Genomic DNA, 229,130 nt, shown 5'->3' with positions numbered 1-229,130 from the left:
TAGCATTCCTGGATAACTTTTACAGAACTTAATTAGCTCTAATGATTCCTCCTTAGTGGATTTGTTCTGTTGGTTGGAGAACACTACCATGAATTCAATTACTTCGTCCCATCTAAAGGCCGTGTGCTGGTTTACTCCGTAGATTCCTTTTGAGTAACAATGCTTTTCAAAACATTTTTGCGCTGCTTTTTGCATCTCTTCCATATAGTTGGTGTTCAGTTAATTAACTTTTCTGAAAATCCAGTGATATATTTCTTTTCCCATAAAACACCATTCTCTTCACAGGGAGAATGTAGATGAATTAAAGTATCGTGATAATCATATCTTCCTTTCATATTTATCCAAATCGCACATTCTATCCCGTTTCCTCCTTTTACTTGTTCGACCATATCTTCATAGTGGTCATTAAATAGCTTCTTTGCCTCTTTGAGTGTTAATTCAGTTTCATCCGCAATAACCTCTCTTCCATTGTAATATTGAAAAGCACAATCTTTTTTTATTTTACCCATCATTTTTTATGGTTTATATTGTTCTTTGTTATTTGGGTTGGTCAATCAATTCCTATGAACATTGCTGCCATTTCTCCTGATGAGATTTCGTTATCATCTTGCTCAGAAACTTCTTCTTTTGGCATGTTCTGGATTGACTCAACTAATTTTTTCATTTCACCCAAGCACATGGAAAACCCCTTTTTGTAATACCTGAAAGCCCTACTCATGGTACTGGCCGGATAGGTTATCTTGTTTATCATCAACTGTCGTTTGGCTATATCTATGAAGGTGGTCTCCCCGTGATAGACTTTTTCATTGTCAACTGCTATCATACTTGCAGTAAAATCAAACTCATTTATGGTTGCCGATGGGGTCTCAAAGAATTTCTTGACCAAATCAAAAGTTCTTCCTGAGTAGTTTACTTTCATACCATTTTCAGACTCCCATTTGATTTCAGCTTCTTTTGCCTTGAAATAAGTTGATGCCTTTTCATACTCTTTTTCGCTGGGAAAGAATATATCGTAATCCGTTTTCACGGGTTTGCCCATGAAGTAATCCCTTAAAGCTCCTCCGGCCAGCCAGCACACAATACCAACCTCCTTCAATTCATCAAGAATGATTTCGTTATACCTTTTTACTGCGTTTTCAAACTGTATCATGTGATCAATCGTTTTACTTGTTTAAGTTTTTAGGTGTTTTCTTATTTAAGATCATTTGCCTCATCCCACTGTTGCTCTAGTTTTCTGGGTCGTCAATCTTATTATCTCAAACCTTCCGTCCTCTGAGGCATTATAGGCCTCTTCCCATGTTGCATATACCGGAACAAATCCCCTAGCGCCCTCTACGAGTACCCTCTCCTTCGTTCCATATGGACTTTCGCGGATCAGATGGGTCAGAAGTTTCAATACCATGTATACTTCTTCTTTCATCAGCGGTCAGATGTTGTTAGAAATCAACTTTCTTTATTGGTACAATACCATTCTCCATTACATCATCATCAGAGACATATGGAAGCCACTCATCATCAATCCGGATTGTAAATGGTTTAAATTTTTTACCCCTTCCTCTTTGACATGTAACCATTGAATATTCCCCCATATCCTTGATTATTACCACAGTTTCGCATTTTTGCTGCAGTATTGTGCCTAAATGCCCCCTCGCCTTATCACTGTTTGGGTTAAGATGAAGAACCCCTGTAATGTGCGATTTGGTCAATGAGCTGTATCTCATAAGCCTTTTTGTAAACTCAATACTTTCACTAAGGGAATTAAAATCCTTCATACAGTCTACAAAGCCATCAATTGAGACAATCCCTAGATTACTTCTATATTCACTTTCCATGAACAGCCACTCCAGGTATCCTGAAACTTCTTCAGAGTTATATTCCCGAAGTTTTATCGAAATGTAGTTCTCAGGGATGGCACCTACCATTTTAGGTATTCTGGAAGCGTTCAGCCACGCATCATATTCGTCCTGTTCGGTATCAATGTCAATGATATATTTATCCCTTAATCCATGCCCTATTATATCATCTGAATAGTTATTGGCATTTCCCCCAATTGCACACGCAAGCAGCAATGACTTCAGGAACGATTTTCTGGCCTTTTCCTCTCCTTTAATCATACTGATGTTTCCAAAGGTCCCAAACCTCAAGGGATAATGATACCCGTTGTAGCTCCTTTCGTCCCTACCAATTGACAATGCCAATGGGGGTCTTGGGGGAACAACATCGAGGTCAATGGAGGATTTTGTATGCATCTCCGAATAATCGGAACTACTTTTTTGCTCCTTGGAACCAAAGTCCAATTTCTCAAACACATCGCTCATTATGCCGGTACTTTTGATATCAAATAATCGTTTATACTTCCATTGATCATCGTCTCAACACTATCAGCAACCTTTTGGTGGTTCCACACCTCAGTATTTGTCAACAATAAATTCCTAAGTTCTTCATGCTCCTCCAAAAGCTGGGCTAAGTCTTTGTTGGATTTTTTTCTATCATCAACAATTTTCTTTACCTTGATGTCAATATCCTCATCCGAATAACCCAGCCTGTTATAGGCTGCCTTGATATGTGCAATATGGATATGGTCAAGCGGTCCCTTGCCTGAGAGCTCTATGGGAAGGTATTTTTCCGAAAGGTTCAATTGCTCCTTAAGCTCTTCTATCAACAGGAAAAGAGGTTTGCTCAGGATTCCGTCAATATGTTTTTTTGGCATTGAATCAAAAACGGTGCAATCATAAAATTTGAGAAGATTTGAGTAGTAGGCTATGTACAGTTTTGCGAACAACTCTTGTTCTTGATAGTTTTTTTTCTGGATAGAGGCGCAGAAATCTATTATCGTGTTCAATGCTTCAAAATCGTTCTCATTGGCCGCGAAGGGTTTTTTCTCGGAAAACCTCCATTTCAGTCTTTGTATGGATTGCTTTAGTGTCATCATTTTTTATTGAAATATTTTTCCATGTTGTCCTGTCTACTAATGTATTCCAGCGTCAGTACATGCGGATTTTTCTTATGCCAGGCATCATTAAAACAATGGTTTATAGCGTTCCAAAAATCATCCTTACTGTATCCCGTTTTCAGCAAGACGTTGATGTTGTTTTTTGCCTCTATGGATATCGACGGTACTTTTTTTCCAGTCAATTCATTGAAAGCATCTAACAAAACGTCCCAGTTTACGGCACCAAAATCAATCTCATCCTCCCAATTCTTTCCGTTTAGATAGGTAAGTGGGTTTTTTCTGTACTTTCTGTTTGGGTTTTGTTTTACGTAATGTTCAACCGAGTCCAATATTCTTTTGATTTCATCCACAGTTAGTTTGCCCCACTGCTTGAGGCATTTTTTCTTATCAACTTTTTTATCGTAAGTGTCCCAAAAAAAATCAAACTGTTCATTTGCGTTTATACTATTAATAGAAGATGAAGATGAAGATGAAAGGCTTTTGTTTGGGTTTCGTTTGGGTTTTTCCGATGTGCTATTTTTTAACGGTCTACCACCTTTTTTTCCATTTTCGCGTTGTTTGTTCAAAAACTTTTCCTTTTTATCCCTTTCTCTTTCAAGCCTATTGTTTACAAGGTATTCCCCTTTATCTTCAAATTTATTTTTTAGCTCTTCTGATAGCTCATCCCAATCACAACCCACTAAAAACCCAAGCCTTTTTTTGGGTATTTTACCGTCAGACCATTGTTTCGCTAACATTGTGATGTAAATTCCACGCTCTTCATTAGTTAAATACATGACCCCCGTCAAAAAATCTTGAGCATAAAATTGAAATGATGGTGGTTTGTTCATGTTAATATTTTATGTTTAATAGCCTTTTAATGATTGATTAAATATTTCACCAAAATCTCTTCTCCAAGTTTGAGTGCCAGTGAATCTTATCAGGCGGTATCCTTCCTTAATCAAGAATTCAGTTTTATCCCTGTCCTTTTCTTCAGAATGATAGTCTTTACCATCTACCTCTATCGCTAGTCTTAGTTTTGGGTTTGCAAAATCAATAAAATATTTACCACAGGGTACTTGGGGATATAGGTTTAAATTGTTTGCCCTAATGTGTACCCAAACGTAGTACTCAATTGGGGTAAGAACCCAAGGATAGAAATAAGGTGAGATACCTCCATAGACTTTTATATGAGGCAATACCTCTTTATAAACTTCCCTTATTTCTTGGTAATATTTGAAACCAGGAAGATTCTCTATGTTAAATTCAACAGTCATACATCTTCCTCATTTGCCCACTCCCCACAGAGCCTAATGGTTTTGTAGAAGGGGTTCAGGTACAGGAAATTCTTGTTTTCGTTGTCATAGTACACCTGGACAGGTTTGGTGAGCTTGATCTTGGTTGTTTTGTGCTCACCGGTTTCTTTGTCCACGTACTTTGATACAGGTCTTATCTGGCCGGTATTGACCAGTTCCTTGTATTGTCTGAACTGGACCGGCTCGAATGTCTTGAGCTTGTCCAATGTCTCTTGACTTATTTTGTGTGGCGAAGGCGCCAGTACTCTTTTTTTGCTCATAATTATAAAAGACAAACCCCTCTAAAATTCCGTAGCAGCCTCACTTGCTTTTGGAGATTCTAGAGGGGTTATATGTTTAATTTTTTTCATGTGAGACTTTAGTGTTACACCAAATGTAACAATTAATTATACTATATTGTACTTAATATAATATTTTTAACAAAAAATTTTTCCTTTTTAATGTTTTTACTGTTTATATCTAGGTGTCCGGCCCTTAATTTTTCATAGAAATTAATCTCGGACCGAAGTCTCAGTATTTCTCGGGACAGCTTTGCAATTTGTAGCACGGAAAGCCTTTCCCCGCTTCCCAGGTAATCTGTCAACAATTTTTCTTGAAGCCTTAACTCGGCAATGTAGATCTGTGACGCCATCCATGTCTGTTATTGTATTAAAGTTATACTATCATTGATTTTTTACCATTTTCCATCCCTGAAGCTCCACATAATGTTTCCCGTTGTACTCATTTCCACGGATATTAATGCTTGCCGTTACCTTGTCGTCCAAAGAGAAACCATCAAGGACATCAACCTTGTCCTGGACAAAATCAACCGGTATCTCTTGGGGGTATTGATCATCGGTCCTTAACACGCACCTTCTCTTCCTGAACCCGTTCTGTCCGTATTCCTTGGTTTCTTGTATTTCAATTAAGTTTCCTGAAATTTCCATACTTAAAGTTTTGATCTGTCCTTTAAATGTTCGATGGTCTGTTGGTGGGTGTTGGCCACTATCCTGATGTGCGGTTCAAAATTCTGGTTGTCGCAGTACCAAAAGTTTTTGTTTTGTGCATCAATGATTATCTTGTCCTCGGCCATTTCACCTTCTGGACAGACATCCGGGAGCTGTGAATACCCCTTTTCCAATAACTCTCGGGAAAGGTTTCCCAAATCCTTCATCGAGAAATAAAATTGTTGTTTCATATTCCTTTGTTTTAATTTTATGGTAGTTTAATTTTCAAATACTCTTCTACATCCTTTTTCTTGGCGTACCAGAGCTTACCGTTTCTCTCTTTTTCAGCTTTGAGCTGGCTTCCATCATAATTGTTCAACCAATTGTTGATATGCTTTCTAACGGTCTGTGGTTTCCTCTTACCAAGCTTGGCTATTTCCTTAATGGTATATTTTCTTTCGCCTTCTTTGGTCTCGGGTTGAAGCACCTTTTGTACCTTTTTGGCCACCTCGGAAATAAAGGCATCATCTGCCTGGATGATATCACTTGCCAATAATTTGTTTCCTTCTCCCATAGGTTTTGATTAAAATGGATTGATACTTATATCTAATACGAGTCCTGGCGATGCCACATGGACCATCTTGCCGGTTGATCGTTGGATAATTTTTATAAATTCCTTTTCATTGGAATTTGTGTCTGATAGATGTGTGAGCACAATATTTTTGGTCTTTGACATATCATTGGCCCTGAACAATTTAACAAGGTTCTCAATCGACATATGACTTTCCAGAACACGGTTGCGGACCAGTGAATTTGTGGTGCCGTAACCTTCCGAGTCTATTATCCCCTCGCTGTAGTTCGCTTCTACCAACCAATGGGTGATATTTGAAAACTTGAAAGGACTGTAATAAGAGTCGGTTATAAATACCAGGTTTCCCATCTCCTCATGCTTTATGACAAAACCAAAACAGGGCGTGTCATGGACCATGTTCACTGGAATTACCGTAAACTCATTTAACATAGAGGTGTACTTTCTATTGGCTTCAATAATCTTCACCCGATGATGGTTTTCGATGCCAAGGCCTGTTGCTGTTTCAATACCCATGGCCACATGAATTCCAGAGTCCAAATACTGTTTATGATACTTGGAATGATCCCCGTGCAAATGTGAAAGTAAACACCCCTGTATTCCCTCAAGATTGAAATCAAGGAACTTTTTTATCTCAACCACAGGCACGCCACACTCAAGAAGTAAACTATTACCTTTACTATCAATGAGTGCGTATGCGTTGCCTTTAGAGGAACTGGAAAATACCTTTAGTCTCATTTCTTGCGCTTTTGCATTTCATTGAACATGAAGCTTTTGACCTCGCTGAGACATTTAAAATCCCATATTGTGGATTCATTTGGCATAAAGACATATTTTCTCCATGGGGAGTACCAACCAATTCTACCAAGAATAATATTTGATGTATTATTGACCTCCCAGACCTTAGTCTTTCCAGTGTCCTTTATTTCAACAAATTGTAAAAACGACTTTGCCATATTTATAAAAATTCAAGTTTGAGTTGAACCGGTTTGGGTCTTTCAATCATCCATCCATGCTTTCTACAGATGGTCCAACCGGTACCCAGTTTTTTTACTTTTTTACATTTACATATGTCAGGGTAGTAGTGCACTAAAACAATGGCTTTTGTTTGCCAGGTTCAGGGCTATCATCTTTCACTTCACCAGTTTCCTTATCTACCACTTCCTCGACTTTTTTCTGTGGTTGGGGTTCAGTCAATTTAGGTTGGTCCGTAATCTCTTCAGAGTCAATATCAATGACTGTTGCATTGGCATTGTTGTCAATCTCATTTTGGACTTCACCTGCAACCCTATCCATATCATTTTGGGCCATTCTATGGTAGTTGTCATCGATTTTCTCACTGTCAATTACCACATCGTTCCAAGCAGCTCTCTTTATGGTTTTATAGGCCATTTCATTATACCACCCATCAACTTTTTCGGTTTCAGAGGTTTTTTTGTTGTTCTTATAAACTGGCTTTTCACCCCCCCAGAATTCAGTGCTTGCGTATTTTGGCTTGCGTTTTTCGATGTCTTTCTTACTTAACATGACCAATTTGTTCTTGGTTTGGTCATCATTAAAGACTTGATAGTAGAAACCTCCCTTCAATTCACCTCTATCAAACTCATCTGTAATCTCAAATGTGTACTTTTCAATAGGGTTATTAGCATCTTTTTTAATTGCTTTGAATACATCGGTTTCGTAGACAAGTTCAATGACTATGTTATCTGGTACATCAAGTCCATATTTTCTAGCCTTCAGTTCAATTCCGTTGTAACCAATTATAAAACCGACATCAAATTTGTTGGTACGGGAATTTTTGTAGCAAATAAGATTTATGTGGTTGGGCTGTAATGGATCTAATCCAATACTTGAGAAAGCAACAACATCGATTGCGAGCTTTTGCATGTTTACATTTTCCCATTTGAACTCAAGAGCATCCCTATATTGTTCTGACTTACTGAGTCTTTTTGTTTCAGCATCTTTTAATACAGAGTCCATCTTTATGAAATAGTTCTGTATTAACTTTTTTTGGAAATCGGAAACTTTGATTTCCCCGGGTGCCGATGCTCCAAATTGCTTGATTACCGTATTGGTAAATCTTTCCGCTGGGTTTGTCTTGGCAATAGCATTACCCTCTTTCTTGGCCACTTTGGTAGTGGTCTTACTCTCTGTGCTCATAGTTTTTATTTAAAATCGTTATCGTTATAACCTGTATCTTGGTAATTCCATTCGTCTTGATAGGTCTCGTCCATTATCTAAGCTCTTTTGAGAACCTTCCTAAACGAAGGCAATATTTCCTTTCTATGTTTGTCATTTCGTAGTATTCCTGTAACCATATCAATGCTCTAGAACCACATGGCCTCCATGTATGCACCACAATTGGTAACCATGCATATTTTTTAAGAATCGGCATCAATCAAACCATTTATCATCGTCCTTGTTCCTGCCTCTCCAGACAAGCCACATAAGAACAGCTACTATAAATGCAGAAACCCCTATCAGCCAAATCGCCACTATCAAAAAATCTTTCATCATACTACTGTTAAGGTTTTGTGTTCTTCGCTGACCACAAGATTGATTACCTGTGATTCAGTTTCCTGAAGGTTCGTGACCGATTCCCTTCCATCGACCCAAATAGGGAAATTGATACCATAGTGCGCGCTCAATACATTGATCACCTCTATCCCAGTGTTTATCTGTGATGCTGTATTCAAATCAGGCCAAGGAACACCGTTATACGTCAATTGACATGTGGGAACCTCGGCCCCATTTATTTGTTTGGTAAACAACTTCCATTTTATTCCATCGCCAAAAAGTTTATTTACCCTACTCTCAAGTGCAGATACCTTGGCAACCGTAAACTCTTGTGCAACAAACTCCTCTTTCTCAACATCTGCAATCTGCTGTGCATAGGAGCTTTCACTTTCAGAAAGCTCTTTTATGCGCTTATCCGCATCGATTATCGATTGCTCTTCACGCAATTGTGTTTTCAGACCGTCAATTTTCTCGGAAAGTTCATTTTTCTTTTTGATCAACTCTTGGTTGTCCGGGGCCTTGAAATTTTCAAGCTTAACTTCGAGTTCTTTGATTTCCTTTAAACAGGCCTGATAATCCTTATTAAAATCAAGTTTGTCCTGAAGCTGGGACTCAATGGATTGCTGGTCTGCCTTTGGTTTGGATTTTTCCTCCTCCAGAAGGACTTTAAGTGACTTTATCTCTTTATCACAATCTTTAAGATTCAAAACCTTTTCATTGATTTTGTCTTGAAGATTTTTGGAAATTTCCTTTTCATCTTCCAACCTTTCCTTTAATTGGAGCCCTTTTTTGTTCAGTATCTCGAGACTCTTGGCCTTGTCCTCGTTGAAATCGGACTGCATATCCTTTTTTTGCTTTTCCACATCTTCTTCTTCCAAAGGCCTATGGCATGTAGGGCACTTGAAATCATCGCCGAATACAAGTTTCTTTTTTGATTCAGCATTGAATTCCTCCCTTAGCTTCACTAGTTCTGCATCCAACTCCCTTATTTTGGACTCAGACCTATCCAGACTATATGACAGATCGTTCTTTTGGGTCAATAGATTGGTATGCTCCGATTCTTTGATGGAAAGATCTGATTGTATCTCTTTTTCCCTTTTATAGGGGTCCAATTGGTTTTGCTCGAGCAACTGCTTTAGTTCCAGTTTGGTTCTCCCGGTTGAAGTAGTCAGCTCAAATATTTTGTCCCTTATCTTTTTCTTTTCGGTCTCTACCGATTCTGCAGCTTTGTTCAGGTCATCTATCTGGGATTGGACCATATTCAATGAAACCTCCTGTTTCCCTAATTCCTGTTTTAATGAGTCAAAGTCCCTTTGCTCCGGCTTACCTTGGCCCACTTCATCAATTCGAGCTGGAATATCGGCAATGGCATCCTTCAATTTCTTTCTCTTGGCGGCAAGTTCCTTTTTATATTCCCCTAATGACTTATCGGACAATTTGGACAGTAACTTGGTGAAGGAATCATTTCCAGTGGCCAGTTCAGAATCACTTACCTCACCGGCGATGGTGATAAGGATGTTCCTTTGCTTTTCCCAATGGAGTTGGTTGAACCCAAGTGGGTTTGAGAGCAATTTGAATATAGACTCGTCGATTATACCATTTACCTTATCTTGGAACTCTCTGCTGGTCTTTGGAACATCGTTCCAAAAGAATTCGCTTTTATTGCCCTGAAAGGTCGGCTCGAGCGATCCGCGAACCTTTACCCATTTTTCCTTTAAGATTCTCTTGATGACAACCTCTTTTCCATCCACTCCAAGGGTTAGCTCCACTGAATGGTCAACGCGCGGGATCACATTGTTGTCCTTGTCAAGTGTCTTGATGTTGAACTTTGAATCTGAATTGCCTTGGGAGTCTGAACCAAACAATGACCAGGTAAAAGCGTCGAACAATGTTGTTTTTCCGGAACCGTTGCAGCCCCTTATGGTAGCGTCTTGATCGATGAAATCAACTTTCACATCTTTTAATCCCTTGAAAAATCTTACATGAATTGTACTTATTGTTATTGATGCCTTACTCATTTCACAATTCTTTATTAATGTTTCTATATTTATTGATACTTTTATAGCTGTTTGCGATATATTGCGGACAAAAAACATAGCAATATTGATGTAAAGATAGCATTATTGCTTTTAAATACAAGAAAAACTATTATTAATGATAGATTTTTTTTCTCGACTTGATTACTTTTTCAAATCTCATGGCCTGAAAGATGGCACTGTTGAAAGGGAGTGTGGTATTGGAAACGGCCTTATTGGTAAGGCAAGAAAAAGGGGTTCTCTTTCTCAGGAAAATATTACCAAGATATTAATGTGTGAAAAAGAGCCCTATAATAAATTGAATGGTGCTTGGTTGATGACAGGTCGTGGTGAAATGGAGTGCACACTTAACATTGATCCAAACAGTCTTAGCGATGAAGAAGTTCTTCAGATTATAAACATAGTTGATTTGAACATTGAGCGGTTTGGACAGCACAAATTGTTCAAGAGAATTGTCAGTGAAATAAAATCAAGGGATTTTGAGGTGAAGGTACAAAAGCAGATTGAAGAGCTTCGGAAACAATTAGAATTAATCGGAAAGAAGTCCTGATAAATGGATTTTTAATATTTCTCGTTCAAGTAAAAGTCCTGCCAGTCTATCCTCATTAACCTTTTCCCTTTCCACTTGACGTTCTTCTATTACCTCTTCCAATCTTTTTTCGTAGACCTTCAATGATTTTGGAGAAACAAGCCCAGATTTTTTGGCGCGACTTAATCTTCTTTGCTTTTCACTCATTGCCCACCGCTTTGTCTACTAGTTCAACAGTTCTTTTATTGTATTCCTTTTTCTTTTCTTTTTTGATATAATCCTTCTGTTCTGTCTCTTCCATCACAAATGAAACAAAGCTTCTGATGGTTTTTATATAAAAACTCTTGCTTTTTCTGGAAGTAGCCCATTTTATCAATAAAATAAGAAGAAGGAAGCCTATCATAAATGCAATAGTGTGGTGCCAGAAATAGTCCCTTTGAATCCATTTTTCATCTCTCCAGATGTACATCATTTGAACTGAATATGCCGCAAGAGGGCTGGCCAATGCCCATGATTTTGGTCTGAACCAATATCCTGCTATTAAAAGCAATGGGCTCACAGTTGCACTGCAAACCCATATAAAAACTTCTGCATTGTTGTAATATTGAAACTCGTAAGTGATGGGAATGTTCCAATAATCTACGATTTTATCCGCATATAGAACAATCCCAGAAAACAGCACCAAAAAAGTTCCAAAAGGGGATTTAATCGTCTCCCCCTCCCCCTGGTCTTTGATGCTCGTCCGGATCCGGTGAATGAAGTTCTGCTTGCTCATCTACTGATTCTGTTTCACATGAAGCAGCTAGACTCAATATTCCAACTGCTACAAAAATTCCATAAACTAACTTTCTCATTGTAATATAATTTAAAGATTAATACTATCCTTAAATTACACTACGGCGCTATAGCACAACGATTTAGGCGGGGGGATTTATCAAAAAGTTATTAAACGGGCAATTACATTTGGGGCGTACAATTTATATTAAAAAATTTAATCTTCATTGTAGAAAAACCTCAAAAAAACTGGGGTTTTTCCGCAACCGCTTTCTTTTTGTACAAGTATTTCGCTTCAAATATATGATATAATGTTATACCTGGTATAAACCGGGGGATTTTTAAGAAAACATTATGTTTGGTGCATATGAAGAACCGTTTTTGGAAAAGGACATTGATCGTCGTGCAGATATCGTGCAGCAAGGGGGTATAAAATAGCAAAAGCCACTGTAAATCAGTGGCTTTGAATCTATTTGTCGTGACCGCGGGAGGATTCGAACCCCCAACCCTCAGAGCCGAAATCTGATATTCTATCCAGTTGAACTACGCGGCCTTATTTAAATATTTATGAGCTTAATTTTGCTTTAACAATGGATGATATCGTTTTACCATCTGCTTGCCCTGCCAATTCTTTGGTTACCATACCCATTACTCTACCCATTTCTTGCATACCAGTAGCCCCAATTTCTTCAATGGTAAGTACCACTACTTTTTCAATTTCCTCTTCGGTAAGCTGTTCTGGCAGAAACTTTTCAATTACGGCAACCTGGGCCAATTCAGGCTCAGCCAAATCTTCCCTGCCCTGTTCTTGAAAAATGGCCGCGCTATCTTTGCGTTGCTTCACCAATTTCTGAACAAGCTTCACTTCATCCTCTTCAGAAAGCTCTCCACCTGCTCCTTTATCTGTCTTTGCCAACAAAATTGCCGACTTTATGGCTCTCAATGATTCCAAGGCAACAGAATCCTTGGCCTTCATTGCCGCTTTCATCTCGGTCATCACCTTTTCTTGTAGACTCATTTACTCCATATTTAGGGCTGCGAAGATAAAAAATAAACCCGAAAGTCTCTTAACTTTCGGGCTTGAAGCTTCCCATTAAAAAATGGAATACAATCTAAACACTACTAATCAACATTATCATGTAAAAAGGAATTGTTGGAGCGCAGTTGAAGGTCATCATTACTATCCTCACTCAAGGTGGTCCTAGATACCTTTTGCTCCTTGGGAACATCGTCCAAGTCAACTCCTTGCCTTTTATAGGCTGGTTGTTTTTCTATTTCATCTATGCTGTTCCTGTTGTTCTGGAACTTATAGTTGAAATTCTTAAGTTTTTTTCTACGCTCGTCCGCGCGATCCTTCAAAAGGTCATTGATTGAGCTATTGAACGGATCCTTGTTGGGTGCGTTTTCACCTCCTGTGGATGCTTCTGGCTTTAATGTCTTTTTCTCAAATACCAGTTCATCTTCCACCAATTTTGGCTCATGGGTCTCCGCAACAGATTTAGCTCCCGTTAATTTGGTTTCAAGCTCCATGTACTCTTCCAAATTATATCGGGTTTCACCTTCATTCTTATATTCCAGCACAGGTTTGACCTCCACATATTCCTTAACATCTATATCCCTGACCTCGTCATCAAGATTAAAGGTAATGGTATGCTCTTTTTCCTCTTCTTCCTCAACTTGATTAAGGGGCATGTCAAAACTCAATGTGAATTGATCCTCTTTTGCTTTTGGAGATACCACTTCGGGGTCAACCACCTCTATATCGTTCAAAATGCTCTTGGCTTCTATTATGATGAAATCATTTTCAACATTTTCGGGAACTACTTCTTCATAGAATACATTAAAATTCCTGATGTAGCTCGTTGTTGGAATCAAATCCAGGTCATTTTGAGGAGCTTCTTCAACCTCTTCATCCATTTCCAATGTGTGCTTAACTATTGGAGGTTCTGATGGTACAGGTTTGCTTTCAATTTTTACGTCTTGTACAGAAGTTGCTTCAGGTGTCAATTCTTGTTCTGCCGTCTGCTCATCTTCCAGTGTATAAAATACCTTCTTACTCTCTGTATTTACGATATGATCCTGTTGGTCTACATTGAACCCAGTTGCAATAACGGTTACGGCTATTGCATCACCCAAATTATCATCTTCACCAACCCCCATGATAATATTGGCTCCGTGACCTGCTTCAATTTGGATATAATCATTGATTTCCCCTATCTCATCAATGGTAATCTCCTGCGAACCGGAAACAATGAGCAACAACACATTCTTTGCTCCATTTATCTTATTGTCGTTCAACAACGGTGAATCCAAGGCTTTCATAATTGCCTCACCCGCTCTGGCAGATCCAGAAGCTGTGGCCGAGCCCATGATTGCAGTTCCACTGTTTGAAAGTACTGTCTTAGCATCCCTAAGGTCAATATTCTGTGTATAATGGTGCGTTATTACCTCAGCAATACCCCTAGCTGCTGTGGCCAAGACCTCATCTGCCTTTGAGAAACCTGCCTTAAACCCGAGATTTCCGTAGACCTCGCGGAGTTTGTTATTATTGATTACTATGAGTGAGTCTACGTTGGAACGCAGCTTCTCTATACCTGCCTGGGCCTGCTTGTTTCGCATGGCCCCTTCAAACTGAAACGGGATGGTAACAATCCCTACGGTAAGAACATCCATTTCTTTGGCCAACTTGGCTATGACCGGAGCGGCTCCGGTTCCAGTTCCGCCCCCCATACCGGCGGTAATGAAAGCCATTTTGGTTGTGTGTTCCAACATGGACTTGATTTCTTCCATGCTCTCCAATGCAGCCTGTTCGCCAACGTCTGGATTGGCTCCAGCGCCCAATCCCTCTGTAAGGGATACCCCCAACTGAATCTTATTGGGTACAGGACTATTTTGCAAAGCCTGGGCATCTGTATTGCAGATTACAAAATCTACACCATTGATACCGGCCTGGAACATGTGGTTGATAGCATTGCTGCCACCACCACCTACGCCGATCACTTTTATTACGTTGCTCTTGTTCTTGGGGAGATCAAAAGCGATGTTATCAAATTCTGTGTTCTTACTCATGACAGTTGTGTTTCGTTTAATGGGGTTATATTATTCAGCGTTGTCCAAAAAGTCCTTCAACTTTTCGGACCATTTGTCAAAAATGGATTTTCGTTCTTTATTGGAGATTGTAGTTGACCCTGCCATCTGCTCTTGTCCCACCAACACATTTTCGTCTTCGTGTACAACCTCTTCCTCTATAATCAAGTTTCTCTTTTTGGATTCCACGGCATTCATCAATAGCCCCACTGCAGTGGCATACAAAGGACTTGCAACTTCCTCATCCGAGTCTCCGGCCAAATGTTCATTGGGATATCCTATTCTGGTGTCCATACCGGTAATGTATTCTACCAGTTGTTTCAAGTGTTTCAATTGGCTTCCGCCTCCTGTGAGCACTATTCCCGCAATCAATTTTTTCTTTTGATCTTCATGCCCATAATTTTTGATTTCAACATAGACCTGCTCCACGATTTCAACAACTCTTGCGTGGATAATTTTTGAAAGGTTTTTTAGCGTGATTTCCTTGGGCTCTCTTCCACGTAATCCGGGAATGGAAACAATTTCGTTGTCCTTGTTCTCACCTGGCCATGCCGAACCAAATTTTATTTTTAATAACTCAGCCTGCTTTTCTATAATGGAACATCCTTCTTTGATATCTTCTGTAATGACATTGCCGCCAAAAGGTATTACCGAAGTATGGCGAATAATGCCGTCCTTGAATATGGCCAAATCCGTGGTTCCACCACCTATGTCGATAAGGGCGACACCTGCCTCTTTTTCTTCCTGACTCAAAACGGCTTCTGCGGAAGCTAAAGGCTCAAGAGTGATGTTTCCTAGATCCAATCCTGCGCTTTTGATGCATCTGCCAATATTCTTGATGGATGACACTTGCCCTACCACAACATGAAAATTGGCCTCTAAACGACCACCGTACATTCCTTTGGGTTCTTTGATCTCTGATTGACCATCTACTTTGTACTCCTGCGGCAATACATGAATAATTTCTTCTCCGGGAAGCATGACCAGCTTATAAACCTGGTTGCAAAGCTTATCCAGGTCGTCTTCGTCTATAACCTCTTCCGAGTTTGGCCTGGTAATGTAGTCACTGTGTTGAAGACTTCTGATGTGCTGTCCGGCAATACCCACAACCACGGAACCAATTTTTAAGCCAGAATTGACCTCCGCCTGTTCCACTGCCTGTTGAATGGAGGAAATGGTTTGTGTAATATTGTTGACTACTCCTCGGTGCACACCAAGGCTCTTGGACTTTCCTGTTCCAAGGATCTCAATTTTTCCATATTCGTTTTCCCTACCAATGATTGCTACGATCTTGGTGGTTCCTATATCCAATCCAACTGAATAATTACCTTGTTCCATACTTTATATTTTGGTGCAAACCACTTGATTGTTGAATTCTAAACTCACTATTGCATAATCTTCCAAAGAATTGTCCTTGGCAGCTTTGGCATAAAACGCCATAAAGTTTTTAAACTTCGCGTTCAGGTTATCAATCCCTCCCAAATTCACCACAAAGTTTTCCATTCGAAACCTAAGCTGGTATTTTCCTTCCTCTTCAATGTGTATACCAATGACATTTTTCCTAAGGAAATCATCTTCATTGATATAATCCAGAATAACATAGGCATCCTCAAGGGTCTTGCCCGTTATTTCTCCAGTTATTATGGGGACTCTTGCAGAATGATGTCTGGACAAAGGCATGCGCTGTCCTGTATCATCCAAATAAAATTTAGAGACTCCCTCAACTCTTCCAATGGGTTTACGCTGAACAATCTTAGAGATAAGTTCCCCGTTTACAGTAAAATAGACCTGGGCATTTTTTACCATTTCGTTGGATAGAATAACCTCCTCTATGGTATTCAAAACTAACTGTTCTTTGGGCCTATTTTTTACGGTGCCGTAATTTTGTATTAACAATTTATTAACTGCATCTTCTGTTAAATACAAGTTGTTGTCTCCCAAAAATTTAACCGTAATATCACCTATTTCCCTGTTCTTGCTCCGATGGTCCGCAAAACCATAGAGGCCCACTACTGAAATAGACAAAAGAGCCAGTTTTATATAGTTCCAATTAACTTGCATAGGCCAATTCTTTTTTGATTTTTGGCACTTCCAATCCAATATCTCCTGCGCCCATGGTGACCAAAACTCCTGTTTTACAATTTTTTATTTCTTCAATAAGATTTGATTTTGAAATCAACTTCTTTTTTGGGTTTTCAATTTTATCCAATAACCAGGCAGATGTAACCCCCTCTATGGGCTCCTCCCTTGCCGGATAGATCTCCAACAACAGAACCACATCAAATTGAGACAAGCTAGCTGCAAAATCGTCTACAAAATCTTTGGTCCTTGAAAACAAGTGTGGTTGAAAAACCGCTGTTATTTTTTCATTGGGATGCATCTCCTTGATTGCCTGGTAAACGGCATTTATCTCGGTTGGATGATGGGCATAATCATCCACAAACACAAAGTCCCTTTCTTTAATTTGGTAGGAGAACCTGCGCTGCACCCCTTTAAAAGTCTCCAAAGCCTTGGCCAAGCGGTGTGGTGGGGAGCCTGTTTGCACCGCCATGGCAAAAGCAGCTAATCCATTGAGCAAATTGTGTCTTCCAGGTTTGTTGAAACGAATATGTCTCAATACCTCCGAAGGTGTGACCAGGTCAAATATGTAGGTTCCTTGTTCAATTTCTATATTTTCTATCCGATAATCCGAGCCATCCTCAATGCCAAAAGTTATTCCTTCCACCGGGAGATCTTTCTTCACAAAAAGTTTTCCCCCGGATTTGATTTTTCCAGTGAAGTCGTGGAAAGATTGTTGCAACTCTTCATTGGTCCCATATATATCGAGATGATCCGCATCCATAGAGGTGATGCAGGCAACATTTGGCGAAAGCTGTAAAAACGAGCGATCAAATTCATCAGCTTCCACTACCGAATATTTGGTTCCTTCCAGCACAAAATTGCTGTTGAAATCCTCCGATACCCCACCTAAAAATGCAGTGAATGGCACTTCACTTTCTTTGAGCAAGTGGGCCAGAATACAGGATGTAGTGGTTTTTCCGTGGGTTCCAGCAACCGCAAAACAAAAAGTATCCCGGGTTATGATTCCCAATACTTCCGATCGTTTTTTGACCGGGAAATTGTTATCCTGATAATATTTTAATTCAGAATGAGTGGATGGTACTGCCGGGGTGTAGACAACCAAGGTTCCTTGTTGGGTAAAAACCTTGGGAATTCTGTCCACAGCATCTTCAAAATGCACCGGAATGCCTTTTTCGATGAGTTCATTAGTAATTGGGGAAGGAGTTCGATCATACCCAGCAACCTCTTTGCCGATATATTTAAAATATCGGGCCAAAGCAGACATACCAATTCCACCTATACCAATAAAATAGACGTTATGGATGTCCTTTAGATTCATTTCAATAATTTTTCAATTTCATCAACGATATGTTCCGTAGCCTTTGGCATGGCCAACTTCTTAATATTCTCGCTCAGTTCATTTTGAATCTTGGAAGATTCCATCAATTTGGAAAAACTAGCTTCGAATTCTTGATCTAGCTCGTTTTCCTTCAACATTAGAGCCGCATTCTTTGATACCAATGCCTGTGCGTTCTGAGTCTGATGATCTTCTGCAACATTGGGTGAAGGAATAAAAATCACTGGTTTCCCCACTAGGCAGAGCTCCGATACCGATCCTGCCCCAGCCCTTGAAATAATTACATCCGAAGCGATATAGGCCAAGTCCATTCTATTCACAAAGGCGAGCACTTTTACCGTATCTGAATTGTATTTTTTATAATCTTCATAATAGAGCTTGCCACATTGCCACAATACTTGCAATCCCATGTTCTGGAAAAATTCCAGTTCCTTCTCGATCAATTGGTTGATTCGTCTGGCACCTAGACTTCCGCCCAAAATCAGCACGGTCTGTTTGCCTTTGTCCAATCCAAAAAAATCAAGCGCTTCGGCTTTATCGGATTTCAGGTCAACCAAATCCATCCGAACAGGATTGCCCGTCTTTACAATCTTTTCCTTAGGAAAAAATCGCTCCATGGCATCATAGGCCACACATATCTTCTTGGCCTTCCCTGCCAATAGCTTGTTGGTAATCCCTGCAAAAGAGTTCTGTTCTTGCAGCACGCAGGGAATCCCAGCTCCAGCTGCCATCCTTAAAAGTGGACCGCTGGCAAAGCCTCCCGTTCCGATGGCAACATCAGGTTTAAATTGCTTCACTATTTTGCGTGCTCCTAACAAACTACTGATCAGTTTTAATGGAAACATGAGATTTTTCAATGTCAGTTTCCTTTGTATTCCACTTATCCACAAGCCTTTTATCTTATATCCAGCCTGTGGCACTTTTTCCATTTCCATTTTATCCTTGGCTCCAACAAACAGAAACTCGGCATCTGGGTGCCTCTTTTTCAACTCATTGGCTATTGCAATAGCCGGATAAATATGTCCTCCTGTACCTCCCCCTGAAAGTATAAACCTATATCTGTCCACTTAATACTTCTAAAGGGTTGGTTTCATCTATTTCGTAGGATTCCTCCTCTAAATTTTCTTTTTTGTTGCTGGCGCTCAGAACAATTCCGATTGCCATACAGGTCATCCAAATGGATGTTCCTCCCATACTGATCAAAGGCAACGGCTGACCGGTTACCGGAAACAATTGCACCACTACCGCCATGTTGATGAATGCCTGAAAAACGATGGGCAATCCAACTCCTATGACCAAAAGCTTTGAAAAAACGGTTTTTGCAGAGTTTGCCACCACCACTATCCTAAACAACAGCAATAGATAGAAGAACAACAGCGCTCCACCTCCCAACAGTCCATATTCTTCAATGATAATAGCAAATATGAAATCTGAGGTACTCTGGGAAAGCATGTTCTTGATTACACTTTTTCCGGCACCCTTACCTACTATTCCTCCTTCAGCAATTGCGATTTTGGCCAAGGTCAACTGATGTAAATCATCCTTTTCGGCCTTTTCGGGACTCCAAAAGGTTTCAATCCTTGATTTCCATGTACCTGCACGTTGGGGCAATACTTCCGGTGCTTTAAAAAGCACAAACAGGAACATACTTGCCAATATTGCTCCGGTTGCCACCATGGCAAACAAATACTTCAGTGGATATCCTCCTAAAAAACAAAGCACCAATACCAAAAAGCAAATGATGGCAGCAGTGGAAAAGTTTTCAGGCAAAATCAAGAGCACCACCAAAGCGGTCGGTAACCACAATGGCAAAATGCTTTCTTTAAAAGTTATCTTGATGTCCTTTATTTTAGTCAAATACCTCGCAATCCATATCATCAACACTACTGAAGCGAGAGTAGAGGTTTGAAAATTGACCCCCACAAAAGGAATCTTGATCCACCTATTGGCAGTTACGCCTCCAATTTCGGTCTCCACGGTTAGTGTATAGGCCAAAAGAATGAGAACAATGGGCATGGCAATAATGGAAAGTCCCTTGAAATAATGTGTAGGTATCCTGTGTACAGCGTAGATTATTCCAAACCCAAGAAAAAGAAGCACTGCATGTTTGATCAGGTGCCCAATTGTGGTACCATCGTCATTTACATATACCAAATTGGTACTTGCACTGTATACTGGCAAAAATGAGAAAAGGGCCAATAGGGCAACCACGCCCCAAATAGCCTTGTCTCCTTTCAAATTTTTAAATACTGCCAGCATGCTGCCTATAATTTTTTAATAGCCTCTTTAAATTGATTTCCCCTATCCTCATAATTTTCAAAAAGATCAAAACTGGCACATGCAGGTGAGAGCAGGACAGAATCTCCTCTTTCTGATATTTTATAAGCCACTTTAATGGCTTCATCCATGGAATAGGTCTCCACCATAAGGTCAATCACATTACCAAAAGCCTCCTTTAACTTGTAATTATCCATTCCTAAGCAGATGATAGCCTTCACCTTTTCCCTTACCAAGGGCATCAACTCTGAATAATCATTGCCTTTATCTACTCCTCCGGCTATCCAAACAATTGGCCTTTTTATTCCTTCAAGCGCATAAAATGTTGCATTTACATTGGTGGCTTTAGAATCGTTGATGTATTCCACATGGTTGATCTTCAGAACTTTTTCCAATCTGTGGGGCACCCCTTGGAATGTCTGGATACTCTTGCGTATGGTTTCCTTTCTTACATTCACCAACAATGCCGCCAAACCGGCTGCCATGGTATTCTTTACATTGTGCTGACCTTCTAGTGTCAAAATATCAGTGCTCATTTCCAAGGTTTTATGTTCTACTTTTAGTTTAATTGTTCCATTTTCCAACCAAGCTCCTTGTTCCTGTTTCTCCTTTAAGGAGAAAGGGAGTAATTTGGATTGAACTGGGTGTTTTTTTAGCCATTCTCGAATCACTTCGTCATCTACGTCATAAATCAAGTAGTCACTTTCATCCTGATTCATGGCTATGCGAAACTTTGAAGCGATATAATTTTCAAACTTGTAATTATATCGGTCCAAATGATCGGGGGTAATGTTTGTTATAACGGCCACTTTTGGCTTGAATTCCGTTATACCATCCAATTGAAAACTGCTGATTTCCAATACATATTCATCATAATCGTTTTCAGCAACCATTTTGGCATAGCTATCACCAATGTTCCCGGCCATGCCTACATGTAATCCCCCATCTTTTAAAAGATGATAGGTCAACATGGTGGTAGTGGTCTTTCCGTTGCTTCCCGTAATTCCAACAATGGTGGCATTGGTATATTTGGAAGCAAATTCAATCTCAGAAATTACCGAAATTCCCTTGCTGACCAGTTGCTGTACCAAAGGAACCTTGTCCGGAATTCCAGGGCTTTTCATGACTACATTGGCATTCAAAATTTTGGCTTCGGTATGCTTCCCCGACTCCCATTCAATCTCAAAATGTTCAAGAACTTTTTTGTATTCTTCTTTTATTTCTCCTTTGTCCGAGACAAAGACTTCAAATCCTTTTTGTTTTCCCAAAATGGCAGTACCCACGCCACTTTCTCCCCCTCCAAGTACCACCAATCGGTCCATCTATCGAATTTTTAGGGTGACAATACTGATGATTGCCAGTAAAATTCCAATAATCCAGAACCGGGTAACTATTTTACTCTCGTGATAGAGTTTCTTTTGGTAATGATGGTGTAAAGGCGCCATCAAGAACAATCTCCTTCCTTCTCCATACTTCTTTTTAGTACGTTTGAAATAGCTCACCTGCAACATGACCGAAAGGGTTTCGGCAAAGAAGATTCCGCATAGGATCGGAATCAACAATTCTTTACGAACAATAATGGCAATTACCGCTATAACCCCGCCAATGGTCAAACTTCCCGTATCTCCCATAAATACTTGAGCAGGGTAGGCATTGTACCAAAGAAATCCGACCAAAGCACCTACAAAAGCGGCTATAAAAACCACCAACTCCCCCACTCTGGGCAGATAAAAAATGTCCAGATAATCGGAAAACTCAATATTCCCCGAAACCCAGGCAAAAATTCCCAGCGTTAGTACGATGATTGCGGAAGAACCCGCGGCCAGGCCATCTATACCATCGGTAAGGTTGGCACCGTTGGACACCGCTGTAATGATAAAAATCACAACAGGAATAAAAATTAACCATGCATAGTCGGTCATTCCTTCACCAGCCCAAGAAATCCAATCGGCATAATCAAGCTCATTATCCTTCATGAAGGGCACATTGGTTTTCACCGCCTTCATTTCCTGGCCAAAAACTTCTACCACCTGAAAATCCTCAGTAATCCGAGTGGTATCTTTTTCTTTTATCGTTACTTCTGGATGAAAATAGAGGACAACTCCCACTATCAATCCCAAGACCACCTGGCCCATGACCTTGAACCTTCCCTTTAGTCCTTTTTTATCTTTTTTAAAGATTTTGATGTAGTCATCCACAAACCCAATTATTCCCATCCAAATAGTGGTAATGATCAGGAGTACTACATAAATATTTTTGATATCGGCGAACAGTATCACAGGTAACAAAGTGGACATAATAATGATCAATCCACCCATAGTTGGCGTCCCTGCCTTCTGTTGTTGCCCTTCCAAGCCTAGGTCTCGGATACTTTCTCCAATCTGTTTTTTCTGAAGGAAAAGTATAATCCGCTTACCATAGACCATGGCTATCAAAAGGGATAGCAACACGGACATAGCTGCACGGAATGTAAGGAACTGAAATAATCCCGCTCCAGGCAGTTGGTATTGTTTTTCTAAATATTCAAACAAGTAATACAACATAGTTTAACCTATTTGTTTAAGCTCGCCAATGCTTCTTTAACTTCTTTAAAATCATCAAAGTCAACACGCTTACCATTGGTTTCCTGATAAGTTTCATGGCCTTTTCCCGCCACAAGAATGATATCATTTGCCAAGGCCAGTTTACAAGCGGTCTTGATAGCTTGTTTTCTATTTTCTATAGAAAGTACTTTTCTAACATTTTGAGGTTCTACACCAGCTTCCATCTCCTCAATAATTGTTGTAGGGGACTCTGTTCTTGGGTTATCTGATGTAAAGATGGCCTGATTGCTCATCTCTGAAGCGATATGACCCATAACCGGACGCTTAGACTTGTCACGATCACCACCACACCCCACTACGGTGATGACGTTTTCATTTCCAGTCCTCAATGCATTGATGGTAATCAATACATTTTTTAGCGCATCCGGTGTATGGGCATAATCAACAATAGCTGTAATCTTCTCTTTCGAAATAAAATATTGAAATCTTCCATCAACGGTTTCCAACTCACTGATCAACCTGAGAATCTCCATTTTTTCCAATCCCAGAATATCCGCGGTGGCATAAATCGCCAGTATATTGTAGGCATTGAAGTCTCCGATAAGCTTGGACCATAGTTCATTGTCCTCCACTTTCAACAACTGTCCGTTAAATTGTTTCTCCAAAATCTGGGCCCTAAAATCTGCATATGATTTTAGTGCGTAGCTGTATTTTTTAGCCTTGGTATTCTGAAGCATGACCTTACCATTCTTATCATCTATGTTCACCAAGGCGAAAGCGGATTTAGGAAGGTCATCAAAAAGTTTCTTTTTGGTATCCCGATATTCTGCAAAGGTTTTATGGTAGTCCAAATGATCATGGGACAAATTGGTAAAGATGGCTCCAGCAAATTGCAACCCCTCTGATCTCTTTTGATGGATTCCGTGCGAGCTCACCTCCATAAAACAGAATTCTACCCCATTGGAGTTCATATTGGCCAAGTGCTGATTGATGGTCAATACATCCGGAGTTGTATGTGTTGCCTTGTATTCCTTTTCATCTACCAATACCTTAATCGTGGACAACAGCCCCACTTTGTACCCTGCATTTTTAAACAGCTGATAAAGCAATGTGGTGACTGTGGTCTTACCATTTGTTCCTGTGACCCCAATAAGTTTGAGGTTTTTCGAAGGGTTGTCGAAAAAATTGGCGGCTATAATGGCCAACGCCGTGTTACTGTCAGATACTCTTAGATAAGTGACCCCATTAACCAATAATTCTGGAAATTCCTCGCAGACCACTGCTTTTGCACCAGCATCCACAGCTTTTTGAATGTATTGATGGCCATCGGTAATAGTTCCCCGTACGGCCACAAAAACATCGTCCATTTCCACTTTTCTGGAATCAAAATGGATTTGGTTGACCATAATATTGGTGTCTCCGCTCACTGCAGATAGTCCAACCCCGAATAATATGTCTTTCAACAACTTCATGAAAGTTCCAGCACTATTTTCTTTACTTGTTTTATATCGGTTCCTTGTTCAATGGACTGATTCTTCACTTTTCCATTGCCTCGCACTTCCACCGTTATCCCCAAATTTTCCAACAACGAAACGGCATCCATTCCGCTCATTCCCTTTAGATTGGGTATTGTATTGTACTTCTTCTGGGCATGTGCGTAGTACTTTTCATAGTTTTCGAGCAGTGGCGTATCATCAAAACCCTTTTCTTCTACTTCATCCACCAAAGGTGAAATGGCATGAATTTTTTGCGCCATGGATTTAAATACCGGTCCTGACACATCGGCTCCATAATACCCTACACTTTTATCTGGCTCATGGATAATTACAATACAGGAATATTTGGGGTTGTCAGCTGGAAAGTATCCTGCAAAAGAAGAAATGTATGCCAGCTTGTCTGGGTCTTTGGCAACATAGTTTTTCTGACAGGTCCCTGTTTTACCGGCCATGGAAAAGTTTTCGGAATACATGGCATGACCTGTTCCATAATCCTTTTCCACCACATCCTTCATCAATTGTTGTACTTTCTTGACCGTTTCACCGGAGCATATGGAAGGGTTTACCACTTCTTTGTCAAACTTGGTAATTATCTTGCTTCCTTCCCTAACTTCTTTTATCAACCTTGGCTTAACAAATTCTCCATCGTTGGCTATGGCATTGTAGAAAGCCAGTGTCTGCATTGGCGTCATGGAAACTTCATATCCATGAGACATCCACCCAAGTGAAATTCCTGACCAACCTTTATCCCCTGGATACCTGATTACTGGTTTTCCCTCACCAATAATGGGGAGGTCTAATTTTTTATGGAGACCCATGTTCATTAATCGATTCACGTACTTTTCCGGATTCTCCTTATAGTTTTCATGAATGATTTTGGCAAAGGCCGTATTTGATGACACTGCGAAGGCTTCGGATACCGAGACCTTTCCATAACCACCCCATTTGGAATCTTTGACCACTCTATCATAAATTCGGTACCTTCCTTTTTCTGTATCAATCACCGAGCTGGTATCGATGACTTTATCTTCCAAAGCGGCAACCAAGGACATCAACTTAAAAGTTGAACCCGGTTCGTGGGATTCCCCTACCGCATAGTTGAGTTTTTCATAGTATTTTCCTTCGGATGTCCTACCCAAATTGGAAATGGCCTTAATCTCTCCGGTTTTGGTTTCCATCACCACAACGCATCCATGATCGGCCTTATACTTCTCCAGTTGGGCCAACAGCTCATGATGTGCTATGTCCTGAATGTTGATATCTATTGTGGATACAACATCCAATCCATCTTGTGGCTCAACTATATTGTCCAATCCAACTGGCTTCCATTGCCCTTTGGCTATTTTTTGCTTTAGACGCTTTCCTTCTTTACCTCTTAGATATGGCTCACCGAAGGCACCGTCCAACCCAACTCGGGTATAATATCCGTTTTCATCAACTTTTTCGTAGCCTATGCTTCGCGCAGCCATTTTACCCAGCGGATACTCCCGCACCACCCTATGTGTCTCAATGAATCCTCCTTTATAAGGTCCCAATGAGAAAAGAGGGAACTGCTTTATGCGCACATAATCTAAGTAGTCCACATTACGTGCTACCAGTTTATATCGATTACCATTGGCTCTGGCTTTTCTGAACAATTGCCTGTAATAAGATGACGGTTTATTAAATAAAGTGCCCAGGGAATCCGAGAGTGCAGCAACATGTCCCTGGAAATTTTCTTCGGAAACGGTCTTGGCATCGAACCGAATCTCATATTTTGGCACCGAAGCCGCCAGTAAACTACCATCATCTGAATAGAGGTTTCCACGATTGGGCTCTATGGTAAACATCTTCTCGGTCTTGTTCAGGGCAAGTTCCTTATAATCCTCCCCTTTGATCATTTGAATATCTACCAACTTGACCACCACCACAACGGCAAAAACAAAAAGACCCCCTGCTACCAGATACAGCCTATTCATGATATTTTTCTCGGAGATAGCCACTACTTAACGGATTTTACTTTGATTTTCTTAGGTGGATTCTCGGAGGGTTTCAACCCACGGGAAGCAACAGATTGCCTCAAAGTGGATTCCAATTTCAATTGCTGAACAACAGATCTACCTTCTACAAACTCGCTTCTGAGTTTTCTTACCTCTTCGTTCAAAGCGGCAATCTCAAGCACTTTTTTGTCCGCATTGTGGCTACTGGAAATCATCAAAGCTGCCAAGAAGGAGGCAAACAAGAGAAACATCCAGTTTTTGGGCGCGTCTCCACTGACCAAAAACTTTCCTTTTAATATGTCCAGTAATCCTTTTTTCACTTTGTTTTTTATATGCGTTCCGCAATGCGGAGTTTGGCACTCCGTGCCCTATTGTTCCTAGTAATTTCCTCGGATGACGGCACTATCAATCCTCCCACCTTTTTTAAGGGAACATTTATGTTCCCGTAAAAATCCTTTTCTGGTTCTCCTTCAAATTTGCCAGACCTTATGAATCGTTTGACCAATCTATCCTCTAGGGAGTGATAACTGATCAAACTCAATCTTCCCCCTTCATGGAGCAAATCAGGAACTTGCAGTAAAAACTCTTTCAGCACTTCAATTTCCTGATTGACCTCAATCCTAATGGCTTGATAGACCTGCGCCAAAATCTTGTTCTCTTTCATCTTTGGCAGAAATTCACCCAAAACTTTCTTTAGCTGGTCCGTAGTCTTAATGGGTTTCCTTTCTCTTGCACCTAATATTGCTTTGGCCATTGCCCTTGCATTGCGCAATTCGCCATATTGATATAGGACCGAAGCCAAATCTTCTTGAGAATATGAATTCACCACATCAAAAGCAGATAACTGGCTATTTCTGTCCATTCGCATATCCAATTCTGCATCAAAACGAATGGAAAAACCCCTTTCTGCTTCATCAAATTGATGGGAAGAAACCCCAAAATCGGCTAATATTCCGTCAACTTTCCGAATGCCATAGAACTTTAAATACTGCTTGAGATACCTGAAGTTTTGATTGATCAGTTGAAATCTTTCGTCATCAATTGCATTTGCCAAAGCGTCCTCGTCCTGATCAAAGGCAAACAACTTGCCTGCATTGCCCAATCTTTTCAATATCTCCCTGGAGTGTCCTCCGCCACCAAAGGTGACATCCACATAAACCCCATCTTCTTTTATATTCAATCCATCTACTGATTCCTGCAACAGCACTGGATCGTGATATCGACTAGTCATCGTCTGCAAAAATCTCTTCGGCTAAATCCGCATAGTCCTTTTCACTATCGGAGAGCACCTTCTCGTACATGTCCTTATTCCAGATTTCTATTTTATCAAAAACTGCATTGAGCACGACTTCTTTTTCGATCTTTGCGTAATCCACTAAATTTTTAGGAATTTGAAATCTTCCAGTATCACCATCAATCACCACCTCTTTCATGCCGGCAACAAAGTTTCTCACAAAAGCATCGTACTTTCTGTTGATCTTACTTTTCTTAAGCACCTTTTGCATTAGAACATCAAACTCATGCTTGGGATAGAGCTCCAAACACTGCTGAAAAACGGATCGCTTGATCACAAACCCATCGTTCAAAACAGGCAACAACTGATTCTTAAGAGATATGGGTAGAATTACCCTCCCTTTTGCATCAGCTTTACAATCATGTTGTCCGATGATATGGGTCACTAGAAATCAATTGGTTACTTAATACAACTCAAATATATAGATTTTATTTCCACATTTCTCCACATAAACCCACATTTGTTGATAAATTCTCCACTTTTCGGATGAAAAACGGATTTTAATCGATAAAACTTATCTGAAATAGTACAGAGCGGTCAAATGCCCAGATATGTGTTGGGATAAAATCCTATTGTATTGACCTGCAAAACCTAAAAATCGTGTGATCTTAATTGCCTATATTTGCCGTCTTAAGACCAACTAGCTAATAGATGGAAGAACATATTATCGAGGAAGGAAAATACCGATACATAGAAGAAGGAGAAGGCACCCCCATGATCATACTGCATGGTCTTATGGGCGGGTTGAGTAACTTTCAGGGAGTTTCGGAATATTTTCCATCCAAAGGATATAAAGTATTGATTCCCGAGCTTCCCATCTATGACATGCCCATGCTCAAGACCACGGTAAAGAATTTTGCCAAATTTTTAGAGGGATTTATTGAGTACAAAGGTTTAGAGGACGTCATTCTTTTGGGGAATTCTCTGGGAGGCCATATTGGCCTGTTGCATACCAAGATGTTTCCTGAAAAAGTAAAAGCCTTGGTAATAACCGGAAGTTCTGGACTTTATGAAAGTGCCATGGGTGATGGTTATCCCAAAAGAGGGGACTATGAATTCATAAAAAAGAAAGCCCAAGAGGTTTTTTATGACCCGGAGGTCGCCACAAAAGAGATTGTAGACGAAGTGTTTGCCACTGTTAACGATAGAATGAAGTTGGTAAAGACACTTGCTATTGCAAAAAGTGCCATTAGGCACAACATGTCCAAGGACCTGCCCCACATGAATACGCCCACTTGTATAATCTGGGGAGAAAATGATACTGTGACCCCACCCAACGTAGCCAAGGAGTTTCATGAGCTTTTACCGGATTCGGACTTGTTTTGGATTCCCGAATGCGGCCACGCTCCCATGATGGAACATCCAGAGGAATTCAATGTTATTTTGGAGGCCTGGTTGGCCCAACGTAATTTCTGAGTATGAAAATCACTTCTGCGGAATTTGTCATGAGCAATTCCAACGTGGCCAAATGTCCCAACGAGCCACTGCCAGAATATGCTTTCATAGGGCGTTCCAACGTTGGAAAGTCATCTTTGATCAACATGTTGGTGGATAGAAAAGGTCTGGCCAAGACTTCTGGAAGACCGGGCAAAACACAACTCATCAACCATTTTAGAATCAACAAGAACTGGTTTTTGGTGGATCTTCCCGGATATGGATACGCACGTGTCTCCAAAAAGGACAAAAAAACTTTTCAGAAATACATAACGGAATACTTCCTAAAGCGGAAACAACTGGTCAGTGGTTTTGTTTTGGTGGATATCCGCCACGATCCCCAACCCGTTGACCTGGAATTTATGGAGTGGCTGGGTGTAAATCAAATTCCGTTTGCCATTGTTTTTACCAAAGCGGACAAACTGAAACCCAATTTAGTTGAGAAGCAGGCCAACGCCTATTTACAAAAATTGCTGGATGGTGTGTGGGAGGAAGTTCCTCCCCATTTCATTACATCTTCATCGCAACATATGGGCCGCGAAGAATTGTTGAACTATATTGGAGACATCAATCAAGAGTTTTTCTCATCTTCTTCTTGATTCATTCTTTTATTGATTAAGGATATCAAGTTTTTTGAGGTCTTTATTTCTTCAAGCTCTTTGTCAGAAATCAACACTTCCAAACCTCTTTTACCTTCGGTAAGTATAATTGGAAAGATAAACTTGTGACCAAATTTGCTTGCATATTTTTTCTGAAATTCATCTTTGTGCAAAAATTCCATTTGATACGCGCCCTGCTCCCTAAACTTTTTCCACTCTTGATTCTCTCCAACCAATCCATGAGTAATGCTGCAAAGGCCGCACTGATAGGTAGATGGACTAAAAGCCTTGTGGATACTATCCAAAATTGCATTCCTGATTCCAGATTCAGCGTTATAAACAAATACTAGTCTCTGCATTGATTCTGCTTTAATTCTTTTAGTTGACAACTTAATCTAAGCCCTCTTCGGTCAAGATTTATCTATTTTGTCGAATTTTTCTTTTTCTTTATACAGCAATTCAATTTTATGGAACAATCGGTAAAGTTTACACCTTCCGGATTCATCAGAACACTATCCATTCTTCACATAGCACTTTTGGCAGGCCCGACTCTCATCGGAGGTATATTTTATTTTCAAAGCAAAGAGACCCATTTCAGTTTTAATGATACGGAAGATGTTTTTTTAATAGTGGTCCCGGTTTTTGCCATAAGTGGACTTTTCTTGAGCGATTTTATATTCAGACAACTCATCAAAAAGATTCCGAGCAAGGACAGTCTGAGACAGAAATTGGCTCGTTACCAATCAGCATCCATTATAAAATATGCATTGTTGGAGGGACCAGCAATTTTTGGGGCAGTGGCGTTTTTCAACACCCAGAACCTTGCCTATTTATTAATTGCAGGCATTTTGGTCCTCTATTTAGCATTGCAATACCCCACTAAGGACAAAATTGAGCGAAACTTGAACTTACGGGGAGAGGAAAAATCCCAATTCAATAGACCAAATCAACCTCTGGATTAGCCAAAAATTACTTTAATTCCAGCTTTTCTGCGAAATAATCGCAAAAATCCTTCATGGTAGCGGTCATCTTTTCATCTTGGGTTGCCTTCATAAATGTATCCGCCATGGTTACCAGGGTTTGATGAAAGAAGATTTTCATTTCATCCACCGGCATATCCTTGGTCCACAAATCAATTTTTAGGGATTCCCTATTTTTGCTATCCCACACGGAAAGCATCATGGCCTTGGCTTCTTCGTTTTCAACACCACCATCCTGCGCTGTCCAGTTCAATTCTTCAGGTACTCGATTTTCATCAAGTCCAACTGTCAATTTTATTTCTGAAGTATGTGCTACTGCCATCTATCTTTTTGGTTTATAATTTGATTTTTTAAGAATTTCGTCTGCTGGAACATCCAGTAATTGTGTTAGGGCAATATCATTCTTTTCCATAAATGCCCTAACAATCTGCCATCCCATATATCGTCCCAAACGTCCTGGAGATTCATTGTCCAATTCCAATTGGAATTTTGAAAAGGGAGCGGGATCCAAGAAACGTCTATCCAATTTTGAATCTGTGCTATACAATAATTCCCTTTCTACAAAATAGCGCCAAATCTGTTCTTCATTGGCCTGGGCCCAATCCATTTGTTCCTCGCTATATCTTATTTTTTGCCCATCCGATACCAAAGGGAGCAATTTGTCTTTGAGATATAACTCCTTTCCATAATAGACCATTCTTGAAAGAAAGGTACGGTTCCTTGGGTATTGCAATATCTTCTTCGAAAAGGCGCTGGCTACATCAGAGGTTAAATACTTTTTATCCAGTTCTGCCGCAACATATTTTTGGATACTCCTATAAAAATGATGGTCCTTTCCCAGATAGTTGTCCAGACCCAATAACAACAATGTATCTGTAAGGATTACCCTATCCGCATACCTAACATCCGAAGTAAGGGTAACCACCTTGGGTGGTTTAAAACTGGGAAAATGGTATTTGATATGTTGAAAAAGTGACCGTAGGTCCTCTTCTTCTTTTTCAAAATTGCCAAAAGCGGCATCAACTTCATTTGAAAGTTCTATTTGAACGGTATCCATAAGTTTATCGAACCAAATACTATCAGAGAACTGCTCTGGAAATAGATACGGATAGGTTAATTTCAACTTTGGAATGTCTGAAGGTTTGGCATTTGCAAACTCTTTATCAAACCTGGAAACAACCAAATCAATAGGGATTTTTTCTATTTCGGAAGCTGTTTTATCCCTCTCTTCGCAAGAAGAAAACACAAGTAGTGCAAGAAAAAACATGGAAGCCAATGGTGGTTTGATAAAGTATTTTGTCAACCTCTTCATTTTTAAGGTAGCAGCGTTTAAATTTATAGCCCACAAAGGTAATTTATTGAATCTAAAAAGTAAGGTATGCAAACTGAAAAGGTAATAGCCCATATTGTTGAATGGTTGAAAGATTATGCCACAAACGCCAAATGCAACGGTTTTGTGATCGGTGTTTCAGGCGGAATTGATTCTGCCGTCACCTCAACCCTTTGTGCCAAGACAGGGCTGGACCTTTTATGTATAGAAATGCCAATACATCAAGGAGAAAATCAAGTTACACGAGCAGATAAACATATTAATTGGTTGATGGAACACTTTCCTAACGTAAAACGCCAACCTGTGAATCTAACTCCAGTTTTTGATAGTTTGGTTGCTTCCTTACCTAAGGTAGAGAACGAAGAAGATAGGTTTATGTCACTTGCCAATACTCGCGCCAGATTGCGCATGACCACTCTCTACTATTTTGCGGCTTTAAAAGGATATCTGGTTGCCGGCACCGGTAACAAGGTAGAAGATTTCGGCATTGGTTTTTACACTAAATATGGGGATGGAGGTGTAGATTTAAGTCCAATTGCTGACTTGGTAAAAACAGAAGTTTATGAACTGGGCAAGACTATGGGGGTAAACCAGGATATTATGGACGCACCTCCTACAGATGGTCTTTGGGGAGACAGTAGAACGGACGAAGATCAAATTGGGGCATCCTATCCAGAATTGGAATGGGCTATGGACATGGCTGACCAAGGCAAGGGTTCAGAAGACTTTTCAGGAAGGGAAAAAGAGGTTTTTGACATCTATAAAAGGTTCAACTCTGCCAATAAACATAAGATGATTCCTATACCAATTTGTGAAATTCCCGCACATCTTAAATAACCTTTTGACCGAAAAACCCCAGTTTAAAACGAAAAAAACCCCAAAAAAACTGTGGTTTTAAGAAAAAAATTACAGTTTTACGTCTCCAAATTGTTATCTTGCCAGCTGTGTTGTGTAAGTAATTAAGTACTAAACAAAACTCAAACCGAATGATTAAAGTATTAATAGCCGACAACCATCCCATAGTTCGACTTGGAATAAAGCAGGTGCTCGAATCAAGCTCAGATATCGAGATTATTGCCGATGTTTCCACGACTACAGAACTTTTTGAGGCTTTGGAAAAGGTTACCCCTGACGTAGTGATTCTGGAAATGGATATTCCAGAGATTAACGGAATAGCCACCTTGCGCAAAATGAAGCAAGAGTTCCCTAATGTAAAAACCTTGATGTACAGCGGACAGTCTGAAGACGTCTATGCATTGAGCACCATTAGAGCAGGTGCTTACGGCTACTTATCAAAAAATGCGGACCTAGATTACATTGTTGGCGCCGTAAAAAAGGTCAGCGAAGGCAATATGTTCATTACCAATGAGCTTGCCCAAAGATTGGCCTTTGATGAAGGAACACAAAAACCTCGAAGATTCTTTAGAAAACTTTCTTCTAGAGAAGTGGAAGTATTAAAGTTATTGGCCAGCGGAAAAAGAAACAAAGAAGTTGCCGAAGGCTTAAACTTGAACGAAAAAACTGTAAGTACCTACAAAGCCCGTTTGATGAAAAAGTTGAACGTGGACAATCTAGTAGATTTGTTACAGCAGGCCAAAGCTTTGGAACTGTACTAAATTCTTACATTCACAACACTTTAAATCCTGGGTTATCCCGGGATTTTTTGTTTTAAGAAAGTACGCGGTTCAATTTGGCGTTCAACAACTTGTTCAACTGTAGGTAGTTTACGATCTCTTCCAAAACCTCGGAGTTGTCCCCATTATTATCCTGGGTACGCTCCTGTAATTTTTGAATACGGTTTTTAATCAAGTTACAGCGCAAACTCAGTATGGTCTCACCAACCAACTGGGCAACTCCAAGCCCCTTTTCTTTTGGATAGATGTCCTTCCGCTCCCAGTCATGAAGTTCATATTGTTCATCTTCCATTAAAATGGAAGATACTTCGGGAATCATTTCTTGATCCAGCTTTGACAAAAAGGAGTTTATGGTAAAATCTTCCTTCTCGTTCAAGTCTTCAATCAGTTTGTAATAAATATCCCTGAACTGTTTATTGGACAGTTCAATCTCATCTTCCTGCAAATCCAGAAAAACTTTTTCAAACACCCGTGCTTCAACAATTTCCGGTTCCAAAACCAGCTCACCCTCATCATTTTCCTTAAGCACCAAATCTTCAAACTCTTGCTTTGAGTTCCCATAGAGCAAGAGCATTTCAATAATCTTCCTCTCCAATTGGTATTGTACATCTACCTTCTCAACCGGTTCATTTTTCACCACCTCAAAAGCCTTCTGCTCCTGCTTCAGTCTTTTGTTGGTGTCCGCAACCTGTTTTTTATCGATTTGAGCCAAGGTATTGTACAGTACTTCCTCCGAAATCTGCATAATCTTGGCGCACTCTTGAATGTACACTTCCTTTTTGATCCTATCCGGAATCTTACTGATACTGTTTACGATATCTCGTATGGTATCGGCTCGTTTTATTGGGTCATTGGCCGCCTCTTCGGCCAAAAGTGAAGTTTTGAACTGTATGAAATCCTTGGTATTTTCTTCCAGGTACAGAATCAAATCTTCATAGGTGTTGTTCTTGGAAAAGCTATCTGGGTCTTCTCCTTCGGGAAAAGTGCAGATCTTTACGTTCATGCCCTGTTCCAAAATAAGGTCTATCCCTCGAAGTGAGGCCCGCAAACCGGCAGCATCCCCATCAAAAAGTACGGTAATGTTTTTGGTAAGACGATTGATCAATCGGATTTGCTCCGGGGTCAATGCCGTTCCGCTAGAAGAAACTACATTTTCAACACCCCTTTGATACATCTGGATAACATCCGTATACCCTTCAACCAAATAGCAGTTATCCTCCTTGGCAATGGCCTGTTTGGCAAAATAAATTCCATAGAGCACTTTGCTCTTGTGATAAATTTCACTTTCAGGAGAGTTTAAATATTTTGCCGCTTTTTTATCATTGATCAGTATCCGTCCACCGAAACCAAGCACACGGCCACTCATAGAGTGGATTGGAAACATAACCCTACCTTTAAATCGGTCAAACTTTCTGGTTTCGCCACCCGCTTGTTCTTTCACTATGGTCAACCCGGTCTTTTCCAGAAACTCCAACTGATACCCCTCTTTTTGCGCAGCCTTGGTGAACGCTTCCCATTCATCTAAACTATATCCCAGTCCAAATTTTTTGATAGTCTCGTCAGTGAAACCTCTTTCTTTAAAATAGGTCAGTCCTATGGCCTTGCCAGGTTCGGTTTCCCAAAGCGTGTTGGAGAAATACTTTTGGGCATATTCCGAAACCAGGTACATACTTTCCCTTTCATTGGCCTGTTCCTTTTGTTCGTCGGTCTGCTCCGTTTCCTCAATTTCAATATTGTACTTTTTGGCCAAATACTTGATTGCCTCGGGATAGGTAAAATGTTCGTGCTCCATTAAAAAGGCCACCACATTTCCACCTTTTCCGCTACTAAAGTCTTTCCAAATTTGTTTTACCGGAGACACCATAAAACTAGGGGTACGCTCATCGGTGAATGGACTCAAACCCTTAAAATTGGATCCCGACTTTTTTAACTGTACAAAGTCTCCAATCACCTCCTCTACCCGAGCGGTTTCATATACTTGATCTATGGTGGTTTTTGAAATCAATGCGATTTATTAAGTAGCCTTTAAAGGTAAATAAAAACAAGGTTCTGTCAAGCAAATAACAATGGCCCAATAAATATTTGGCACTTTTATTGTTTATCAAACACTTGAAGTATCAGAGAAGAAAAATACCAAATCTATTTCTAAATCATAATGAAAAATATACTCTCAACTTTTGTCATATTATTGCTTACGCAATCATTAATGTCCCAACAAATTTTCAGTGTTGATGCCGATTATAAATCAGATATTAACGTATTTGAAACAGACAGAGACTATAAAGCAGACCTTTTAGTATACAAGGTAAGCTCTGATTACAATGCAGACGGGAATAATGGACTTTGGTTTTTTACTGATCGGGACTACAAGGCTGAGATTGAGGTCTTCTTTGTGGATCGAGACTACAAAGCGGACCTTATAGTCTACTTTGTAGACCGTGAATACAAAGCAGGTTGGAGGGACACCTCAAAAAAATGTCTGCTGGATGCACTTCTTGAAAAATGATGTAATCCAGTATCTTTATACCATACTTAATCCACATGATTTTATTCTTCGGTACAAGACCCGGCAAAAAGGAAACCAAGAAACTGCATGGGGCCGCATGCCCACATTGTCATCAAAAAGATACCTTGACCGCAGTTTCCCAGCCCAATTATGCCCATGTGTTCTGGATTCCCATTTTTACCCTTAAAAATGTGAGCTATGCTGAATGTTCACATTGCAAACGGGTCTATTACAAAGAGGAATTTACCCCAGAAATGGAACGTGCATTATAAATCGAACCGAAGGCCCAAGGAAACATTGTTCTGTTTAACTGAAGGTCCATCAAAGATTTGTGTCAGTTCGTATTTGAAATACAAAGACATATCCCCGAAACCAGCATAACTACTTAATCCAAAGATTGTTCTTCTATTTTGGGAATTGTTTCCGGTTGCATAAGTGGCCAATAAATCTTTTCTACTGGCTATAAACACTTTCTGACGGTTTGAATAGTTGAATCCGAAGTACCCACCAATACCAAATTTGAAATTGTTATGCTTATCAAATCTGGTGTAATTTCCGTATTCTTTCTTTTCGGCCTCTCCAAACTCTAAATGCAGGGGAATAATAAAACTATCCATCCTATACTTTGATTTAAACAGCTCTCTAGGTTCACCGTTTTCATCGGGCAATGTGGTCAAATTCACTCTTCGAATTCCAAATTCATCTATATCAACATCAAAAAAGCGATTCTCCGTGGGCTTCAAACCATTAAACTGAAAGGAAAAACCATATTTAAAACGCAGCCATCCTTTATTTCTAAAAACCCTCGTATTCCATGCATAGCCTATTTCAAAAAAACGGCTTCCAAAAAATTTATATGGTGAATCGGCAAAAGACTCTCCATGAATCAGTGCATTGTTGAGCCCAAAAGCCAAAACCAGATCTGAATATGTTTTTTTATCATATTTCACATTCCTGTTCCTACGGGAAACATGTATTCCGAATATAAAATCATCATCATTGTCCAATTCCAAAGCGAACTTTTCATCTTTACTTAGACTATCAACTTCGATCAATTTTCCTTCATTTCTCTGAAGTAAAGAGATCTTATTGTCAATTATCGCAATTCGCTCTTCAATGTTCAAAGCTCTTTTTTTGGCTACTTCAGCCTTTAAAAGTTTGGCTTCCGCAAGAGTTAGGTCACCTTTTTCCATGCGACGGTTAATATCCTTCACTTCTTGCTTTAGGGCTTGCTTTTCTTGAATCTCTATGTTTTCCTTTTGGGCATTGAGCCGTTCAATCTGGCGTTCGTACTTCTCCTGTCCCAAGACGTTTTGCGATATAAATATTACTAGTACTACCGCTAAATACTGTGTGATTGATCTCATGTCTGTTTTTGGTCTTATCCCTTTTACCTCCCCTCTCCCTATAGGAGAGGAAAAGCAAAAAGCGTTCTTGATTGATGAATAAATTAATTGTTTCGGTCGGCCAAGGCTGTTCGCGTTTTGAAGTACCGTTCCTTTAGTTTTTTATAGATTTTTTCTTTGAATGAACCATTTAGTTCGTCTTCCACTTCAGCTAAAAGGGCCATGGCATCCACATTTCCATCTTTGGCCAATACTTTTTCTGTAAGAATCTGTTGTTGTGCGGCCCTCAACAGGGAATCTACTTCAGCATTACTCACTTCGATGCTGCTGCTTTCAAGAATCTGTACTTGAGCTATAACCTCTTGGATTTTTTCTTGTATTAAATCTTCAGATTCGGTCAACAAAAACTCTTCCTTATCTTGATTCACTGCGACTTTCACTGCTTCAACCTCTGAAAAATTCTCAGAGGCCACCACATCTTCAATGGTTTGATTTCCCGATTTTTCTTTTGATTCTGTTACGACAACCGCTTCGGAAGGGGAATTTTCAAAATCCACATTCTCATTTTTAGATGTACCCCTGTCCTTTGGCTGTTCATTTTCATTTACAATCTCTACAGACTCTTCTATAGGGTTATCATCTTTAAAAATCAGCGAAGAAATCAAAAGTATCCCTACAAAAACTGCCGCTGCAACATACAGGTACCAGCCTTTTCTTGAACTTTTTCCTTTTGTATTTATCTGGGAAGATACTTTCTCCCATGAGCCTGCGGAAGGTACGATCTCTCGTTTCTCCAGTTTTTCTTTGATGTGCTTTTCCAACTTTTCCATACTTCTACCTTTTAATCCCTCGATTTAACCTTGGGAGACATCCCTTTAAGTTTCAGGTTTTCTTGGAGCATTTTACGGGCCTTGAACAATTGTGACTTGGACGTTCCTTCTGATATTTTCAGCATTTCGGATATTTCATGGTGTTTATAACCCTCAATGGCATATAACAGAAATACCATCTTGTATCCTTCGGGAAGTGAATCGATCAAATATTGGGCATACTCCATATCCAATAAACTTTCCCTATTATCCAATTCCTTGGGTTGGGACTGACATACCTCATCATCATAGACCACAAATTGTTTCTTCCGTAAAAATGATATGCATTCCCTTACCATGATGGTCCTAAGCCACCCTGCAAAGCTTCCTTTATGACCAAATGAATCCAGTTTATTGAAACCCTTTACAAAGCCATTGATCATTACATCCTCCGCAAATTGGACATCCTTAATGTATTGCCTACAAATGCTCAACATTTTGGGAGAGAACCGATCGTATAACATTTTTTGCGCATGCGAATCGCCCTTCAAGGACTTTTTGATCAAATCATTTTCGTTATAGTATACGGGTATAATCTTCAAAAGTGCTTTGGTCTGTTTCTATATATGAAGACGCTCCTAGAGCCGGAAAAGTTGCCTGAATTATTATTATGCAGAAAAAATACCAAAAATTGGTTATTTTTTTCGGTCTACGACGTAATTGACCATTAAGGTAAGGGAACTTTTATAGGCCGAGTCGGGGTAATTATCCAATATAGCCAAGGCTTCATCTTTAAACTGGAGCATCTTTGCCACAGCATATTCCAATCCACCCTTTTCTTTTACGTAAGCAATGACCTCCTTTACCCTTTTTTTGTTTTTATTGTGCTTTTTGATGGAATTGATAAGCCATCGTTTTTCTTCCTTGTTGCTCTGATTTAGGGCATAAATCAATGGAAGGGTCATTTTTTGTTCTTTAATATCAATTCCTGTAGGCTTTCCTATTTGCTCGGCTCCGTAGTCAAAAAGATCATCCTTTATCTGGAAAGCCATTCCACAGAGTTCACCAAACCTCCTAAATGTTTCCACTTCTTCAGAGTCTGGTTTTACTGAACAGGCTCCCATGCTACAGCAGGCTGCGATCAAAGTAGCCGTTTTTTGTCTTATGATATCGTAGTAGACCTCCTCGGTAATGTCCAACAGTCGAGCCTTTTCAATCTGCAACAGCTCTCCTTCGCTCATATCCTTTACCGCATCGGAAATAATATGCAACAAATCGTAATCTTTGTTTTCCAAGGCAACCAAAACCCCTTTCGAGAAAAGAAAGTCGCCCACCAAAACCGCTATTTTATTCTTCCATAATGCGTTGATGGAAAAAAATCCTCTACGTTTATGGCTATCATCCACTACATCATCATGGACCAGGCTTGCCGTGTGTATGAGTTCAATGATGGAAGCTCCGCAATATGTTCTTTCATTGACCTCACCGTTAAGCAGTTTGGCAGTAAGGAACACAAACATTGGACGCATTTGCTTACCCTTTCTGTTTACAATGTAATAGGTGATCCTATTGAACAATGCTACCTTGGAAGACATGGACTTATGAAACTTTTCCTCAAAAAGTTTCATTTCCTGTTCTATGGGTTCCCTTATTTGAGAGACTATCTTCAATGTAATGGGTTTGGCTTATTTGATTTGATGACTTAAATGTAGGGAAAATGGAAGAGTTGGTAATGTTATAGGCACAGTTTTAAGCTTGACTACGCAAAGCTTCGGTAAACAACGAACAAATTCGACCTGGACCATTAACTTTTATTTGCGAGTTGCCCACAGGCAGCATCAATATCCTTTCCACGTGATCGGCGTATGGTTACAGTGATTCCATTTTTCTCCAGTGTGCTTTTATAAAGCTCAATAGCTTCGTCTGAAGCCTGTTGGAATTCTCCATCATCAATGGGGTTATACTCAATAAGATTAACCTTAGAAGGGGCAAACCTGCAAAACTTGACCAAGGCATCCACGGCTTCCTGATTATCATTAATCCCCTTCCAAACTACATATTCGTACGTGATTCTGTTCTTGGTCTTGCTGTACCAATACTGTAGAGCTTCACGTAGGTCTTTTAGAGGAAAAGTGGCATTGAAGGGCATAATTGAAGTCCGGACCTCATCTATTGCCGAATGAAGTGAGACCGCCAAACCGAACTTCACCTCTTCATCAGCCATTTTTTTAATCATTTTTGGAACCCCAGAAGTGGACACAGTAATCCTTTTTGGAGACATTCCCAATCCTTCTGGCGATGTAATCTTCTCTATTGCCTTCAGCACGTTGTTATAGTTCATCAAAGGCTCACCCATACCCATGAACACAATGTTACTCAACGGACGATTATAGTAGAGCCTACTTTCTTTGTCAATGGCCGCAACTTGATCGTAGATTTCATCAGCATTTAGGTTTCGCATGCGTTTGAGGCGGGCCGTGGCACAGAACCTACAATCCAAACTGCACCCAACCTGACTGGATACACAGGCGGTGGTCCTAGTTTCTGTAGGAATCAAAACTGATTCAACCACAAGACCGTCATGGAGTCGCACCGCATTTTTAATGGTGCCGTCCACACTACGTTGCATCTGGTCCACCCTTATGTGGTTGATCACAAAATTATCATCGAGCATTTTTCTGGTTTCCAAGGATATATTGGTCATAGCATCAAAAGAGTGCGCAGATTTTTGCCATAACCATTCATATACTTGGTTGCCTCGGAAAGCCTTGTCTCCTTGGTCCACAAAAAAATCCCTCAATTGTTCTTTTGTTAAAGCCCGTATGTCCTTTTTGGTACGTTCCACAGAGGTAAAGATAGTCAAGAAAAAATCCCGTTGATTTTAGAATCAAACGGGATCTTCACTATACTGTTTTGCTATTTTAAAGAATTAGCATGGCATCTCCGTAGGAATAAAAACGATATCCCTCCAAAATAGCCTGTTTGTATGCTTTTTTGATCAAATCATGACCTGCAAATGCCGAAACCATCATCAATAATGTTGATTTTGGCAAATGGAAGTTGGTAATCATACAATTTGCAATACTGAAATCATATGGGGGAAAGATGAATTTATTTGTCCATCCTTCAAAAGTATTGAGGGTGTGCTCAGAGGAAACAGCACTTTCCAGCCCCCTCATCACTGTGGTTCCTACAGCGCAAACTTTTCTTTTATCTGACTGGGCCTTATTTACAATTTCCGTGGCCTTCTCATCTATCACCAATTCCTCACTATCCATTTTATGCTTGGACAAATCTTCTACCTCAACAGGGTTAAAGGTTCCCAAACCAACATGCAAGGTCACCTCTGCATATTCAATTCCCTTTATTTCCAATCTCTTCAGTAGATGTTTGGAAAAATGCAGCCCTGCCGTAGGTGCAGCAACGGCTCCTTCATACTTGGCATAAATGGTCTGATATCTTTCCTCATCTTCAGGCTCCACATCCCTTTTAATGTATTTAGGCAATGGCGTCTCACCCAATTCCCTAAGTTTTCTTCTAAAATCGGTATACGAACCATCATATAGGAAACGTAACGTTCTTCCTCTGGATGTAGTGTTGTCTATAACTTCGGCAACCAAACTCTCGTCATCTCCAAAATAAAGTTTGTTTCCAATCCTGATTTTTCTGGCCGGGTCTACCAAAACGTCCCACAAGCGTTGCTCTTGGTTTAGTTCCCTTAGCAAAAACACCTCGATACGGGCTCCTGTTTTTTCTTTGTTACCATATAGTCTTGCAGGAAATACTTTGGTATTGTTAAGCACCATAACGTCTCCTTCATCAAAATAATCAATAAGGTCCTTGAACATTTTATGTTCAATTTTTCCAGAATCCCTGTGAACTACCATAAGTTTGGATTCATCCCTATTTTCTGCGGGATATTCTGCCAATAATTCTTTAGGTAATTCAAAGTTGAAGTTTGATAATTTCATGTAGACTTTTTTTGGTTTTTTTTAAAGAGGGCAAATATACAACCTGGCAATAGGGGATGTCAAGTAATTTGGTGATTAAATGTCAATTACACGTTCACAATTTTGAAACCGAGAATCTCAAGATCATTCCAAAAATCAGGGTATGATTTTGAAACAACTCCTGCATCGTTAATTGTAATGTCCCTTTTAAGGCCCAGTGGAGCAAAGGCCATAGCCATTCTATGGTCATTATAGGTATCAATAGATACTCCCGGAACAATACTTTTTGAAGGTTTTAACGTAAGACTTTCAGCATCAATTTCGACTTCTGCTCCCAACTTGGTAAGTTCAGTTTTTAGGGCAGCCAAACGATCCGTTTCCTTGATTGGAAGAGTATGGAGTCCCGTTAAGTGACACCCCATGCCCAGCCCCAAACATGTAACAGCAATGGTTTGTGCTGTATCCGGTGCATTGGACAAATCGTATTCTACAAATTGGATGTTGTTTTCCGAGGTCTTCCGTAGCGTAATCAGATTACCTTCAAATATGGTCTCTACACCAAAGTCTTTATAAAGCTCTGTCAACACACTATCGCCCTGCAACGAATTTTCTTTATAAGAGGATAGTTGAACTTCGCTACCGGGATTGCACAAAGCCACAATGCTATAAAAATAACTGGCCGAGCTCCAATCCGATTCGACCACTAAAGTGGTTTCTTTTACTTTTTCTTTTGGGTACACTCTAATTTGATTGCCCTCAAAAGAAGTCTGCACTCCAATTTGTTCCAAGAGGGCCAAGGTCATTTTAATGTATGGAACCGAAGTAATCTTTCCAACAAGCTCCAATTCCAGACCATTCGCTAAACTAGGTGCAATTAAAAGTAGTGCAGAAATGTATTGGCTGCTTATGTTTGCCGGAAGGGAAACTTTGTTTTTCGCAAGTTTCTTTCCTATAATTTTTATGGGCGGATAGCCCTCATTTTTTTCGTATTGAATTTCGGCACCCAACTCACGAAGTGCCTCCACCAGTACTTTAATAGGACGTTCCTGCATTCGCTGGGAACCTGTTAACACCACTTTTCTATCTTCTTGGGAAGCAAAGAATGCCGTTAAAAAACGCATTGCCGTGCCCGCGTGATGGATATCCACTACGCCTGAGGTCTTTTTTAAACCCTTTTGCATAACCTCACCATCATCAGAATTGGAAAGGTTTTCTATAGCTATTGTTGGGAACAGGGCCTGTAACAGCAACAGACGATTGGTCTCGCTTTTGGAACCGGTAATCTTAATCGATTTGCTAATAGTTCTTTCTTCCGGAAAGGAAAGTTGAAGTTTCAATGGTGTTTGGTTTGATTAAAGACCCAAAGCTAGAAAAAAGCCTTTTAATGAAATCTTAGGACAGCAACTTTATTTGAGCTTTTTGTTATTTTGATGACGATCATGGTCCCTTTTTGCTTTGAGGTCCAGTTTCTTGTCGAAAGCTTCTTGCAAATCTATCCCAGTCTGATTGGCCAGACATAGGACCACAAATAGGACATCGGCCAATTCTTCGCCCAAATCTTTGGCTTTGTCCGACTCTTTTTCACTTTGCTCCCCATAACGGCGAGCTATGATTCGTGCCACTTCCCCTACCTCTTCGGTAAGCTGGGCCATATTGGTAAGTTCATTAAAATATCGAACCCCATGGTTTTTTATCCATTCATCAACTGCAAGTTGTGCATTCTTCACATCCACCTTAATCAATTTAGCTTTAAAGTTACTATGGTTTCAAAACAAATTTAGGAACCTAAATCCTAAACTCTACATTTTTTCCAACACTAAAAAACTATTGTTCTGTATATGCACGGCATTTTCAAACAATTCTTTTATGTACAGATACCCTTCACTAGAATATTGGGTTGCTTTCAATTTGACATCAAAAAAAACAGTCACTATGTCCTGAGCTTTGGTACAGCTGAACTGAAGACTTCCACTTTTATCTGGTAAAACCAGACGTATGGTTTTGGACAGCTTAAATTTTGGACAATACCATTTTTTCGGCCTCTTTTTCAACCATTTTTTTGTAGTATTCCTTCAATATGTCATAATAATTGGCTGGAAAAATAGCTGATGCCAATTGCATGGATACATTGACATTTACCTGGCTTCCTTGAGCTACAATCTGGTATGAAAAGGTTCCTAATTTTTCAGGTAGCTGTACAACTGAGCTTTCTGGTAGGGATTCAATCTTGTATCCTTCTGGAATGGTCAACCCTATCATACACTTCTTCTGTCTTGGAAATATAAAATCTACTGGGTACTCACGTTTTTCCATCTTAAAGGGATTTTGGGTTTCCGCCAAGAAAAGCATAGGTTTTACATAAATCTTATCTCCCATTATCTCACATTGACCTTCGTTGGCAAACTCACATGTCTCTATCAATGGTTTGGACAACTCCTTTTCATTTTGAAGCGCATAAGAGGATATTTCCATTTCTCCATGTGTATTTTCCATCTCCTCCAAATAGGTTTCCTCATCTGTTTTTGAAAGTTTACCTCGAGTGGAAAGTGCAAACTGATTGAAATATTGAGTCCTTGATTTACCTTCTACAGAGCCATCTTCATTGATTTTTGCATTCAAATAATGAATCTCCCTTGATGGTTGATCGGGAATTAAATTCACTTGTGATGAACTTCCATCTTTACGAACAAGTCTACCCATCCAATTCAGTACGCGATTGGGCAATACATCTGGGTAGCTGTTCTTCTCTGTGGCATCAAAAAGAATTACATCATCCTGGACTTCAATTCCTGAGACAACATAGTTGAACCCATCCGTTGTGGGAAAAAGAGGTATACCATTGGACCTTGTACTCACCAAAACAGGATTTGCATTTAGACCTGCATACCTGAACATAGAGGTGAGCATTAAATTGATCTCGGCTACATTACCTGAACCTTCTTTGTAAGCCTTTTTTACACCATCTTCACTGCAAGTGGCTCCGCTGTAGTCATCCCATGTCATTTTCGATTTTACAAATTCAAAAATCAACATGGCCTTTTCCATATTATCTGTTTTACCTGCAATAAGATTGTCTATATCTTCTTCAAAATATCTGGTCTTGTCCAATTCCGTACCAAAACTATTGAAATCGTAAATGGACTTGGCAACCCCTTCCCAAGAAAGACTATAGTTTTTATAGGGGCTATTAGGAAATTGAGTAGCAGCTAATTCAAACTTGATTGCCGCCCTGTAGTTGTCAATGTTATTGGTAAAAGCTTCTTCTTTTAAAGAAGGTAGATTTTGGGTATTTACTTGATAAACGGTTTCGTAAAAATCCAAAGAACCGGACTTACGAGAAGTTCTTGCCATATATCCACTTTGATCCTGGGATCGGTAAGACACATTTATAGATCTATTTTCCCTGGACTCTCTAACATCAATAGGATAGAAACCTTTACTGTATTTTTTAAAAATAAAATACTGTGGAATATCCAATCTTATATCCACAACATTTACTGGAATATCATATTGAAACCAAAAATCATCCATATACCAAAAAAGTGGCGAGGAGACCTTGTATTCAATATCCAGCACACTTCCTTCCTTGACTTCCGGCATTGTGATAGAGGCTTTTCTTCGATATTTATTGACCTCTTCAATAAAAATTCCGTCTTTTTTCAATTTTTCACTTACAACTTTGCCATCAACCAGGTTAAAGGTCACTCCCTTTACCCCAGAGATCCTCTCTTCATCTCCACCCGAAACATAAAGTGGGACTTGAAGCGTGGCCCAATCAAAACCTTGTTTGTTATATATTTTCACCCTGTAATGGGCCTCTTTGGTCATGGACCACCCATTTTCATAGTTGTATTCGTAATAAACCCACTCTTTTTTGTACAGGATAGCTGCAGCTGCATCCGCCTCGATCGGATGTACCGTCTCCGAGACTTCCTCCTTGGAAACTTTTCCGAACTTTACCTCGTTCGCAAAAATCACATGAACACTTGCTAATAGTAAAAGGAATAATTTGAACTTCATTATTTATATTTTGGTTAGAATAATTCGTGAGTTGTCGTAGCGCGCTACTTGTTTTCTGAAATCCCTGTACAGTTTGTAGTCTTCCTTCGTATACCTTCCGGATTTCGCCAAAAATCGCCTTTTGTAGACCAAGATACCTTGCTCTGTCTCTTCTATACTGATTTCGTAACTGCCAAATTTGGTTTCCAGTTTGGTAGGTGGAAGCAGGGTTTCTGGTTTGTACCCTTGAGGAATATGAATAACAAACTCGTCTTCATCCAAGTACCCTCTTGATATTAGAAGGTCTCTTTTTCTATTTCTACTCCTTTCCGGTACTTGGAGATCTCTGTTGACCAAATTGGGTGAAAAGAGCAATTTTCCATCTGTTTCCGAAAGGTAACCTTCTGCACTTATCTCCACATTTTCTAAAAACTCAATCTTTTCTCGGTCATTTTTGAAAGTAATCTCTCCTAGTGATAGATTATTTATATAACCCCAGTAATCTTTGTAAAACTCTTCCTTTTCCAGTGCAGATTTTATTGTATGCCTGAATTTTTGATTGTACTGGATTCCCTTTGAAAGAATTTCCACATTTCCCTTCACACTTCCATTTACACTTGCAAATATTTCTGCCTTGGTATGTTGATAGCTCTCTTCATCCAAATATTGATGTGTTTTCACAATTTCACCACCGTTAGGGGTAATCTTGAGAACATTTCTGTTATCTGAAAAGGTCCCTAAATGGTTTACCGGGGTAATCTGACTTGTACACTCCAACCACAAATCCTTTCCATCTATAGGAACATTTAAAAAGGCATGATTTCCTTCCATCGAGGTAAAATCAGGGTCCATATGACGCATTTGTCCACCTGCATGAAGTACTGTATAAAATGACTCTATCCCAACAACATTTAGCAGTGCCATGGTGTAATTTGACAGCCCTTTACAATCTCCATATTTTACCCGATCAACTTCTTCGGCACTTATGGGCATCCATCCCCCAATACCAAGTTGGACACTAATGTAACGGGTATTATCTTGGACATATTCATAAATCTTTCTGACCTTCTCATACGGATCATTAATATCCTTTACAAGTTTCCGCACCTTGTTAATGGTTTCCGGAGCCAATTGATCCCTACCTAGAATCAGTTTGTCATAAATCCATTTACCAAACTCTTTCCAGTTACTGGCTGAACCGTTGACCCCTTCCAGGTGAAAACGATCAAGGGCAATTTTTACATTTGGGGCAAATTCAGCAAACGGCGGAGAAAGAGGTTCCCTTTTAAGCGCCTTGATATTTGTTCCCGAATAACTAACCTGATTGGTTGTTGCATCCATTTCAATGGGAAAAGCATCAAAGTTTGATTCTTTATGTCTAAAAGGGATTCCACATTCAACTTTAAAAGAATATTTGCTTTTCTCAACGCTTACTCGATATCCGTCCAAAAAACTCCACGGTGGGGCGAATGCTGTGTCGGGGGTAGTATACGTCTTGGTAAACTCAACCGTATAGGGGTACTCATTAGAGGTATACCGCATAAACAATACTCGCGAATCAGAATACAATGTACCTCCGGCAACCGCACTTTGATCCAAAAAGTCTCTTTTTTTGATTTTTTTGACTTCCTCTCCCTGTTTGTTGTAAATCTTTGCCTCTAATGAATTTATCTTATCATTGTCATCATAAAAGGCAAAAGCGTGTATATACCTATTCCCCTGCTCGTTTAAAACAGTGACCACTCTTTTGGAGGATATGTGCATTTGGTCCTGAGCGGTAACCACAATGCTCATTTCATCCAGCCGAACTACCGCATCAGCATTTTTAAGAAGTTCTTCAGGGATGTTATGATAACTATAGTCTTGTGAAAAAGAAAATTGTAAACCAAGAAACAGGAGCAATGGGACGATAACTCGCATTAACAATGGTGGTTTGTATTGGTTGGTAATTAAACGATGAATTTCTTACAAAGTAAGAAAACAAATTTGACAAAAAAATGATTATTCTCTTTTTTTGGTGTCGATTATTATCGTAACTGGGCCATCATTCAATAACTCAACTTTCATGTCAGCCCCAAAAATTCCAGCACCTACCGTTTTGCCCAAATTTTGTTCTAAGAGTTGTATTACTTCCTCATAAATGGGAATTGCAACTTCCGGTTTTGAAGCCTTTATATAGGACGGACGATTTCCTTTTTTTGTAAGGGCATGCAGGGTAAACTGGCTTACTACAATGATTTCCCCATCCACATCCAGCACGGATTGGTTCATTATCCCGTCCTGATCATTGAATATGCGTAGGTTCACAATTTTTTTGGACAGCCATTCCATATCTTCTTTTCCATCAGCGTCTTCTATGCCCAACAGAACCAATAGGCCATTGTTAATTGAAGAAATAACACGCCCTTCTACAGTTACACTTGCCTTAGAGACTCTTTGAATTACTGCTCTCATTATCTTTCTCTATAGGTGTTTTCTTCGTCTCCCGTAACCATTTGCACATAACTTCGATATCTACTCCAAGCAACCCTATCTTCTTCCAGAGCTTGCTTTATAGCACATTTAGGTTCATCCAAATGTAAACAGTTGTTGAACTTGCATTCTGACTTTAGTTTGAAGAATTCGGGGAAATAATCCCCTATTTCGTCCTGTTCCATATCTACAATGCCAAAACCTTTTATACCAGGAGTGTCAATGATTCTTGCCCCAAAAGAAAGGTCATACATTTCTGCAAATGTAGTAGTATGTTGTCCTTGTAAATGCTGTTCCGAAATTTCCGCTGTCTTAAGTTGAATTCCAGGTTCCAAAGCATTGACCAAAGTGGATTTACCTACCCCGGAATGACCTGAAAACATGCTGGTCTTATCTAACATTAACTCTTTTACCTTATCTACATTCTCTCCTTCTTTTGCAGCTATTTCTAAGCAATGATACCCTATATCCTGATACAACTTGACCAAATAATCCACCTCGACCATCTCATCCTCATCGTACAGGTCCATTTTATTGAACAGCAGTACAACCGGGATATCATAAGCCTCTGCTGTTACCAAAAATCGATCAATAAAGCTGGTAAAAGTAGTTGGATTGTTCAGGGTTATCAATAAAAACACCTGGTCTAGATTTGCGGCTATTATGTGGGTCTGTTTGGATAGTTTTACCGATTTTCGGATGATATAGTTCTTTCGTTCCTTGATCTCTTTGATTATACCCGTCGTTTCATCACCAATCTGTTCCAAATCAAAAACAACATGATCTCCAACAGCAATGGGATTGGTACTTTTGATTCCCTTAATACGGAACTTACCCTTGATACGACATTCAATAAAATCCCCTTTCTCCGATTTAACGGTGTACCAGCTTCCGGTTGATTTATAAACAGTTCCCTGCACTATTTGTTCATATTTTCTCTACAAAGAAACAATAATCCTGCTTTTTGTGCGTCTATCTTTGTTAACAGTATTAATAATCAATCACATCATTAATTATGAAAAAAGTATTATTTATTGCAGTATTGGCCATAGCCGGTACATTTAGCATGAACGCACAGCAATACAAGGTAGTCACCAGTGTGGAATCTATTGTCCCAAATGGTTTGGGAAGATCCCGAATTGTGAATGCCCTTGAAGACAAGGATTATAGAGAGTATACTAGTGTACAAACGGAAGAAGACAATACCCGAAATAAATCAAAAAGAGGGGACATTCGAGTAAAGAACTTTGAAGAAACCAAATTATTGAACTTCTACAATCTAGGGGGAATCCGTTTTCAGAACATTGCGGCCAATGATGCTTTGATCACTTCAATGATCAACGATATGATCGCCAATGGATGGGAACTTGCCTTTGTTGTAAGTGCCGTGGAAAGCGAAGGAGGTAAAGGTGACGGACAAGGAATCTTTATTACCCGATATATTTTTAGAAAATAGAACCTTTAGGTTCTCAAATATCGAAGGCCCTTGAATTATCAAGGGCTTTTTTTGTTTCATGCAACCCCAAGCCCAATAAAATTGTCTTTGTGATATAAAAAGAAGTATTATCATGAAGAAAATTTTATTCATTACATGTTTCTCGTTGATTGCGAGTTTTGGGTTGAGTGCCCAAGAATATAAAGTAATTACCAGTGTAGAATCCATTGTGTCCAGTGGTTTGGGAAGATCACGTATCATAAATGCCCTGGAAGACAAGGACCATAGGGATTATACTAGTGTACAGACGGAGGACGACAACACCCGAAATAAATCAAAAAGGAGTAGTATCAGGGTAAAAAACTTTGAAGAGACCAAGTTGCTGAACTTTTTTAATTTAGGGGGAATTCGTTTTCAGAACATCGCCGCCAACGATGCTATGTTGTCATCTATGATCAACGATATGGTATCGCAAGGATGGGAACTTGCCTTTGTGAACAGTGCAGTGGAAAGCGACGGAGGAGAAACTGATGGACAGGGAATTTTTATTACCCGATACATTTTTAAACGTTAGGCACATAGATTCATTCATAAAAAAGCCCCTTAACTTTGTTAAGGGGCTTTAAATTTTCTATGATCAATCCACTACATGAACCCGTCCTCCAATAAAAGTTCGTTTGTTCACTCTCTTAGGTTTTCCGTAGACGGTGACATCACCTCCCGCTCTTAGATTTATATCCACCTGTTCTGAAGCGAAAACATCGGCCTCGCCTCCAGCAGAAATTTTCACCTCGGTTGTTGAAGTTCTCAAATCCCTTCCATCAAATATTGCTCCCGTATTCAATACTATGTTTTGGTTTTTGGCTAACCCCGAAGCTTTAATAATACCTCCCGTAACCGCTCTGATATCGGCATAATCCACATCCATTCCAATATGTATGCTTCCACCTTCCTGGGCTTTGAGTTCTATCTTGCTCTTTTGCACCATTTCATTACAGGTAATTTTAGCCCCTTCATTGGCATCTATTACATCAAGGTTTGTATAATAAACCTCGATCATGGTATCCTCGCCTTGAAATTTTTTATCCAACTGCATCCGAAGCTTTAAAATTCCGTTTTTATTGGTCCATTTAATATCGTCCACATTCCAACCTTTGATCATGATTCTATTTTCATCAGATTGGATAAGGTTTACCTCGATCAGGTCAAAAACCTTGATTTTGTCAAAATCTCCAACTTCTGTATCAATTATTCTTTGGGAGAAGATGAAAAATGGGAGAAAAATGAGTCCTAGTGTAATTATTCTTTTCATGATGAGTGTGCTTTACATCAAAAGATAAGCATTTTGATGGGTTGTTACAGTTTGGAACAAAAAAACCGCTTGAAAATGCAAAACTTTCAAGCGGCTCAATATCAATCTCCAAGCTTTTTAAGCTTTAATGATTTTTTCCTGGTGATTAATGGACTCCTGGTGGATAGCTTTGAACATCCTCAACACAAACTCCTCGCTCAGACCCTTGGTCTCTCCTTCCAAAATCATACGCCCCAGTATCGCGTTCCATCTATTGCTCTGAAGTACGGCTACGTTACGTTGCTTTTTAAGCTGTCCTATTTCATCGGACACTTTCATTCTATTACCCAAAAGCTCTAGCAGCTCATTGTCCAGCTCATCTATTTGCGTACGAAGTCCGCTGATTTTTTTGTTATACTCGCTGGCCTCATCCGTCTCTTTTCTGATCTTTAGGTCTCTCATCATATGAACCAAGTTTGAAGGTGTTACCTGCTGTGCAGCATCACTCCATGCATTATTGGGGTCATGATGGGTCTCAACCATCAATCCATCATAGTTAAGATCCAGGGCGGTTTGTGAAATATCGAAGACCAAATCCCTTTTCCCTGCAATATGTGAAGGATCACAGATCAAGGGCATATCTGGAAATTTGTTCTGGAACTCAATGGCCAGCTGCCATTCAGGAATATTTCGATACTTTGTTTTCTTGTAGGTGGAAAATCCGCGGTGAATGGCCCCAAGCTTTGTTATACCTGCGGTATGAAGCCTTTCTATTCCACCAAGCCACAATGATAAATCTGGGTTTACCGGGTTCTTTACAAGAACAATTTTATCGGTTCCCTCCAACGCATCGGCTATTTCTTGCATAATAAAGGGACTTACCGTGGATCTAGCACCTATCCACAGCATATCGATATCATGTTCCAAAGCCAGTTTTACATGGGTGGCGTTAGCTACTTCCGTAGTAGTTTTTAACCCTGTTTCTTCTTTTACTTTCTGAAGCCATTTAAGCCCCAAGGCTCCCACTCCTTCAAAATTTCCAGGCCGTGTTCTGGGTTTCCATATACCCGCCCGATAATAATTGACGTCTGTATCTTTGAGATCGTGGGCAATTTTTAGCACCTGATCTTCTGTTTCAGCGCTACAAGGGCCAGCAATTACCAAAGGGTGCGACAAATTCATGTCGTCCAGCCATTTCCTCATCTGTTGATTGTTTTCCATTTTCCTTTTATTTTTTTGTAAGTGGAATTCCTTTTAATATTTGTTTTATTCTATTGGTGTTGCTCATTTCTTGATGTACGTTCCCAAAATCCCTTGAGACCAAAAGCTGTTTGAACGATTCCAGGTTCTGGATATACTCCTCTAGGGTCTCTACGACATTGTCCCGATTCTGTTCAAAAATGGGTGTCCACATTTCCGGGGAACTCTTTGCAAGTCTAACTGTGCTTTCAAATCCACTCCCCGCCATGTCAAAAATATCACGCTCATTTTTTTCTTTTTCTATTACGGTCTTTCCCAACATAAATGAACTGATATGTGATAAATGGGATACGTAAGCGATGTGTTTGTCATGCGCTACAGGATTCATGTAACGAATGCGCATTTTCATTTTTTGGAAGATTTCCAATCCCTTTTCCTGAAGTTTAAAAGCCGTTTTTTCTACTTCACAGATAATATTGGTTTTCCCTTCATACAATCCATTTATAGCTGCGGAAGGCCCAGAATGTTCGGTTCCCGCAATTGGGTGGCAGGCCATGAAGTTTCTTCGTTTAGGATGGTCCATCACCGACTGGCAAATTAAATCTTTGGTTGAGCCTGCATCCATCACTACGGTTTCTTCGCCCACTGCATCCAAAATTTTTGGCAATTCCTCCAAAAGCGAATCCACAGGAATGCTCACAAAAACCACATCGGAATCGGCCAATGCCTCGTAGTTTCCTTTTTTGTCAATGATGTTCAGTTTCAAAGCCTCATCTAAATGGGCTTCGCTTTTATCAATCCCAATAATGTTGGCCTCTGGGTACAATTGCTTCAAATCCTTAGCAAACGAACCCCCTATCAATCCAATACCAATTACGGCTACCTGCATAGTTTAAAATCTTTCAATAGCTTCGGTTATTTTTTCTTCTTTTACGCAAAGTGAAAATCGGATATATCCTTCACCATTACTACCGAAAATGGTTCCCGGAGCAATGAAAATATCTTTTTCATAAAGTACTTGATCAATAAATTCTTCGGATGGGGATGCATTCTTGGGAAGCTTGCTCCATACAAACATACCTACGGCATTTTTATCATATTCACAGCCAAGTTTTTCCACCAGATTGAACATCAACTCCCTCCTTTTGTTATATACCTCATCCAGAGCTTCAAACCACTCAGGACCACTTTGTAATGCCGCTATGGCTCCTTTTTGAATTCCATAGAACATCCCTGAATCCATATTGCTTTTAACCTTGAGAACTGCATTGATGTGTTCTTTGTTCCCCAACACCATTCCAACCCGCCATCCGGCCATATTAAACGTTTTGCTCAGGCTATTGAGCTCCAAGGTGCAGTCTTTGGCCCCATCAATTGACAAAATACTGGTTGGGTTATTGGACAACACAAAACTGTACGGATTGTCATTGACCAATAAAATATCATTGCTCCTTGCAAAATTCACCAAGGACTTGAGCTGCTCCTTTTTTGCCATTGCTCCGGTAGGCATATGCGGGTAGCTTACCCACATGAGCTTCACCTTGGACAAATCCATTTGCGAGAGCTCGTCCAAATCTGGGAACCATCCATTTTCTCCCTTCAAACTGTACATAACGGGCTTACCTCCAACTAGATTTGTCACCGCGGCATAGGTTGGATATCCGGGATTGGGCAACAACACCTCATCTCCTTCATTTAGGAAGGCCATGCTAATGTGCATTATGCCTTCTTTGGATCCCATCAAGGGTAAAATTTCCCCTGCCGGGTCCACCGTTACATCAAATTTGCTTTGATAAAAGTCAGCTATCGCCTCACGTAACTGGGGAAGGCCTTGATAGCTCTGGTATTGATGGGCTCCCATATCGCTTATGGCTTCCTTCAGGGTTTGCAAAACTTTGGGCGAAGGAGCCAAGTCTGGACTGCCTATTCCCATATTTATAATAGGTCTGCCTTCATTGACCAATCCCCGTACTTCCCGTAATTTTTTGGAGAAATAGTATTCCTGGACACTTTGAAGTCTATCCGCCGTAATCATAGTAATAATGCGTTTTTATATTCTCCCAAGACCCTAAAATCTTCCGACATGATCTGTAATAGCGACTTTGCTTTTGAAAAATTTGTGTACTCATCAAATGTGACATCAACAAAAAATGCATACTTCCAAGGTGTTTCAATTATTGGAAGTGATTGAATTTTGGTTAGGTTAAGGTTACAGTCGCTCATGACATTCAAAACCGTGGCCAAACTTCCACGTTTATGGTCGGTAATGAATCTAAGAGAGGCTTTGTTGATTTCCTCTTTGGGCAAAACCTTGTTCTTCTTTTTCAGTACAATAAAACGTGTTGCATTGTTCTTAATGGTCTGTATTTCTGGGGCGATAATTTCTAAATTGTAGAGATCGGCAGCCATTTTTGGAGCAATTGCAGCAATATTGGTTAACTGACCATCATTGATGCGCTTTGCAGTCTCCGCTGTATCTGCACTCTCCACCAATTTTATATGGGGATAACTCTTTAAAAACTCCTTGCATTGCAGCAATGCCATAGGATGGGTATGCACTTCCGAAACATCTTCCAGAGAACATCCTTTTAACACCATAAGGTTGTGATGTATGCTCAAATAATGCTCTCCAATAATGTGGATGTTATTATGGTAGACCAGGTTATAATTGGGAATTATAGAACCCGCTATAGAGTTTTCTATTGCCATAATACCTTTATCCACCAATCCATTGCATAAATGCTCTATGATTGCATCAAACGACAGACATTCTTTTAATTCTATATCATCTCCAAAAAACTCTCTGGCAACCTGATGGTGGTTGGACCCCTTAATTCCCTGTATAGCTACTTTTAATCCCATGGCAAAAAAAAAGCCCCGATATAATCGGGACTCTATCTATTTTTATACTTAGTGTATATTCAGAACAGTCCCGTACCTCTCTTAAAAAAGAAGTAGAAATAAAAACCGTTCCAGAAATATACTTTTGTCACTTTCTTGTAATTCTAGGGCTAAGTTAGGTATTCAATTGAAAAACAAAAGTCAAATTTTAATTTTTTTGGATTTTTTGCAAAATCGATTTATTTGTTGAACAATATCAGGAAGAATTCCCATTTTTCTGAGGATATAGGATAGTTGTCTTGACAACATAACCTAAAAATCAAGGATTTCCATTTCATCCTCCTTTATTGAATGACCTACTAACACGGAATCTTCTAAAACCTTATTTTTGGTTTTTAATCCAAGTGCATGTCCATTACAGTTAAAAACATTACCAAATCTTTTGGAAGACAAAAAGCCCTGAACAATATTTCATTTTCAATTGAAAAAGGGGAAATAGTTGGTTTTTTAGGGCCAAATGGTGCAGGTAAATCTACCATGATGCGCATTCTGACTTCCTATTATAAAGCTGATGCCGGTGAAGCTTCAGTCAATGGATTTGATGTACTGCAATCCAAGCGAGAGGTTCAAAAGAGCATAGGCTACCTTCCTGAGCACAATCCGCTGTATTTGGAAATGTATGTTAAAGAATACTTGGGTTTCAATGCCGATGTTTACAAAGTGGGCAAACAAAATATTCCAGAAATCATTGAACAAACCGGGCTTGCCCCAGAGGTTCATAAAAAAATAGGGCAATTATCCAAAGGCTATCGACAAAGAGTTGGCCTGGCCGCAGCCCTTTTGCACAACCCCGAGGTCTTGATCTTGGATGAGCCTACCACAGGTCTGGACCCCAATCAACTTATTGAAATCAGAAAACTTATTCGAGAGATAGGCAAGGAAAAAACCATTCTTTTATCGACCCATATTATGAAAGAGGTGGAAGCCGTCTGTGACCGGGTAATCATCATCAATAAAGGTGAACTTGTGGCTGACAAAAAACTAGAGGAGCTTCGGGAAGCGGAAGAACAAATAATTGAAGTGGAGTTCGACTATCGTGTGGAAGAAGCGCTTCTTAAACGACTTCCTCATGTATCCCATGTGAAGAATATAGGGGGCTTTGTCTACGAAATCGCCTTTAGCACTTCAAAGGACATGCGACCTGCGGTTTTTGACTTTGCCCATGACAATGAATTAAAGACGCTTCAATTGAGCAGAAAGAACAAAAATTTGGAGAGTTTGTTCACAGAGCTTACTGCATCCTAACTATTTATTCCATAATAAGATGTCCAAAGGTTGAGACATCCGTCTCAAATGTCTGCACTTCTTTTTGATAAAAATCCTGGTCATGATTGGCTTCCAAAACCTGGATGTTTCGCTTATAGGCATAGCAATCCGAAAGGATATCTTCAATTTTTGAATACTGTTCTTCTTGAGAAAGTGAGCCATAATATCTTAATCTTTCCTGATAAATACGTTGGAGCTTTTTAAACAATCGTCTGGCTTCAGGTTTGTCTCCTACTTTGTAATACCCATCTAAAAAAGGCTCAACGAACATGTAGTATCCATAATGTTCAAAAGGTATGTGTTCCATGGCCAACGCAATGACCTCGCAAGCCTGATCAATTTTTCCCTCGGCAATCAATGCTTCCATCAGCCGGGCCAGACAAAGTCTGAAAGTCACTCCGAATTGTTTTCTGGTTTGCGGGTCATGGTAAATGTCTTTGCTCCCGGAGTTACCCCAAAACCACTTTCTTACGATTTCCAAGGAAGTTTCGGTATCCACCCTGCCCTTATCCATTCCCCCTTCATATACTGTTTTAATGGGCACTAATTTGTAGGCCAATCCATCCAATTGCAAATAATCCTTCATCCATAGGTATTCGGCATCATCAAAACTGCCCCCTGAAAAATAGATAGGGCGTTTCCAATCATTGTTTGCCAAAATATCCAACATCATCATTCTGTTCTTGTACAGCACATTGGGAAGGTCAATATCGATATAGTCTACTACAAGATGCTCATCTTTTTGGTTTACCAGTCCACTTTGCAAAACATTGGCCTTGTTCACCGGCACCCTTATTTTGTTGGTAGGATAAAACACGGTATTCAGTTCACTTTGTGAAAATTTGCTTGTATCCAACCCATTTTGCTCCAAAAGATGCTTCCGTTTTGTGCTGGGATGGTCGCTAGCAATCCAATTCATGAAATCCTTGATATCCCAACGCTTATCTGTTAAAGGTTGATGATATATGTAGTCCCGGGTTCCATAATTATATTGTTGGTGGGTCAATTGTGATGGAACCGGTTCACTGCTATACGATTTCCTTTTCATCTGGTCGATGTACCAATCGGTTGCCAAGTATCCTGTAACCAAAACCCTGACATCTGTACGATATTCTTCAATTTCCTGAAGGTACCAGAGTGGAAAGTTATCGTTATCTCCAATAGTGAACAAAATGGCCCCAGAATCTTGTTGGGTGGAATCTAGATAGGCCATTGCCGATGCGCGGGCAGTATATCTATTGGACCTATCATGGTCATCCCAGTTTTGAAAGGCCATCAACAAGGGGACACTCAAGAGCCCCAAAAAAAGAACAGGCCAAAAATTTTTCTTGATTCTTATCTTTTTCTGAACAAATCTGTTGAGTCCAAAGGCTCCGATACCTATCCAAATAGCATATGCATAAAATGAACCCACTAGAGAATAATCTCTTTCGCGAGGTTGAAATATGGGTGGATTGGTGTAGAACTGTATTGCCAATCCGGTAAACATGAAAAAGACAAAGAGCACCCAAAAATGCTTGGGATCCTTTAAAAATTGGAATAGTATTCCAATAAGACCCAATATTAATGGCAAAAAGAAATAGGTGTTTCTTCCTTTATTGTTTTTTTCGTCTTCCGGAAGATACTTTTGCTTTCCTAAGTGCAGACTATCAATAAAGTCAATACCGCTTAGCCACTCCCCGTTTCCATCATATCTCCCCTGAATGTCATTATTGCGCCCAACGAAATTCCACATAAAATACCTGAAATACATATAGTTGAACTGATATTGGAACAAATAGGTGAGATTATCCATGAAAGATGGGGGTTCAACTTCAATATATTCACCAAAATCCTTTAGAAATTCTACATACTGCGCTGTATCTACCTTGCCAGTTTTGTAGTTCTGCATGAATTGCCCAACACCTTCCCTTAATTCAACTTCTGAAAGATATTTTGGTTTGATATGAAAATTCAGTGGCCCAAAATACCTCATATAGTTTTCTGCATGCTCACTGCTCCACATTCTAGGCAAAAGTCCAACATGTTTACTACTGGTTTCGGGAATAGCTTTTTTGTATGGATTGACAATCTTGTATTTACCTAATTTTTTATCTTTTTCATACTTGGGATTGTCATCTTTGTATCCTTCAATTTTGGCAAACCTATCCGAATAGTATGAACCATAAATTGGACTATCTGTACTTGGATATTGCTCGCGATTGTAATATGCCAGAAGTTTCCGGGCATCCGACGGGTCGTTTTCATTGATGCCAACATTCACAGAAGCCCTTAAGGGAAGTACAAACCAGGTGGTGAATCCTAAACAAAGGAACAACAAACACAGTGCAGCCGTATGGAAATGAACCAGGCCTTTTTTCCTGGAATAGCCAATCAAAATGTAGAAAAGTAAAACAATGAGCACTCCCACAATAATAGATCCTGAATTGAATGGTAATCCCAATTGGTTCACAAAAAACAGCTCTCCCCATCCAAAAAACTTCAAAACATAGGTCAACGAAAACTTAAATACCAACATTAGCAATAGAACCGCTATAGCATTGAATAAAAGAAACTTCTTGAAATCAATCTTTTTGTATCGCTGGAAACAATAAAGCAACACAATGGAAGGTATTGCCAAAAAACCCATAAACTGTATCCCAAAGGTTAGTCCTACCACAAATGCAATCAACAGTAACCATTTGTTGCCCCGAGGATTTTCTAAATCATCGGTCCATTTTAGACCGAGCCATATCAGGAGTGCCATAACAAGACTCGCCATGGAATAAACTTCAGTCTCCACTGCGTTGAACCAAAAACTGTCAGAATAGGTATAGGTCAGTGCCCCAATCAATCCTGCCCCCAATATTTGCATTGCTTGTTTGTTGTTTCTCTTTTCGGGAATCAACCTGCGCAATAAATGTGTAATGGTCCAAAACAACAGCAAAATGGTAAAGGCACTGGCAATACAAGAAACATAGTTTACCATAAGTGCTATTTGGGTATTATCCATGGCAAACAAGCCAAAAAAAGCACCAACCATCTGAAAAAATGGTGCGCCTGGCGGATGTGCCACCTCAAGTTTAGCAGATGTGGCAATATACTCACCGCAATCCCAAAAGCTCACAGTGGGTTCCACAGTGAGTGAGTAGGTAATTAGAGCGTTTAGAAAAGCGGCCCACCCTAAAAGAGTGTTCCAATTTTGGAATCGTTCACTAAATGGGAAAAAGTGTTTTCCAATCCAAGTTTGCAAAATCAAGTTTTGACCGCAAGTAAACGGAGAATCCCTGTTTATGGAAAAATCAAGGGTGCCAATTAGGTACTAGTACCCCTAGTTTTTTGTAAAAGTTCTTGCCTATTGCCCACGTTTAGCTTGCTGTAGATATTGGTAATGTGGGTCTTTACCGTACTCACACTGATAAAAAGTTCGTTTGCAATTTCTTTGTTGCTCTTTCCCTCAAGAATAAGCTCGGTGACCGTTTTTTCTTGCTTGCTCAATGTTGAAACAGTCAATTTGGACCTGCTCCGTTCCCTAAAAACCAATAAAGTACCTAATAGCAAAAGCACCCCAAGCAATACATAATTGATCCATTTGCTTTCCTGTAGCTGAGTTTCCAAATCATGATTTACAAGATAGGCCAACCTTTTTTCCAAGAAGAAGTAGAGTGAAGGGTCCAAGTCACTGGACTTAAGCTCCTGAAGAAGGTCTAAGTAGTACGACTTATTTTCTGCTATATCATTCTCCAGCAAGGATTTGTTTTCGAGTTGTTTTACCCCAATAAGTTTTACCATTAAGATTTGCAGGGAATCTTTTATATAGCCTTTATGCGGAGACATCCTCTCTTCATCTTTCACATATTGGCCCAAGAGGTTGGCCTCAAACTTTTTGAACTTGCCCCACTCTTGTTGAGCTTCATTGGTGGTCACAAAACCGGCAAATACTTGTTCTCCTTTTTTAAACTCAATATGGTCCTTTTGCGATAGGATAAAATCCACCTCTTTTTTGACAGAGTCATTTAGTGCTTTTCTTATTTTTTTTACTGAAAGACGATAGATGCTATTGGATTCAGATATATACTTCTTATGAAAGGAAAATGAACCATCGGTACCTATTAAAGCGATAGCCACAGGCTTTCCTTTCCCTTCATTCGTCAAATCCTCAACTGACAATTTCTTTAGATGGATTTTCCCCTCCCACTCTTCCGGTTCTGCAAAATTTACGTAACCGGAAATAGCGGTTTGTCCAAAAACTTGAACTATTGCCAACATTGACAGTAAAAAGAAAAGCAGTCTTTTCATCGATTTGACTTATGGAATAAATTTAAGGATTTTGTGGTTTGAAACTATTTTCTCTGTCATTCTATTCCCAAATTGAATTATTATGTCCACCATGTCAAACATCATATAATGAGAAGCTACAAATAGGTACCTTTGCCGTTTAGTAATAACTAGATTCCATGAAAAAGAACAATGCAACCTTAGAGCTATCAAAAGATGAAATGTTAGCCTATGGCCATAAAATTGTAGATGCCATTGTTGAACATCATATAAAACAATATGAGGAACTGCCCGTAACACATGGCTCCCGTGAAGAAATGGACTCTTTATTTCTAGAGGAAGCTCCTGAAAAGGGTTCAGAACCTTTGGAGGTCCTAGATTTTATTCTTGACAATGTAATGACCAAAAGTGCCAACCTCACTCACCCAAAAACCTTTGCATTTGTTCCTGGCCCGAGCAATTTTGTGAGTGCAATGGCTGATTCTCTGGCAACGGGTTACAATATTTTCTCAGGAGGATGGGCGGCTTCGCCTGCGGCAGCAGAATTAGAAATTATTACCATTCAATGGCTGCTCAAAATATTTGGATTTCCCGCAAAGAAAGGTGGAGGCATCTTTACCAGTGGAGGGTCCATGGCCAATCTTACCGCGCTGACCACAGCCAGAAGGATTAAATGTGGTCAGGATTTTTCCAAGGCCATTATCTATCTGTCCGACCAGGCCCATTCGTCCAACATTAAAGCTATACGGGTGTTGGGGTTTACAAAGGAGCAGGTTAGGATCATACCTACGGACAGTGAGTTCAAATTTTCCATAAACAAACTCAAAAATTGCATCGCCAAGGATAGATTGGAAGGTTATGTTCCTTTTTGCTTGATTGCTACTTCGGGAACTACCAACACAGGCACAGTGGACCCACTTTCAGAACTGGCCCAAATTTGCAAGGATGAGGACATCTGGTTTCATATTGATGGAGCTTACGGCGCAGCGGCCATACTTTCCCCAAAGGGGAAGCAGCTTATGAAAGGTATTGAAAAGGCCGACTCTCTTACTGTTGATCCCCACAAGTGGTTTTTTCAACCTTATGAAATGGGGTGTCTTTTAGTTCGAAATCACAAACACCTCAGTCAGACCTTTACAGAAAAACCGGAGTATTTAAGGGATATTGAAGGAAATACTTCAGAAATCAACTTCTACGACCACGGTATTCAATTAACACGAAGGTTCAGGGCTCTTAAGTTTTACACCTCGATCAAAACATTTGGGCTTCGTGAGTTCAGAACAGCTATTTCTTATGGAATTGACCTTGCAGAAGAAACAGAAAGTGTGTTGCGAAAAAGCAAAAACTGGGAGGTTGTTTTTCCTGCTACTTTGGCCGTAATCAACTTTAGGTACAATCCCATCGGAAAAAAATATACGGAGAAGCAGTTGGATGAAATCAACCAAAAAATCTCCGATAGCATCATGGCTTCTGGGGAAGCCCTACTAGTTACCACTTTGTTGCACGGTCATGTTGTGCTCCGCATGTGTTTGATCAATCCAAGAACCACTATGAACGACATAATGGAAACTTTGGAGCTTTGCGAAAAATATGCGGCGGAAAACAGCTTGGTAAGTTTGGTTTAAGAAGATTTTAATTTTCTATAATCAAAAATGGCCATGAACATTCGTACGCTTATGTTTCTGGCCCTTTGCTTGGCCTTCTCCGCATTTGCGCCAACAAAATTTCTATCTATGGTATCAAACCAGTGTCTTAGCCAAATCCCAAAGTGATAATTTTCAATGGTTCGATTCACCTTTTCATCCAGTTGAGCGTGCACCAATAATGGATTGTCTTTGTATTTCTGGACGAAAAACAGGTTGGTCTCCCAAAAATCGGTCAATTTTTCAATATGCTCTGGCCAATCCTGAATGTTATCATTAAAAAAATGTCCTATTTCATCGTCCTGTCTTACCTTCTCATAAAACTTGGTAACCAAGATTTTTACATCTTCCCGGGTATAAATATCACCTTTTGACATATTGCAAATTTAAGTTGAATCAGCCCATAGTTGTTGAATCACTGAATCAAGTTCATTCTGCACTTTTGGGTTGGAGCAATTGATCAATATCGCTATGGAAAGCTCTTCCTTTGGATATACAAAAAAGTTGGTGTATGCCCCCACGCTATTGCCTACGTGCCCAATAAAAGATCTTCCCTCATTGTCTATACTCACTTGAAATCCCATTCCATAATATGTCAAGGTTCCATTGACTTCTTGGGAGGATAGCAATTGATCATAAGTTTCCTTTTTAAGGAGTTTTCCTTCCAAGATGGCATTTCCCATTCTTGCAATGTCTTCGCTGGTAGACAAAAAACCTCCTCCTGACAACTTATAGGTATTGTTGACCTCAACCGCTTTGCTAAATGATTTGGCCCTTATGGTGTAAAATTGGGCCATATTGTAAGCTAATGGCGATTCACCTACATTTTGAGGGGCAATAGTATGATTCATTCCCAAAGGTTTAAGCACCTTGTTGTTGACGTATTCTTCAAAGGGTATTCCACTGGCTTCTTGCATGGCCAAGGAAAGCAGGACAAAATCGAAACTATTGTACAGATAGCCCTTTCCTGGTTCAAAAACCAAGGGGTCGTCCTGAAATACTGTCAAACTTTCCTTTATGGAATAGGGTTTGTTGAGCGCAAATTCCTTACCCCGATATCCCCGAATACCTGCCGTATGTCCCGCTAATTGTTTTAAAGTGAAATCGTGTTCTTTTTGAGGGAAATAGGGAACATGGCTGTAAAAGGAGTCCTCTAAATCCAAAATTCCAGCTTCCAGCATCTTGCCCAATGCCAATCCGGTTATGCATTTGGAGATACTTGCGGTCCTAAATACGGTCTTTTTAGGGTCTACACTGGTCTTTTCTTTTAAATCTGCATATCCGTACCCTTTCTGGAATATTTTTTCGTTTTTCCTATAGATCGTGACTGCCAAACCAGGAATTTGCTTTGTGAAAATCAAGTCCTGGAAAAGCTCATCAGCTTTTGCCATTCCTTCCAACTGTTCTAGGCGGCTTATTTTTTCTTTTGGCGAAAATATATTCTTAAAAAAGGAGAACAAGGAATCGATTCTTATGATTTTACTTTTCGAAAGTAAAGAGAAATGGAACATAAGCCATGAAATATTCTGTTTCTATGAAAAACCGCATAGCTTAACTGAAGATTAGCAAGAACGGACAAGCCTTCATGAAGGTTTGCCCCTAATTTTGTAGACAACAACATCCAAAATGAATCAATCAGAACACAACAAGACACTTTATTACCAAAAACTCAATCGGGTAATTGAATATGTACACAATCATCTTGATGAGAAAATAGAGATAAAGACCCTGGCGGAGCTTTCCCATTTCTCCCCTTTTCATTTCCATCGGATAATAAAAGCATTGTTGGGAGAGCCCATTGGTGCCTACATTACCAGAACACGTTTAGAGACTGCCGCTAAAATGATTCGCTATAGCGAGTTGCCCATTGAGGAGATTGCGTATAGTGTCGGCTATGAAACACCTTCATCTCTGACCAAAGCCTTTAAACAACATTTTGGGATTACCCCTTCTGATTACAGAAAAACAAAAACGTTTAACATAAAACCTTTGCAAACTATGGAAATTACAAGTTTGAACATCAAGAAACCAAAACTCATCACACTGGAAGAACAATTCTGTATCTACGTCTCCATGAAAGGCCCCTATAATAAAATGGACTACCCCGGTGCCTGGGAAACCTTATGGAACGAGGTCAAAAGCCAAAAGCTTTTTACAGCTGGAATCCAACATTTTGGGCAACCTTTTGACGACCCACATGTAACGGACGAAGCCAACTTGCGATATGATGCCTGTCTAGTAATCCATAAAGACGCTAAACCCAACGGTAAAGTGGGCACCAAAATGTTGAAAGGCGGGAAATTTGCCGTTTTCCTTTATCAGGGTAGCTATAAGAATCTTAGTCAGGTATACGACCATATCTTTAACAATTGGCTATTGGAAAGCGGTGAAGAACTTCGTGATGAGTCTGTAAGGGAAAGATATTTGAACAATGCTGAAAAAACCGAGGAAAGCAAACTAAAGACTGAAATCTATATTCCGATAAAATAGTTCAATCAGTAAAGATCAACCGTCCATTAAAAAGTTCTTCCACTTCCACTTCTGGTGGACGGTTGTTGCTTACCACATCTCCCGTACCTCGCACTACTCCGCTAATCCGTTGTTGAGGGTTCACAAATACATCATTGGAGCCTCTATGGTCAATGGCAACATTTTGAGCCACCAAATCGGCTGCTTCAACCCTGGAATCGCCAGCAGCTATGGTAATATTTAGGTTATCCGTTTGGCCCCTCAGTTTAAAAAATGCAATTCCGTTCACCACTATTCGTACAATACCTGAATCTACTTCCAAATCAAAAGAGCCATCTGTAGTCTCTGTCTCAGGGTTGACAAAACTCTCTGAAATCAATGCAAGCTCAGGGTAGTTCAAAACTCCATCACTGGAAACCAACAACCCCGTACTGCTCCGTACCTCAGAGATATTTGGAGAAGTTACGTAGATTGTGGTCAACCCATAATCCCGAATAAAATTGCATCCATTTTCATTTCTAAGAATCAACCGGTTGTCCTCTACTTTTGCAGAAACCTCTTTCCGAAGGAATTCCCCGGTTTCCACTTCAACTTTTTGTTCTTCTCCCTGAATCAACACCAAATTGATGTTTTCAAAAACCGTAATTCTTGAAAAAGAAGGGACCTCAACCGTGTCCTTTATCAAATCTCCCGCATTCTGGAAACAGTCCGGCACATTGTCACCGTTACAGGCAATCAAAAACAGAATCGTTATTGCTATGGTCCACTTTCTCATAAACGTATTCCTATTCCAAATTCAACGGCTTCCGCCTTGGCTCCATGGGATTTCAAGGTGATAGCTCCAAAAAACTTATCTCCAAAGTACCGCTTTAGTCCAATTCTATTGTACATCCGACCTTCAAAATCAAAAGGATAGTATACATAGTATCCCAATTGGGTCTCAATGCTCATTTTATTGATAAAGAGTTCATGCCCCACAAATAATCCCAATCGTTTAAAGTCTGCATCTGGTTCCACATCCAATTCTGGAAATGAGGTAGATTGAAATCGAATGAGTTCTTTCAGAAAATTGGAGAAAAAGACATCTGTTCCAAATTGAATGGCACTTTTTCTTCCCAACCGTTTATCCGCATACGCCGAAAATATCCAAAATCCATACCGTCCAGAATTTATTACATCACTTTCATTTACTCCCCCTCGCAAGGCCAAATTAAACCGAATAGGTTCGGTAATTTTCTCGCCTTTTTCAGGTTTCAAGAACTCGTAGGTTTCCCCACCATCCAAATCATAGGTCAACCCTACATTCAATGCCATGGTATTGGTTGAAGTGTTGGGAGCCTTAAAGTTTGCGTTGGAATAATGGATCAATGAAATCCCTGCTTTTATACCCAACCCCGCAAACAGGTTTTCCTTTTGATAGTTCAACATGGCCATGGTTGTACTCAACAGATGGGTGCCGTAGGCATTGTTCCTAAAATTCTCGTTTTTATCGTAGGGATTGGTATTGTAGGCTACACCCTGTGCCACACGAACCTGAAGATTTCTTTTGAAAAAGTAAAAGTTGTAGTGCGCATACAGTCCATAATTCTTCCCGAGGGTGGAATTGTTCATATCCTGATACACAAAAGAAAAACCGGTATCTGGATAACCATAGTCAGCTTCCCATGTTTCTTGCCCAAACCTTTTTCTGTTAAATCCAAGAATAATGCCTCCTGGGTGATTGGCAATTAGGTGGGAAATATCAGTGTTGTGCAATAGAATGGAACCATAAAACTGACTGACATCCAGTACATATTTTGGGGCAATTTCTTTTTCCTGGGAATACCCCAACATGCTACATGCCAATAGAAACAAGTACAGTAGGTGCTTCATGAGGCGCTAAAGTAGGAAAATTAAAAAACCTCTTGGGCTATGGCCTTGATATTATCAGATTTCCCCATGGAATAGTAATGCAATACCGGCACACCAGCCTCCTTTAATTCCTTTGATTGTTGGATACACCACTCTACCCCAACCTGTCTTACTTCTTTGTTGTTTTTGCACGCTTCCACGGCATCAACCAGGTCTTGGGGAATATCTACCCTAAAAACTTGTGGCAGCAATTGCAAATGTCTTTTTACCGCAATGGGCTTTATTCCCGGTATAATTGGAACGTCTATTCCCATTTTTCTTGCTTCATCCACAAATTCAAAGAACTTATTATTATCAAAGAACATTTGGGTAACCACATAGTTAGCTCCAAGGTCCACTTTATGCTTCAAGCGTTTCAAATCTGATTTTATGGATGGGGCTTCCATGTGCTTTTCTGGATACCCAGCAACGCCGACGCAAAAATCCGGACAATTGTCTGTTTCAATTACTTCATGGAGATAATTCCCTTGGTTTAAATTGCGAATTTGCCCAACCAAATCAGAAGCGTACTTATGCCCTCCTTTGGTTGGTTCAAAATATTTTTCCTCTTTCATGGCATCACCTCGCAAAGCCATTACATTGTTGATTCCCAAATAATGACAATCCACCAATAGATATTCCGTTTCCTCTTTAGTGAAACCACCGCAGAGCACATGGGGAACGGTATCCACATCATACTTATGCTTAATGGAAGCGCATATGCCCAAAGTTCCAGGTCTCATTCGGGTCAGTTTTTTGTCCAAAAGACCATCCCTATCAATATAAATATACTCTTCACGAGATGTGGTAACATCAATAAAAGGGGGTTTAAATTCCATCAATGGGTCTATGTTGTCATAGAGTTCCTTGATATTTTTTCCCTTTACCGGCGGAATAATTTCAAAAGTGAATAGTGTTTCGCCTTTAGCTTTTTTTATGTGTTCGGTTACTTTCATTGCTACACTTCAACAATATTAGGTGCAAGCCATTTTTGGGCCTCCTCCTCTTTGATTCCTTTTCTCTTGGCAAAATCCTTTACTTGATCTTGCTGTATTTTTCCCAATCCAAAATATTTGGCCTTCGGATGGGCAAAATAATATCCACTGACACTGGCCGCAGGCCACATGGCCAAACTTTCTGTCAATTTCACCCCAATTTTTTCCTCCACTTCCAACAACTTCCAGATAGAGAGTTTTTCCAAGTGATCGGGGCACGCTGGATAACCCGGTGCTGGACGGATACCTCGATATTTTTCATCAATCAAATCATCGTTGGTTAGGTTCTCCTCTTGAGAATAGCCCCAATGTTTGATTCGCACCTCCTTATGGAGATATTCCGCAAAGGCTTCGGCTAAACGATCCGCCAAGGCTTTTATCATAATGGCACTGTAATCATCATGCTCACGTTCAAAATCTTTGGCCAGCTCTTGGGTACCAAAGCCCGTTGTTACACAAAAGCACCCAACATAATCCTGAATTCCCGAGTCTTTTGGAGCAATAAAATCGGCCAATGCTAAATTTGGGACCCCATCTCGTTTTTTAAGCTGTTGGCGCAGTGTTCTGAAAACAAATTGAGGTTGTTCCGAATTTTCATTGCTCGGACCTACATCGACTTCAATATCATCATCTTCAACTTGATTTGCGGGAAACAACCCAAAAACAGCCTTCGCCTTAAGTAAATCTTCATTAAATATTTTTTGCAGCATGGTTTGAGCATCATCAAAAAGCTCTGTTGCTTGTTTCCCCACAACCTCATCCTTTAGGATGTTAGGATATCTACCATGAAGGTCCCAACTTCTGAAGAAAGGGGTCCAATCGATAAAATCAACCAGTTTTTTCAAATCAAACTCATCCCAAACTTGTATTCCCAAAGTACTTGGTTTTTTGATGTCAGAACTGTCCCAATCCAGTTTCAACTTGTTGGTTCTGGCTTCCTTTAAACTCAAATATTCTTTTTGTTTGGATCTATTTAAAAATCTGTCCCTAAAACTTTCATAATCCAGTTTGATGGATTTTTTATAGGTATCCGAAGTTTCTTTCTGAAGCAGGTCACCCACAACGGTTACGGCTCTTGAGGCATCATTTACATGAACCACGGACTGGCTGTACTGTGGGTCAATCTTAACTGCTGTATGTGCCTTACTAGTTGTTGCCCCACCTATCAACAAGGGTACATCAAAATTTTGACGTTCCATTTCTTTGGCCAAAAAGACCATTTCGTCCAAAGAGGGAGTTATCAACCCGCTCAAGCCAATAATATCCACTTGCTCTTCCTTGGCTTTTTGAATAATGATCTCCGGAGGGACCATCACCCCTAAATCCACAATTTCGTAATTGTTACAGGCCAGGACCACGCTTACGATGTTCTTTCCAATATCATGAACATCTCCCTTAACGGTCGCCATCAATATTTTACCCGCTGCCGAAGCATTGGAGTCTTTGGATTCTTCAATATAAGGGGTGAGATAGGCAACTGCCTTTTTCATGACCCTGGCGGATTTCACTACTTGCGGTAAGAACATTTTTCCGCTACCGAACAAGTCGCCAACCACGTTCATTCCTGTCATTAAATTGCCTTCAATGACCTCCAAAGGTCTCGAAGCTTGAAGTCTTGCCTCTTCGACATCTTCAACAATAAACTGATCAATGCCCTTTACCAAGGCCCGTGTAATACGTTCTTGCAAAGGTTCTTCTCTCCAGGAAAGGTCTACTTTGTTCTCCTTGGACTTTCCAACAACTGTTTCCGCAAACTCCAACAGTCTTTCTGTGGCATCATCCCTTCTATCCAGGATTACATCTTCTACATGCTCCAACAAATCCTTCGGGATATCATCATAGACTTCCAGCAAAGCTGGGTTTACGATTCCTATATTCATGCCTGCCTTAATAGCATGATACAGGAATACAGAATGCATAGCTTCCCTTACCGGATTGTTCCCTCTAAAAGAAAAAGAAACGTTACTTACTCCACCACTAACACTGCAGTATGGCAAATTTTCACGCACCCATTTTGTTCCCTCAATGAAATCCAGGGCGTTTCTTCGATGTTCTTCCATGCCTGTGGCCACAGGAAAAATATTCAGGTCGAATATGATATCTTCTGGTGCGAAGTTGACTTTATCAACCAATATTTTGTACGACCGCTCTGCAATTTCAATCCTTCTTTGATAGTTATCTGCCTGACCGATTTCATCGAAGGCCATTACAATTACCGCAGCTCCATAACGCTTAATCAATTTTGCCTGACGAATGAACTCATCTTCTCCTTCTTTTAGGCTGATAGAATTCACTACACATTTTCCTTGTACTACCTGAAGTGCCGCCTCAATGATTTCCCATTTGGAGCTATCTATCATGATGGGCACACGTGCGATGTCCGGTTCAGCTACAATGAGATTCAAAAACTTGACCATGGCCCGCTTACCATCAATAAGGCCATCATCCATGTTAATATCAATGATTTGGGCACCTCCTTCCACCTGATGTCTTGCCACATCCAAGGCTTCCTCAAATTTCTCTTCCTTGATCAGGCGAAGAAATTTTTTGGAGCCGGCCACATTGGTCCGTTCCCCCACATTGATGAAATTGCTTTCTGGGGTAATGACCAAAGGTTCCAGGCCACTGAGCTTCAAATATCTTTCTTGCTTAGTCATAAATTATGCTGGAACAACTAGTTTTCGGGGTTGATATTCCTTTACTATATTGGCAATTTCCTTGATGTGCTCAGGGGTAGTTCCACAGCATCCTCCCACAATGTTTACCAAACCTTTTTCTACATATTCCTTAATCTGGGCGGCCATTTGCTCTGGGGTTTCATCGTATTCACCAAACGCATTGGGCAATCCAGCATTGGGATGGGCGGAAACAGCATATCCGGTTTTTGCCGAAACCACTTCCAAATGGGGAACCAATTGTTTGGCACCCAAGGCGCAATTGAATCCAACAGAAAGAATTGGAATATGGGAAATGGAAATCAGAAATGCTTCAGCAGTTTGCCCAGACAAAGTTCTTCCGGATGCATCTGTAATGGTTCCACTGACCATAATGGGAACGTCTATATTTCGTTCTTCCTTTACTTCTTCAATGGCAAATAAAGCTGCTTTGGCGTTTAGGGTGTCAAAAATAGTTTCCACCAAGAGCAAATCGGCTCCACCATCCAATAGGGCCTCAACCTGTTCTTTGTAAGCCAACCTTAGCTCATCAAAAGAAACAGCTCTAAAGCCTGGGTCGTTGACATCTGGAGACATACTGGCCGTTTTGTTTGTTGGGCCAATACTCCCAGCGACAAACCTTGGTTTTTGGGGTTCTTTTGCAGTGAATTCATCAGCTACTTTTTTGGCAATCTTTGCGGATTCGTAGTTGAGTTCGTATACCAAGTCTTGCATATGATAATCAGCCATTGCAATGGAAGTTCCGGAGAAAGTATTGGTTTCTACAATGTCCGCTCCAGCCTCAAAATATTTTCTATGGACCTCAGCAATAGCTTCAGGTTGGGTCAGGGACAACAAATCATTGTTTCCCTTAAGTGGATGTTCCCAATCCTTAAACCGATCTCCCCTAAAGTCTTCCTCCTCAAATTTATAGCGTTGCAGCATGGTGCCCATAGCTCCATCCAATACCAAAATACGTTCTTGTAATATGTCTTTAATATCCATAATAGCACAAACACCCCATTGTTGGGGTTAATAATATCAAGAAAAATAGAAGAAATACTGTTGAACAGCAATTACCCGTGTTATCCTTCCCCAAATCATGGTTGGTTTTTTCCTCCATGAGGTCCTGAAATCAATTCAGGACAGGGTAGAATGTAGCACCTTCTCGAAGTCGAGGGTTGCTAAGGCTTCACAGGGTCCAATCCCTCCGCCTTTCTTGATAACTTTCAATTATTTTTATGAACTGAGGGACAAAATAACCACTCTTTGGCGTTAAAAACAACTTTCATCCCTTTTTTATAACATTAAAACCTTCCCAAGTTAAAACATAGGAAGGTTTGACTAACTCAGATACCCTAAAACTTTTAGGCTATACTTTGCACCACTTCTTTTTTTGCTTCCCTTTTGGAACCATCAAAGCCTTGGATACCACCCACCGTAGTGTACTTCATCACAAAACGTTTATCAGGGTTTATAATTTGATAGGCAAATTGACACATTACCGCAGCTTCGTGGAATCCGGATAGAATCAATTTAAGTTTTCCTGGATAGGTATTGACATCTCCAATGGCAAAAACACCAGGAATGTTGGTCTGATAATCCTTGGCATTGTTCACTTTGATGGCGTTTTTCTCGATTTCAAGACCCCAGTTCCCAATTGGTCCCAATTTTGGTGAAAGCCCAAACAAAGGAATAAAGTTATCTGTTTCAACATAAGTTGGTTCCTTAGTTTCATCGTTATGCTTTAGCACCACGGCCTTAAGTTCGTTTTCGCCATGCAATTCCTTTACTTCTGCTTCAGTAAATAATTGGATTTTTCCCAATTTGGCCAACTCGGATGCTTTTTCCACTGAATCTAGGGCTCCCCTGAACTCATTTCGTCTGTGTACCAGTGAAACTTCTGAGGCCACATCTGCCAAATAAATAGCCCAATCCAATGCTGAATCGCCTCCTCCGGCTATGACAACTTTTTTATTTCGATATACTTCCGGGTCTTTGATCATATAGGCCACCCCTTTGTCTTCAAAATCAGAAATATTGGAAATCAAGGGTTTTCTTGGTTCAAAAGAACCCAGTCCACCTGCGATAACCACTACAGATGCATGGTGTTTTGTTCCTTTGTTTGTGGTTACAATAAAGGAACCATCATCTTGTTTTTCCAAAGCATCTGCTCTTTCGCCCAGTGTAAATCCTGGCTCAAAAGGTTTAATCTGTTCCATTAATCTATCCACCAAATCCCCCGCAAGGATTTCCGGATAGGCCGGGATATCATAAATAGGTTTCTTGGGATAGATCTCTGAACATTGCCCCCCAGGTTGAGGCAAAGCATCTATAAGATGACATTTCAGCTTTAACAAACCGGCTTCAAACACAGTGAACAGCCCTGTTGGACCAGCTCCGATTATAAGTATATCTGTCTTTATCATAGTTTTTCTTTAAACGGTCAAGACAAACTCAACCTTAGTGGATTTGTACTTTTTCAAACAATTCTTTTCCCTGTTGCTGGTATTCTTTTTGAATATCAAGGATACTTTGGCGGTGGCTGACCACTTCGCCTATAATAATTATAGCAGGATTGGATAACTGCTGCTCCCTTGCCTTGTACTCAATAGAAGCAACAGTACCAATTCCTATTTTTTCATTGTCTCTGGTTCCATTCTGGATAATGGACACAGGTACTTCGGATTTTCCCTCTTTTTTAAAAAGATTCATGATTTCTCCCAATTTGGACATGCCCATTAAAATGACAACTGTAGCGCTAGATTTTGCAGCGAGTGCCACATCGGTGGAAAGCTTATGTTCTTTTGTAGTTCCTGTAATCACCCAAAAGCTTTCAGAAGAACCTCTTTTAGTCACTGGTATATGCTGCGACGCAGGCACGGCAACTGAAGAAGAAATTCCTGGAACTACGGCGACTTCAATTCCATGGGTTGCCGCATATTCCATTTCCTCAGCACCTCTTCCAAAAACAAAGGGGTCTCCACCCTTTAATCTAACCACATGCAATCCCTGAACAGCTCTTTGCACAATCAATTCATTGATTTGGTCTTGTTGGTACGCATAACAGCCTTTGCGTTTGCCAACAAATATTTTTTCGGCATTTTGGGCATGTTCCAAAAGCTCCACATCCACAAGGGCATCATACAATACAACATCTGCACCCTGCAATGTCTTGACCCCTTTAAGGGTAAGCAAATCTACATCTCCTGGACCTGCGCCCACCACTGTTAATTTTCCCTTACGCATGTTCCAATTCTAATTTTCTATAAGCTTCCAGTTGCTTCAATACCTTTTTGGCATCTTCCAAATAGTCTTGGGCAAATTCCCTTGAAGGTTCATTTTTGTTTAACTGTAGTGCTAAATTTTCAAATCCATCTTCGATTATGATTTTTCCAGATTCCACATACAGCCTGTCAAAATCACGAATGATGCTTGCATGGGTATTGGTCTTTACTTTTTCCGCTGTAAGCAATGCCTTGGCAGAATTAACTATAGATTGGTAAGAATAATAGATACTTGCCGCCCACTTTTCGTTATCCAGTGCTTCCTTGGCATTGTCTATTTTTTCCTGGCTTTCGAAGAAAAGTGTGGCCACCAAGTCAACAATCACGCCAGCACACTCGCCAATGCCTATCTCTTTCTTATATTTTTCCTCGTTGCCCCAGTCAATAAAATCATCTTGGGTGAGGTTGTCCGTATCGGTTAGTGGTTTTAAGAGTTCATAGAAATATTGTTCTCCTTTTTCACTATAGTAATCCACAAACGAAGCTCCATTTCCATTGGTATTGTAGTCGTCCAAGATCAATCGTAAAGCTTGTGGCCCTCTTTTACTTGGAATTTTGACCACTTTGTCCGCAAAGCGCCCTTCACCATTTCCAAAATTGCCTCCCCCTAGCAACACTTGAAGTGCTGGGGCCACCAATTTATCTTTAGTGCGAATGGACATGCCTTGAAAACCAATGTTGGCCATGGTATGCTGGCCACAGGCATTCATACAACCACTGATTTTTATGACCACATCGGGATTATTGATGTATTGTGGGTATTCAGCTTTGATTACACGCTCTAACTCCACAGCAATTCCAGTACTGCTGGCAATTCCCAAGTTACAGGTATCGGTTCCTGGACAGGCCGTAATATCCAAGGCTTTGTTATAACCTGCTTCAGCAAAACCTAATTTCTTCAATTCCGAGTAGAAAAACGGAACCAATTCTTCTTTGACAAAGGGAATCAATATGTTTTGTCTTAAAGACAAGCGAATCTCACCTGCGGCATAATCCTGAACCAATTTGGCCAACTTCCTGGCCTTATCCGTATAGAAATCACCCAACAACACTTTGATTCCAATAGCCACAAATCCCTCTTGTTTTTGCGGAACCAAGTTGGTCGACTTCCATTGTTCAAATTCCAATGAATCTTGAATTTCAACCACAGGAACCTCTACGTCAACAGTTTTTGGTTTTGGATAAGTAGAAAAATCTATGGGATAGGTTTTGTTGGGAACAGCCAATTGTTCTTCTTCCAATAGTGCTTTGAATCCATCCAGACCAATATCCTTTAAAAGGAATTTCATCCTTGCTTTCGCCCTACTCTTTCGTTCACCGAATCGATCAAAAACCCGGATGACCCCCTCCATAAGTGGAATAATTTGGTCTGCGGGCAAGAAGTCGAACAACTCATCTGCATGTCGGGGTTGCGACCCCAGTCCTCCACCTAACATGACTTTGAAGCCTCTTTCCCCATTTTTGATTTTGGCGATAAAGCCCAAATCATGCATATAGGACAATCCTGTGTCGGCATTACTGGCAGAAAAGGAAACTTTGAATTTTCTTCCCATTTCCTGACCTATGGGGTTTCTCAAAAAGTATTCAAAAACCGCTTGGGCATAGGGAGAGACATCGAACGGCTCGTTGACATCTATTCCTGCCGTTTCGCTAGCGGTAACATTTCTAACCGTATTTCCACAAGCTTCCCGAAGAGTCACCTCGTCTTTTTCAAGCTGAGCCCAGAGTTCGGGAGTTCTGTCCAAATCGACATAATGGATTTGGATATCTTGACGGGTGGTAATATGCAATCTTCCTCTTGAGTATTCATCAGAAACATCACTGATACGCAATAATTGGTTTGAGGTCACCTTCCCGTAAGGAAGTTTGATCCTCACCATTTGCACTCCGGGTTGACGTTGTCCATATACCCCTCTTGCCAAACGAAGACTTCGGAATTTCTCTTCATCGATATTTCCTTCTCTGAAAAGACGGATTTTCTTTTCGAGTTCCACAATGTCCCTTTCAACCAAAGGATTTTCGATTTCTGTTCTAAAACTTTTCATAATCTAGTTTTCCTATATATTAAATAGGATTATATGGTGAAAAATCCCAAATTTTAACTTTTCTTGGAGTTTAACTACTCAATGAAACCTACACCTGCGGTGTTATTGGTCCTACTGTCAATCAAAATAAAAGAACCATTGGTTCTATGATCCTTGAATTTGTCATAGAATATAGACCTGTTCAGTTTAAACCGAACTTTGGCTATATCGTTCATTTCCAGATTCTGGACATTTTCTTCAATCCCCGAATAATCTGGACGTATTTTGTGTTCAATGGCATCTACCTTGGCCAACACTTTATTTATACCATGTTGAAACAAGTATTTTCCTCCAACTACCATGGTATTTGAATCCATCCAGGACACGGTTGCCGTTAACTGTTTGTCCACGGTTGGCAAATCTCCCACTTTGACCAACATATCTCCCCTACTCACATTTACCTCATCTTCCAATGTAATGGTAACCGATGAGCGTCTTGGAGCGGTTTGATAGGGTTGATCATAAAAATAGATTGCCTTTATTTTGGAGCGCGTCATTGATGGCAGCACCACAACCTCATCTCCAACAGACAGTTCTCCTCCATAAACTTTTCCGGCAAAGCCTCTAAAGTCATGGAACTCTTCTGTTTTGGGGCGAACTACATATTGCACAGGAAATCTGGGTGTGCCCGTATTGTATATATCTTGAAGATTTAAATTCTCTAAATGTTCAATTAGCGTTTGCCCTTGATACCAAAGCATATTCTCTGAGTTATGGACAACATTGTCACCTTTAAGAGCGCTGACAGGTATAAAAGAAATTTTCTGATTCTGATAATCCCTCTTACCCATAAGCTCTTCAAAATCGGACTTGATATTGTTGTAGACTTCTTCTGAAAAATCTACCAAATCCATTTTATTAATTGCCACAACAACGTCTTTGATTCTAAGTAGGTTGTTGATAAAAAAGTGTCTGTGAGTCTGCTCAATAACACCTTTCCTTGCATCAATCAGGATGATTGCCGCTTGTGATGTTGATGCACCGGTAACCATGTTTCTGGTATATTCAACATGTCCGGGCGTATCTGCTATGATATAACTTTTGGATGCTGTTGAAAAATAGATATGAGCCACATCAATGGTGATACCTTGTTCCCTTTCAGCTACCAGACCATCGGTTGCCAGTGAAAAATCCAAATAATCATAACCTTTTTGTTTACTTGTTTTTTCAATGGCCTCCAGTTTATCATCTGTCAACGATTTGGTATCGTACAGCAATCTGCCTATCAAGGTACTTTTACCATCATCTACGCTTCCAGCGGTTGCAATTTTTAAAACTTCCATTTTTCAGCTCTTATTTTAAAAGTATCCTTGTTGTTTACGTTTTTCCATGGCCGCTTCTGATCTTTTGTCATCAATTCTGGCTCCTCTTTCCGAAATTTTGGAATCCCTAATTTCGGATACCACTTTTTCAATGGTGTCGGCATGGGATTCCACCGCTGCGGTACAGGACATGTCACCTACAGTTCTAAAGCGAACCATGCGCTCTTCCACAACCTCATCTTCCGTTCTATAGACAACTTCGTCCTCAGCGGACCAAATCAACCCATCCCTAAAGAATACATTTCGCTTGTGTGCAAAATAGATGGATGGTATTTCAATTTTTTCCTTTTCGATATAGCTCCATACATCCAACTCGGTCCAGTTGCTAATGGGAAACACCCTTACATTCTGACCAATTTCAATTTCTCCGTTCAACATGTCGAACAATTCTGGACGCTGATTTTTCTCGTCCCACTGTCCAAAATCATCCCTAACCGAAAAAATTCGCTCCTTGGCCCGTGCTTTTTCCTCATCTCTTCTGGCTCCTCCGATGCATGCATCGAATTTAAACTCCTCTATGGCATCCAACAAAGTTGTTGTCTGAAGCGTATTTCGACTGGCATATTTTCCGGTTTCTTCTACCACCTTTCCTTGATCAATGGAATCCTGGACTTTTCTAACAATAAGCTCCACTCCCAATTCTTGAACCAAACGATCTCTGAACTCTATCGTCTCTGGAAAGTTGTGCCCGGTATCAATATGCATTAAGGGAAAAGGTATTTTGGAGGGCCAAAATGCTTTTTGGGCCAATCTGACCAATGATATAGAGTCCTTTCCTCCTGAAAACAACAGTACAGGTCTTTCAAATTGAGCAGCTACTTCCCTGAATATGTAAATAGCTTCATGTTCCAAGGCATTTGCCCTTGGTCTTTCTTGCTGTACCAATGTTGTCGGCTTTTGTATTTCTTCTGTTAGTGTTTCCAAATCTTACTTTGTTTTTGGTTACTTCCTTTACAGAAATATCAGTTTATAGTTTGGTTATGTATGTAATCCACATTCTCGATTTTCCAAAACCTTTGTGGGGTCAAAATACCTATGTTCGTTTGGCAGATTGTGTTGTTTTAGATAGGTATCCAGTTGGGTATCGCTCCAATAATAAAATGGGCTAACCTTTAATACTCCATCCTTACTCAAGCTCAGCACATCTAAAGAATTCCTATGGGCGGTCTGACCTTTTCTTAAATTTGTAAACCACACATCTGGTTTTAGTTCTTCCATTGCCCTCCTGAAAGGTTCCAACTTTACTTGTTCTGTGAAAACCGCATGTTGGGGATTATCTATTTGAGGGATTCCCATAACAGCATCTCTGTGGGCAGAAGTCTGTTTGGGCACATATAGTTTGATGTTCAAGTTGAGCCTTGTTGTTAAATCCTCCGCATGTTTATATGTATCAGGTGTATTGTACCCAGTATCACACCAAACTACAGGAATTTGATTGTCAACTTGTGTGACTGCATGTAAAATAGCCACTTCATAAGGTCTGAAATTGGTAGTTACCACTGGGTTTTTACCGTGGGTAACAGCCCATGAAATAATTTCCTCAGGTGGAATCCCCTTAAATTGTCGATTCAGATTTTCGATATCATTTTGCTGTAAAGCCATTCTATCTTTTTTATCTACCCCATTTAATTGTGTTCCATATTCTTTCATGGAAAAAATAAAGCACCATTTTGGTAACCAATTCTACAATTCCTATGGAAAAAGCGACAGATAAAGTACCCGTCACAATCCAAGAAATGATGATGGTGTCCAAGGTGCCCACTACCCTCCAACTGATAGATTTAACAATGCTTCTTTTTGGACTTTCAGAACCTTTATCCTTAGAATACGTGGTTCTTCTTTTGCCATTGTCGACTACAAGTTGGTCTGCTATCATTTGCTAAAATTATATTCCTATAGATTTAATAGGAATTTCAAAAGTAGAACTATTTCAAAAACTAAATCGTTAAATAGGTTATAAAATTACTTTTACCCTATAGTTTTAGTAGATTTTAAAATATCGAGATGAAATCTTGGAGATTTTAAGGTCAAAATCATAAAAAACTGAAGATTCTGCACTTAAGGAATTAAATCAGCCAAAGTATTGTTACGGTAGACCTCCAAAGCACTATCCCGCACTTGTAGCATCAGCTTATGGACTGCGCATTTTTTCTCATCTGGACAATCATCGCACTTCTCGTAGAAATTCAGGCTCACACAGGGAATCATCGCTATTGGACCTTCCAACACCCTCATAACAGAGGTCATTAGAATTTCGTGGGGCTCTTTGATTAAATAATAACCCCCTCCTTTGCCTTTTTTAGACCCTAGAAATCCGTTCCTTCGCAAGGTAAGCAGAATGCTTTCCAAAAACTTTTGGGATATATTTTCGTGCTTTGCAATTTCAGCAATCTGAACCGGTTCCCGGTTATTTACGGATGCTAGGTAAGTCAGTGCCTTTAGGCCATATTTTGTCTTCTTGGAGAGCATCCTACGAAGATAGCGAAATTTGCCAATGGTGTTCAAAAACCGAAACCCTTTTACAACTTCATCCTCCCAAGGCTTGGTCAACGTCAGCAACAATGTCGTCAATATGTTCCAAACCAACTGAAACCCTGACCATTCCATCTGTTATTCCAACCGCTAAACGTTCATCCGAAGAGAGTTTACTGTGGGTGGTTGAAGCAGGATGGGTAACAATACTTCTGGAATCTCCAAGATTGGCAGAAAGCGACAATAGTTTTATTCGGTCAAAAAATCTTCGACCAGCTTCAAGTCCTCCCTTAACTTCAAAAGCGACGACACATCCTCCTGCTTTCATCTGCTTTTTTGCGATTTCATATTGAGGGTGCGACTTGAGAAAGGGATATTTCACCCAGGCTATTTCAGCATGACTTTCTAAAAAAGTAGCTAGTGCAAGTGCATTGGAACAATGTCTATCTACCCTTATTGAAAGGGTTTCCAGACTTTTAGATAATACCCATGCATTAAATGGTGAAAGAGCAGGCCCAGTGATTCTGGAAAAGCGATATACTTTGTCCACCAAATCATCCTTGCCCACAGTAATTCCTGCCAAAACCCTTCCTTGACCATCCATCAACTTTGTACCCGAATGAATCACCAAATCTGCACCAAACTTGATGGGCTGTTGCAGATATGGAGATGCAAAACAGTTATCTATGATAAAAATTAGACCATGCTTTTTGGCAATTTTTCCAAGTAATTCCAAATCCAGGACGTCCACCCCAGGGTTTGTTGGGGACTCGGCATAAAGAATTTTGGTCTTAGGAGTTATCAAGCTTTCAACCGATGCTAAATCATTGACATCGAAATAGCTTGTACTGATGTTCCATTTGGGGAAAAAGTTGGTAAAAAGTGAATGCGTAGACCCAAAAATGCTTTTTGAGGATACTATATGGTCCCCGCTTTCCAATAGGGCCATAAAGGTGGAATATACTGCTGCCATACCAGAAGCAAAGGCAAATCCACTTTCTGCTCCTTCCATTTTGCATACTTTCTCAATAAACTCAGAAGAATTTGGGTTGGAATATCTGGAGTAAATGTTCCTATCCTTTTCCTCCGCAAAGGATGCTCGCATATCCTCGGCATCATCAAAAACAAAGCTTGAAGTGAGGTACATTGGGGCGGAGTGTTCCAAAAACTGCGTTCTTTCTATCTGTGTGCGAATTGCTTCGGTTTCAAATTTTCTTGTCTTTCCCATTACACTTTTTCTGCTATTCGTAATATATCGCCAAACACCCCTCTGGCCGTTACTTGGGCACCAGCTCCGGCTCCTTGTATCACCAAAGGGTTTTCTCCATAGGATTCGGTATAGATTTCAATGATGGAATCTGAACCACTCACTTGTCCTAAAGCACTACTCTTTGGAACAGAAACCAATTTGACTTCCAAATTGCCCTTTTCTTTTTGAAGGTCTCCAAACAAATCTCCGATGTAGCGCAAAACATGTCCTTCTTCTTGGTTTTTCTTGATTTCATCAAATTTGGAATCCATGGTCTTGATATCTTTTATGAATTGATCAAAATTGGCATTCTGCAACTCTTTTGGAATCAAGTTTTCAATTTCAACATCCGAAAACTCATTTTTCAGATCCAGCTCCCGTGCTAGAATCAACAATTTTCTCCCGACATCATTTCCTGAAAGGTCCTCTCTTGGGTCAGGTTCAGTAAACCCTTTTTTCATAGCTTCTTTTACGATGTCAGAAAAAGGCTTTTCCTTTTCCGAAAAAGTATTGAAAATATAACTGAGTGAGCCAGAGAAAACACCTTTTATCCAGGTTATGTTCTCTCCCGAAAGGTGCAAGAGCTTTATGGTATCTATCAAAGGGAGCCCTGCACCCACATTGGTTTCGTATAAATATTGCTTTTGGTTCTTTTCCAGTGAATCTCTGATAGAACCATACTTTTCAAAACTCAACGTATTGGCTATTTTATTGGAGGAAACCAAATCAAATCCATTCTGAATCAATAATTCATAGTTCTCCACTAAATCCTGGCTTGCTGTGTTGTCCACTGCAATCAGGTTTTCCAGATGATTATTTTTAGCGTAGGCTATGATATCTTCAACCTGGTAGTGCTGTCCATTCTTTTCTAGGCTTAAACTCCAATCAGCATCTATTCCTTCATGATCCAGCAATGCTTTTCTGGAATTGGTCACAGCAAAAATGCGTAGGTCTATTCCCTTCCGACCCTCAATACTTTTTTGGGAGTTGAGGATTTGATCTATCAGAGTGCCTCCCACATTTCCATGTCCAAATACGGCTAGGTTGATTTTCTTGGCTATGCCAAAAATCTGCCCGTGAACTACATTAATGGCCTTGTGCAAATCATCTTTGTGGACCACCATGCTAACATTCTTACCGGTTACCGTGTTGTTGAACAGTAGTGGTATAACCTGATTCTTCACCAAGGCATTGAAGGGTTTGTGAAAACTGCTCAAGTCCATCCCCACAATGGAGATTACTGAAACGTCTTTTTCAACCGTAATTTGATTGATATCATGAGAGGAGTAGTCAGTTTCAAACTCCAAGTCCAATACCTTCTTTGCCTTATCAGCTTGGGAAGAATCCACGACCAGACCTATTCCCCGCTCGGAAGAACCTTGCGATATGATTCCCACACTAATGCCGCTTTGTCCAAGGGCCTTGAATATTCTGGCATCTATTCCTACTTTACCCAAAAGTCCCCTACCCTCCAAATTCACCAGTGCCATGTGCTCCAATACGGATAGGGATTTGATTCCTCCGTTATCCGTCTTGGGTCCTATTAAGGTTCCTTTGTTCTTTTTGTTGAAGGTATTACAGATTCTAAGGGGTATATTTTTTTCAATAAGTGGGATGATTGTTTTAGCATGCAAGATGTTGGCTCCAAAATTGGCCAACTCATTGGCTTCATCATAAGAAATCACATCAATCAACTTGGCATCTGGAACCAAATCCGGATTTGCGGTAAAAATCCCATCGACGTGGGTATAGTTGACAAGTTCTGATGCATCCAAAAAATTAGCTAGCAAGGCAGCAGAATAGTTGGTTCCGTTCCTCCCCAAAGTGGTAGTCACCCCTTCCTTAGTGGAGCCAATAAAGCCTGTAACCACCGGTATAGTTTCAGTATCTATTCCATGAAAGCTTCGAATAATATTCTCTTTGGAAATCCGTTCATCGACCTCAGCGTTGTTAAAGGTGTCATCGGTTTTAATCAAAGCCCTGGAATCAACAAGTTGGGCCTTAAGGCCAGATTCATTCAATAAAGCTGAGAGTACTTTTCCAGAAATCAATTCGCCATAAGACAACAGCTCATCCTTTGTCCTCAAACTATAATCCCCTGAAAGAGAAACTCCCTTCAATATTTTTTCAATATTCTTAAGTTCACTTCCAATATCAATTCCTACATACCCATTTTTTTGATACGTAGTGAATCGCTCTAAGTCCTCCGCAAAGTCATAACCTTTTGCGGCCTTGCCCAACATACTCTCCAGTTCATCCGTTGCATGGCCTCTGGCAGAGACCACCACGGCAAAATGTTCGTTCGCTGCAGCCTTTTCAGAAATGATCTGGAGCACGCGCTCAATACCTTTTCCATTGGCCAAGGATTTTCCACCAAACTTTAGGATTTTTATCCTGTCCAGTTTTCCTTTCCTTTTGAAAATGGGTTCCAAAAGTTTTTCCAACTGCTCAAACTCCATTAAAAAGGCATCGTGTCCATGAAGCGATTGAACCTCACCATAGGTGACATTGGCATTGACTTGGGCCAACTTTCTAAAAGTTTCCTTGTTTTCTTCAGCGGTAAAGAACAAATCAGAATTCACCCCAACTATGTGTATTTGAGTGTCACTTTCTTGAAGTGCCTTAAAGGCATCGTCACCATCCCTGGTGATGTCAATAGTCTTCAACAGTTGGTTCATTAGCTTGTAGGCAGAAAGTTGAAATCGCTCTTGTAGCTTCTTCCCATGGTGCATTAACCAACTTTCCACATTGAACACCTGGAGTTCTTCATTGGTACTTCTTTTAAATCGTTCCTTGAAGGATTCCGGGGTTCGATAGCACAGCATGGCGTGCATACGGGCATCGTGTACAGGTTGCTTGGAATTGACCAAAAATTGTTCTTGAATCTGGCAATTGGCAATCAACCAATCAGTGGATTTCCAATCCGAGGCTACCGGTATTAAATGTTTTGTGATTTTTGGATTCAGTGCAGCCATTTCCCAGGCCACTCCACCTCCCAACGACCCTCCGATAATTGCAAACACTTTTTCTATCTCAAGGATTTCCAATCCCAGCAAAAATATCCGAGCCACATCCCCGGCAACAAAATCCTTATAGTTGTCCACAACAAAACCGTCAAAACCATTGCCTGGAATGTTGAATGACAAAATGGTAAAAGTATCTGTATCGATACATTTCCCCTTCCCAATTAAACTGGACCACCAACCTTTTTCTCCAGACACATTGGAATTCCCAGTTAAAGCATGGTTCACCAACACTATTGGAGCTGTGTGCAGTTTCTTCCCAAATATCTGATAGGAAAGCTGAATATCCTGTTTGGAACCGTTGAGGGTTTCAAAATCCTTTATTTCCGTTTTTTCCAACATTACCCTATTTCCTAGAATTATCCTTTTACTTTTCTTAATCGAGCTTGGCGAAGGCCGCTTCCAAATCGGCTTTCAAATCTTCCAAATTCTCCAATCCAACTGATAGACGAATCAAATCTTGGGTTACCCCTGTGGACTCCTGCTCTTCTTCTGTTAACTGCTGATGGGTTGTACTGGCAGGATGGATAATCAAAGATTTGGTGTCTCCAATATTGGCAAGAAGAGAGAAAATCTTTGTTTCATCCGCAATTTTTTTGGAGGATTCAAATCCCCCTTTAACACCAAAGGTTACAATACTGCTCTGTCCTTCTGGAAGGTATTCATCAGCCAATTTTTTGTACTTGCTCGATGTTAATCCGGGATAGTTTACCCAAGTTACTTCCTCCCTACTCTCCAACCATTGGGCCAGTGCCAAAGCATTTTCACTATGCTTCTTCATACGCACTTCCAATGTTTCCAAGCCCTGTATTATCTGAAAGGCATTAAAAGGACTAAGACACGCACCATGGTCACGTAGTCCTTCAATACGCACCTTGGCTATAAACGCAGCTGGTCCTAAAGCATCATGATAGATCAATCCATGGTACCCAGGGGAAGGTTCCGTAAATTCCGGAAATTTTCCATTGGCCCAATTAAAAGTTCCTGCATCTATAATGGCGCCGCCCAATGCTGTTCCATTTCCATTAATGTATTTGGTCAAGGAATGAATCACAATATTGGCCCCATGTTCTATTGGATTCAATAAGGCTGGCGAAGCTACAGTATTATCAACTATAAAAGGAACTTCTGCAGCCTTCGCTTCTTTTGAAATCGCCTTTAAATCCAGAACGTCCAATTTTGGATTCCCTAAAGATTCTACGAAGAATACCCTAGTGTTGTTCTGAACAGCCTTTCCAAAATTGGATGGGTCGGATGGGTCTACAAAAGTGGTTGTAATCCCTAATCTAGGCAAGGTTACACTGAACAGGTTATAGGTTCCCCCATAAAGGCTATTCGAAGCCACAATATGGTCTCCAGCCTTAAGCAATACCAATAAGGCTGTATTGATGGCGCCTGTTCCCGAAGAACATACCACAGAAGCAATACCTCCTTCCAAGGCTGCCAACCGTTGTTCCAAAATATCATTAGTTGGATTATTGATTCTGGTGTAGATGTTACCGAACTCGGCCAATGAAAACAAATTGGCCGCATGGTCCGAATTGTTGAACACATAGGCTGTACTTTGGTAAATGGGCACTGCCCTTGTTCCTCCGTTCGAGGCGACATCGTGCCCAGCATGCAGGGCGTTGGTTGCAAATTTTTGATCACTCATGATTTTTAGTTTTTTAAATTATTATCCGTTAAATCAATTTAAAAAGCCAAACCCCGATGGGAAATCATCCCATAGGTAAAATCAAAAAGTTATAAGAAAGAGAAATCGAAAATTTTCGATTGTTGTTATCTATTCCACAATGGGATAGAATTTAGCACCTTCTTGGATTAGGACCAAGGGTTGCTAAGGCTTCATAGGGTCTATTCCCTCCACCTTTCTTGATAACTATTCAATACGTGTTTGAACTTAAGGCACAAAGATAACGTCAGAAAAATCTATTTTCCTAATCATTTTTGTGAAAAAAAGACGTTTTGCACCTCGCCAAAACTATTTCAGGACCGAAAACTCGATTTGCGAATCTGTAAAAACGGTATGGGTCTGGGTCTTAAAATCAGATTCGTCTGCTTCAAAAATATTGTCTACATAGGTCTGCGGATTCAAATCGATAAGCGGGAACCAAGTACTCTGCACTTGTACTTGTAGTTTATGTCCCTTTTTAATGGTATGGTACACATCCTGAAGTTTAATATCCACATCTGTCTTCTTGTTGGGAACAAAAGGTTCCGGGTGGGAAAAACTGTTTCTGAACCTGCCTCGAAGCACTTCGCTTCTTACCATTAAGTGATAGTTCCCCATCTTTAGATGGTCCTGCATTTCTTCATTGGTCTCTACACCTGTGGGGTGGACATCAATGATTTTTACTATCCAATCTGCAGCGGTACCGGTGGTGGCCACTTTTAGTTTGGCCATAATGTCCCCTGCAAGTGTCATATCTTGTTCCATGATCTCAGTTTCAAAAACCAGAACATCAGATCTTCTAGCTGCAAAGCGCTGGTCATCCGTCATGTACTTCCGTGGTGTAAAAACGGACTTGATATCCTCAGAATAAGGCACTGGTTTTTTTACATCGCTAATAAATTCAAGTGCTTCCGTTTCCTTTTGGCCCATGGTCAATTCCTGATCAGGAGAAAGAAACATGGTCTGCTTTTCAGTTCCTTTAGGAGGCCAGCTATCTAAAGTGCTCCATTCCTTTTTACCTGAGTCAAACACATATGCTTCGGGCAAACCACTGTTCTTGTCGCCTTCTCCTTTTAGAAAGTGATCAAAAAACTTTTTCTCTATGTTCTTTTGATAAAACAGTGATATGGAATCGCCAAAATAATAGTTGCCGACGGTATTTCTAACCTTATTTCGAGCCCAACCGCCGTGGTCCCAGGGGCCAAAGACCACTGTGTTGTAATTATCCTGATTGTATTTTTCGATATTCTTGTAGGTTTCCAAAGGGCCATATAGATCTTCGGCATCAAACCATCCTCCCACAATCATGGTGGCAACATGTGATTTTACATCTTTAAGATGTTGTATAATTCCCCTGCTCTGCCATAATTCGTCATAGTTTGGGTGACTTTTGAGTTCATTCCAAAAGAAGTCATCGGTCACTCCCTCTGGCCGCATTGTTGGGGTGTCCACCGTTTCATACTCAAAAAAGGAATTCAGATTTTTTAAGGGCCCATTGTCTAAAAAGAACTGGTATTGGTCATCGGTCTGAATATCCGGAAGAATATACCAAGCCGTGTCAATGGGTTGGTCATTATTGGGCCTTGGTGTACCGAAAAGGGATGTTGCCCTAAAATAGCTCAACAAATAGGCTCCATTGTGGTGGAAATCATCAAAAAAGAAATCTCCTATACATGCTTGTGGTGAAGCAGCCCTTAGGGCTGGATGTGCATCTACAGTAGCGTAAGTAGCATAGAACCCTGGGTACGAAATTCCCCAAACCCCAACTTTGCCATTGTTGTTTTCAACATTATTCACCAACCAATCGATGGTGTCATAGGTGTCCGAGCTTTCATCAACTTGTTCGTTGGAAGTCTTATTGGGGATATAAGCTCGCATGTTTTCATAGTGGCCTTCGCTAAGCCAACGACCTCGTACATCTTGGTAAACAATGATATAACCATCCTTCATCAAGTGCTCGTTTGGTCCTATCTGTTTTCTGAAATTCTCTTCGCCATAGGGTCTTGAACTATAGGGAGTTCGTTGCATTAAAATTGGATATTCTTTGGAGGTGTCTTTTGGAGAATATATGGTTGTGTGCAATTTTACTCCGTCCCTCATCTCAATATCTACTTCTTGCTTGGTATAGTTGTCCTGAACGTAGGTATCTTGAACAGCAGCTTCAGTCTTAGCAGCTTTTTTACAACTTGAAAGAACCAAGAAAAGGCCCAATAGAAAAATTGGGAAACGTAAAAGAATTTTCATGAAATCGGTTTTTTGATTCTCTAAAGCTACTAAAGTTTGTAAGAGTATGCCAACAAAAAAAGGGAGCCAGTTTGGCTCCCTTATGTGAATCTTTATTTTGAACTATTCTTAAAGACCGAATTTTGATTTCACCTTACCGACCATGTCCAGTTTTTCCCAGGTGAAAAGCTCAACTTCCTTTTCAATTTTGCCATTATAGGGCGATTCAAAAACCTTGGTCAAGGTTTGAGGCTGTCTTCCCATATGGCCATAAGCGGCAGTTTCCAAATAAATAGGATTTCTCAACTTTAGACGTTCCTCAATGGCAAAGGGTCTCATATCAAACAATTCGGAAGCTATTCTTGCTATTTCACCATCGCTCAAGTCAACATTGGAGGTGCCATAGGTGTCCACATAAATGGAAGTAGGCTCCACAACCCCTATAGCATAGCTAACCTGAACCAAAATCTCATCCGCTACCCCGGCAGCGACCAAATTTTTTGCAATATGCCTAGAAGCATACGCCGCACTTCTATCCACTTTACTAGGGTCTTTTCCACTAAAGGCACCACCACCATGTGCTCCTTTACCACCATAGGTGTCCACAATAATTTTTCGTCCGGTTAGGCCTGTATCCCCATGGGGGCCTCCAATAACAAATTTTCCGGTGGGGTTGATGTGGAATTTGATATCATCATTAAAAAGTTGTTGGATGTTTTCTGGTAAAAGTTTTTTCACCTCCGGAACCAAAATATTGATGATATCCTCCTTTATTTTTTGCAACATCTCTACATCGGAACCAAACTCATCGTGTTGTGTAGAAATAACTATGGTATCTATTCGCCGCGGAACATTGTCATCCGAATACTCAATGGTTACTTGAGCCTTTGCATCTGGTCGTAAATAACCAATTCGGGAACTTTCTCTCCTCAAATTGGCCAACACTTGCAAAATCTTGTGCGAAATATCAAGAGCCAACGGCATGTAATTCTCGGTCTCTTTAGTGGCATACCCAAACATCATTCCCTGATCTCCAGCTCCCTGTTCTTCTTTATTTCCCCGGTCTACTCCCTGATTGATATCCTGCGATTGCTCATGAATCAAAGAAATTACCCCACAAGAATCACCACTAAACTGATACTCTCCTTTGGTATAACCTATCCTGTTGATCACATCCCTGGCAATATTCTGCACATCCAAGTACGTATCACTTTTCACTTCACCAGCAAGAACCACCTGTCCGGTAGTCACAAGAGTTTCACAAGCTACTTTGCTATTGGGGTCAAAAGCCAAAAAATGGTCTAAGAGGGCATCACTGATTTGATCGGCAACCTTATCCGGATGTCCTTCACTAACAGATTCTGAGGTAAATAAATATGGCATTATCTTTTTTTATCTGGAAGTATTTGACGGAAGAACACCAAGGAGTTTACAAATCTCTTTTTGAGAACCCCGATATTGGTTCGGGATAAACTGCTTTAGCATTTTTTAACCTGGAACTAGTTCAGGACCTGAGGTTGCAATCAGTCAAATCTTTCCTCATTCAGAAGGGCAAAAGTACATATTTGGCACATATTATAAAACTTTATTGCCAGCATTGGGACTACCTTCCATTTCGAAGAGTTTTTTTTCTTCAACTGGATATACTTTGTATATTGCGACGAGGGTTTCCCCTCATATAGCTAACACTAATCTATAAAATACAAACACCCTATGCATATTGCGGTTGCAGGAAACATTGGCGCCGGAAAGACCACTTTGACCAATCTGTTGGCAAAACATTTTAAGTGGGAATCCCATTTTGAAGATGTTGTGGACAATCCCTATCTGGATGATTTTTACACCCAAATGGAACGTTGGAGCTTTAACCTGCAGATTTATTTTTTGAACAGTAGATACCGTCAAATATTACGGATTCGGGAGAGTGGAAAAAATGTAATCCAAGACCGCACCATTTATGAGGATGCACACATTTTTGCGCCCAACCTGCATGCCATGGGCTTAATGACGAATAGGGATTTTGAAAACTACAAGAGTCTTTTTGAATTGATGGAGACCTTTGTTCAACCTCCTGATTTGTTGATTTATCTGCGCAGCTCCATTCCCAATTTGGTGAATCAAATCCATAAAAGGGGGCGAGATTATGAGAACTCCATTTCAATAGACTATTTAAGCAGGTTGAACGAACGTTACGAAGCTTGGATCAACACCTATGAAAAAGGCAAGTTGTTGATCTTTGATGTGGACAATCTCAATTTTGTGGACGACCCTGAAGATCTGGGAGAAGTCATCAACCGTATTGATGCAGAAATCCACGGGCTGTTTTAGCACCCATGCTTCCATGTAATTTGTCCAATCGCTAACTCAAAAGGCGCATTCCCTCATTATTGGTTTTTTCAGCATGATTTTCAATCTAGTTTAGATTGGGGATAACCCAATGTATTAACTGCTCTTTTACTTGTAAAAGACAAAACTTGAAAAATCATGGAAACAAAAAAGTATCGAGAATTTGAACTCAAAAAAAACAGTGCACTCTACTTCTCTGTAGGACTAATGGCGGTTTTACTATTAGCTTATGTTGCACTGGAATGGAAAACTTACGACTCTATAAATGAATGGGACCATGCAAGCCTTGCCATTGAAGATGACCTTATAGAAAATGTTCCAATAACAAAAATTGAGCTGCCTAAACCCAAAATTATCCAAGCACCTCCAATAATTGAAATTGTTGATGATGATTCAAACAAACCTGAAGATATAATCAAAATACCTGAACCTGAACCCGACACGGAAGTTATTCCTATTGAAAAAATTGCAGTAGCCGATATAGATGAACCTGAAGTGATTCCATGGATATTGGTAGAGGATGCTCCGATTTTTCCAGGGTGCGAAAATGCGAACAATCAAAAAGCTTGTTTTCAGCAAATGATGCAAAAACATATTAGAAAGCATTTTGAATATCCAGAAATGGCCCAAGAAATGGGACTGCAAGGAAGAGTAAATATCATGTTCACCATTCAAAAAGATGGGAGCATCTCCGAAGTCCGCATGCGAGGTCCTCATGAGGTTTTGGAAAAAGAAGCCAAACGCATCATCTCCAAGCTTCCTAAAATGACACCCGGCAAACAAAGGGGAACACCGGTAAAAGTTCCTTTTTCCATTCCAATTACTTTTAAACTGCAGTAGACTTGATAAACAAGCGCAGTGGAGCAATTTACAATGCCCTGCATGCTACACTCCATTGCGCTTGAACCTTGAAAGCTAGGGACGATTTAAGGAAAATTAGGATTTTTTCCTACCTTAGAAATACCAACCTGAAGCCAAAAATGAGCCAAAAAAGCATACTCCCCATACTCTATTTATTTCTAATAGGAATAGGGCTTTCCTCTTGTAATTCTCCAGAGATTCAATCCAAAAAGGAATACACCACGTGGTCATCTTACCTGGGGGGTCCGGACCGAAATCATTTTTCCCAGCTGTCACAAATCACAAAAGAAAATGTAAAAGATTTGAAAATGGCATGGTCCTATACCACCCCGGACAGTGGACAAATGCAAATGAATCCAATCATCGTGGACACTATGCTATATGGGGTAACGGCAGCCTTAAGAGCCGTTGCTTTGCATGCAGGAACTGGAGAGGAGCTATGGCGATTTGGCGATTCCATAAAAGTGCCTTCTTCTACAAGTAGGGGTGTTTCCTATTGGTCCAAAGGAGATGACCGCCGAATTCTCTACACTGTTGGATCTAATCTGTATGCGCTCAACGCATTGACAGGAAAACCTGTGACCACTTTTGGAAAACAGGGAAAAATAGACTTGCGGTCTGGAATGCCCCCTTCTGCAAAGGATAAATTTGTCATATCCAACACCCCGGGAACTATTTACAAAGACATCATTGTAATGCCTATAAGATTGGGGGAAGATGTTGGTTCAGCACCCGGAAACATAATGGCCTTTAACGTGGTTACCGGCGATGTGGAATGGGTTTTTCATACCATCCCGCATCCTGGAGAAGAAGGGTACGATACATGGGAGGATAAAAACGCCTATAAAAGTGAAATTGTAGGAGCAGCAAACAATTGGGCAGGAATGGCCTTGGATGAGGAATCAGGAATAATCTATATTCCAACTGGTTCTGCTTCTCCCGATTTTTATGGTGGGCTTCGTGCCGGTTCTAATCTATTCTCCGACTGTCTTTTGGCCCTGGATGCTTCATCTGGAGAGAAAATCTGGCATTTTCAGTTTGTTCACCACGATGTCTGGGACAGAGATCTACCCGCTCCGCCCAATCTCATCACCGTAAAGCGAAATGGAAAGAAAATAAAAGCAGTGGCACAGGTCACCAAACAAGGGTATGTATATGTGTTTAACCGTGCTACGGGAGAACCGCTTTTTGACATCAATGAAGTTCCTGTGCCAACTTCAACATTGAAAGGCGAAAAAACTTGGGCAACACAACCCATTCCGATAAAACCTAAGCCATTTGCAAGGCATTCAAAAGATTTGACCGAAAACGATATTAGTCCATATGCCGAAAATCAAGAAGAGTTAAAAGAAATTTTCAGAAATACGGATAAGCGTGAGTATGCCCCTCCTAGCCTAACGGAAGTATTGTTATTGCCTGGATTGGATGGAGCGGCAGAATGGGGTGGTACAGGCGCCGATCCTGAAGACGGTATCATCTATGTGAATTCCAATGAAATGCCCTGGTTGATACAAATGGTGGAAAACGAGGTCCTAGAGGAGAATATTCCGCTGGGAGAAAAGGTCTATGCGCAATATTGTGTGATATGCCACCAAAAAGACAGAAAAGGCGTGGCCGCCAGTGGTTACCCATCCTTGTTGAACATCGGAGAGAATAAATCCAAGGAAGAAGTGGCACAGTTGATCAAGACCGGAAAAGGGATGATGACGGGTTTTCCCCAAATCCCAGAGAACGAAAAAGAAGCCTTGTTGAAGTTTCTTTTTGATGAGAAAAGTCAAACTACCACAAACGATTTATCAAGCGAATATCCACTTCCATATAAATTCAAGGGATACCAAAGGTTTCTCGATAGCAATGGATACCCTGCTATTGCTCCTCCTTGGGGAACTTTGCATTCCATTGATTTAAATACTGGTGATTTTCTTTGGTCCGTAACCCTTGGTGAAACTCCTGAACTCCAAGAGCAAGGCGAGCCGCCAACTGGATGCGAAAACTATGGTGGTCCAGTTGTTACCGAAAATGGACTATTGTTTATTGCTGGAACCAAAGATGGCTATTTTAGAGCTTTTGATAAAGAAACAGGAGAGCTTCTCTGGAAATACAAACTACCCGCTGCTGCTTTTGCCACTCCGTCCATGTATGAGGTAAATGGAAAACAATATATTGCCTTGGCGTGCGGAGGGGAAAAATTGGGCACGGAAAAAGGGAATCAAATTATTGCGTTTGCTTTGAATCCATAAAAAAAACCACGCCATTGGCGTGGTTTTCTTTTTCTTAAATACAGAAGTTATTTTATGGATGCAGCATTTTTATAAGCTTCAACCTTTTGTTCCACTTCTTCTTTTGTGGAACCTACAAATTCTTCAATTTCTTCCATTTTTTCGCCGTTGGCCTCCATTGTAGAAGTAACTACAGCTTTGAAAGAACCTTCAGTGGTATTACTGATTTCCACTTTGAATTTCTTCTCAGTTGGTACAGTTTCCTTCATTCCGTCTGTGGTGATAGAAATTGTTGCTCCGTCAGTCTTTAGCATGCTTACCTCATCTGCAGGAGTCAAACTCACCAAACTTGGCGCTATTACAAGAGCCACAACCGACATCAATTTCAACAAAATGTTCAAGGAAGGCCCTGAAGTATCTTTAAATGGATCACCAACAGTATCACCAACGACTGCGGCTTTGTGGGCATCACTACCTTTGCGACCTTCACTTTCGATGGTCTTCTTGGCATTATCCCATGCACCACCGGCATTGGATTGGAAAATCGCCATAAGTACACCAGCAGTGGTTACCCCGGCCAACAAACCTCCAAGCATATTGGCTCCTCCAAGGAATCCAACCGCAACAGGAACAGCGATTGCCAACAATCCAGGCAATACCATTTCCTTAATCGAAGCAGTAGTGGAGATAGCAACACACTTATCATATTCAGCAACACCATCGGCGGCATCAAAAATCTTACGGTCTTCCTCAGTTGCATTTGATAAATCGGAATCATATTTCACCATGATTTCCAATGCATTTTTTAGCGCAGGAATATCCCTGAACTGACGACGGACTTCCTCGATCATAGCCATTGCTGCACGTCCAACAGCATTCATGGACAATGCAGAGAAAACAAATGGCAACATACCACCGATCAAAAGACCTGCCATAATCTTAGGCTGCGAAACGTCGATGGATTCAACACCCGCAGTCTGCATAAATGCAGCGAACAAAGCCAAAGCAGTCAACGCCGCAGAAGCAATTGCAAAACCTTTACCAATGGCAGCAGTGGTGTTACCCACGGCATCCAATTTATCTGTACGCTCCCTAACTTCACTTGGTAATTCGGCCATCTCAGCAATGCCACCAGCGTTATCGGAAATTGGTCCGTATGCATCAACAGCCAACTGAATTCCAGTATTCGCTAACATACCTACTGCAGCAATTGCAATACCGTAAAGACCAGCAAAGTGGTGGGAAACGATGATTGCAGCTGCAATCAATAAAATCGGAATCATTGTAGACATCATACCTACACCAAGTCCCGCTATGATATTGGTTGCAGAACCTGTCTCTGATTGACGTACAATTGAGTTTACAGGTTTTGTACCTGTTCCTGTGTAGTACTCTGTTACCTTACCAACAAGCAATCCGGCTACCAATCCAGAGATAGTTGCCCAGAATACACCCATTGCTCCAAATGGAAGTCCTTCAATGGACTCAGGAATAAATCCGTTGATCAAAAAGTAAGAGGCAACCAACATCAAACCAGCAGAACCAAATTCTCCAATGTTCAATGCAGTTTGTGGGTTACCACCATCTTTAACTCTTACAAAGAAAGTACCAATGATGGACATGATGATTCCAACCGCAGCCAACGCCAATGGCAAGTAAACTGCTCCAAGACCATCAAAATCAGGAGTAACAATAATAGCTCCCAATACCATGGTACCAATGATGGAACCTACATAAGATTCAAAAAGGTCAGCACCCATACCTGCTACATCCCCAACGTTGTCACCAACGTTATCAGCAATAGTTGCAGGGTTAAGTGGATGATCTTCAGGAATACCAGCTTCCACTTTACCAACAAGGTCAGCACCTACGTCAGCTGCTTTTGTATAAATTCCACCCCCTACACGTGCAAAAAGTGCTATGGATGAGGCTCCCAGAGAGAATCCTGAAAGTACGTTCAATACTTCTGCCAATTCCCATCCTTGTCCACTATAGATCATAAAAAGTACGCTCAATCCCAATACGCCCAATCCAACAACACCAAGACCCATAACAGCACCACCGGCGAAAGCCACTTCCAAGGCCTTACCTAGGGATTTTCTAGCAGCATTTGTTGTTCTAACATTAGCTTTTGTAGCTACCTTCATTCCAATGAAACCAGCCAATGCCGAACAAATGGCACCGACCACGAAAGAAACGGCAACCATTCCGTTGGAGCCTTGCTCATTGCTTCCCTTGAAGAACAAAAGAATGGCTACTGCAATTACAAAAATGCTTAGTATTTTATACTCCGCTTTTAGAAATGACATTGCACCATCAGCAATGTTCTTGGCTATTCTTGCCATTTTATCATCCCCTACTTCCTGTTTTGAAACCCATACGTTCTTAATGAATACGTAGAGCAAGCCCAGGACACCAAATGCGGGCAAAAATTTTACGATTAAATCCATAGTTTGTAGTTATTTAAGAAATTTTAAGTGGCAGCAAAAGTAGTAAAATACAGACTAATAAAAAAAATGGGCTTTTGTCGGAAGAAAGCGCATATATCTGTTTGCAAAATCATTAAATAGTAAAGGTGCGTTTCTTTTTGTGTTCGCTTTCCTCGTAACGTTTTACGCATTGATGATAAATTTCAATCGCTTCGTTTACATCTCCCCAACCTCCGGTATCAACTTTCTTTTCCTCCAAATCTTTATATACCTGGAAGAAGTGTTCAATTTCCTTAAGACGATGCGGATTCAAATCTTTGATGTCGTTTCTTTTGTTCCAAATGGGGTCTGATATGGGTACGCAGATGATTTTTTCATCGGGTCCTTTTTCATCTGTCATATGGAATACCCCTATTGGCTTCACCTCCATCACCACCATTGGATAGGTGGGCTCTGTTCCCAGCACCAACACATCAAGCGGGTCTTGGTCCAAGGCCAGGGTCTCGGGCACAAAACCATAATCTCCAGGATACATCATTGAGGAAAAAAGAGTACGATCAAACCGGATTTTATTGAGGGCGAAATCATATTCGTACTTGTTCCTGCTTCCTTTTGGGATTTCTATCAATACATCAAAGGTAACCTGCTTCTTTTTGGACATTATTTTATTTTTTGCAAAAATAGGTAGTAGAAGTGGATTGGGTTGAAGAAATTGGGTCTTTAATATTAATTAAAAATTAAATCCAAAGGTTCCTGTAATCCCAAAGCGTCGGGCATCTGGGTTGTCCAAATAGTTGCCACGGAAATTGAAGTCTATCCGCAGGATTTTAAATATGTTCCCAACTCCAAAGGAATATTCCCAATAAATCTTTTCATCGGGAGCGATCAAAGGAATATTTGTAGGAGCACTCAAGGCAATGTTTTCATCGGAAAGTTGACCCCAAGCCCCTCTTAGTGCCACAATTTCCCTTAGATTGAATTTTCTAAGCAAAGGAACCCTAGAAAATAACCTTCCGTTAAAATTGTGCTCCAAATGCAAGGTTGCATAGGTATCGGTCACAAATTCGTAAAAATCGAGATTGGGAAATGTATTGTACAATGAAAACAATGTCTGGTTTCCGGGAACAACACTCAACAATCCCAAAGGAACCTCCCCAAAAGTCTTACCCAGCTCCAAACTGCTGGTCAGCCTACCAAACCCTCCAATTTGCCACGGCTGCTTATAAGAAAACTGAAGGCGTTCATAATCAAAATCACTTTCCAAAAAACCTTCTATACCTTTGGTATAGCTCAAGACCAAAGTACTATGGTTATCGTTGATGTTCAATCTTTCTACACCATATCCAATGGTTCTTTTTCCTGGGGTATAGATCAAAGTAGAGGTTAGGTCAAACTGTTTTACTTCTGAAGATACTCCCGTTGGAGAATCCGCATCCACATAGTCCAGACTAAAGGCATCAGGAAGCGCAGAACCCAGGGTACGGAAAGAACCTCCGAACCGTATTCTAAAATTCTTTACAGGTTCCATCTCAAGGCCCAGTGTAGATAAATTGATGTTGGTCAGTCGATCATTTGATCCCACCGTCACCAAAGACGACGAGGCTATACTCCTTCCCAATACATCATTGGTACTGGTAAGGCTAAGACCCAGCTGTTCAATATCCCTTCTGTTTCCTCCTGAGAGGATTAGTCTAGTTTTTCTGTCCAACAGGAATTTCCCCGAAAATCCGTGTTTGAATTTTCTATCCGAAAATCCATAGGCCATATAGCCTTCCAAGCGCCAGGTATCATTCTGGCCAAAATAGGTTCGGGCTCCTGCTCGAATTCTGGTTCCTTCGGCATCATTGAAACCAAAGGTGCTGTAAATATCACCAAGGTCTATGTTCCATTTGTCAATTTCCACATATCCCGAACTCAGAATACTGACAATGTCATAGTAGGTCTTAAATTTAGGAACGGTCTTCAACGTATCCAACATTTTGAAGATTCCCGATTCGTCATCGTTCAAACTCTCCAAACGGGCATTTTTCCAAAAGGTGCTGTCCCGTCTAAAAATCCTTGGATCATAAGGGTCAGACGCAGTTTTATAGAATTCTTCCTGTCTTTTGATATCAAAAGCATAATTGTCATAGACCGTGGTGCGTTTGCCATACACACCCTTTGATTTTTCTTTTTTGGAAAAACTGAAATCACTCAGCATGTAATCCCTTTTCAAAAGAAACACAGAGTCATTGACCACATCAAAATCCTGCTCAATATAAATTTCCTTCACCCAATTGATGTTGGCACTTTTAGTGACCTGCATATTGATTTTTTTAATCGCATATGTGGTATCGTTTACCCAAAAATCCCCCTTAAACGTAAGCTCGTTCTTTCGTCTGGGATAATAGATGATGTTGTAGCACCATTTGTCATCTATATAGGTACTGTCCGATAATACATAATTATATGTATCCACTCCTGTTTTTGATAAGGGACTGGTAAAACTTTTATCAAAGAACTTCAAATAGTTATTGTAAATGTCATAATCTGAATAAAGGTCTTCCACAAAAGCCGTGATGGCCTGATTACCTTCAAAACCAGAGTTTTTGTTTCCTAGCACATCTTCTTTTTCCCTTTGGAATTGGTTATCTCCGTAAACCCTGGAAAAACTCTCATTTAAAAAGAAAGGGAGGTAGGTTTTTCCAGTTACGCGGGAAGTATCAAGATTATCAAACATAAATTCGAGCCCTTTGAACAGCTTGCTCTTGATCATAGCGCTGTCTATGGTATTCAGGTCAAACTCAATTTTCTCGTACTTATCGTATTGGTACTGTTTAAATTTACGGACCCCATTCTCTCTTTTCTTCGCCCATATCTTTTTCAGAATCTCAATCGCAGGATTATCCTTTTTTGATTGTTTTCCTGTGTATACCACAACTTCCTTGAGTTGCTCTGCCGTTTCATTGAGCACAATTTCCAGATCGTAGTTGACTTTTTGGGGCAGTGGAATCTCTTTGGTCTCGTAGCCAATAAAGGATACCACAATAGTTTCGTAAGTATCGTCAGACTCTAAATAGAATCGACCATTATCATTGGTAATGGTTCCTTCATAGGAATCTTTAAAGATTATGTTGGCAAAGGCTACCGGTTGACCCGATTCATCCACTATAATACCACCAACTTTGGTCTGCGAGAAAACCGAAAAAAAAGATAGAAAGGAAAAAACAACAAGAAATCGTTTCATGTTTTTGATATATGGGACTACCGAAAAAAATCCTACGTAGGTTTTTTCATCATTTTGGTACTATTTGGCAAAAAAGTAATTTCTAATCAAAAACTGTTCCTTAAAAAAAAGCCCCAGCAAAAAATTTGCGGGGCTAATATAGTTTACAAATCTTATTCCTTTACTTATATAACACTTTCTTAACAGCTTTGATCACATCATTGTGATTGGGAAGCCATTCTGCCAATAAAACAGGTGAATACGGTGCTGGTGTATCAGCCGTATTAAGTTTTACGATGGGGGCATCCAAATAATCGAACGCCTTGTCCTGAACATGGTATATAATTTCCGTCGCCACATTGCCAAAAGGCCAAGCCTCTTCCAAAATTACCATTCTGTTGGTTTTCTTCACGGAATTAAGAATAGCATCATGGTCCATTGGTCGCACGGTACGTAAATCAATGATTTCGCAGCTTATTCCTTCTTTTTCCAATTCATCAGCCGCTTTGTATGCCTCTTTGATAATTTTTCCGAAGGAAACAATGGTTACGTCCGTTCCTTCTCTTTTGATATCCGCCACACCCAATGGAATGGTGTATTCTCCCTCTGGAACCTCTCCTTTATCACCATACATCTGTTCTGATTCCATAAAAATCACTGGATCATCATCACGGATTGAGGACTTCAACAACCCTTTGGCATCGGCTGGGTTTGAAGGTACCACAACTTTGAGTCCCGGGCAGTTGGCATACCAGCTTTCAAAAGCTTGGGAGTGCGTAGCGGCCAATTGTCCAGCTGAAGCTGTTGGTCCTCTAAACACAATGGGGCAATTAAACTGTCCTCCGGACATTTGCCTGATCTTAGCCGCATTATTTATGATTTGGTCAATTCCGACCAAAGAAAAGTTAAAGGTCATAAACTCTATAATGGGACGGTTCCCGTTCATGGCGGAACCTACTCCTATTCCAGCAAAACCCAACTCAGAGATAGGTGTATCCAATACCCTCTCCGGGCCAAACTCGTCCAACATTCCCTTGGAAGCCTTATAAGCTCCGTTGTACTCGGCAACCTCCTCTCCCATCAAATAAATGGAATCATCACTTCGCATTTCTTCGGACATGGCCTCGGCAATCGCTTCCCTGAATTGTAGTGTTTTCATAGAATCGTTCTAATAGGTTTCTTTTTGTGTGCTAAAAAGCGCATGCAAAAATAGCAAAAACTGCAAGAACAACCCTTTTGGAAAAAGCAAAAAAATTGAACAAAATTTATTATGCATGCATAATAAATTATATAATTTATACCTATCTTTGGGGCCATAAAATGTATAACACCTATGAAGATTTTAGTTTGCATTAGCAACGTACCGGACACCACTTCCAAAATCAATTTTACGGAAGGGGATACCAAGTTTGACACAAACGGGGTGCAATTTGTTATAAATCCCAATGACGAGTTTGGTCTTACCCGGGCCATGTGGTTCAAAGAAAAGCAGGGAGCGGCAGTGCACGTAGCCACTGTAGGCGGTCCCCAGACCGAACCAACCATTCGAAAGGCTTTGGCCATTGGAGCAGATGAAGCAATTCGAATCAACGCAGAACCAACCGATGGTTTTTTTGTGGCAAGGCAACTTGCGGAAGTAATCAAAAATGGAGGTTACGACCTTGTTATTGCCGGAAGAGAATCCATTGATTACAATGGCGGTATGGTTCCGGGCATGGTGGCAACGCTTCTCGACATGAATTTTGTGAACACTTGTATAGGTTTGGAAATAGACGGCTCAAATGCCACCGCATTACGTGAAATTGATGGTGGAAAAGAAACCATTAGCACTGAATTGCCCTTGGTAATTGGTGGACAAAAAGGATTGGTGGAAGAAAGTGACCTTCGTATTCCCAATATGCGTGGAATTATGATGGCAAGAAAAAAGGTTCTCAATGTAGTTGAACCAGTGGACGCCCCAAAGCCCACTCAGGACCAAAAATTTGAAAAACCTGCTGCCAAAGGTCCCGTAAAACTGGTTGACGCCGACAATGTAGGTGAGTTGGTGGACCTTTTGCACAATGAAGCCAAAGCTATTTAAAATTAGAATCTAGAAAACATGCCAGTATTAGTATATACAGAATCAGATAAAGGAAAGTTCAAAAAGAACGCTTTCGAAGTTGCCTCATACGCCCACAAAGTGGCCCAGGAACTTGGCGACACTGTAACCGCAGTAACCATCAATGCCAATGAAGATGATATTCTAGGCACTTATGGAGTCTCAAAAATTCTTAAGATCAGTAATGACCAGCTGGACACCTTTAATGCAAAAGCCTATGCAAACGCATTAACTCAGGCTGCCGAAGCAGAAGGTGCCAAAGTAATCATAGTAAGTTCAAGTGCCGACACCAAGTTTTTGGCCCCTATTCTTGCTACCAAACTAAACGGAGGATATGTTCCCAATGTGGTAGCAGCTCCGGAAAGCACCTCACCATTTGTAGTAAAAAGAACAGCATTCAGTAACAAAGGCTTTGCACATACCGAGATTAGCTCGGAGGTTAAAGTAATCGGTGTTTCCAATAATGCCTTTGGAATGGTTGAAAACAATGTTTCCGCTTCAGTGGAGGATTTCTCCCCTGCCCTGGGCGATGCAGATTTCACTACAAAATCTGTAGATGTGGACAAAGTAGTAGGAAAAGCTACCATTGCCGATGCTGACATTGTAGTATCTGGAGGTCGTGGACTAAAAGGCCCAGAAAATTGGGGAATGGTAGAAGAATTGGCTGAGATTTTAGGAGCTGCCACGGCTTGCTCTAAACCCGTATCCGATTTAGGATGGAGACCTCATGGAGAGCACGTGGGACAAACTGGAAAACCCGTAGCCAGTAATCTGTACATAGCCATTGGTATTTCTGGCGCAATTCAACATTTGGCGGGAGTAAGTGCCTCCAAAACCAAAGTGGTTATCAATAACGATCCAGAAGCTCCTTTCTTTAAGGCAGCGGATTATGGTATTGTTGGTGATGCCTTTGAGGTAGTGCCCAAACTCATCGAAAAATTAAAGGAATTTAAAGCCCAAAACGCTTAAATTTTGTTAATTTGCCCTCTGCAAGGGGCTGTTCAGATAACTGGTAGTGCCACTTATTTGAACAGCCTTTTTTGGTTTTAGGAGGAGAATATGAGCTTAGTACGGTTAAAAATAAAGGGAATATCATACAGCCAAACCCAAAATGGCGCATACGCCCTTATTTTGAATGAGGTTGATGGGGACCGAAAATTGCCAATTGTTATTGGTGCTTTTGAAGCGCAGTCCATTGCAATAGCCCTAGAAAAGGAAATAAAACCACCCAGACCACTCACCCATGATCTTTTTAAGAATTTTGCGGACCGTTTCCAGATTGTGGTCAAACAGGTCATCATTCATAAATTGGTAGATGGGGTCTTTTATTCCAGTATCATATGTGAAAGGGATAATGTTGAAGAAATCATAGATGCCAGAACCAGCGATGCCATAGCATTGGCACTCCGTTTTGATGCGCCAATTTTCACCTACAAGACTATTTTGGACAAAGCTGGAATCTTCCTTAAGTTCTCTTCAAAGGAAAGCGACGAAAATGAGGATGACGACAGCATAGTCGTAGATGAGATCCTTCAGGAAGGGGAAACCGTTGAGATTGAGTCGGGTTCTTCCACCCATGGGTTCCGTGAGCTTTCACTTGAAGAACTTCATAAAGAATTGGATAAGGCAGTAGCCAATGAAGACTACGAAAAGGCTGCCAAATTACGGGACGAAATTTCCAAGCGAAAATAAACCAACTACATGCCAAAGAAAACCAAAAGTTTCCTTGCACTTTTTCTGTTCATATGTGTGGCCGCTTTTGGCCAAGATAGCCTAGCTGCAAATACAGTAAATACTGTACTGGAAACTACCTCCGTTACTCAAGTTTCATCTCAAGAAGTTGTACCCGAAATTATTCCCAACCAAGGTTTCACAATAAACAGCCTATGGAGGGGAGCCTTGGGAATGGCAACCTTGATATTGATTTCATTCCTTTTTAGTGCCAATAGAAGGGCAATTAATTGGAAAACGGTAGGGATTGGTCTGACCTTACAGCTTCTAATTGCCATTGGGGTCCTAAAAGTGCCCTTGGTACAGCTTATTTTTGAGAAGGTAGGACAGGTTTTTGTGAGCATATTGGATTTTACCCGCGTTGGTAGTAAGTTCTTGTTTGAAGGCTTGGTGGTGGACATGGATACTTTCGGATTTATTTTCGCATTTCAAGTGCTCCCTACCATTATATTCTTTTCTGCGCTCACCTCGGTATTGTTCTATTTGGGCATCATTCAGAAAGTGGTTAAAGGCCTAGCTTGGTTATTATCAAAATCACTGGGCATTTCTGGTGCTGAAAGTCTTTCCGTTGCCGGGAATATTTTTTTGGGTCAGACTGAAGCTCCCTTATTGATCAAGGCCTATTTGGAAAAAATGAACCGTTCAGAAATCTTCTTGGTCATGGTGGGAGGCATGGCTACAGTTGCAGGTGCGGTTTTGGCCGCCTATATAGGTTTTTTGGGAGGTGATGACCCTGCACTCCGATTGATTTTCGCAAAACACTTGTTGGCAGCTTCGGTAATGGCAGCTCCGGGCGCCATTGTGGTTTCCAAAATTTTATATCCGCAGACTGAAAAAGTAAATACCGACGTAAACGTTTCCTCAGAAAAAATTGGAGCCAATATCTTGGATGCTATCTCCAACGGAACCACAGAAGGTCTCAAATTGGCCATGAACGTAGGTGCCATGTTGTTAGTCTTTGTAGCCTTTATTGCCATGATCAACGGTATTCTTGGGCTTATCGGAGACTGGACCACCCTCAATAGCTGGATTGCGGACAACTCCCCCTATGATAGTTTCTCCTTAGAAGCCGTTCTGGGAACAGTTTTTGCCCCATTGATGTGGTTAATCGGTGTAGCCAACGAGGATATTATGCTCATGGGGCAACTATTGGGCATAAAACTGGCTGCTAGTGAATTCGTAGGATACATTCAACTGGCAGAATTAAAGGACATGACCAGTAATCTGCATTTTACTTATAACAAATCTGTAATCATGGCCACCTATATGCTTTGCGGATTTGCCAATTTTGCTTCGATAGGCATACAGATTGGAGGTATTGGCTCCCTAGCCCCCGGTCAGCGTAAAACACTTTCAGAATTTGGTATGCGTGCTGTTTTGGGAGGGTCCTTGGCCTCCCTACTTTCCGCCACCATAGCAGGGATGATTTTGGGTTAATTCCGTTGATAAAATCTTCATAAGTCAGTCAACACTCTTTTTCCTTAGTTCGATACTTAAAGTATCTTAGACAGATTATTTTTCTGTCACATCGAGCGCAGTCGAGATGTCTTTTGAGATTTCTCTTCGCTAAGCTCGTTCGAAATGACAAGTGATATTTGAAAAGGAATGAAACAATACCACGACTTATTAAAACATGTACTAGAACACGGAAACCAAAAAGGTGACCGTACTGGCACAGGAACATTGAGCGTTTTTGGCTACCAAATGCGGTTTGACCTCTCAGAAGGATTTCCAATGGTGACCACCAAAAAATTACACCTCAAATCCATTATTTATGAGTTGCTATGGTTCTTAAAAGGAGACACCAATGTAAAGTACCTGCAAGAGAACGGCGTTCGTATCTGGAACGAATGGGCAGATGAAAATGGTGATTTGGGGCCTGTTTATGGGCATCAATGGCGTAACTGGGACAGCGAGGGGATAGATCAAATAAAAGAAGTCATTGAAACTTTAAAAACCAACCCGAACAGTCGTAGACTTTTAGTCTCTGCTTGGAATCCTAGCGTATTGCCCGATACTTCAGTATCCTTTGCAGAAAATGTGGCCAACGGCAAGGCGGCCCTACCCCCCTGCCATGCCTTTTTCCAATTTTATGTGGCAGATGGAAAACTATCCTGCCAACTGTACCAACGTAGTGCGGATATCTTTTTGGGAGTACCCTTTAATATTGCCTCTTATGCACTGTTTACCTTGATGATGGCACAAGTATGTGGTTATGAGCCAGGAGAATTTGTGCACACCTTTGGTGATGCCCATATCTATACCAACCATATGGAACAGGTGGAACTGCAATTGAGTAGAGAACCTAGACCCCTGCCTACCATAAAGTTGAACCCATCGGTAACAAACATTTTTGATTTTACCTTTGAGGATTTTGAACTGCTCAATTATGACCCCCACCCACATATTAAAGGAGTTGTGGCTGTGTAACGGTTGGTTATCCCTTTTAACATCTACTATGTTTAGAATTTATACATAAACATAATGTAAGAGAACAGATGAAAAATGTATTTATAATTTTAAGTTTTGCGGTTTTCATGTTAAGCTTCTCTAACGATGAAATCCAATTGAAATGGAATTTTGAAAACAAAAAAGCTATTATATATGATTATTCTCAAAAGATAGTTTCTTCCAACCCCTTTTTTAATGATAAAAAAGAACACACTCTTATTCATGGAAAGCTCAAAATAAAAATAAAGTCAGATGGATTGGCTGATGTGATTTTTATGAGTATGAAATCATATTCATTATCCGTTGATGAAAAGGGAGATGAAGTCAAGAAAGATTCTATGGAAATGCCAAACACTGTATTGTTTCAAGATATGAACATCTTTGGCCAAATTGACAATACATCAAATGCTATGCTCGCAAAAACATTATTTCCTATTCCCTTAGAAAAAATTTCAACTGGACAATTTTCAAACATTAAAATGAATTTTCCATTTAATTACTTTGGAAATAATCTTAATGTAAAGGGGTTTAATCAAATAAAGATTGCTGAAATGAAAGGAGAGGAATTTCATCTGGAATCCCTAATTGATGTATCTGAACTAAATTTTCCGGAAGAAATTGAACAAGACAAAGATTTATTCTGTTTTCTAAAGGGAAAATCTAACCATATATTCAATTCCAAACAAAATCTATTTACAAGTGGAAATTTAAACATTGAAATGCAATATGGAACTAAGGAAATGGATTCTATTTCCTCTATAACTAAAGCTAAGAAAATTATGGGAATGAATACTAACATTCAATTTGAGTTAATAGATATTATCAAATAAAACATTACCCGTTCCGATTTCCTCAATCAATTATTCAAAAAGGAGTACACCCCCTCAAAACCCAAACAATTCCTTTAATGGCCGAGGCCACCTGCTGTATTTCCCTTCGGGAAAAGGTATCTTCCTCCACATAGAACAGCATTTCCACCCCAAGATCCAAAATATTGGCCAATTCGGTTGGGGAACCATAGCCCTCCTCAATAAGATATTCCAATTGTTGTAGTTGTTCTTTTTCCAAGGACATTAAAAATTAGCAGTCAAATTTATCCCCTATTTTTATAATAAGGGTCATAATAAATTATGACCTTTGTTAAAATGCAACTCCTTCATGGAACACCATATCGATGATCATATCACCCTGGTTCCCATAAGTCTGGACTATGTGGAGGACATGTTTGCCAGTTTTGATGAGGAGGTGATCCAATTTCTACCCTTGGACAATCCACCCGCCCGAGTTGAAGAGACCAAAGCTTTTGCAGAGCATTCCATCACCCAAATGCAGCAAGGCAATGACCTGGTTTGGGTAATTTTGCACAACAACAGCTTTGCTGGCTGCTGCGGCATTCACTCTATTCCCACCAAGCAACCGCACTTTGGATTATGGATCAAAAAAGAAATACAGGGCAAAGGGATAGGTAAAAAAGTGGTTAGTTACATGCTCCATTGGGGCATAAAAAACCTGGAGGTGGAGTACATCAAATACCCTGTAGACCAAAGAAATATCAAAAGCATCAAGTTGATAGAGGGGTTGGGTCTTACCCTTGCCGACCACTACACCATGGGCAATGTAAAAAAACTGGCTGTGGATGAGTATCGATTGTACAAATAGTAACCTCTTAAAACCTCAAAATGCAAAAAATGTCTGAAATATCTATACAAAAGGCTGCGCAGATTGCAGGGGTTTCCATAGTGCTTATGACCCTGGCAGCCGTCGCCGCCACTGATTTGACCATAGGCCCCCTTATTGTATCCGGCAATGCAACGGCCACGGAAGAAAACATAAGGGCCTCTGCAATGACCTTTAGGCTGGGGGTGCTCAGTTGGATCATCATTTTGGTTTGTGATGTTTTTGCGGCCTGGGGACTTTATGAATTCCTAAAGCCCGTGAACAAGGGCCTGTCATTGATCTCGGCTTGGTTACGATTGGTCTATGCAGCTATTTTGGGGGCATCCATGCTCAATTTGGCCCACATTCTTGTGCTCATCAACAATGAAAACTACGTGTCGGCATTGGGGACACAGGTCTTGTTTTTTATGGATTCATTTGAAAGCTTATGGTCTCTAGGTTTGCTGGTCTTCGGGTTGCACATCTTCCTTGTGGGGTATTTAACATGGAAATCGGGCTATGTCCCAAAAATCCTGGGCATCTGGTTGATCATAGGTTTCTTTGGGTATATGATTACCCACCTTTCCGGTCTTCTCCTCCCCCAGTTTTCCAATTTCAACAAAATAATGGGGTGGATTTTTATAATACCCATGCTTGGCGAAGTAGCCCTCGGATTATGGTTAATAATCAAGGGCAGAAAAATTGTCTTACAAAGTAAAAACACCCGGACCTAAGCCCGGGTGTCTGCAAACGAACAATTAAAGCAACCTTCTAACTTTCTTTTTCAATTTTTAGTTTCTTGTCACCATAATACTATTGGAGACACCATAGAAACCATCTAAATTATTCAGGTTCATGCCCGCTTGTAAACCTGTTAACCCATCTTCGTAGGTCAAATGCCAGATTAAACATATGCCAACGCCTGCTGCATCAAAATCAACACCCTCCACTGCTTCTAAAGTCGGTGGCAAGCCAAGAATATTGTATTGGTCATCCGTAATCACATAAGTTTGGTTGGTTCCGGTCAATTCGGAAGCGTCCAAACTGATTCCGCTTACCATATCGGGAGTACCGTCCACGGTAATGGTAAAAGGACCTCCAGACAAGGTTCCGGCACTAAGTGCATTTCGGTTCACAGTAACGGAATTGGAAAGACCGTAGAAACCATCCAGATCAGCAACATTTTTACCTGCCTCCAATCCTACAAGTCCATCTTCGTAGGTGATGTGCCAGATTAAACAGACTCCAACACCTGCAGCGTCAAAATCAACACCTTCCACTGCTTCCAAAGTCGGTGGCAAGCCAAGGATATTGTTCTGGTCGTCCGTAATTACCAAACGTTGCAAGGAACCTGTCAGTTCGGTAGCATCCAAACTGATTCCACTTACCATATCCGGTGTGCCGTCCACGGTGAAGTTGTATGGCCCACCTGTCAAAGATCCGGCATTGAGCGCGTTTCGATTTACAGTGACGGAGTTGGAAAGACCGTAGAAACCATCCAGATCAGCAACATTTTTACCGGCCTCCAATCCTACGAGTCCATCTTCGTAGGTGATGTGCCAGATCAAGCAGACTCCAACACCTGCAGCGTCAAAATCAACACCTTGCACTGCTTCCAAAGTCGGCGGCAAGCCGAGAATATTGTTCTGGTCGTCCGTAATTACCCAACGTTGCAAGGAACCTGTCAGTTCGGTAGCATCCAAACTGATTCCACTTACCATATCCGGTGTGCCGTCCACGATAAAGTTATATGGTCCTCCTGCCAGAGATCCTGCATTAAGCGCATTTCGGTTCACAGTAATGGAATTGGAGAGGGCATAGTTACCACTGAAATCGGACACATTGCTTCCAGCCTCCAATCCAGTCAACCCATCTTCGTAGGTCAGATGCCAGATGAAGCAAATCCCTACGCCTGCGCCATCAAAGTCCACTCCTTCAACAGCCTCAAGAGTTGGGGGTAATCCCAAAATATTGTTGGCATCATCAGTAATCACATAGGTTTGGTTTGTTCCGTTCAAACCGGTGTCATCCAGAGTAATGCCGCTTACCATATCTGGAGTTCCATCAACGGTAAAAGAGAAAGGTCCACCAGAAAGTGTTCCAGCATTTAGACCATTCCGGTTTACCGTAATAGAGTTGGAAAGGTCATATTCACCCGTAAAATCATCAGTGTTCATCCCTACTTCCAAACCTGTAAGTCCATCCTCGTAGACCAAGTACCAAATAAAACATACTCCAGTACCCGCGGCATCAAAATCAACACCCTCCACATCTGATAGCGTTGGAGGAAGTCCCAAAATGTTGTTGGCATCATCGGTAATCACATAGGTGCGATTACTATCAGGTGAATTGCCCGGCTCTATGGTAATCCCAGTCACCATATCTGGGGTTCCATCCACAATAAAGGTAAAAGGCCCACCAGATAGGGTGCCTGCATCCAATTCAACAGGTTGTGGTTGTTGGTCATCGTCCTCGCTGCACGAGAACATTAGAATTCCGATACCAAAAAGTATCAATAAAGATTTTAAGTTGTTCATGTTCTTGTTTTTTATGATTGCAGGACAAAGGAAGAACGAAGTTGTTGCAGAAGTATCACAGAAAAATAAAGATTCCTTAACTATTGATTTTCAGCTATTTAATTCTTTAAGCATTAAAATTTGTAAAGAATTGCACCAAAAGTGGACTGTTAGTAAAGGATTGGCCCAAAACATTATGTGAAATGGTGAACTTTCTGTGATACTTAACATTTTTATTTGTTGAACAATGAAAAAAGTACTCATCGTAGAAGATGATTTGGAAATCATCAGTCTTTTGGAAATCCATCTTAAGGATTTGGGCTGTCAGGTATCAACTGCTGATCGAGGTGATGTTGGACTACAAAAGGTTATCGATGAAAAACCGGACCTTATTATTTTGGACGTAATGCTTCCAGGAATGGATGGTATAGAGGTTTGTCAAAAAATCAGGGCAAAGAATATTTTGTCTCCTATCATGATGCTCACAGCACGCTCCGAAGAAATTGACAAAGTTTTAGGGCTCGAAGTTGGAGCCGATGACTATTTGACCAAACCTTTCAGTGTTCGCGAATTCATTGCTCGTGTAAAAGCTATTTTCAGAAGGCAAAAAATGGACATTCCAGAATCTGACCCTGAAAAGAACCCTAAACTTATGGAGTTTGATATCCTTTCCATTGATATTGACATGCGAAAGGTGCTCCTAGATGGTAAAAAAATAGAGCTCTCACCCAAGGAATTTGAACTTTTGGTACTTCTTTCAACCAATCCAGGAAAGAGTTACGACCGTTCAAAACTCCTAAATATGATTTGGGGTTACGATTTTCAAGGCTATGAGCATACAGTTAACTCCCATATCAATCGACTTCGCTCCAAGATAGAACCGGATATGAGCAATCCCAAGTTTATTTTAACCACTTGGGGTGTAGGCTATAAATTTAATGAGGAGCTAGTGGAAGCATAACCAATCCAACCCATGAAAAACAACATACTTTCCATAAGGTTTATCCTAAAACTGACACTTTCATTCCTTACCATACTGTTGTTGGCAGGTATTGGCTATACCATCACCTCCATTTATTTGTCCAACAAATACTTTTACGAGACCACCCAACGGTTACATGCCAATCTAGCCCAAGACCTCATCGATGAAAAATTTAAAAATTCCCACCCATTCGATTCAACCGGGGCAGTGAACAAAGCTCTTTTTGGAGACCTCATGCATGACATGATGGCCGTTAACCGGGCAATTGAGGTGTACCTTTTGGATGAAGAAGGGTATGTTAAATACTCTGTGGTACTGGACCATGATGCACCTGAGACCAAACAAAAAAGGGTAAACCTTGCTCCCATTGAAAAGTTCATCAATGAAAAGGGGAGCAATTATACCCTGGGTGACGACCCCAAAGATTTATCCAAACAAACCATTTTTTCAGCGGCTCACTTCTCCAAAAACGGACAGGAAGGCTATATGTACATCATCTTGGCGGGTGAGGATTTTTTGGCCACCCGCAGTGATCTGTTCAACAGTTATTTTATGCGATTGGGGCTCGGCGGTTCTATATTGACTTTGATTTTTGCCACTCTTTTGGGGGTACTGGCCATTTGGTACCTCACCAGAAGCCTTAGAAAAATCATCTATGCCGCCAAACGGTTCCAGCAGGGTGATTTGCAATATCGAATTGAAAATGCAGAGAAAACCGATCTGGCCAATGTTGCCAGTACCTACAATAGCATGGCAGACACCATCTTGTCTGATATTGAAAAAATAAAATCCGTGGAACAACTAAGGCAAGAGCTGATTGCCAATATTTCACATGATCTAAGAACACCACTATCCATTATACAAGGCTATATTGAAACACTGCACATGAAAGACGCCGAACTTTCATCCGAAGAACGGGCAAAGTACCTTCAGACAGTTACCCGTAGCAGTGAACGGCTTTCCAAACTGGTCTCCCAGCTTTTTGAATACTCAAAGCTGGAGGCCAACCAAATTGAACCTGAGAAGGAACCTTTCCTGATCAGTGAACTGGCCAACGACATCCATAGAAATTATTCGCTATTGGCCGAAAAAAAGAACATTGACCTTCAACTTTCCATGCAAGAGGGCATACCCCTGGTATTTGCCGACATTTCGCTGGTAGAGCGTGCCATTCAAAATTTAATGGACAATGCGCTAAAGTTCACCCCTGAAGGTGGGAAGGTCACCGTTAAAATAGAAACCATGGACAACGATGTACAGGTAACCATACAAGATTCCGGTCCAGGAATTAAAAAGGATAACCAGGCATTGATTTTTGAGCGCTACAGACAAACCAAAATTGGCCAAGAGAAAGAAGGTACCGGTCTTGGTCTAGCCATCGTAAAGAAAATCATGGAAATACACGATAGCAGCATCAAAGTTTTTAGCAAGCCTGAGGAAGGCACTTCCTTTACTTTTAGCCTTCCTGTATATTCCATGGCCTAAACCATTATTCATTATCTTTAAAGAGTAAACTTAAACAATGATTCTAACTGATTCCCTGTTGGATTTCTTTTTGGAAACCCGTAAGCACACCGAAACTTTGTGCGAACCTTTGGAAATTGAAGACTATGTGGTTCAACCCGTGGTAGATGTGAGTCCACCCAAATGGCACTTGGGGCATACCACCTGGTTTTTTGAGGAATTTATCTTGAAGCCACACCTTCAAAACTATCAACTGTTTGATGATGACTTTTCATTTGTCTTCAACAGTTATTATGAAACGGTTGGGAAGCGGGTGATTCGGTCGGACCGCGGAAACCTCTCTAGACCTTCAGTAAAAAAAGTGTACGAATACCGAACTTATGTTACGGAGGGCATCAAAAAGCTTTTTTCTGAAGCGCAAAATGATGAGCTCAATTCCCTGTTGGAAATTGGAATTCACCATGAGAAGCAACATCAAGAGCTGTTGTTGACCGATATCAAGTATATTTTGGGAAACAACCCTCTTTTACCAATCTATTCGGACACCTTTCAGGACCATCCTGTGGAAACCCATCAACAGGACTGGATTTCTATGGAAGAAGGCATCTATGAAATTGGGCACGACTCTTCGGAATTTTGTTATGACAATGAGCTGGGAAGGCATAAAGTGTATCTACAGCCCTATCACATTTCAAACAAACTGGTCACAAATAGCGAATATCTTGAATTCATTGAAGCCGGCGGATACCAACGTTTTGACCTATGGCATGCCGAAGGATGGGATTGGGTGAACCAAAACCAGATTTCCGCTCCCTTTTATTGGCACAATGTAGATGAGAAGTGGCACCATTACACCTCCCATGGACTCAAAAAAATTGATCCCTATGCCTCCATAACCCATATTTCATATTTTGAAGCTTTTGCCTACGCCCAATGGAAAGGGTATAGAATTCCCACGGAATTTGAATGGGAAGCCGCCCAGGCATTTTTTCCTTGGGGCAAACGTTGGGAGTGGACAGAAAGCGCTTATTTGCCCTATCCCAATTATCAAAAAGCAGATGGAGCTCTTGGTGAGTACAATGGAAAATTCATGGTAAATCAAAAAGTACTTCGTGGAGGCTCTGTGGCCACACCGGAAAAACATACCCGACCTACATATAGAAATTTTTTCCACCCCCATTTAAGATGGCAGTTCACCGGATTAAGACTTGCCAAATAAATACGACATAGCTTTTATGCAAAACAAGAACATTCCCTCTTTTACCTCCATTTTTGAACAAGAGGTTTACGAAGGACTAACAACCTACCCCAAACACCTATCATCAAAATATTTTTATGACGAAGTGGGTGACAAACTTTTTCAGGATATCATGGCCATGCCGGAATACTATCTCACCGATAGTGAGTTCAACATTTTGGAAAAGCACAAAGAGGATATAGTACAACTTTTTTCAAATGATGGTCCTTTTAGCCTGTTTGAGCTTGGCGCAGGTGATGGAAAAAAGACCAAAATTTTGCTTCGCCATCTTGTAGATCAAAATATTGTTTTTGATTATCGGCCCATAGATATTAGTCAAAATGCATTGGACAATTTGGAGGTTTCCATTAAAAAGGAAATCCCAGAGGTTGAAATCAATACCATTCAAGGCACCTACTTTGACACCCTAAGGGACATCAACAAAATCAATGGCAAAAGAAAGGTCATCTTGTTTTTGGGATCAAATATTGGCAACCTTCTTCACGAAAAGGCAGTTGAATTTCTTCAAGAGCTACGAGATTCAATCAATGAACAGGATTATGTGTTCATTGGCTTTGACATGAAAAAGAATCCCCAGACCATTTTGGATGCCTATAATGACAAAGCGGGAATCACAGAAGCATTCAACAAAAATCTTTTGGCAAGAATAAACAGGGAAATGGGCGCTGACTTTGACCTGGACAAGTTTTTACATTGGGAGGTTTATGATCCGGAGACCGGAACTGCCAAAAGTTATTTGGTCTCCAAAGAAGACCAACATGTTTTTATAGAAAATCTTCAACTTAAGGTATCCTTCAAAAGCTGGGAAACCATACACACCGAAATTTCCCAAAAATATGACGATGAAGTGGTGGAATGGCTAGCTTCAAAAGCTGGTTTGAAAGTTGTGAGTTCTTTTACCGACAATAAGGTAAGTTACAAGAACTATATTTTTAAGAAATAAGCTATGAAAGCCATTTGGAACAATACAGTAATTGCTGAAAGCAATGATACAGTTGTGATAGAGAACAACCACTACTTTCCTCCAGAAAGTGTAAAAAAAGAATTTTTTAAAACAAGTGAGACCCATACTACCTGTCCGTGGAAAGGTGTTGCATCTTATTATACCATTGAAGTGGATGGGAAGCAAAATTCGGATGCGGCCTGGTTTTACCCACAGACCAGTGAGTTGGCCAAATCCATTAAGGGATATGTTGCCTTTTGGAAAGGAGTCACTATTGAGGAATAAATCCTCAATAGCGACTTTTTTTAGATTAAAGCTCTAGCACTGCGTTCTCTGTACCAGCGTAGTCGTTCCACTGGTAACGATCTGCAGCCTCATCATTGATGTAAGCACCGTCAACCAGATATCTAAACTCGTAAGTATTCTCTTTAGGAAGGTCAAAAGTCCCTTTAAAGGTTCCGTTTTTTAGTTTTTTAAGCATGCTTCCTTTGGGGTTCCAGTTGTTGAAATCTCCAACAACGGCCACTTTGTTGGCCTCTTCTGCCGGAACAGTGAAAGTTACTTTGCACACCGGCTTGCTCTTTAGGTATTGTTTCTTTATTGCCATGGTCACAATTCTTTTAAAATTATAGAGCAAAACAATATATAAAACGTCTTATTTACAATAAGTTAAGTTCGATTTATCATATTGATAAAATGCCCATAACAATAGGATTACCTTTACAAAATTAGCCCGTGTTTTTTTTCAAAAAGGAATTTTAGTCATTAAGATTTCAGCATTTTGACAATGAGCTCTATTTCCTCTTCCGTGTTATAGAAGTGAAAACTCAACCGAATTCCTCCACCGCGGTAGGAACAGACCACATCTTGCTCGTTAAGTTTTTGGAACAATTGCTGATCTCCTTTTATGTTGAAAATTGTGCTATGGCCATCCCGATTCGCCACACTTTGTTCCAGCAATCCCATGGCAGTGAACTCCAATTTAGCCTTTTGGGAAAGCTTTTTTAATTGTGTTCCAATATGGGGCATTCCAATGGAGTCTAAAAATTCCAAGGAATATTTGAGGCTTCCAAAGTTCAGAGAGTCCAAATGTCCGGGTTCCAAATGCTTGCAAAATGGAAGATTGTTTCTTTTGGACCCGTCCCTATCCACGGAACCATTGCCTATGCTCTTTAGGTCAAAACGTCCTTTGATTTCATCCTTGACCATAACAAAACCGTTTCCAAAACCTGCCAACAACCACTTATAAGAGCTTGTGGCCAAAACATCGATTCCAGAATCCTCAAAATCAAATTGCTCAGTGCCACAAAACTGGGTGCCGTCCGCCATGATCAAAAGATTTGGGTGGTCATTCTTCAGTTGTTTCAGAAATTCCAAATCTATTTTTACTCCATTTATCCATTGCACCAAGCTCAACGCAAGCACATCAAATTTTCCGGTTTCTACTTTTTCCTGGATATTTTTTTCCAAATGTTCGTCTATCTCCACATAATCCCTATCGAAGCCTCTTGTCTCGAAAGGCCAATTCAATGAGGGGTAATCGTTATTGAGAAGCAATACATTTTGAATCTTGGGCAAACCTTCCAACAAAGTATTGAGCCCAAAACTAAAATTGGGCACCAAGGCTACATTTTCGGCTTTACAACCGAAAAAACTCCCAACTGTCTCCCGAATTTGAGGCATCTCCTCAAAACTCTTCATTTTCATTTTACTGCCCCCGATCAAATAATCAAGGTCATGTCCTTGCCTCCATTCCATCAAATCTTCACTTAAGAGTCCCGTAGCTGCCGTATTGGCGTAAATACATTGATTCAGGACTGGAAATTTCTTTCTTAAATTCTGCATTTCAGATGTTTTGGGATCAATTCAGTTATATTTGTTGTTAAAGATAGCCAATACATGTTGTCCTTCGGAAAAAAGAAAAAAACCGCTATAGATCTTGAGCAACACGAGCTTTTGGAACATGCGCAGCAACGCATCAAACAAAAAAAGCGATTATTCTCCCATTTGGTCATCTTTTTGATCGGTAGTGTTTTTTTGATTCTGATCAACAAAATTTTGAAATACGGTGAGGCTTACGATTGGTTCATTTGGGCCATTCTCTTGTGGGCCTTCCTGTTTATTTTGCATGCCTTCAACGTTTTTGTGACACATAGATTCATGGGGCAGGAATGGGAACGCACCCAGCGAGAAAGGTTGGTTGAAATGCAGAAAAAACGTATTTCTGAAATCCAGAAGGAAATAGAAACCGATTTCCCCTTATCCAAAATCAATAAAAAAAAAGAGTAGTGAAGCGACTGATCATTATTGCCGCTGCGGGTGAAAACAATGCCCTGGGCATAGACAATGACCTACCTTGGCACCTTCCGGATGACTTTAAACGTTTTAAATCGTTGACTTCTGGGCATAAAATCATTATGGGAAGAAAAACCCTGGAAAGTTTTCCAAAGGCGTTGCCCAAAAGGGAACATATTGTGGTCACCCGAGATAGGTCCTATACGCCAAAATTCCCTTGTGTTGTAGTTCATTCTTTGGAAAGTGCCACCGCTCTAGTGGGTGAAGATGAAACTGCTTTTATTATTGGTGGAGGAGAGATCTATCGTCAAGCCATGGATTTTGCCACGGATATTGAGCTTACAAGAATCCATGCTGATTTTGAAGCGGATACTTTTTTCCCTGAGGTAAATGATGCTGAATGGGAATTAATTAAAACGGAATATCATCCTTCGGATAATCGACACAAGCATGATTTCACCTATCTTACCTATCAACGGAGGTAAATATCAGAAGTCCAAATAGGAAACGTTGACATTGCTCCCTTCCAACAAACTCTTCAACACCTCTATTTCGGCATTGGAATAAAACACATCTGTTTTTTGATTAAGCTCTGACAACAATTCCTTGTTCTCCAAAACTGCCTTGGTCTGTCTTGCAACGGCTTCTCCGGAATCAATTATGGTTATGTGGGAAGGAAGTATTTCTTTAAGTACCGGTATGAGGTAAGGGTAATGTGTGCATCCCAAGACGAGACAATCAATATTTTGCTCCAACATTGGGTCCAAAAATTTTCGCAATAGCATTTTAGTTTCAGGAGTGTACACCTTCCCTGCCTCTACCAATTCCACTAAACCTTTTCCTTCTTGTTCCAATATGGTTATCCCTTCGGCAAACAATTTGGAGGTATTGTGAAACAAATGACTGGAGAGGGTCCCTTTTGTAGCCAAAACACCAACCTTTTTGGTTTTGGTATGAAGTGCGGCCGGTTTTATTGCAGGTTCAATACCAATGAATGGGACACTATAGTTTTCACGTAAATAGCCGATTGCATTTGTTGTGGCGGTATTACAGGCAACTACAATAATCTTGCAGTTCTTTTGAATGAGCAGTTCTGTGTTCTTTTTGCTCAGTTGAATAATTTCTTCCTTGGATTTTTCTCCATAGGGAGCATTTTTACTGTCGGCAAGGTAAATGGTAGTTTCATTGGGAAGCATTTTTCTTATTTCCTTCCAAATGGATGTTCCGCCCACGCCAGAATCAAAAATACCTATGGCTCTTTGCATGTTTAAAAATAGCTACTAATGTGCTTTTGACATAAAAAAACCGCTTTTCCTAAAGAAAAAGCGGTCTTGGTTTTTTTTTGAGTATTGATTAAAAGCCCAACTCTTGTTTTACTGCAGGCAATAAATCCTTTCCTTTTGACACGATCAGGCTCAACCCTGGGCTAGCATCGATTACGTAATCGAAACCTTGGGCGGCAGCGACTTTTTCAATGGCGGCTTTTGCCTTCTCGGAAATGGGAGCAAACAATTCTTGTTGCTTTTTCTGCATTTCTTGAACCGCAGCTTGCTCAGCCTCTTGGATGTTCTTCTCAAAACCTTGTAGCTCTACTGCTCTTTTTTGGTTTTCCTCTTCAGATTTTGAAGTGGCCTCATTAGAGTACTGGGTATATTTATTCTTTAATTCCGTCATGGAACTCTCAATATCAGCTCTGTAAGTTTCCTGTAGCTTTTTCAATTCTGCTTGTGCTGCTTTCATCTCCGGCATTTCAGACAACAATTGCTGCACGTTGATATGGGCAACTTTACTCTGAGCATTTACAAACCCCGTAGCAGCTACAAATAAAATAAGAGCTACAGCAATTTTCTTTACATTTTTCATAATCCTAAGTTACTATTTTGAATGTTAATTTTAGTGTTTCAATATTATTGTTGTATTGAATCCTTTGGTTGTTCCTGCGCTTTTTTTCGCTCTTCCAATTTTGCTTGTCTTTTGGCCTCGCGCTCTTCCAATAATTTCTTTCTTCTTGCCTCGTAAGCTTTCTTCCTTTCTTCCCGCAGTCTTAACTGTTCTTCTCTTCTTTCATCAGCGGCCTTTGCCTTTGCATTTCTTGCTTCTTCAGCTTGGGCCTGACGCTCTTTCAAGGCCTCGCTTATCTCTTCTTCCGCGGCAGATTCCTCTTCCTTAAATTTCTCCAACCTATTCTGCTCTTTCTGTTTTTTGTTTGATTTGCTCACTTTTCTTGTTCGAGCTATCTCCCTTAAAACCAAGTCGCTGATATCGTGCCTTTTTTCGGAGTACAACATTACAACATCTGCGGATTTATCGAAAATAAAATCATATCTTTTATTTCCTCCTATTTTCTGGACTTCATTGAAAACCTGATCTTGAATCGGCTGTATCAGTAATCGTTTCTGAAGAACCAAATCTCCTTGAGGTCCAAAACGGTCTTGCTGATAATCCAACATCTCTGTCTCCAAAATCTGGATTTCCTCTTCGCGCTCAGCTATCAATTCATCCGTCAACAATACTTTTTCCGCCATTAAATCCTTCTTCATTTGCTCAATTACACTTTGTTTGAGCTCAATTTCCTGTTTCCACTTTTCAGCCTTGTTGTTCAATTGTTCGGTAGCATCTCTATATTCTTCGACATTTTCAAGAATATATTCCATGTCCACGTAACCAATTCTTACTCCCCTTTGGGAAAACCCGTAAAAGGAGACCAACAAAACAAGTAATGGCAAAAGAACTTTGGTATTCATCTTTAATTCCGCTTTTTACGTAGAAAATATCGTGCCAAAATAACTAATTAATTTAAAATGAGTTATTTAAAAATTGTTAAGCCACTATTTTCCTTTGATTAAAACTGCTGCCCGATGATGAAGTGCGTTTGCCAGCCGCTTGGTCCAAGCGATCCTGGTCTGGCATCTGTATCAAAGCCATAACCAAAATCGATTCCCAACAGACCGAATGCCGGCATAAAAATACGTAGCCCCACTCCGGCAGATCTTTTTAATTCAAACGGATTATACTCATTAAAATTGTTGAATGCGTTACCTGCTTCCAAAAATGAGAGCGCATAGATAGATGCTGACGGCTTAAGCGTTAACGGATATCTAAGTTCCAAGGAAAATTTATTGTATATGGTACCACCGTCTTGTTCTTGCCTTCCAGTAATTGGATTGGTAATGAACGGTGTAAGGGAACTGTTTTCATATCCTCTTAACTGAATCACATCCCTACCATCTAAAGTAAAGTTTCCTAAACCATCTCCTCCAACAAAAAATCTCTCAAAAGGAACATTACCAATATCATTATTATAGCTTCCCAAGAATCCAAATTCCGCATTGGTACGCAATACCAGCTTATCCACTAGATTGGTATACCAGTCGCCCTTAAATTTAACCTTGTAAAACTCCAACAGCTTAAAGCGCTCCTCCTCCATTCTTTCCAATTCGTCACTTAGCTCCTGAAATTCCAGCTGTTCTTCAACATCTGTAGGATTAGCCCCGATTTCAAAAAGTCTTTCTGTAGTAGTTTCAATGTCGTTCTTAAGCCTTTTGTAATCTTTTGAGCTAAAAAGTGAGTATGGCGGTGTAAATTTTGCTGTCAACTCAAAGTTGGAGCCATACAAAGGAAAAATTCTACTTGGACCTTGTGAACTTCTGGAGATTCCGATGGTATAGTTCAAGGAGTTGGAACTTCCGTTTCCAAAATTGAAAAGTCCATTGTTAAAGTCATTGAAATCGTATAGTTGATAACTCAACGCATGTGAAATGGTGAAGTAATCATCTGGCCATTGCACCCTTTTGGCAAGACCCGCAGAAATTCCTGTAATCGCGAATCCCCGACTTCTATCTACATCCAATCTACCTCCACTATCAAAGTTAGTGGCAAATTGTTGTGTTCTGGATAATGACAAGTTAAACCTCACAGGTTTTTTACCTCCCAGCCAAGGTTCAGCAAAGTTTAGACTGTATACACGGAAAGTCCTACTGGCCTGCAAACGCAAAGCAAAAGTCTGCCCATCTCCCATTGGAACAGGTTTATAGGCTTCTCCATTAAAAATGTTCTTCAGGGAAAAGTTACTAAAGGACAATCCCAAAGTACCGATGAAACCTCCACCACCGAAACCACCTTGCAGTTCTATTTGGCTGGAACCGGCTTCCACAAGGCTATATTTTATATCTACCGTACCTGCGTTGGGGTCAGGGTTTTGAATATCTGGAACTATTTGCTCGGCATCAAAAAAGCCAAGTTGTCCCAGTTCCCTAATACTTCTTACAATATTATCCTTGCTGTATTTTTGTCCCGGTCTGGTACGAAGCTCCCTAAAGATTACATGATCATTGGTCTTGTCGTTTCCAACAACGGTTACGTGGTCAAGAAAAGTCTCCTTACCTTCTATAATCCTGATCTCAAAGTCAATTGTATCGTTTACAGCAGAAACTTCCACCGGATTAATACTAGAAAACAAATATCCGTTGTTTTGATACAGGTTGGTCAAATCCTCAGCATCGGGCTTGGTGTCATCCGCTATACGTTTTTTTAGCAACACTCCATTGTATGTGGAACCTTTTCTAATTCCGAGTACCTGGCCCAATTGTCTATCCGTATAGACCGAGTTTCCAACAAAGTTGATGTTCCCAAAGTAATATTTGTTCCCTTCCTCAACTTTGATCTTTAAATCGATATTGTTCTCATTGACTTTTACGAAAGTGTCTGAAAGGACACGTGCATCCCTATATCCTCGTTCTGCATAAGCATCCACCAAGCTGGAGAGATCCTCTTTGTAGTCAGCTGCAATATATTTTGATTTCTTCCAGAATCGATAGAACTTTTTCTTCTTGGTCTTTTTCAGCGATTTGCGAAGTCTTTTATCTGAAAGTTTATCGTTGCCTTCAAAGGAGATACTTCTAATCTTTACCTTATCACCTTTGTTGACATTGATTACCATATTTTGGGTGTTGGTCCCAGAAGTATCCGCTGCGGTGGCAATATTTACCGTAGTGTTTAGGTAACCCTGTTTCTTGTATTTATTTTGAAGGTAGTTTTTTGTATTTGCAATAAGACTTTCCGTGATTTTCTTGCCTTTTTTAAGATCGGTATCGTTTAAGATATCTTCAACCTTTCTCTTTTTAACACCATAAACGGTAACGTTTGCCAATGTTGGACGTTCTAGAATATTCAATTCCAAGAAAATATTGTCACCTTCAATCTTGGTATAGTACATTTCAACATTACTGAACAGCTCCAAGCCCCATAATTTTTTAATCACAGCACTTATCTCGTCACCGGGAATGGTAATGGGCTGACCAATTCTGAGACCGGTATACGTCTTTACGGTCTGGGCATTGTAACTCTGAAGGCCAGTTACCTCAAGACCACCCAAAATATAGACCTTTCCGTCTTCAAAGGAGGTTTCCTGAGCAAAGCCTTGGCCCGTAAATAATAGTAATGTAAAAAATAGAATTAGGTAAGGCCGAGTGAAGTTTGTTATACCTTTAATTGAGTTGTTCGCTAGTTTTTCCAAATCGTCGTTCTCTATTTTGGTAACTTAATATTGCTTCTACCAAATGATGCTCACTAAAATCAGGCCAAAATACATCAATAAAATATAATTCGGCGTATGCTATCTGCCAAAGTAAAAAATTGCTTATCCTTCGTTCACCACTGGTACGGATAAGCAAGTCCACATCTGGCATGAAATGCGTGTAAAGATGAGTATTTATAACGGTTTCGTCAATATTTTCAGGTGAAATTATATTATTTTTAACTTTGGTAGCAATCTCTTTTACAGCGGTTTTAAGTTCTTCCCTAGACCCATAGCTCAATGCCAAGGTAAGGGTGGTTCCCGTGTTTTTTGATGTTTGTGAAATAACTTCAGAAAGTTCTTTTTGTGCCTTGGAAGGCAAGGCTTCTATCCTACCAACTGCTTTTAGTCTAATATTGTTTTTGTTGAGGGTTTTTAGCTCTTTGCGAAGTGAGGCCACCAATAGTTTCATTAAGGTCTCCACTTCCAATTTGGGCCGATTCCAGTTTTCTGTGGAAAATGCATAGAGCGTCAAGAATTGTATTTGCAGTTTGGCACAGTTTTCCACGGTCCTTCTAACCGCTTCTACACCATTTTCGTGTCCGAAAATGCGAAGTTTTCCGCGTTGTTTGGCCCATCTACCATTACCATCCATGATAATGGCCACATGTTTTGGAAGGTTGTTAGTGTTTACGTCCTCTAGCGTGTGCATTTTACTGAAAACAATCCTGGCAGGGCTTGCGTCCAAAGGTATACGTTAGCGTAAAACCTGAAAAGACATACCAGTCATCGCTCAATATATTGCCGAATCTAAATTGCTCAAAATTGGAGCCTTCTGGGTTACTTGCGTCCAAATTGTCCGTAAAAGTATACCTAGCTCCAATCTCGGCGCCAAGAATCAGGAATTGGTTTAACCGATACTTTGCCCCAACCGTCATTGGAATTGCAAAACTACCTTCTTTTTGGTTAATATCCTGCACTTGAAGGGCATCAAAATAATTAAAATCGTACCTAAAGTAGGTCAAACCCGTATAAAGATAGGGTGTAAAGGCCGGTCCGAGCTTGTGAAGATTATATTCAACATAGTTAAATTCTATACCCACAGAGGCTTCCAGAATGGAATTGTCCATCACATAGTCGCGTTGTCTTCTTGAAGATTTGCTGGATTTGGAGTCATCTGCGGTAAAGTCACCATACAGCACACTGGCTCGCCATGCATATCTTTTGCTCTTGTTCCATTTAAATATGCCTCCAAAAGCTGGTCCAGATGGTAATATGAAGTTGGTTCGTCCCACATCACCGATCATATTGGTTCCTCCCGCGAAGATACCAACCTCGTAGGTCTGGGCACTCACCTTTAGCACACCACACAGAAAAATAGCCAAAACTATCCGCATACAATCAAAAAATTACACATGTTTAGGGAGTAAAGGAAAGTCTATAGATTTACTGTTATGCATGTTCTCCTTTGATAAACAGTTTTTAACTCCTTTTATTGTTTTTGAATGATTCAATTACGTTTATCTTCTCCCCAAAGTAATTTATTGCGAAGTGTTTTTAGGAAGCTTTCTGATTTGTATTCTATCATTTTTACGGTAAAATCCGATTTTTTTATTCTTATTTCCTTTCCATTGGGGATATCTGCAATTCTAGAATCCAAAGAAACCAAATGGGTCTTTTCCCTTCCAGAGACTTTTAATCGTATTTGAGTGTCATCGGCAATGACCAACGGACGTGCATTTAGATTATGTGGCGCTATGGGTGTCAAGACCAAAGATTTTGCGCTTGGAGCTATTACCGGACCCCCACAACTTAATGAATAGCCTGTAGAGCCTGTAGGTGTAGAAACTATTAGACCATCGGCCCAATACGATGTGAGGTATTCATCATCCAACCAAGTTTCCACGGTAATCATGGAAGTGGTATCCTTGCGACTCACGGTGATTTCATTCAGGGCAAAGTTTAGATTCCCAAATTGGGAAAGACCCGAATCGGTATCCACTTCCACCAAGGTGCGTTCTTCCACAGTATAATGACCTGCCGAAAATTCAGTGACCACCTTTCTTACATCTTCCTTTTTAAAGGTGGAAAGAAATCCCAATCTTCCCGTGTTGACGCCTACTATAGGTATCCCTAAATCCTGAACATAGGTAACTGCCCTTAACATGGTACCATCTCCACCAAAACTGACAAACATATCAAAGGAACTATCAAGACCAGAGTTCTGGGAGAACTTACCAAATTCATATTCCGGCACTGACCGGGAAACCTGAGCCCCAAAACTCTCTTCCAGAAAAACCGATGCACCTACGCCTTGGAGCTCTTCAAACAACTCCTTTATATAGACCATATCGCCTTCTTGAAAGGCATATCCATATATCGCAACCTTCATGTTAAACGTTTAGGTATTTTTCCAGATAATCTGAGCGCTCTTTAAGATCTTCTAGAAACTGGTCATCGCTATTGCCAAATACAATGGTGTAGTTATATCTTCTAAAGGTTTGGGCCACCTCATTCAAGTTTTGGGTCCCAATTTTAAGCGTTATCTGCACCACATCATTTTGGGAATCGGTAATAAATGCGCCCAAAAGTCGTGCGTTGTTGCTCTCTACAATTTGGGCAATTTCACTAAAGGAATAGTCCTTCATTCCAGTAGCTACCACAAGAATAGCTCCGGGCTCCTTAAAAAAAGGAGTGTCAATGAACATTCCAACAACATCCTCTAGATCGTAATATCCGATAATTACGTGGTCCTTGTCCAAAACAGGCAAAATATTTGCCTCATTTCTAGAGAACATTTCCAGAACGTCCAACCACGAAGTTTCCTTGGTCACAAAAAAAGTTTCCAGCTCAAATCTAAAATCTTCAATTTTTTTATCCTCCTCAAAACAGGCAAGGTCGTTTTCAGAGAGCAATCCAATATAGACCCCATCCTCCGTCACTCCTACATGCGAAAAAGTGGTCTCTTCAAAAAAACGTATCACCTCCTTTAAGGTCTCGGAGACCTCAAAAACAGGTATGGTAGTTATGATCTGGCTCTGGATATGCATGACATTTCTATTAGGTGCAAAATACTAATTTTAAATCGCAAAAGGCGTGCCTAATTCTTATTTTTGCCTTTCTTAAAATGAACTTTATGACAAAGTTAAGCGTCAATATCAATAAACTGGCAACGCTTCGAAATTCCAGGGGAGGTAACATGCCGAATCTAATAACTTCTGCGAAGGACATAGAATCTTTTGGCGGCCAGGGCATCACCATTCATCCTAGACCGGATGAGCGCCATATCAAATATCAAGATGCGCGCGAACTCAAAGATGTGGTCTCCACCGAGTTCAATATTGAAGGAAACCCAATTCCAAAGTTTGTTGACCTTGTTTTGGAGGTAAAGCCCACCCAGGTAACGTTGGTTCCGGATGCAGAGGATGCCATTACATCCAACGCCGGTTGGGATACAATCAAACATAAAGACTTTCTTGTGGAGGTAATAGACACCTTCAAAAAGAATGGGATTCGTACTTCTATTTTTGTCGACCCCAATGTTGAGATGGTAAAAGGAGCGGCTGAAACTGGTACAGACAGGATAGAACTGTATACGGAGAGCTATGCGTTGAATTTTGCCAACGGAGAAAAAGAAAAGGGCATAAAACCTTTTGTTGAAGCCGCCAAGATGGCAAACAAGCTGAACCTAGGCATAAACGCAGGGCATGATTTAAATTTACAGAACATCAAATTCTTCAAGGAAAACATACCAGATTTGCTTGAGGTTTCCATAGGACATGCCCTAATTTGTGAATCCATTTATCTAGGTCTCGATAATGTCGTAAACATGTATTTACACCGATTGAAATGATGCCATTACTACATTCAAAAATATTGGGAGAGGGAAAACCCTTGCTCATTTTGCATGGTTTCCTCGGGATGTCCGACAATTGGAAGACTTTGGGCTCTAAATACGCCGAGAATGGATTTCAGGTCCATCTCATAGATCAACGTAACCACGGAAAGAGTTTTCATTCCCCAGATTTCGATTATGATTTTATGAGCACTGATGTGGAGCACTACATGGGCCACCATAACATAGAAAGCGCTGCCATCATGGGTCATTCCATGGGAGGAAAAACGGCCATGCATCTTTCCGTTGCGCAGCCAGAGCTTGTCAACAAACTTGTTGTGGCCGATATTGCACCCAAATTCTATCCTCCCCATCATCAACTTATAATAGATGCCCTGTTAGAATTGGATTTCAATCAGATCTCCAGCAGAAAACAGGCAGATGAAATGCTATCTCAAAATCTCGCGGATTTTGGAATACGTCAATTTTTACTGAAAAATCTATATTGGGTAGAACAGGGAAAATTAGGGTTACGATTCAATTTGGACGTACTTAAAAACAAAATGGAAGAGATTGGGGAAAACATCAATGCCACTTCCACCTACCAAAACCAGACCTTGTTTTTGCGTGGAGATCGTTCGGAATACATCCTTCCTCATGACTTCTCCCAGATACGAAAACATTTTCCAAGTGCAGAGATTGAAACTGTTGAGAATGCTGGGCATTGGCTACACGCCGAAAATCCACTGCAGTTTTTTGAAAAGACACTCTCCTTTCTGAATTCTTAATTTTACCCCCATTTTATTATGCATGCATAATTTTTTAATCCATTTTATTGTCTGAATGACAAATTTCACCTAGATTTGGTTAATTCTGATTTAACCATAATTTAACTTATACTAACTCAAACAGATTTCAGATATGAAAAAGTTTTATGCCTTACTTCCATTTTTAGGCTTATTCTTGATTGCATGTGAAGAAGATGACACCCCAATAAACACCGACCCAGATCCGGACCCCATAGTTTATACCGCGGGAACCGCAGATTTCTCAAAATATGTCGCAATAGGAAATTCCCTTACAGCAGGATTTTCGGATAATGCCCTTTTTATTGATGGGCAAGAGGCCTCGTTCCCTAATATGTTGGCCACCAACTTTGAACTAGTGGGTGGTGGGGCTTTTCAAATTCCATTTATGGCGGACAATCTAGGAGGAGCAACGCTCCAGGGCAACCCAATATTGGGCAATAGATTGTTCTTGGCCTTTACACCTGATGGACCAGCACCAACACCGGTTGCGGGACAGGGCACAACAGAAATTTCAACAAAACTTTCAGGACCGTTCAATAACATGGGTGTTCCAGGTTCAAAAAGCTACGAGTTGTTGGCACCAGGCTACGGCAGTGTTGCCGGCGTGGCCTTGGGCACGGCAAATCCGTATTTTGCAAGGTTTTCTTCTTCGGAATCCGCTACAGTGATTGGCGATGCAGCTGCACAGGGAGCAAGTTTCTTCTCTTTGTGGACCGGAGCTAATGACATTCTACTATATGCCACCAACGGAGGTTCAGGGGTAGATCAAACAGGTAATTTGGACCCTTCCTCCTATTCCAGAAATGATATTACAGACCCTACTGTTTTTGCAGGTTCCTTGGACGGCATCTTACAAACGATGACCGCAAACGGAGCAGATGGGGTAATCGCCAACATTCCAGATGTAAAGGATATTCCATTTTTCACTACTGTTCCACACAACCCGGTTCCTTTGGATGAGGCAACCGCAGCATTGGTTAACGGTGCCTACGCAGCATACAACCAAGGTATTGTGGGGGCATTTGCCTTTCTTGTGGGCATGAACGCAATATCCCAGGAGGATGCTGATGCTGAAATTGCAAAAAGAACCATTTCCTTTTCTGCAGGAGATACCAATGCCGTAGTACTCATTGATGAAGATTTAACAGACCTCACAGGAATCAACGCTGCCCTTGTAAGTATGAGACAAGCCACTGCAGATGATTTAATGGTGCTCACTTCCAGGACTTTTATTGGCACACTGGCCAATCCTTTGGACCCAACTTCCATAAATGGAGTTGCAGTGCCTTTGGCTGATCAATGGGTACTTACTCCTGAAGAGCAAGCCAATATTGAAAATGCCCTTATGGCGTATAACCAGACCATTGAAAACTTGGCCACGGCATACGATCTAGCGTTTGTTGACGCTAATGGGCTTCTAAATGACTTAAAAACCTCAGGTTTCCGGCAATCCGATGGAAGCACCGTAACGGCTACTTTTGCCACAGGTGGTGGATTTTCTTTAGATGGTGTACACCCTGCCCCTAGGGGATACGCAATTTTGGCCAATGCCTTTATTGCTGCCATCAATGGTAAATATGGTTCCAACCTTCCTTCGGTAAACCCATTGGATTATACGGGACTTTATATCAACTAAACAAACATATTTTCTTATCTTAAAGGCACCTTTAAAAGGTGCCTTTTTTGTACTCGCTAATTTAAAAACGGATTTCCATGAAGCTGATTATTAAACTTCTATTGAATGCCCTTGCAGTAGTTATACTTGCCTATATACTCCCAGGCGTCGGTGTAGACTCGATGATGACGGCAATTATTGTTGCTGTGGTATTGAGCTTGCTCAACTTTTTGGTAAAACCGATTCTCATTATTCTAACATTGCCCATTACCTTGGTTACGTTGGGACTGTTCCTTTTAATTATCAATGCGGTAATTATTCTCATCGCGGCCCATTTCATTTCAGGATTTGAAGTTGTCAGCATTTGGTGGGCATTGATTTTTAGTCTCCTGCTGTCATTTTTGCAATCAATTCTGCACTCCATTCTCAAAGAGGATAAATAGATTCTGTTTTTGTTGACATTCAACACTTTAAAAAGTTGCTGGCAAACTTAAAATGCATTACTTTTGCCACCCATTTTTGAATAGCAAACGAGTTTAGGAAATGAACATTACCAAAGAGCAGATTGACGAACTAAATGCAGTTGTAAAAGTTGCCATCAGCAAAGAAGATTACCAGGAGAAGGTTGATACTATCCTAAAGGATTATAGAAAACAAGCAAATATTCCAGGTTTCCGTAAAGGTCAAGTTCCCATGGGACTGATCAAAAAACAATATGGAAAGGCGGTTTTAGTAGATGAGGTGAACAAATTGTTGCAAGACAACCTAAACAAATATCTTACTGAGGAAAAATTGGATGTCCTAGGAAATCCACTTCCAAAACAACAGGAAGATTTTGACTGGGAAAGTGATAATTTGGATTTTGAATTCGAGTTGGGCCTTGCCCCAAGCTTTGATGTTAAGCTAAAGACCAAAAAAGCAGTTACCCAATACAAAATTGTTGCGGATAAAAAGATGATTGACGAACAAGTGGAACGTATTCAAAAACAATATGGAAAACTCGTTTCCAAAACAGAGGTAGGGAAGTCTGATGAGGTCACTGGAACATTCACCAATGAAGCCGAGGAGATAGAGAACAAGACCACTATTGAGCTTAGCAAAATAAAGGCCAAAAAGGCTTTGGATGCACTTGTTGGAAAAAAAGCAGGAGAATCTGTTACCCTTAAGACCAAGGGACTCTTTAAAGAAGATTACCTGTTGTCAAGCTCCTTGGGCATAGCCAAGGAAAAAGCAGAAAAACTGAATATAGAGGTGACCTTTACCGTAGAGGAAATCAATGAAAGACAGCCTGCGGCTTTGGACCAGGAATTGTTTGATAAGCTTTTTGGGAAGGATAATGTAAAAACTGAAAAAGAGCTTAGAGAACGAATCAAAGACGATTCTGAAACACAATTTGAACAGCAATCTGACCAGAAATTGTTGAACGATATCACCGAAAGGTTGATTGACGAGACCAAATTCAACCTTCCTTCTGAATTTTTGAAAAAATGGATTCAGATCAGTGGAGAAAAGATGCTGTCAGAAGATGAAGCAAGCGAAGAATTTGAAAAGTCTGAAAAAGGTCTTCGTTACCAACTTATCGAAGGAAAGATAATCCAAGAGAACGAGCTTCAGGTACAACTGGAAGAACTTAAGGAGTTTGCCAAAGGATTTATAAAATCCCAAATGGCACAGTATGGCCATCTAGATCCTAAGGAGGAAGAATTGGAGAATATCGCCACCCGAGTATTGGGCAATCAAGATGAAGTAAAAAGACTTTCTGAGCAGTTGATGAGCCAGAAGTTGTTGACGCTTTACAAGGAAAAATCCAATCTTAAGGTAAAAGAGGTCAATTACGAGGACTTCGTGAAGGAAGCTTACAGCTAGTTTCCCTAAAAGAAAATTAAGTATCTTTACGGTGCCGAAAAGCTTAGTTTTCGGCACCTTTTTTTTAAGATAAATCGAAGAAAATCCTATGGATTACGGAAAAGAATTCAAAAAATATGCTACCCAGCACCATGGGATCAACAGCATGTACTACGATCAGATTCTTAGTAGCATGTATCCCATGAACATGACCCCAAACATCATTGAGGAAAGACAATTGAATGCCATAGCAATGGATGTTTTTTCCAGGTTGATGATGGACCGTATCATTTTTTTGGGAACCGGGATCAATGATCAGGTAGCGAACATTGTTCAGGCCCAGTTACTTTTCTTGGAGAGTGCAGATGCTTCCAAGGACATACAGATCTACATCAACTCTCCAGGTGGAAGCGTATATGCCGGACTGGGAATATACGACACCATGCAGTTCATTAAACCAGATGTGGCTACTATTTGTACAGGAATAGCTGCCTCCATGGCTGCTGTATTGCTTTGCGCCGGACATGAAGGCAAAAGAAGCGGTCTTACCCATTCGCGTGTAATGATCCACCAACCCCTTTCAGGAGCACAAGGCCAGGCAAGTGATATTGAGATTGCCGCCAAAGAAGTCCTAAAGATTAAGGACGAGCTTTACCAAATCATTGCCAAGCACTCCGGACAGTCTTTTGATAAGGTTTATGAAGACAGTGACCGTGATTATTGGATGAAAGCGGATGAGGCCAAAAAATATGGCATGATTGATGAAATTTTGATTAGAGAAGACTCCTAAACCAGTGAAAAAGAGGCAAAAACAATGGTTTTGTTTAAACCAAATCCCTTTTTTTTGCGTTATTAGTGGTTGAATATATATGTTGATGTATGGCAAAGGAAAACTTGGAATGTTCATTTTGTGGTAGAAAAAAACCGGAAACCAATCTCTTAATTGCCGGTCTGGACGCCCATATTTGCGATAGATGTATTGAACAGGCACATAGTATTGTCGCCGAAGAATCCAAACAATCCAAAAATCAAGATCTCTCCTCAGAACTGGTTTTAAAAAAACCAATGGAGATCAGGGATTTTTTGGACACTTTTGTCATTGGACAGGACAGAACCAAGAAAGTAATGTCCGTTGCAGTTTACAATCACTACAAAAGACTTTTACAGCCCAAGGGAAAGGATGATGATGTAGAGATACAAAAAAGTAACATTGTTATGGTTGGGCAAACAGGTACCGGTAAAACCCTGATTGCAAAAACCATTGCACGTATGCTCAATGTACCCTTGGCCATTGTTGATGCAACCGTACTCACCGAGGCAGGTTATGTGGGTGAAGATGTTGAGAGTATCCTGACCAGACTGCTTCAAGCTGCCGATTACAACCTGGAAAAAGCAGAAAGAGGTATTGTCTTCATTGACGAAATAGATAAAATTGCCCGTAAAAGTGATAATCCTTCTATAACTAGGGACGTTTCAGGAGAAGGTGTCCAGCAAGGACTTTTAAAACTGTTGGAAGGTACGGTGGTCAATGTACCGCCAAAAGGAGGTAGAAAACATCCCGATCAAAAGTTCATAGAGGTAAATACTGAAAATATACTTTTTGTTGCCGGAGGTGCCTTTGATGGTATTGAACGAATCATCACCAAGCGATTGAACATGCAGGCCGTTGGTTATAGCGCTTCAAAAGCGGAAGATAGATTGGACAATGAAAACATTCTTCAGTACATTATCCCTAAGGATCTAAAAGAGTTTGGTCTTATTCCCGAAATCATAGGAAGGCTTCCTGTGCTTACCCACATGAATCCTTTGGATGCAAAAACACTCCGAGCTATTTTGACCGAGCCCAAGAATGCCATCATCAAACAATATGAAAAGCTCTTTGCCATGGACGGTATTAGTTTTACCATTACCGAACAGGCACTGAACTATATTGTGGAAAAGGCCGTAGAGTATAAATTGGGTGCTAGAGGTCTCCGCTCCTTATGCGAAGCTGTTTTTACAGATGCCATGTTCTCCTTACCAAGTACCGAAGACGTAAAGGAATTCAAGGTCACCAAAGCCTATGCGGAGGAAAAACTCTCCTACGAAACCATTAAAAAACTAAAAGTGGTATCCTAGGTCAGTGCTTGACCTCTGTTTTAGTAGCTTGTTCCAACAATTGTAGGCAGACATCTGCGATAATCTTTTCATCGGAATACAAATGGTGTCCGAAATTTGGGATGACATTCAAATTGACATCCGTTGCTTTCGCCCATTCCAAACTAGGTTTGAATTCATCACATTCTCCATAAATCAAATTCAAGGACGTGTCTGGACTTTGTTCCTCCAAACGTATTCTGGTAGCCGAAATGGCTGTCAATGACTTCATAGGCAAACCCTTTAAAGCCGCTTTCCAGGCCACTGTACCTCCGGTACTGAACGCCAAATAATGTGCTGCTTCCTTTTCTTTTCTCAGCAATTGGCTGACTGCGGAGTCAATACCTCCCTCAACAAAAGCCTTATGGATGTTTTCTTCTGTGGAAATAGGAACATCAATATTCCCCAATTGTTGACAATCGTGAAATGAAATGTCATAATATTGCTGCAGATAGCCAAAATAAGAAGTAATCCAAAGTCCCTTTTTTGCGCCCCACATATCGGAGATAACCACAAGTTTTTCTGCCATGATCAGTATTTTTGTTATAGTTAAGGTTTGTTGAGGGGGAATTTCATCAATAAACGCAGAAAAACCTTTTTTATTTGTCGAAAAGGAAAATTGCTCGACAAAAGACCATATTTTACGAAAACGTTTTCGTAAACTTCCATTTTACCGGATTTATCAGTTTAAAGGAACTAACTGCTAGTTCATATCCAGCAATTCATCAATATAGGCCCTTTCATTGGACAATCGGGGTATTTTGTGCTGTCCACCTAATTTGTTCTTGGATTTGAGCCAGTCATGGAAAAGATTTTTTCTGGCTACATGCACCTTTGGCATTCTTAAGGTTATATTGTTATACCTCTTGGCCTCATAATCTGAATTCAATGATTTTAAGGCGTTGTCCAAGAACTCCGTGAAATAGGCAATATCCTCGGGCGGTTTCCTAAACTCTATGATCCACTCATGCGCGCCTTTCTCAGTACCACTCATAAAAATTGGGGCCGCAGTATAGTCCATGATTTCCGAATTGGTCTTTTGGCAAATCCTTTTAAGTGCCTCTTCGGCGTTCTCAATGATCAACTCCTCCCCAAAGGCATTGATATGATGCTTGGTACGCCCAGTAATGCGAATTCTATAGGGGTCTTTGGATGTAAATCTTACCGTATCCCCTATTTTATACCTCCAGAGTCCTGCATTTGTGGTTATGACCAGTGCGTAGTTCACTCCTATTTCAACATCCCATAATGGAATGGCCTTTTCTTCTTTTCCAGAGGAATCTACCGGGATGAATTCATAAAAAATCCCATAATCAAGCATCAATAGCAGGTCTTCAGAATTGTTCCTGTCCTGAATCCCAAAAAACCCTTCGGAAGCATTATAGGTTTCATAATAGTTGAACCCTTTTCTGGGCAACAACTTTTTATATTGGTTCTTGTACGGGGTAAAACTTACGCCCCCATGGAAATAAACCTCAAGGTTTTCCCAGATTTCAAAAAGATGGTTCTTGCCGGTTTTTTCCAAAACTTCATTTAATAGTACCAGCATCCAGGAAGGCACCCCTGCCAAACTTGTCACATTCTCATGGATACTTTCCTCTATAATCGCCTCTAATTTGGATTCCCACTCACTCATAAGGGAAACCCTATTGCTCGGCGTGCTACTATACTCTGCCCACAAAGGCATATTATCAATTAGAATAGCGGAAAGATCTCCAAAGAAAGTACCGTTGTCCTCATAAAGTTCTTTACTTCCTCCCAGCCTTAGGCTCTTACCATTGAAAAGTTGGGAATTCTCATTATTGTTCAAATAAAGGCACAACAAGTCCTTGCTGGATTTGTAATGGCAGTCTTCCAAGGCCTCAGTACTCACGGGAATGAACTTGCTTTTGGCATTGGTTGTCCCACTACTTTTGGCAAACCATTTAATGGTTGTTGGCCAAAACAACCCTTGTTCGCCCTTTCGGGTGCGTTCTATCAACGGAGCAATGTCCTCATAGCTCACAATGGGTACCCTATTCGCAAAATCATCATATTTGGGAAGGTCTTCAAACCCGTATTGCCCTCCTATCATGGTATCTCTGGAAAAATCCACCAGATACCTCAGCACCTCATTCTGAACGTCCAAAGGGTATTTGAGGAACAGTTCAATTTGATGGTACCTTTTTCTCAGCAACCACGAAGCAATGGAGTTAAACAGCGGTATTGGCATTTTAGGTATCTTTAACCAAGAATTTAGTTGGGTGCAACAGCTAAAATAGCTTATCTGGCATTCATTTTCAAATCAACAAACTAATACTTCCCAGCATGTTATACGAAGGAGTCCTGAGAAAGATGCAAACAGAAAATGGTAGCCCCATCCAATACTTTTTGGTCTTTGAGCATGATTTTCTGAATATGAACCAAGCCCTGGACAAAACAGTCCAAATAGACTTTATTAAGTACCAGTGCCTTAACTGCGGGGAAGAACGGCCTATTTACCGACAAGGATTTTGTAAATCTTGTTTCTACGAAACCCCCGCGGCTGGGGATTGGATCATGAAACCCGAGTTGAGTACGGCTCATTTGGACAAGGAGGACCGTGATCTGGAATATGAAAAAAAGGTACAATTACAGCCCCATATTGTGTATTTGGCCAATTCCAGCAATGTAAAGGTGGGTGTTACCCGAAAAACACAAGTTCCTACACGTTGGATCGACCAAGGCGCTCATGAGGCCATCGAAATTGTTGAAGTGCCCAATAGGTATTTAGCGGGAATTACCGAGGTAGCCCTCAAGGAACACGTAAGCGATAAGACCAGCTGGCAAAAAATGTTGACCAATCGCATTGAGGATGTTAATTTGGTGGAATGGCGGAACAAACTCAAATCCAGCATTCCTGATGAGGCGACTGACTATTTTATAGAATCCAACGGTGAGACCCATCTAGAGTTTCCCGTGCTCCAATACCCTGAAAAAGTAAAAAGTCTGAATTTGGACAAAACTCCCAGCTATACCGGAGTGCTCAAAGGCATTAAAGGACAATACCTCATCTTTGAGGATAGCACCGTATTTAATATACGAGGTAACGAAGGGTATTATGTGGGCATAAGTATCCTTTAAGTCTTAGAAAGTCTATCACTTGCCATAACCACGAAGCATGATCAAATTCTTTAGAAAAATCAGAAAACAACTCCTAGCGGAAGGAAAGTTTGGGAATTACCTGTTGTATGCTATTGGGGAAATTATCTTGGTGGTCATTGGTATCTTGATTGCCTTGGCGATAAATAATAGCAATGAAAACCGGATAAAACGAGAAAAGGAGCAAGTGTATCTGGCAGGTCTTCAAGAAGAGTTTGAAACCAGTAAGATTAAATTGGAAGAATTGATTAAGGTCAATAGGCAAAGCTATGAGGCTGCCAAGACCATGGTTAGTTTCTCCTATAACGAAATCAGTCTTTCTGAGGAAGAATTATCCAACTTGTTCATCGATGCCTTTGCCTATGACATTTTCTTTAACCCCAATAATTCCATGTTGACCGAAATGATCAATTCTGGAAGTCTAAAGGATATTTCCAACGATACGCTACGATTTAGGCTTACCAACTGGATTGCGACCATAGATGATATTGAAAAACAAGAAAAGCTGCTCAGCGATCAAAGAAACAATGTCATCAATATGTTCAAAGCCGAAAGCTATAGCATTAGGACTGTTCTGGACCAAACCGGAATGTCAGCTGAACTAGGGTTACCTAAGGAAAAAAATCCAATGAGCAATATGGATGCCCTGAATTCCAAGAGCTTTGAAAACAGTATTCTATTGTTCATCATTACCAGTCTTGCCACGGAAACAGCGCACTATACGCCTCTAATGCATAGCTTGGATGCTATTTTGGAGCTTTTGGACGGGGAAATAAGAGAGTAACAGGAGTCCTTTTTAGCTAATTGAAGGACATAGTTCTTTATAATATTGGTTTTCTCATTGATGTTTTTCCATAAGACGGTTTTCCTGTCCTATGACAATATTTTTCTGGAAAATCTTCATTTCCATATTCGTTCCATATTTTCCAAGCCTCTCTGCACATTGGTTGTTTTGGATTGAATTTTATTCTTTTTCCAGTTCTAATACAAAATCCATAATTCGGTTTCCGATTGCCATTACGGTCTGGTCTTTCAGTTGGTTTTGAGCCCAGTTCAAGTTCTTCTGGAAAATCCAAAAGACTTTTCATTTCTATTGTAGTGTTTCTAGAAAAGCCATAAAATTTTTCGGTAGAGTCATATAGAACGTCAGATTTCACATAGTTTTTGCTAAGGTTGATTATTATTTTTTTGTTTTCATAAACAGGTCGTTTGATAAAAACCACTTCATTATTCTGAGCTATTTCCATACATTCACTCCAAGCATCATTATCCGCTGATTGTTTAAACCTGTCTAAAAGACTTTGTTGTGAAAACACTCCAAATTCTATGTTGTTTTTAAATGAGTAATCATAAAGGTTTATTGAAGTTATAATACCTTTCTTTTCATTACCATAATATTTAGCATGAAGATTAGGCACATAAATAATTGATACTTTTAAAAACTTTTTGAAATAGTCAAAATCCTCTTTGCTCATACTTTTTTTGACCTCATTTTCGTTTTTTCCGAATACTACAAGAAGATGTATTTTGGGGTTGTTATCGTGTTTGTCAAATAGTTTTTTAAAATAATCATCCAGTTTAATGAATGGTGAAACAATCATTAAAGTGTTCTCGGTTTCCCAAATTATATCATAAATGGTATCCTCTAATTCTTTACCAGTCAAAAATTTACTCATCCCTAGGTTTTTTCGGCATTATCTTCATTGATCATGACTATGAATAGTTGTGCGGTTTAGCTCTAAACTTTGCAAGTAAAAACTAAGTTGAAAATCCTTGTGGATTTTCAGAAGTAGGCGAGAACAAACAATTACTTATAGCCATAATTGATAACAGTTTTTTTTATATTAAACATGGTTTGGTAATAAACACCGAGTACAATAGTCAATCTGTTTTCAAATTTTTTCATGTCATTTTGGCTTGTCCTGTACAATTTCTTTTTGGCAATTCTTGGACTTATTCGATATTTCGAATTCATTCGTAAAAAAGTACTTGTTCCGATTCCCCAATCGATTTTATTTGCGAGACAAGTTGAAAAATCAGAATTTAATTTGACTCGTATTGGATTCATTGAATCAACATTAAATAATTGTTTTTCAAACTCCATGTTTTTGTCCGAACGAGTGGATTCCGTCCACAAATTCAAATTTCGAACTTTCAATTCTAGCGAATCCTTGAAAAAGTTTTTGCTCAATTTTTTATTGCTCCAGTCATCAATAAACTCAAAATAAGCTGATTCCAACGAAACTTTTGGATACTGTTTTTCAATTTTTGTTTCAAACAATTCCACAGCTTTTTCAAGGACTTTTCGTTCCGCTATTTCAATACATTTTTTTGGTGAAGAATCTGATTCCATTCTTGAAGAAGAATTCAGTCCGGATTTACAGGAACAGATTCCAATTATTAATATGAATGTTAATTTCTTCATATTGTTGCCAACTAGTTTATATACCCAACTTTTATCACCATACACCACCTATTTCGACAGTCATGCGTAGCTTTTGCCGTTTCTTGTTAAGTAAGCTATTCTGTTTTCGGGGGAGATGTCCAACCATCCTTCTTCAACTATTGAAGGAATAAGACCACATAAATATAAAGATATTTTCTTTCTATACTAATAATAAAAATGGAAGTGGTTTCAGGTCAAGTGCCCTTCTTCCAAAGTCTTGTACTGAAAACAGGCAGTCGAGACCTTTAAGACCTTGCAACTGCGCCTATCTGCTGACAAAGGCAAGCTCGAGGTGACAACTTTAGTATTGTAAGCAGACCCCTAATTCACAGTATCCTTTTTCTTTTTGCCCAACAAGCCGCCCAAAATATTTTTGGCCGTGTTCTTTACGGGGTCTTCTTTGGTTTCGGTGGAATCTTCTTGGGTTTTGTTACCGCTCAACAGGTCTCCCAAAGCTTCTTTTACCCCACCAGAGTTTGTTTCAGTAGAATCGCCCTCTTGTTTAAACACATCGGCAATCAAATCTTTGGCTTTATCTTTTCCTTCGTTCACCAATTTTTGTTTCTGGATTTCCACCAACTGGTTGGTGAGTTTGGTGACTCCAGAGGTCAAATCCGTATTCACTGTCGGATTTGTATAGTTGCCCCCAATATTTGCCGTCACGGGAATGGTTAAATCCTGTAGGCTTGGGTCATCCATTTTGGTAATAAGGTTATTGACTTCGCTTCCCAAGTATTTTGCAGGTACATCCAAGGTAGCCTTGTACTGCATTTGGCTGTCAAAAGTGTGGTTTCCATCCACATTAATGGCAATATCCTTGTATTTTAAAGCAAATGGCTTCACCTGCACGGAACCATTGTTAAAACTCAGTGCGGTCTTCAAATTGCTCAAATCGATGTCCTCTGCATTCAAAAAGCTTAACTTACTGTCTAAGGCAGAGAGCAAGGGGGCTTTTTTGGCATCTACTTTAGTGGATAAAAGTTCGGCCAATAAATCTCCAGAAACGGTGGTCAAATTTGGAGTAAAATCATCTTTCAGGTTTCCAGAAATCTTAATATCCGAATTCAGTTTTCCTTGAAGTGCACTGGCCAAGGGTGCCAACACTTTAAACAATTCCAAGGAAGCAAAAGACTCATTGATATTGAAATCGGCCATGCCCAAATTCATATCAAAAGTGGAAGTCTCACCTTTGGTGGACACCGCTCCTGCAACGCCCAAAGTTCCTCCAAACAAATCTGACGTAAGGTTTTTCAAGGTGGCTGTTTCATCTTTGATGATCAACGTTCCTTTGACGTTTTTCAAGTTCAAATTGTCATACAACACCGTATTGGCCGAAGCATCAATGGTACAATCCAAAAAGGATGGGATTTTGATACGTTCCTCTTCACCACCAGAGGTTGTGGTTCCAGATTCTCCCTCAGAAGCTTCTTCCACCATAAAATCATCCAAAGCAAAAGTGTTGGAGGCCAAAGTAAAACGTCCTTCTACATTTTCATTGTTAAACAAAAACCCTAGAAGATTGTCCAAAGTTCCTGAAGCGCTAAAATCCGTATTTCCGGTTTTCCCCTCAAAAGAATCCAGGTTTACGGTATTGGGGGTAAAACTTACCGCAGCCGCATTGATCGCAACCGGATTTTTCATCTCATCTGAATCGTACTCAAAACCTGAAATCTCTGCTCTACCCTCAGTTCTTGTGTTTTGATACCGCTTTTGCTCCAAGGATTCCATATCAAAACGGGTAGTGACATCTGCATTTAAGATACCTTTGAGGTTATAATCTTCGGGAACAGGATATGCTTGTGAAATGTTAGCCAAATTGATTTTGCCATCCATGTGGGCATTCACCTTGGTATTGCCCATTAAGTCCCTGATCTGGGAATTGAGGTTGAATTTATCCTGATCAATGGTAAAGGACAATCTTTTGATGTCCACATAAGTGTCTTCAGCTACTCCCGTGGTGTTGTTGATTTCTGTATCGATATGTACATTTTGAACGGATTTGGGCAAATCTGGATACTTGAACGACGCATTGTCGGAGTTTATCCTGATGTTGAATTTGGGAATATGCTCTTCGTCTACAATCCCCTTAAATTCTCCATTAACTTCAAAATTCCCAGTAGTCTGCACCGTTTCAATGTTCTTGGAATATTCCTCCGGAATCACGGCCAAAAAGTTCTTGAAATCAGAAGAGGGGGTTTTAAAAGTAACATCCACTTCTTGATTGTCTTCGTTCACTTTTACAAAGCCATCAAAAACCAAATCCAATTGGTTCACCAAGGCTTTGTTCTCCAAAAACGAGTATTTGTTCTCGACCAAATCGATGCCAATAAGTGCATCCAAAAACAGTTTGTTGTTATTGAGATATTTGGTGCTGTCCATCTCAAAAGTGACCAAAGCATCCGTGAGGGTTTTCAGTTCTGATTTTTCCAGAGACAAGTCTCCTGTGCCGGAATGGTTCATTTCAGAAATGGCCAATCGCATTCCACTGGATCGATCATCATAGATGATTTCTGTATCCGTGATAGCGTAAGAATCCAAGGCCAGTGTAAAATTGCTGGAGGATTCATCGGTAACCTCTCCTGTTTTCCCTTCCTCTTCTTTGCCTATGTCGTAATTGGCATTTTCATCTTCATCTACCAAAATATGCAGCTTAGCCGCATCAATATTTAGACTTTTTATGGCGATGGGGTCTTCCGCAGATTTAAACAATTCAGAAATGCCCATTTTCAAAGCAATATGTTCTGAAGCGAACAGCGTATCTCCTTCAAACGGAGCTTTATTCACCAGCGAAATATTTTTGAGTTCCACATGGGCATTAGGGAAACTCTTGAGTAAACTCAGGTTTGCTTCATCAAAATCCAGAGTGGCATTGATGTTATTGTTGACCTTATTTTTGATAATTTCTGCAATCTTGCCTTCTAGAAACATGGGCAAGGCGACCATTAGCGCAACGAGAACAAGTAGGATTATTCCCGTGATTTTCAGGAGTTTTTTGTTCATAATTTGGGATTTTAAGGCAAATTACACAGAAGGAATTAATCCAAAGAAATTTCCTCCCCTAATTTTAGGTTAAATCTTTTTCGCATTAGATATACGAAAAAATAGAGCAAAGGGGTGTCCAACAGGGCAATCATAATCTTAAATAGAAAACCACTGAGCACTAATCCGTAGAATTTATCCCAGGGCAACACTCCAAAAAGACATAGAAGTCCAACAACAGTAAACGTGTCAATAAACTGGGAGGAAAAAGTGGAGAAATTGTTCCTGAGCCATAGCATTTTACCTTTGGTAAGTCGTTTCCAAAAATGGTAAATGGAAATGTCGATATACTGGGCCAAAAGATAGGCCATCATAGAGGCCAACACCCCCAGTGGCGACAATCCAAATACTTTGGTGAAAACTTTGTCATTCACAGGAGAGGTATCAATAGCCGGAACCTCATTGGCCACAAAAATGATCAGCATGGAGAAAAAAGAGGCAAAAATACCCGTGGTGACCACCTGATTGGCCTTTTTCTTTCCATAAATCTCTGAAATAAGGTCTGTGATCAAAAAGGTAAGGGGGTATGGCAGAATCCCCACAGAAAGCTCAAAAAGGGGAGCACCAAAAACCGTGATATCCCCAAAAGGCTGCCAATAAAAGAATTTTTGAAAAATAAGATTGGATACCACCAAGGAGGTGATAAAAAGCCCCCCGAGGTACAAATAGATGGAAAACGCTGTTTTTTTATTCTTCGGCGTCATCCCATTATTTAATGTTTAGCTTGAAAGGCATTTTGGCCTGAATTCCTTTTTGTTCGGTGAGCTGTTTTAATTCTTTCAATAATTGAAAGGCTTCATTTCCTATTTCTTCTTGAATCAATTTTTCTCCAATTTTAGCTTGGGCCCCACTCATATTTTCCATAAACTGCTCAAAATCGGATTTGTACTTGGGGTATTTTCGAATTCCGTATACTTCCAAATTCGCCATTTCAGCGGCGGCATCAATGGCATCATCCAAGCTGCCCAATTCATCGATCAAGCCATTTTCTTTGGCATGCAATCCACTCCAAACCCTTCCTTGCGCCAGGGAATCCACTTGGGCTATCGTCATGTCCCTGCCTTTGGCCACACGCTCCAAAAAAGTCTGGTAAGTGTCCTCAATCCCTTCTTGAATGGTGTTTCTAAAGGTATCGGTCATAGGTTCAAACAAAGAATAGTCCACAGAATTTTGATTGGTCCCGACCTGCTCCGCATTAATGCCAACGTTCCCCGCCAGTTCACTGATATTGGGAATGGTTCCAAAAACACCAATAGATCCCGTAATCGTAGTAGGCTCTGCATAGATTTTATCCCCTCCTACACCAATATAGTAACCTCCTGAAGCGGCTATGTTCCCAAACGAAACCACTACGGGCTTTTGCTTTTTGGCCAATTCCACCTCTCTCCAAATAATATCGGAGACCAAGGCGCTTCCCCCAGGGGAATCTACCCGCAATACAATGGCCTTTACATTTTCATTTTCTGCTGCTTTTTGCAGTGCCCGAATGACCAGTCCCTGTCCTAAATATTCTTTGCCTCCTTCTCCATAATAAATCTCACCCTGGGCGTAGACCACAGCAATCTTGTCTTTGCCCACTCGATTTTTCTTTCTGCCGGCCTTTTGGACATAGTCCACAAATTTCACATAGTTCAGTTTTTCTCCTTCCGCTACATTCACTTTTTCTTTGAGCAGTGCTTCGTATTCATCAAAATGAAGGGCACCATCTACCAAACCTGACTCGACCGCATATTTTGGGGTTCTCCCGCCTAAAGTATCTGCTATTATGTTCAGATTGGCGGTACTTATGTCCCTTGCATCTGAGATGTCATCAATGACGGCACCCCAAAGGGAATTGATCAGTTCCTGAATCTGTGAACGGTTTTCTTCGCTCATGGTATTGGACAAAAAGGGCTCCACAGCGCTTTTATATTTCCCATGGCGAACCACTTCCATTTTAACCCCTGTTTTTTCCTGTAAATCCTTAAAATAAAGCACTTCGGCCGCTAGACCTTTGAAATCCATGGCCCCTACGGGATTCAAATACAATTTGTCCGAGATACTGGCCAAGTAGTAATCTTTTTGTGTAAAGAAATCCGAATAGGCATAAATGAACTTGCCCTCGGACTGAAAATCCTCCAAGGCTTCCCTCAGTTCTTGTGTTTGTGCCATACCAGCTTGTAAAAAACTGGTGGTAAGACTAATTCCTTCTATATTGGCATCATATTTTGCCATTTCAATGGCATGTGTAATCTCATCCAGTCCAATCTCATCATCCCAAAACCCAGCAAAGGGATCGGACTCATCCTTACCCGCATAGTCCCTAATGGGTTCAACAAAGCTCAATTCCAAAATAGAGTTCTTTTTTACCACTACTCCATCATCTGCCTGGCTCATTAAGGCCACAAAAATGAAAAACATGCCTGTTAGCAATCCAAATGCAATCAAGCATCCTAAAATTGCAGCCAAAAGATTTCTCAAAAAGTTCATCTACATAAATTTTATTCAGCTTCAAATATAACCATTGTTGTATTGTTTTACTTACTTTGCCCATTGATCATGAATCCAAAAAAACAGGTTTATCTTTCGTTGGGCAGCAATATGGGCAATCGGTATGTTCAATTGCAAAAAGCCATTTTTCACCTTCAAAGTAAAGCTGGTGAGATAACTGCGGTTTCTTCAATTTACGAAAACCCTGCAGTGGGTTTTGAAGGAGATGATTTTCTTAATGCCTGTTTGGGCATAGCAACTGAGTTATCCCCTCATGAATTGCTCAAAGTAATTTTAGAGATTGAAAAAGATTTTGGTCGTGAAAGGTCTTTATCGGGTGGGTATAGCTCCCGAACCTTGGATCTTGATATTCTTTTTTATGAAAACGAAGTCATCCATACCAAGGATTTGGTAGTTCCCCATCCGCATATACAGGACCGGAATTTTGTATTGAAGCCCCTTGCAGATATTGCTCCGCAATATTATCACCCGGTTTTTAATAAAGATATTCGAAACCTGCTACAGGAATGCAAGGATAGGGGAAAGCTGAAAAAAACCAAATACAAGCTCTTCAAAAGCCGATTGGAACTCTTTTCCCAATTGCAGTTTATTGCAATTGAAGGGAACATCGGGGCCGGAAAAAGCACTCTGTCCAAGATGATTGCCGACGATTTTAATGCAAAGTTGATTCTTGAACGTTTTGCGGACAACCCCTTCCTTCCCAAATTCTATAAGGACCAAGCTCGATATTCATTTCCTTTGGAAATGTCCTTTTTGGCGGACCGCTACCAACAATTTTCGGATGACACTTCCCAGTTTGATCTCTTCAAGAATTTTATGGTCAGTGACTATGATATTTTCAAATCGTTGATCTTTGCCCAGATTACCCTCCAGGCAGATGAATTTGAGCTATATCGAAAGGTGTTCAATTTTATGTACAAGGAGGTCAAAAAGCCAGAAATCTATCTGTACCTCTACCAAAATACGGAGCGCTTATTGGAAAATATCAAGAAAAGGGGAAGGGATTATGAGCAGAACATCAGTGCTGACTATTTGGAGAAAATACATAGGGGCTATATGGATTTCATCAAAGGGCATCCCGGACAGAACAGTATGGTTTTGGATTTGAGCGAATTGGATTTCGTCAATAATCCATCCGATTATGAATACATTTTACAAGCCCTTGAACACCGAATTCTTTCATCTATTTTTTAAGAGAATTTTTAGAAAATGTTTGGATATAACGAATGGTTTTATTTTATTAGACCTCTCTAATCGAGAAACTAACTAACTCAAACTATATATTGGCCCTGATTTTCAGGGCCTTTTGTTTTTTAGGCCGAGTTTTGACCAAACATCCCAAACCACTACGCCTGCACTTACCGATATATTTAGCGAATGCTTGGTTCCGAACTGTGGAATTTCCAAAACCTCACCACAAGCAGTGACCACTTCTTGGGACACCCCTTTTACCTCGTTTCCAAAGACCAGGGCCAAAGTTTCATCCTTGTCAACTTGAAAATCATTGAGCATTGTGGCTTTTTCTGCCTGCTCCACAGCTACGGTCCGTATTCCAGAACTCTTCATTTCGTTTATTACGTCCAAAGTGGTTTTCCGGTATTCCCAATCCACACTCTCTGTAGCTCCCAAGGCTGTTTTTCGGATATCCTTATGGGGCGGGGTTGCCGTAATTCCGCAGAGATAAATTTTCTTGACCAGAAATGCATCAGCAGTTCGGAACACCGAACCAATATTGTTTAGGCTACGGATATTATCCAACACCAAAATAATCGGGGATTTTTCAATTTTCTTGAATGCATCCACATCCAAACGGCCCAATTCACTGTTTTCTAGCTTCCGATTCATATTTTTTCAACCATTATACCCAAAATATCAACAAAAATTTTTGAAGTTTTTGGAAAACGGTACTTTCGTTCCAACCTCATTTTTCAGCAAAAATAAACCACTAAGGATTGAAAATCCACGGTTTTCGTCAAGAATGATTTTTTTTACACTTGGATGTCATTCCGAATGAGGTACGAAGAGGAATCTAATGATTTTGGAAGTAAAATGAGATTTCTCACTTCGTTCGAAATGACAATCAGTATGAAAACTAAAGTAATAGCAATGAAATTGCAGGTTTTTAACCTTTAACTATAATAACCGAATCCATTCGCTTTGGCAGCCAATAAAAAAACAAAGAAGGTCACCCCGTTAATGCAACAATACAATGCTATCAAGAGCAAGCATCCTGATGCATTGCTCCTGTTCCGCGTTGGGGATTTTTATGAAACCTTTGGAGAAGATGCTGTAAAGGCTGCTAAAATTCTGGGTATCATCCTTACCCACAGAAACAATGGAGGGGATAAAACAGAGTTGGCCGGTTTTCCTCACCATTCTTTAAACACCTATTTGCCAAAATTGGTAAAGGCAGGTCAACGAGTGGCCATTTGCGATCAATTGGAAGACCCCAAAATGACCAAGAGTATCGTAAAGCGAGGTGTCACGGAACTGGTCACACCAGGGGTTGCACTCAATGATGATATCTTATCCTCCAAGAGCAACAACTTTCTTTGTGCACTCCATTTTGGAAGAAATAAACTAGGCATCTCTTTTCTGGATATTTCCACAGGAGAGTTTTATACAGCAGAGGGCTCCATGGAACAAATGGACAAGCTGCTCCAAAACTTTTCGCCCAATGAAATTTTGGTTTCCAAAAGCCACAGAAAAGAATTCACGGAACTCTTTGGAACCCATTTCCATAGTTTTTATCTGGAAGACTGGATATTTCAGGAGGATTATGCACTGGAAAGCCTCACCAATCATTTTAAGACCAAAACCCTTAAGGGTTTTGGCATTGAGCATTTGAACCATGGGATAATTGCCTCTGGAGCCATCATGCACTATTTGTCCGAAACCCAACATAGCCGGCTACAGCATATCAACAAAATTCAACGTATTGCAGAGGAGGAATATGTATGGATGGACCGATTTACCATCCGTAATCTGGAACTCTACCACTCCACCAACCTGAATGCGGTCACCTTGCTCAATATTATTGATAGAACCTTATCCCCTATGGGTGGAAGGCTTTTAAAGCGATGGCTGGCTCTTCCTTTAAAAAATATTGAAAAGATACAGCAGCGCCATCAGATTGTATCCCATTTAAAAACGGAGGAAGGTCAACTAGAAAAAATCCAGCATTGGATCAAACAAATGGGCGATTTGGAGCGTCTCATTTCCAAATTGGCCACAGGGAAAATCAACCCCAAAGAGGTTGTACAGCTTAAAAATTCTTTGGAAGCGGTTGTTCCTATCAAACAATTGGCCGAAACAAGTTCCAATACTTCGCTACAAAACATGGGCGAACAATTGGACGATTGCGAAACCCTACGCTCTAAGATTAAGGAGGTACTCAACGAAGAGGCTCCCATCAATATTGCCAAAGGAAATACCATTGCCCAAGGTTATTCGGAAGAATTAGACGAGCTGCGAAACCTGGCGTTCTCCAGCAAGGATTATTTGGACAAAATGCTGGAGCGCGAGACGGAAGCCACTGGAATTTCTTCCCTTAAAATTGCGTCCAACAACGTTTTTGGGTACTACATTGAGGTGCGGAACACTCATAAAGACAAAGTTCCCGAAGGTTGGGTGCGGAAGCAGACCTTGGTAAATGCAGAACGTTACATTACCGAGGAGCTCAAAGAATATGAGGCTAAAATCCTAGGAGCCGAGGAACGGATTTACTCTCTAGAGCAACAGCTTTTTGAACAGCTCCTCATGTGGATGCAAGAGTATATTTCACCCGTGCAACAAAATGCTCAATTGATTGCTCAGTTGGACTGCCTTTGTGGATTTGCCCAGCTCGCTAAGGAAAACAATTATGTGGAACCGGAAATCAACGAATCCACGGAACTGAATATTAAGGATGGTAGGCATCCCGTTATTGAGAAACAATTGCCCTTGGGCGAAAGCTATGTGGCCAACGATGTGTTACTGAATCGGGATGAGCAACAGATCATCATGATCACGGGACCCAATATGAGCGGTAAATCGGCTATTTTACGGCAAACCGCCCTCATCGTACTCTTGGCGCAAATGGGAAGTTTTGTACCTGCCTCGGAAGCCCATATTGGAATTGTGGACAAGATTTTTACCCGTGTCGGGGCCAGTGACAATATTTCTATGGGCGAATCTACCTTTATGGTGGAAATGAACGAAACAGCCTCCATTCTCAACAACCTGTCGGAAAGAAGTTTGGTCCTCCTGGACGAAATTGGCAGGGGAACAAGTACTTATGATGGAATTTCCATCGCCTGGGCCATTTCAGAATATCTGCATGAACATCCTTCTAGGGCCAAGACCTTGTTTGCCACGCACTATCATGAGCTCAATGAAATGACCAATACTTTTACCCGAATCAAAAATTACAATGTTTCGGTAAAAGAACTGAAGGATAATGTACTTTTCCTTCGGAAATTGGTCCCCGGGGGAAGTGAGCATAGTTTTGGAATCCATGTGGCAAAAATGGCCGGAATGCCCCAACAGGTGGTTCAAAAAGCCAATAAAATTCTCAAAAAGTTGGAAAAATCCCATTCCAGTGAGGAAATGACGGATACTTTGCAGGCCGCGCAAAACGAAATGCAGCTTAGTTTCTTTAATCTGGATGATCCGCTTTTGGAAGAAATCAAGGAAGAAATCCTGCATTTGGATATTGACACCCTTACCCCTGTTGAGGCCTTGATGAAACTGAATGAAATTAAACGTTTGTTGACCAAGAAGAAAAAGGCAAGCTCTTAAAAAATTTCTTTCTTTTTTACAGAAATGTATTAAATTTGCATCCGCACTTTACAAAAGTGCTCAGTTCTTTAAAATGCGAAAATAGCTCAGTTGGTAGAGCATCACCTTGCCAAGGTGGAGGTCGCGGGTTCGAATCCCGTTTTTCGCTCAAAACGCTGCTTGCAGCGTTTTTTTGTTTAAGTCCTGCTCGAGTGGTGGAACCTGCCTGCCGGCAGGCAGGTTGGTAGACACAGACTGAGAATGAGATTATGTTCTATACATACGCCCTAAGTAGTTTAAAAAGAAACTATATTTATGTTGGAATCACCTCCAACATTGAACGAAGGCTAAATGAGCATAATTCAGGAAAGAACAAAACAACCAGGCCCTATGGCCCTTTTGTTTTAATTTTTGAAAAGGAATTCAAAACAAGGTCAGAGGCTAGAATTTATGAGAAAAAATTGAAATCAGGAGTTGGAAAGGAATTCCTGAAAAGTTTGGTCCGAAATTAAAATTAGTAAGATCATCAAAAATTAAGTCCTGCTCGAGTGGTGGAATTGGTAGACACGCCGGACTTAAAATCCTGTGGGCATTTTGCCCGTGCGGGTTCAAGTCCCGCCTCGAGTACAGATCAGCCGAGATATAAATCTCGGCTTTTTTGTTTCTTTTATTCTCTGTTCCTTCTTCAAAGAAAACAACAAAATTATCATTGAATTGATTTAAATCATTGCGCTCTTCCTCCAACAACTATAACTTGGTTCGATTTACAAAATTCCAAAAAATGAAAAGTTATGTCATGATGATGGTGTTCATACTTCTGGGAAGCATGACACTAGTAGCACAAGACAAGGATCAGGTCCAAGATAGGGATCGTGATCAGACCCGCCTAATGATGGTTGATGGAGATTTGCTTCAGATCCGTGATAGAGGTCAACTTCGTATCCAAGATAAATTGGTCCTCAACGATGGCACTGAAGTTTACCCTGATGGCACCTATGCAATCCCGATTCGAGATAGGGATAGGGACCGACTCCAGCTTCGCGATGGCGAATGCTTGGATATGGATGGTGTGAGATACCGCAATGAATACCAGTATCGGTACAAAGTGCAACAAGAAAACAAGGGATTGAACCAAGAACAAATCAGGAACAGGAACCAAAACCGCTATATGGTGATGATGGTGGATGGTGAAGCCCTTCAGGTAAGGACCCGTTCTCAACAACGTTTGCAACAGCAGCTGAATCTTGGTAGTGATGTGGTTGTGAATCCGGATGGAACATATCTGAACAAAGAGCGAAAGCAGCTTCGTCTGAAGGATGGCGAATGTTTAAACATGGACGGGAAATTGTTCCGAAACCAACATCAATTTAGAAAAGAATTTGTAAAGAAACACATGCCACAGAAAAAGATGATGAAGAAAAATCCCCTAAAAAAACCTATGAAGAAAAAAGGGAAAAACAGCACTTTATAAATTCAAGATTCTTTTAAACAAAATTGAAATCCCATGAAACGGCGCCCCTTTTTTTGGTCGCTCCTACTATTGCCTTGGCTGGTCATGACACAAGAGGCCAAAAAAACCAAGGTAAGCAAGGAATTTTCCTATGTTTTGACCGATGTTAGTTTTATCAGTGATGCTGTGTTCATGGGTCGTAAGGATTCCATTTCCGCTCCATATGTAATGCCTTCCATTGGCTATTATGATGCTTCAGGTTTTTATGCAGATGCATCATTGTCCTATCTAACACGATTAGAGGAACGTAGGGTAGATTTATTTCTTTTGACGGCAGGTTTCCATTTTGGTTCGGAAAAATTGAGTGGTTATTTTTCGGGCACTGGATATTTTTACAGTGAAGAAAGTTACAACGTGCAGTCGGAAGTTATCGCCGACATCACCGGAAGCTTGGGATACGATTTCAAGGTATTACAAACCTCAATCCTGGCTAGTGTATACTTTACACAGGAAGGGGAAGCCGATATCTTTTTAGGAGGTTCCATTGGAAAGCTCTTCAAAACTGTAGATGAAAACTTGCATATAACCCCATCCATTGCATTTTATGGAGGTTCTCAGAATTTTTATCAGGAATACTACCAAAGCAGTAGATTAGGTAACCGAAAAGGGAAAGGGAAAGGTGGTGGTGATATAATTACAGGCAATATCATGATTGAAGAGGTCACTAGTTTTGACCTGATGAGTATTGAATTCGACCTGACAATGGACCTTTACATCAAAAAATTTATTTTTTCTCTTTCACCGGCCATTGTCTTTCCTCAAAGCCCCTCTGCCATCACAACTGTTGATGGTATGTTTGAAGAGGATTTGGACTCCGCATTTTATGTGTCAATTGGTATTAGCTATTGGTTTTACACTTCAAAGTAATTTATAATCTAAGCAAAAAAAGCCCCAATCTTTAGATTGGGGGCTTTCATAGTCCTTAAACAAGATAAGTTTGAGTTAGCTTAAAAGAATCTTGACAGGGTAAAACGTAGGAAGCTGTCTTCCCTAAAGTTGGAAAGTATCAATTCTGAGTCATCTATATCATTGAAAATCCGTGCCTCTATCTCTGCTCGCCAGTTGGAGCCAAAACGCCTGGAAGCCTCTAAACTGAATATCTTACTGCTCGATTCCAAATCAGTGATGCCACCAATCAATATAGAAGTGTCCTGTACATCGTTGAAGGCAATTCGACTTCCAAAGAATATGTCATTTTGAAGAGCGTTCAAGGACAGCTCGTCCCGCTCGTCGTACAAATACTCCCCCAACAATCCAATATCCAGTCCGTTGCCATCTATATTGCTGAAGGTATATTCCAATCCGGCCACCAAGGCCAAAAAATCCTGTGCATCTGCATTTCTGTAAATGGACTCCACCTTCCATAAAAATGCATTGTGTGTAATCTGCAGATCCAATCCTGTTTGATTGATCACTGGATAAAATGCGTTGATGTTTCCTTGCTCATCGAACACAAAAAGAGGTTCTCTTCCTGTTCCATAAAAATGGGAGAGGCCAACATCAAAAATTCCAAAGTAGTGTTTCCATCTTACAGCTAAATCCTGTCTCCACTCCTCTGCTCCACTTTCATAACCCAAATCATCTTTATCGATTACCGTTCCAAAACGCAGTCTACCCTTTCTTCCCGGAAACGTACGTTTTCTGTGGTAGGGCAGATAATAGAAATCGAAGGTGCCCAATTTGTTGGTAATATAGCTGAACTGGACCATGGGTTGACCCAATTTCTCCTCTCCATCAAAAGTTTCCACGGCATCGGTCTGATTGATGATATCTACCAAATGGTTGCTTTCCGCAACACCCCAGTAGATTTTTTTAAGCCCAACGCTCAATTCCCAATTGCCTTTTGCTTTTTGATAGTAGAGTTCGCGAATGTCCCAGTGGGTTCGTTCATCATCTCGGTCCAAGCGAAAAAATCCGGTGAAATTGATGCTTTCATACCCCTTGTTCCATTCCAAGGAATATTCTGGACTCATTGCCAAAGAGGGATAGTGGTCCAATTGGTCAGAAAAGTTAGCTTCGTCCAAAAAATAACGGTACTCGGCTTCAATTTCCAATTCAACATCCTGAACAGGTTTTTCTTTCTCTTGGGACAACCCCAAAGTAGGAACCAACAAACAAAAGGCAATTATCTGAAATTTTAAATTCGATAATCTCTTCATAAATTTTGTCATGTATGCCTATTGAAAGCCAAAGCCAAGGGAGCTACAAACTTTTCTATAACATTCAAACCTAAAAGCCTGCACCTTGGCAATGACAATCAATCAACTTATGTGAAATAAAACTACCTGCCCACTCTTTTCAGGGCAACTTCGGTAAAGTCTTCTTCCGCCAATTCGGCGCCAAAATTATATTCGCCGAAATTCAACAGCGTTTCTTTATTACTTTGATGGTTGACCATATTGAAGGTCAATGCTCTCCAAAATTTGTTTTTATAGAGTTTATAATCGCTATAGGTCAACGTTTTCAATAAGGCATTTTTTCGGTCATAGAATTCAACTTTTTCTAGACGATATCCTTTGTCCTTATTATAGGTAACCACTCTTCTAGTGTACCCCGACTTTGGATCTACAGGGTCTTGTTCCACTAGCAACAATTCTCCTTCTGCCTTCAGAAATTTGTATGCATATTTTTCCACCTCTTGGGAAGAAAGGTCCTCATAGGCGAACTCGCTTCCTACAAAAGGGCCTGATTTATTATTGGAAGATATCCGCTTCACCCTTTTGATGGACGGCAAATACAGCCACTGGTCATCTGCTCCCACTTTGTGGGTAAAGGTCAGGGTTGCCGTTCCCTTAACATCTTTTGGGCTTTCAAAAACAATCAGGGATTTATCCCCATCTTCGGTAAGTTCCAATGTCTGTGTGGTCAAAAAACGCTCACTAGTCTGACCGTTCTTGTTCTTCAAGGTCATTTTGAGCTCTACAATGGAGCTTCCAAATCCTTCGTCTGCCTTTTCTGCCGCTTTGGCAATTTGCAATCCACGTTCTTCCGCCGATTGTGAAAACCCAACGGCAACCGTAAAGAAGGCACTAAAAATCGCTATTAAAAATTTACTTTTTCTCATCTGATCTGTTTGTATTTGAATTGATTTATTTATCTAATTGAACTTGTACTTTGGAAGCTGAAACAGCTTCCTTTTTCTCTTTGCTGACCAAAATCAAAAGTGAGGGCAACAAGATGAAATCTATGATCAATGCCGCCACAATGATGATTACGGTAATACGGGCCATATAACTGTTCAAGGCAAACGAGGATGTGGACAGTACCACAAAACCAGCAAGAAGTACCGCAGTAGTTGTTACCAATGCTTTTCCAACGGTTTCAAAAGCATAGATGATTGCATCCTTGGCATCGTAACCCAATTCCCTTCGTGCACGCAGGAACTTGCTCATGAAGTGTACGGTATCATCAACAATGATTCCCAGTGTCATACCAAAAACAATCACCATTCCCGTGTTGATGGTTCCTTTGAGGAGATACCATAGTCCAAATCCTACCAGTACAGGCGTTACATTGGGAATGATACTCAACAGTCCCAGCTTAACGTTCCTCAAGGCAATCATGAGTACCAAAGAAATAAGCAATAGTGCGATAATGTTTCCTTTGAACATGCTCTCTGCTTGTCGGAAACCCAATTTGGAGAACATCAAAGTTGGACTCACCCCCAACGAATGCATAGCTTCAGGTGCATTGTCTCGCAACCATTTTTCTGAGCGTTCTGCAAAAGCTATCATTTCTGCGCTGGAGTTGTTTTCTAATGTTACCGTAACCCTAGATTCCGACTTGTCCACATTGATTTGATTGTTCAAATCCAGTCCAAACGGAAGGGATAGCTCATATAGCAACAGATATTGTGCAGCCTCTTCCCTGTTGTCCGGTACCCGATAGAATGATTCATCATCACCATGCATTGATCGATTCACCCTTCTGGCCACTTCGCTAAAGGCATTTACATGGACCACCTCTGGTTGTTCATTCAACCAATCTTCAAACTGATTGAGTTTTTGTAGATACTCCGGATTGTTAATTCCGCCACTTTCTCCACTTCCCACTGAAAATTCAACATTATAGAATCCAGTGAGGTTCTCATTGATAAAGTCGCTGTCTTGTCTAAACTGAACGGTAGTGTCAAAATATTCCACAAACTCATCATTAAAGACATTCTTACTGGCCAAATAGGCCAACATTCCAATTACGGCAAGGGAAATAACGGTCAACTTAACTGGTTGCCCAACCACATATTCACCCAATCTGGTATATCCGCTAATTTTTGGTGTGGTCTGTTTTTGAACCTTTTTAGATTTCCATATAGGAAAAATGGCCATCAACGCAGGCAATGTGGTAGTGGAAAACAAAAATGCCATACACATTCCAAATGCCACAGTATTTCCCAAATCCCAGAATGGAGGCACATCGCCATAGTTAAGGGTTAAAAAACCTATTACTGTGGTTAAACTGGTAATGAAAACCGGCATAAAGTTCATTCGCATGGACTCTACCAATGCAGCTTTTTTATCCAGACCATCTTTTCTGACCTTTTGTAAAAAGGTGATGAGAATGTGGATACTGTCTGCAACGGCCAAGGTTAAAATCATGGTCGGGAACACCGCGGATGGTGGGGTCAGTTTAATTCCGTTCAACCCTACAAAGCCCATCGCGCTTATTATTGAAAAGATAACCACGATGAGTGTAGCCAAGGTGGCAAAAAGGTTTCGGGTCAGAATCAGGGTAACGATTACCACAATCAACAACATGACCATAGTAAGCATCAAGTCCTTTTGGGCCGATTCAAAGAATGCCGTGTTCAACGGTACCAAACCTGTGGTGTACACGTCAAATTCTGGATGTTTTTCCTGGAATTTGGCAATCATCTCCCTCGTGGCTATTGTAACCTCTGGAATCTCCGCCGCACTGTTCTCGCCGGGTAGACGTACTGTGATATTGATTGCAGTTACACTCCCCTCAGTATTGATGATTCGATGGACCAATAAAGGCTCCTTTAGGGCCTTTTCCCTAATTTCCCTGATTTCGGCATCAGTTTTATTGGCCGAGTCATAGGAAAGGTCGTCCACATAAAGATCATCACCATTAGCGCTGGTATGTTGAAAGTTGGTGACTGCATCCACTCTAGACGAGTATGGTGTATTCCAGGCTTCAGCGGTGAGCTCCTCAATAGCTATCAGGTTCTTTCGAGTGAAAACATCTCCATTCTTGGGAGCAAGCACTATGATTACGTTGTCGTCCTTGGTGTATTTCTCCTGAAGGGCATCAAAAGCTTCCAATTCCGGATTGGATTCACTAAAAAAGACATGATAGTCTCCATCGAATTCCATTTTGCCCTGGGAACCAAGTCCTAAGGCCAGTAAAATGGTGAGCAGTAAAACGGGCCACTTGAATTTAATGATAAAATTGGCCCAGTTCTTGGCAAATGCATTGGTTGCATTTTTGGTTTTCTTGATTGCGTTCATTGATTAAGGTTTAATTTGATGTTTTGTTTTTTGACGGTTTGTTTTGATTGGATTGGACAATATTTTTAAATATTTTGATTAATAGTTGTCCGGTCAACTTTTAATAAAACCAAATAATCCTAAGATTATCTTCCTGTTTAAGTTTTACTTAATTGACCGGTCGTCTATACAAACGGCAAAAAAAAATTTATGAAAACATATATCTTCTCACCATGTTTAAATAGTTGTCAATTGGATAAGAGCTTTTCAACTCTTTCATCGAGGTCATGGCTCCTTTACCTGCGTCTTCAAAGAAAGTGACAATATCCATGGGATCCATAGAACTATCGATTTCTCCTTTCTCCTGCGCCTCTTTCACCACTTTTGCAATGGATTCTTTAAGAATGGCTTCCTTCACCACAATGACCTTCCTAATCTTCTCACTGTGTTCCGCCATCTCATTTCCAAGGTTACTGGCCAAACAACCCATTTGGCAATTAAGCTCCTCTTTAAGAATCTTACAGCGAAATTCATTGAAATCCAACAAACGTTGTTTTGGGGGTATACTGGCGTCTTCCAAAATTTTCTTGGCACATCCAAAACGTTCCCCGAAATAATACTCTATCGCTTTTACGGCAAAATCCTCTTTGCTGTCATAATAAAAGTAAAAGGACCCCTTAGGTACCCCAGCAGCTTGTACTATATCATTTACGCTAGTAGCATTGTAGCCCTTGGACCAAAGGATTTCCATTCCCTTCTCCAATAAATCATGACATTTTCTTTCTCCTTTCTCCGTTTTACTCTCCATCACATTGCAAATATATGACCAGTCGTCTAGCGACCAAAATTCTTAGTGAATTTTAACATTTCTACATCCTTATCAAATCTTCGGCTTTTGTACCAACAGCATCTAAAAACGTAACCTTTTCTAATCCTATTATTTCTTCCAAATAGTTTTCCGTTTCCGTTTGAACAGATTCTAAATCTTTGGAAGTGACATACGATGTCATTACATGGTCTCCTGTCTCCGGAAAGGCCTTTTTCCTCTTCTTATCCTGAGGTGTTCCCAATTCATCAAACATTTTAAGCATAGCGGCAACAGAAACCACCTTGTCCTGAATGGAATCATTTTTATAAAAGTATCCCATGAACACAGGTTGCTCAACTTTTTGAAAAGTTTCAGGCTTCATGGTATTGTCCACCATAGCTTGAAGATGGGTCAAGGCTTCTACCCTGTACTTGGTGGTCCAGTACTTTTTCTTTTCTTCATTGGCGTCAAATTCATGATAATCACTTTTCTTGACCATCTTGGCCAATTGAAGTCCCCACGGTCCAGTCAACAATTTCGCGTTTTTATCATAAATCTCAATATTGGGAGAATACAACAACAGCCCAACAATGTCCTTGTCTCCTCCCACTAGGTGCAAGGCCAAAGTACCTCCTGTAGAAGTTGCCATGACAATAACTTTATCTCCCAATTGTTTGGCCACAGCAATGGCCTCCTTAGCAGAGTCCAGCACCATATCTGCCGTTAAATTCAACATTGCTTCTTCCTCATCCAATCCATGGCCAGCCAATCTCGGTAGGTATAAATTACAACCGTATTTTTTTGCTATATCCGTATGCAAAGGGTGTCCTTCCATTTGGCTCGCGGACCATCCATGTAAATAGACTATGCTGTATTCTGTTTTGGAGGGGATACTATCAAACCAAACTATTCGAGCCTCATTGTTTGATTTAATGTTAGGGACGGTCTTTTCCTTGTTGTTTATCCAATCCTCCAGTTCTTCCAAATTTGTATTCACCTCCGGCAATGTCCTGTCCAAATTTGGTTTTTCCACCCTAGGACCTACAAAGAATAGTACAATAAGAATAATTAAAACAATCAGCAGGCCTTTAACAAATCTTGAAATCAGTTTCATTTATCTCTTTAAATTGACCTAGCTATTTAGAAGTTTTTTTGGAGTGCAATAAATATACTATTTTAGGCAACGTACTTCTTATTTTCGATGACAAAACTAAAGACTCTGCTCAAAGTTCTTGGTCCCGGGTTATTATTTGCCAGTATGGCCATTGGAACCTCTCACTTGGTACTTTCTACAAAAGCCGGCGCACAATATGGATGGGTAATGGTAATTCCCATAATACTGGCCAATCTGTTTAAATATCCTTTTTTTGAATTTGGAATCCGCTATACTACAGTCACTGAAAAAACTTTAGTGGAAGGGTATTTGAATCTAGGAAAAAAATATCTCTGGATCTATGCTTTTGTAACCCTGATATCCACTTTCACTATTTTGGCCGCACTCTATGTGGTCACTGCGGGACTTTTTATGAACTTGTTCGGTATATCCGGCATGAGTGTCAGTATGATTGCCTTATGTCTTTTTTTACTTATCAGCTTGTTGCTCATCATTGGAAAATATCAATTCCTGGAAGATTCGCTTAAAGCGGTCATTTCCATTTTGTTTGTGGCTTTACTGATTACCACGGTCATGGTACTTCAAAAAGGTGTGGTTCCAGGTTCTGAAAGTTACCAGCGACCAGAAATTTTTAATGAAACTGGCATCCTCTTCTTAATTGGTCTAATGGGATGGATGCCGACAGCGGTTGAGGCCTCTGGTTGGGTAAGTCTATGGAGCATTGAAAATCTCAAGACCATGAAAAACAAGCCTTCATTGGGACTAGCGCTTCAAGAATTCAATGTTGGCTATTTTCTAACCGCGCTTCTTGCCGTTTTCTTTATGATCATTGGCTGGATGACCTTGTATGGCACTGGCACGGAGCTCAGCGGCAGCGCCGTTGTATTTGCCGATCAGGTGGTATCTCTTTTCACGGTGCATATTGGAAATTGGGCCTATATCTTAATTGCCGTAGCTGCCTTTACCACCATGTTCAGTACGTGTATGACCGCTCATGATGCAGTCTCAAGAGTAAGTATTGATGTTTTGGAAAAGCTCTTTCCCACGCAAAAAGCATTTAAGGGCAAAAATACGTTTGCAGTTACCGTTATTCTAATGGCCCTTGTCAATTGGGTGGTAATAGACCGCTTTAGCGCCAATATGGCCAACCTTGTGGCTTTGGCCACTTTTGTTTCCTTTGTTTTTGCTCCCTTGCTTGGGTGGATGAATCTGAAAACCGTTGTTGGAAAGGATGTCCCTGAACCGTATAGACCAAAACTGGGACTTAAAATCTTGACCTATTTAGGTATTGTGTTTCTTTCCCTTTTTGCGCTGTACTATTGTTGGGAAATAATTGTCTAATCTAGTTGAAGAGTACATTATCATTGAGCACTACCACCAGAGACCTTTGATTCTGTTGATGCAGTACTTCTAGACAGAATACTCCATTGGTACAGTTGTTCAAGATCTTATCTTCGCCATAACCAATAGAATACAAAATGCTTGTATTGGGAACACCCTGTTGTATCAGATATCTTTTTATGGCATCCGATCTACTTTGGGTCAATCTAAAATTGGTACTGCTCCCCCCTCTGCTATCGGTATAGGTCTCAATTCGTAATTGGGCAGATGGAAACTGTTCAACGAAGGTGACTACTTTGTCCAATTCCTTCTTGATCTCATCGGTAAGGGCAGTTTGTGACTTTCCAAAGAGGAATTTCCCCATCTTCACCACTTTTTGTCCTTCTTTTTCCTCTACCAAATCATCATATAAAGAAATTTCAATATCATAAGAGGAGTTCTGTAAACCCTCCAGTTCTTCCGAACTCAATTTTTTGGAGAAGGTCGAAAACCGTTCTTTGGATGACTCCAAAAGTACTTCTTCCTCCCAAGGAATTTCCATTCTATAATTGCCTTTGTCATCAGAATAGGTTTCCGCCAACATAGTACCATTGGAGCTCCACAATCTTACGGCGGCCCTGTCCACAGTGCTAGAGTTATCATAGGGTTTTACCACTTTTCCTTTGAAGGTCAAAGTTCTCAGTCCAGGTTTTTCATTCACTTTAAACCCATACAGGTCATCTCCTCCCTTACCTCCAGGTCTGTTTGAGGCAAAATAGCCCAAAAGCCCCTCTCCTTCGTTTCGTATGATCAGACCAAAATCATCATCGGAAGAATTAATCTGATTCCCCAAATTAATGGGAATACTAAAACTTTCTCCTTGAACAGTGGATTTGTAGATATCCATACCGCCAAGCCCATAAAAAACATCGGAAGAAAAATAGAAGCTGTCTTCAAAAACAAAGGGGGCAATCTCGTTGCCAGGCGAATTAATCCTAGGTCCCAAGTTTATTGGTGCAGACATAATCTGTCCATTATTGGTATAGACGTAATAAATATCCGTTCCCCCATAGCCATCTTCAAAATTGGCAGAAAAATAGAGTTTCCCGCTAGCTTCATCATAAAATGGATAGTAAAAGGAAGTACTTAAATCTTTCAACAACAGTCTAAACGCACCATTTGTTGTCTGCATTCCAATGGATAGTGCATTCTTTCCATTGTCATCAAATGCCAGCTCACCATCTTCTGTATTGGAAAGCACATAAAGGACACTGTTCAACCTTTCAGAATAAAATGGCGTGGCCTTGTGGTAATTAGAACTGGGAATACCTTTAAATGGTAGCGCACTGACCACTTGTCCATTGGGCCTCAAATTCGCTTCATAAATATTGAGATAGCCTTCCCCAGCAGGTTCGTACCGTCTCTTTTTATCCAAGGTCCTTCCGCTGGAGAACAACAGTTTTTCCCTGTAAAATGAAGGCGCAAAATCTGATTGAGGACTATTTCCGGTAAGATTGAAGATTTGAAAGTCCATTTCTTTCCTCATATTCCCATTCTCCAATAATTGGGTGTTGAACTCAAAATTTTCCAAAAACTCCCTTTGAAATTGGGTAGACATGGTTGCCAAAAATGCATCCATCCTTTCTTTATCCGATGTCTTTGCCAAGCTTTGCAAGAGTTTGTTGAAGTGATGGGTTCCCATTTCAACTTCCTTTTTGAACAAATCCAAATACGTTTCGGAAGCTTTATTAAAATTATTGGTCTCAAAATAAGAATCCGCCAAGTTCAATAACTGTTGATCGGTCAAGGCATTTTTTACCATCTCAGCCTCATAGGCTCTTACGGCGCTTTGATATTGGTACTGAAAAAAGTAATCATCTCCACTAGACCTTTTGCCTTGAGCAAAACAGAAGACCATTCCCATAAGGAATATCAATGAAAAAGAGTGTACTTTTTTTACTGTGTTCATACTAGAAAAATCTTGGGGAATCTATTTGTTTTGGCTTACCTTTTAATTTTTTCGTCTTTGTTTTTGAACTGCCAGATCCAAAACCACCCCTTCCAATATAGAATTTCAAAATGGCCTCATGAGACCCTCCGCTATATTCACTAAGTCCATTGGTGTTGTAATCGTAGGAATAGCCAATGAACAGTCCATTGGAAATCTGAAAGCCTGCCAAGCCACTCACTGCATTATCAAATCTATATGATGCTCCAATGGTCAAAGCATCAATAAATTGAAAATTGGCAGATAAATTGACATTCACTGGAGAACCAGTCAGGTAGTTAATCAAAAAAGCAGGTTTAAACTTGGTTCTATCCGCAATTTGGAACACATACCCTCCTATCGCATTAAACTGCATATTGTCCTCAACAATGGTGGCCACTTCGTCATTATACAATCCATTGGTCAGAAAATTGGGCACAGAGACCCCAAGGTACCAATCCTCCTCTCCATATAAGAACAAGCCTGCTCCAACGGTTGGGTAAAAGTTACTGAGATTCTCTCCTAAAATAGATGGGTCCGATGGATCTACAAATGACCCCTCAGAATAGTCCAAACTTAACAAGGAGCCTCCTGCTGATAATCCAAAGGATAATTTTGTATTGTCCGATAGGCTAATTTGATACGAATAGGATACATCCAGATAAGTTTGATTGGAAGGTCCCAATTCATCATTGACCACATTGAGTCCCAACCCCATCTTGTCATCCCCAAAGGGAATGTTGGCACCGAACCGCAAGGTTGTGGGAGCTCCCGGAATATCTATCCATTGAGCGCGGTACAATCCTGCCGCCTCCGCACTTTCCACGGTGCCTACATAAGCTGGATTAAAACTACCTATATTGTACATGTACTGGGTGTACTGGGGTTCTTTTTGGGCATTGGAAAAAGAGAATCCACCAATGATAGCAATCAAAGCTATTCCAAAGTTCCGTAATCTGATATTCTCTGGCATTCTCTATTTATCTAATGATTTGAATCCACCCTTTTACTACGTCGTTATCACTGTTATCCGTGGTATCTAGATCCAAGATATAAAAATACGTTCCTTTGGGAAGTTCGCCATTGCTTCCTGTACCATCCCAAGTACTGTCGTAGCCTTCCATTTCAAATACACTATTTCCATAGCGATCGAACACCTCAAGCCTATTAGCCTGAAATTGACTATGTCCGACCAATATCAATCTATCATTCTTCCCATCGCCATTTGGCGAGAAAATATTGCAAATGGTACCGGGGTCTTCACATTGACTGCGGTTTACTTGGACAGAAACTGAAGCCGTGTTGTTAACAGCTACTCCATCCGTAGGGAATGATGAAGTTATAGATGCTGTATTTTGCAATTGGCCCGAAGCTGTCACCGAAACGGTTATTTCCAATGTGACGATTTCTTCCGCTGTCAGTTCATCCAAAGACCAAATCCCAGTAGTTTCATCATAGGAACCTTCTGCAGTTGAATGGGAAACGTACAGGAACCCTTCAGTAAGAAGATCACTCACTTCAATATCAAGAACACGGTCCATAGTAGTGTTCTCCAAAGTGATTGTAAAAGTAATATTGCTATTTAGTAACGGTTGATCATTATCAACTTCCTTGGTAATAGCCAAATCGATTGGGTCGGGATTACAAGAAGGTGTTAGGAACGGGTCGCAAGGATCTAATGGATCTGTAGCCGCTTCAGGCACTGCCGTGGTGCTGGAATCATCTACTACCAACACTTCCTCTCCATCGGTCAATCCATCTCCATCTGTATCAGGATCATTAGGGTCAGTTCCCAAAGTATTTTCTTCCCCATCAGTCAAGCCATCTCCGTCTGTGTCCACAATACAATCACTTACTGAAATCGTAACTTGTACAGAACTATTGGTACACGGAGCCGTTGCTCCTGTTGTCGTATATTCAAATACATAACTTCCTCCTGGCAAGCCTTCAAAATCTACATTGTTTTCCGCTCCAATAGTAAGACTGCCATTTGATGGGTCTGTTATGATTGTCCACGTACCTGGGTCTTGACCGGTCAAGGTGGTATCCAAATCAATTACTGATGGACCTCCGTTGCCTGTTACATTACACGCGAATGTGTTGGTTGGTGTTCCTGCAGAAGGCTCGGCATTAACGGTCGCCACTACCTCTATACGCTCGGTAGTACATCCATTGGCAGTAGCCTCCACATAAAAAGAAGTTGTGGTTGAAATCACTGATGTCTGAAAGCTACTTCCTGTTCCCCTAACTGGTCCTCCCGTTGGGTTATCATACCAATTCAATGTACTTCCATCACTTACAGAAGCGGTCAATATCAAAGTTCCTTCGCCACATCTTGTGTCCCCAGAGGTGCTATCGATAGTGGGGGTTATATTTCTTTGCAAGGTTACCTCTAATGTTGGACTTGCACAATTATTAACATCGTCATAGTAAAAACCATAATAAATTCCAGGTGCCTCCGCATTAACAAAGTTAGATCGATGAGCCAACTCCTGTAAAGGGTCTGGATTCGTACTCCAGGTCAATTCGCTTCCAGCCGGAGCTATGCTGCCAGCTGTCAAAAAATCATTAAGATTAACCGCTGTCGGCTGACCATCATCAATTTCCTGCTGTGTGAAACAAAACTCTATTGGTCCCGGAGTTTCCAGTTCAGGGGCAGTATTTCCAGCATTACATGGAATAGAACAATCTGTTACAGTTATTGTTAGATCAACACTCTGGTTCACACAAGGCAAACTAGCACCTGTAGTGGTATATGTGAATGTGTAAAACCCTAAGGGTTGTCCATCAAAATCCACATCAGTTCCTATAATCGTGATAGACGCTCCACCTGGGGCATTTGTTAAAGCCCATGTTCCTGCATCATTTCCAGAAATCCTGTCATCCAAATCTACTGTTGTATTTCCATCAGAAGAATTGTTGCAAACTCCAAAATTATTGGTAGCTCCAGGGTTCGGTGTAAAATTCTGTTCAACAATAACCTCTAAAGTCGGGCTTGCACAATTATTCAACGCATCATAGAAAAAACCGTAATAAGTATCTGGAACAGTTACAGTATTTGTAGGCAAATAATCTCCCGTTACAGCAGTATTTGGATTCGTACTCCATCTTAAAACAGCTCCTACCGGAGGTACACTGTTTGTATAGTCATCTAAATTCTGGGTGAAAGAATCACAAAATGTGGTTACGGAACCGCCAACAAAAACGGGCGGGATTGTACCGGCAAAACAAGTATTTTTAGTAGCTGTATCGGTAACAGCTCCTCCTGTTCCATTGGTATTGCTCAACGTTACACTAAGTGTAATCGTTCCATTTGAAAGCCCGCTCAGGTCGATCCCCGTGATGTTGTCCGTGGCAGTGGCGATAACCCCCGTGTCCGAGACCGGTATGCCCCCGCCGTCACTGCTGAAGGTATAGGAGTACGTGGCGCCAACCTCAGCTCCCGCAAAGGTGAAACCGACCGCGCCCTGGTTCCCCGCATTGATAGGGTCTTGGTCGATCGTCACACTATAGCCCGAGGGAACAGCGGTGTTCTTCGTTGCGGTGTCCGTGGCGGCAGCACCCGTACCGTTGGCATTGGCAAGGGTGACGCTCAAAGTGACCGTGCCATCCAAGAGACCGCTCAGGTCGATCCCCGTGATGTTGTCCGTGGCAATGGCGATCAATCCCGTGTCCGAGACCGGTGTGCCCCCGCCGTCACTGCTGAAGGTATAGGAATAGGTCGAGCCCACCTCTGCTCCGGCAAAGGTGAAGCCGACCGCCCCCTGGTTCCCCAGATTGATCGGGTCCTGGTCGATCGTCACACTGTAGCCCGAGGGAACAGCGGTGTTCTTCGTTGCGGTGTCCGTGGCGGCAGCACCCGTGCCATCCCCATTGGTCAGGGTAACGCTCAAAGTGACCGTGCCATCCAAGAGACCGCTCAGGTCGATTCCCGTGATGTTGTCCGTGGCGGTGGCGACAACCCCCGTGTCCGAGACCGGTGTGCCCCCGCCATCACTGTTGAAGGTATAGGAGTATGTGGCGCCCACCTCCGCTCCCGCAAAGGTGAAGCCGACCGCCCCCTGGTTCCCCAGATTGATCGGGTCCTGGTCGATCGTTACACTGTAGCCCGAGGGAACAGCGGTGCCCTTGGTCGCGGTATCCGTGGCAGCAGCACCCGTGCCATTGGCATTGGCAAGGGTCACGCTCAAAGTGACCGTGCCATCGGCCAGACCACTCAAATCGATCCCCGTGATGTTGTCCGTGGCAGTGGCGATAACCCCCGTGTCCGAGACCGGTGTGCCCCCGCCATCACTGTTGAAGGTATAGGAATATGTGGCGCCCACCTCCGCTCCGGCAAAGGTGAAGCCGACGGACCCCTGGTTCCCCAGATTGATCGGGTCCTGGTCGATCGTTACACTGTAGCCCGAGGGAACAGCGGTGTTCTTCGTTGCGGTGTCAGTGGCGGCAGCACCCGTACCGTTGGCATTGGCAAGGGTGACGCTCAAAGTGACCGTGCCATCCAAGAGACCGCTCAAATCGATCCCCGTGATGTTGTCCGTGGCAGTGGCGATAACCCCCGTGTCCGAGACCGGTGTGCCCCCGCCATCACTGCTGAAGGTATAGGAATAGGTCGAGCCCACCTCTGATCCGGCAAAGGTGAAGCCGACCGCACCCTGGTTCCCCACATTGATAGGGTCCTGGTCGATCGTAACACTGTAGCCCGAGGGAACAGCAGTGTTCTTCGTTGCGGTGTCCGTGGCGGCAGCACCCGTGCCATCCCCATTGGCAAGGGTGACGCTCAAGGTCACCGTACCATCCAAGAGGCCGCTCAGGTCGATCCCCGTGATATTGTCCGTGGCAGTGGCGATAACCCCCGTGTCCGAGACCGGTGTGCCCCCACCGTCACTGTTGAAGGTATAGGAGTACGTGGCGCCAACCTCAGCTCCCGCAAAGGTGAAGCCGACCGCACCCTGGTTCCCCACATTGATAGGGTCCTGGTCGATCGTAACACTGTAGCCCGAGGGTATCTGTCCAAATCCTAAATAAATACCGAAAAATGCAAATACAAAAAACAGAAATCTTCCTTGTCCATAGCTGGAAAAAGACATTTGAGAGGTTCTTTTAAGGAAGGGCAACATTACCTATTCTATAATTTTCAGTGTCGTTCTTTTTTGTCAATTGGTTGGTTATTTGGGAGAAGTCAATATTACTAAAAAACAAAGGAATGCCCGCAACTTTACGGATTAAATCTTAGTTTCTTGGGTGAAATACCTTTTCGGTAGGAAAAGCCCTATTTTAAATGACAGCCGAGGCTGTTTCCACCTCTGATTCTATCTTCCGAACCAATCCTTGCAACACCTTACCTGGACCAACTTCCACAAAGGATTTTGCTCCATCTTTAACCATTTGTTGAATACTCTGGGTCCATTTTACCGGAGCGGTCAATTGAAGGATCAGGTTCTTTTTAATTTCATCGGCATTAGAGACCGCCGTAGTGGTCACATTTTGATAAATGGAACAGCTAGGAGCATTGAATTCCGCACTTTCAATAGCTGCGGCCAACTCTTCTCTTGCAGGTTCCATTAATGGCGAATGAAAAGCTCCTCCCACTGGCAACAACAAAGCTCTTCTTGCTCCTGCTTCCTTTAATTTTTCACAGGCGAGATTTACGGCATCTACTTCTCCTGAAATTACCAATTGCCCTGGACAGTTATAATTGGCAGGAACCACAATTCCATCGGTTTCAGCGCAGATTTTTTCCACTATATCATCATCTAATCCCAAAACTGCTGCCATGGTACTGGGTTGTAATTCACATGCTTTTTGCATTGCCATAGCTCGTTGGGAAACCAGTTTTAATCCGTCCTCAAAATTAAGAGTGCCATTGGCCACCAATGCGGAAAACTCCCCCAAGGAGTGTCCAGCAACCATGTCGGGCTTGAAATTATCTCCGAGTACTTTACTGAGAATCACAGAATGCAAGAAAATAGCAGGTTGGGTAACCTTGGTCTGTTTTAAATCTTCCGGAGTCCCCTCAAACATAACATCCGTTATGGAGAATCCCAATATATCATTGGCTTGTTCAAACAGTTCTTGGGCTTCAGGGTGATTTTCATATAAATCTAAACCCATTCCCACAAATTGTGCTCCTTGTCCTGGAAAAATATATGCTTTCATCTAGTTCGGTTTTGAGTGGTGCTAAAATAGGGATGATTCTTTAATCCTCCTTAAACCAACTGGAGTAAGTTACATAGTTATTTGCAATACGGTCAATTTCCCCAGAGGTCAACTCTGGACTTACATCTTTTATTTTTCGTGCTGGCATTCCGGCATAAATACTTCCGGCTTCAACATGGGTGCCTTGTGTTACTACGGCCCCGGCTGCTATTATGGAATTGCACTCCACCACACAGTCATCCATTAGGATGCTGCCCATTCCCACCAATACATTATCCTTTATGGTGCATCCGTGCACTATTGCGTTATGTCCGATGGAAACATTATTGCCAATAGTTGTGGGTGATTTTTGATAGGTACAGTGTATTACAGCTCCATCCTGAACGTTTACCTTGTCGCCCATTTTAATATAGTGCACATCTCCCCTAACTACGGCGTTGAACCATATACTACATTGGTCTCCCATATCTACTTCGCCAACTATAGTGGCATTTTCTGCGATATAGCAATCCTTTCCAATTTTTGGGGCCTTTCCTCTTACGGGTTTGATTATCATTTATGTTGATTTATTGAAAATAAGACAATAGTGTTGATTTTTTTGAGGCTGAAACTGAGAGTTCCTTTCCATTGGAAAGCACTACACTGCCTCCCTTTCCTTTTTTGTACTTTACAACTTCCGCCACATTTACCAAATAGGATTTATGGATTCTGGCAAATGCGTAAGGCTTTAGAACATCTTCAAAATATTTGAGCGTCTTACTCACCAAGATTTTTTTGTGCTCCAAGTAGATTTCGGTGTAATTGTCATCCGCTTTGCAAAAATAGATATCCCCCACTTCCAAAACTTGAAACCCATCTTGTTGTGGCAAGGTTATCTTGCCTTCCGCTTTTATTGAATTTGCCCTCAATACCTGACCATCCAGCGCGTTTTCTTTGGTTTTAATCTCTTTGACGTAATCCACCGCCTTAATCAATTCATCAATGTTGATTGGCTTCATTAAATAGTAGGCTGCATGATGGTTCAGCGCATCCATTGCATATTGATTGTAGGCCGTCACAAAAACTGTTTCAAAGGTGCGGTCGGGAATCTTATCCAATAAGTCAAATGCATTACCAAACGGCATTTCTACATCCAAAAACACCAAATCGAGGTTTGATCTTCTAATCAATTCCAAACCCTCCTTAATATTTGACGCTTCACCTAAAAGGTTCACCTCATCACAATATTTAGCTAGATAATTTCTTAGGATTTCCCTACTATTTGCTTCGTCTTCTATTATGATTGCCTGTAATTGCATCAGTCTTTTTTAAGTTTAAGGGAAACTTTGGTTCCTGTTTGGTCATCATTCAGGTTTGAAATGGAAACCTCTACCTTATTCTTGTACATTTCATTAAGAATCTTGATACGTTTCTTGATGTTCCCCATTCCTTTTGATTTCTGCTTCTTTTGATTGGAAGTCTTTAACTCTGCTGATTTTTTCCTGCCTATTCCGTTGTCAACAATGGTTATTTCCAACAAATCATGGGTTATTTGATGAACCCCAATTTTCAGGAATCCCTTTTCTTCCTTGTAGCGTAAACCGTGCCATATAGCATTTTCTATATAAGGTTGAAGCAGCATAGGGGGAATTTGGAATGCATCAACATCTATTTTTTCATCCACTTGGATATCATAATCAAACTTATCAGAGAACCTTGAATGCTCCAATTTCACATATAGCTCCAATAATTCCAATTCCTTAGAAAGTGGGATAAAGTCTTCTTCAGAATTTTCAAGCACACTGCGCATCAACACAGAAAAATCACTTAGAAACCTATTTGCACTGCGCTCATCGCTTCTGGCTATAAAATTATTTACCGAATTCAACGCATTAAAAATAAAATGCGGGTTCATTTGGGTGCGCAACGACCTCAAAGCAAGAAGATTATTGGTCAATTTTTGCTGTTTGTTGCTCCGATAGTAAAGAAATGTGGTCAGGGACATTAAAATGATGCCAAATATCAGCGAATAAATAATCCATTTTTGCCTTTTGCTGGTTTCCTGGAACAATTGCTGTTCTGTTACCGCCAGACTGTATTTGCTTTGAGAAAGTTCCCGTTCTTGTTCCAAACTGGCAATACGGTTCTGTTTATTCGCAATTTCCCGATTAAGACGAGCTGCTCTTCCTATTTCCTGTTCCTTTCTAACATACAGACTATCCACCACTGTTACGTAAGCTTGATAAGACTCCAGTGCCTTTGAAAAATCACCTTTGTACCGATAAACTTCGGAAAGTTTACGCGTAGCGTCTTTTTGCACCACCAGATCATCCTCTTCATCTGCCTCAACAATACTTCTCTCCAAATAAGGAATGGCCTCATCCAACCTATCTTGAGCTATGTACGCATTGGCTATTTTATAGTTGATTCGCTGCGAAGTAATTGTGTCTTGTTGCCCAAAGCTACTTGGCTGTTCCTTTTTTTCATCCGTATCCCGTAACTGTTGAAGCTCGTTCAAACTTTGTTTGCGCAACTGGATTTCGTCATCGTACCTATTTTTTTGATTGTAGAAATCCGCCACCTTTTCATTTTCTTGTATTTGCCTCTGTGGGGCCACTTGCTTGGAAAGACTCAGTGAGTTTTGATAAAATCCTTCAGCTTCAATAACCCTGTTCTCACTGGCGTATGTGTCAGCAATTTTTGAATTTAGATCAATGACCTTGGGTGAAATTTGATTCTTTTCGGCTATTTGCAGCCCTTCTTGGTAAAAATCCAATGCTTTCTTTAAATCCGATAAGCCTTTGTAGGCATCTCCCAGGTTTTCATGAAGCTCTACCCTTTGATAGGGAACCATGTGTTTTTCCTTAAGCAATGGTAAAAGCTCCTCTTCAGCATTCTTATATTCCCCGTTTAAGATATAGGTGTTCCCCAACAATAGTTTTGTTCGGTTAGAAGTCCTGGCAGCCAAGGCATCCTTGTAATTTGCAATGGCCAGGTCGTACTGTTTGTGGTACATGTAGATCTCACCTAAAGTGGTAAGGGACAGGGAAAGCTCTTTTTTATTTCCTCGGTTTCCAAGAGGGGCAATTGATTTTGCAATGAAATCGATACTCTTCTCTAAATCCGTTTTTTTGTAAAAATTAGCAGAGTCCAGGAATTTTTGGTGACCAAACGTACTTCTTGAGCTTATTTTCTTTTCTTTTCTCGGGGAATTGTTTGGAACATATCCCATAACCAAGATATCCACATCCTCGTCAGAAGTTATGCGATGTCTTACCGTTTCAAAATCGGGGCTTTCCACAATGAGAATGTCTCCTAAGGACACTTGAATCTTAAATTCCCCAAAAACATCCGTAGTAGTATACCTTCCATTATCTGTTGATATTTGGACATCTTTAATGGGCTCAAAGTTTTCCTTCCCCTTCACAGACCCTTTGAGTTCAAATGGTGCAGTGGTATTGCCTACTTGCGACCATCCCGTGCAGGCAAGCATCATGAAAAGAAATATGACATACTTTTTTAGACCCATGTTAAATAATACTACGGTAAACTTAGTTCATCCTAAGCGTTTTAAAAAATGAGATAGCTGTCAAAACTCCTTAAAAACAACCAAAATGAACCACCTTACAAAGACAACTCTACGGTTTACTCATTGGAGTGGACACTTCCCTCATTTTTGATTTTTATCCGAAAAAGTTGAGCCTACTTTTATCCCGACTTTTAAAATCATTGAACTATGAAATATTTGAAACACTTTTTAGGAATAACATTTTTTACCTTGACAATTGGAGCCATTTATGGTTACAATCTAAAAGCAAAAGAATCACAGACAACAGCTCTTCTTACAACTATGGAAAAGCCCGCCAAACAATATGTGAAAATTGCCTTATTGCTGGATACCAGTAACAGTATGGATGGACTTATCAATCAGGCTAAGGCACAGTTATGGGATATTGTAAATGAATTTACCCATGCCAAGTGCGGAAACGATACAAGACCTTCCCTTAAAATTGCCCTATATGAGTATGGAAACGATAACCTTTCTTCAAATGAAGGATATATCAGGCAAGTAATTGGATTTAGCAATGACTTGGATGAAATATCTGAAAAACTATTTTCTCTGACCACAAATGGAGGAGAAGAGTATTGTGGGCAGGTAATTCAAACTTCTTTAAAGCAACTAGATTGGGGTAAAAATGCCGATGACCTTAAAATGATTTTTATTGCCGGTAACGAGCCTTTCACCCAAGGCAAATTAAATTATAAGGATGCTGCCTCCCAGGCCAAGGAAAAAGATGTTATTGTGAACACCATTTTCTGTGGCAATTACCAACAAGGTATTTCCACCATGTGGAAAAACGGTGCGGCAATCACCGGAGGAGAATATATGGCCATAGACCACAACAGACAGGTGGTACATATTGACACTCCATATGATGATATCATCATTCAACTTAATTCAAAGTTGAACAACACTTATATTTCCTACGGGTCTTTGGGTAGGCAAAAGAAAATGCTTCAAAGTGCACAGGATAACAATGCAGCTGAGATGGAAGCAGCGGTTGCGGTAAAAAGGTCAGTGAGTAAGAGCTCAAGATTGTATAAAAACTCGCAATGGGATTTAGTAGATGCAGTTGAAGATGACGAGAGCGTCCTTGAAGAAATAAAGGAAAAAGATCTTCCAACAGAGCTCCAAGGAAAATCTGAGGAAGAAATCAAAAACTATGTGAAAGAAAAGAAATCTGAACGAAAAAAAATACAAGAACAGATTCAAGAACTTAATGCTAAACGAGAGGCCTTCATCGCCAAAAACCAAAAAGAAGAAAAGGGTGAGTTGGAGAATGCACTATTATCGGCTATAAAAACCCAAGCCTCCAAAAAGAATTATAAGTGGGATTAGACGCTTGTTTTATTGTTTGGAAAAGTGGTCCCGTTGGAAACAACGGGCCATTTTAATTATTGGCCGCAGGGCAGTAACAATCATAGCGTTTGCCTTGGTCCGTTTCACCAAAGTCGTAACCCAAGGTAATCTGATGAAAACCGCCATTGTCAAAACGAATATCCCCCGACTGATAGGAATAATTATAGGAGAACAAAAACCTCTTGTAATTGACACCAACAATAGGTGTGAAAAGCTGTAGTCGCTGTTCACCAAAACCCCCATTGTTTATGAATTGCGCCCCATCAAAACTTCTCCTATAGGAAAGTCCGCCCCAAAGCGTTGTATCATCATTTAAATCCTTGTAAACCTTCGCGTTTATGTCAATGGTCTTCTCCTTGGTGAAATCGGTCATCTGAAAAAGTACAGAAGGCTCTATCCGGGTATTTCTTCCAAAAACGTATCCAGCGGACAACAAATACCTACGTAAATTGTCAACTCTGGGTACCCCTAAATTATCGGGGTCGTCTGTTCTACCCCTTCGATATAAATCCCTGGATGTTTCCAAAACATTCAAGATAGCCGCATGGGCATAAAACTCCATAAAACTATATGAAACACCCAAATCCACATTAAAATAAGAGGCTGTAATCTTGGTACCGGAAATAGCAGGGTCAGGGAGTACCGACCTAAACTCTGTTTCATCTAGGCTACTCAGCAAGATTGTCCCGCTTAAACCAAAGGAGATTTGATTAAGTGTCCTAAAATCACCTCCCAGCTGCAAATGGTGGGCATAAGTCCCCTTAAAACCGGTCTGGGAATGATACCCATTGGCATCATTGAACAATATTGCTCCAACTCCGCTTCGTTCACCTACCCTAAAATTGGCGTTCAAAGTCTGTAAACTAGGGGCCTCATCAACATCAAACCATTGTTTTCTGGCAGTAAGACGTATTTTACCTCCTTCGCTTATACCGGCCATAGAGGGGTATACGAGATAATAGTTATCTGCCAAATAATCAAAATATACGGGTATTCCTTCTTGAGCCTTACAGGTCAGCCCAAAGATTAGGGTTATGATGAGTGAGGTTATATAGCGTCTCATGTGACGATTTTGGGCTTAAGTTTAGATTTTTAAGACAATCAAACACTAAGATAACGGTCGAAGAGGTACATTATTATATTTTGTTCCTCAACCATACTATTGGTATTTTTGTCAAAATATTTGCCATGAAAGAATACAACATTACGGTTGCATCTACCAACAACTCGAAAATACTAAAATTTGAGGCCAATAATTTTTTGGTAAAGGGAAACTATGAATATAAAAACATTGATGAAGCCAAGGATTCCCCATTGGCCCAGCAATTGTTCTACCTACCCTTCATCAAAACTGTTTATATCTCCGGAAATTTCATAGCCATGGAGCGTTTTGACATTGTAGAATGGGATGATGTTAAAGACGAAGTGGCCCAACAGTTGGTAGAGTATTTAAATGCTGGAGAACCCATAGTAAATGAGGAATCCACGCAAAAAAAGCAGCCCATAACCGTATACGCAGAGGTAACTCCAAATCCCGGAGTAATGAAGTTTGTAGCCAATAAACGAATTGTTCCCACCAGCTATGAATTCAAGAACATTGATGATGCCAAGGAGTCTCCTTTGGCTATGGAGCTTTTCCATTTCCCTTTTGTCAAGGAAGTGTTTTTTGATGAAAACTATGTTTCCATTTCCAAATTCGATGTTGCAGAATGGGAAGAAATCACCATGCAGTTAAGGGAGTTTATACGCGACTTTTTGGCCGATGGAAAACAGGTTGTATCGGAAACCGCCATTGAAAAAGCACGTGAAGAGGCTTCTGAAACCGTCGGCAATGTAAATCTGGACGAAACTTCCCAACAAATAATTGACATTTTAGAAGAATACGTGAAGCCAGCGGTTGCCAGTGATGGAGGCAATATCATGTTCCAATCCTACGAAAAGGAAAGTGGCACCGTTAATGTGGTCCTTCAAGGAGCCTGTAGTGGCTGTCCGTCATCTACTTTTACGCTTAAAAATGGTATTGAGACCATGCTTAAAAACATGATGGGAGATAAGGTAAACGAGGTGGTTGCCATCAATGGTTGATTTTCAGCATATCATTCGGTCATTGCGCCTTTTTTTCCTAAATTGAATGGAATTTTTAAAACATTAACCATGGTAGTATTAAAAGTAATTGAAGTATTGGCAAACTCAGACGAAAGCTGGGAACAAGCCGCAAAAAACGCTTTGGAACAAGCTTCCAAATCTGTAAAGAATATTCGCTCGGTATATATTAACGAGCAAAGTGCATCTGTTAAGGATGGAAAAATTGACGACTATAGAGTCAATGTTAAAATTACCTTTGAGGTAAAATAATCTTTTAGCAGGCCACCTAAAAATGCGCCTCTATTTGGCGCTTTTTTTATGTTCAAAAAAGTAGACATGCTCAAAAAAATCACCTTCGTAACAATTCTGTTGTTTCTAACACATGGATGTACCCAAAAAACAAACAAAGTGAGCCACAAATACACCAATGCCCTTATTCACGAAACCAGCCCCTACCTCCTGCAACATGCACATAATCCGGTAAATTGGGAAGCCTGGAAACCTGAAGTATTGGAACGCGCCCAAAAAGAGGACAAACCACTGCTCATAAGCATTGGGTATGCCGCATGTCACTGGTGCCACGTTATGGAAGAAGAATGTTTTGAAGATGAGGCCGTTGCCCAAATGATGAATGAAAACTTCATCAACATAAAAATAGACAGGGAAGAAAGGCCGGATGTAGACCAAATCTATATGGATGCCATTCAGATGATATCCGGAAACGGAGGATGGCCATTGAACATTGTGGCTTTGCCAGATGGAAGACCTTTCTGGGGAGCGACCTACGTTCCAAAGGAAAACTGGATAAAATCCTTGGAGCAGCTCACCAAACTCTACAAAGAAGACAAGCAAAGGGTAGTCCAATATGCAGCAGACCTTTCCAATGGAATCAATGCTATAAATCTGGTAGAGAACAAGGGGGACTCGGACATTTACAATCTAGATCAGTTGGATGGAGCTGTAGCTAAATGGTCGCAACATTTTGATAATTTCTTGGGAGGATACAAACGTGCACCAAAGTTCATGATGCCCAACAATTGGGATTTTCTCTTGCACTATGCCACTGCAAATTCCAAACCGGAGCTCCTGGAGCAAGTAAACGTTACGTTAAGGAGGATGGCCTTTGGCGGGGTCTACGATCATGTTGGCGGAGGTTTCTCCAGGTATGCCGTTGACACTAAATGGCATGTCCCCCATTTTGAAAAAATGCTATACGATAACGGACAATTGGCGAGTTTATATGCCAAAGCCTATGCCGTTACCAAAAACGAATTGTACAAAGAAGTAGTCGAGGAGACCATTGCTTTTGTGCAAGAAGAGCTTCTAGATAAAAATGGAGGGTTCTATTCTTCATTGGATGCAGATAGCCTGGATGAAAATGGGGAACTTGAAGAAGGGGCCTACTATGTATGGACAAAAGAGGAGCTCGAACAATTGTTGGGAAGTGACTTTGAAGTTTTCAAAGATTACTACAACATTAATTCCTACGGCCTTTGGGAAAAAGGCAATTATGTTCTTATTCGGGATAAGGATGATGCGGAAATTGCTGAGAAACACAATCTCTCCGTTCCAGTGTTGAAAGAAAAAATGAACGAAGCGCTCAGCTTGCTCAAAAAAGAAAGAGCAAAACGTAACAAACCAAGATTAGATGATAAAATCCTTACCTCTTGGAACGGATTGATGCTTTCAGGCCTTGTAGATGCTTATCGATATTTGGGCAATCAAGAGTATCTAGATTTAGCCTTGGCCAATGCTAAATTTATTGAAAAGGAAATGCTTAAAAAGGATTATTCCCTTTTCCGTAACCATAAAGAAGGTGAGAGTACCATCAACGCTTTTCTTGAAGATTATGCTACGGTAATTGAAGCATATTTGGCGCTTTACGAAGTAACTTTTGACGAAAAGTGGTTGAATCACGCCAAATCTTTGTTGGATTACACTCAAAAACACTTTTTGGACAAGGATTCAGGTATGTTCTTCTTCACTTCAGATGAAGACCACTCATTAATACGAAGGAGCATAGAGGTCAATGACAATGTCATTTCGGCTTCCAATTCCATCATGGGCAAAAACTTGTTGAAATTCCACAAACTTTTTCCACAGGAAGGATATGGGGACATTGCCAAACAAATGCTCAAAAACGTACAGGAAAATTTTGATGAAACAGCGCAGGGCTATGCCAACTGGTTGAACCTGGTACTTTATGAAAACCAGAATTTTTATGAAATAGCCATCCTTGGAGATGATTTTAAAACCTTAGGAAAGGAAATCAGTGGAAACTACCTTCCCAATAGTATTCTAACTGGATCCAAAAAAGATGGCAGTATTGAACTTTTGCAGAACAGGTACGTTGAAGGGGAAACTTTTGTGTATGTATGTATTGAGGGAACGTGCAAACTCCCCGTAACTACTTCCCAGGATGCTTTAAAACAAATTAAATCCTTCAAATAACCAAGTTTTGGTCGCTTTTAAACCAACAAGGAACTACATTTAACATCATCTTTTAAAAACATATTAGTTATGGAAGAGTTGGAAGGTTATCAAGAATACATTGATAAAAGCATAGACTGGCTTATAAACATGCTGCCCCACCTTATATTGGCCATAATTATTTTTGTAGTTGGGCTTTGGGTAATACGTTTTATAAACCGTATTGTAAGAAGGTTTTTTGACCGCAAGGACTACGACGAAACTCTGGAAACGTTCCTTCAAAGCTTTATTAGCATTGCGCTAAAGGTACTTTTGTTCGTTTTAGTGGTAACCCAACTCGGAGTAAAGACCTCTTCACTAGTGGCCATGATCGGTGCGGCCGGACTTGCCATAGGATTGGCCCTTCAAGGTTCGCTGGCCAATTTTGCAGGCGGGGTATTGATCCTCATATTCAAACCATTCAAGATTGGGGACTGGATATCGGCCCAAGGGGTCGAGGGCAGTGTTAAGGAGATTTCTATTTTTAGTACCAAACTCAACACTTTTGGCAACCAAGTGGCCATAATCCCCAACGGACAGCTTTCAAACGGGAGCATTGTCAACTATAACATGGAAGATACCCGAAGGGACAAATTTGATATTGGCATAGGATATGGCTCCAATATTAAAGAGGCCAAAGACATTTTACTAAAAATCTGTGCGGACTACCCCGACATACTTACCGATCCAGCTCCAGAGGTATATGTAGGTCAACTTGGGGACAGCTCTGTAAATCTTACACTTCGTTTTTGGGCCAAAAATGAAGTTTTCTGGGCGTCTCACTTTTATGTAATTGAAGAAACAAAACTACGTTTTGATAATGCTGGGATTGAAATTCCCTTCCCACAGCGTGTTATTCACAGCATGGATGGGGATTAGTCCTTCTTCTTGGTGTGCACTACAAAATCCTTTAAATAATAAGGTTCAAAATAGGCAACATCCTCAAATTGACCTGCCTGATATTTTTCATGGGACAAAATGGCCATCTGTCTGGAAGATGGCAACACCGAATTATCAAAATGAAAATTGGAATGCTCTAGAACTTCTTTGCACTTTGCGGCTCCACTTCCAACAATGTGCACCTTTTGTTTGGCAACATATTCAGAAAAAGCGTTTTCATCTATGATCTCGGCTCTTGTCCCCCTTATTTCGTGGTAATCTGAATCAAATACTGCGGAATATACCTCCATCCTTCGTGCATCCAGAACAGGAATAATGATTTCTCCCTCTCCAGCATTGGCCTGATATGCCATACTTTGCAATGTTGGAACGGAAATCAAGGGTAAATCCAACGAAAAACAAAGGCCTTTTGCAGCAGAAACACCTATTCTCAACCCGGTATAAGACCCTGGACCTTTACTGATTGCCATGGCATCCAAATCCGAAAAACGCAAAGAAGCCTCATCCAAGGCTTCTTTTATGAATACATGCAGCTGTTCTGCATGCGAATAGTTCAACGAATTGTTTTCCTTTATGGCAACGATTTCTGTACCGTTGGAAATACTAACGGAACAATTGGTCGTTGCGGTTTCTAGATTGAGTATCTTGGCCATAGCGGCCACAAATATACGCTAGTTTAAGGTTATTGGAATACCGAAGTAGAACTCCAATATTTTCAATCTAAAAATATAGTCATACTTGGTCCTGATCACATCGGCCTCGGCGTTGTCCAGTCTGGATTGGGCCTGACTAAAATCAAAAGCATTCATTAGACCGACATCAAATCGTTCCCTGGCATAATCGTAAGCCAACCGTCTTGCTTCCAATGTTTTTTCAGCGGCTTCGTAGGCTTTAAAGAAAGAAGTAACATCAACATACGCTTGGTTAATGTTTGTTTCCAACTCAAGCTTCTGTTGCTCTAATTGTACTCTTGAAATGTCCACGTTGATCTTAGCACGTTTTACGTTGTTTCTGGTGCTCCATCCATTAAAAATAGGCACGCTTACCTGAACTCCGTAAGAGATACCATCAAAAATGTAGAGCTGGTCAAAAAAGTTACCAAATATGTTGTTTTGATCAGAGTATCTGGTGTTATAGTTAAAAAATCCAGCTAGTGTTGGGTAACGCGCACCCTTTGCTATTTCCAAATCCTTTTCGGACAGCTCCACATTGCTTTCAGAAAATTTAATGTCATTTCTAAAAGTAAGGGCTTTGTCAAAAATCACCTTTGGTGAATTGGATAGGATATCAGAGATTGGAATATCAAAGGATTCTTCAGCGATATCGAAATTCTCATAATCGGTAATCTGCAGCAATTGGGCAAGATTGATCTTTGAGATAAGCACCAAGCTCTCCCCATTGACCACCTGCTGCTCTTGATTGGCCGCTGTTGCTTCAATTTCCAACAAATCCCCTCGTGGTGAAACCCCGGATTCCACCAATTCCTTGGTACGTTTTAAATCCTGCTCGGTAACGGCCAACTGAGCTCTAAAAGTCTTCAAGGTTTCTTTGTTGGATAACACCTGAAGGTAAGCATTGGCCACATTCAACCTAATATCGTCTTTTATATCATCTACCCGATATTGGTTGGCAATTCCATTCAATCTTGCTCTTTGAATCCTTTTAAAATTTCGGAGTCCATCAAACAAAACCACATTTGAAGACACATTGGCATTAACGTTAAAAATGGTGTTGGTGGTTGGCTCGTTGGTTGCCGGGTTAAACGACAGACCAGTATTTGAGGAAATTGTTGTGGTACCATTCAAATTTGGAATAAGTGCTCCGATGGCATCAGATTCATCAATTTTGGCATTCTCCAAATCGAGCTCAAACTGTTTAATGGTCAGGTTGTTATCCACCGCATATTGCACACATTCCTGTAGCGTCCATTTCTTCATTTGCCCAAAGGATGTATGTGCCGCGAATAGCAACAACAAGATTGCGATTATTCTACTTTTCATTCGTTTTTTGATTTTGGTTGTTATTAGATTAGGCATCCTCGTCTGATTCTTCCTCACCTTCCTCTAGACCTTTTTTTATGGGTTCTGTTTTGTTCCATTGTTTTACCTCATCATTTTCATCTAAACCAGAAACAATTTCCACATTGATTCCATCAGAAATTCCTATTTCCACATCTCTTCGTTCAAACTCCTGCTCTCCAATGGAAACCTCTACATAAGGTTTGTCCGTTTCCTTATCAAATTGAAGCAATGCTTCAGGAATTACCAGTATACTGTCCTTTTTCTCAAGAACCAAGGAAGCATTGGCACTGTACCCTGCTCTGATCAGAAAATCATCCTCTACGGACACATCGCCCTCTATTTTAAATTGTACTGCTCCTGACTCTTCTACTCCTTTTGGGGCGATGAACTTCAGTTCGGCATTGAATTCTTTGTCTTCGATGGCTCCCAAACTGATCTTTAGTGGCATTCCTATTTCCAATTTCCCTACCTCACCTTCGTCCACCTTTCCTTCAAAGATCATTTTACCTAGATCTGCAATGGAGGCAATTGTGGTACCATCATTGAAATTGTTACTTTGGATGACCTGATCTCCTTCCTCAACAGGAATTTCCAAAATGGTTCCTGCTACCGTAGCTCTAATGTTGGTATTGGCCGAAGAAGAACCGCCAGCAGAACCAACGCGAATAATTTGATAGTCCGCTCGTGCATTTTTCAATTCTTGAATGGCCTGATCGTACTGTAATTGTAAATTGTTGAAATCCTGGCTGGAGATAACGCCTTTATCAAAAAGGGCCTTGTTACGATCGTACTCAATTTTAGTGTTGTTCAATGCTATTTCTGCATTGCTCACACGACCTCTTGCTTGATTTAATGCTTGTTCATTGGGAACCACTTTGATCACTGCAATCAAATCGCCAGCATTGACCGGGTTGCCCTCTTCCAAATAAATTTTGTCGATAATCCCAGAAATTTGTGGCTTGATTTCCACTTCATCTTCAGGAATCACCTTCCCAGTGGCCACAGTTTTCTTTTCAATATTGGAAATGAAAGGTTTATGGGTTTCGTATTCAATTGCGGATTTGCTATTGGACTTTATAAAAAATGTAGCAGCCCACAAAGCACCAAATACTAGTACTCCAAGTCCGACCCATTTTAAAATTTTCTTCATCTTATTGATTATTTAGTTTTAACTTTTTTATTCTTCTCTAAGTGCATCAATTGGTCTAATGCTAACTGCCCTTTGGGCAGGAATCAATCCTATTAGTATTCCCAGAATGAGCATGAGTGCAAAAGCTCCCATTACCAAAGGAATTGGTACAGTTGGATTTGTATAGGGGAAATCGATGCCCTGTGTTGCATTGTTGACGATACTCAATGTTAGTGCACCAAGAATGATTCCCATGATTCCGGCAATCAATGTTAGGAACAAACACTCAAGTATGATCAGTGTCCTCACTTCCCCGGGTGTAGCTCCCAAGGCTCTTCTTACTCCAAGTTCCTTGGTTCTTTCCTTCACAGAAATCAACAAAATGGCGCCAATACCAATGATCCCAGCTAAAATGGTTGCAATACCCACTATCAGTGAAATAAAGGTCAAACCTTTTGAAAATCCCATAATCTTGCTGAAAACTTCACCTAGATTGAACGTTCCGAAGGCGCGTTCATCTGTTGGGTCCACTCTATGGATATTTTTAAGCACAGATTTTACATCTTCCTCCACCTGTATCACATCGGCATCATCAAAAGCTGCCATCGAAAACCAACCTACATTTTCTCCAGAATTGTACAATCTCCTGTAGGTGGTAAATGGAATGTAAATATCGCTATCCGAATCAAACGGGGCATTCTGAACAAATTTGTGCACGCCAACCACCTGAAAATAAATTCCATCTATTCGAATATATCCGCCTATGGGGTCCTCATCCTCCTCGAACATTTCTTTTTGGGTACGTTCTCCTATGATGCAAACTTTTCTAGCTTGTTCTATATCGTCATCATTCACGAACCTGCCCCCGTCGTATATTTTTTTGGTGGCTATTTTGGTAAAAACCGGAAAATCGCCATATACAGGGTAGTTGCCGGATTTTGAACCTCGTGTGATTGAAGCTGGTGCTGAACCAAAGGTTCCTTTTACATTTCTTGGGGCGATGTATTGAAGCTCAGGAATTCGATTCTGCAAAACTGTGGCATCTCCAAGTTTTAACTGCAACTGACGTCCGGTCTTGTAGCCCGAATAGGGTTTGCTTGTACTTTGCGCCCATGCAAAAAGACTGTTCATAGCCACTGTTTCAAATGATTTTTCAAAACCATTGTCCATACCTTTGGCCGCTCCCGACATGGCTATGTAGACGAAAATACCCCATAATACCCCAATGATAGTAATGATGGTACGTATCTTATTCTTCCGAATAGATCCAAAAATTTCTTGCCATGTATTTCTATCAAATAAAAGTCTCATCTCATTCGTCTCTTAGTGCTACTATGGGTTTAATCTTTGCTGCCCTTCGAGCCGGAATATATCCTGCCAAAGCGCCAAAAAGGATCAGGAACACAGTGGCAATTACGGCCACGGTAGTATTTATATATGGGTTTTTAATAAAGTAGTCCTCTAATTTGATTCCAATAGAATTGAGGACGGCTAGACCGACCAACATTCCTAAATAACCAAAAATTGTAGTAATGAATACGGATTCAAGCAGAATAGAACCAATAACCGCCTTTGGAGTGGCTCCCATAGCTTTTCTGATTCCGATTTCCTTGGTTCGTTCCTTAATTACAAATACCATGATGTTACTGATACCAATAATACCGGCTATCAAGGTTCCCAATGCAAAAATTGATGCGATTATGGCCAAAACATTGGCAAATTGTTGGTTCTGCTTTAATTGATCCGCCACATTCCGAATGAACAATCCGTTGGGGTCTTCGGGGCTAATGTATTTTTTGTCCCTCAAAAACTTGTCCAAGCTAGCTTGAAAGGCCATAGCTCCCGCATATCCAATTTCTGGCTTGAAGCCTAAAATTATTTGATCAACTTCATCCGTATTCTTCTCAATAAGTTGTCTCGTAGTGTATGGAATATAGATGTAGCGTTCTTCATTGTCTCCTCCGTCATCTTGAAAGACACCGATCACCTTGAAAACACTTCCTCCAATATCTATGTATTTATCAAGGGCATTTTTGTTGCCGAACAGATCTTGTTCTACCAAACGACCAATCACGGCATATTTTGTTTTGTCCTCGATATCTCGTTCATTGAGATATCGACCTTTCATCATAATCGTTTTTTCGTTGAATTGATGACCAGGTGCCACCGCCCGAGTATTGTAGTTATTGGACTCTTCTTTGTATTTGGTCAATGCAGAACGGGATATTCTCGGGGTGACATATTCCAAGAACATGGCGAAGTTCTTTTCGATATCCGCTAAGTCTGAATTATCAAACTCAATAATCCTGTTAGATTTATAACCTTTATAAGGCAAGGAAGTCCTGCCTGGGAAAAGAAAGAAAGTATTGGTGGCATCATCATTAAAGAACTCTTCAAAAGTATTTCGGAGTCCATTTGTCAACCCAACCAAAGTAACAAAAATGAGTATCCCCAAAGCTACTGTGAAACCAGCAAGAAAAGTTCGGAGCTTATTCTTTTTGATGGATAAAAATATTTCCCCCCATGTATCCCTATTGAACATATTCGGATGCCCTTACTTGTTTTACTTTTTTGTCTTCCACAATCACACCATCTCTCAAATGCACTATACGTTTGCACATGTGCGCAATATCTTCCTCGTGGGTTACTACCAGAATTGTATTTCCTTCGTCATTGATTTTTTGAATCAAGTCCATAACCTCATAGGAAGTTGTGCTGTCCAAAGCACCTGTTGGTTCATCCGCCAAGAGAACTTTGGGCTCAGCTGCCATTGCCCTTGCAATGGCCACCCTTTGTTTTTGACCCCCAGATAGCTCACTAGGCAAGTGTGTTGCCCATTCCTTGAGCCCCACTCTTTCCAAATATTGCAATGCCTTTTCCTGGCGTTCTTTTCTAGGAACCTTCTGATAGTATAAAGGAAGCGCTACATTTTCAAGTGCACTCTTATAGTTTATTAAATTGAAAGATTGAAAGACAAACCCCAAAAATTTGTTCCGATATTGGGCAGCCTTGGTTTCGCTCAAGTTCTTGATCGGAACCCCATCCAACGTATATTCACCGGAATCTGCTTCGTCCAACATCCCCAAGATATTCAGCAGTGTAGATTTACCCGATCCGGATGATCCCATAATGGCGACCAACTCTCCTTCTTCAGCTGTAAAATTGATTCCCTTTAATACATGAAGGGAGTTGCTCCCCATTTTATAGGACTTATGTAGATCTTTGATTTCTATCATGATTGGTGATGTTAGCTATCTAATGGATTAACTCCTGCAATAGGACTTACAAGTTGTTAATTTGTTACAAGAATTATTGAAATATTTTGTTAAATGATTAGTTGGCCTCGTCTTCTTCTATAGCATTCCAGACTTTGACCTTATCATCGGCACCAATACCAGATTTTATCTCCACATAAATACCATCACTTATGCCCAATTCAATATCTCTTCTCTCAAATTGTTGCTCCGAAGTTTCTATTTCTACAAAGGGCTTTTTGGTCTCTCCATCAAATTGAACAAGTGCCTCTTTCAATGCCAACACATCATCTGCCCGTGCCAAAATAATAGAAGCATTGGCACTAAGGCCAGCTCTAATGAACGTTGAATCTTGCTTTTTAAGGGTTCCCTTGATTTCGAACTGGATAGCTCCGTTCTCTTCTTTTCCCTTCGGGGCGATATAATCCAGAACGGCATCAAAAACTTGATCTTCAATGGCGCCAACCGTAATTTCAAGTGGAAGGTCCTCTTTTATCCTTCCTACTTCAGATTCATCCACTTTTCCTTCAAAAATCATTTTTTCCACATCTGCGATGGCCGCAATTGTGGTTCCTTCATTAAAGTTGTTGCTCTCAATAACCTGATTGCCCACTTCAACTGGAACTTCCAGCACCATCCCGCTTACGGTAGCTTTGATGAGTGTATTGGCGGAATTTCTAAATCCGCTTGTGGTTCCTGTTTTTACAATGTCATATCTTTTGTTTGCAGCTCCATAGGATTGTCTTGCCTGGTCATAGGCTACCTGGGCCCGTTCCAAATCGGCCTTGGAAATTACGCCCTTGTCAAAAAGGGAAAGCTGACGCTCATAGTTCCTCTTTTGATCATCCAAGTTGATTTTGGACTCGTCAATAGCATTTCTGGCATCGTTCAGCGCATTAAGGTTGGGCACTACCTTAATTTTCGCCAAGAGATCACCCGATTTCACATAATCGCCCCCTTCTACATAAATCTCCTCAATAACGCCCGAAATGTTTGGTTTAATGAGCACTTCCTCTAAGGGAAGAATACTTCCTGTGGCAACGGCCTTTTTTACGATGTTCTGCTTAACGGGTATTTCGGTTTTATACTCAACAGGGTCTTCGGAGTTCTTTTGGTACAAATAGTACATAGAGCCCCCAAACACAATGACTATGAGCAAAAGGATGATAATGGTTACTGATTTTTTCATTTTATTCTCTGTTTGATCTGATTGATTTTTATTCTGTTCGCAATGCTTCTATGGGACGCACCCTTATAGCGCTGTTTGCAGGGATGAACCCGGCCAAAAGACCAGAGACCATCAATATGACCAGTGCACCGGTCACCACTCCCACACTAACACTTGGGTTAATAAACATATCCACAGGACCCACACTGTCCAATAGTGCATTAATGCCATAAATGACCAGGGTTCCAAAAATAATCCCTGTCATCCCTGAAATAATCGTAAGAAAGATGGACTCCATAAGTATCTGCTTTTTTATGGACCATGGTTGTTCGCCCAAGGCCCGTCTAATCCCAATTTCCTTGGTACGTTCCTTGACTACGATCAACATGATGTTGCTCACTCCGATAATACCAGAAAGTAGCACCATAATGCCCACTAGGTATGCTATTGCCTTGAGTCCCACAAATAGGCTTTCAACCCTATTGAACTGCTCGTAAAGGTCAAAATATCCAATGGCCCTCTTATCTTCCGGATGAATTTTATGCCGTTCTCGCATAACATCTATAATACTTTCTTTGAGCTGGGAAATGGAACTGCCATCATGGGCGGTAATGGCCATCCAGCCAACATCTTCACCTCTGTTGAACGCTTGGGAAAATGAAGTAAAGGGAACAAAAATTTCCTTTTGGGCCTCTTCCCCATCCCCATCATTGTTCTTTTTCTTGTAGGTACCAATGACCATAAAATTCACTCCCTGAATCTTGATATAGCTTCCTAAGACCTCTTCTCCTTTTTCATACAGTTCCGATTTCACTCCTTGTCCAATAATAGCGACCTTTCTTTTTTCCTCAATATCATTTTGGTTGATAAAGCGTCCTGAAGTAACGGTCATGGGATCTTGGTTGATAATTTCAGGATAATCCCCGTAAACGTTATATGCGCCCACGCGAATACCACGGATTACATTTCCTCCGCCACGAAAGCCTCCCAATTGGTTTCTTGGGGACACAAATCTAAGGTTGGGAATATTGTCCCAAATGGCCTGGACATCACTCACCTTAAACTCAAAACTCCGATCCTTTGGCAAGCCTTCATAAGGCTTTGTGGTTCTACGGGTCCACATAAACATGGTGTTGGTGGCAATGTCACCAAAATCGGCCCTGATGCCATTTTCAAAACCTTTTCCAGCTGCCAGCAGTATAATCAATATAAATATGCCCCAACAGACCCCAAAGGCCGTTAATACCGTGCGTCCAATATTGCTGGTAAGTACTTCTAAAATTTCCCGCCATCTATCCCTACTGAACATGACTGTGATATTGTAAAGGTTTGTTATTCATCTCTCAAAGATTCTATTACTTGCACTCTTGCGGCCCTCAAGGCTGGGACAAGTCCAGCTATGGCCCCTGCAAAAACCAGGACCAATACGGTAGTGAAGGCTACATTGAAGTTTACCGATGGGTTAACGATATAGTCTATTTGAACGTGCGGCCCAACAATTTCTAGGAGCAACATACTAAAAATCAATCCCGTGAAACCCGAGATGGCCGTAACAAAAATGGACTCATGCAAAATCATTCCCACAATGGACCATGGTTTGGCCCCCAAAGCTTTGCGTATCCCAATTTCCCGGGTTCTCTCCTTTACAACAATGAGCATGATATTACTTACCCCTACCACTCCGGCTATGATGGTACATACACCTACAAACCAGAAGAAAATTTTCATATTGTTGGTTATGCCATAATATCGCTTGGCTTCTTCCATAGCGCTCCAAACACGAACTCCTGACTCATCGTCAGGTGCCACAATATGTTCTTCCTTTAAAAACTTTCTAAGATTGTCCTTAAAAGCCACAGCTTGGGCCACGGCCTGGTCAAAATTCTCTACGGGCGGAAGGGTATAGGTCAAGGTATTTAGCTTATCATCCCCATTGAAAACCCTTTGCGCTGTGGTGACCGGAATGTAAATCCTTTCCTCTTCCCGTTCGTTTTGTTCTACGAACACCCCGATAATCGTAAATCTAATTCCCGAGATGTCGATAGATTCACCCACGGGCGTCTCCACTTCCTTGAACACATCCTCCTTGATTTTTTTGCCGATCACGGCAACTTTTCCCAATGAAATCTCATCCTTATAATTTACGAATCGACCTTCTATAGTGGATACCCCTTCAATAAACTGAAATTCGGAGGACACTCCCTGTATGCTATAGACCAAGGCTTCATTGCCATAATTTATGTTCACACCTCGGACAAAGGCTCTTGGGGATTCGTACTCAATATCCTCTTTGAACATTCTCCCTGCGGTTTCAAAGTCGTTACTTTTAAATTGAATCCTTCTTCCTGGATTTAATCCTTTATAGGCTTTTGATGTTGCCTCGGGCCACGCCCAAATACTGGTTGTTGCATCCTGTTTGAACTCGTGTTCAATACCATTGCGCATACCTTGGCCAAAACCTAATAAAATAACAAGGATGAATATTCCGGAAGCTACGGAAAGTCCAGTTAAAAAAGTACGTAATTTGTTCTTCCGTATGGTGTCAAATATTTCTTGCCACCTTTCTATATCGAACATAGGTCAGTTAGTTATGATTGATGAATTACGCGAACGTACTTCTATAGGATAATCAAAGACCTGGATTGTTACACTTTTATATAGAAATTTACTAAAATTCTTGTGATTTTTTTAGTTTCTCATCTTTCGATAGATGAAATAGAACAAACCTGCTACCAAAACATACGGAATAGCCATCAGATAAACGATTCCATTGTTGAGACCTTCGGCAGTTTTTCCGTCAGCTTCACTTTCCACAACTGCTCGACACATGGCACATTGCGCATCCATTACCTCAGGAAGCAGCAAAACAGCAATAAAAAGGATTACCAGTCTGACTTTCATAAACAAATAGCTCAATAGGGGTAGTAAGGAGAAATCATTAAATAGACCACCACTCCACTAATTGCCACATACAGCCATATTGGAAAGGTGAATTTTGCCCATAATCTGTGTACGGTATAATCTCCCAAATAGGCCTTGGAATACGTAATCAAAACCAATGGAACCACAGAGATGGAAAGTACAATATGGGTCAGCAGTAAAAAATAATACACATACTTAATAGCCCCTTCCCCTCCAAACACAGTAGTTTCAGAAGTCATGTGATACGCTACGTACATCACTAAAAATAGAGCGGATAATAGAATACAAGCTGTCATTAGTTTTTCATGCAGCTCTCTTTTTCCTTTTTTAATGGCCACTACGGCCATAATCAGAAGCACCGCAGTCAAACCATTGATTGAAGCATAAATGGGCGGTAAAAAACTTAAAGGTTCTGCATTTGGTATTTTATATGCGAACAGAAGCACAACCACCAATGGAATAGCAATGGATATAATGGTGATCCATCTGTTGAACCTTTTTTCCCTTATTGAAAATTCCTCTGTCATTCAGCCAATAATTTTTTAATGTCTTCTTTTAGTATGGTAATCTGCTGAGGTTCTCCTTCTGAATTTACGCCCTGTTTTTCGGTAATCGTACCACGATAATAAATCAATGGGTTTCCATGGGCATCACTTCGAGAGCGAATATACCCATTTTTGTCCACCAAGGCGAACATACCGGAGTGTTCAAATCCTCCAGGAGCATCTTCAGTTTCACTGGCAAAAATATAAAAGCCTTCTTGGGCCAAACCATAGATCTTGGACTGATTCCCAGTCATCAAATTCCAATCTTTGTCTGTGATACTATACTTTTCTGCGTATTTTTTAAGTACCGATGGGGTGTCATATCTAGGGTTAATAGTAAACGAGGCCACTCCAAATTCATCATAGTCTTTGAAGGTATTCTGCAGTTCTACCAAGTTTTTGGTCATTATAGGGCAAATGGTTGGGCAGGTAGTAAAGAAAAACTCCACAACGTACACTTTACCCAGATAGTCCTTATCAGAAACCATTACACTGTCTTGGTTTAAGAATGAGAAAGGGGGTACTTTTCTTTTTTTACCTTCGTTTAGGATAAATCCAACATCTTTTTGCATGGAGACTCCGCTCATGCGGTCATTGCTTACCACGGTATCGTCCTTTATCCTCTTCGTAATCTCGTACACCGCAAAAATCCCGAAAATCAGAATAATCGCAGACACCCAAACGTAAGTGTACTTCTTCTTATTGGTTGCTCCTGTTGGCATTGTTCTTTTTTAGGGCAAGACGATATTCAGCCAGTATAATCTTAACATCATCTTCCATTTTATTGTTCAATTCAGCAACTGACGAAGTGTTGAATCCATATTTGACCCCTTCATCTTCATCATCTTTTCTTCCCCTGAGGTTTCTATCCTTATCTATAATGAAGACATAAGGTGTAGAGAGGTCATCCTCCAAGGTTAGATTGGTTTTAAGTTGTTCAAAAAACAATCTGATCTCTTCTTTTGTTCCGTAAGCAAAGTTCCATTTGTCCACATTGGAAAGTTTACCCAGCTCCTGCTTTAAGTTTTCAATGGCCTCATTTTCCCCTTCCTCAACCAACATTACCATTTGAAAATCCATGAATTCACTAAATCTCTTGTATATTTTTTGATTGAGGTTAAAGGCATTTCCCTTTTTTTGTTCCACATCGCCTCCCAAGAATCCCAGAATGGTAATCTTATCCTTCAATATCACGTTTTCATCAATATCCGATAGAGCGGGAACTTGTTCCGTTAAAACTGGAAGTCTTCCAAAGTTGTTCACCCCTGATGCAAAAAACAGATAGGCCACCAGCGGAAAAATGAACAGGACCACTAAAACAAAAGCCTTTTTCATACGTGTTCAAACTTTGCAAAAATAAAAAAAGACGGTTGGAAAACCGTCTTTTACATATGTTAATACTCTTTTAGAAGTTCCAAGCCAGAAACCCGTCCTTGAATACATTGTAGATATAGTCTGCTTCAAAAAGCAGAATGAATATCAAATAACAGATCAAGAATATGGGCGTCCAAACTATAGCTCTTCTCAAGGAGCTTTTCTCATCGCGCAAATGCATAAAGTCCCATGCAATATAGTATGCCTTTACCAAGGTAAGGATGATGAATATCCAATTAAGGAGTTTCATTCCTATAAAGTAATTGTGGGTTAAAAAACGAGGTTTTGAAATACCCAAACCTACTTCAACAGCGGTTACTATGGTAAGGAAAACCAATACGCCCCATATTTTTTGGGTATTGGACTTAAATTTTAAAAGACCTCTAAATATTTCGAGTTTATGTTCGTGTGCCATCTATCTAAAAAAGAATGTTTTATACCAAATAAAAGAATGTAAATACAAATACCCAGACCAAATCTACAAAGTGCCAGTACAGACCGACTTTTTCCACCATCTCATAATGGCCACGGCGCTCATAGGTACCCAAAATCACGTTGAAGAAAATAATGATATTGATCACTACACCAGAAAACACGTGGAAACCGTGGAATCCTGTAATGAAAAAGAAGAAGTCTGCAAACAGTCGGCTACCATATTCGTTATGGATAAGGTTTGCACCCTCTACAACCTGCATGGCCTGTGAAAGCTTTGATAGGGATTCTTGCCTATTCAATACTGTTTTCTCTCCTTCTTCATTAATAGTTTCTGTACGAATAAGGATATTTGGGGTTGCTTTAAATCCTTCCACAACCTCATTTAGGGAAAACGAAGTTTTATAACCTTCTCCTTGGAACCAAACACCTTGGTTCTTCATATGTTCAACTCGCTCCTCCGGTAATGTCTTTGCAAAGTCTGCCAGAGCAGCTCTTTCACCGGTTTCCGCATCTACAAACTGTAAAATCCTTCCTCCTTTGGTCTCTACCGCACCATAATCACCTTTTATAAAGGTTGCCCATTCCCATGCTTGCGAGCCAACGAAAATTGCACCTCCAATAACAGTCAAGAACATATACAGGATGACCTTCTTCTGCATCATTTTGTGTCCTGCATCTACAGCAAGTACCATAGTCACAGAAGACATAATAAGTATAAAGGTCATGAATGCCACATAGTACATGGGGTAATTCCCGTGGAAGAAAGGAACGTGAGTAAAGACTTCATCCGCTATAGGCCAGGTCTCGATAAATTTAAACCTAGAAAAACCATAAGACACCAAGAAACCTGAGAAGGTCAAGGCATCAGAGACAATGAAGAACCACATCATCATTTTTCCATAACTAGCGTTCAACGGGCGGTTTCCGCCTCCCCAAACACTGTCCTCTGTACCGGTAGTTACCGTTGTATCCATATATCTAAGGTCGTTTTTAATAAAATTTTCACAAATTTACATTTTTTGATGTATTGAAAAAGATAAAGTTAAAGTAAAACTGTTTCTACAAAAATTTATTTCACGAAATACATAAATAGTATTAGGTAAATCCATAGAAAATCCAAGAAATGCCAGAAGGTGGCACCCAATTCCAATCCCAACATGTCATCGGGCATGTATTTTCCCCTGATTTGCTGAACAAAAACCACCAACAAAGAGACCAATCCGGCCACCACGTGGACAATGTGGACCGCAGCTATAAGGAAAACATAGGACATTTTAATACTACTTGTGGGCCCTGTAAAGTAGTACCCGTTTTCCAACATCTGGGAGAACCCAAAAAATTGTAGTACAATAAATGTAATCCCCAAAAGCAGGGTAATTATTAAAAAAGTGGTCGCTTGCCGTTGCCCATTTCTACGGACCGCTTGTTTGGCCATAAAATACGTGATGCTACTCAATATTATGATTGCAGTACTCACAAAAAAGGCCTGGGGAAGTTCCAGATCGCTTATCCAGTCATCTCTTTTACTACTTACAATATAGGCGCTTGTCCAACCGGCAAATCCCATAATCAGGCTAACTATGCCAAACCAGAGCATCATTTTCTTGGCCCGTCTGTTTTTTTCCTCCGCTGTTCCCTGGGTCAAATCCATAATCTAACTGATAAACTTATCTAAAACGTAAACAATCTGTATTAAAGAAATATAGGTGACACTGGCCAACATTAATCGCCTGGCAGCACCATTATCTCGCTTCTCGTAAAGGCGAAATGCAAAAACCAACATGACCAATCCGGCCATCAAAACCACTACTGCTGCAGGTATGGACAGATGCAATCTACCAGTAAATCCGAAGACCGGCATAATGGAAATAACTATCATCCAAATGGTGTACAAGATTATTTGCAGTGCCGTTCCCGCATCTTTTTTTCCTGTTGGCAACATCTTAAATCCGCCTTTTCTGTAGTCTTCATCCAACATCCATCCCAATGCCCAAAAATGAGGGAATTGCCAAAAAAACTGGACCATGAACAATGTTCCAGGCTCAATGCCAAAATCGTTTGTAGCTGCCACCCAACCCAACATAAATGGGATAGCTCCAGGAATGGCCCCAACAAAAACCGAAAGTGGCGTCTTTGTCTTTAGTGGGGTATAAACACTGGTGTACAGAAAAATGGATATTGCCCCAAACATGGCAGTTTTAGGGTTAAGAATATATAAGGTAACCACTCCCAAGAGAGTCATTAATATTGCTATGGTCAAAGCAGTGCGAACCGACATCCGTCCCGAAGGCAAAGGGCGATTCTTGGTCCGCTTCATTATAGCATCCAAATCCTTTTCAATAATTTGGTTGTACGCATTGGAAGCACCAACCATACAATACCCACCAAATGCAAGTAGTGCAATGGATACAATATCCAATTTCGTGGCACCCAAGAAATATCCTGCAATAGAGGAAAATACCACACTGACTGCCAACTTGGCTTTGGTGATTTCCTTGAATTCAGATAGAACAAAGGAGAGGGAATTGCTTTTTACTGAGCCTACGGCTGATTTCATCCACGAACTTAATTGGCTGGCAAAGATAGGGTCGATGCTATTCTTTTCCAACCCGTTGACTGTGTTTGTGTTATTTTTGAGGAAAGACAACGTCTTAACTAAGACCAATCCAAATTGATGAATATGTACAGAATTACACTCTTTGCCCTTTGTATTTTTTCAGGATGTCTTAATGCCCAATATGAAAATGTTAGCATTTCGGTAGACACCTTAACGACTAAAACTTATATGCTTACCGGACGTGGTGGCAATATTGGAATCTACATAGGAGCCGATAAGGTTTTTATGATAGATGATCAGTTTGCTCCATTGAGCGAGAAAATCAAAACAACAATCTCTTCGTTAACGGATAAACCTATCGCCTATTTGGTAAATACCCATATGCATGGAGATCATACTGGTGGAAACAGCAACTTCAATTCTAAAACCACAACCCTGGTAGCCCAAGACAATGTACGGAAACGGTTAATTGAACGTGGCCTTAAGAATGTCTCTGAGCAAAAAATGTCGCAAAAAGATTACGAAAAGAGCCTCCCCGAAATTACGTTTTCCAAGGGCATGACCTTTTTTGATGGAGAAGAGACCATTATGCTTTTTCATGTGCACAATGCCCATACTGATGGGGATACCATGGTGTATTTTGTAAATGAGAACGTCCTCCACATGGGAGATACGTACTTTGCGGGTCGCTATCCTTATATAGACCTGAACAATGGTGGCAGTATTGACGGTTATATCGCTGCACATCGAAAGGTTTTACCCATTATTGACGAAAAGACCCAGATAATTCCTGGCCATGGAAGGCCTTCAACCAAGAGCGAGCTTGAAGCTTATGTAAAGATTTTGGAAGACCTCCGTTCTCTCGTTCAAAAAGAAATAGCTGCAGGAAAGTCCTTGGAAGATGTAAAAGGAAATTCTTCCCTTACATCAAAATACGATAGCACCCATGGCAATGGATACATCAAACCTGACCGAATGAGGGAAACCATCTACAACAGCCTAAAGAAATGATTCAATAAAAAAGCCCTGATGAAAAAACATCAGGGCTTTTTCAAATTCCCCATCTCAACAGGGAATTATAAATATTGTTACTGTAGCTTAAAGGTAATTGGAATACTGAAAGGTACTTTTACCGCTCTTCCTCTTTGTTTTCCAGGAGTCATCTTAGGCAGCTTTTGAATAATTCTCAAAGCTTCCGCCTCTAGGTTTTTATCCGGACCACGCATTCTAATGTTACCTATACTTCCATCTTTTTGAATAACGAAGATTACATTCACCCGTCCTTGCACTCCCATTTCTTGTGCGATTTCTGGATAACGGAAGTTTTTACGAATGTGCTTCTGCATCATTTCTTGGAAACATGCTTTTTTATCCCCTGCCCTTTCACAGCCAGGAAATACTGGAACGTCTTCAATAACCGCAAATGGAACCGAAATATCTTCTTCTACCTCTTCCACTTCTACCTCTTCTACCTCAATAACCTCTTCTTCTTGGCTAGTCTCCGTAGATTCGATAACAGTTTCCTCAACCTCTTCTTCATCTTCCACAACCTCGATTACCTCTGGCGCTGCAGGTGGTGGCGGTGGCGGTGGAGTTTTTATTTGCTCTGTCATTGGCACCTCTTCATCCAATTGGTCCTCAACGTTCAAAGCGATGTCATAATCATTGGCCTTATCATATTTTTTCCACTCCATGGCTCCATAAACCAACCCCAAAACAGCCGCCAAACCTATAACAAAATAGAGCGAACTGTTCTTTCCTACATCTGCTTTTGGATTCTTCTTTAGTTCCATCTTTTCAATTTTAATGTTTGCTAATTTAATATTTAATTGATTAAATAAGCAATTAAATTTTCCATTTTAACTGCCTTTCCTTAGAAAAATACCACCAAATCAGCCCAACTCCTGCAATTGTGCCAATGGTGTTTGCGAGGATATCCCCAAATTCTGCCATACGATCTACCGTCACCGTATGCTGCAATATCTCAATAAATATGCCATAGACAATCGCAATTAAAGCCGAATATCCAATGGCCCTGCCCATATGTATTTTTCCTTTTGAGCGCTCTCTAAAAAAGAGGCATGCCAAAATGCTAAAAATTAAATAAAAAACAAAATGTGTAATCTTGTCCGCAAAGGGAATCTCAATTTTACCCTTATCCAACTCCATTCCCGAAAAAGAAAATAAGCTGAGCAATGTAATGAACAGCACCCAGCTTATGAATAATAAGGTATACCTATTTCTTTTAAGCACCTATCAATGCTTTGTAATCTTCATCGCTCATTAAATCCCCAATTTCGGAATCGTCGCTTATCTTAATTTTAATCATCCAACCTTCACCATAAGGATCAGAGTTTACTTTTTCAGGCTCATCTTCAAGTGCTTCATTGAACTCAATGATTTCCCCGCTCAAGGGCAAAAAGAGATCGGAAACGGTCTTTACAGCCTCTACAGTCCCAAAAACTTCCTCCCTGTCCAATGTTTCATCTACGGTTTCCACTTCAACATAGACAATGTCGCCAAGCTCGCTTTGTGCGAAATCCGTAATGCCTACTGTGGCCACATCTCCTTCAATCTTTATCCACTCGTGGTCTTTGGTGTACTTTAATTCTGATGGTATGTTCATGCGTTTAACTTTGAATTAGTCTTAGTCCGTGAACAAATGTAATTGTTTGAGAATAGCTTTTCAAGGAATCTTGATAACAAAATTGTTAAGACCCGACAAAGGGCCAAGAATTTTAAATCAGACTGCCCTTTTTAGTTGCCAAAGTTGTACCTAAGGGTGAAGCCCGTATTGATGGTAGTTTGAGGGAATGCGGTGGATACGGCAAACTCAGAAAAGGAATGATCGTAGAAGAACAAAGCATTCAAACTTTTGCTCAACGCATAGTCCGCTGTAAACTTAATGGACATCAATTTTTGGCCGGATGTAATTTGATTATTATCTATATCCAGATTCCGGATAATGGTAATATTATCCCTAAGGGATAGATCTGCCTTTAAATTCAAATCTCCTTTTAACCTTGTTTTTTCTCCACCAATATTGGTCACAAACTTTACATCCTTAAATCTATATCCTAATCCCAAGGTATATTCTTTACCATTGATTTCGGTCAGTAGATTGTTATCAAAACTGAGGGAAAGTGTTCTGTCTGTTCTTACCTCGGCCAAAAAGCTAAAGGAATTCTTCATTTCAAAATCCATCCTCACCAAAGGATTGAACTGATCGGTCAATACTACATTATTAATGATATTTTCAGGTAGAAAATCTCCTGTTTCAGGGTCTACCGGGGCCAATCCTTCATTCAAAAATTGCTGCCTGGCCAAATTGGTCTGAAACGAATTGATACTATAGGCAGCGCGGTACCCATGACTCAATGAAAATCGTTTGAACTTCTTTTTGAACCATCGGTTTTTCATTAAACCAGTATACTTGATGTTCCAGTTTGGAATAGGAATTTCCCTGAAAGCATCCAAATTCACCCTGTTCACATCCTGACCAGTATAGGCCGCAAAGAATGCCGGCAACAATACCTCTTGCTGGGTTTTTCCGTATCGCTCTGGAAATCCATCTGGATCTAGAGTACCAGGATTTTCTCCTCTATCAGACACCAATCTATTGGCAACAGTGATTCTATTATCCTTAAACTGCTCAAAAGTCTTGGAATCAAACTCATCGCTCTTATTAAAAATAGTCCCGATCATCAAGGTCGATATACTGAAGTTTCCAAAATTATTGGGCGTCAGTGACCTATATGGTTGGTCCTGATCGGTAACATCAATGACAAAGTTCTCCTGAAGACTATTGGAAATCTGGCGATCTGCAGTAAAATCAATCGTTAAGTCCGGAGTAGGTTGCGCGGTTGCAGTAATGTTAAGCTGTTTGGTGGAATTTTGCATGAACTGCGAGTTGAATCCAGAGAAATCCGTTAACCATCCTCTACGCGCAGCTTCAAACCTAACATCTGCCTGACTACCAAAGACAAATCCTAATGTTGGTCTTGTGGTACCAATAAATCCAATGGATTGGGTATACCCCGGCAACACAGTTCCTCTATTTTCGCTATAGTTTACATTTACTCGCTTCACCATGGTTACAATATCTATCAACGTATTGTAAGCCTTGCTCGTCTTTTTAGGTGGTTTTTCATCAGTTGCATTGGCTGGATTCCCAGCTTTATCCCTGCGAACGGATGCCTGGGCCGCAGTTATTTTCCCATCGCGTTTTTTCAACCCCAAAAAGTCATAAAAACGCTGCATGCCCAAGTTGGCGGTCAAATTATGTGTGCTGGCATTTTGTACTGTATTGATTTGCTCCCCTGGATTTTCCGCCTGAACAACCTCGTTAAGGGCATCTCCTCCTCTTTGCCAATCAAAATTACTGGTGTAGGTATATTGGGCATTAATAAAATTGAGGAAAGGGAATTTGCTGAAAGGCAGCTCATAGTTCAACTGCATTTGTTGTGAATGCCTGTTGGGTTCACCAACATCAAAGAAACCATCCCAAAGGTCCAATGCCTGGTTAATACCAGAATCTGGGTCATCGTCCAAATTAAAATAGTTACGGACAATATTGTTGTTTGAGCTGGTAAGGTTCAACCTCAACGATTTTGTAATGCTGTAGTTCAGGGCATACTGCCAGTTAAAAAGGTAGTTTCGCTGTTGTAGCAATGGAAGCTCCAATGCTTCAACACCTGGTTCCAACACATCCCTAAAGCGCTGTTGGTTGAAAGATCGGTTATAGTTGGCATTTACTGATAAACTCGTGGGCAATATATTAAAGTTCAAATCTTTGAGCCATTGCCAATATCTTCCAGTGAAAAGTGAATCCTTTTTTGCAAACGGGGCCACTTGAGCCGGTTTAAAGTTGTGGTTGTATACAAATCCGGTGGTTACATTTTGATCACGAAGGTCCGCAACTTCAAAATCCCTGTGATTAGTTTCATTGTAAGAATAATTGAAGGTGAAGTTTTCCACATCAAAGAAATTTTCCTTGGCCTCTTCCCCTCTGTTCTTTCTTACTCCAATCAAATTGATGCTGGTTCTTTTTGTATAGTCCTCTGCCTGTTTTTTAATAGTTTCTGCCTCCTCGGCTGTGGTGGCAGCCGCAATTCGATCGTCCAATTTTAAATCATCATAAACAGGATCGAACTCGGGAGTGATCAATGTTTCGGAAATTCCATAATTAAATGGCAGTTGTAGGTTCCATTTTTTAGGGAACAACTGTCCAACATTTACATTGGTCACCACATCGTAGGAAATGGCATCTTCCCTGGAACGTTCATTGGGCATTTGATCTATGGAACCAAAACCGGATGTACTCTTGCTACCTGTTGCGGTGACATTGGCAAAATCGGCCATATTGGCGTCCAAGGCGGCTATTGCAGCCCAACCTCCGTTGTTGTCCAAACCGGCCAAGCGCAATTCATTGAACCATACCTCTCCCCTAGCGGGAAGGTCATCAATGTTTTTGATACCCACCATCATACCACGAATACTTCCCAAGGATGGGTTACCACGAATTCCTATCCGAAGTCTTCCCAAGGTTGTGGGTGCAAACTCATCCACAGGAACTGCTTCACCATCAATAATCTCATAATAATTGATGTCATTCAACGTCTGTTCGGCTATTCCTCTGGATTTAACCTTGTTCAAATCACTCAAGGCAATATCAATCTCGTTTACATCTGGCCAAATTTCATCTGGCGAAGTCACATTAAAAGGTGTAAACTGAAGGGGCAATTCTATCTGATAAAAATTTTCTGAGAAATCTGTTCCTATCCGAAGGAAACCGACCAAAGGTGTATCATCATCAGAATAATCGCCATTCAATATTTTTTCGGCGTGCATAAACATTTTGATTCGCTCATACTGACGCACATCTATATTTACATTCTTGAAAACTCCCCGTGAATCTTCAGGCTCCAAATTTTCGACCACAAATGACAATGATTGCTCATTTTGGCGAATAATAGTATTGTTATTGTTCAATTGCTCACGGACCACTCCGGGAGGAAGTACATATGGAATGGGTTGTCTTCCAAAATTTTCCTCGATGTTCACCGTATTCACATCGGTCACCGTGCCATCATCCGAAGGATCGTTATCCACATCAGGTTGCAAGGAATTGGTATAGGTACGCCAATCTCCCCGAACTAAATCCAATGTGGCAAAACGAAGTACCACATCATCCGAGAACCCGGTGAGATACATCCGCATAAAACTAACCGATCTAAAATCGGTAATTCCACCTACGGCATCGGTAAAATCACTCAATGGAATTTTATACTGAATCCATCTTCTGTTCAATCGTGTTCCATTGGGCAAAGTAGGTGTTTCCCCTTCGCGGATATCGGTTACATATTGATCATTAATTGTGGTATTGGGCCTGATCTGGATTCGGTACTCATAATAGCTGTTTACCGTATTCATGGTAAGGTCACGGTCAATATCCTCAACATCTGGTAACGTTGTGGAACCTCTATCCGTATTGGTTACAGAAACTGGTGAGTTACCATCTGGGTTATTGAAATCGATATAACGTTCCAAAATACCACCATCCCTGTTTAAATAGTATTGGTAGTTATCCAACGCGGGGTCTTCTGAAGGGCCATTATAAATGGCTTGTTCACCTGCATCATCCAAACCGTCAAGACCAACATCCTGTAAAGTTCTATTTGCTTCGTCCGCATCAAAAGCATACACTAGTGACTGGGTAGAGGGTACTTGACCCCATATCGTAGGTCTTGGCACTTCATTATTGGTACTGGCAGGCAATCCATTTTCATATTGCTTTCTTCCATCCTTAAGAATATCTTCTGAGATATTCCCAAGGTTTAGCACCAGCTCCCCAACGTTCGCTCCATTGGCCAGACCGTCCACATAAGGGTCCAACACCCAAAACTGAACAAATTCCACATTGGACTGCTCAAAATTGGTACTGCTCAATGGGCGCATGATTCCAGCCCACTTGTCCTCATCAGTTTCCGCTTCAAAATTTGGATTGGCATTGTACGGTCCTTTTTGATTCGGATAATATACAATGTCCAAGGTACTTTGAACCTGTGTTTGCCCTTGGGCAATATCGGTTTCAGTGAACACCTCATCTATGAAAACCCTACGGGTTGAGTTAAGGGAAATATCGTTATCCGAAAGTCCAGAAGGTCTTTGGTTCGTATAAAAAATAGGGTCGATGGTATACCAAGCCAACTTGGCCCTTTCGTAACCTACATCAATATCCGTTCGATCCTGTAAAAACTCCACTGGCGGGCTCGCCAAAGTCCATCCAAGTGAAGATCTAATATCAATAAGGGCCTGCGCACCTTCAAAATCGTCCAGATAAGTGGTAGTTTCTCCTTGGAAATCAGCATTTTTAGGTGAATTAGGCTTTAAAAATGCCACTTCTCCCCTTAAGGAAAGGTTAGACGGCACATCCGTATCAATATTAGGTAATTTGTTAGCGAGCCTTGTTAAAAAGGGAATCTCCGTGCTGAAGTTACCATTGAGTCCAAAAATGGTATTGTTTACAGGTTCTACACCAAAATTGGATTTTTGGGTAAGCGGTCGTTCATTTAGATTTAGAATAGTTCCACCCAATAAAAAATTGTCATTGAACTTATGTTCCACATTGATTCCAGTAAACCTTCGGGTCTGTTGCCCAAATACCGCATTATTCTCAACAGAAATATTGATCGGGGTATTGGATGCGGCCAAACTTGGGTCCAAAATCTGTACGGTACCCGCCTGGTAATTTACCGTATAGTCAATTCCTTCTTGCAACTGACGTCCTCCAGCGGTTACCCGCACCGAACCTCTAGGCACATTGAAGGCTCCAATGGGAATACCATTGTTCCCTTGCGATTTATATCGCCCTTTTAGTTGAAAACGGTTCTTTTCGGCATCTTGCAAAGAAGCCGCCTTGGTCTTGGCATACATGTTCCGGAATACATAACGCTGTTGGTTTACGTTGTACCCTTGATCGTTTTCCACATCATAAACTCCACCTCCCAATCGGTCAAACAAAAACTCTCCAAAAGGTTCAACTTTGGTGAAGATTATTCTCCCTGTCTGAGGGTCCACTGTTATACCGGGAACGAAATCAAAAAAACCATCTCCGCCAGGCTGTATATCGTTGTAAATATTAAGTCTATCCAGATTGAATACACTCAAGAGAATCTGTTCTTCAAGGCCTGAGGGCCAACCCGCATTGGGATCAACCGGGGTAATATAGTTTCTTGGTGTTGGATCTGAGTATAAAATATTTAGTTTGAAGTCTTCTTGATCTAATTGAAAAGCTCCCGTGGAATAGATGTTCTTCATCATCAAATCCCAAATGGGATCATCTACGTTGGTAATGTTGCTTTTCAACATTTTAAGAATCAACGTATTGTTTTCAATGATTGGATTGACGCCTCCTGAAACTGTTGTGGCATCCACTCCTCCATTGGCAAATTCACCTACCTGAAACACTTCACCATTAATGGTGTACTGGAAAGCCACACCCAAAACTTCATCGTTGCTCAGACGTTGGTTCAAGGAAATATACCCTAATTGGGAGTCAAACTGATAGTCCCTTCCCTGCTCCAGTTTTCTGGCATTCTCCAAAATGGCATAGTCAAAACCTTGGTTTACTTGATATCCTGGAATATTGAAGCCAGCCTCAACTGTTGCAATATCACGAATGGATTGTGTCAATGCGCCTGTTCCTATCTGATCAGGATCATAGGCATTTGCTCTATTTTGTGGAAGTCCTGAAGCAATTGCTCCTGGGTCGAAAAATCCGGCTGGATCTCCATTATTGATTCCAATACGAGTTCTGTCCTCCAACGCTTCTCCCAAATCTTGGATGGCTACCACGTTCCTGACGTTCAAGGTTTGCTGGTTTCTGTTGGTCACCCAAACCTCTAGTCGTGTAATTTGAACCTGACTTTGTATAAATGGATAATTTTCAAGAGCACGATCGTAGTTATCCCTAAAGTACTGTGCCAAGAAAAAGTGCCTATCCTCATCATAATCCAAGGCGGTAAGCGAAAACTCATTTAAAGTTCCACCACCCTGAGCTACTACAGTATTATTTTGTGAACGCTGCTCCGAGAAAACGGCGGTTACGGTTGTTTTACCAAATTGCAGCTGGGTCTTAACGCCAAAAAGACTTTGCGCTCCTGTTATCAAGGAACTGTTCAGGGGCATGTTTACGTTTCCTATTTCAATTTTTCGAAGAATATCATCCTCCGTAGGGGTATAGTCCAGTTTGACCAAATTCTGAAAATCGAAAGTGGCCTCGGTATCATAATTGGCTGTTACCTGAAGTCGTTCCCCCACTTTTCCCAGAAGACTTAGGCTTATGCGTTGGTCGAAGTCGAACGACAAGTTGGTTCGGTTCCTTGGGGATAGGGCAGGGTTATCGTTCTTCTGCCACAAAACTCCCAAGTCCATAGCTACGGAACCTTGAGGAATCACTTCAATGGTATTTCCTCCAAATATGGACTCAAAAAAGTTACTGTTCACATAGAAATTGGGCAGTAGGTTTTTTCTGGCTTCCTCACTACCTTCTTTTTTACCGGTAAACGCATCAATTTTTTGCTTGAAATAAGACTTCATCTGCTCCTTGCGGACCAAATCATAGTACTGATCTGGGGTAAGGATGATGGGATGGTTGATATTGAAATCGCCAATACTTTCTGTATATATGTATCGGTCTAATTTTGGATCATAAGTATACTTGGCAATGATGCTATCAGGGTTCTCCAAAATTAATTGACCCAAAGCAACACCGGTCTGAACTGAGTCCTGGACTTGCTCGTTGGTTTCCTGAGCCTTGATTGTGGTTAAGGTCAGAAAACATACAAAAAAGAAAATGTACTTAAAACTTGAAAGTTTAAGTATTGGTTTTGCCCCTCTTTTCAAACTAGTTACAAATTTTTCAGCGCCAATTTTATAATGTCCTCAACGCTTAGTGAAGGGTCTTGAGAAACTATCTTGTCGACAACCTTTTCAGACTGCCTTCTGACGAAACCAAGAACCTCTAAAGCAGATAACGCTTCTTCTTTGCCAGTATTGTTTGATTGGCGGGAAACTTCTGCCATATCCTGGACTTTTAAAATCTTGTCTTTTAGGTCCAAAATAACACGTTGTGCCGTCTTGGCTCCTATTCCTTTGATTGCCTGGATAGTACGAACATCTTCGTTAGCTATTGCGTCTCTTACGTCCGAAGGGGTCAATGAGGACAACATGGTTCTTGCGGTGCTGGAACCTACCCCCGAAACAGAGATCAACAACCTAAAAACTTCCCTTTCCGATCTTTCTGCAAAACCGAACAGGGTATGGGAGTCTTCCTTGACCAACAAGTGGGTGAAAAGTAATATGTTTTCTTGGTCCTTGAGTTGGGAAAACGTGTGAAGGGATATATTTAAAAAATAACCGACCCCGTTACATTCTACAATAACATAGGTTGGGTTTTTCTCGACCAATTTTCCTTTAAGATGGGTTATCATGGTGTAATCTTGGTGTTTCTTTACAAATTTATTCTCCCATTTTGGCTTTTCTTCTTTTTTCCCGCTCTTGGGCATCAATCACCGCAACTGCTGCCATATTCACCATTTCATCTACACTGGCCCCTAACTGCAATATGTGCGCAGATCTGCGCAGACCAACCATAATGGGACCTATTGACTCTGCATTGTGCAATCCTTTGAGGAGTTTGTAGGTAATATTTGCCGAGTCCAAATTAGGAAAGATTAGTGTATTTACCTTTTTGCCCGAAAGCTTGGAAAATGGAAAATTATTACGGCATAGCTCTTGATCAAGTGCAAAATCTGTCTGCACTTCCCCATCCACAACCAAATCCGGGTTCTGCTCATGTAATATTCTAACCGCTTCTTTAACTTTTTGAGCATTTGGGTGGCTTGAAGAGCCAAAGTTGGCATAAGACAACAAGGCCATTACTGGATTAAATCCAAAGGTCGATGCTACATTGGCTGTCATCTGGGCTATTTCCGCCAACTCCTCAGCATTTGGATCTACATTGATGGATGTGTCTGCCAAGAAAAGTGGACCTCTTTCCGTAATCATTATGTTTACCGTAGAGGCATTTTGAACTCCTTTTGCACGGCCTAAAACTTCAAAAACAGGTCGGAGTACCTTAGGGTAGGACCTGGAGTATCCAGAAATCATTCCATCAGCATCTCCTTCAAGCAGCATCATGGCGCCAAAATAATTGCGCTTACCCATATTAACACGGGCACTATACTTGGTTTCACCCTTTCGTTTTCTAGCTTCCCAATGTTTAAGTGCGTATTTGGTCCTCATATCACTGAATTCATCTGAACGAGGATCAATGATTGGCACTTCTGCATCAAAATCGAGTTCTTCCTTTAAGTTCTCAATAGTCTCCTTGTTCCCTAGCAAAATGGGTTGGGCAATGCCTTCTTCATATACAATCTGGGCGGCTTTCATTACATCTAAAAGCTCGGCTTCCGCAAAAACAATCCGCTTTGGGTTCATTTTGGCACGGTTGTGCAACAGCCTCACCACCTTGTTATCGTTACCTGACCTTAAATAGAGCTGTTCTTCATATTTTTTCCAATCCTCAATAGGCTCTTTGGCCACACCACTTTCCATAGCAGCTTTAGCTACTGCGGGTGGAATTTTTGTAATCAAACGGGGATCAAAAGGCTTAGGTATGATGTAGTCTTTGCCAAAGGTTAAGCGTGTGGCATCATATGCAATATTAACTTGCTCTGGAACTGGCTCCCGGGTAAGGTCCGCCAAGGCCCTAACTGCTGCCATCTTCATCGCCTCATTAATTTTGGTGGCCCTAACATCAAGCGCTCCTCTAAAAATAAATGGGAATCCCAATACATTGTTTACCTGATTGGGATGGTCAGATCGCCCAGTGGCCATTATGATATCATCCCTAGTCTTACAAGCTAAATTGTACTCAATCTCTGGATCGGGATTTGCCATAGCAAACACGATTGGATCCTTAGCCATGGATAAGAGCATTTCAGGGGAAAGGATATCGGCAATGGAAAGCCCAATGAACACATCGGCATCCTTCATGGCCTCCCCCAAGCTATCAATTTTTCGGGCTGTTGCGAACTCTTCTTTCTCCTTGGTCAGTCCTTCTCTATCTTTTCTGATAACACCCTTGCTATCCAGCATAACAATATTTTCGGCACTGGCCCCAAAAGCTTTGTAGAGCCTTGTGCAGGATACCGCAGCAGCTCCAGCACCACTTACCACAATCTTGACATCTTCAATTTTTTTATCGGCAATTTCAAGGGCATTCAAGAGTGCAGCTGCAGAAATTATTGCCGTTCCATGCTGATCATCGTGCATTACGGGAATATCCAATTCCTCTTTTAGACGTTTTTCAATCTCAAAGGCTTCTGGAGCTTTAATATCCTCAAGATTAATACCCCCAAAAGTGGGCGCAATGGTCTTCACGGTCTCAATGAATTTTTCCACATCCGTGGTATCCAATTCAATATCAATTCCGTCAATATCTGCAAAGATTTTGAAGAGCAGGCTTTTCCCTTCCATGACAGGTTTTGAAGCTTCAGGCCCAATATTACCCAATCCCAAAACAGCGGTTCCATTGGAAATTACTGCTACAATGTTTCCTTTTGCGGTATACCTATAGACTTCATCTTTGTTCTTTTCAATTTCCAGACAAGGCTCCGCAACCCCGGGAGAGTAGGCCAATGCCAAATCACGTTGCGTGGCATATGGTTTAGTGGGTACTACTTTTATCTTTCCAGGCTGGGGTTTTGCATGGTAGAGTAATGCTTCCCTTCGTTGTTTCTCTTTGCTCATACCTCTATTTTGAATCGGTAAATTTATGGCATTCCTTTAGATAAATACCAAAAAACAATTCTGTCCTTTACTGAAGGGCAGTTCTATAAGATTGGATTTTTATCCAGTGACCCCGGTTACTCCTTAGAAGTATTTAATCTTGTGGCCAAAATGGAAGCAACTACAAAACACGCGCCAGCAAAGAACATGGCATTAACGGAGTTGGCTCCCAGCAAGTTTTTAAAGATCGGACCAAAACTCAAGGTCTGAATCCCCATAGGGATTACAATCATCATATTTAAAATACCCATATAAACACCTCTTCTTTCTTGAGGAACTATTTTGGATACCATGCTATAAGGAATACCCATCATAGCTGCCCAACCAATTCCGAACAATACCATTGGGAACAAAACATAGACCGGGTCAGCTATATTAGGAATGGCAAACAAGGCCAAACCAGTCCCCAACAAACTGATGGCGTATATCTTTTTACCTCCGAACCTCATGGTCAACGGTACTAAAATCAACGCGACTACCGCCGTCACCACATTATATGTGGTACTCATTTTTGCCGCTTGGGCCGCAGCCTCAGATGTATCAAACCCCATGGTTGACCTAAATAAAGGGGTAATAAACTGCCAATAAATGAAAAGTGCATACCATTGAAACAGGTATACTCCAGACAATTTCCACATGAATTTTGGCATTTCCTTTACTGCATCTGCAATTTCCTTGAAAGGCATTTTAAACCGCTCTATAAACGGCATGGCCTTATGCCTGTTGATTTCTTCCAATTCCTCATCGGACGGAGGTATTTCCGGAGTCTTCAATACAGACCATAAAATAGTTGCAACAGACAGGAACGAGCCAATAAAGAACGAATAGTACAACCATTTGGGGATTGTTCCTTCTACCTCCTGGCCTCCACCAAACCAATCTTGGAACAAGAAAATAGAAGCATTGGCCAAAAGAATACCGGCCCCCACAAACAAACTTTGCATTTGATAACCAATACTCAACTGGCTATCTGGCAACTTATCTCCCACAAAAGCACGATAGGGCTCCATGGCCATGTTGTTCCCAACATCCAAAATCCATAATAACCCAACCGCGAACCAAAGTGCCGGACTTAAAGGGAACGCAAACAGACATAAACTTCCCAAGACAGCACCAATCAAGAAAAAAGGTTTTCTTCTGCCCCACCTTGGCGACCATGTCTTATCTGAAATGGCCCCAATTATGGGCTGTACAATCAAGCCTGTTACAGGACCTGCAATATTTAAGATGGGCAAAATCTCCTCTGCCGCTCCCAAGAAAAGAAAAATAGGGTTTATTGCACTTTGCTGAAGACCAAAGCTGTATTGTATCCCGAGAAATCCGACATTCATGTTAAATATTTGCCAGAAATTCAACCGGGGTTTTATGATTTTTGCCATTATTTGAGATGTTAGTTTGTTCTGGTTGGTGAATTGAATGTCCGCATACACAATTCATCAACAATATAGGGTTTTAATGGTTCCCTAGAAAATTGAATTCATATCATTATCATGGTTATGATATCAGTTGCTCATCAATGTTGCTGCTTTGCCCATTTGAGTTCCCTTAATTTCAAACTTTTCATTTTTTAGGTTAACCTTGAGGGATATCCATTCAATTTCCTTGGTCCAAGTTATTTCCAAACTGTCTTCATTGGTTTCTCCCAATTTGAATTCGCCATTAAACGCTTCATGTCCATTCCTGAGCTTCATTAGCTTTGATAACTTTTTGAATTGATCCCCTCCTATCTTATCTAGAATTTCATCTTTGGTGTAATAATGACGATTAATGTCTCTACCTACGTTGGTGCTGGCCAAAAGTTCCATATCGTTCTCATCTCCAAACACGCCAACATAATATACCTGAGGAACACCTGGCACAAAAAATTGAATGGCTCGAGCTATCAAATAGGCATTTTCATTCTTTCCCAAGGCTTCAAAGTAAGTGCAATTTACTTGGTACAGATCCAAATTTGAAGCAGCTGCCCCTGTGGCCTTTCGACTTCTTTCTTCGCTGTTCTTATGAATTTGGTCCACTATTCCCTCTAAAGTCTGATCAGGAATCAATCCTTCTTGCCCATTTTCTGAAGCCACATCCACTATTCCTATTCCATCGTGAGTGTCCAATACAGTCACCACATTTCTAGGCGCTATTTCTAGCCAATGCTTTAAATTCTTGGCCGTTTTGTTGAACAAGGTATCCAGGACCAAAACCGGTAGTGCAAAATCATAAACGTAATCTACCTTTTGGGCTATCTTAATCTGGGTCTTGTAGTATGAATGTATCTCTACCAGCACTTCAATGCCATAGGTTTTGGCTTTTTGTGTAAGCTCATCTATGAAATCAAAGGTTTCTGGAATCATGAAGCACGAGGTTCCCGGTTTCTTAATGGCGTATCCTGCAGCATCCAATCGTATCATGGAGATGCCAGCTTGCTGATAAAGACCCAAAATAGAATCCAAATACTCAAGTCCGGACTTTGAGTTGACATCGATATCAATCTGTTTTGGAGTAAATGTGGTCCAAATCAATCTTTGGGTTCCATCGGCCATGCGATATTTGGTAAAAGGAAAACCTGGTCGCGGTCGGTAGATAGACAGTAAATCTTCTTCATTAGCTCCCTGTGGAAAAACTTTTTCAAAGGTCAAAAAAAGTGGTGCATATTCTGAATCATCTCCATGTTCCAAAAAGTGTTTGAACTCGGTAGAATCTGCAGACACATGGTTTACGATAAGATCTGCCATGATGTCCATATTTTGACCCAGGTTTCCAACATTCGTCCAATCTCCCAATCTTGGGTCCACTTTTTTATGGTCAATGGGATCAAAACCGGCATCTTCCCCATCTATTGGGTCAAAAAAAGGTAGAACATGAACCCCTCCAAACAGTCCGCTAAGTTCATGTTGCAATAGTTGATTGAGTTCTTCAAAATTGGAACAACCTATACGGTCCACATAGGTTATCAATTGTATTTGGTTCTTCATAGGGTATCCAATTTTTTGTTTTTCAATGCCAAAGATGTAAACGCAAAGAGTGAAAGTGTATTTAGTACTTTCACTCCTTTATCAACTTACATTACACCAAACTTGCTGAGCTACAATCGCTTGACCTAACTCAAATAATCCCGCTTAACGGATCATCAATCCTCTAATTTAGGATTTGTAAAGTATTTTAGACAGTTTTTCTGAACGAAAACGTTTTCGATTCTGTCAATATCCCTTTTTTGTACCTTTGTATTTGATTACTTTCCTATTATTTCTGAACGATGAGCAGGACCACGCTACAACAAATCGCCCTTAGTTTGGACATTTCGGTGACCACTGTCTCCAAAGCTCTACGGTCCTATCCAGATGTAAGCAAAAAGACCATTGAAAAGGTGAAAGCTGCAGCGGAATTGCTCAATTACAAACCAAATACTTTTGCGGTAAACCTAAGGACCCAAGAATCAAAAACCATAGGTTTGGTAATCCCAGAAATTGTGCATCAATTTTTTTCCAGTGTTGTAAAGGGAGTAATTGAAGAGGCTGAAAAAAATGGATATACGGTGATTGTACTACAATCCAGTCAAAATACAGAAATTGAGAAAAAGAGAATCGAGTTCCTTATAAATAAACAGGTTGATGGAATCCTCATTGCACTTGCAGACGACACCGTAGAATATTATCATTTGTTTGAAGCCCAAGCCATCGACCTTCCGATTGTAATGTTCGACAAAATTGGAAAGACCGTACCTTGTTCCAAAGTGATTATTGATGATCTTAGGGCAGGTTATGAAGCGACCAAACACCTCATTGATTGTGGCTGCACCAAAATTGCCCATTTTAGAGGACCGTTGACTTCCCAAAATTCCATAGATCGATATCATGGGTACAAAAAGGCCCTTGAGGAGTACAATCTGGAGTTTGATGAATCCAATGTCTACCACTGTAAGGAAATGAGCTTTGAAATAGGAAAAGAAAATGCCAGAAAACTCCTTAACCACAGAAATGGGGTAGACGGAATATTCGTAAATACCGATATGATTGCGGTTGGTGCCATTACAGAATTGAAAGAACATGGCATAAACATCCCAGAAGACATTCGTATTATCGGGTTTGGCAACTGGTTTTTATCCTCTGTAATCACTCCTTCTTTGTCCACGGTGGAGCAACCCAGCTATACCATGGGCAAAATTGCCTTTAACACCTTATTTTCAGAGTTGAACAAACATAAAGAAAACCAACATGTGGAGCACGAAACCATTATTTTGCCCACTGAAATAATTGCTAGAGAATCTACCCTAGCTTGAAATGAAGTTGATGTTTCTTTGTAGACCAGAAAATTTGGTTCGCTTAACTGCCGATTTCTTGAATATTTTTTGAAATACCTCTTGGGTAATCTCTTCCCAATCTTTCTTTGTCATGGACAACAAATCTGGGTGCGGATTAAATAGAGGTTCTTGGTGTGGTTTTGAAAAACGGTTCCAAGGGCAGACATCTTGGCAAACATCACAACCAAACATCCAATCCTCAAATTTGCCTTGAAATTCTGATGGAATCTCATTTTTTAACTCAATGGTAAAATATGAGATGCACTTGCTTCCATCCACCACATAAGGTTCCACAATTGCTTCCGTAGGGCAAGCATCAATACATGCCGTACAGGTACCGCAATGGTCAGTTACTGGACTATCATATTCCAAATCCAAATCAACAATCAACTCAGCAATAAAATAGAACGAACCTACCTGTTGGGTAAGAAGATTGCTATGCTTTCCTATCCATCCCAGTCCGCTGCGGGCAGCCCAAGCTTTATCCAGAACCGGGGCTGAATCAACAAAAGCACGACCATGGACTTCCCCAATTTCTTCTTGAACAAATTGCAGCAAGGATTTGAGCTTATCCTTTATCACGAAGTGATAATCCGTTCCGTAGGCATATTTGGAAATTTTATAGGAATCAGAAACCTGTTTCTCTGAAGGAAAATAATTCAACAACAATGAGATTACAGATTTTGCGCCATCAACAAGCTTAGTGGGATCCAAACGCTTATCGAAATGGTTCTCCATATACCCCATCTCCCCATGCATTCCTTTCCCCAACCATTTTTCTAGGCGAGGAGCCTCTTCCTCCAGAAATTCTGCTTTTGAGATTCCACATGACAAAAAACCGAGGCGCTTGGCTTCGGTCTTGATCAATTGGGTATGTTTTTCCTTGATATTCATGGGGTCAGGCTGAGCGCAGTCGAAGCCCTTTATTTAGATTTATACTTATAGTGGGTTGCATTTCTACATTCTGCTAAAGCTTGAAGTTTGTTAAAATCTCCTTCTATTAAAGCAATCTTTTTAGCTCTTGTCCAACCTTTTATTTTTTTCTCAAAGGAAATAGCTTGTAGCACGTGATTGAATTCTTGTTGAAATTTCAACTCAATAGGTCTTCTTTGATATGTGTATGAATTCTTATCGAAGCCAGATTGATGTTGCTGCAATCGCAATTGAATATTATTGGTAATTCCTGTATAAAGGGAATCATCAGCACATTTTAAAATGTAAACGTAGTAGGTGTACACGTAGTAAATTTAAGCATTTGTCATAAAGAATGGCTTCGACTGCGCTCAGCCTGACACTCATAGATTTTGAAAATTTTCAATTTACTAAAAAAGTCCTCCTTGTGTTCCTCCTTTGACCCTACCTAAGTGCTTATAGGCCAATTCAGTAACCTCACGTCCTCTTGGAGTGCGCATTATGAATCCTTGTTGTATCAGGAAAGGCTCGTATACTTCTTCAATGGTCTCGGCACTTTCTGAGACAGCAGTAGCCAATGTAGTAATCCCAACTGGCCCACCTTTGAATTTATCGATGATGGTAGAAAGAATTTTATTATCCATTTCATCCAATCCGTGGGTATCCACATTGAGCGCTTTGAGGCCAAATTTGGAAATTTCCATATCAATGTTTCCATTGCCCTTGATCTGGGCAAAGTCCCTTACCCTGCGCAACAGCGCATTACAGATTCTGGGCGTGCCTCTACTTCTTCCCGCAATTTCTATTGCAGCTTCATGGGATATTGGAACCTTAAGAATGTCCGCACTACGTTCTACAATAGTGGACAACAATTCAGTATTATAATACTGTAAACGACTTTGAATCCCGAACCTAGCTCGCATGGGAGCAGTGAGCAATCCCGATCTTGTTGTTGCGCCAATCAAAGTAAATGGACTCAGATTTATTTGAACGGTCCTAGCATTGGGACCTGTCTCAATCATGATATCTATTTTGTAGTCCTCCATGGCCGAGTACAGATATTCCTCAACAATGGGACTTAATCTATGGATCTCATCAATAAAGAGTACATCCCGTTCTTCCAAATTGGTCAGCAATCCGGCCAAGTCCCCAGGTTTGTCCAATACCGGGCCCGATGTTACCTTGATCCCCACTCCCAGCTCATTGGCCAAAATATGCGCCAGTGTGGTTTTTCCTAATCCCGGCGGGCCATGAAACAAAGTATGGTCCAAAGCTTCTCCCCTCAAATTAGCGGCCTCCACAAATATCTTCAAGTTCTCTAATACCTGAGCTTGACCTGTAAAATCGTCAAAGGTGACAGGCCTTAAGGCTCTTTCAATATCGAGCTCCTCCTGGGAAAAATTGTCTGCGGTCGGGTCTAGATTCTCGTTCATACCTATTCTGTCATTCTTCTTCTTTCTTCAAGAGTTGAGCACTGTTCATGAACTCCGTTATATTGATCTGGGGATTTCCGTAAAGATAGGTCCTGGTGTTATCTTTAGCACTCAACTCCAAGGTTTGATATGCATTTATTCTTGCACTAGCACTATTTTCCAATCTCAAAGAAATGTTGGCCGCTTCCATTTTTTCGGCCTTCAGTTTTGCGTCATCCTGAAGATTGGTCTCTAATCTATCTGAAGTACCTTCAAGGGTCAGGGATACATTTCCATCCAAATCCAACAAAGCTGTCTCGTTTACAGCATAGATATAGGCTTCTGCGCGATTGCTCAGGCCAATGTTCAAGGAATCGACATCAATATTGAAATCTCCTTTGCTATTATTCTCTAGATTGATATCCATTACAGCTGCACTGGCCTTTATATCCAAACGTGTATTTTCAAAGCCATCTACAAACAGCTCGTCACTTTCTATAACGTCTTTTGAAACCAGACTACCATTCTTTACAGTAATTGCCCTTAAATCCGTATAGTTGACCGTAATATCGAATTGTTTTTTTGCTGCGACATCATAAAACGAACTAATGATCAAAGTACTGTCCACAACCTTAAATTTCAAAATGTCTATCAAGTTGTCATCGGCCTGGATAAAATAACCTGGTCCAAATGACTTTTTAAGTACAATATCCAAGTCATCATTTAATTGAATGGCATTAAATGCGGGGAGTTCCTCGTTCACTTCGGTGACAATCCGACTTCCTTTTATCCTAGGTTTTCTTTGTGCCAATAAACTGATTTGAAACAGTAACAAGAATAACAGTATAAGGTTTTTCACAAGTCCTCGGTTTTGGGTTATTAAAGATATTACAATTAACAATAACATTTATTGTACCGATCTATAATCAAAAAACCCATCCTTAGGGATGGGTTTTTTAATCGTCTTATAATAAGAGTTAATGGTTGAGTTCTTCTTCATTGTCTTGAAGCGGAATATTCTGGGGAACAAAGTCCTGCCCAGGAATAATATACTCTCCATTCTCATAAGTTTTACTGTAGTCATACGCCCAACGATATACATGGGGAATAGCGCCAGGCCAGTTTCCGTGCATATGCTCTTGAGGTGCAGTCCATTCCAAAGTATTGGACCCCCATGGGTTCTGAGGACCTCTTTTTCCATAGAAAATGCTGCTGATAAAGTTGTATACAAATACCAACTGCGCGATTCCCGCAATAATAGCAAAAACTGTCATAAGTACTTGTACGTTGGTAAGCTCATCAAACATTGGAAAGGCCGTATTTTGATAATAACGTCTTGGTACACCAGCCATTCCAACAAAGTGCATTGGGAAGAAGACCCCGTAGGCACATATTGCTGTAATCCAGAAATGGACATAGCCGAGGTTCTTGTTCATCATTCTTCCCTGGAACATCTTAGGGAACCAGTGGTAGACTCCGGCAAACAATCCGTAGAGTGCCGAGATACCCATTACCAAGTGGAAGTGAGCAACAACAAAATAGGTATCATGCACATTGATATCCAACGTACTGTCACCTAAAATAATACCTGTTAAACCTCCAGTGATGAATGTAGAAACCAATCCAATTGAAAACAGCATGGCCGGGTTCATCTGCAGGTTTCCTTTCCAAAGTGTTGTGATATAGTTGAAGGCTTTTACCGCGGAAGGAATAGCAATCAACAATGTTGTGAATGTAAATACCGATCCCAAAAATGGATTCATTCCGGAAACGAACATATGGTGTCCCCAAACAATGGTGGATAGAAATGCAATTGCCAAAATGGAAGCAACCATGGCACGGTAACCAAATATTGGTTTCCTGGCGTTGGTTGACATTACCTCAGAGGTAATCCCCAATGCAGGCAGTAATACAATATATACTTCTGGGTGACCAAGGAACCAGAACAAGTGCTCATACAATACTGGCGAACCTCCTTGATAGTGCAATACTTCTCCTTGAATAAAGATATCTGAAAGGAAGAAGGAAGTTCCGAAGCTTCTATCCATGATCAGCAACAATGCGGCTGAAAGCAATACCGGGAAAGAAATTACCCCGATAATCGCTGTAACAAAGAACGCCCAAATGGTCAACGGCAAGCGAGTCATGGACATTCCCTTGGTTCTTAAGTTTATAACGGTAACTATGTAGTTCAATGAACCTAACAATGAAGAGGCAATGAATATAGCCATAGAAACCAACCAAAGGGTCATACCAGCACCAGAACCGGGTTGGGCCATTGGCAATGCGCTCAAAGGTGGGTAAATGGTCCATCCTGCTGCCGCAGGACCTGCTTCAACGAACAATGAAATTACCATAATTACAGAGGACAGGAAGAACAACCAGTATGATACCATGTTCAAAAAGCCTGAGGCCATATCTCGTGCTCCAATCTGTAACGGAATCAATAAATTACTGAAAGTACCACTTAAACCTGCTGTTAATACAAAGAATACCATAATGGTACCGTGAATGGTCACCAATGCCAAATACATATCGGCATCCATAACTCCATCAGGTGCCCATTTTCCAAGGAGTGCCTCAAAAATAGGAAACGACTCCCCTGGCCAAGCCAACTGCATTCTAAACAACAGCGACATTGCAATACCTACAAATCCCATGATGAGACCTGTAATCAGGTATTGCTTGGAAATCATCTTATGATCCTGGCTGAAGATATATTTAGTAACGAAAGTTTCTTTATGATGATGTCCGTGATCTTCGTGTCCGTTTTCGTGTCCAGTAGCTGACATAATCTTTTTAAGTTTTTAGTATAAGTGTTCTTTTCCTAGCCCTTTTTATTGAATTGTGGCTACAGTTTCCTTGAATGTGGTTTGCTCCGCCATCCATTTATTGTATTCTTCTTCAGTCTCCACTATAATCTTCATTTGCATATTATAGTGCGATTTTCCACAAATCTTATTGCAAAGCAATACGTAGTCAAACTCCCATGGGTCTGAATCCGGTCTTCCTTCTGCAGCCCATTTGGCACGTAGGGCATTGGTTCTTTTTACCTTATCCACCACATCAGGGTTCAATCTCATTTCCTCAGTAGTTACTGTTGGAGTAAACGAAAATTGTGTAATCATTCCGGGGACACAGTTCATTTGTGCCCTAAAGTGTGGCATATATGCTGAATGTAATACATCCTGTGAACGCATCATAAAGTTTACTTTTCGTCCAACAGGTAAATGTAGTTCCTTAACAATTATATCATCGGAACCATTGGGGTCGGCTTCATCCAAACCTAGGATGTTGGCTCTATTAATATCAATCAATCGTACACTTGCGTCACCCAAAACATTATCCTCTCCGCCGTATCTTGCCGTCCAGTTGAATTGTTGTGCATAAAGTTCCACAATCAATGGATCATCTTCATCATTTATATCCATGATGTTTGTCCATGTGTACAATCCCCAAAGAATCAACCCGGCTAGAACTATAACTGGGATAATTGTCCAGATAAACTCCAAACGGTCATTATCTGCAAAGAACAACGCTTTTCTTCCTTTTTGCCCTCTGTATTTGTAACCAAAGTAGTGCAATAGAGCCTGGGTGATTGTTTGCACAAAAAAGATAATGGCAAAGGAGACCCACATAAGTTGGTCATACTCCCCACCGTGAGCCGAGGAAGCCTCGGGCAACAACATTTTGGAATACTTTGCAAAACTGAATATGGTGATTCCGTAAATAAAAATCAGGAATGCGAACAAAAGATATCCGTTGTACTTGTTATCGGTATCATTTGCTATTTCCGTGTTCGCTGTTTTAATCTGGGACAATTCAAAAATCTTGGTCATTTGCCAAATGGCAATTGCTACCAGTACTAAAACAGTAAATGTTAATAATGCCGTCATCGTGTATCTATCTAAGACTTAATCGTATTAATAATGAAATTGTCTACTTTCCTCAATGAATGGGTTGCGCTTGGGTTGAAGTGGGGCCTTCGTTAAGGTATTGAATACCCAGAACACAAACAATCCTCCAAAAAACAGTATTCCACCAATTTCAGGTAACCCGATGTACCATTGGTCTCCTACTGTAGCTGGCATCACCATATTGAAAATATCCAAATAATGGCCAAAAAGTAGCACTAGGCCTGTCATAATCACAAACCAGTTTACTCTCTTATAATCGCTGTTCATCAATATCAACAACGGGAAGATAAAATTAAGGGCCAACATACCAAAGAATGGTAGTTTATAATCTTCAATTCGTGCCACAAAATAAGTGACTTCTTCAGGAATATTGGCGTACCAAATCAGCATGAACTGGGCAAACCATAGGTAAGTCCAGAAAATACTAATCCCGAACATAAATTTTGCCAAATCATGGATATGGCTATCATTGACATCTTCCAAGTATCCTTTTGATTTTAGGTAAATAGCTATCATAGCTATCACGGTGATCCCGGACACAAACATACTGGCAAATACATACCATCCAAACAAGGTACTGAACCAGTGCGGGTCCAAACTCATAATCCAGTCCCAGGACATCATAGACTCGGTAACCAAATAGAATACCAAGAATCCGGCAGACCATCTAAAGTTCTTCACAAAATTTGAGTTGTCATCAGACTCGTCCTGAGCCAAGGAAAGTTTTCTGGAGTATTCTCTATAGAAAATCCATCCTCCCAAGAAAATAGCCGCTCTTACCAAAAAGAACGTTGGGTCTAAATACCCGGCTTTCCCCTGTAATAATTTATCATGTGCCACTGTATCGGCATCCATCCAAACAAACATGTGGTTCATGTGCATTACGGAAAGTACAAGAATCACAAATACAATAATACCTCCAGGTACCAAATAGGCCGTTATACCTTCCATTACCCTGAACAAAAGAGGGGACCAACCTGCCTGTGCGGCTCTTTGCACTGCATAAAAAGCCAGTACTCCAAGCGCGATCATAAAGAAAAAGAACGCTGCAACATACAAAGCGGACCAAGGTCTATTTTGCAATTGGTGCAAGAGGTGCTCATCATGAGAGGCATCATGCGCAGCTTCTTCGCCGTGCGCGGAACTTTCGCCATGATCAGTGGCTTCCTCTGCATGTCCACTTCCATGACCATCGTCATGGGCAGCCGCAACAATGGCTTTGGCCTCTTCTACTGTTGAAGGTGCGGATACAAAACCGATTGCCAAAAATATAAGCCCAAGGCCCATGGCAATGAAAGATCCTATTTTAAGTCTGTTTGAGAAGGTGTACATAGTTTACTCTCTTATCCAATTATTTTGTTAGGTCCTCCTTTAATTTCATTACGTATTCGGAAACCTGCCACATTTCTTCTTCACTTGCAAATTGAGCGGCATAGGATCCCATGGAATTCAAACCATAGTAAATTGTATGGTATGATGTGCCCACAGTAATGTTACGAGCTACATCTGCATAGCTGGGAACCCCCAATATTTTTTCTCGTTTTACCAAATTTCCTTGTCCGTCTCCTTTAGCTCCATGGCAAATAGCACAGTAAATGTCATAAAGCTCTTTTCCTTTGGCCAAATTGGCTTCTGACTGAAGTGAATCCAATGGACTTGGATTCAACCTTGCCAACTCTTTTCCTTCCAAGGTGTTCTCAAATTCATAGGGCATCCATTCTCTGGAGATGGTGTGCTCTGGCGGCAATAAGGCCTCAGTGCCATCGGGGAACAACCCGTTATCCACTCCTGCATAGGTTTCATACCCTACAGATTCGTACATATTTGGCATAAATTGATAGTTTGGACTGTTCTTATCCGCGCAGGATACTGCGGACAGTACAAAAATCAAGACAACACTTATTTTGACTAAATGCTTCATATTTTTAAGACTCCTTTTCTGTAACATTTATTTCCACAGCACCGGTTTCCCATAGTAAATCGGCGAGTTCTTTTTCATTATCATGCACCCCGATTTCCATTAGGAAATGATCATCTGTGGTACGCTTATCAGGATTTTCCGCCTTTTTAAAAGGCCACATTCTACTTCTAAGATAAAAAGTGATCACCATTAAGTGAGCGGCAAAGAAAACCGTCATTTCAAACATAATTGGCACAAAAGCCGGCATATTCTCCAAATAACTGAAGCTGGGCTTTCCTCCAATATCCTGTGGCCAATCATCAATCATGATGTAATTCATCATCACTATGGCAACGATAAGCCCTAAACATCCATACATAAAGGAAGTAATCGCTATTCGGGTATCCTCCAACCCCATGGCCTTGTCCAAACCATGCACTGGGAAAGGGGTATACACTTCCTCAATATGATGGTGCTCTGCCCTTACTTTTTTTACAGCATGCATCAACACATCGTCATCGTTGTAAAGTGCCTGTATAACTTTTGATGCCATAACTATTTTTTATCGTTTAATTTTTTAGCCTGTCCAGCCCAATCATCACGCTGTGCTCTTCCAGGGAAAGAACCAGTGATAGAGTCCAACAAGTCGTATTCTTTTTGGGTCATTTTACTTACCTGTGCGAAGGTAAAAATGCCTATCTGATTCAAGGTCTGTTCCATTTGTGGACCAATACCCTTAACTTTTTTCAAATCGTCCGGGGTGTCTTTATCCGCATCGAAAGTACCCAAGGCATCCAGCAAAGTGGACACCTGCTTTTCATCAACTTCTTTGGTCTCTTCTACAGGAGCTTCTTTTGCTACTTTTTTTGATTTTCCCTTAGCAGGCATTTCATAAAGCGGCTTTCCAGCATCCCTCAATTTTTTATATCGTTCTCCAGAAGATTTCAAGATGGATTTAACCTCCGCTTGAGCGATTACCGGGAACGTTCTGGAATATAGAAGGAACAATACAAAGAAGAATCCGATGGTTCCAATAAAGATTCCAATATCCACAAAGGTTGGGGAGAACATGGTCCAAGAAGATGGCAAATAATCCCTGTGCAAAGAGGTAACAATGATTACGAAACGTTCAAACCACATTCCAATATTTACCACAATGGAAATAAAGAATGAGAACATAATGCTTGTACGTAGTTTCTTGAACCACATAAATTGTGGTGAGAACACGTTACAGGTCATCATGGACCAATAGGCCCACCAGTAAGGTCCTGTTGCACGGTTCAAGAATGCATATTGCTCGTATTCCACTCCTGAGTACCATGCTATGAACAATTCCGTAATATAGGCACAACCCACAATGGAACCAGTAATCATGATTACGATGTTCATCAGCTCAATGTGCTGTACGGTAATGTAAGCCTCCAAGTTGCACACCTTTCTCATAATGATCAAAAGGGTCTGCACCATGGCAAATCCAGAGAAAATTGCACCCGCAACAAAGTACGGTGGGAATATGGTTGTGTGCCATCCTGGAATCACCGATGTGGCAAAGTCAAAAGATACAATGGTGTGTACAGAAAGTACCAAAGGCGTAGCCAAACCGGCCAAAACCAATGAAACTTCTTCAAAACGCTGCCAATCCTTGGCGCGCCCTGTCCAACCAAAGCTCAACAAGCTGTATATTTTCTTTTGGAAAGGTTTTACGGCCCTGTCCCTAATCATTGCAAAATCTGGAAGCAATCCTGTCCACCAGAAAACCAATGATACGGAAAGATATGTTGATATCGCAAATACATCCCAAAGCAATGGGGAGTTGAAGTTAACCCAAAGTGACCCAAACTGGTTTGGAATTGGAAGAACCCAGTAACCCAACCAAGGACGCCCCATGTGAATGATCGGGAACAAACCTGCCTGAACAACTGAGAAAATGGTCATGGCCTCTGCAGAACGGTTGATCGCCATTCTCCATTTTTGACGGAACAAAAGCAATACCGCCGATATCAGTGTTCCTGCGTGACCAATACCTACCCACCATACAAAGTTGGTGATATCCCAGGCCCAGTTTACAGTTCGGTTAAGACCCCAAACCCCGATACCTGTGGAAATGGTATAAATGATACATCCCAGACCCCAAAGGAATGCCACAAGGGCAATGGTAAAGACAATCCACCATTGTTTGTTGGCCTTTCCCTCCACCGGAGCGGCAATATCCACGGTAACATCGTGGTATCCTTTATCTCCAAGTACTAAGGGCTTTCGAATAGGTGCTTCGTAATGCGACGCCATAATTTATCTTCTAGTTACTTCTAATTTATTGATTAAGCCTCGTTGGTATTTCTAACTTTTACGTGATAGAACACATTGGGTTTTGTTCCCACATGCTCCAACAAGTGGTACATTCTATCATCTTCCTTCAACTCGGCAACCTTGCTTTCTTTATCATTGATGTCTCCAAATACCATGGCTCCACTGCTACACGCTGCGGAACAAGCTGTTTGGAACTCGCCATCTTTGATGGTCCTTCCTTCTCGCTTGGCATCCAGAATTGTTTTCTGGGTCATTTGGATACACATTGAACATTTTTCCATAACCCCTCTGGAACGTACATTGACATCCGGGTTAAGAACCATTTTACCCAAATCGTTGTTCATGTTAAAGTTGAACTCGTTATTGTCGTGGTACAAGAACCAGTTGAATCGACGTACTTTGTATGGGCAGTTATTGGCACAGTATCTAGTACCAACACAACGGTTATAGGCCATATGGTTTTGTCCTTGTCTACCATGCGAAGTAGCTGCGACCGGACAAACAGTTTCACAAGGGGCATGGTTACAGTGCTGGCACATTACCGGCTGGAACGCAACCTGTGGGTTTGCCGAAGCATCTTCCATTTCCCTGAATCCACCCAAGGATCCTTGATCTCCCCAAAGACCTTCCATTTGTTCCTTCTTCTCATTATCCTGCTCAAAGGTTTCTTCTGAGGAATAATATCTATCAATACGCAACCAATGCATATCCCTGGAAAGGCGAATTTCTTTCTTACCTACCACAGGTACATTGTTCTCAGCGTGACATGCAATAACACAAGCTCCACAACCGGTACAAGCGTTTAAGTCTATTGAAAGGTTGAAATGATGCCCGATAGAGCGATCAAACTCATCCCATAAATCTGCATCTGGTGAGGTAACAGGAATCTCCTGGTGATTCAAACTCACGTGAGGCATATGGTTCCATTCCTGATGGTCCTTGGTATTGAATATCTCCAAAGTAGTTTCTTTGATGATATCCCCCCTACCCATTAATGTCTTGTGCTGCTGGACGCAAGCAAACTCATGTTCACCTGAAGCCTTTTCAACAGTCACCGACTGCACATCAGAGAAGTCATTATATAAGGTATAGGCATTTACTCCTGTAGCCATATCGGATTGCATACCGGCCTTCTTTCCATATCCAAAAGAAAGACCGACTGTACCAACAGCCTGACCTGGCTGAATGATTACAGGCACATTATCCAATACTTTATCATTGACGGTGAGTTTGGCATAACTACCATTTACACCTCCATTGGCCACGGTGAAATTCTCAAAGCCCCATTGTTCAGCATCAGCTTTGGAAACAGTCACATAGTTGTCCCAAGCTACTCTGGAAATAGGGTCAGGAAACTCTTGTAGCCATGGGTTATTGGCCTGACGACCATCTCCCATACCCACCTTGGAATATAAAACCAACTCGGTTCCGCCACTTGTTGCATTAACTAGTGAGCGAATAGCTGAAGCTATTGGCGCTATACTTGCTTGAGGTGCATCATCTCCTTCTGATTGTTGAGCAACATCTGCTTGCCCCTCATCCTCTGCCACTGTAACACCAGCAACAAAAACACCATCTTGTAAAGCTTTGTTCCAAGATTCACCTTGAAGAAGATTGGTTTCCCAAGTCTCTTTGATATAGTCGTAATATTTTTTATCACTGCCCATCCAGTTCAATAGAGCAGTCTGGAATTGTCTGGTATCGAAAAGTTCCCTGATTACAGGTTGCATCAGACTGTACTGTCCTTTCTTAAATTGTGCATCTCCCCAAGACTCCAAGTAGTGCGAAGCTGCCGCAACATAATCAGAGGATTGTGCTGTTTCATCATTATTGAAAGAAAAAGAGACAGAAAGGTCAACTGCATCAAGCCCGGTAACAAACTCATCTGCATTTGGCAAAGTATACACTGGATTAACTCCATCCATAATCAATGCTCCAACACGACCAGAATTCATATCTGAAATCAATTTGGCCACTTTGGCCGCATCACCTTGGCGCACATATTTAGGATTCTTAGTGTCAAATGCCTCGCTTGCCAACAATTCATTGATTGCCAACACAACATTTTGGGCATTTACATCATTAAGGCCAGTTACCACAACGGCTTTATTTCCAGCCTTTTTAATCTGGGCAGCAATTTGATCAACAGCTGCATCAACATCTGAAGTTCCTCCTCCTACATTACTTCCGTTCAACTTTCCATACAGTTTTGCCAACGCAATTTTCTGCTGGGTCGGAGTCATAGGGTAACGCTTGTCCGCATTGGCCCCGGTCAAAGACATATTGGCCTCCAATTGAACGTGCTTGGACATTTTGCCATTTTTGGGCACGCGTCCCTTGGCATATCCACTATCATAACCTCCTCCTTGCCAATCTCCAAGGAAATCAGCACCAAAGGAAACAATCAAATCTGCTTTTTCGAAATCATAATCAGCAAGAGCCCTCTCGCCATACGATGCATTAAAAGCATTGAGAGCAGCATCTTCGGAAATGGCATCGTAAACCACGTGGTTTACATTTTCACCATAAGCTTCTTTGAATTCAGCAATCAATCTTTCAGTAGAAGGACTTGCATAAGTTTGGGTCAACAGTACAATTTGCTTACTGGAACCCTTCAAACTTTGCAGCTTGGCCACCATGGTAGCATCCAACACATCCCACTCAATAGGCTCACCATTTGCAGCTGGCCCCTGAAGTCTTTTGCTATCATAAAGCGTCAATACGGATGCCTGCACTCTTGCATTAGCTCCACCATTTATCTTGGCATCTGTATTGTTTTCAATTTTGATTGGGCGTCCTTCCCTGGTTTTCACCAAAATACTGGCAAAATCAAAGCCGTCTGCAATAGTAGTAGCGTAATAGTTGGCCACACCGGGAGTAATGTTGTCCGGCTGTATCACATAAGGTATTGATTTATGGACAGGACCTTCACAAGCGGCCACTGTTGCAGCTGCCGTACTGAATCCTACATATTTTAAGAAATCCCTTCTACTAGTACTTGAATTAGACAGGTTTTCCTTGTCCCCCAAAAACTCATCAACAGGAATCTGCTCTATGAATTCATTTTGTCTTAGCGTCTCAACAATGGAATCGTTAGGATTTAACTCCTCTACGCTCTTCCAATATTTTTTGCTTGATGCCATACGATATATCTGAGATTATCTTCTTTTAATTCTTAATAGTGACATTTACCACATTCCAAACCACCCATCATGGCAGCGGTCAACTCATCAACTCCATACTTTTTTGAAAGTTCTGCATGGATAGCTTCGTAGTATTCGTTGCCCTCAACCTTAATATTGGTCTCACGGTGACAATTTATACACCAACCCATGGTCAATGGCGAATATTGGTACATGATTTCCATTTCCTCTACGGGACCGTGACAAGTTTGACATTCGATTCCCGCAACAGAAACGTGTTGCGAGTGGTTGAAATAAGCAAAATCAGGTAGATTGTGAATCCTCACCCATTCCACTGGCTGGGTTTCACCTGTATACCTTTGATTTTCTTCGTCCCAACCTACTGCTTTGTATAATTTTTTAATCTCTCCTGTGTAGAACTCATTGGTGTAACCATTCGCCAAATCCTCAGCACTTGGACCCTCTGGGTTACCGGTGTACTCATAAATGGACTTGTGACAGTTCATACAAACATTAAGAGAAGGTATTCCGGAAGTTTTGGAAACCCTTGCAGAAGAGTGACAATATTTACATTCGATTTTATTGTCACCAGCGTGTATTTTATGCGAATAATGAATAGGCTGAACAGGAGCATATCCCTGGTCAACACCAACCTGCATCATCCATCCATAGGCAAAATAAGCACTTGCCAGCAATAAGAAAATTGACGTAACCAAAACCAAAAACTGATTTTGGGCAAAGGCCTTCCAAATAGGAGTACGTTTTTCCGCCAATTCCTTCTCCAACACCACTCCGTTGGCCTCAGCAATACGACGCAACGTCTTATTGACCAAAATGAGCATTACGACCAAAAGGGCAAAAATCAAAGTAAGAGCCCCTAAAACCATTTCATTGGAAATACCCCCTGAAGCATCCTCACCTTCGGCAGTTGCAGTTGTAGCAGCGGCAACTGGAGCCGGCGGCGGCGCAGCAGTATAGGCTAAAATATTATCAATATCCTGCTCGGAAAGCGTTGGAAAAGCCGTCATCGCGGCTTGATTGTATTCGGCGTAAATCTTGTTGGCGTAAGCATCTCCGGAACTGATCATTCCAGGGCTGTTTTTTATCCACTCACCTAGCCATTCACGATCCAATCCTTCATCTTCAGCTAGCCTAGCTTCAACATTGGCCAGGGCAGGACCTGTCATTTTTCTATCCAATGCGTGGCAAGCAGCACAATTTTGATTAAAAAGTTGCTTTCCTTTCACCGGGTCTCCCCCTGCAGCTGCACTTTCCTCAACAGCTACTCCTGCTGAAGCATCCACAGCTTCTTCTTGCGCATAAAATGAATTGGAAAAAAGTAAAAGAGAAAAACCTAAAACTTTAGACAATAGATGGCGGTATAAAACCTTTTTCATATTCACGAAATTTCTGTCGAAATCTTTGGCACGATAATTTCTACTGATACTGAGAACAATAGGGTTTCACCCCACCAAAATTGGTGACAAAAGTACATAATCGAGTCATTTTTTAAAATGTTAAGGTATTTATAAAGGATAATTTATAAACATTCTAAATAAGTGAGCCTTATTTGGTTTAAAATTGAAAAAATTACATTTGTACAACAACAATATCCAAAAGATTCATTTTAACATGAAAGCCCCTGTATTCATTATATTCTTATTAGGTTTCACACTTGGCCTTTCAGGTCAGGAAGGCACTGTTACCATTGAACAAGACCCAAAAATTGATGAGCTCATAGAGCTATACACCGAAGTCAATTCAAAAGCAAAATTCTATCAAATACAGGTAGGTTTTGGCAGCTATCAAAAAGCTCAAAAACTGAAGTCTGAAGTTGACGTAGATTTTCCAGGATGGTATTCTAAAATCGAGTTTGAATCACCCACTTATCGTGTGAGGCTCGGCAAGTTCAAAACAAAACTGGAAGCGGAACGAAAATACCTCGAGGTGCGGAAAAAATATCCAGATGCAATGCTTCTCAAACCTGAAAGTGATTCCAGATAATAAAAAAATCCCGCCGAAGCGGGATTTTCTTTTTTCGATATTTCAATCTTATTATAATTTCTTCTTGACCGCTACTTCCTGGAACGCTTCAATTATATCGCCTTCCTTAACGTCATTGTAGTTTTTGACTTGAAGTCCACAATCATATCCTTTGGATACTTCTTTGACATCGTCCTTGAAACGCTTCAAAGAAGACAACTCTCCTGTAAAAATGACCACTCCATCCCTGATAAGTCGTATCTGTGAATTTCTGAACACTTTTCCGCTGGTAACCATACAACCTGCAATTGTTCCAACTTTTGAAATCTTGAAGGTCTCTCGTATTTCTGCATTTCCAGTGACCTCTTCTTTCATTTCTGGAGACAACATTCCTTCCATGGCATCTTTGAGGTCGTTGATCGCATCATAGATAATGGAATAGGTTCTGATATCAATTTCCTCTTTGTCAGCAACAGCCCTGGCATTACCCATAGGTCTAACGTTGAAACCAATAATAACAGCATCGGACGCACTTGCCAACAGAACATCAGACTCTGTGATGGCCCCTACTGCCTTGTGGATGATATTCACCTGGATCTCATCGGTGGACAACTTCTGGAAGGAGTCCGTAAGTGCTTCCACAGAACCATCCACATCTCCTTTCAAGATGATGTTCAACTCCTGGAAGTCTCCCAATGCTATCCTTCGTCCAATCTCGTCCAAGGTAATATGACGCTGAGTCCTTACCGATTGCTCACGTTGTAATTGTGAACGTTTAGCCGCAATTTGTTTGGCCTCCCTTTCATCTTCCAACACATTGAATCGATCACCTGCTTGAGGTGCGCCATCCAATCCCAAAATAGAAATTGGTGTTGCAGGACCTGCCTTTTTTATATTCTTTCCGCGCTCATCTTGCATAGCCTTTACCTTACCACTGCAAGTTCCCGCCAATACATAGTCTCCTATTTCCAAAGTACCGTTCTGGACCAAAATTGTGGATACATATCCACGGCCCTTGTCCAAAAATGCCTCTACAACGGTTCCTGTTGCCAATCGGTCCGGGTTTGCTTTCAACTCCAACAATTCGGCCTCCAACAATACTTTTTCGAGTAACTCTTTTACTCCTTGTCCCGTTTTGGCCGAAATATCATGGGATTGGATTTTACCTCCCCAATCTTCCACCAATAGGTTCATTGATGCCAGCCCTTCCTTAATTTTATCTGGATTGGCTGTTTGCTTATCAACTTTATTTATTGCAAATACAATAGGAACACCCGCAGCTTGAGCATGACTGATGGCCTCCTTAGTCTGAGGCATGATATCATCATCCGCAGCAATTACAATAATGGCAATATCCGTAACCTGGGCTCCACGTGCACGCATTGCGGTAAAGGCTTCGTGACCGGGAGTATCCAAAAACGTAATCTTTTGTCCATCTTCCAAAGTAACCCCATAGGCTCCAATGTGCTGGGTGATACCTCCACTTTCTCCTGCTATCACGTTCTCTTCTCGGATATAATCCAATAAAGAGGTCTTACCATGGTCAACATGTCCCATTACCGTAACAATGGGCGCCCTCAATTTCAAATCTTCTGGAGCATCTTCCACCTCTTCAATTGACTCCTCAATTTCAGCAGTGACAAATTCAACTTCATAGCCAAATTCTTCTGCAACAATAGCCAAGGTCTCTGCATCCAATCGCTGGTTCATGGTCACCATGATTCCCAATGACATACAAGCAGAAATAATCTGGGTTGTGGACACACTCATCATGGTGGCCACTTCGTTCACCGTTACAAATTCGGTGACTTTAAGGATTTTGCTCTCCAACTCTTGTTGCTCCAAATCCTTTTCGGTCTGCTGACGATGGAGATCTCTTTTCTCTCTTCTATATTTGGCCCCTTTCCCTTTATTGGATTTTCCCTGAAGTTTTTCCAGGGTCTCCCTTACCTGTTTTTGTACTTCTTCATCAGTCGGCTCAACCTTAGGAACCGATGTACGTTGTCCGCCTCTTCTTCCTGGTCCATTTCCACCTCTTTGTTGACGTCCATTTCCAGGCTGGGCATTTTTACTTACAATCCTTTTTCTTCTTTTCTTGCGATCAGAACTTGCATCACCTGAAGCCTTATCATCTTTTTTGGGCTCTTCCTTCTTCTTCTTGGGCTTATTGAATTGGGAAAGGTCAATTTTATCCCCAGTTATTTTAGGACCACTAAGTTTTTTGTACTGCGTACGAATTGTTTCAGGCTCCTTGGGTTGCTCTTCAACATCCTCTTTGGGCTTGGCTTTTTCAGTTTCTTTTGAAGCCGGAGCTGGAACTGGAGCTTCTTTGACCGCTGCTTCCTTCTTCTCAGGTGCCTTTTCCACTTCGGCTTCGGCTACTGGCGCCTCTTCTTTGGGTTGGTCTTCAACTTTTTCTTTTTCAGGTTTTTTGTCCAAGTCTATCTTTCCGACTGTCTTAGGTCCTGAAAGCTCCGCTTTGGCCTTGATGACCTGTTCTGCACTTTTCTTTTCCCGGGCAAGTCTTTTTTCTTCTTGCTCCTGTTCCATTTGGATTCTGAGCGCTTCTTTTTCCTTCCGCTTCTCCTCTCCTACTTCCTTGGAAGCCACTTTTTTGCTCTTATCCGTTTGGAATTCATCCAACAGTACTTGATACACCTCATCCGTGATCTTGGTGGTAGGCCTTGCCTCTACCTCATGGCCTTTTGAAGCTAGGTAGTCTACCGCCCGATCCAGAGAAATATTCAATTCCCTAAGAACCTTATTAAGTCGTATTGTTGGGTTTCCTGCCATAAATTATTTTTGCTTGCCCTAAAATTCGCTGCTAATATATAGTTTAATCTTCAAATTCTTCCTTGAGAATGCGCACTACATCTTGAACGGTCTCTTCTTCTAAATCCGTCCTTTTAACAAGGTCATCCACATCTTGTTCCAAGACGCTTCTTGCCGTATCCAGTCCAATCTTCTTGAACTCCTCAATCACCCATCCTTCAATCTCATCGGAGAACTCGGTCAACTCTACATCTTCCTCTACTCCTTCACGGAACACATCTATCTCATATCCTGTAAGTTGCCCTGCCAATCTAATGTTATGCCCTCCTCGTCCAATAGCTTTGGAAACTTCTTCTGGCTTAAGGTATACTTGCGCAGTTTTCTTTTCATCGTTCAACTTTACCGAAGATACCCTGGCCGGACTCAAAGCACGTGTCACCATTAATTGTGGATTGTTGGTCCAATTGATCACATCAATATTCTCGTTACCCAATTCACGGACAATTCCATGGATACGGGATCCCTTCATACCAACACAAGCACCAACCGGGTCTATTCTATCATCATAGGAATCCACAGCCACTTTTGCTTTTTCCCCAGGGATTCTAACTGCCTTTTTGATGGTAATAAGCCCATCAAAAACCTCAGGAATTTCCTGGAAGAACAATTGCTCCAAAAAGATCGGGGAAGTCCTCGACATAATTATTGCCGGCTTGTTCCCTTTTAGCTCTACACTCTCAATAATTCCCCTGACATTGTCCCCTTTTCTAAAAAAGTCAGATGGAATCTGCTTTTCTTTGGGAAGAATGATCTCGTTGCCTTCATCGTCCAAAAGAATTATGGCCTTATGGCGAATGTGATGTACCTCAGCAGTGTAAATCTCACCTTCCAGGTCTTTGAATTGCTTGTAGATGGTAGTGTTATCATGCTCATGTATCTTAGAAATCAGGTTTTGACGCAATGCCAAGATCGCCCTTCTTCCCAAATCCATAAGTTTTACTTCTTCGGAAACATCTTCTCCCACTTCAAAATCCGGCTCGATCTTGCGGGCCTCTGTGAGTGAAATTTCCTCATTGGGCTCTTCTACTTCTCCATCTTCAACAACCACTCTGTTCCTCCAAATCTCCAAATCACCTTTGTCTGGGTTAATGATGATATCAAAGTTCTCATCGGAACCGAACTTTTTCTTTAGTGCATTTCGGAATACATCCTCCAAAATGGCCATTAAGGTCACCCTGTCTATAAACTTATCGTCCTTGAATTCTGAAAAGGATTCGATGAGCGCTAGGTTTTCCATTTTTGAACTACAATTAAAATTTTAATACAACTTTTGCTTCTTGGATGTCAGAAAATGCAATCTCCTGCTTTTT

The 229,130-nt window shown here is 40.8% G+C and carries 208 protein-coding genes, 3 tRNA genes and 2 riboswitches (1 of these 213 cut by a window edge); of the genes, 56 read left to right on the top strand and 155 right to left on the bottom strand.

All coding sequences use genetic code 11. The features are described 5' to 3' along the window. From DX873_RS14755 to DX873_RS14675, 17 genes are all read right to left on the bottom strand, one after another. Positions 1-204 (bottom strand): hypothetical protein (locus DX873_RS14755; RefSeq protein ID WP_147296672.1); only part of this gene is annotated, 204 nt, incomplete at its 3' end. 11 nt (positions 205-215) lie between these two features. Beyond that, entirely contained in the window at positions 216-512 is a 297-nt protein-coding gene (locus tag DX873_RS14750; RefSeq protein WP_116185235.1) for an HU family DNA-binding protein, read from the bottom strand. A gap of 38 nt (positions 513-550) precedes the next feature. Then, positions 551-1,150 (bottom strand): Gabija anti-defense Gad2 family protein, encoded by a 600-nt coding sequence (locus DX873_RS14745; RefSeq protein ID WP_116185234.1) that lies wholly within the window; start codon positions 1,148-1,150, stop codon positions 551-553. Between the two features lie 60 nt (positions 1,151-1,210). Next, positions 1,211-1,420, bottom strand: coding sequence for a hypothetical protein (locus DX873_RS14740; protein WP_116185233.1), 210 nt, complete (start codon positions 1,418-1,420; stop codon positions 1,211-1,213). Positions 1,421-1,436: 16 nt separating this feature from the next. Continuing rightward, complete coding sequence (locus tag DX873_RS14735; protein ID WP_116185232.1) at positions 1,437-2,318, bottom strand: hypothetical protein; 882 nt, start codon at positions 2,316-2,318, stop codon at positions 1,437-1,439. Then, the gene (locus tag DX873_RS14730) at positions 2,318-2,932 is read right to left on the bottom strand and encodes a hypothetical protein (RefSeq protein WP_147296671.1); all 615 of its coding nucleotides are present in this window, start codon (positions 2,930-2,932) and stop codon (positions 2,318-2,320) included. Before DX873_RS14730 ends, DX873_RS14735 begins: the two co-directional genes overlap by 1 nt. Continuing rightward, the gene (locus DX873_RS14725; protein WP_116185230.1) at positions 2,929-3,783 is read right to left on the bottom strand and encodes a DUF1376 domain-containing protein; all 855 of its coding nucleotides are present in this window, start codon (positions 3,781-3,783) and stop codon (positions 2,929-2,931) included. Before DX873_RS14725 ends, DX873_RS14730 begins: the two co-directional genes overlap by 4 nt. Before the next feature lie 15 nt (positions 3,784-3,798). Then, entirely contained in the window at positions 3,799-4,209 is a 411-nt protein-coding gene (locus DX873_RS14720) for an endonuclease domain-containing protein (protein ID WP_116185229.1), read from the bottom strand. Continuing rightward, complete coding sequence (locus DX873_RS14715; protein ID WP_116185228.1) at positions 4,206-4,508, bottom strand: hypothetical protein; 303 nt, start codon at positions 4,506-4,508, stop codon at positions 4,206-4,208. The genes DX873_RS14720 and DX873_RS14715 overlap by 4 nt, the downstream gene beginning before the upstream one ends. Before the next feature lie 131 nt (positions 4,509-4,639). Beyond that, a complete protein-coding gene (locus DX873_RS14710) occupies positions 4,640-4,879 on the bottom strand; it encodes a hypothetical protein (protein WP_116185227.1) in 240 nt (79 codons plus the stop codon). A gap of 31 nt (positions 4,880-4,910) precedes the next feature. Further along, positions 4,911-5,174 (bottom strand): DUF3127 domain-containing protein, encoded by a 264-nt coding sequence (locus DX873_RS14705; protein WP_116185226.1) that lies wholly within the window; start codon positions 5,172-5,174, stop codon positions 4,911-4,913. 2 nt (positions 5,175-5,176) lie between these two features. Beyond that, positions 5,177-5,425, bottom strand: coding sequence for a hypothetical protein (locus DX873_RS14700; protein WP_116185225.1), 249 nt, complete (start codon positions 5,423-5,425; stop codon positions 5,177-5,179). 17 nt (positions 5,426-5,442) lie between these two features. Continuing rightward, entirely contained in the window at positions 5,443-5,748 is a 306-nt protein-coding gene (locus DX873_RS14695; protein WP_116185224.1) for a hypothetical protein, read from the bottom strand. A 9-nt stretch (positions 5,749-5,757) separates the two neighbouring features. After that, on the bottom strand, positions 5,758-6,501 hold the full coding sequence (locus DX873_RS14690; RefSeq protein WP_116185223.1) for an MBL fold metallo-hydrolase: 744 nt from the start codon (positions 6,499-6,501) through the stop codon (positions 5,758-5,760). Next, on the bottom strand, positions 6,498-6,719 hold the full coding sequence (locus tag DX873_RS14685) for a hypothetical protein (protein WP_116185222.1): 222 nt from the start codon (positions 6,717-6,719) through the stop codon (positions 6,498-6,500). Before DX873_RS14685 ends, DX873_RS14690 begins: the two co-directional genes overlap by 4 nt. Positions 6,720-6,852: 133 nt before the next feature. Continuing rightward, complete coding sequence (locus DX873_RS14680) at positions 6,853-7,923, bottom strand: recombinase family protein (protein ID WP_116185221.1); 1,071 nt, start codon at positions 7,921-7,923, stop codon at positions 6,853-6,855. Positions 7,924-8,276: 353 nt separating this feature from the next. Beyond that, entirely contained in the window at positions 8,277-10,298 is a 2,022-nt protein-coding gene (locus DX873_RS14675; RefSeq protein ID WP_181899520.1) for a hypothetical protein, read from the bottom strand. A 136-nt stretch (positions 10,299-10,434) separates the two neighbouring features. Between DX873_RS14675 and DX873_RS14670 the strand changes: the two genes are divergently transcribed. Further along, a complete protein-coding gene (locus tag DX873_RS14670) occupies positions 10,435-10,866 on the top strand; it encodes a hypothetical protein (protein ID WP_116185219.1) in 432 nt (143 codons plus the stop codon). Here the strand turns inward: DX873_RS14670 and DX873_RS14665 are convergent. The 18 genes from DX873_RS14665 to mraZ all read right to left on the bottom strand — a co-directional run bounded on the left by DX873_RS14665 (position 10,846) and on the right by mraZ (position 28,098). Beyond that, on the bottom strand, positions 10,846-11,052 hold the full coding sequence (locus tag DX873_RS14665; RefSeq protein WP_116185218.1) for a hypothetical protein: 207 nt from the start codon (positions 11,050-11,052) through the stop codon (positions 10,846-10,848). The genes DX873_RS14670 and DX873_RS14665 overlap by 21 nt on opposite strands. Continuing rightward, positions 11,045-11,620, bottom strand: coding sequence for a hypothetical protein (locus DX873_RS14660; RefSeq protein WP_116185217.1), 576 nt, complete (start codon positions 11,618-11,620; stop codon positions 11,045-11,047). The genes DX873_RS14665 and DX873_RS14660 overlap by 8 nt, the downstream gene beginning before the upstream one ends. Beyond that, the gene (locus DX873_RS18950; RefSeq protein WP_181899519.1) at positions 11,550-11,699 is read right to left on the bottom strand and encodes a hypothetical protein; all 150 of its coding nucleotides are present in this window, start codon (positions 11,697-11,699) and stop codon (positions 11,550-11,552) included. Before DX873_RS18950 ends, DX873_RS14660 begins: the two co-directional genes overlap by 71 nt. A gap of 399 nt (positions 11,700-12,098) precedes the next feature. Further along, positions 12,099-12,172, bottom strand: a tRNA-Arg gene (locus DX873_RS14655). Between the two features lie 12 nt (positions 12,173-12,184). Further along, positions 12,185-12,637 (bottom strand): GatB/YqeY domain-containing protein, encoded by a 453-nt coding sequence (locus DX873_RS14650; protein WP_116185216.1) that lies wholly within the window; start codon positions 12,635-12,637, stop codon positions 12,185-12,187. Between the two features lie 104 nt (positions 12,638-12,741). Further along, a complete protein-coding gene (gene ftsZ, locus DX873_RS14645) occupies positions 12,742-14,688 on the bottom strand; it encodes a cell division protein FtsZ (RefSeq protein ID WP_116185215.1) in 1,947 nt (648 codons plus the stop codon). Positions 14,689-14,718: 30 nt separating this feature from the next. After that, positions 14,719-16,044: a cell division protein FtsA gene (ftsA, locus tag DX873_RS14640; protein WP_116185214.1), complete on the bottom strand. Its 1,326-nt coding sequence runs from the start codon at positions 16,042-16,044 to the stop codon at positions 14,719-14,721. 3 nt (positions 16,045-16,047) lie between these two features. Beyond that, complete coding sequence (locus DX873_RS14635; protein ID WP_116185213.1) at positions 16,048-16,767, bottom strand: cell division protein FtsQ/DivIB; 720 nt, start codon at positions 16,765-16,767, stop codon at positions 16,048-16,050. Next, the gene (gene murC / locus DX873_RS14630) at positions 16,757-18,106 is read right to left on the bottom strand and encodes a UDP-N-acetylmuramate--L-alanine ligase (protein ID WP_116185212.1); all 1,350 of its coding nucleotides are present in this window, start codon (positions 18,104-18,106) and stop codon (positions 16,757-16,759) included. The genes DX873_RS14635 and murC overlap by 11 nt, the downstream gene beginning before the upstream one ends. Next, the gene (murG, locus tag DX873_RS14625; RefSeq protein ID WP_116185211.1) at positions 18,103-19,191 is read right to left on the bottom strand and encodes an undecaprenyldiphospho-muramoylpentapeptide beta-N-acetylglucosaminyltransferase; all 1,089 of its coding nucleotides are present in this window, start codon (positions 19,189-19,191) and stop codon (positions 18,103-18,105) included. Before murG ends, murC begins: the two co-directional genes overlap by 4 nt. Then, complete coding sequence (locus tag DX873_RS14620) at positions 19,178-20,383, bottom strand: FtsW/RodA/SpoVE family cell cycle protein (protein WP_116185210.1); 1,206 nt, start codon at positions 20,381-20,383, stop codon at positions 19,178-19,180. The genes murG and DX873_RS14620 overlap by 14 nt, the downstream gene beginning before the upstream one ends. 5 nt (positions 20,384-20,388) lie before the next feature. Then, a complete protein-coding gene (murD, locus tag DX873_RS14615; RefSeq protein WP_116185209.1) occupies positions 20,389-21,723 on the bottom strand; it encodes a UDP-N-acetylmuramoyl-L-alanine--D-glutamate ligase in 1,335 nt (444 codons plus the stop codon). Next, the gene (mraY, locus tag DX873_RS14610) at positions 21,724-22,944 is read right to left on the bottom strand and encodes a phospho-N-acetylmuramoyl-pentapeptide-transferase (RefSeq protein ID WP_116185208.1); all 1,221 of its coding nucleotides are present in this window, start codon (positions 22,942-22,944) and stop codon (positions 21,724-21,726) included. It abuts the gene before it with no gap. 8 nt (positions 22,945-22,952) lie between these two features. After that, positions 22,953-24,416: a UDP-N-acetylmuramoyl-L-alanyl-D-glutamate--2,6-diaminopimelate ligase gene (locus DX873_RS14605; RefSeq protein WP_116185207.1), complete on the bottom strand. Its 1,464-nt coding sequence runs from the start codon at positions 24,414-24,416 to the stop codon at positions 22,953-22,955. After that, positions 24,413-26,422 carry a penicillin-binding protein gene (locus tag DX873_RS14600; RefSeq protein ID WP_116185206.1) on the bottom strand — a complete coding sequence of 670 codons (2,010 nt, stop codon included), beginning with the start codon at positions 26,420-26,422 and terminating at the stop codon, positions 24,413-24,415. Before DX873_RS14600 ends, DX873_RS14605 begins: the two co-directional genes overlap by 4 nt. Then, positions 26,422-26,739 carry an FtsL-like putative cell division protein gene (locus DX873_RS14595; RefSeq protein WP_116185205.1) on the bottom strand — a complete coding sequence of 106 codons (318 nt, stop codon included), beginning with the start codon at positions 26,737-26,739 and terminating at the stop codon, positions 26,422-26,424. The genes DX873_RS14600 and DX873_RS14595 overlap by 1 nt, the downstream gene beginning before the upstream one ends. 8 nt (positions 26,740-26,747) lie before the next feature. Further along, the gene (gene rsmH, locus DX873_RS14590; RefSeq protein ID WP_116185204.1) at positions 26,748-27,650 is read right to left on the bottom strand and encodes a 16S rRNA (cytosine(1402)-N(4))-methyltransferase RsmH; all 903 of its coding nucleotides are present in this window, start codon (positions 27,648-27,650) and stop codon (positions 26,748-26,750) included. Further along, entirely contained in the window at positions 27,643-28,098 is a 456-nt protein-coding gene (mraZ, locus tag DX873_RS14585; protein ID WP_116185203.1) for a division/cell wall cluster transcriptional repressor MraZ, read from the bottom strand. The genes rsmH and mraZ overlap by 8 nt, the downstream gene beginning before the upstream one ends. Positions 28,099-28,364: 266 nt before the next feature. Between mraZ and DX873_RS14580 the strand changes: the two genes are divergently transcribed. Further along, positions 28,365-29,129, top strand: a complete 765-nt coding sequence (locus DX873_RS14580; RefSeq protein WP_116185202.1) for an alpha/beta fold hydrolase — start codon at positions 28,365-28,367, stop codon at positions 29,127-29,129. A gap of 2 nt (positions 29,130-29,131) precedes the next feature. Further along, positions 29,132-29,746, top strand: a complete 615-nt coding sequence (gene yihA, locus DX873_RS14575) for a ribosome biogenesis GTP-binding protein YihA/YsxC (RefSeq protein WP_116185201.1) — start codon at positions 29,132-29,134, stop codon at positions 29,744-29,746. Here yihA and DX873_RS14570 read toward each other — a convergent pair. After that, a complete protein-coding gene (locus tag DX873_RS14570; RefSeq protein WP_116185200.1) occupies positions 29,719-30,105 on the bottom strand; it encodes a GTPase in 387 nt (128 codons plus the stop codon). The two genes, yihA and DX873_RS14570, sit on opposite strands and share 28 nt — an antisense overlap. A 108-nt stretch (positions 30,106-30,213) precedes the next feature. On the opposite strand from DX873_RS14570, the gene DX873_RS14565 reads away from it, so the two are divergent. Beyond that, positions 30,214-30,708, top strand: coding sequence for a hypothetical protein (locus tag DX873_RS14565; RefSeq protein WP_116185199.1), 495 nt, complete (start codon positions 30,214-30,216; stop codon positions 30,706-30,708). A 7-nt stretch (positions 30,709-30,715) separates the two neighbouring features. Here DX873_RS14565 and gldC read toward each other — a convergent pair whose 3' ends face one another. Continuing rightward, positions 30,716-31,048: a gliding motility protein GldC gene (gene gldC / locus DX873_RS14560; RefSeq protein ID WP_116185198.1), complete on the bottom strand. Its 333-nt coding sequence runs from the start codon at positions 31,046-31,048 to the stop codon at positions 30,716-30,718. Further along, positions 31,049-32,038 carry a gliding motility lipoprotein GldB gene (gldB, locus tag DX873_RS14555; RefSeq protein WP_116185277.1) on the bottom strand — a complete coding sequence of 330 codons (990 nt, stop codon included), beginning with the start codon at positions 32,036-32,038 and terminating at the stop codon, positions 31,049-31,051. Positions 32,039-32,104: 66 nt separating this feature from the next. Between gldB and nadE the strand changes: the two genes are divergently transcribed. Together nadE and DX873_RS14545 are read left to right on the top strand one after the other, a co-directional pair. Next, positions 32,105-32,893 carry an NAD(+) synthase gene (nadE, locus tag DX873_RS14550; protein ID WP_116185197.1) on the top strand — a complete coding sequence of 263 codons (789 nt, stop codon included), beginning with the start codon at positions 32,105-32,107 and terminating at the stop codon, positions 32,891-32,893. A gap of 149 nt (positions 32,894-33,042) precedes the next feature. After that, complete coding sequence (locus DX873_RS14545) at positions 33,043-33,672, top strand: response regulator (RefSeq protein ID WP_116185196.1); 630 nt, start codon at positions 33,043-33,045, stop codon at positions 33,670-33,672. 52 nt (positions 33,673-33,724) lie between these two features. On the opposite strand, the gene dnaG is transcribed toward DX873_RS14545, so the two are convergent. Then, positions 33,725-35,695: a DNA primase gene (gene dnaG / locus DX873_RS14540; protein WP_116185195.1), complete on the bottom strand. Its 1,971-nt coding sequence runs from the start codon at positions 35,693-35,695 to the stop codon at positions 33,725-33,727. 201 nt (positions 35,696-35,896) lie between these two features. Here dnaG and DX873_RS14535 point away from each other — a divergent pair, with 201 nt between their 5' ends. Beyond that, positions 35,897-36,196, top strand: coding sequence for a 7(1) septoil knot domain-containing protein (locus DX873_RS14535; protein WP_232520948.1), 300 nt, complete (start codon positions 35,897-35,899; stop codon positions 36,194-36,196). Between the two features lie 35 nt (positions 36,197-36,231). After that, a complete protein-coding gene (locus DX873_RS14530; RefSeq protein WP_116185193.1) occupies positions 36,232-36,468 on the top strand; it encodes a zinc-ribbon domain-containing protein in 237 nt (78 codons plus the stop codon). On the opposite strand, the gene DX873_RS14525 is transcribed toward DX873_RS14530, so the two are convergent. The 12 genes from DX873_RS14525 to rsgA form a co-directional block, all read right to left on the bottom strand. After that, the gene (locus DX873_RS14525) at positions 36,463-37,563 is read right to left on the bottom strand and encodes a hypothetical protein (protein WP_116185192.1); all 1,101 of its coding nucleotides are present in this window, start codon (positions 37,561-37,563) and stop codon (positions 36,463-36,465) included. The genes DX873_RS14530 and DX873_RS14525 overlap by 6 nt on opposite strands. Before the next feature lie 83 nt (positions 37,564-37,646). Continuing rightward, positions 37,647-38,372 (bottom strand): hypothetical protein, encoded by a 726-nt coding sequence (locus tag DX873_RS14520; protein ID WP_116185191.1) that lies wholly within the window; start codon positions 38,370-38,372, stop codon positions 37,647-37,649. An 11-nt stretch (positions 38,373-38,383) separates the two neighbouring features. After that, the gene (locus tag DX873_RS14515; RefSeq protein ID WP_116185190.1) at positions 38,384-38,953 is read right to left on the bottom strand and encodes an RNA polymerase sigma factor; all 570 of its coding nucleotides are present in this window, start codon (positions 38,951-38,953) and stop codon (positions 38,384-38,386) included. Positions 38,954-39,046: 93 nt separating this feature from the next. Further along, positions 39,047-40,021, bottom strand: coding sequence for a polyprenyl synthetase family protein (locus DX873_RS14510; RefSeq protein ID WP_116185189.1), 975 nt, complete (start codon positions 40,019-40,021; stop codon positions 39,047-39,049). Between the two features lie 134 nt (positions 40,022-40,155). Continuing rightward, positions 40,156-41,196, bottom strand: a complete 1,041-nt coding sequence (gene rlmN, locus DX873_RS14505; RefSeq protein ID WP_116185276.1) for a dual-specificity RNA methyltransferase RlmN — start codon at positions 41,194-41,196, stop codon at positions 40,156-40,158. 76 nt (positions 41,197-41,272) lie between these two features. Continuing rightward, entirely contained in the window at positions 41,273-42,322 is a 1,050-nt protein-coding gene (gene queA, locus DX873_RS14500) for a tRNA preQ1(34) S-adenosylmethionine ribosyltransferase-isomerase QueA (RefSeq protein WP_116185188.1), read from the bottom strand. An 86-nt stretch (positions 42,323-42,408) separates the two neighbouring features. Then, on the bottom strand, positions 42,409-43,638 hold the full coding sequence (gene aroA / locus DX873_RS14495) for a 3-phosphoshikimate 1-carboxyvinyltransferase (protein WP_116185187.1): 1,230 nt from the start codon (positions 43,636-43,638) through the stop codon (positions 42,409-42,411). A 69-nt stretch (positions 43,639-43,707) separates the two neighbouring features. Then, entirely contained in the window at positions 43,708-44,034 is a 327-nt protein-coding gene (locus DX873_RS14490) for a nucleotide pyrophosphohydrolase (protein WP_116185275.1), read from the bottom strand. A gap of 277 nt (positions 44,035-44,311) precedes the next feature. Continuing rightward, the gene (locus DX873_RS14480; RefSeq protein WP_116185185.1) at positions 44,312-46,321 is read right to left on the bottom strand and encodes a transglutaminase family protein; all 2,010 of its coding nucleotides are present in this window, start codon (positions 46,319-46,321) and stop codon (positions 44,312-44,314) included. A gap of 3 nt (positions 46,322-46,324) precedes the next feature. Continuing rightward, positions 46,325-48,220: a DUF3857 domain-containing transglutaminase family protein gene (locus DX873_RS14475; RefSeq protein ID WP_116185184.1), complete on the bottom strand. Its 1,896-nt coding sequence runs from the start codon at positions 48,218-48,220 to the stop codon at positions 46,325-46,327. An 81-nt stretch (positions 48,221-48,301) separates the two neighbouring features. Next, a complete protein-coding gene (dtd, locus tag DX873_RS14470) occupies positions 48,302-48,754 on the bottom strand; it encodes a D-aminoacyl-tRNA deacylase (protein WP_116185183.1) in 453 nt (150 codons plus the stop codon). Beyond that, the gene (rsgA, locus tag DX873_RS14465; RefSeq protein WP_116185182.1) at positions 48,754-49,692 is read right to left on the bottom strand and encodes a ribosome small subunit-dependent GTPase A; all 939 of its coding nucleotides are present in this window, start codon (positions 49,690-49,692) and stop codon (positions 48,754-48,756) included. The genes dtd and rsgA overlap by 1 nt, the downstream gene beginning before the upstream one ends. 95 nt (positions 49,693-49,787) lie before the next feature. Here rsgA and DX873_RS14460 point away from each other — a divergent pair, with 95 nt between their 5' ends. Next, positions 49,788-50,228, top strand: a complete 441-nt coding sequence (locus DX873_RS14460) for a hypothetical protein (protein ID WP_116185181.1) — start codon at positions 49,788-49,790, stop codon at positions 50,226-50,228. Positions 50,229-50,340: 112 nt separating this feature from the next. Then, the gene (locus DX873_RS14455; RefSeq protein ID WP_116185180.1) at positions 50,341-50,781 is read left to right on the top strand and encodes a hypothetical protein; all 441 of its coding nucleotides are present in this window, start codon (positions 50,341-50,343) and stop codon (positions 50,779-50,781) included. Positions 50,782-50,844: 63 nt separating this feature from the next. Here DX873_RS14455 and DX873_RS14450 read toward each other — a convergent pair whose 3' ends face one another. The 5 genes from DX873_RS14450 to DX873_RS14430 form a co-directional block, all read right to left on the bottom strand. Next, a complete protein-coding gene (locus DX873_RS14450) occupies positions 50,845-51,519 on the bottom strand; it encodes a head GIN domain-containing protein (RefSeq protein ID WP_116185179.1) in 675 nt (224 codons plus the stop codon). Between the two features lie 117 nt (positions 51,520-51,636). Then, entirely contained in the window at positions 51,637-52,719 is a 1,083-nt protein-coding gene (locus DX873_RS14445; protein WP_116185178.1) for a bifunctional 3-deoxy-7-phosphoheptulonate synthase/chorismate mutase type II, read from the bottom strand. 7 nt (positions 52,720-52,726) lie between these two features. Then, the gene (locus DX873_RS14440) at positions 52,727-53,587 is read right to left on the bottom strand and encodes a prephenate dehydrogenase (protein WP_116185177.1); all 861 of its coding nucleotides are present in this window, start codon (positions 53,585-53,587) and stop codon (positions 52,727-52,729) included. Positions 53,588-53,590: 3 nt separating this feature from the next. Continuing rightward, positions 53,591-54,733 carry a pyridoxal phosphate-dependent aminotransferase gene (locus DX873_RS14435; protein ID WP_116185176.1) on the bottom strand — a complete coding sequence of 381 codons (1,143 nt, stop codon included), beginning with the start codon at positions 54,731-54,733 and terminating at the stop codon, positions 53,591-53,593. Beyond that, positions 54,730-55,560 carry a prephenate dehydratase gene (locus DX873_RS14430; RefSeq protein WP_116185175.1) on the bottom strand — a complete coding sequence of 277 codons (831 nt, stop codon included), beginning with the start codon at positions 55,558-55,560 and terminating at the stop codon, positions 54,730-54,732. The genes DX873_RS14435 and DX873_RS14430 overlap by 4 nt, the downstream gene beginning before the upstream one ends. A 387-nt stretch (positions 55,561-55,947) precedes the next feature. On the opposite strand from DX873_RS14430, the gene gldA reads away from it, so the two are divergent. Next, positions 55,948-56,844: a gliding motility-associated ABC transporter ATP-binding subunit GldA gene (gene gldA / locus DX873_RS14425; RefSeq protein ID WP_116185174.1), complete on the top strand. Its 897-nt coding sequence runs from the start codon at positions 55,948-55,950 to the stop codon at positions 56,842-56,844. 4 nt (positions 56,845-56,848) lie between these two features. Here gldA and DX873_RS14420 read toward each other — a convergent pair whose 3' ends face one another. Both DX873_RS14420 and DX873_RS14415 read right to left on the bottom strand, forming a co-directional pair. Beyond that, positions 56,849-60,097 (bottom strand): protein O-mannosyl-transferase family, encoded by a 3,249-nt coding sequence (locus DX873_RS14420; protein WP_232520947.1) that lies wholly within the window; start codon positions 60,095-60,097, stop codon positions 56,849-56,851. A gap of 62 nt (positions 60,098-60,159) precedes the next feature. Further along, entirely contained in the window at positions 60,160-61,143 is a 984-nt protein-coding gene (locus tag DX873_RS14415; protein ID WP_116185173.1) for a response regulator transcription factor, read from the bottom strand. Between the two features lie 158 nt (positions 61,144-61,301). Here DX873_RS14415 and DX873_RS14410 point away from each other — a divergent pair, with 158 nt between their 5' ends. Next, the gene (locus DX873_RS14410) at positions 61,302-62,747 is read left to right on the top strand and encodes a pyridoxal phosphate-dependent decarboxylase family protein (protein WP_116185172.1); all 1,446 of its coding nucleotides are present in this window, start codon (positions 61,302-61,304) and stop codon (positions 62,745-62,747) included. Here the strand turns inward: DX873_RS14410 and DX873_RS14405 are convergent. Continuing rightward, positions 62,744-63,142, bottom strand: coding sequence for a group III truncated hemoglobin (locus tag DX873_RS14405; RefSeq protein ID WP_116185171.1), 399 nt, complete (start codon positions 63,140-63,142; stop codon positions 62,744-62,746). The two genes, DX873_RS14410 and DX873_RS14405, sit on opposite strands and share 4 nt — an antisense overlap. A gap of 9 nt (positions 63,143-63,151) precedes the next feature. Further along, positions 63,152-64,156, bottom strand: a complete 1,005-nt coding sequence (locus tag DX873_RS14400) for a serine hydrolase domain-containing protein (RefSeq protein ID WP_232520946.1) — start codon at positions 64,154-64,156, stop codon at positions 63,152-63,154. Positions 64,157-64,391: 235 nt separating this feature from the next. Here DX873_RS14400 and DX873_RS14395 point away from each other — a divergent pair, with 235 nt between their 5' ends. After that, positions 64,392-65,255, top strand: a complete 864-nt coding sequence (locus DX873_RS14395; protein ID WP_116185170.1) for an AraC family transcriptional regulator — start codon at positions 64,392-64,394, stop codon at positions 65,253-65,255. A gap of 1 nt (position 65,256) precedes the next feature. Here DX873_RS14395 and DX873_RS14390 read toward each other — a convergent pair whose 3' ends face one another. The 18 genes from DX873_RS14390 to metK all read right to left on the bottom strand — a co-directional run bounded on the left by DX873_RS14390 (position 65,257) and on the right by metK (position 89,488). After that, positions 65,257-66,009, bottom strand: a complete 753-nt coding sequence (locus tag DX873_RS14390; protein ID WP_116185169.1) for a head GIN domain-containing protein — start codon at positions 66,007-66,009, stop codon at positions 65,257-65,259. Then, complete coding sequence (locus DX873_RS14385; RefSeq protein ID WP_116185168.1) at positions 66,006-67,106, bottom strand: acyloxyacyl hydrolase; 1,101 nt, start codon at positions 67,104-67,106, stop codon at positions 66,006-66,008. The genes DX873_RS14390 and DX873_RS14385 overlap by 4 nt, the downstream gene beginning before the upstream one ends. Before the next feature lie 20 nt (positions 67,107-67,126). Further along, entirely contained in the window at positions 67,127-68,080 is a 954-nt protein-coding gene (gene metF, locus DX873_RS14380; protein WP_116185167.1) for a methylenetetrahydrofolate reductase [NAD(P)H], read from the bottom strand. A gap of 2 nt (positions 68,081-68,082) precedes the next feature. Further along, entirely contained in the window at positions 68,083-70,776 is a 2,694-nt protein-coding gene (gene metH, locus DX873_RS14375; RefSeq protein ID WP_116185166.1) for a methionine synthase, read from the bottom strand. 3 nt (positions 70,777-70,779) lie between these two features. Continuing rightward, complete coding sequence (locus tag DX873_RS14370; protein ID WP_116185165.1) at positions 70,780-71,781, bottom strand: homocysteine S-methyltransferase family protein; 1,002 nt, start codon at positions 71,779-71,781, stop codon at positions 70,780-70,782. Positions 71,782-71,905: 124 nt separating this feature from the next. Continuing rightward, positions 71,906-72,002, bottom strand: a riboswitch (SAM riboswitch). Between the two features lie 138 nt (positions 72,003-72,140). Next, a complete protein-coding gene (locus tag DX873_RS14365) occupies positions 72,141-73,202 on the bottom strand; it encodes an NAD(P)/FAD-dependent oxidoreductase (RefSeq protein WP_116185164.1) in 1,062 nt (353 codons plus the stop codon). Positions 73,203-73,236: 34 nt separating this feature from the next. Further along, positions 73,237-74,022: a uroporphyrinogen-III C-methyltransferase gene (gene cobA, locus DX873_RS14360; RefSeq protein ID WP_116185163.1), complete on the bottom strand. Its 786-nt coding sequence runs from the start codon at positions 74,020-74,022 to the stop codon at positions 73,237-73,239. Further along, entirely contained in the window at positions 74,015-76,105 is a 2,091-nt protein-coding gene (locus tag DX873_RS14355; protein WP_116185162.1) for a HEPN domain-containing protein, read from the bottom strand. The genes cobA and DX873_RS14355 overlap by 8 nt, the downstream gene beginning before the upstream one ends. A 74-nt stretch (positions 76,106-76,179) precedes the next feature. Then, complete coding sequence (locus tag DX873_RS14350; RefSeq protein WP_116185161.1) at positions 76,180-77,427, bottom strand: sulfate adenylyltransferase subunit 1; 1,248 nt, start codon at positions 77,425-77,427, stop codon at positions 76,180-76,182. Positions 77,428-77,442: 15 nt separating this feature from the next. After that, a complete protein-coding gene (cysD, locus tag DX873_RS14345; RefSeq protein WP_116185272.1) occupies positions 77,443-78,351 on the bottom strand; it encodes a sulfate adenylyltransferase subunit CysD in 909 nt (302 codons plus the stop codon). 93 nt (positions 78,352-78,444) lie between these two features. After that, a complete protein-coding gene (locus tag DX873_RS14340) occupies positions 78,445-79,068 on the bottom strand; it encodes a phosphoadenosine phosphosulfate reductase domain-containing protein (RefSeq protein WP_116185271.1) in 624 nt (207 codons plus the stop codon). A 10-nt stretch (positions 79,069-79,078) separates the two neighbouring features. Further along, positions 79,079-79,342 (bottom strand): DUF2061 domain-containing protein, encoded by a 264-nt coding sequence (locus DX873_RS14335; protein ID WP_116185160.1) that lies wholly within the window; start codon positions 79,340-79,342, stop codon positions 79,079-79,081. Positions 79,343-79,524: 182 nt separating this feature from the next. Next, a complete protein-coding gene (locus DX873_RS14330; protein ID WP_116185270.1) occupies positions 79,525-79,935 on the bottom strand; it encodes an RrF2 family transcriptional regulator in 411 nt (136 codons plus the stop codon). 58 nt (positions 79,936-79,993) lie between these two features. Next, a complete protein-coding gene (locus DX873_RS14325; protein ID WP_116185159.1) occupies positions 79,994-81,166 on the bottom strand; it encodes a trans-sulfuration enzyme family protein in 1,173 nt (390 codons plus the stop codon). Then, positions 81,166-84,552 carry a bifunctional aspartate kinase/homoserine dehydrogenase I gene (thrA, locus tag DX873_RS14320; RefSeq protein ID WP_116185158.1) on the bottom strand — a complete coding sequence of 1,129 codons (3,387 nt, stop codon included), beginning with the start codon at positions 84,550-84,552 and terminating at the stop codon, positions 81,166-81,168. The genes DX873_RS14325 and thrA overlap by 1 nt, the downstream gene beginning before the upstream one ends. A 34-nt stretch (positions 84,553-84,586) precedes the next feature. Further along, complete coding sequence (locus DX873_RS14315) at positions 84,587-85,864, bottom strand: O-acetylhomoserine aminocarboxypropyltransferase/cysteine synthase family protein (protein ID WP_116185157.1); 1,278 nt, start codon at positions 85,862-85,864, stop codon at positions 84,587-84,589. Between the two features lie 122 nt (positions 85,865-85,986). Next, positions 85,987-86,092, bottom strand: a riboswitch (SAM riboswitch). Positions 86,093-86,191: 99 nt separating this feature from the next. Then, positions 86,192-88,126: a CocE/NonD family hydrolase gene (locus DX873_RS14310; protein WP_116185156.1), complete on the bottom strand. Its 1,935-nt coding sequence runs from the start codon at positions 88,124-88,126 to the stop codon at positions 86,192-86,194. A 108-nt stretch (positions 88,127-88,234) separates the two neighbouring features. Further along, positions 88,235-89,488 (bottom strand): methionine adenosyltransferase, encoded by a 1,254-nt coding sequence (gene metK, locus DX873_RS14305; protein ID WP_116185155.1) that lies wholly within the window; start codon positions 89,486-89,488, stop codon positions 88,235-88,237. 330 nt (positions 89,489-89,818) lie between these two features. On the opposite strand from metK, the gene DX873_RS14300 reads away from it, so the two are divergent. From DX873_RS14300 to DX873_RS14290, 3 genes are all read left to right on the top strand, one after another. Further along, entirely contained in the window at positions 89,819-90,433 is a 615-nt protein-coding gene (locus tag DX873_RS14300) for a deoxynucleoside kinase (RefSeq protein WP_116185154.1), read from the top strand. 156 nt (positions 90,434-90,589) lie between these two features. Continuing rightward, positions 90,590-91,291 carry an energy transducer TonB gene (locus DX873_RS14295; RefSeq protein WP_116185153.1) on the top strand — a complete coding sequence of 234 codons (702 nt, stop codon included), beginning with the start codon at positions 90,590-90,592 and terminating at the stop codon, positions 91,289-91,291. Positions 91,292-91,431: 140 nt separating this feature from the next. Further along, positions 91,432-93,552: an outer membrane protein assembly factor BamB family protein gene (locus tag DX873_RS14290; protein ID WP_116185269.1), complete on the top strand. Its 2,121-nt coding sequence runs from the start codon at positions 91,432-91,434 to the stop codon at positions 93,550-93,552. 47 nt (positions 93,553-93,599) lie between these two features. Here the strand turns inward: DX873_RS14290 and DX873_RS14285 are convergent, their stop codons facing one another. The 4 genes from DX873_RS14285 to DX873_RS14270 form a co-directional block, all read right to left on the bottom strand. Further along, the gene (locus tag DX873_RS14285; protein ID WP_116185152.1) at positions 93,600-95,981 is read right to left on the bottom strand and encodes a sodium-translocating pyrophosphatase; all 2,382 of its coding nucleotides are present in this window, start codon (positions 95,979-95,981) and stop codon (positions 93,600-93,602) included. A 112-nt stretch (positions 95,982-96,093) separates the two neighbouring features. Next, positions 96,094-96,621: an inorganic diphosphatase gene (locus tag DX873_RS14280; RefSeq protein WP_116185151.1), complete on the bottom strand. Its 528-nt coding sequence runs from the start codon at positions 96,619-96,621 to the stop codon at positions 96,094-96,096. A gap of 69 nt (positions 96,622-96,690) precedes the next feature. Beyond that, positions 96,691-99,186: a DUF5686 and carboxypeptidase-like regulatory domain-containing protein gene (locus tag DX873_RS14275; protein ID WP_116185150.1), complete on the bottom strand. Its 2,496-nt coding sequence runs from the start codon at positions 99,184-99,186 to the stop codon at positions 96,691-96,693. A 160-nt stretch (positions 99,187-99,346) separates the two neighbouring features. Next, positions 99,347-100,324: a pyruvate dehydrogenase complex E1 component subunit beta gene (locus DX873_RS14270; RefSeq protein ID WP_116185149.1), complete on the bottom strand. Its 978-nt coding sequence runs from the start codon at positions 100,322-100,324 to the stop codon at positions 99,347-99,349. 174 nt (positions 100,325-100,498) lie between these two features. Here DX873_RS14270 and DX873_RS14265 point away from each other — a divergent pair, with 174 nt between their 5' ends. The 6 genes from DX873_RS14265 (at position 100,499) to DX873_RS14240 (ending at position 106,275) form a co-directional block, all read left to right on the top strand. Continuing rightward, positions 100,499-101,245 (top strand): electron transfer flavoprotein subunit beta/FixA family protein, encoded by a 747-nt coding sequence (locus tag DX873_RS14265; protein ID WP_116185148.1) that lies wholly within the window; start codon positions 100,499-100,501, stop codon positions 101,243-101,245. An 18-nt stretch (positions 101,246-101,263) separates the two neighbouring features. Beyond that, positions 101,264-102,232, top strand: a complete 969-nt coding sequence (locus DX873_RS14260) for an electron transfer flavoprotein subunit alpha/FixB family protein (RefSeq protein WP_116185147.1) — start codon at positions 101,264-101,266, stop codon at positions 102,230-102,232. A gap of 90 nt (positions 102,233-102,322) precedes the next feature. Further along, positions 102,323-102,955, top strand: coding sequence for a bifunctional nuclease family protein (locus tag DX873_RS14255; RefSeq protein WP_116185146.1), 633 nt, complete (start codon positions 102,323-102,325; stop codon positions 102,953-102,955). A 9-nt stretch (positions 102,956-102,964) separates the two neighbouring features. Continuing rightward, positions 102,965-104,431 carry a NupC/NupG family nucleoside CNT transporter gene (locus DX873_RS14250; protein ID WP_116185145.1) on the top strand — a complete coding sequence of 489 codons (1,467 nt, stop codon included), beginning with the start codon at positions 102,965-102,967 and terminating at the stop codon, positions 104,429-104,431. A gap of 168 nt (positions 104,432-104,599) precedes the next feature. Beyond that, a complete protein-coding gene (locus DX873_RS14245) occupies positions 104,600-105,424 on the top strand; it encodes a thymidylate synthase (RefSeq protein WP_116185144.1) in 825 nt (274 codons plus the stop codon). Between the two features lie 68 nt (positions 105,425-105,492). Then, on the top strand, positions 105,493-106,275 hold the full coding sequence (locus DX873_RS14240) for a hypothetical protein (protein WP_116185143.1): 783 nt from the start codon (positions 105,493-105,495) through the stop codon (positions 106,273-106,275). Positions 106,276-106,309: 34 nt separating this feature from the next. On the opposite strand, the gene DX873_RS14235 is transcribed toward DX873_RS14240, so the two are convergent. Beyond that, positions 106,310-106,513, bottom strand: coding sequence for a hypothetical protein (locus tag DX873_RS14235; protein ID WP_232520945.1), 204 nt, complete (start codon positions 106,511-106,513; stop codon positions 106,310-106,312). A gap of 90 nt (positions 106,514-106,603) precedes the next feature. Here DX873_RS14235 and DX873_RS14230 point away from each other — a divergent pair, with 90 nt between their 5' ends. Both DX873_RS14230 and DX873_RS14225 read left to right on the top strand, forming a co-directional pair. Then, on the top strand, positions 106,604-107,104 hold the full coding sequence (locus DX873_RS14230) for a GNAT family N-acetyltransferase (protein ID WP_116185141.1): 501 nt from the start codon (positions 106,604-106,606) through the stop codon (positions 107,102-107,104). Positions 107,105-107,133: 29 nt separating this feature from the next. Continuing rightward, the gene (locus tag DX873_RS14225) at positions 107,134-107,835 is read left to right on the top strand and encodes a DUF4386 domain-containing protein (RefSeq protein ID WP_181899518.1); all 702 of its coding nucleotides are present in this window, start codon (positions 107,134-107,136) and stop codon (positions 107,833-107,835) included. A 57-nt stretch (positions 107,836-107,892) separates the two neighbouring features. Here DX873_RS14225 and DX873_RS14220 read toward each other — a convergent pair whose 3' ends face one another. Then, entirely contained in the window at positions 107,893-109,638 is a 1,746-nt protein-coding gene (locus DX873_RS14220) for a hypothetical protein (RefSeq protein ID WP_232520944.1), read from the bottom strand. A 226-nt stretch (positions 109,639-109,864) separates the two neighbouring features. Here DX873_RS14220 and DX873_RS14210 point away from each other — a divergent pair, with 226 nt between their 5' ends. The 5 genes from DX873_RS14210 to DX873_RS14190 are packed head-to-tail and all read left to right on the top strand — an operon-like array spanning position 109,865 to position 114,549. Then, a complete protein-coding gene (locus DX873_RS14210; protein WP_116185138.1) occupies positions 109,865-110,578 on the top strand; it encodes a response regulator transcription factor in 714 nt (237 codons plus the stop codon). 12 nt (positions 110,579-110,590) lie between these two features. Continuing rightward, a complete protein-coding gene (locus DX873_RS14205) occupies positions 110,591-112,084 on the top strand; it encodes a sensor histidine kinase (protein WP_116185137.1) in 1,494 nt (497 codons plus the stop codon). A gap of 37 nt (positions 112,085-112,121) precedes the next feature. Next, positions 112,122-113,282 carry an ergothioneine biosynthesis protein EgtB gene (gene egtB, locus DX873_RS14200; protein ID WP_116185136.1) on the top strand — a complete coding sequence of 387 codons (1,161 nt, stop codon included), beginning with the start codon at positions 112,122-112,124 and terminating at the stop codon, positions 113,280-113,282. A gap of 16 nt (positions 113,283-113,298) precedes the next feature. Beyond that, positions 113,299-114,264: an L-histidine N(alpha)-methyltransferase gene (egtD, locus tag DX873_RS14195; RefSeq protein WP_116185267.1), complete on the top strand. Its 966-nt coding sequence runs from the start codon at positions 113,299-113,301 to the stop codon at positions 114,262-114,264. Positions 114,265-114,267: 3 nt separating this feature from the next. Beyond that, positions 114,268-114,549: a DUF427 domain-containing protein gene (locus DX873_RS14190; protein WP_116185135.1), complete on the top strand. Its 282-nt coding sequence runs from the start codon at positions 114,268-114,270 to the stop codon at positions 114,547-114,549. A 25-nt stretch (positions 114,550-114,574) separates the two neighbouring features. Here the strand turns inward: DX873_RS14190 and DX873_RS14185 are convergent, their stop codons facing one another. Next, positions 114,575-114,871 (bottom strand): isoamylase early set domain-containing protein, encoded by a 297-nt coding sequence (locus DX873_RS14185; protein WP_116185134.1) that lies wholly within the window; start codon positions 114,869-114,871, stop codon positions 114,575-114,577. 158 nt (positions 114,872-115,029) lie between these two features. Beyond that, the gene (locus DX873_RS14180) at positions 115,030-116,109 is read right to left on the bottom strand and encodes an aminotransferase class V-fold PLP-dependent enzyme (protein WP_116185133.1); all 1,080 of its coding nucleotides are present in this window, start codon (positions 116,107-116,109) and stop codon (positions 115,030-115,032) included. 54 nt (positions 116,110-116,163) lie between these two features. Between DX873_RS14180 and DX873_RS14175 the strand changes: the two genes are divergently transcribed. Both DX873_RS14175 and DX873_RS14170 read left to right on the top strand, forming a co-directional pair. Beyond that, complete coding sequence (locus DX873_RS14175) at positions 116,164-116,553, top strand: 2TM domain-containing protein (protein ID WP_116185132.1); 390 nt, start codon at positions 116,164-116,166, stop codon at positions 116,551-116,553. Further along, positions 116,553-117,044 (top strand): dihydrofolate reductase, encoded by a 492-nt coding sequence (locus tag DX873_RS14170; protein ID WP_116185131.1) that lies wholly within the window; start codon positions 116,553-116,555, stop codon positions 117,042-117,044. Before DX873_RS14175 ends, DX873_RS14170 begins: the two co-directional genes overlap by 1 nt. A gap of 3 nt (positions 117,045-117,047) precedes the next feature. Here the strand turns inward: DX873_RS14170 and murI are convergent, their stop codons facing one another. From murI to DX873_RS14130, 8 genes are all read right to left on the bottom strand, one after another. After that, positions 117,048-117,824: a glutamate racemase gene (gene murI, locus DX873_RS14165; protein WP_116185130.1), complete on the bottom strand. Its 777-nt coding sequence runs from the start codon at positions 117,822-117,824 to the stop codon at positions 117,048-117,050. 88 nt (positions 117,825-117,912) lie between these two features. Continuing rightward, entirely contained in the window at positions 117,913-118,422 is a 510-nt protein-coding gene (locus DX873_RS14160) for an OmpH/Skp family outer membrane protein (protein ID WP_116185129.1), read from the bottom strand. 44 nt (positions 118,423-118,466) lie between these two features. Next, positions 118,467-119,303 (bottom strand): OmpH/Skp family outer membrane protein, encoded by an 837-nt coding sequence (locus DX873_RS14155; protein ID WP_116185128.1) that lies wholly within the window; start codon positions 119,301-119,303, stop codon positions 118,467-118,469. A 98-nt stretch (positions 119,304-119,401) separates the two neighbouring features. Beyond that, positions 119,402-122,074 carry a BamA/OMP85 family outer membrane protein gene (locus tag DX873_RS14150; protein ID WP_116185127.1) on the bottom strand — a complete coding sequence of 891 codons (2,673 nt, stop codon included), beginning with the start codon at positions 122,072-122,074 and terminating at the stop codon, positions 119,402-119,404. Beyond that, the gene (locus DX873_RS14145; RefSeq protein ID WP_116185126.1) at positions 122,046-122,786 is read right to left on the bottom strand and encodes an isoprenyl transferase; all 741 of its coding nucleotides are present in this window, start codon (positions 122,784-122,786) and stop codon (positions 122,046-122,048) included. Before DX873_RS14145 ends, DX873_RS14150 begins: the two co-directional genes overlap by 29 nt. 1 nt (position 122,787) lies before the next feature. After that, entirely contained in the window at positions 122,788-123,471 is a 684-nt protein-coding gene (gene porG / locus DX873_RS14140; protein ID WP_116185125.1) for a type IX secretion system protein PorG, read from the bottom strand. A 113-nt stretch (positions 123,472-123,584) separates the two neighbouring features. Beyond that, complete coding sequence (locus tag DX873_RS14135) at positions 123,585-124,466, bottom strand: NAD kinase (protein WP_116185124.1); 882 nt, start codon at positions 124,464-124,466, stop codon at positions 123,585-123,587. Position 124,467: 1 nt separating this feature from the next. Continuing rightward, entirely contained in the window at positions 124,468-125,124 is a 657-nt protein-coding gene (locus DX873_RS14130; RefSeq protein ID WP_116185123.1) for a CBS domain-containing protein, read from the bottom strand. Positions 125,125-125,210: 86 nt separating this feature from the next. On the opposite strand from DX873_RS14130, the gene DX873_RS14125 reads away from it, so the two are divergent. The 7 genes from DX873_RS14125 (at position 125,211) to clpX (ending at position 132,296) form a co-directional block, all read left to right on the top strand. After that, on the top strand, positions 125,211-125,927 hold the full coding sequence (locus DX873_RS14125; RefSeq protein ID WP_116185122.1) for a pyridoxine 5'-phosphate synthase: 717 nt from the start codon (positions 125,211-125,213) through the stop codon (positions 125,925-125,927). Next, on the top strand, positions 125,927-126,697 hold the full coding sequence (locus DX873_RS14120) for an alpha/beta fold hydrolase (protein ID WP_116185121.1): 771 nt from the start codon (positions 125,927-125,929) through the stop codon (positions 126,695-126,697). The genes DX873_RS14125 and DX873_RS14120 overlap by 1 nt, the downstream gene beginning before the upstream one ends. Positions 126,698-126,830: 133 nt before the next feature. After that, positions 126,831-128,354 (top strand): SGNH/GDSL hydrolase family protein, encoded by a 1,524-nt coding sequence (locus DX873_RS14115; RefSeq protein ID WP_116185120.1) that lies wholly within the window; start codon positions 126,831-126,833, stop codon positions 128,352-128,354. A 77-nt stretch (positions 128,355-128,431) separates the two neighbouring features. Then, positions 128,432-128,776, top strand: a complete 345-nt coding sequence (locus tag DX873_RS14110) for a phage holin family protein (RefSeq protein ID WP_116185119.1) — start codon at positions 128,432-128,434, stop codon at positions 128,774-128,776. A gap of 100 nt (positions 128,777-128,876) precedes the next feature. Further along, the gene (tig, locus tag DX873_RS14105) at positions 128,877-130,199 is read left to right on the top strand and encodes a trigger factor (RefSeq protein ID WP_116185118.1); all 1,323 of its coding nucleotides are present in this window, start codon (positions 128,877-128,879) and stop codon (positions 130,197-130,199) included. Positions 130,200-130,287: 88 nt separating this feature from the next. Then, positions 130,288-130,968 (top strand): ATP-dependent Clp endopeptidase proteolytic subunit ClpP, encoded by a 681-nt coding sequence (clpP, locus tag DX873_RS14100; protein ID WP_116185117.1) that lies wholly within the window; start codon positions 130,288-130,290, stop codon positions 130,966-130,968. 89 nt (positions 130,969-131,057) lie between these two features. Beyond that, complete coding sequence (gene clpX, locus DX873_RS14095; RefSeq protein ID WP_116185116.1) at positions 131,058-132,296, top strand: ATP-dependent Clp protease ATP-binding subunit ClpX; 1,239 nt, start codon at positions 131,058-131,060, stop codon at positions 132,294-132,296. 1 nt (position 132,297) lies between these two features. Here clpX and DX873_RS14090 read toward each other — a convergent pair whose 3' ends face one another. Then, entirely contained in the window at positions 132,298-132,843 is a 546-nt protein-coding gene (locus DX873_RS14090; protein WP_116185115.1) for a hypothetical protein, read from the bottom strand. 174 nt (positions 132,844-133,017) lie between these two features. Continuing rightward, positions 133,018-134,526: a GH3 auxin-responsive promoter family protein gene (locus DX873_RS14085; protein WP_116185114.1), complete on the bottom strand. Its 1,509-nt coding sequence runs from the start codon at positions 134,524-134,526 to the stop codon at positions 133,018-133,020. Positions 134,527-134,621: 95 nt separating this feature from the next. On the opposite strand from DX873_RS14085, the gene DX873_RS14080 reads away from it, so the two are divergent. Next, complete coding sequence (locus DX873_RS14080; protein WP_116185113.1) at positions 134,622-135,416, top strand: DUF2797 domain-containing protein; 795 nt, start codon at positions 134,622-134,624, stop codon at positions 135,414-135,416. Positions 135,417-135,453: 37 nt separating this feature from the next. After that, complete coding sequence (locus DX873_RS14075) at positions 135,454-136,218, top strand: DUF6090 family protein (protein WP_116185112.1); 765 nt, start codon at positions 135,454-135,456, stop codon at positions 136,216-136,218. A 37-nt stretch (positions 136,219-136,255) separates the two neighbouring features. Here DX873_RS14075 and DX873_RS14070 read toward each other — a convergent pair whose 3' ends face one another. The 5 genes from DX873_RS14070 to sppA form a co-directional block, all read right to left on the bottom strand. Beyond that, positions 136,256-137,110: a phospholipase D family protein gene (locus tag DX873_RS14070; RefSeq protein WP_116185111.1), complete on the bottom strand. Its 855-nt coding sequence runs from the start codon at positions 137,108-137,110 to the stop codon at positions 136,256-136,258. 131 nt (positions 137,111-137,241) lie between these two features. After that, a complete protein-coding gene (locus DX873_RS18945; protein ID WP_181899517.1) occupies positions 137,242-137,859 on the bottom strand; it encodes a hypothetical protein in 618 nt (205 codons plus the stop codon). Between the two features lie 342 nt (positions 137,860-138,201). After that, positions 138,202-140,880: an AsmA-like C-terminal region-containing protein gene (locus tag DX873_RS14065; protein WP_116185110.1), complete on the bottom strand. Its 2,679-nt coding sequence runs from the start codon at positions 140,878-140,880 to the stop codon at positions 138,202-138,204. Between the two features lie 35 nt (positions 140,881-140,915). Then, positions 140,916-141,623 carry a queuosine precursor transporter gene (locus DX873_RS14060; RefSeq protein WP_116185109.1) on the bottom strand — a complete coding sequence of 236 codons (708 nt, stop codon included), beginning with the start codon at positions 141,621-141,623 and terminating at the stop codon, positions 140,916-140,918. A 4-nt stretch (positions 141,624-141,627) separates the two neighbouring features. Further along, positions 141,628-143,388, bottom strand: coding sequence for a signal peptide peptidase SppA (gene sppA / locus DX873_RS14055; protein ID WP_116185108.1), 1,761 nt, complete (start codon positions 143,386-143,388; stop codon positions 141,628-141,630). 69 nt (positions 143,389-143,457) lie between these two features. Here sppA and folK point away from each other — a divergent pair, with 69 nt between their 5' ends. After that, positions 143,458-144,603, top strand: coding sequence for a 2-amino-4-hydroxy-6-hydroxymethyldihydropteridine diphosphokinase (gene folK / locus DX873_RS14050; RefSeq protein ID WP_116185107.1), 1,146 nt, complete (start codon positions 143,458-143,460; stop codon positions 144,601-144,603). A 102-nt stretch (positions 144,604-144,705) separates the two neighbouring features. Here folK and DX873_RS14045 read toward each other — a convergent pair whose 3' ends face one another. Continuing rightward, positions 144,706-145,254 (bottom strand): RNA methyltransferase, encoded by a 549-nt coding sequence (locus DX873_RS14045; RefSeq protein WP_116185106.1) that lies wholly within the window; start codon positions 145,252-145,254, stop codon positions 144,706-144,708. A gap of 351 nt (positions 145,255-145,605) precedes the next feature. On the opposite strand from DX873_RS14045, the gene mutS reads away from it, so the two are divergent. From mutS to DX873_RS14015, 6 genes are all read left to right on the top strand, one after another. Further along, positions 145,606-148,188, top strand: a complete 2,583-nt coding sequence (gene mutS, locus DX873_RS14040) for a DNA mismatch repair protein MutS (protein ID WP_116185266.1) — start codon at positions 145,606-145,608, stop codon at positions 148,186-148,188. 75 nt (positions 148,189-148,263) lie between these two features. After that, a tRNA-Gly gene (locus DX873_RS14035) sits at positions 148,264-148,336 on the top strand. 100 nt (positions 148,337-148,436) lie between these two features. Next, positions 148,437-148,679 carry a GIY-YIG nuclease family protein gene (locus tag DX873_RS14030; RefSeq protein ID WP_116185105.1) on the top strand — a complete coding sequence of 81 codons (243 nt, stop codon included), beginning with the start codon at positions 148,437-148,439 and terminating at the stop codon, positions 148,677-148,679. A gap of 30 nt (positions 148,680-148,709) precedes the next feature. Beyond that, positions 148,710-148,794: transfer RNA gene (locus tag DX873_RS14025), tRNA-Leu, on the top strand. Between the two features lie 154 nt (positions 148,795-148,948). Next, complete coding sequence (locus DX873_RS14020; protein ID WP_116185104.1) at positions 148,949-149,638, top strand: DUF6799 domain-containing protein; 690 nt, start codon at positions 148,949-148,951, stop codon at positions 149,636-149,638. A gap of 33 nt (positions 149,639-149,671) precedes the next feature. Beyond that, entirely contained in the window at positions 149,672-150,544 is an 873-nt protein-coding gene (locus tag DX873_RS14015; protein WP_232520940.1) for a hypothetical protein, read from the top strand. A gap of 80 nt (positions 150,545-150,624) precedes the next feature. On the opposite strand, the gene DX873_RS14010 is transcribed toward DX873_RS14015, so the two are convergent. The 5 genes from DX873_RS14010 to DX873_RS13990 form a co-directional block, all read right to left on the bottom strand. After that, complete coding sequence (locus tag DX873_RS14010) at positions 150,625-151,836, bottom strand: hypothetical protein (protein ID WP_147296669.1); 1,212 nt, start codon at positions 151,834-151,836, stop codon at positions 150,625-150,627. Positions 151,837-151,958: 122 nt separating this feature from the next. Then, positions 151,959-152,741, bottom strand: a complete 783-nt coding sequence (locus DX873_RS14005; protein ID WP_116185101.1) for an outer membrane lipoprotein-sorting protein — start codon at positions 152,739-152,741, stop codon at positions 151,959-151,961. Positions 152,742-152,766: 25 nt separating this feature from the next. After that, on the bottom strand, positions 152,767-155,145 hold the full coding sequence (locus DX873_RS14000) for an efflux RND transporter permease subunit (protein WP_116185100.1): 2,379 nt from the start codon (positions 155,143-155,145) through the stop codon (positions 152,767-152,769). A 187-nt stretch (positions 155,146-155,332) separates the two neighbouring features. Then, positions 155,333-155,932 (bottom strand): TetR/AcrR family transcriptional regulator, encoded by a 600-nt coding sequence (locus DX873_RS13995; RefSeq protein ID WP_116185099.1) that lies wholly within the window; start codon positions 155,930-155,932, stop codon positions 155,333-155,335. 61 nt (positions 155,933-155,993) lie between these two features. Beyond that, on the bottom strand, positions 155,994-157,046 hold the full coding sequence (locus tag DX873_RS13990) for an alpha/beta hydrolase (protein ID WP_116185098.1): 1,053 nt from the start codon (positions 157,044-157,046) through the stop codon (positions 155,994-155,996). 87 nt (positions 157,047-157,133) lie between these two features. Between DX873_RS13990 and DX873_RS13985 the strand changes: the two genes are divergently transcribed. Beyond that, positions 157,134-158,387 carry an NRAMP family divalent metal transporter gene (locus tag DX873_RS13985; RefSeq protein WP_116185097.1) on the top strand — a complete coding sequence of 418 codons (1,254 nt, stop codon included), beginning with the start codon at positions 157,134-157,136 and terminating at the stop codon, positions 158,385-158,387. A gap of 1 nt (position 158,388) precedes the next feature. Here the strand turns inward: DX873_RS13985 and DX873_RS13980 are convergent, their stop codons facing one another. The 7 genes from DX873_RS13980 to DX873_RS13950 form a co-directional block, all read right to left on the bottom strand. Further along, on the bottom strand, positions 158,389-160,335 hold the full coding sequence (locus DX873_RS13980) for an OmpA family protein (protein ID WP_116185096.1): 1,947 nt from the start codon (positions 160,333-160,335) through the stop codon (positions 158,389-158,391). A gap of 1 nt (position 160,336) precedes the next feature. Then, the gene (locus tag DX873_RS13975; RefSeq protein ID WP_116185095.1) at positions 160,337-161,326 is read right to left on the bottom strand and encodes a PorP/SprF family type IX secretion system membrane protein; all 990 of its coding nucleotides are present in this window, start codon (positions 161,324-161,326) and stop codon (positions 160,337-160,339) included. A gap of 7 nt (positions 161,327-161,333) precedes the next feature. Beyond that, a complete protein-coding gene (locus DX873_RS13970; RefSeq protein ID WP_181899516.1) occupies positions 161,334-165,443 on the bottom strand; it encodes a T9SS type B sorting domain-containing protein in 4,110 nt (1,369 codons plus the stop codon). A 187-nt stretch (positions 165,444-165,630) separates the two neighbouring features. Then, positions 165,631-166,512: an ACP S-malonyltransferase gene (gene fabD / locus DX873_RS13965; protein ID WP_116185093.1), complete on the bottom strand. Its 882-nt coding sequence runs from the start codon at positions 166,510-166,512 to the stop codon at positions 165,631-165,633. Between the two features lie 40 nt (positions 166,513-166,552). After that, positions 166,553-167,068, bottom strand: a complete 516-nt coding sequence (locus DX873_RS13960) for a gamma carbonic anhydrase family protein (protein WP_116185092.1) — start codon at positions 167,066-167,068, stop codon at positions 166,553-166,555. Between the two features lie 10 nt (positions 167,069-167,078). Next, positions 167,079-167,810, bottom strand: coding sequence for a LytR/AlgR family response regulator transcription factor (locus tag DX873_RS13955; protein ID WP_116185091.1), 732 nt, complete (start codon positions 167,808-167,810; stop codon positions 167,079-167,081). After that, positions 167,810-169,987, bottom strand: a complete 2,178-nt coding sequence (locus DX873_RS13950; RefSeq protein ID WP_232520939.1) for a tetratricopeptide repeat-containing sensor histidine kinase — start codon at positions 169,985-169,987, stop codon at positions 167,810-167,812. Before DX873_RS13950 ends, DX873_RS13955 begins: the two co-directional genes overlap by 1 nt. 240 nt (positions 169,988-170,227) lie before the next feature. Between DX873_RS13950 and DX873_RS13945 the strand changes: the two genes are divergently transcribed. Continuing rightward, positions 170,228-171,391 carry a vWA domain-containing protein gene (locus tag DX873_RS13945; protein WP_116185089.1) on the top strand — a complete coding sequence of 388 codons (1,164 nt, stop codon included), beginning with the start codon at positions 170,228-170,230 and terminating at the stop codon, positions 171,389-171,391. A gap of 52 nt (positions 171,392-171,443) precedes the next feature. Here the strand turns inward: DX873_RS13945 and DX873_RS13940 are convergent, their stop codons facing one another. After that, entirely contained in the window at positions 171,444-172,475 is a 1,032-nt protein-coding gene (locus DX873_RS13940) for a PorP/SprF family type IX secretion system membrane protein (protein WP_116185088.1), read from the bottom strand. Positions 172,476-172,600: 125 nt separating this feature from the next. On the opposite strand from DX873_RS13940, the gene DX873_RS13935 reads away from it, so the two are divergent. From DX873_RS13935 to DX873_RS13920, 4 genes are all read left to right on the top strand, one after another. Continuing rightward, positions 172,601-173,497 carry a NifU family protein gene (locus DX873_RS13935; protein ID WP_116185087.1) on the top strand — a complete coding sequence of 299 codons (897 nt, stop codon included), beginning with the start codon at positions 172,601-172,603 and terminating at the stop codon, positions 173,495-173,497. Positions 173,498-173,566: 69 nt separating this feature from the next. Next, positions 173,567-173,767 (top strand): dodecin family protein, encoded by a 201-nt coding sequence (locus DX873_RS13930; RefSeq protein ID WP_116185265.1) that lies wholly within the window; start codon positions 173,567-173,569, stop codon positions 173,765-173,767. Positions 173,768-173,833: 66 nt separating this feature from the next. Next, positions 173,834-175,948 carry a thioredoxin domain-containing protein gene (locus tag DX873_RS13925; RefSeq protein WP_116185264.1) on the top strand — a complete coding sequence of 705 codons (2,115 nt, stop codon included), beginning with the start codon at positions 173,834-173,836 and terminating at the stop codon, positions 175,946-175,948. Between the two features lie 69 nt (positions 175,949-176,017). Next, positions 176,018-176,845: a mechanosensitive ion channel family protein gene (locus DX873_RS13920; RefSeq protein ID WP_116185086.1), complete on the top strand. Its 828-nt coding sequence runs from the start codon at positions 176,018-176,020 to the stop codon at positions 176,843-176,845. Here the strand turns inward: DX873_RS13920 and tsaB are convergent. The 17 genes from tsaB to cyoE form a co-directional block, all read right to left on the bottom strand. Further along, entirely contained in the window at positions 176,842-177,519 is a 678-nt protein-coding gene (gene tsaB, locus DX873_RS13915) for a tRNA (adenosine(37)-N6)-threonylcarbamoyltransferase complex dimerization subunit type 1 TsaB (protein WP_116185085.1), read from the bottom strand. The genes DX873_RS13920 and tsaB overlap by 4 nt on opposite strands. A gap of 18 nt (positions 177,520-177,537) precedes the next feature. After that, positions 177,538-178,866 carry a TolC family protein gene (locus DX873_RS13910; RefSeq protein WP_116185263.1) on the bottom strand — a complete coding sequence of 443 codons (1,329 nt, stop codon included), beginning with the start codon at positions 178,864-178,866 and terminating at the stop codon, positions 177,538-177,540. A gap of 28 nt (positions 178,867-178,894) precedes the next feature. After that, entirely contained in the window at positions 178,895-180,037 is a 1,143-nt protein-coding gene (locus tag DX873_RS13905; RefSeq protein WP_116185084.1) for an efflux RND transporter periplasmic adaptor subunit, read from the bottom strand. 27 nt (positions 180,038-180,064) lie between these two features. Further along, the gene (locus tag DX873_RS13900; protein ID WP_116185083.1) at positions 180,065-181,327 is read right to left on the bottom strand and encodes an ABC transporter permease; all 1,263 of its coding nucleotides are present in this window, start codon (positions 181,325-181,327) and stop codon (positions 180,065-180,067) included. Position 181,328: 1 nt separating this feature from the next. Then, on the bottom strand, positions 181,329-182,558 hold the full coding sequence (locus DX873_RS13895) for an ABC transporter permease (protein ID WP_116185082.1): 1,230 nt from the start codon (positions 182,556-182,558) through the stop codon (positions 181,329-181,331). Next, positions 182,548-183,252, bottom strand: coding sequence for an ABC transporter ATP-binding protein (locus tag DX873_RS13890; RefSeq protein WP_116185081.1), 705 nt, complete (start codon positions 183,250-183,252; stop codon positions 182,548-182,550). Before DX873_RS13890 ends, DX873_RS13895 begins: the two co-directional genes overlap by 11 nt. Positions 183,253-183,349: 97 nt before the next feature. Continuing rightward, positions 183,350-184,459: an efflux RND transporter periplasmic adaptor subunit gene (locus DX873_RS13885; protein WP_116185080.1), complete on the bottom strand. Its 1,110-nt coding sequence runs from the start codon at positions 184,457-184,459 to the stop codon at positions 183,350-183,352. Positions 184,460-184,487: 28 nt separating this feature from the next. Beyond that, entirely contained in the window at positions 184,488-185,747 is a 1,260-nt protein-coding gene (locus DX873_RS13880; protein ID WP_116185079.1) for an ABC transporter permease, read from the bottom strand. Positions 185,748-185,770: 23 nt separating this feature from the next. Next, entirely contained in the window at positions 185,771-187,015 is a 1,245-nt protein-coding gene (locus tag DX873_RS13875; protein WP_116185078.1) for an ABC transporter permease, read from the bottom strand. A gap of 111 nt (positions 187,016-187,126) precedes the next feature. Beyond that, the gene (locus DX873_RS13870; protein ID WP_116185077.1) at positions 187,127-187,339 is read right to left on the bottom strand and encodes a hypothetical protein; all 213 of its coding nucleotides are present in this window, start codon (positions 187,337-187,339) and stop codon (positions 187,127-187,129) included. A gap of 11 nt (positions 187,340-187,350) precedes the next feature. Then, positions 187,351-187,887 (bottom strand): DUF420 domain-containing protein, encoded by a 537-nt coding sequence (locus DX873_RS13865; RefSeq protein WP_116185076.1) that lies wholly within the window; start codon positions 187,885-187,887, stop codon positions 187,351-187,353. Then, positions 187,884-188,627 (bottom strand): SCO family protein, encoded by a 744-nt coding sequence (locus tag DX873_RS13860; protein ID WP_116185075.1) that lies wholly within the window; start codon positions 188,625-188,627, stop codon positions 187,884-187,886. Before DX873_RS13860 ends, DX873_RS13865 begins: the two co-directional genes overlap by 4 nt. Beyond that, positions 188,605-189,240 (bottom strand): hypothetical protein, encoded by a 636-nt coding sequence (locus DX873_RS13855; protein WP_116185074.1) that lies wholly within the window; start codon positions 189,238-189,240, stop codon positions 188,605-188,607. Before DX873_RS13855 ends, DX873_RS13860 begins: the two co-directional genes overlap by 23 nt. Before the next feature lie 70 nt (positions 189,241-189,310). Beyond that, a complete protein-coding gene (locus DX873_RS13850) occupies positions 189,311-189,694 on the bottom strand; it encodes a cytochrome C oxidase subunit IV family protein (RefSeq protein WP_116185073.1) in 384 nt (127 codons plus the stop codon). A gap of 19 nt (positions 189,695-189,713) precedes the next feature. Beyond that, positions 189,714-190,688, bottom strand: coding sequence for a cytochrome c oxidase subunit 3 (locus DX873_RS13845; RefSeq protein ID WP_116185072.1), 975 nt, complete (start codon positions 190,686-190,688; stop codon positions 189,714-189,716). Between the two features lie 95 nt (positions 190,689-190,783). Next, a complete protein-coding gene (locus DX873_RS13840; protein ID WP_116185071.1) occupies positions 190,784-191,365 on the bottom strand; it encodes a cytochrome c oxidase subunit 3 in 582 nt (193 codons plus the stop codon). 3 nt (positions 191,366-191,368) lie between these two features. Further along, positions 191,369-192,271, bottom strand: coding sequence for a heme o synthase (gene cyoE / locus DX873_RS13835; protein WP_116185262.1), 903 nt, complete (start codon positions 192,269-192,271; stop codon positions 191,369-191,371). Positions 192,272-192,394: 123 nt separating this feature from the next. On the opposite strand from cyoE, the gene DX873_RS13830 reads away from it, so the two are divergent. Then, complete coding sequence (locus DX873_RS13830; protein ID WP_313777748.1) at positions 192,395-193,282, top strand: MBL fold metallo-hydrolase; 888 nt, start codon at positions 192,395-192,397, stop codon at positions 193,280-193,282. A 77-nt stretch (positions 193,283-193,359) separates the two neighbouring features. Here the strand turns inward: DX873_RS13830 and DX873_RS13825 are convergent, their stop codons facing one another. The 8 genes from DX873_RS13825 to gtfA form a co-directional block, all read right to left on the bottom strand. Beyond that, a complete protein-coding gene (locus DX873_RS13825; protein ID WP_116185070.1) occupies positions 193,360-194,064 on the bottom strand; it encodes an energy transducer TonB in 705 nt (234 codons plus the stop codon). Positions 194,065-194,116: 52 nt separating this feature from the next. Further along, the gene (locus DX873_RS13820; protein WP_147296668.1) at positions 194,117-194,524 is read right to left on the bottom strand and encodes a VanZ family protein; all 408 of its coding nucleotides are present in this window, start codon (positions 194,522-194,524) and stop codon (positions 194,117-194,119) included. After that, positions 194,517-194,897, bottom strand: coding sequence for a glycine cleavage system protein GcvH (gcvH, locus tag DX873_RS13815; protein ID WP_116185068.1), 381 nt, complete (start codon positions 194,895-194,897; stop codon positions 194,517-194,519). The genes DX873_RS13820 and gcvH overlap by 8 nt, the downstream gene beginning before the upstream one ends. Positions 194,898-195,028: 131 nt before the next feature. Further along, on the bottom strand, positions 195,029-202,177 hold the full coding sequence (gene sov / locus DX873_RS13810) for a T9SS outer membrane translocon Sov/SprA (RefSeq protein WP_116185067.1): 7,149 nt from the start codon (positions 202,175-202,177) through the stop codon (positions 195,029-195,031). 5 nt (positions 202,178-202,182) lie between these two features. Next, on the bottom strand, positions 202,183-202,764 hold the full coding sequence (ruvA, locus tag DX873_RS13805) for a Holliday junction branch migration protein RuvA (protein WP_116185260.1): 582 nt from the start codon (positions 202,762-202,764) through the stop codon (positions 202,183-202,185). 28 nt (positions 202,765-202,792) lie between these two features. Further along, positions 202,793-205,087, bottom strand: coding sequence for an NADP-dependent malic enzyme (locus tag DX873_RS13800; protein WP_116185066.1), 2,295 nt, complete (start codon positions 205,085-205,087; stop codon positions 202,793-202,795). Positions 205,088-205,203: 116 nt separating this feature from the next. After that, positions 205,204-206,457, bottom strand: a complete 1,254-nt coding sequence (locus DX873_RS13795; protein WP_232520938.1) for an MFS transporter — start codon at positions 206,455-206,457, stop codon at positions 205,204-205,206. Positions 206,458-206,628: 171 nt separating this feature from the next. Beyond that, entirely contained in the window at positions 206,629-208,089 is a 1,461-nt protein-coding gene (gtfA, locus tag DX873_RS13790; RefSeq protein ID WP_116185065.1) for a sucrose phosphorylase, read from the bottom strand. 281 nt (positions 208,090-208,370) lie between these two features. Between gtfA and DX873_RS13785 the strand changes: the two genes are divergently transcribed. Further along, positions 208,371-209,393 (top strand): LacI family DNA-binding transcriptional regulator, encoded by a 1,023-nt coding sequence (locus tag DX873_RS13785; RefSeq protein ID WP_116185064.1) that lies wholly within the window; start codon positions 208,371-208,373, stop codon positions 209,391-209,393. On the opposite strand, the gene queG is transcribed toward DX873_RS13785, so the two are convergent. From queG to DX873_RS13725, 12 genes are all read right to left on the bottom strand, one after another. Continuing rightward, complete coding sequence (gene queG, locus DX873_RS13780; RefSeq protein ID WP_116185063.1) at positions 209,385-210,308, bottom strand: tRNA epoxyqueuosine(34) reductase QueG; 924 nt, start codon at positions 210,306-210,308, stop codon at positions 209,385-209,387. The genes DX873_RS13785 and queG overlap by 9 nt on opposite strands. Before the next feature lie 29 nt (positions 210,309-210,337). After that, on the bottom strand, positions 210,338-210,652 hold the full coding sequence (locus DX873_RS13775) for a GIY-YIG nuclease family protein (RefSeq protein WP_116185062.1): 315 nt from the start codon (positions 210,650-210,652) through the stop codon (positions 210,338-210,340). A gap of 84 nt (positions 210,653-210,736) precedes the next feature. Next, positions 210,737-211,759, bottom strand: coding sequence for a Holliday junction branch migration DNA helicase RuvB (gene ruvB / locus DX873_RS13770; RefSeq protein WP_116185061.1), 1,023 nt, complete (start codon positions 211,757-211,759; stop codon positions 210,737-210,739). A 10-nt stretch (positions 211,760-211,769) separates the two neighbouring features. Then, positions 211,770-212,597, bottom strand: a complete 828-nt coding sequence (locus tag DX873_RS13765) for a GIN domain-containing protein (RefSeq protein WP_181899515.1) — start codon at positions 212,595-212,597, stop codon at positions 211,770-211,772. A gap of 118 nt (positions 212,598-212,715) precedes the next feature. Beyond that, positions 212,716-214,530: a cytochrome c oxidase subunit I gene (locus DX873_RS13760; protein WP_116185059.1), complete on the bottom strand. Its 1,815-nt coding sequence runs from the start codon at positions 214,528-214,530 to the stop codon at positions 212,716-212,718. Between the two features lie 45 nt (positions 214,531-214,575). Further along, a complete protein-coding gene (locus tag DX873_RS13755; protein ID WP_116185058.1) occupies positions 214,576-215,634 on the bottom strand; it encodes a cytochrome c oxidase subunit II in 1,059 nt (352 codons plus the stop codon). Between the two features lie 27 nt (positions 215,635-215,661). After that, the gene (locus tag DX873_RS13750; RefSeq protein ID WP_116185057.1) at positions 215,662-216,987 is read right to left on the bottom strand and encodes a quinol:cytochrome C oxidoreductase; all 1,326 of its coding nucleotides are present in this window, start codon (positions 216,985-216,987) and stop codon (positions 215,662-215,664) included. A gap of 19 nt (positions 216,988-217,006) precedes the next feature. After that, a complete protein-coding gene (locus DX873_RS13745) occupies positions 217,007-217,576 on the bottom strand; it encodes a c-type cytochrome (RefSeq protein ID WP_116185258.1) in 570 nt (189 codons plus the stop codon). A gap of 4 nt (positions 217,577-217,580) precedes the next feature. Then, positions 217,581-218,108 carry a DUF3341 domain-containing protein gene (locus DX873_RS13740; RefSeq protein ID WP_116185056.1) on the bottom strand — a complete coding sequence of 176 codons (528 nt, stop codon included), beginning with the start codon at positions 218,106-218,108 and terminating at the stop codon, positions 217,581-217,583. A 2-nt stretch (positions 218,109-218,110) separates the two neighbouring features. Beyond that, positions 218,111-219,841, bottom strand: a complete 1,731-nt coding sequence (gene nrfD / locus DX873_RS13735; RefSeq protein ID WP_116185055.1) for an NrfD/PsrC family molybdoenzyme membrane anchor subunit — start codon at positions 219,839-219,841, stop codon at positions 218,111-218,113. A 32-nt stretch (positions 219,842-219,873) separates the two neighbouring features. Continuing rightward, the gene (locus tag DX873_RS13730; protein ID WP_116185054.1) at positions 219,874-223,005 is read right to left on the bottom strand and encodes a TAT-variant-translocated molybdopterin oxidoreductase; all 3,132 of its coding nucleotides are present in this window, start codon (positions 223,003-223,005) and stop codon (positions 219,874-219,876) included. 32 nt (positions 223,006-223,037) lie between these two features. Then, the gene (locus DX873_RS13725; RefSeq protein WP_116185053.1) at positions 223,038-224,402 is read right to left on the bottom strand and encodes a cytochrome c3 family protein; all 1,365 of its coding nucleotides are present in this window, start codon (positions 224,400-224,402) and stop codon (positions 223,038-223,040) included. Positions 224,403-224,637: 235 nt separating this feature from the next. On the opposite strand from DX873_RS13725, the gene DX873_RS13720 reads away from it, so the two are divergent. Further along, positions 224,638-225,009, top strand: a complete 372-nt coding sequence (locus DX873_RS13720) for an SPOR domain-containing protein (protein WP_116185257.1) — start codon at positions 224,638-224,640, stop codon at positions 225,007-225,009. Between the two features lie 51 nt (positions 225,010-225,060). Here the strand turns inward: DX873_RS13720 and infB are convergent, their stop codons facing one another. The 3 genes in view from infB to rimP are tightly spaced (at most 43 nt apart) and all read right to left on the bottom strand, a layout consistent with a single transcriptional unit that may run on beyond the window. Continuing rightward, positions 225,061-227,781, bottom strand: coding sequence for a translation initiation factor IF-2 (infB, locus tag DX873_RS13715; protein WP_116185052.1), 2,721 nt, complete (start codon positions 227,779-227,781; stop codon positions 225,061-225,063). Positions 227,782-227,824: 43 nt separating this feature from the next. After that, positions 227,825-229,057 (bottom strand): transcription termination factor NusA, encoded by a 1,233-nt coding sequence (gene nusA, locus DX873_RS13710; protein WP_116185051.1) that lies wholly within the window; start codon positions 229,055-229,057, stop codon positions 227,825-227,827. A 13-nt stretch (positions 229,058-229,070) separates the two neighbouring features. Beyond that, positions 229,071-229,130: the final stretch of a ribosome assembly cofactor RimP gene (gene rimP, locus DX873_RS13705; RefSeq protein ID WP_116185050.1), read on the bottom strand. It continues 402 nt past the right edge of the window; 60 of the gene's 462 nt are visible here — the last part of the coding sequence; its start codon lies off the right edge, out of view; the stop codon is at positions 229,071-229,073.

Source organism: Flagellimonas nanhaiensis (assembly GCF_003382275.1).
GTDB lineage: Bacteria > Bacteroidota > Bacteroidia > Flavobacteriales > Flavobacteriaceae > Flagellimonas > Flagellimonas nanhaiensis.
The sequence above is the reverse complement of the archived record's forward strand: the minus strand, read 5'-3'. Positions and strand labels throughout refer to the sequence as shown.

Coding starts and splice junctions, on each gene's coding strand:
- DX873_RS14750 (WP_116185235.1), bottom strand. CDS start 512: ATGATGGGTAAAATAAAAAAAGATTGTGCTTTTCAATATTACAATGGA.
- DX873_RS14745 (WP_116185234.1), bottom strand. CDS start 1,150: ATGATACAGTTTGAAAACGCAGTAAAAAGGTATAACGAAATCATTCTT.
- DX873_RS14740 (WP_116185233.1), bottom strand. CDS start 1,420: ATGAAAGAAGAAGTATACATGGTATTGAAACTTCTGACCCATCTGATC.
- DX873_RS14735 (WP_116185232.1), bottom strand. CDS start 2,318: ATGAGCGATGTGTTTGAGAAATTGGACTTTGGTTCCAAGGAGCAAAAA.
- DX873_RS14730 (WP_147296671.1), bottom strand. CDS start 2,932: ATGATGACACTAAAGCAATCCATACAAAGACTGAAATGGAGGTTTTCC.
- DX873_RS14725 (WP_116185230.1), bottom strand. CDS start 3,783: ATGAACAAACCACCATCATTTCAATTTTATGCTCAAGATTTTTTGACG.
- DX873_RS14720 (WP_116185229.1), bottom strand. CDS start 4,209: ATGACTGTTGAATTTAACATAGAGAATCTTCCTGGTTTCAAATATTAC.
- DX873_RS14715 (WP_116185228.1), bottom strand. CDS start 4,508: ATGAGCAAAAAAAGAGTACTGGCGCCTTCGCCACACAAAATAAGTCAA.
- DX873_RS14710 (WP_116185227.1), bottom strand. CDS start 4,879: ATGGCGTCACAGATCTACATTGCCGAGTTAAGGCTTCAAGAAAAATTG.
- DX873_RS14705 (WP_116185226.1), bottom strand. CDS start 5,174: ATGGAAATTTCAGGAAACTTAATTGAAATACAAGAAACCAAGGAATAC.
- DX873_RS14700 (WP_116185225.1), bottom strand. CDS start 5,425: ATGAAACAACAATTTTATTTCTCGATGAAGGATTTGGGAAACCTTTCC.
- DX873_RS14695 (WP_116185224.1), bottom strand. CDS start 5,748: ATGGGAGAAGGAAACAAATTATTGGCAAGTGATATCATCCAGGCAGAT.
- DX873_RS14690 (WP_116185223.1), bottom strand. CDS start 6,501: ATGAGACTAAAGGTATTTTCCAGTTCCTCTAAAGGCAACGCATACGCA.
- DX873_RS14685 (WP_116185222.1), bottom strand. CDS start 6,719: ATGGCAAAGTCGTTTTTACAATTTGTTGAAATAAAGGACACTGGAAAG.
- DX873_RS14680 (WP_116185221.1), bottom strand. CDS start 7,923: ATGAGCACAGAGAGTAAGACCACTACCAAAGTGGCCAAGAAAGAGGGT.
- DX873_RS14675 (WP_181899520.1), bottom strand. CDS start 10,298: ATGAGTAAGGCATCAATAACAATAAGTACAATTCATGTAAGATTTTTC.
- DX873_RS14670 (WP_116185219.1), top strand. CDS start 10,435: ATGATAGATTTTTTTTCTCGACTTGATTACTTTTTCAAATCTCATGGC.
- DX873_RS14665 (WP_116185218.1), bottom strand. CDS start 11,052: ATGAGTGAAAAGCAAAGAAGATTAAGTCGCGCCAAAAAATCTGGGCTT.
- DX873_RS14660 (WP_116185217.1), bottom strand. CDS start 11,620: ATGAGCAAGCAGAACTTCATTCACCGGATCCGGACGAGCATCAAAGAC.
- DX873_RS18950 (WP_181899519.1), bottom strand. CDS start 11,699: ATGAGAAAGTTAGTTTATGGAATTTTTGTAGCAGTTGGAATATTGAGT.
- DX873_RS14650 (WP_116185216.1), bottom strand. CDS start 12,637: ATGAGTCTACAAGAAAAGGTGATGACCGAGATGAAAGCGGCAATGAAG.
- ftsZ (WP_116185215.1), bottom strand. CDS start 14,688: ATGAGTAAGAACACAGAATTTGATAACATCGCTTTTGATCTCCCCAAG.
- ftsA (WP_116185214.1), bottom strand. CDS start 16,044: ATGGAACAAGGTAATTATTCAGTTGGATTGGATATAGGAACCACCAAG.
- DX873_RS14635 (WP_116185213.1), bottom strand. CDS start 16,767: ATGCAAGTTAATTGGAACTATATAAAACTGGCTCTTTTGTCTATTTCA.
- murC (WP_116185212.1), bottom strand. CDS start 18,106: ATGAATCTAAAGGACATCCATAACGTCTATTTTATTGGTATAGGTGGA.
- DX873_RS14620 (WP_116185210.1), bottom strand. CDS start 20,383: ATGCTGGCAGTATTTAAAAATTTGAAAGGAGACAAGGCTATTTGGGGC.
- murD (WP_116185209.1), bottom strand. CDS start 21,723: ATGGACCGATTGGTGGTACTTGGAGGGGGAGAAAGTGGCGTGGGTACT.
- mraY (WP_116185208.1), bottom strand. CDS start 22,944: ATGTTGTATTACTTGTTTGAATATTTAGAAAAACAATACCAACTGCCT.
- DX873_RS14605 (WP_116185207.1), bottom strand. CDS start 24,416: ATGAAGTTGTTGAAAGACATATTATTCGGGGTTGGACTATCTGCAGTG.
- rsmH (WP_116185204.1), bottom strand. CDS start 27,650: ATGACTAGTCGATATCACGATCCAGTGCTGTTGCAGGAATCAGTAGAT.
- DX873_RS14580 (WP_116185202.1), top strand. CDS start 28,365: ATGGAAGAACATATTATCGAGGAAGGAAAATACCGATACATAGAAGAA.
- yihA (WP_116185201.1), top strand. CDS start 29,132: ATGAAAATCACTTCTGCGGAATTTGTCATGAGCAATTCCAACGTGGCC.
- DX873_RS14570 (WP_116185200.1), bottom strand. CDS start 30,105: ATGCAGAGACTAGTATTTGTTTATAACGCTGAATCTGGAATCAGGAAT.
- DX873_RS14565 (WP_116185199.1), top strand. CDS start 30,214: ATGGAACAATCGGTAAAGTTTACACCTTCCGGATTCATCAGAACACTA.
- gldC (WP_116185198.1), bottom strand. CDS start 31,048: ATGGCAGTAGCACATACTTCAGAAATAAAATTGACAGTTGGACTTGAT.
- gldB (WP_116185277.1), bottom strand. CDS start 32,038: ATGAAGAGGTTGACAAAATACTTTATCAAACCACCATTGGCTTCCATG.
- nadE (WP_116185197.1), top strand. CDS start 32,105: ATGCAAACTGAAAAGGTAATAGCCCATATTGTTGAATGGTTGAAAGAT.
- DX873_RS14545 (WP_116185196.1), top strand. CDS start 33,043: ATGATTAAAGTATTAATAGCCGACAACCATCCCATAGTTCGACTTGGA.
- DX873_RS14535 (WP_232520948.1), top strand. CDS start 35,897: ATGTCCCAACAAATTTTCAGTGTTGATGCCGATTATAAATCAGATATT.
- DX873_RS14530 (WP_116185193.1), top strand. CDS start 36,232: ATGATTTTATTCTTCGGTACAAGACCCGGCAAAAAGGAAACCAAGAAA.
- DX873_RS14525 (WP_116185192.1), bottom strand. CDS start 37,563: ATGAGATCAATCACACAGTATTTAGCGGTAGTACTAGTAATATTTATA.
- DX873_RS14520 (WP_116185191.1), bottom strand. CDS start 38,372: ATGGAAAAGTTGGAAAAGCACATCAAAGAAAAACTGGAGAAACGAGAG.
- queA (WP_116185188.1), bottom strand. CDS start 42,322: ATGAAATTATCAAACTTCAACTTTGAATTACCTAAAGAATTATTGGCA.
- DX873_RS14480 (WP_116185185.1), bottom strand. CDS start 46,321: ATGAAGTTCAAATTATTCCTTTTACTATTAGCAAGTGTTCATGTGATT.
- DX873_RS14475 (WP_116185184.1), bottom strand. CDS start 48,220: ATGCGAGTTATCGTCCCATTGCTCCTGTTTCTTGGTTTACAATTTTCT.
- dtd (WP_116185183.1), bottom strand. CDS start 48,754: ATGAGAGCAGTAATTCAAAGAGTCTCTAAGGCAAGTGTAACTGTAGAA.
- DX873_RS14460 (WP_116185181.1), top strand. CDS start 49,788: ATGAAAAAAGTATTATTTATTGCAGTATTGGCCATAGCCGGTACATTT.
- DX873_RS14455 (WP_116185180.1), top strand. CDS start 50,341: ATGAAGAAAATTTTATTCATTACATGTTTCTCGTTGATTGCGAGTTTT.
- DX873_RS14450 (WP_116185179.1), bottom strand. CDS start 51,519: ATGAAAAGAATAATTACACTAGGACTCATTTTTCTCCCATTTTTCATC.
- DX873_RS14445 (WP_116185178.1), bottom strand. CDS start 52,719: ATGGAAAACAATCAACAGATGAGGAAATGGCTGGACGACATGAATTTG.
- DX873_RS14440 (WP_116185177.1), bottom strand. CDS start 53,587: ATGCAGGTAGCCGTAATTGGTATTGGATTGATAGGGGGTTCGTTTGCT.
- DX873_RS14435 (WP_116185176.1), bottom strand. CDS start 54,733: ATGATTACGGCGGATAGACTTCAAAGTGTCCAGGAATACTATTTCTCC.
- DX873_RS14430 (WP_116185175.1), bottom strand. CDS start 55,560: ATGGGATTAAAAGTAGCTATACAGGGAATTAAGGGGTCCAACCACCAT.
- gldA (WP_116185174.1), top strand. CDS start 55,948: ATGTCCATTACAGTTAAAAACATTACCAAATCTTTTGGAAGACAAAAA.
- DX873_RS14415 (WP_116185173.1), bottom strand. CDS start 61,143: ATGAAAAGACTGCTTTTCTTTTTACTGTCAATGTTGGCAATAGTTCAA.
- DX873_RS14410 (WP_116185172.1), top strand. CDS start 61,302: ATGAAAAAGAACAATGCAACCTTAGAGCTATCAAAAGATGAAATGTTA.
- DX873_RS14405 (WP_116185171.1), bottom strand. CDS start 63,142: ATGTCAAAAGGTGATATTTATACCCGGGAAGATGTAAAAATCTTGGTT.
- DX873_RS14400 (WP_232520946.1), bottom strand. CDS start 64,156: ATGGCAAAAGCTGATGAGCTTTTCCAGGACTTGATTTTCACAAAGCAA.
- DX873_RS14395 (WP_116185170.1), top strand. CDS start 64,392: ATGAATCAATCAGAACACAACAAGACACTTTATTACCAAAAACTCAAT.
- DX873_RS14390 (WP_116185169.1), bottom strand. CDS start 66,009: ATGAGAAAGTGGACCATAGCAATAACGATTCTGTTTTTGATTGCCTGT.
- DX873_RS14385 (WP_116185168.1), bottom strand. CDS start 67,106: ATGAAGCACCTACTGTACTTGTTTCTATTGGCATGTAGCATGTTGGGG.
- metF (WP_116185167.1), bottom strand. CDS start 68,080: ATGAAAGTAACCGAACACATAAAAAAAGCTAAAGGCGAAACACTATTC.
- metH (WP_116185166.1), bottom strand. CDS start 70,776: ATGACTAAGCAAGAAAGATATTTGAAGCTCAGTGGCCTGGAACCTTTG.
- DX873_RS14365 (WP_116185164.1), bottom strand. CDS start 73,202: ATGATAAAGACAGATATACTTATAATCGGAGCTGGTCCAACAGGGCTG.
- cobA (WP_116185163.1), bottom strand. CDS start 74,022: ATGCGTAAGGGAAAATTAACAGTGGTGGGCGCAGGTCCAGGAGATGTA.
- DX873_RS14355 (WP_116185162.1), bottom strand. CDS start 76,105: ATGAAAAGTTTTAGAACAGAAATCGAAAATCCTTTGGTTGAAAGGGAC.
- DX873_RS14350 (WP_116185161.1), bottom strand. CDS start 77,427: ATGGAAGTTTTAAAAATTGCAACCGCTGGAAGCGTAGATGATGGTAAA.
- DX873_RS14340 (WP_116185271.1), bottom strand. CDS start 79,068: ATGGCTTTACAGCAAAATGATATCGAAAATCTGAATCGACAATTTAAG.
- DX873_RS14335 (WP_116185160.1), bottom strand. CDS start 79,342: ATGATAGCAGACCAACTTGTAGTCGACAATGGCAAAAGAAGAACCACG.
- DX873_RS14330 (WP_116185270.1), bottom strand. CDS start 79,935: ATGCTCTCCAAGAAGACAAAATATGGCCTAAAGGCACTGACTTACCTA.
- DX873_RS14325 (WP_116185159.1), bottom strand. CDS start 81,166: ATGGGAAAGACAAGAAAATTTGAAACCGAAGCAATTCGCACACAGATA.
- thrA (WP_116185158.1), bottom strand. CDS start 84,552: ATGTTGGAAAAAACGGAAATAAAGGATTTTGAAACCCTCAACGGTTCC.
- DX873_RS14315 (WP_116185157.1), bottom strand. CDS start 85,864: ATGAGTGATCAAAAATTTGCAACCAACGCCCTGCATGCTGGGCACGAT.
- DX873_RS14310 (WP_116185156.1), bottom strand. CDS start 88,126: ATGAAAATTCTTTTACGTTTCCCAATTTTTCTATTGGGCCTTTTCTTG.
- metK (WP_116185155.1), bottom strand. CDS start 89,488: ATGCCATATTTATTTACCTCAGAATCTGTTAGTGAAGGACATCCGGAT.
- DX873_RS14300 (WP_116185154.1), top strand. CDS start 89,819: ATGCATATTGCGGTTGCAGGAAACATTGGCGCCGGAAAGACCACTTTG.
- DX873_RS14295 (WP_116185153.1), top strand. CDS start 90,590: ATGGAAACAAAAAAGTATCGAGAATTTGAACTCAAAAAAAACAGTGCA.
- DX873_RS14290 (WP_116185269.1), top strand. CDS start 91,432: ATGAGCCAAAAAAGCATACTCCCCATACTCTATTTATTTCTAATAGGA.
- DX873_RS14285 (WP_116185152.1), bottom strand. CDS start 95,981: ATGGATTTAATCGTAAAATTTTTGCCCGCATTTGGTGTCCTGGGCTTG.
- DX873_RS14280 (WP_116185151.1), bottom strand. CDS start 96,621: ATGTCCAAAAAGAAGCAGGTTACCTTTGATGTATTGATAGAAATCCCA.
- DX873_RS14275 (WP_116185150.1), bottom strand. CDS start 99,186: ATGAAACGATTTCTTGTTGTTTTTTCCTTTCTATCTTTTTTTTCGGTT.
- DX873_RS14270 (WP_116185149.1), bottom strand. CDS start 100,324: ATGAAAACACTACAATTCAGGGAAGCGATTGCCGAGGCCATGTCCGAA.
- DX873_RS14265 (WP_116185148.1), top strand. CDS start 100,499: ATGAAGATTTTAGTTTGCATTAGCAACGTACCGGACACCACTTCCAAA.
- DX873_RS14260 (WP_116185147.1), top strand. CDS start 101,264: ATGCCAGTATTAGTATATACAGAATCAGATAAAGGAAAGTTCAAAAAG.
- DX873_RS14255 (WP_116185146.1), top strand. CDS start 102,323: ATGAGCTTAGTACGGTTAAAAATAAAGGGAATATCATACAGCCAAACC.
- DX873_RS14250 (WP_116185145.1), top strand. CDS start 102,965: ATGCCAAAGAAAACCAAAAGTTTCCTTGCACTTTTTCTGTTCATATGT.
- DX873_RS14245 (WP_116185144.1), top strand. CDS start 104,600: ATGAAACAATACCACGACTTATTAAAACATGTACTAGAACACGGAAAC.
- DX873_RS14240 (WP_116185143.1), top strand. CDS start 105,493: ATGAAAAATGTATTTATAATTTTAAGTTTTGCGGTTTTCATGTTAAGC.
- DX873_RS14230 (WP_116185141.1), top strand. CDS start 106,604: ATGGAACACCATATCGATGATCATATCACCCTGGTTCCCATAAGTCTG.
- DX873_RS14225 (WP_181899518.1), top strand. CDS start 107,134: ATGTCTGAAATATCTATACAAAAGGCTGCGCAGATTGCAGGGGTTTCC.
- DX873_RS14220 (WP_232520944.1), bottom strand. CDS start 109,638: ATGAACAACTTAAAATCTTTATTGATACTTTTTGGTATCGGAATTCTA.
- DX873_RS14210 (WP_116185138.1), top strand. CDS start 109,865: ATGAAAAAAGTACTCATCGTAGAAGATGATTTGGAAATCATCAGTCTT.
- DX873_RS14205 (WP_116185137.1), top strand. CDS start 110,591: ATGAAAAACAACATACTTTCCATAAGGTTTATCCTAAAACTGACACTT.
- egtB (WP_116185136.1), top strand. CDS start 112,122: ATGATTCTAACTGATTCCCTGTTGGATTTCTTTTTGGAAACCCGTAAG.
- egtD (WP_116185267.1), top strand. CDS start 113,299: ATGCAAAACAAGAACATTCCCTCTTTTACCTCCATTTTTGAACAAGAG.
- DX873_RS14190 (WP_116185135.1), top strand. CDS start 114,268: ATGAAAGCCATTTGGAACAATACAGTAATTGCTGAAAGCAATGATACA.
- DX873_RS14185 (WP_116185134.1), bottom strand. CDS start 114,871: ATGGCAATAAAGAAACAATACCTAAAGAGCAAGCCGGTGTGCAAAGTA.
- DX873_RS14180 (WP_116185133.1), bottom strand. CDS start 116,109: ATGCAGAATTTAAGAAAGAAATTTCCAGTCCTGAATCAATGTATTTAC.
- DX873_RS14175 (WP_116185132.1), top strand. CDS start 116,164: ATGTTGTCCTTCGGAAAAAAGAAAAAAACCGCTATAGATCTTGAGCAA.
- murI (WP_116185130.1), bottom strand. CDS start 117,824: ATGCAAAGAGCCATAGGTATTTTTGATTCTGGCGTGGGCGGAACATCC.
- DX873_RS14160 (WP_116185129.1), bottom strand. CDS start 118,422: ATGAAAAATGTAAAGAAAATTGCTGTAGCTCTTATTTTATTTGTAGCT.
- DX873_RS14155 (WP_116185128.1), bottom strand. CDS start 119,303: ATGAATACCAAAGTTCTTTTGCCATTACTTGTTTTGTTGGTCTCCTTT.
- DX873_RS14145 (WP_116185126.1), bottom strand. CDS start 122,786: ATGCACACGCTAGAGGACGTAAACACTAACAACCTTCCAAAACATGTG.
- porG (WP_116185125.1), bottom strand. CDS start 123,471: ATGCGGATAGTTTTGGCTATTTTTCTGTGTGGTGTGCTAAAGGTGAGT.
- DX873_RS14135 (WP_116185124.1), bottom strand. CDS start 124,466: ATGAAGGTTGCGATATATGGATATGCCTTTCAAGAAGGCGATATGGTC.
- DX873_RS14130 (WP_116185123.1), bottom strand. CDS start 125,124: ATGCATATCCAGAGCCAGATCATAACTACCATACCTGTTTTTGAGGTC.
- DX873_RS14125 (WP_116185122.1), top strand. CDS start 125,211: ATGACAAAGTTAAGCGTCAATATCAATAAACTGGCAACGCTTCGAAAT.
- DX873_RS14120 (WP_116185121.1), top strand. CDS start 125,927: ATGCCATTACTACATTCAAAAATATTGGGAGAGGGAAAACCCTTGCTC.
- DX873_RS14115 (WP_116185120.1), top strand. CDS start 126,831: ATGAAAAAGTTTTATGCCTTACTTCCATTTTTAGGCTTATTCTTGATT.
- DX873_RS14110 (WP_116185119.1), top strand. CDS start 128,432: ATGAAGCTGATTATTAAACTTCTATTGAATGCCCTTGCAGTAGTTATA.
- tig (WP_116185118.1), top strand. CDS start 128,877: ATGAACATTACCAAAGAGCAGATTGACGAACTAAATGCAGTTGTAAAA.
- clpP (WP_116185117.1), top strand. CDS start 130,288: ATGGATTACGGAAAAGAATTCAAAAAATATGCTACCCAGCACCATGGG.
- clpX (WP_116185116.1), top strand. CDS start 131,058: ATGGCAAAGGAAAACTTGGAATGTTCATTTTGTGGTAGAAAAAAACCG.
- DX873_RS14090 (WP_116185115.1), bottom strand. CDS start 132,843: ATGGCAGAAAAACTTGTGGTTATCTCCGATATGTGGGGCGCAAAAAAG.
- DX873_RS14085 (WP_116185114.1), bottom strand. CDS start 134,526: ATGCCAATACCGCTGTTTAACTCCATTGCTTCGTGGTTGCTGAGAAAA.
- DX873_RS14080 (WP_116185113.1), top strand. CDS start 134,622: ATGTTATACGAAGGAGTCCTGAGAAAGATGCAAACAGAAAATGGTAGC.
- DX873_RS14075 (WP_116185112.1), top strand. CDS start 135,454: ATGATCAAATTCTTTAGAAAAATCAGAAAACAACTCCTAGCGGAAGGA.
- DX873_RS14070 (WP_116185111.1), bottom strand. CDS start 137,110: ATGAGTAAATTTTTGACTGGTAAAGAATTAGAGGATACCATTTATGAT.
- DX873_RS18945 (WP_181899517.1), bottom strand. CDS start 137,859: ATGAAGAAATTAACATTCATATTAATAATTGGAATCTGTTCCTGTAAA.
- DX873_RS14065 (WP_116185110.1), bottom strand. CDS start 140,880: ATGAACAAAAAACTCCTGAAAATCACGGGAATAATCCTACTTGTTCTC.
- DX873_RS14060 (WP_116185109.1), bottom strand. CDS start 141,623: ATGACGCCGAAGAATAAAAAAACAGCGTTTTCCATCTATTTGTACCTC.
- sppA (WP_116185108.1), bottom strand. CDS start 143,388: ATGAACTTTTTGAGAAATCTTTTGGCTGCAATTTTAGGATGCTTGATT.
- folK (WP_116185107.1), top strand. CDS start 143,458: ATGAATCCAAAAAAACAGGTTTATCTTTCGTTGGGCAGCAATATGGGC.
- DX873_RS14045 (WP_116185106.1), bottom strand. CDS start 145,254: ATGAATCGGAAGCTAGAAAACAGTGAATTGGGCCGTTTGGATGTGGAT.
- mutS (WP_116185266.1), top strand. CDS start 145,606: ATGCAACAATACAATGCTATCAAGAGCAAGCATCCTGATGCATTGCTC.
- DX873_RS14030 (WP_116185105.1), top strand. CDS start 148,437: ATGTTCTATACATACGCCCTAAGTAGTTTAAAAAGAAACTATATTTAT.
- DX873_RS14020 (WP_116185104.1), top strand. CDS start 148,949: ATGAAAAGTTATGTCATGATGATGGTGTTCATACTTCTGGGAAGCATG.
- DX873_RS14015 (WP_232520940.1), top strand. CDS start 149,672: ATGAAACGGCGCCCCTTTTTTTGGTCGCTCCTACTATTGCCTTGGCTG.
- DX873_RS14010 (WP_147296669.1), bottom strand. CDS start 151,836: ATGAAGAGATTATCGAATTTAAAATTTCAGATAATTGCCTTTTGTTTG.
- DX873_RS14005 (WP_116185101.1), bottom strand. CDS start 152,741: ATGAGAAAAAGTAAATTTTTAATAGCGATTTTTAGTGCCTTCTTTACG.
- DX873_RS14000 (WP_116185100.1), bottom strand. CDS start 155,145: ATGAACGCAATCAAGAAAACCAAAAATGCAACCAATGCATTTGCCAAG.
- DX873_RS13995 (WP_116185099.1), bottom strand. CDS start 155,932: ATGGAGAGTAAAACGGAGAAAGGAGAAAGAAAATGTCATGATTTATTG.
- DX873_RS13990 (WP_116185098.1), bottom strand. CDS start 157,046: ATGAAACTGATTTCAAGATTTGTTAAAGGCCTGCTGATTGTTTTAATT.
- DX873_RS13985 (WP_116185097.1), top strand. CDS start 157,134: ATGACAAAACTAAAGACTCTGCTCAAAGTTCTTGGTCCCGGGTTATTA.
- DX873_RS13980 (WP_116185096.1), bottom strand. CDS start 160,335: ATGAACACAGTAAAAAAAGTACACTCTTTTTCATTGATATTCCTTATG.
- DX873_RS13975 (WP_116185095.1), bottom strand. CDS start 161,326: ATGCCAGAGAATATCAGATTACGGAACTTTGGAATAGCTTTGATTGCT.
- DX873_RS13970 (WP_181899516.1), bottom strand. CDS start 165,443: ATGTCTTTTTCCAGCTATGGACAAGGAAGATTTCTGTTTTTTGTATTT.
- fabD (WP_116185093.1), bottom strand. CDS start 166,512: ATGAAAGCATATATTTTTCCAGGACAAGGAGCACAATTTGTGGGAATG.
- DX873_RS13960 (WP_116185092.1), bottom strand. CDS start 167,068: ATGATAATCAAACCCGTAAGAGGAAAGGCCCCAAAAATTGGAAAGGAT.
- DX873_RS13955 (WP_116185091.1), bottom strand. CDS start 167,810: ATGCAATTACAGGCAATCATAATAGAAGACGAAGCAAATAGTAGGGAA.
- DX873_RS13950 (WP_232520939.1), bottom strand. CDS start 169,987: ATGATGCTTGCCTGCACGGGATGGTCGCAAGTAGGCAATACCACTGCA.
- DX873_RS13945 (WP_116185089.1), top strand. CDS start 170,228: ATGAAATATTTGAAACACTTTTTAGGAATAACATTTTTTACCTTGACA.
- DX873_RS13940 (WP_116185088.1), bottom strand. CDS start 172,475: ATGAGACGCTATATAACCTCACTCATCATAACCCTAATCTTTGGGCTG.
- DX873_RS13935 (WP_116185087.1), top strand. CDS start 172,601: ATGAAAGAATACAACATTACGGTTGCATCTACCAACAACTCGAAAATA.
- DX873_RS13930 (WP_116185265.1), top strand. CDS start 173,567: ATGGTAGTATTAAAAGTAATTGAAGTATTGGCAAACTCAGACGAAAGC.
- DX873_RS13925 (WP_116185264.1), top strand. CDS start 173,834: ATGCTCAAAAAAATCACCTTCGTAACAATTCTGTTGTTTCTAACACAT.
- DX873_RS13920 (WP_116185086.1), top strand. CDS start 176,018: ATGGAAGAGTTGGAAGGTTATCAAGAATACATTGATAAAAGCATAGAC.
- tsaB (WP_116185085.1), bottom strand. CDS start 177,519: ATGGCCAAGATACTCAATCTAGAAACCGCAACGACCAATTGTTCCGTT.
- DX873_RS13910 (WP_116185263.1), bottom strand. CDS start 178,866: ATGAAAAGTAGAATAATCGCAATCTTGTTGTTGCTATTCGCGGCACAT.
- DX873_RS13905 (WP_116185084.1), bottom strand. CDS start 180,037: ATGAAGAAAATTTTAAAATGGGTCGGACTTGGAGTACTAGTATTTGGT.
- DX873_RS13900 (WP_116185083.1), bottom strand. CDS start 181,327: ATGAGACTTTTATTTGATAGAAATACATGGCAAGAAATTTTTGGATCT.
- DX873_RS13895 (WP_116185082.1), bottom strand. CDS start 182,558: ATGTTCAATAGGGATACATGGGGGGAAATATTTTTATCCATCAAAAAG.
- DX873_RS13890 (WP_116185081.1), bottom strand. CDS start 183,252: ATGATAGAAATCAAAGATCTACATAAGTCCTATAAAATGGGGAGCAAC.
- DX873_RS13885 (WP_116185080.1), bottom strand. CDS start 184,459: ATGAAAAAATCAGTAACCATTATCATCCTTTTGCTCATAGTCATTGTG.
- DX873_RS13880 (WP_116185079.1), bottom strand. CDS start 185,747: ATGTTCAGTAGGGATAGATGGCGGGAAATTTTAGAAGTACTTACCAGC.
- DX873_RS13875 (WP_116185078.1), bottom strand. CDS start 187,015: ATGTTCGATATAGAAAGGTGGCAAGAAATATTTGACACCATACGGAAG.
- DX873_RS13870 (WP_116185077.1), bottom strand. CDS start 187,339: ATGAAAGTCAGACTGGTAATCCTTTTTATTGCTGTTTTGCTGCTTCCT.
- DX873_RS13865 (WP_116185076.1), bottom strand. CDS start 187,887: ATGACAGAGGAATTTTCAATAAGGGAAAAAAGGTTCAACAGATGGATC.
- DX873_RS13860 (WP_116185075.1), bottom strand. CDS start 188,627: ATGCCAACAGGAGCAACCAATAAGAAGAAGTACACTTACGTTTGGGTG.
- DX873_RS13855 (WP_116185074.1), bottom strand. CDS start 189,240: ATGAAAAAGGCTTTTGTTTTAGTGGTCCTGTTCATTTTTCCGCTGGTG.
- DX873_RS13850 (WP_116185073.1), bottom strand. CDS start 189,694: ATGGCACACGAACATAAACTCGAAATATTTAGAGGTCTTTTAAAATTT.
- DX873_RS13845 (WP_116185072.1), bottom strand. CDS start 190,688: ATGGATACAACGGTAACTACCGGTACAGAGGACAGTGTTTGGGGAGGC.
- DX873_RS13840 (WP_116185071.1), bottom strand. CDS start 191,365: ATGGATTTGACCCAGGGAACAGCGGAGGAAAAAAACAGACGGGCCAAG.
- cyoE (WP_116185262.1), bottom strand. CDS start 192,271: ATGAAATCAGCCGTAGGCTCAGTAAAAAGCAATTCCCTCTCCTTTGTT.
- DX873_RS13830 (WP_313777748.1), top strand. CDS start 192,395: ATGTACAGAATTACACTCTTTGCCCTTTGTATTTTTTCAGGATGTCTT.
- DX873_RS13825 (WP_116185070.1), bottom strand. CDS start 194,064: ATGGAACTAAAGAAGAATCCAAAAGCAGATGTAGGAAAGAACAGTTCG.
- gcvH (WP_116185068.1), bottom strand. CDS start 194,897: ATGAACATACCATCAGAATTAAAGTACACCAAAGACCACGAGTGGATA.
- ruvA (WP_116185260.1), bottom strand. CDS start 202,764: ATGATAACCCATCTTAAAGGAAAATTGGTCGAGAAAAACCCAACCTAT.
- DX873_RS13800 (WP_116185066.1), bottom strand. CDS start 205,087: ATGAGCAAAGAGAAACAACGAAGGGAAGCATTACTCTACCATGCAAAA.
- DX873_RS13795 (WP_232520938.1), bottom strand. CDS start 206,457: ATGAATGTCGGATTTCTCGGGATACAATACAGCTTTGGTCTTCAGCAA.
- gtfA (WP_116185065.1), bottom strand. CDS start 208,089: ATGAAGAACCAAATACAATTGATAACCTATGTGGACCGTATAGGTTGT.
- DX873_RS13785 (WP_116185064.1), top strand. CDS start 208,371: ATGAGCAGGACCACGCTACAACAAATCGCCCTTAGTTTGGACATTTCG.
- queG (WP_116185063.1), bottom strand. CDS start 210,308: ATGAATATCAAGGAAAAACATACCCAATTGATCAAGACCGAAGCCAAG.
- ruvB (WP_116185061.1), bottom strand. CDS start 211,759: ATGAACGAGAATCTAGACCCGACCGCAGACAATTTTTCCCAGGAGGAG.
- DX873_RS13760 (WP_116185059.1), bottom strand. CDS start 214,530: ATGTCAGCTACTGGACACGAAAACGGACACGAAGATCACGGACATCAT.
- DX873_RS13755 (WP_116185058.1), bottom strand. CDS start 215,634: ATGACGGCATTATTAACATTTACTGTTTTAGTACTGGTAGCAATTGCC.
- DX873_RS13750 (WP_116185057.1), bottom strand. CDS start 216,987: ATGTACACCTTCTCAAACAGACTTAAAATAGGATCTTTCATTGCCATG.
- DX873_RS13745 (WP_116185258.1), bottom strand. CDS start 217,576: ATGAAGCATTTAGTCAAAATAAGTGTTGTCTTGATTTTTGTACTGTCC.
- DX873_RS13740 (WP_116185056.1), bottom strand. CDS start 218,108: ATGGCATCAAAAGTTATACAGGCACTTTACAACGATGACGATGTGTTG.
- nrfD (WP_116185055.1), bottom strand. CDS start 219,841: ATGGCGTCGCATTACGAAGCACCTATTCGAAAGCCCTTAGTACTTGGA.
- DX873_RS13730 (WP_116185054.1), bottom strand. CDS start 223,005: ATGGCATCAAGCAAAAAATATTGGAAGAGCGTAGAGGAGTTAAATCCT.
- DX873_RS13725 (WP_116185053.1), bottom strand. CDS start 224,402: ATGAAAAAGGTTTTATACCGCCATCTATTGTCTAAAGTTTTAGGTTTT.
- DX873_RS13720 (WP_116185257.1), top strand. CDS start 224,638: ATGAAAGCCCCTGTATTCATTATATTCTTATTAGGTTTCACACTTGGC.
- infB (WP_116185052.1), bottom strand. CDS start 227,781: ATGGCAGGAAACCCAACAATACGACTTAATAAGGTTCTTAGGGAATTG.
- nusA (WP_116185051.1), bottom strand. CDS start 229,057: ATGGAAAACCTAGCGCTCATCGAATCCTTTTCAGAATTCAAGGACGAT.